Here is a 224,947-nt window from a genome sequence, read left to right on the forward strand (position 1 = left end):
GGGGAGTTCGGCGCGTATCTCGGCGATCATGCTCCGGTAGTTGGAGGTTTTGAACGTCGTCGCGGACACCAGCAGCCGTGTCCCCGAATCGCGCAGCACATGCGACAACTCGTACGTACGGTACGCGGGATTAACCGAGACGAGGATCGCGCCGACCTTTGCCGTGGCGTACTGAAGGATGGTCCATTCCGGGCAGTTGGGCGACCATATTCCTACCCTGTCCCCAGTCTGAATGCCCACCGCCATCAATGCGCGGGCCACACAATCGATCTCGGCGTTGAGTTCGGCATAGGTCCACCGCCGCCCGCCGGCCACGTCGACAAGCGCCTCGGAGTCCGGATGGCTGCGCACGGTGCGCTCGAAGTTCGCCCCGATCGTCTCTTCCAGCAGGGGAGTGTCGACCGGACCGGCGTCGTGGGAGTCCGCGGCGCTGTACCGGAGTCGCAGCTCGTTTTTGAGCACCTTGCCGTTGGCGTTGCGCGGCAAGGCTTCCACAACCGCGACCCGGCGCGGCCGTTTGTAGGCAGCAAGATGCACGCGGCAGTGCGTCTCGATTTCGTCGTCGGTCGGCGGATTCGCGGGGTCGCGCGGGACGATCACTGCGACCGGGATCTCGCCCCATTTCGGGTCGGGCGCTCCGATGACCGCGACCTCGGCGACCTTGTCGTGCGCTGCCACGACGTTCTCCACCTCGGCGCTGTAGATGTTCTCTCCGCCCGAGATGATCATGTCTTTCCTGCGGTCGACGACATAAATGTAGCCCTCGCCGTCCTGGCGGACCAGATCGCCGGAATGAAACCAACCGCCCCGAAAGGCCTCGGCGGTCTCGATCGGCCGGTTCCAGTACTCCTTCATCAGCAGCGGCCCGAGGTACACGATCTCGCCGACTTCGCCCCGCGCAACGTCGTTCATCTCGTCGTCGACGATGCGGACCTCGACGCCCAGCATCGGGGTGCCCACCGACCCGATCTTGCGGATCGCGTCGTCGCCGCGCAGCAGGCACGTGATCGGGCTGCACTCGGTCTGACCGAATGCGGCGATCACCTCGGCGCGCGGAAAGGTCTCGAACATGGTGCGCAGCAATGTGGTTGACGCGGGCGCCGCGCCCCACCACACCCGACGCAGCCGGTCGAGGTCGCAGGACCGAAGGTCGGGCAGCGCACATACGAGCTGCCATTGGGCCGGCGTCATCCAGCACGACGTGACTCGCTCGGCGGCGATCATCCGCATGGTGGCCTCGGGGTCGAAGCCGCCCGATGGCGGGACGACGACGGTGCCGCCGGTCAGGAACGTCGGCAACATCCCCGAGACTCCGGCGACATGGAACAGCGGCGCATGCGCCATCCAGCAGTTGTCGTCCGCACCGAGACCCAGGGTGGCGATCACACTCACCGCGTGCAAGTACAGGTTGCGGTGGCTGATCACCGCGCCCTTCGGAAAACCCGTCGTACCCGAGGTGTACATGATGAACGCGGACGCCTCGTCCGCGACTGCGACTTCGACCGCACGGCCCTCTGCCGCAGCGATCAGGTCGTCCAGGTGGTCGCCGATCGTCAGAACGGTCCGCACCGACGGTGCGTTGGTGTGCGCCCGCGCGACGGCCGGTGCGCACGCCGAGTCCACGACCACCACGACGGAGCCACTGTCAGCGAGCACATACGCGATCTCGTCAGCGACCAGACGGAAGTTGACCGGCACTGCCACGGCGCCCAGGCGCAGCGTTGCAAGCCAGACTTCCACTAGCTCAAGACAATTCAAGCCGACCACGGCGACGCGGTCGCCCGGCGCAACCCCGTTCGCCGACAACACATTCGCCAGCCGGGTCGTCCGATCGTCGAGTTGCGCGAAGGTACACCGCCGGCGCGAATCGACCAGCGCGAGGTTGTCGGGCCGCACCCGGGCGTGGCGAGCCAGCACGTCGCTGAGCGTGATGCCGGTGTCAGCCACGGATTCCTACAGGCCCGCACGGTCGGCGAGCAGCGCCCGGTTCCGGGTGCTGCTGCCGAACAGTGCCTCGGTGCTCTTGGCCCGGCGGAAGTACAGGTGCAGATCGTGTTCCCACGTGAAGGCGATGCCGCCGTGGACTTGGATGGCGGTCCCGGCGCACAACACATAGGTATCCGCGGCCTGGGCCTTCACCAGCGGCGCCGCGACCTGCAGCTCATTTCCGAGGGCAGCGCTCATCGCGGCGAACATCACCGCCGCGCGGGTCGCATCGATCTCGATCAGCATCTCGGCGCACGCGTGCTTGACCGCCTGAAACGACCCGATGGGACGGTCGAATTGCTCTCGACTGCGGGCATATCCGACCGCAAGCTCGAGACACGCCTCGGCGCCGCCGAGCATCTCGGCGGCCAGCAGCACCCGAGCCACGTCCAGCACCCGTTCGACGTCGTCGGTGGAGCCCGCCGACAAGGTATCGGCCGGAGCCTGCGCCAGCCGCAGCGTCGCGACGGGGCGGGTGATGTCGAAGGAGGGCAGGCCGACGACCCCGACCCCGGGCGAGTCCGCGCTGACGACATGCAGACGCACCACACCGTCATCGGCCAGCGCCGGCACCACAAAGACAGTGGCGAGCCCGCCGTGCAATACCGGGGTGCACTCGCCGGTGAGCACGACCCGACTGCCGTGGCGCTGCGCGTGTACCGTCGCCGCCGACGCGTCGGTCACCCGGTGGCCGCCCGCCGCGAACGCGCCGATCTGATCGCCGGAAAGCAGGCCGGGCAGCAGGCTTTTGCGTTGCTCGTCATCACCCAGCCGGAGAATCGCCTCGATCGCGAACGTCGTAGCGGCGAAGGGAACCGGAGTCAGCGTGCGTCCCAATTCAGCGAACGCGATGGCGGTTTCGACGACGGTGGCGCCGGTGCCGCCATATTCGAGCGGTGTGTGCAGCGCCGGCAGCTCCAGCTCGGTGCACAGCCGTTTCCAGAGCCGGCCGTCGTAGGTCGCTTCTCGGATGCGGGTGTGCTCGCGAAGGAAGCCACGCAGCGACGCGCAGAAGTCGTCTTGTTCGGTGCTGTAGCGAAAGTCCATTCAGGTTTCAACCCTGCCTGGCTTCCGGACGTGGTTCCTTCGGGAGCCCGAGTAGCCGCTCGCCGATCAGATTGCGTTGTATTTGCGAACTGCCGGCATAGATCGTGGCGGCCCGAGAGTAGAGCAACTCATCCATCCAGCAGGCGGGGGAGTTGGGCGTGCCCGCTTCCGGGACTAGGCGCGCCCCACCGTTTCCGGGCCCGACCGGGCCGAGCGCGTCCAGTTCCAGGATTTCGGCGGCGAGATCGGTGTAGCGCCGGAAGTATTCGCTCCAAATGACTTTGGTGATCGCGGCCTCGGCACCGGGCAACCGCCCGTTCAGCGACAAAGTGAGGCCACGGTAACCGCGGTACCGCATGATCTGAATCCGGGAAAGGCACCACGCCAACTCATCTCGGATATGCGGGTCGGTGTTCATTCCACGTTCGCGCGCAAGTGCGCACAGCCGCTCGAAGTCGCGACCAAAATCGATGGCCGCGGTGGTGAGTTGCGAACTGCGTTCAAACCCGAGCGCCGTCATCGCGGTTGGCCATCCGTTACCCACCCCGCCCACTACGTTGGCGGATCCGGTGCGGGCATCGGTGAAGAAGACTTCGCTGAACGATGAGTGTCCCGCCGCGTTGACGATCGGGCGAACCTCGACGCCGGTTTGTTCCATCGGCACCAGCAAGAAGGAGAGCCCTTTGTGCTTGGGCACGTCGGGATTCGTCCGCACCAACACGAAGATCCAGTTAGCGGTGAGACCGGCCGACGTCCAGATCTTCTGACCGTTGATCAACCACTCATCGCCGTCGAGCACGGCTCGGGTCCGAACCGATGCCAGATCCGAGCCGGCGTCGGGCTCTGAGAATCCCTGGCACCAGCGATCTTCGCCGCTGAGGATGCGTGGCAGAAAATGCTGCTTTTGCGCCTCGGATCCCAACGCGATCAGTGTATTGCCCAGCAAATCAATACCCAGCAGGTCGTTTTCGGCACGCTCGGGCGCACCGGCCCGGGCAAGCTCTTCGGCGAGCACCACCTGTTCGATGGGCGAGAGACCGCCCCCGCCGTATTCCGTCGGCCAGGACACGGCAACCAGGCCGCTGGCCGAAAGCGCGCGCCGCCAGCGCAACTCGAATGCCTCGCGCTCGGCCGGTGACAACGCGCCGGCTCCCGACCAGCCGGCCGGGAGGTGTTCAGCCAGTAATGCACGAATCCGGTACCGGAATGCTTCGGCTTCGGGCGGGTAAGTGATGTCCATTGCGGGCCTGAATCACGGCCGTTGTTTGGATGCGGGCAGGATCTCCGGCGCGGCACGCCAGTCGTCGAGTCCGTACTCGACCGTTCCGTACGACAGCTTCCCGCCGGTGACTTCACCCCAGTGGGCGTGGTTGAGCTGGTGGATCTTGAAGCAGCCGTCGAGTGCGGTGGTGAAGCCCATGGCATCGACCGTCTGGTTCACCGATTCCTTGATCAGCAGTGCGGCCACGGTGGGGACCTTTGCGATGCGGCGGGCGAATTCGATTGTGTTGGTGCTCAATTCGCTTGTCGCAAAAACCTTGCTGACCATTCCCAGCGAGTGCGCTTCGTCGGCGCCGATGCAGTCGCCAGTGAGCAGCAGCTCCTTCGATTTGCGCGGCCCAAACTCCCATGGGTGGCCGAAATACTCGACGCCACACATGCCCAGGCGCGTGCCGACGACGTCGGCGAACACGGCGTCCTCACTTGCGACGATCAGATCGCAGCACCAGGCCAACATCAGGCCCGCGGACAGCACCGTGCCGTGGACCTGCGCGATGGTGATCTTGCGGAGATTCCGCCACCGCTTGGTATTTTCGAAGTAGTAGTGCCACTCCTGACGATTGCGCGACTCCACGCCGCCAAACGTTCCTCCGTTGCATTGGTAGCTGGGGTGTTGACCCGGGCCCGGTGCGCGTTCACGGACATCGTCAGCGGATCCAAGATCGTGGCCGGCGGAGAAGGCGGGGCCCGCTCCCCGCAGGATCACGACCCGGACCGTGTCGTCAGCCTCGGCGAGCTCGAAGGCGGCACCCAACTCGACGAGCATTCCGCGCGTCTGCGCGTTGCGCTGTTTCGGGCGATTCAGGGTGATCGCCGCGATTCGACCCTCGTCGAGCGTCTCGTATCCGATGAAGTCGAATTGCGACTCGGAACTCTTCCGGCGATCGACCGAATGGAGTCCGTTGACGTTCATGGCGGCTCCTTTTGCTGCCTACTTCCCCCTGAACGGGTGACCTGTGCGAGGTTACGCGGCACTCCCGCAAGATGTCCATAGCCAATACGCGCATATCTGGACATCGTCTGGGTAAATTACCAAGCAAATTGGCTCTTGTAAGTGACGAAGTATCTTGCTAGTACTGTGGTATACCTAGAGCACCAGCTTCGCGGCCCACGAGAATCGAGAAGGGTTGACCCATGGAGATCGGAATATTCCTGATGCCGGCCCACCCACCGGAGCGTTCGCTGTACGACGCCACCCAATGGGACCTCGACATGATCGAGCTGGCCGATCAACTTGGGTACGTCGAAGCGTGGGTCGGCGAACACTTCACGGTGCCCTGGGAGCCGATCTGCGCCCCCGACCTGCTGTTGGCGCAGGCACTGCTGCGGACGAAGTCCATCAAGCTCGCGCCCGGCGCACATCTGCTGCCATATCACCACCCGGTCGAATTGGCCCATCGGGTGGCCTATTTCGATCATCTTGCTCAGGGCCGATTCATGTTGGGCGTCGGAGCAAGTGGAATTCCGGGCGACTGGGCACTGTATGACGTCGATGGCAAGAACGGCGAGCATCGCGAGATGACTCGTGAAGCGCTCGAAATCATGTTGCGCATCTGGACCGAAGACCAGCCCTGGGAACATCGCGGAAAGTACTGGAACGCCAACGGGATCGCCCCGATGTTCGAGGGCCTGATGAAGCGTCATATCAAGCCCTTCCAGAAGCCGCATCCCCCGATCGGGGTTACCGGGTTCAGCGCGGGCTCCGAGACACTCAAGCTTGCCGGCGAGCGCGGCTACCTACCGATGAGTCTCGACCTCAACACCGAATACGTCGCCACACATTGGGACGCAGTGCTAGAAGGCGCGGCGCGCAGTGGCCGGACTCCAGATCGCCGTGATTGGCGGTTGGTCCGTGAGGTTTTCGTCGCCGAGACCGACGAGCAGGCCTTCCGTTACGCCGTCGACGGCACGATGGGGCGCAACATGCGCGAATACGTGCTGCCGACATTCCGCATGTTCGGCATGACCAAGTTCTACAAACACAACCCGTCGGTGCCCGACGAGGACGTGACGCCGGAATACCTCGCCGAGAACACCTTCGTGGTCGGCTCCGTGGAGACGGTGGTCGACAAACTCGAGGCCACCTACGACCAGGTGGGCGGGTTCGGGCACCTCCTGGTGCTCGGATTCGACTATGTCGAGAACCCGGGCCCCTGGAAAGAGTCCCTGAGGCTGCTAGCTGAAGAAGTCATGCCCAAACTGAACGCCCGCATCGCCAAGAAACCCCTCGCCGCGATCGTCTAGCGGTCGCCGCCCGAAAGAGAGCAAAGCAATGGCGGATCGCGAAGTAACCATTGGGTACTCGGACGGAACATGCAAGACGATGCCGGTGCGGGAGGACCAGACGGTCCTTGACGCCGCCGAAGAACACGGCGTAGCGATCGTCAGCGAATGCCAAAGCGGAATCTGTGGCACGTGTGTGGCCAGCTGCACCTGGGGCCAGTACGAGATGGGCCGCACCGAGGGCCTTTCCGATGTGGAGCGCGATGCACGAAAGATCCTGACCTGTCAGACTTTTGCCACTTCAGATTGCCGGATCGAACTGCAGTATCCGGCCGACGACAACGCGGCGCGCCTGGTCGCGTGTGACGCAGTGGTGACCGCGGTCGACGTGCTGTCACCCAGCACCGCGGTGTTGCGGGTGCAGGTCTCGTCCAGGACGGGCGCACTCGACTACCAGGCGGGTCAGTTCGCCCAACTGCGGGTGCCGGGCACCAACACGTGGCGCAACTACTCCTACGCACATCCCGCCGACGGCAGCGGTCAGCTCGAATTCATCATCCGACTGCTGCCGGACGGAGTGATGTCGAACTACCTGCGCGATCGCGCGCAGCCCGGTGACCGTATCGCGCTGCGGTGCAGCAAGGGCAGCTTCGGTCTGCGCCCCGTGGTGCGGCCGGTGATCCTGGTCGCCGGCGGCACGGGTTTGTCGGCGATCCTGGCGATGGCCGAGAGCCTGAGTGCCGAAACGGCCCACCCCGTCTACCTGCTCTACGGAGTAACGTCCAGCGAAGACCTGTGCAAGCTCGACGAACTCAAGGCGCTGCGAGACCGGGTGACGGCGGTGGAAGTGCACGTCATCGTCGCGCGCCCGAGCCCTGAATGGCAAGGGCCGATCGGCCTGGTCACGGATCTCCTGGACGAGCGGATGCTGTCCGGAGGTGACGCCGACGTGTATCTGTGCGGCCCGGCTCCGATGGTCGAAGCAACCCGAACATGGTTGGACAACAACGGTTTTCATCGTGTGGGGCTCTACTACGAAAAGTTCGTCCCCAGTGGGGCAGCGCGGCGGCGCAATCCGGTTCACCTCGACCCGACAAGCATCGACATTGCCGAGGTCCGCCGTCGCGGCCGCGGGACCGCGGTAGTCATCGGCGGCAGCATCGCGGGCATAGCCGCCGCGAAGGTACTCAGTGAGACCTTTGATCGGGTCATCGTTCTGGAAGCCGACGATCCGCACCGTCGGCGAGAGGGCAGGCCGGGCGCGGCACAGGGCTGGCACCTGCACCACTTGCTGACCGCCGGTCAGATCGAGTTGGAGCGCTTCTTTCCCGGCATCGTCGACGACATGGTGCGTGAGGGTGCGTTCAAGGTTGACATGGCGGCCCAGTACCGAATCCGGTTGGGCGGAAGCTGGAAGAAGCCCGGCACCAGTGACATTGAGATCGTCTGTGCCGGAAGGCCGTTGCTAGAGTGGTGCGTACGACGCCGCCTCGACGGCGAGCCGAAGATCGACTTCCGCTACGAGTCCGAGGTGGACGACCTCGTATTCGACCGCGCGAACAACGCCATCGTCGGAGTTGCCGTCAGTAAAGACGGTGAATTCGAGGTGGTGCCGGCCGAATTCGTCGTCGACGCATCGGGCAAGAACACCCGCGTGCCGGAATTCTTGGATCGCATCGGCATCGGAGCGCCGGAGGTCGAACAGGACATCATCAACTGCTTCTATTCGACGATGCAGCACCGCGTTCCGCCGGAGCGGCAATGGCAGGACAAGGTCATGGTGATCTGCTACGCGTATCGTCCCTTCGAGGACACCTACGCCGCGCAGTACTACACCGACAGCTCACGCACCATCCTTTCGACATCCCTGGTCGCCTACAACTGTTACTCGCCGCCGCGCACCGCCCGGGAGTTTCGCGAATTCGCCGATCTGATGCCCTCGCCGGTGGTGGGCGAAAACATCGACGGGTTGGAACCGGCATCTGCGATATACAACTTCCGCTATCCGAACATGCTCTGGTTGCACTACGAGAAGAAGCGCCATCTGCCGCGCGCGCTAGTCGCCGTCGGGGACGCCTACACCAGCGCCGATCCGGTATCCGGCTTAGGTATGAGCTTGGCGCTAAAGGAAGTTCGGGAAATGCAGCTGCTGCTGGCCAAATACGGCGCGGAACACCAAGACCTGCCGCGCCGCTACTACAAGTCGATCGCGAAGATGGCCCACACCGCCTGGTTCGTGATCCGCGAACAGAATCTGCGCTTCGACTGGATGAAAGACGTCGACAAGAAGCGTCCGTTCTATTTCCGCATCCTCACCTGGTATATGGATCGTCTGACGGAATTGGTGCACGACGATCTCGACGCGTACCGCGAATTCTTGGCCGTGCTGCATCTCGTCAAGCCCCCGCTGGCGCTGATGACACCCCGGATGGCGAGTCGGGTCATCGGTAAGTGGGCGCGGACGCGGTTGTCGGGGCAGAAAACGCTGATCGCCCGCAACTACGAAAATCGCACCGTACCAGCAATCGATGACGCAAACTCGCTCGTAGCCGTAGGTAGTTCGGCACCGGGCCACACCCGATAGATCCTCGACAAGAAAGGCGAAGATGTCGCAGGTTCACCGTTTCTTGGACTGCCGAGGCACCCGGATTCATGCCGTCGAAGACGGCCCCCCCAGCCCAGAAGGTCCGTTGGTTGTGTTGCTGCACGGTTTTCCGGAGTCCTGGTACTCGTGGCGTCATCAGATTCCCGCACTGGCCGGCGCAGGGTACCGGGTGGTGGCAATCGATCAGCGCGGCTACGGACGTTCGTCGAAGTACCGCGTGCAATCGGCCTACCGCATCAAGGAATTGGTCGGCGACGTGCTCGGCGTCGTCGACGCTTACGGTGCCGACAAAGCCATCGTGATAGGTCATGACTGGGGTGCGCCCGTCGCGTGGACGTTCGCCTGGCTGCATCCGGACAGGTGCGCCGGCGTGGTCGGGATCAGCGTTCCGTTCGCGGGCCGCGGCGTGATTGGCTTGCCGGGCAGCCCCTTCGGTGAGCACCGTCCCAATGACTACCACGTCGAGCTCGCGGGCGAAGGCCGGGTTTGGTACCAGGACTACTTCTCCGCGCAGGACGGGATCATCGCCGAGATCGAAGAGGATGTGCGTGGCTGGCTGATCGGGTTGACCTATACGGTCTCCGGCGAAGGGATGATCGCGGCCACCAAAGCAGCGGTCGACGCGGGCGTCGACCTGGCATCGATGGATCCCATCGACGTGATCCGCGCCGGCCCGCTCTGTATGGCCGAAGGCGCACGGCTCAAGGACGCCTTCAGCTACCCGGAATCGATGCCGGATTGGCTCACCGACGCCGATGTCGATTTCTACGCGGGCGAGTTCGAGCGTTCGGGCTTCGGTGGCCCGCTGAGCTTCTATCACAACATCGACAACGACTGGCACGACCTGGCCGATCAGGAAGGTGAGCCGCTGACGCCGCCCGCGTTGTTCATCGGTGGCCAGTACGACGTCGGCACCGCCTGGGGCGCCGAGGCCGTCGACCGCGCACCCGAAGTGATGCCGAATTATCGTGGGACCCACATGATTGCCGATGTCGGGCACTGGATTCAGCAGGAGGCGCCGGAGGAGACCAACCGGCTGCTGCTCGATTTCCTTGGCGGGCTGAGTAAGTAGGTAGGTGGACTCTCGATGAAAACCACCGATGTGCGGGTGCTACGCGCGATCACCGCGATGGCGACCGGCCAACCCGTTGTCGTCAACGATGATTCGGGCGGCGACGGCTACCTTGTCTTTGCCGCCGACGCCGCAACCCCTGCGCTGCTGGCCTTCATGATTCGCCATACCTCCGGCTATGTGCGCGTCGCACTGCCGGGTTCGGAATGCGAGCGGCTGAACCTCCCGCCGATGTGCCACCGGAGCACGGCGCTCTGCGTGTCGGTCGACGTTCGCGGGACGGGCACGGGAATCTCGGCAAGCGATCGTGCGCGCACCATCGCCGCGCTGGCATCCGCCGTATCCGAGGCTTCGGATTTCCTGCGCCCCGGACACGTGGTCCCACTGCAAGCCGGCACGGACGGGGTGCTCGTCCGGCCCCGGCCCGCCGAGGCAGCCGTCGACCTTGCGAGCTTGGCGGGCCGGCGGCGCGCTGCCGCGCTGTGCGAAATCGTCTCGCGGCGCCATCCCGCGCTGATGGCGTCCGGCGTCGAGCTGACCGAATTTGCCGTCGAACATGGGCTGCCGATCGTGTCGATCGGTGAGCTGGTGGCGTATCGGCGCCGGACCGAACCTCAGGTGATTCGGCTGACGCAAACCGTCCTGCCCACCTGGGCGGGCGAATCGCGGGTTATCGGCTTCCGCGACGCACACGACAGTGGCGAGCATCTGGCGATGATCATCGGCTCGGCCGGCCCCGGAGTGCCTGTGCCGCTTCATGTTCACGTCGAGTGCCTGACCGGGGATGTGTTCGGCTCGAAGGTGTGCGGATGCGGCCGGGAACTCAATGGTGCGCTGGCGCGGATGTCCGCCCAGGGAAGCGGTGTGGTTGTGTACCTGCGTCCATCCGGACGGCCGCGGGCCTGTGGCCTGTTCGCCCGCAACGACGCCGCCCATGGTGACCCGATGCCAGAGACCGTCGCGTGGATCTTGCGCGATCTGGGCTTGTACGCCCTCAAACTCTCCGACGACATGCCAGGATTTGGCCTGGTGATGTTCGGGGCGATTCGTGAGGACGGCATCGGAACTCATACGTTGGCGGCGGCGGGTTGAGCCATCCAGACCTGGCCGGTAAGGCCGCGATCGTCACCGGCGCGGGAGCCGGCATCGGACTCGCGGTGGCGCAGCGACTCGTCGCCGAGGGGTGTGGCGTGCTGTGCGCGGACATCGATGGCGGCGCCGCCGATACCGCCGCGACCAAGATCGGTTCTGGCGCAATCGGTTATCAGGTCGATGTCAGCGACGAGCAACAGGTCAGCGGTATGGTCGACGCCTGCGTCGAATCGTTCGGCGGCGTGGACAAGTTAGTCGCCAATGCCGGTGTCGTTCATTTCGCCCCCCTGATCGAGACGCGGGTCGAAGATTTCGATCGTGTCATCGCGATCAATCTGCGCGGCGCATGGCTGTGCACCAAACATGCGGCGCCGCGAATGATCCAGCGGGGCGGGGGAGCCATCGTCAACATGTCCTCACTTGCCGGCCACATCGGCGTGGGCGGCAGCGCGGCGTACGGTGTGTCCAAGGCCGGCATCAGCCACCTCAGCCGCGTCACCGCCGCGGAACTCCGTGCGTCCAATATCCGCGCCAACGCGCTGTTGCCGGCATTCGTTGATACCCCGATGCAGCAGATAGCGATGACGATGTTCGACGAGACACTCGGAGACGGCGGCGCGCGCGAGCTGATTTCCCGCTTGCAGGGGCGGATGGCCGCACCCGAGGAGATGGCCAGCATCGTGGCGTTCCTGTTGTCCGATGATGCATCGATGATCACCGGAACCACGCAGATCGCCGACGGCGGAACCATCGCCGCGCTGTGGTGAACCGTCGCGATTCAGGACCGGCTGGTCAGGATGGACAAGGCAATCGCGGTGAGTTCGTCCGCGACTCCGACGTATCGCGTGAGATGCCATGTGCGAGCGACGTCTTCGATAAAGCTGATCGCCGCCGCCACCAGCAGCCGCCCCTCGACGAGGGTGGTCTCGGGGACCAGCTCGGTGATCAGCTCGATCCAGACGGCTTCGCGGTCGGCCTGATTTCTCAGATATCCGTCGCGCACCTCGCCAGAGGCGTACGAGATTTCGGTGATCGCAACGGCAACAAGGTCGGGAGCATCCAGGCTGATCCGCACGTGCCCCTGCACCATTCTCTGAAGACGCTGCGCTGCTTCAGAATTCGCGTGGATAGCACGGATACACTCGAGGCTCCGCCACTCGTCGAGGCGGCGGATGAGCGCATCCAAGATGGCCTGTTTCGATGAGAAGGACCGATACAGGCCAGGACCGGCGATCCCGGCGCCCTTGCCGATTTCACTGGTGCTGACGGCCGGATATCCCTGCGCGCGGAACAGTCGCGCACCGGCGGCGAGCAAGGTCTCGTAGCGCGAGAACAGCACCCCGTCCTCGTCCCGCGCGGCCTCTAGCGGTGTCAACTCCGCGACGGGAGGCGTCTTGGCCGCAGCCATACATGCTTGGTACAGGCGCTCTTTGAGTTGATCGGCCGGAAGCGTGAGGTTGTGCCTGCCTAGGCCGGTCAGCGTGCTCGCGACCGCCCACGCGCGCAGCTCCGCGTGCAGCGGGCTCAGGCCGGGCACCTCCAGGACCACGTTGTCGCGCATTCCGGCAACGATCGTGTTGATCCGGCGACGCACCTGTGCCCGGTCGGCCTCGTTGAGGTAACGGGCCTCGCGCTGCCACAACACGGTCAGGGACCGCGATGCCACGGCCGCGGCGATGTGGTCGGGCAGATCGGCGCTGAGCGGCCGCGGTGACGGCTCGGCCTCACCGGCGGTCAGGCGACGCGCGATCTGATACTGATCCTGACCGGTCCGGATCGCCTCGGCGAGCAACGCCTGCTTGCTGTCGTAGTGGCGATACAACGCGCGCGCGGTGACTCCCGCCGCCTCGGCGATGTCCTCTAACTTGACCGAATGGAAGCCGCGTTCGATGAACAGCCCGACGGCCTGGTCCAAAATCTGCTGCTTTCGGTCTTTCGGGCGGCGCCTAACGGGCTGGGAGACGGTCTCCATCGACTCCGACCCCCTTCGTGCGCGTTCGAATTATCAATCCTGCCAGATGCATCGGCTACAGCTTCATTCCGCTCTGCCGCTCGAAGTCCGCGAGATCAAAGTAGTCACTGAAGCGGGCGATCTTGCCGTTCTTGACCTCGAACACGCCGGTCACCGGGAGTATGACTTTGCGGCCGTCGTTCATCGTGAAGTAGTCGATGCGTTCGGCGAGCACCAGACCCGGCTCGGCGGCCAGGCTGAGGACGTCCAGCTTGGCATCCGAGAACGCGTCCAGAAACGCCTGGAAAACCGCACGGATACCGTCGATGCCCTCGATCGGATCGACAGGCACATTGTGGTAGACCGCGTCGTCGGCAAAACCGGCGCAGATGCTGTCCAAGCTGCGCCCCTGCCAGGACCCGAGAAAGTCTCGGACGAGCTTCTCGCTGGCTTCCTTGGTATCGGTCATCCGAACGGATCCTCCTCAGCGCATTACCGCCAAAATACATTATTTGGAATGTATAAGCGATAGCAGTGTCATTCACCCGATATCGCACTACTAGATGCGATATCGGTGATGGACATATGCCAGGTGTGGCGGGAATGGTCGAGTGTCGGGGCCGGTGATCGACGCGGCCCAGCGCAGTCGCATCCTGAACTACATCGCCGAGGCACGGGCGGCTGGGGCCACCGTCGCACTCGGTGGCGAAGCGATCACGGGTGAATCATTCGACAAGGGGTTCTGGGTTGCGCCAACGATTCTCACCGGCGTTACGAACGACATGACGTCAAGACGGTACACCTGGACTTGTCCGGCGGACGCGAGGCCAAGCCATACGACGTCTTGCTCGGAAACGCCGATAATGCTTGAGCGTCAGCCTACTTCGGGCACGCTGGCAAGCCGCACATACGCCGACGCCGCCTCCGCACGGTTGGTCGCGTTCAGCTTGCGCAGCACCCTCTTGACGTGAGACTTGACGGTGCCCGCCGAGATCACCAGTTCATCGGCGATCTGCTGATTGGTGCGGCCGGCTGCCATCAGCCGCAGCACCTCGACCTCGCGGCGCGTCAGCATCGTCATCACCCGGGTCTGCACCTCGGCCAACGACCTTGCGGCGGGGCTGCGCTCGACCGGCTCGATCTTGCGCAAGTCCAGGTCCGCATCCTGCAGTGCACGGGCGGCCTCGTCCGCGGACGCCAGCGCCCGCTGGACCTCGGTGTGCTGGCGCCGCATTCGCTCCAGCAGGACCGTACGTTCGTAGGCGTATCCGAACCCCTCGGCGAACGCCCACACCGTGTCGCGGTCGATCTCGTCGACAATGCGGCCCGAGTAGAGCCGGTCGGCATGCAGGAAGCCAATCACCTTGCCCGTCGGCATGATTGGGGCCGCGCAGTACGAATGCGTCAACGAGAAATCGATGATCGGCCGATTAACGCGTGGATCGTTGCGGGCGTCGCGCACGATCGCGGGCGCATGCCGACGGATCATCTGCGTTTCGATCAGCATGTGATCCAGCAGCGGAGCGACCGACTGCGCGAAGGCGACCATCTTCTCCGCACCCGCGGTGTCCTCACCGAAATACGCCGATTCCATGACCATTCGGCCCTCATGCACGCGAAAGAGCACGGCGCGGTCGAATCCACACGATTCCACCATTTCGCGGGGTGCCCGATCGACGATCGTCGCCACATCGTCGACGGCGCGCAGCTTGCTCAAGCCCTCCTGCACCGCCAACAACGCGAACGTGCGCCGCTTGGCGCCGTCCTCGATCAACTCCCGCTCCAGCGAGCACAGGTCCAGCATTCCTTCGAGCGCGTTGAGCGCGTGCTCATCCCCGCGCGCCTCCAACGCACTCCGCACGATCGCCGCTTTGTTATCGATGGCCTCGGCCACCACCGCCAACGGATCGTCGGTGGGATCCACCTCGCACTCCTGAAATGCCTCCCGGTAGCGGCGGGCGGCGTCCGATTCGCGGGCCGGACGTGACGCCCAACCGGGGTGGTTACCTTCGGCCAGCGTGGGGAACGCGTCAGGATCGGACATGCCGGAAACGGCGTCGTCGACATTGACACCAATCACGCTGCTCACTTTCCTCCGGGAACCACCGTGGCAGGGGCGAAATCGGAAATTCACCTCGTACGGGGTCAGGAGTGCCCCCCAACGGGGGATCGATTTGGCACCGCGAGTGGCAGAGGCTGATCTCATGTCCTCAGCGCCCGTTTCGGAATCGGTTTCCGCCATCGAGTTACTTCCCACCCCCGTTGGCGTCGCCAATCCGTATCCGCTGTATGAGCAGCTGAGAAAGCTCTCACCCGTTGCGGGGTACCGGGATTGGCCGCCGGGAACCATTCCGGGAGCCGACGAGCCCGTCACCGCGTGGGCACTGTTCCGGTACGACCAGGTTTTCGACGCCGCCAAAGACAGCACGACCTTCTCGTCGCGCGACCCGCTGCAAGAGGCCTCATCGGCGCCAAGCCTGATGCTGGTCAACACCGACCCGCCCACGCACGAAGTGGAACGAAAGTTGGTCAGCCAGGCGTTCTCCCCGCGCCGCGTCAAGAAGCTCGAGGGCTGGCTGAACGAGCTGGTCCCGCAATTGCTCGAGTCACTCGGTGACGGCAGCGACGGGACCGTGGAGGTGATGGAATTCGCCGCCGAGGTTCCGACCCGGGCCATGGTGCGACTGCTGGGATTGCCCGACGGCGACCACGTCCGATTTCGGCGCTGGGCCAACGCCTTCATGCTCTCGTCGTCGCTGACCCCCGAAGAGCGCATCGCCAGCAACGAGGAGATGGTGACGACGTTCGCCACGCGACTCGCCGAGCACACTGCCCGACTGGCGGAGCAAGAGACCGCCGACGATAGCGAGGGAGTTGAGGACGCCGAGGACCTGATTTCGGCGCTGCTGCGCGCCGAGGTAGACGGGCAGCGTCTCACCCCGGAGGAGATCGTGCGGTTCTGCGTCACCCTCGTGGTGGCCGGCAGTGAGACCACGACCTTTCTGATCGGCAACCTGCTGCACGCGCTGGCGCGGGAGCCCGAGGTCCAGGCGCGCCTGCGCACTGACCGATCCCTGCTGAATCTCTTTGTGGAAGAGACACTTCGGCTCGACGGGCCGCCGCAACGGCTGTTCCGCATCGCCACTCGGGACGTCGAGATCGACGGCAAGCTGATCCGCAAAGGGGATTGGGTGGCGTTGTTCTTCGGCTCGGCCAACCGGGATCCCGCGGTGTTTGCGAATCCCGATCGACTCGACATCAATCGGCCGAACATTCGCCAACAGCTCTCGCTGGGTCACGGGCTGCACTTCTGCCTCGGCGCTTCGCTGGCCCGCCTGGAGGTTATGGCGGTGCTCAATGCGGTGCTCGATCGTTACCAGTCGATCGGTCTTACCGACGACCCCGGCACCAAGCAGACCGCCAGCCTGCTAACCCACGCCTATGTCCGTCTGCCCCTTCACCTTTCATGACCAGCAACGAGTCCCGCAATATCGCGGCCACCAGGGCCATTTACGCCGCGGTCCCCGCCGGCGATCTGCCAACCGCGCTGAGGTATCTCGATCCCGAGGTGCGGATTACCTACTACGGCACCGAGACGATCCCTTACGCAGGCGATTACCACGGCATCAACGAAGCGACGATGTTCTTCACCAAAGTCGGGGAGAACATCGAGATCGTCGAGATGGAGGAGTGGAAGTTCATCGCCCAAGGCGACGAACTCGCCACCTGGGGCCGGCAACGCTTCCGGCGGCTCGCCACCGGGCACGAATGGGAATCCGAATTCGCGCATATCATTACGCTGCGCGACGGTCGCTGGTTGCACTTCCGGGATTTCATGAACTCGGCGCTCACCCTGCAGGCCTTCTTATGAAAGTCGCTGCGGACCGGGAGATCTGCATGTCCGCCGGAATGTGCGTGATGACCGCCGAGGAGTTCTTCGATCAGGACGACGACGGCGTGGTGCTGCTCGTCTCCGACGAAGTTGCGGACACCGACCTGGCGCGCCGGGTGCGCAACGCAGTGAACCTGTGCCCGTCGGGTGCGCTGCAGTTGGTTCCGGAGCGACCCATTCGACCAACGTGACACGGCCCGGAGGCGGGCCTCGGAACTGGGCCCTAGACAGCCGGGAACGCGGCCGCCCGTCCGGCGTTACAGCGGTACTAACAAAATACATCATCACGCATAAGTGGTCTTTTGCTTCGTTATATACGAATATTTCAGCGCTAATCATGCGTATTGGCTATGGACATGATGGCTCGCCTCCGCGTACCCTCGCGGATGTCACTCGTCCACTTCGACCTGTCCGGGGGGCCACGTGAGCAACTCCACCCAACGAAACGGCGTCGAATCCAGGCGGTGTACGCCGCGATGGTGATGGTGGTCGGTCAGGCAGCGAAGCCGGTCCGCGCGATGGGCGACTTCTTCGTGATGTCTGTGGAGACGTTCGTGTCCATCGTCCGGCCACCGTTCGCGTGGCGTGAGTACCTCCATCAGTGCTGGTTTGTGGCGCGGGTGTCGACACTGCCGGGGGTGTTGATGACGATCCCGTGGGCGGTGATTTCGGGCTTTCTTTTCAATGTCCTGCTGACCGATATCGGCGCGGCAGATTTTTCCGGCACCGGCTGCGCGATCTTCACCGTGGACCAAAGTGCCCCGATAGTCACGGTATTGGTCGTAGCCGGCGCGGGGGCCACCGCCATGTGTGCCGATCTGGGCGCCCGCACCATCCGCGAGGAACTCGACGCGCTGCGGGTGATGGGCATCAACCCGATTCAAGCGCTGGCGGTTCCGCGGGTGTTGGCAGCCACCACCGTCTCCTTGGCCCTGAGTTCGGTGGTGACCGCGACCGGCCTGATCGGCGCGTTCTTCTGTTCGGTATTCCTGATGCACGTCTCGGCGGGTGCGTGGGTGGCGGGTCTGACCACCCTTACCCACACGGTCGACGTGATCATCTCGATGATCAAGGCGACTTTGTTCGGGCTGATGGCGGGGCTGATCGCCTGTTACAAGGGCATGTCGGTCGGTGGAGGCCCGGCGGGCGTCGGCCGGGCGGTGAACGAGACCGTGGTGTTTGCCTTCATCGTCTTGTTCGTCATCAACATCATCGTCACCGCCGTCGGTATGCCGTTCATGGTGTCGTGAGGTGAACCGATGACGGTCAGCGCTCCGAGCAGGACAAGCGTACAGCGCATTTCCAGATCTGTTGCGGGCGAGTGGAATCGAATGGGCTCGCAGGTGCGATTCTATGTCAGCACCATCGCGGGGGTCCCCGACGCAGTCATGCACTACCGAGGCGAACTGCTGCGGGTGATCGCGCAAATGGGTTTGGGTGTCGGGACTCTCGCGGTGATCGGCGGTACCGTCGTCATCGTCGGGTTCTTGGCGATGACCACCGGCGCAATCGTCGCGGTGCAGGGCTACAACCAGTTCGCCTCCGTGGGTGTGGAAGCCCTAACCGGCTTCGCATCGGCGTTCTTCAACACCCGCGAGATTCAGCCGGGAACCGTCATGGTCGCACTGGCCGCCACCGTCGGCGCCGGTGCCACCGCCCAGCTGGGTGCGATGCGGATCAACGAGGAAATCGATGCGCTCGAGGTGATCGGGATCCGCAGCGTCAGCTACCTCGCCAGCACCCGGGTACTGGCGGGAGTGGTGGTGGCGATCCCGCTGTTTTGCGTCGGGCTCATGACGGCCTATCTCGCCGCCCGCATCGGGACCACGGCGGTCTATGGGCAGAGCTCCGGTGTGTACGACCACTACTTCAACACATTCCTGCGCCCGACCGATGTGCTCTGGTCGTCGTTCGAGGTTGTCGTCGTCTCGCTGATGATCATGCTGGTGTGTACCTACTACGGGTACACCGCACACGGCGGGCCTGCCGGCGTCGGCGAAGCCGTCGGCCGCGCCGTGCGCGCCTCGATGGTTCTCGCCTCGATCGCGATCGTCATCATGACGCTGGCCATCTATGGCCAGTCGCCGGACTTCCACCTGGCGAGCTAGTGGCATGAGTCGCGGGCCAGGAAAACACCGTCTGCACGACGCGTGGTGGACGCTGATTCTGTTGGGGGCGATCGGTGTGGTTGTCCTCGCGACGGCGATGTCCTTCAGCGGCACCCTGCGGTCCTACGTACCGGTGACGCTGACCGCGGACCGGTCCGGGCTGGTGATGGATACCGGCGCCAAGGTGATGCTGCGCGGTGTCCAGGTGGGCCGGGTCAACCAGATCGCTGACGACAAGAACGGGACCCGCCTCAAGCTCGAGATCGAGCCCGATCAAATCCGTTACATCCCAGCCAATGTCGAGGCCCAGATCAGCGCCACCACCGCGTTCGGCGCCAAGTTCGTCGACCTGGTGATACCGCAGAATCCGAGTCGCGCACGGTTGTCCGCCGGGGCCGTCCTACATTCGAAGAACGTCAGCACAGAGATCAACACCGTCTTCGAGAACGTCGTCGACCTGCTCAACATGATCGATCCGCTCAAACTCAACGCGGTGCTGACCGCGGTAGCCGACGCCGTACGCGGCCAGGGGGAGCGGATAGGCAAAGCCACCACCGACCTCAACGACGTGCTGGCGGCGCTCAACGAGCGCAGCGAAACCATCCGGGGGGACTGGCATGCCCTTAAGACCTTCGGCGACACCTATAGTGCCGCCGCCCAGGACATCCTGACGATTCTGAATGCCGCAAGTACGACCAGCACGACCGTCGTGAATCACACAAATCAACTGGATAACTTGCTGCTCAACGTCATTGGCGTGGCCAATTCCGGGGCCAATCTGCTTGGCTACAGCAGAGATAATCTCGTCGCATCGGTCAACATCCTCGAACCGACCACGAACCTGCTCCTCAAATACAACCCCGAGTACACCTGCTTCCTGCAGGGCACCAAGTGGTATCTCGACAACGGCGGCTATTCGGCGTGGGGTGGTGCCGACGGTCGCACGCTGCAACTCGACGTAGCGCTGTTGTTGGGCAACGACCCGTACGTCTTTCCGGACAACGTGCCGCTGGTCGCGGCCAAAGGCGGTCCCGGTGGAAAGCCGGGGTGCGGATCACTGCCTGACGCCAGCAAGAACTTCCCGGTCCGCGAGCTCGTCACCAACACCGGATGGGGGACCGGGCTCGATATCAGGCCCAACCCCGGCCTCGGGCATCCCTGCTGGGCGGACTACTTCCCGGTGACACGCGCCCAGCCCAAGCCGCCCTCGATCCGCCAGTGCATTCCCGGGCCGGCGATCGGGCCGAACCCCGCAGGCCCGCCGTACGGCGCGGCGCTGTACGGACCGGGTGGAGTACCGCTGTGGCCCGGGGTGCCGCCTGCCCCGCCGCCCGCCGAACCAGGTCCACCGCCGCCGTGAGCCCGGGCACGACCACCAAAAGCCAAGCAGGAGAGGAACGATGCAGGAGAACCTGAAAGGCGTCGCACTGCGCCTGGGAATCTTCTTGTCGGTGTGCGTGCTGACCGGCGGGCTACTGTTTGCCGTCTTCGGCGAAGTGCGTTTCGGTGACGGCAAGACGTACTACGCCGAGTTCACCAACGTGTCCAACCTCAGGGAGGGCAAGCTGGTGCGTATCGCCGGCGTCGAGGTCGGCAAGGTCGAAAAGATCTCCATCAACCCCGACGCGACGGTGCACGTTGAGTTCACGGCCGACAATTCGGTGACCCTGACGCAGGGAACCGAGGCGGTGATCCGATACGACAACCTGTTCGGCGACCGCTACCTGGCGCTGGAAGAAGGCGCCGGCGGACTGGCCATACTTGCTCCGCGCCAAACGATTCCGCTCGCCCGCACCAAGCCTGCGTTGGATCTCGATGCCCTGATCGGTGGTTTCAAGCCACTGTTTCGTGCACTGAACCCCCAGCAGGTGAACGCGCTCAGCGAACAGCTATTGCAGATGTTTCAGGGGCAGGGTCCCACGATCACGTCATTTCTCGGTCAGGCCGCCGCGGTCACCAACACCTTGGCGGACCGCGATCAGCTGATCGGACAGGTCGTCAACAACCTCAACGTGGTTTTGGGTTCGCTTGGGGGCCAGAGCGATCGGTTGGACAAAGCGGTGGTGTCGTTGTCGCAATTGGTGCACGGGCTTGCCGAACACAAGACCGACATCTCCAATGCAGTGGCCTACACGAACGCGGCGGCCGACTCGATCACCGACTTGCTGTCGCAAGCTCGCGCGCCGTTTTCGAAGGTGGTACACGAAACCGATCGGGTCGCCGACATCGCTCTCGCCGATCGCGACTACCTCGACAATCTGCTCAACACGCTGCCAGACAAGTACCAGGCACTCGTCCGCCAGGGCATGTACGGCGACTTCTTCGCGTTCTACCTGTGCGACGTTGTGCTCAAGGTCAACGGTAAGGGCGGCCAACCCGTCTACATCAAGGTCGCCGGTCAGGCCACCGGACGGTGTGCACCGAAATGAAATCATTCGGCGAACGCAACCGGCTGGCCATCGGCGCCGTCGGCATCGTGGCAATCACCGCAATGGTGGTGGCCGCACTGCAATACCAGAACCTGCCATTCCTCGATCAGGGCAAGACCGTCTCCGCGTATTTCGCGGACGCGGGCGGGCTACGAACCGACAATACGGTCGAAGTCTCGGGCTACCCGGTGGGCAAGGTATCCAGCATCGAGCTCGACGGGCCCGGCGTGCGGGTGACATTCAACGTTGACGACAACATTCGGATGGGCAACCGCACCGAGGTGGCGATCAAAACCAAAGGCCTGCTGGGCAGCAAGTTCCTCGACGTGATACCGCGGGGCGAGGGCCGGCTCGAGGGACCCATCCCGATCGATCGGACGACGTCGCCCTACCAATTGCCAGACGCACTCGGCGATTTGGCCACCACGATCAGTGGACTGAACACCAACCGGCTGTCCGAATCGCTGGACACCATGGCGCAGACCTTCGCCGACACCCCGGCGGATTTCCGGAATGCCCTCAAAGGAGTGGCCCGCCTCGCCCAAACGCTCGACGAGCGCGACGCTCAACTGCGTGGCCTGCTAGACAACGCGGCCAAAGCCACCGGGGTGCTGGCCAAACGGACCGACGAGATCGTCACGTTGGTGCACGACACCAATGCGGTGTTGGCGCAGCTGCGGACACAAAGCTCCGCGCTGGATCAAATCTGGACGAATATCTCGACGGTCTCGCGGCAATTGCAAGGATTTATCGCCGAGAACCGCCAGCAGCTGCGGCCGACCCTGGACAAGCTCAACGGCGTTCTGGCAATCGTTGAGAGCCGAAAAGAGCAGGTGCGCAAGGCCATTCCGCTGATCAACAGCTACGTCATGTCGCTGGGCGAATCGCTGTCGTCGGGCCCCTTTTTCAAGGCGTATGTGGTGAATCTGCTGCCGGGACAGTTCGTTCAGCCGTTCGTCAGCGCCGCGTTCTCCGACCTGGGGCTGGATCCGGCGACCCTGCTGCCGTCGCAGCTGACGGACCCGCCGACCGGCCAGCCCGGAACCCCGGCGTTGCCGGTCCCTTATCCGCGGACGGGCCAGGCCGGCGAGCCGCGGTTGAATCTGCCCGATGCGATCACCGGCAACCCCGGCGATCATCCGTGCGGGCCACCCGGGGTGCCGTTGCCCGGCCCCGGCTGCTATCCCTACCGGGAGCCGCAGCCGGCCCCGCCGCCCGGCGGTCCACCGCCCGGGCCACCAGCATTGGCGCCGGGAGGCCAACGGTGACAACGAAAATCCGGCGGTCTCGAACCGTGTTGGCGACCACCCTTATCCTGGTGCTCGTCGCGGGCGTGATCGTAGCGATGAGAAGCGCGGGTGCGGCCGCCCGCATCGTCGTGGTCGCGTACTTCGACAACAGCAACGGCGTGTTTGCCGGGGACGACGTGCGCATCCGCGGCGTGCCAGTTGGCGCCATCCTCAAGATCGAGCCACAGCCACTGCGGTCCAAGATCACCTTCTCGTTCGACCGTAGGTACCGAGTCCCCGCCAACGCCACGGCGGCGATCCTGTCGCCCCAACTGGTGTCGGGCCGTGCGATTCAGTTGACGCCGCCCTATGCCGGCGGGCCCACCATGGCCGACGGGGCGGTGATACCGCAGGACCGCACCGTGGTACCGGTCGAGTGGGACGACCTACGCGCACAAGTTCAGCGGTTGACCGAATTGTTGAAGCCCACCCGGCCGGGCGGTGTGAGCACGCTGGGTGCACTCATCAACACCGCCGCCGACAACCTGCGCGGGCAAGGACCTACCATCCGCGACGCCATTATCAAGCTGTCGCAGGCAATTTCGGCGCTCGGCGACCACAGCAAGGACATCTTCTCCACCCTGAAGAATCTGTCGACACTGGTGACGGCGTTGCGCGACAGTGCGGATCTGCTCGAGCAGCTCAACTCGAACCTGGCCTCGGCGTCCTCGCTGCTGGCTGATGATCCCAACAAAGTCGCTCAAGCGGCCGTGGACCTCAACGCGGTTGTCGCAGATGTGCAGAGCTTCGCCGCCGACAACCGCGAGGCGATCGGCACCACATCGGACAGGCTCACGTCAATCAGCAAGGTGCTGGTCGACAGCCTCGACGACATCAAGCAGACCCTGCACATCAGCCCGACGGTATTGCAGAATTTCAACAACATCTTTGAGCCATCCAACGGTGCGCTGACCGGCGCCCTGGCCGGCAACAACATGGCGAACCCAATCGCGTTCCTGTGCGGCGCAATTCAGGCCGCCTCGCGGTTGGGAGGCGAGCAGGCGGCGAAACTCTGCGCGCAGTACATGGCGCCGATCGTGAAGAACCGCCAATACAACTACCCGCCGATTGGCGAGAACCTCTTCGTCGGCGCGCAGGCGAGGCCCAATGAGGTGACCTACAGCGAGGATTCGATGCGGCCCGACTTCGTTCCGCCCGCCACGAACGCGCCACCACCGGCTCCCGGGCCGCCGGTGGACGGGACGACCGACCCCGCCGCGGGCCTGCGCGGCATGATGATGCCGCCCGGGGGTGGCTGATGAGACCCGTGCGCCGTTGCGCGGCGAGTTTGTTGGCGGTTGGGTTCGCGATATCCGGCTGCGGTTGGCAGGGGCTGAATTCGTTGCCGCTGCCCGGAACCCAGGGCGAAGGGCCGGGGTCGTTTGTGATCCAGGCGCAAATGCCGGACGTGAACAACATTCAACCGAACTCACGCGTCCGCGTTGCCGACGTCACGATCGGCCACGTGACGAAAATCGAGCGTCAAGGCTGGCATGCACTGGTCACCATGCAGCTTGACGGTGGCGTCGCCCTGCCCGCCAACGCGACGGCCAAGATCGGCACCACCAGCTTGCTAGGCTCCTACCACATCGAACTGAACCCGCCGAAAGACGAAGCACCACAAGGCAAACTGCGCGACGGCTCCCTCATTCCGCTGGCGCACGGCGGCGCCTACCCCAGCACCGAGCAGACCCTGGCGGCACTGTCGTTGGTGCTCAACGGGGGCGGCCTGGGTCAGGTACAGGACATCACCGAGGCGTTGAGCACGGCGTTTCGCGGTCGTGAACACGAAGTGCGCAGTTTGATCTCGCAGCTGGACAAATTCTCGGCCAACCTCAACGACCAGTCCGGCGACATCATCGCGGCGACGGAAAGCCTGAACCGCGTGGTCGGCAAGTTCGCCGCCCAGCAACCGGTGCTGGACCGCGCTTTGGCGACCGTCCCCGATGCCCTCGCGGTGCTCAACGAGGAGCGCGACAAACTCGTCGCTGCGGCGGACCAATTGAGCAAATTCAGTGCCCTGACCGTTGATTCGGTCGACAAGACCAAGACGAATCTGATCAAGGAGCTACAGCAAGTCGGGCCGGTGCTGGAATCCCTCGCCAACGCGGGACCGGCCCTGACACGATCGCTTTCCCTGCTGGCGACCTTCCCGTTTCCGAACGAGACGTTCCAGAATTTCCAGCGCGGCGATTACGCCAACCTGACCGCGATCGTCGATCTCACGCTCAGCCGAATCGACCAGGGTCTGTTGACCGGCACTCGATGGGAATGTCACCTGACCCAGCTGGAGCTGCAGTGGGGTCGTACCATCGGCCAGTTCCCCAGCCCGTGCACTGCGGGCTATCGGGGCACCCCCGGCAATCCGCTGACCACGCCGTATCGCTGGGATCAGGGGCCCTAGATGCTGCATCTACCGCGACGAATCATCGTGCAGCTGGCCGCTTTCACCGTGATTGCGCTGGCCGTGCTGGCGATCACCTTCCTGCACTTCGTCAAGCTGCCGACCATGTTGTTCGGCGTCGGCCGTTACACGGTGAAGATGGAGCTCCCGGAATCCGGCGGCCTCTATGGCACGGGCAACGTCACCTATCGCGGCTTCGAAGTCGGCCGGGTGGAATCGGTCGGCCTGACCGACACCGGCGTGCAGGCAGTGCTTTCCCTGAAGTCCGGTATCGACATTCCGTCGGACCTCAAAGCCGAGGTGCACAGCCACACGGCGATTGGCGAATCCTATGTGGAGCTGTTGCCCCGCAACGCGACGTCGCGCCCGCTGAAGGACGGCGACGTCATTGCGCTGGCTGATACCACGGTGCCGCCCGACATCAACGCCCTTCTCGGCGCGGCGAATACGGCGCTGGGCGCCATCCCACACGAGAACTTGAAGACCGTCGTCGACGAGTCGTACACCGCGGTGGGCGGGCTCGGTCCGGAGCTTTCCCGGCTGATCGTCGGCACCTCGGATCTGGCGAGAGATGCTCGTAAGAATCTCGACCCGATGACGGCGCTGATCGACCAGGCGCAGCCGGTACTCGATTCGCAGAACCACACATCGGACGCGATTGCCGGGTGGGCATCACACCTGGCCACGGTCACCACTGAATTGCAAACCCACGATTCAACTGTGGCCAACGTCATCGATCAGGGCGGGCCCGCCTTGGGGGAGGTGCGTCAACTGATCGAGCGCGTGCAACCCACCTTGCCGATCCTGCTGGCGAACCTGGTCAGCGTCGGCCAGGTCGCCCTCACCTATCAAAACGACCTCGAGCAGTTGCTGGTGGTATTCCCGATGTCGATCGGTGCCGAGCAGGCCGGCATTCTCGCCAACCTGAACACCAAGCAGGCATACCGCGGTCAGTATCTGAGCTTCAATCTGAACCTCAACCTGCCGCCACCGTGCACCACGGGATTCCTTCCGGCCCAACAGCAGCGCGTCGCCTCGGCCGAAGACTACCCGGGCCGCCCGGCCGGCGACCTGTACTGCCGAGTCCCGCAGGATTCGCAGCTCAATGTTCGTGGCGCCCGGAATATCCCCTGTGAAACCGTGCCCGGCAAGCGCGCGCCGACCGTGAAAATGTGTGAGAGCAACGAACAGTATGTGCCGCTCAACGACGGCTACAACTGGAAGGGCGACCCCAACGCCACGTTGAGCGGTCAGGACATCCCGCAGCTGCCGCCCGGGCCGGCGCCGCCAATCGCGGCCGCTCAGTACGACCCGGCGACCGGCACCTACACCGGGCCCGACGGGCGTCAATATACGCGATCCGACCTGGCTCAAACCGCGCCGAAAGACAAGACATGGCAATCGATGCTGCTGCCGCCGGGGAACTGACGGTGATGACAAGACTCACCCAGCATGATGCGGATGGAGGACGGTATGTCGCTACTGACTGAGTCGGAACAGGTGCAGGTCGAGCACCCCGAGGCCGATCCGGGGGACCAACACGTCGAACCCGATGCGGCGAAGGCGGATGCCGCGCCGCCGACCCGGCTGAAACGATCCGCGCCGCATCACGCGGCACTGTTCGGTGTGGCCGTCGCCGTTACACTGGCGGTGCTGTTGTGCTGGTTGGGCTTTCGTGTTCACCAGGCACAGCAGGGGCAGGCCGAGCGCAGTCAGTTGCTGCACGCGGCCCGGCAGGGCGCGCTGAACCTGACGACCATCGACTATCGGCATGCCGACGCCGATGTGCATCGCATTCTGGACGGGGCGACGGGCGAGTTCTACAACGACTTCTCCAAGCGCTCACAGCCGTTCATCGAGGTACTGCAGCAAGCCAAGGCCGTCACGGTCGGCACCATCACCGAGGCGGGCCTTGAGGCACAGAACGTCGGCGGCGCCGACGCGCTGGTTGCGGTGTCCGTGCAGACCTCGAATGCCGGTGAAAGCGACCCGGTTCCGCGGGTGTGGCGGATGCGGATCACCGTCCAGAAGGTGGGGGATCAGGTGAAGGTCTCCAATGTCGGATTCGTGCCGTGAGCGCGCTGGACTCGCCACCCATGGGCGAGCGTTCTGACACCGAAACTGACGACACACCGGAAACCGATCGGAGCCCGGCGCGGCGCCGTATCGGCTGGTCGCGACTGATCGCCTACGCGCTGTTGCCCGCGCTGGCGTTGTCACTGGCCGGCGGCGCGGGTTATCTGAAATGGCGGGCGGCCTGCGTGCACGACGACGCCGCCGCCCGTGCGCAATCCGTGCAGGCCGCGACCGACGGCACCGTCGCGCTGCTGTCCTATCGGCCCGACACCGTGCAGCAGGATCTCGAGGCAGCGCAGGGCCGGCTGACCGGTACATTCCTGAACGCCTACACGAAACTGACGCACGACGTGGTGATCCCCGGTTCGAAGCAGAAGCAGATCTCCGCCGTGGCCACCGTCCCCGGCGCCGCGTCGGTATCGGCCGCCACGGACCACGCCGTCGTGCTGCTCTTCGTGAACCAGACCGTCATCGTTGGCCAGAACGCGCCGACCAACACCGCATCGAGCGTCCGTGTGACCCTCGACAAGATCGACGGACGTTGGCTGATCTCACAATTCGACCCGATCTGAGCGCACGACCATGCAAGCGCGTCTGGGCCCAGCCGAAAAGCCTTTCGCGGCGGCGGCTTTGGCAACTGCATTGTTACTCCCGACGGCGGTGGCGCCGCGCGCGCACGCGGACACGGTGGCCTATCTGGTCAACGTGACGATGCGGCCGGGCTATCACTTGGCCAACGCCGATGCTGCCTTGAACTACGGACACGGCATCTGCGACAAGGTATCTCAGGGCCGCAGCTACGCCCAAATCATGAGCGATGTGAAGGCCGACTTCGACACCGCCGACGAATATCAGGCCTCCTACCTGATCAGCCAAGCGGCTAACGAGTTGTGCCCCGCGCTGATCTGGCAACTACGAAACTCCGCAGCCCACTACCGACCGCCGGCCGCGGGCGGCTGACGGAGCCAATCGGAAGGAAAACCGACATGCGTCATCGACCACTGGCCCTGCTCGCATCGCTGTGCACCGCCACCGGTGCCGTGTTCGGTGTGCCCACCGCGCAGGCCGACAACAAGCGACTCAACGACAGCGTGGTGGCGAACGTCTTCACCGTTCAGCATCAGGCCGGCTGCAGCAATGACGTGAAGATCAATCCGCAATTGCAATTCGCCGCCCAACGGCATGCGGTCGACGTCCTCACCAACCGAAACCTCAACGACGACATCGGCTCTGACGGGTCCACACCGCAAGACCGCGCGAACGCCGCCGGTTTCCACGGGCGGGTCGCCGAGACGGTCGCGCTCAATCCCGCGGTAGCGATCAGTGGCATCGAGCTGATCAACCAGTGGTATTACAACCCGGCGTATTTCGCGATCATGTCCGACTGCGCCAACAGCCAGATCGGGGTGTGGTCGGAGAACGCGCGGGATCGCACCGTCGTGGTCGCCGTCTACGGACAACCCGACCGCCCTGTTGCCGCGCCACCCAGGGCAGCACCGCCGCCCGCTGTAGCGCTGCAGGAGAATGTCCCACTCGATCCCAGTCCCGACTATGACGCGAGCGACGAGATCGAGTACGGCATCAATTGGCTCCCGTGGATCCTGCGCGGCGTGTATCCGCCGCCGGCAATCCCGCCTCAGTAGGGCGAACCGGCTCAGCTGGGCGTCCAGGTAAACGGCAGCCAGTACACGCCCGTGCCGTCGCCGGGGCGTCCCGGGGCCGGGCCGCCCGCCTCGCGCAAGACGCCGGAGAGCCATTGGCGGTCACCGTATCCGGCTCCGACGCCGGTTTCCGGACAATGCATTGGTTTGCAGTGAGGGCCATCCGCCGCGTCTGAGCTGTGGCGTCGACACCACTGCGTGTTAGCCTGTCGATTCCCGACGCGTTAGCCCCGGGCTCGGCAGACAAAGGAGTAACCGCGCAATGATGCGTTTCGTCCAAGCCGCGTCCGCGGCCGTGCTCGTCAGCGCGATTGCGGTGCCGCTGGCCGGCTGCAGCAGCAAGTCGACCGTCAAGCCCGATGGCGCAGCGCAATCGGTGGTCGACGTCGTCGCCAAGCAGACCGGCTTTCGTCCCGCCGATGTGCACTGCCCGGACGGTGTAGAGGCCAAAGTCGGCGTCCAGTTCGACTGTCACTTCACCGGTCCGGAGGGCAAGGAGTACACCGCCAACATGAAGATCACCAAGGTCAACGGCGAGCAGGTCGACTTCGCCGTCAACACCCACCCAAGCTAGAGCACGCCGGGCCGCAGCCGATCGGCGGTGGCCGCAAGCACCTCGCGGCACCCGGTCCACATTTGCTTGATGATCTCGGCGGCCGGTGGGAGGTCGTCGATCCGGCCGGCGACCTGACCGGTGTTGGCGACGCTGGCGTCCATATCGCCTTCGAAATAGAGTTGCTGGACGCGTTGCAACGCCGCGCTGCCTTGCTCGAAAGAGGTTGACCTATCTAGCTTTTCGGCGGCCGGCGTCCGGATCACGCGCATCATCCGCTTGCCGTCCAGGGGGAGCAGCACGGTGCCGGTGTCGTCGGCCGCCACGACCGCCTGTTTCAGGTTGCTGTGCACCGGCGAATCCGCCGAAGCCAACAACCGGGTGCCCATCTGGACGGCTTCGGCGCCGAGTACGAACGCGGCGGCCATTGATCGCGCGTCGCAGATTCCGCCGGCCGCCACGATCGGAACGTCGACGTGCGCGGCCACCAAGGGGAGCAGCACCATCGTCGACGCCCCGAACCGGTTCTTGAACCCGCCACCCTCGACCCCCTCGACAACGAGGCCGTCCACGCCAGCGTCGACGGCTTTCTTGGCGGCTTCCAGCGTGCCGACCACGTGGAACACGGTGATGGCCGCGTCGTGCAGCCGCTCGGTGAACAGCGAGGGGCTTCCGGCCGAGGTGGTGACGAACCGAATGCCGTTGGCGACAAGCAGGTCAACGACCGTCAGGTCACGGTTGAACAGCAGTGCGATATTCGCGCCCACCGAACCGCTGGTGAGGGTATGCACCCGCTGAATGTCGGCCCGCCCTTGATCGGAGGTGGTCTCGATGATTCCCAATGCGCCGGCATTGGATACCGCGGCGGCGAGCTGAGCGCCGGCGATGTAGGTCATCGGCGCCTGGATGATCGGGATGTCGATCCGCGCGAGTTCGCAGACCCGGTTGGTCCCGGGCTCGACGCGGCCGGCCGTCATCGGTCCCGCGGATCGACGAGCTGGCGGAAACGCTCCGCTGCAAAGACGGATGCACCGAGGCTTCGCACTCGATCGGTCAGCGCCCGATCGGACGTCACGACCCGGATCTCGTGCGGTCTGGGGTCGGCGTGAACCAGTCGGACGATCTCGTCGTCGGCCGAGTTCGCTGCCGCTTTGGGCGCATGCGCGACCTCGATCACCGTCGACGTGATGGCAGTCGAAGGCGGCCGCTCGAACACCACCGTCACCGTGTCTCCTCGTCCGCTGGCCCACCTGTCCAATTTGTCTACCAAACCGACCATCGCACCGTCACGATCCCTCCACCAACCGTCGGCGCGACTGCCGATGACGTTCATACCGTCGACGATCCAGCGCACCAGCCCACACTAGGGCCGTCGCTAGTCTGTGCTGCGCGCGAGGATATCGGCGGCGACTCGCTCGGGGACCTCGATGTGGGGGCAGTGTCCGGCGTCGTCGTACTCGATCAGATCGGCCGCCGGCAGTTGGTCGTGAAGTTCTTCGGCGATCGCCGCACCCGACACCGGATCACGCATGCCCCACAGGAACGAAAGCGGGACGGTGGTGCTGGTCAGTGCGCGTTCGAGGCGAACCTTATTGGCGGCACGTTCTGGTATGTAGCGCAACAGTTTTCGCTGAATATCGCGATCGGGGTCGTTTTCCCGGAACGCGCGATAGTGCAACACGGCGAGTTCGCGGTCGAGTGGATGCTCGGGGGAGAACACCTCACCCCAGGTGCGAACAAACAGCGATTCGGTGAAGGCACGTGCAAGCAGTGCCCCCACCACGGGAATCAGGCTGGCGCGCTGCGCGATTCGGGGCCGATATCGATCGGCGAAGAGGCCGGCGTTGAGAAGGATGCATCGCTTGATGTCCGCACCCCCTTCTTCCCGACGGGCGAGCAGCTCGGTTGCCACGATCGCGCCGTAGTCGTAGGCGACCACCGTCGGCGCCGACGCAGCGTATGCGGCGATGACTGCCTGCGCGAGGTCGGCCTGTTCGAACACGCTGTAGCGGTGTCCGAGCGGCTTGTCGCTCGCGCCGTAGCCCAGGAAGTCAAAACTGATCACCTCATGGTGCCGTGCCAACCGCGGCTCGATCGCCGACCATTCGAAGGACGACGCGGGAAAACCATGCAGCAAAACCAACGGCGTGCCCTGGCCAACCCGACGCACGAAGACGCTTCGCGGCGCACCACGCAGGGTCATGACCACCGCCTCTCCGCCGCGCCGCCACTCTTCCAGTGCGGTGGTCATACACCCTCCCGGCGATCAGTCTCAATTCGAGACCAAACGCTAGCAGGAGTGGTCTCACTTTGAAACCACCGCAGGTACGATCGATGCCATGCGCTACGAGGAGCTTGCCGATTTTCCCTGCTCCATTACCAGGCCGCTGGTGGTCCTCGGCGATCGGTGGACATTGCTGGTCCTCAAGACCGCGTTCAACGGGGTCCGTCGTTTCAACGCTTTCCAGACCGCTCTCGGAATTTCGCGCAGCAGGCTGCAGGACCGGCTCGACCGCCTCGTCGAACACGAGATTCTGACCAAAACCAAGTCCTCCGATGGCAATTACGAGGAGTATCGGCTCACCCGAAAAGGCCAGGACGTCTATCCGGTATTGATGGCGCTGCGCGACTGGGGCGATCGGTACATGGCCCCGGACGGCCCGCCCGTGCACTTCCGCCATCGCGACTGCGCAGGCGAGGCGCACGTCAGCCTCGCCTGCGACGCGTGCGGCAACACCCTCACCGCGCGCGATGTCGACCCCATCCCTGGCCCCGGACTGAGCTGAACACTAAAGGGCCACTAACACGCGGTTTTGATGGCTAGACACTTTGAGTAATTGGTACGGTCACCGGTATCAGTTCCCGGGATCGACAAGGAGAGCGCCAATGACGTCGTTAGCCGATACGAGCGACCGCGTGCTTTCGCTGGCTCGCGGCATGCGCGACCTCGTGGCCGAGCAAGCCGCGGAGTCCGAGCGGATCCGCACGCTTTCCCCGCCTATCGTGGACCAGATGTGGGCCAGCGGGCTGATGTCGTCGTTCAACCCCGCGGTGGCCGGTGGTCTCGAGCCGTCCTTTACCGAGATGATCGAGACCTGGATCGAAATGGCTTGGCAGGATGGCTCATTCGGGTGGATCGGCATCGCCAACCTGCCGTCGTCGTTCGCCGCGGCGGCCTATCTGCCCGACCAGGGTTTCGCCGAGGTGTTCACCACCCACGACAACCGCGTGACGATGGGCGGCCAGTTCTTTCCCAACGGCCAGGGCATCGTGGTCGACGGCGGTTATCAGCTGAGCGGCTCGTGGAGCTTCGGTTCCGGCATCGGCCATTCCGAATATGTCGCGGCCGGATTTCTGCCGCTGGACAACGGCGAGATGCGCTGGATCAGCGAAGGGCTGCCCGAGATGCACGTGGCCGTGCTGCCACGAGACCAGGTCAGCTTCAACGACGGATGGCATGTCCAGGGACTCAAGGGAACCGGGTCCTACGACTACAGCGTCACCGACGTGTTCGTCCCAGCGAGCCGCACCTTCGAACTGTTTGCCCGCCGGCCGCATCGCGGGACGTCGCCGGCCACCCGGATGGGCCTGATGCCGGTCACCGCCGCCGGCCACGCATCGTGGGCGCTGGGTGTGGCCAAGAGCATGCTTGACGACGTGCAGGAACTTGCCGCCACCAAATTCCGGATGAGCGACATGGCGTCCCTGGCCAGCCGCCCCACCTTCCAAAAGGGCCTGGCGCACCATCGCGCGGCCTGGCGTGCGGCCCGCCTGCTGGTGCTGGACGCCTTCACCACCGCCGAGGCAGCGGTGGCCGCGGGGGAAGACCTGACACCGGCCCTCCGCGCGGATATGCGGGTGGCCGCCGTCTACGCCACCGATACCGCGCGAAGCTGCGCCGAATGGGCCCACCTCGTCGCAGGGACCAGTGCGATCCGCGAGGGCACCCGCCTCGAGCGCGCGTTTCGCGATATCTACACCGGCACTCAACATGCCTTTATCAGCGAGAAGGTGGCCATCGACTGCGCGCAGATCTGGCTGGGCATCATCGAGGACCAGCCGGGCCTATAAGCCGGGTAGGCCCCTCAGAGCACCTGCTCGCCGGTCTGCTTGCCGTCGGCATCTTTGGATTCCGGGGTGCCGTCGTCGTTCGTCAGCGACGACGCCAGCGCTGGACCCGTTCCGCCCGCGGCTGCTCCACTGGCGCCCGCTGCACCCGCGGCTGCTCCGCCGGCCGATGCACTGCCGGCGGTAGCGCCGCCCAGGCCGCCTTGGCCGACCGACCCCAGCGACGAGCCGAGCGAACTGAGGGTGCTCAACGGTGCACTACCGGCGCTGAGCAGCGTTGATGCCGCGTTCATCGCCGTCGGCATCGAGGCCGCTCCGGCCGCGGGGGCCGGCGCGACGGCCGCGCCTTCGACCAGGTTGGCCAACGCCGGGGTGCGGGCCGGCGTCCCGGCCGCGCCGGGCACCGTTTCGGCACGCAGCAGCCGGGTGGCCGGAGCCGGACTGGCCAACGACCTCGACATGGGCGCGCCGGCGCTTTGGAATTCGACGGCGGTGGTGCGCGCCGCGTTGGTTTGCAGGGCGCCCGCGGCGGTCGCGTCGGTCTGGGCGTACATCCGGGTGATGTTCACCAACGCCGCTCCGGTCCGCGAAATCTCCTGGTGGGCGGCGGCGTGAGCGGCCAATGTCTTGCTGGCCTCGGCGGCAAACGCCATTGCGGCCTGCATCGAGACTTCCTCCGCGCCCGCGGGCACCAGGGCGGTCACCATCGGTGCCGCGCTGGCTCCGGAAGCCAAGGCGCTGGCAGCCATTGCCGTCAATTGCCCGCCGATGATGGCAACGGCCGGATCGTGCGACATGGATGTCATGTGCGTCGTGCTCCTAGGTCTGTGTGCGCCGGCACCGTGGCGGATTGCATTGATTCTACCGAGGCGAAGGGCTGCCACAGGCACAAATTCCCGTCCACCCAGCGAACGGCGATCGCCTTAGAGATGAGTCAACAACCGATCGGTGAATTCCTCGGGATGTTCTCGGTGCATGAAATGCCCGCCGGGAACCTCCTCGACCACATAGTCGGCCTCGAACATCCGGGCGGCGCCCCGATAATCCGAGGGCTCGGCGACCGGATCGTCCAGTCCGGCAAAGGCAACCGTCGGCACCTTGATCCGCGCCTTCAGCGACGCGCTCGGTATCGGGGAGAGCTTTCGGTAGTACCCGAAGGCGGCGTTGAGACTCGCCGGGTTCGTAAAGCTTGCACGCACGGCATCGAATTCGCTCGGATCCGGGTTCCAGGTGGGGGACCATCGCCGGTAGATGGCGGGTAGCGCCGCGAAGTCGTTGCGCGCGAAGCGGTTCGGTGCCCCCGGCAGCTTGTAGGCCGCGAAATGGCGCACGCCCCAGACCTTGCGCAGCGTCGGTTTGAGCGCTGCCGGATGCGGAATGGCGATGACGAAAAGCTTTTTCACGCGATCCGGGCCCAGCGCGGCCGCGCCGTAGGCAGCTAAGGCTCCCCAATCGTGGCCGATCACGACGGCGTCGCGTGCCCCGAGCGCTTCGATCAACGCCAGCGGATCGCGGGCCAGGGTATGCTGATCGGGGTCGCGGTCCGGGATCCCGCTGGGGTCATAGCCGCGCATGAAGGGACTCACCGCGCGATAGCCTTTGGCCGCGAGTGCCGGGCGCAGCTGGTCCCAGGAATGCGCGGTGTCGGGGAAGCCGTGCAGCATCAGCGCGAGGGGCCCCGAGCCCTCCTCGAGGTAGGCGAATCTGAGCCCGTTCGCGTCCACGAACCGCACCGAATCTGGCATGACGAGCGCGACGTTACGCCGATGGCCGCGGCCACGCGAGCATCGCTTACCATCAGCGGATGCGCGGCTCAAAGATCCTGATCACCGGTCCGACCGGACAAGTTGCCACCCCCGTCGCCAAGGCGCTGGCAGCCGACAACGAAGTGTGGGGCATCGCCCGGTTCACCAATCCCGCGGTTCGCGAGGATCTCGAGAAGGCGGGCGTGCGCTGCCAGACGGTCAACCTGGCCGCCGGCGACTTCGCCGGCCTTCCAAACGATTTCGACTACGTCCTGAATCTCGCGGTGGCCAAGAGCGGTGACTGGGACAAGGATCTGGCCGCCAACGCCGAATCCGTCGGACTACTGATGGCGCATTGCCGCAACGCAAAAGCCTTCGTGCACTGCTCGTCTGGGGCTGTCTATGACCCGCCGGGCGACGAAGTCCGGACGGAGGACGCCGCGTTGGGTGACAACCACAAGCCGCTGTTCCCCACCTATTCCATCTCGAAAATCGCCGGCGAGGTCGTCGCCCGGACGATGGCGCGCGCCCTGGACGTACCCACGACGATCGCCCGCCTCAACGTCCCCTACGGTGACAACGGCGGGTGGCCGTTCTACCACATGGAGATGATGCTGGCTGGCATCCCGATTCCGGTCCCGGCCGGCGGGCCGGCCCGCTACACCCCGATCCACGAGGATGACATCATCGCCACCATTCCGAAGCTTTTCGAGGTTGCGTCGGTGCCGGCCACCACCCTCAACTGGTGCGGCGAACAGAACGTCAGCCTGCAGGAGTGGTGCACCTACCTCGGATCACTCGTCGGCAAGGAGCCGGTGTTCGAGGAGAGCGGTCAGGCGCTGCGCGGCAACCCCACCGACGCCAGCCGGATGCGCGAGCTCATCGGGCCCGCGACCGTCGACTGGCGTGACGGCATGCGGCGCATGGCCGCCAAGTTCCACCCGGAGCTCGTCAGCGCGTAAGCGCGGCTACCAGTAGCGCATCGCGGAGCCGAATAAATCGGCCAGAACCGGCTTGCTCATCTCGCGCGGCGCGTTCTGCAGCAGGCGCTGCTGGGGGAAGGCGCCCTCGGTGAGGGCGGCGATGTCGTCGGGTGTGTAACCCACCCCGCCAAGCCCATTGGGCATGCCCACCGCACGCATGATGCGGATGAGCTCGGTCGCCAGGACCTCACCCGCGTCGTCGGGTCCGGCGTCTCGGGTGTCGGCGCCCAACAGCCGGGCCGCCTCGGTGTGCCGTTGCGGGCTGGCCGGTGCGGTGAACCGAAATACCGCGGGCGCGTTGACGATCACGGACATACCGTGCGGCACCAGCGGCTCGTCGTCCGGGTAACCCGCGGGGTGGAAGTCACGTACCAGTCCGGCAACCGCGTAGGCCATGCCGTGCGGCGCGTGCACGCCCGCGTTGCCGAAGGCGATGCCTGCCAGCGTCGCGGCCCACATCATCTGCTCACGCGCCTCGCTGTCCGAGGCGTCGCGAACCGCTGCCTCCAAATTGCGGCCCAGCACCCCTAGCGCCTCCCGGCAACCCAGGTCGCTCCACGGATTGGCGCCCTGACTCATCGGCCGCAGGCTGGGCCGCGGGGGAGCGGGGCGGTGCGCGTAGGGGCGCGCGGTGTAGGACTCGAGGGCGTGCGACAGCACGTCGAGTCCCGCCGCGGCGACGACCCCGGCGGGCAGGCTGGCCGTGCAATCGGGATCGACGAGCGCCTCAGTGGGCCGCAACGCGGGGGAGGCGATTCCGGTCTTGACCGTCAACGACAACAGATCGAATATCGCGATTCCGGTGACCTCACTGCCGGTGCCGGCGGTGGTGGGACAGGCGATGTGCGGCTTGAGCGGTCCGGGTACCGGCGCGCCTTCGCCGATAGGCGCGTTGACGTAAGCCAGGAAGTCCGCCGGATGGGTGGCGTAGAGGTTGGCCGCCTTGCACGTGTCGATGACCGAGCCGCCACCGAGCGAGACATAACCGTCGGGTCGCGCCTCCTGGGCGAAGCGCGTCGCCTCGGCGAAGGACGCATCCGTCGGTTCCACGTGTACGTCGGTGTAGGTGACCACGTCCACACCGGCCGCGAACAGCGAGTCGCTTGCCGTCGCGAAGATGGGCAGGCCGGCCACACCCGCATCGGAGAAAAGGGCCACCCGCCGCAGGCCCAGCGCGGCGGCTCGGTCGCCCAACTCCGCGAGACAGCCGCGCCCGAACGTGATCCGGGACGAGTCGACGGTGAAGGCTCCGTCGCAGCCCTGCGCCACAGCCGGAAATTCGCAGCACCCCATCGAGACGGGAATCTACCGTTCGGAGGGTCTGACGACGCGGGCGGCCGCCTCGACGGCGGCGGCGCGGCGGCTGGCGACAACGGCCGGATCCGTCGTTGCCAGCGCGGGATCGGGAAAGTGCGCCCAGCTCAAGCCAATCGCGAACAGCAAAACGATCAGCTGCTCCGGTTCCCACGCCGGGTCGACATGACCTTCGGCCTGCGCCTCCCGCAGGGCGGCGATGGCCTTCTCGGGCGGGTGCACACCGTCCACCTCAGGTTTGTCGAGCGCAAAGCCCTCCAAACGCGCCCAGGTGATCATCCGGATGTGTTCGGGCCGGCGCTGCGCGAGATCGAAGACCCCGCCCACGAACTCGGGGACCGCATCGGGGCGCAGCTCGACGGCCCGAAAGAACTCGGCTCCGTCGGTGGCGACCACGTCGCGAAAGAGGGTTTCCTTGTCACCGAAATGTGCGTAGAGGCGTTCCTTGCTCGCGCTGGCAACGCGCGCGATGCGGTCGACGCGCGCTCCGGCCAACCCGTACTGGGCGAACTCGGCGCGCGCCGCGGCGAGGATCTCGTCGCGGAGTTCGGTCGTGGTTCGCACGAAATCATCATACGCAGACGAACTGGTTCGTTTGTTATAGTGGTGGCAATCGGAAAGTGAGGCAGTCATGGGTACAGCGAATGTTCTCGAGCAAGCGATTGAAACGATGCCACGGGGAGGCCCCGAAGCGACTTGGTTGGACCGGCGATTTCAGACCGACGCGTTGGAGTATCTCGACCGCGACGACGTCCCCGACGAGGTCAAGCAGAAGGTCATCGGAATGCTCGACCGGTTGGGCACACTGACCAACCAGCACGAGAACTACGCGCGCACCGCGCTGGAGCTTGTTGCCCACCTCACGAATCCGCGCATCCTGGAACTTGGTGCGGGCCACGGCAAGCTGTCGGCGAAGATCCTGGATCTGCATCCGACGGCTACCGTCACGGTCAGTGATCTGGACCCGACCTCGGTCGCCAACATCGCCACCGGCGAGCTGGGCAATCACCCGCGGGCGCGCACCCAGGTCGTCGACGCCACCTCGATTGATGCCCCCGACGGCTGCTACGACCTGGTTGTGTTCGCGCTTGCATTTCACCACCTGCCGCCGGCGATCGCTTGTCGCGCAATCGCCGAGGCCACCCGCGTCGGCAAACGGTTCCTGGTCATCGACCTCAAGCGGCGGTCGCCCCTGCGCACCTTGCTGCTTCCCGTGACCGCCCTGCCGATCAGTCTGGCGCTCATGCCGTGGTCCTGGATCTGGCCGGGTCTGCACGACGGATTCATCAGCGCGCTGCGTGCCTACAGCCTGTCGGCTCTCGAGACGCTCGGCCGGGCCGCCGATCCGGGAATGCGAATCGAAACATTGCCCGCACCAACACGGTTCGGTCCGCCGTCAAACACTGTTGTCTTCTCCCGTGCCGAGTTGCCCGACCATGACTGACGGCATCGACCTGGCGGCCATCATGGAGCCGAATCGGCGCGTGCGGACTCTGCGCACCGTGCTCGACACGATGACCGAGCGGCTGCGGCCCGTGGTCGAGCTTTGCCGGCCCTATGTCGACGGTGCGGAGACTCTATCCGGCGACGGACGATTCCTGTTGGTGGGTAACCACACTCAGGCCGGCTCGGAGATATTCATGATCTCCGACGCGGTGCGGCGGACGATCGGCAGCCGGGTACGGCCGCTGGCCGACCGGAATTTCGGGCGCATGCGCGGACTTCCCGCCGATCTGGTCGCGGCATTCGGCGGCGTGGTCGGCGCACCTGAGACCGCGCGCGAACTGATGGCGCACGACCAGACCATTCTGGTGTTTCCCGGCGGAGGCCGCGAGATAGCGAAATTCAAGGGCGAGGAGTACACGCTGCAATGGCGGGGACGCTCGGGATTCGCACGGCTCTCCGTGGAAAACGGCTACCCGATCGTGCCGGCCGGTCTAGTCGGCGGCGACGACGTGTACCGCAGTTGGACAACGCGCGACGGTATCTACGCGAAATTCAGTGCGGCACTGGGCCGTAGGCTGAACGGCCGGCCGGATATGGCGATGCCGCTGCTGCGGGGGATCGGCCCGACATTGATCCCACGACCGCAGCGAATGTACCTGCGCTTCGGCGCACCGATCGACACCAGCAGGCCGCTCGGCATCGGAGCGTCGGAATGGGTCGAGGCCGTGAAGGGCCAAACTCAGCGCGCGCTCGAACAAATCCTGCTGGAGTTGCGACAGCTTCGAGCGGCCGATCCATATCGCGGACTCAACCCGCTGGCGTGGCGCGAGGCGATCGCGCCCGGACACTGAGCCTTGCCCGGCGAAGTGCGGACAACCCGAACACTGCGCGGCGCGAATGGCGGCCGGGTGGGCCCCCGGGCATGATGCACCCATGCCGCTGTATGTGCGTCACACCCGGTCGGCGCGAATCGTCGAACTGCCGCGCCCGATTTGCGGTAAGTTGGCCGAGCACGCCGTGTCCCATCAAGTCGACCTCAACGATGTCCAGGTGTGGTTGACGCATAGCGAAAACCCCTCGGCCAGTTCGGCATTCGGTAAACTGCTGCGGCGGCGCGCCAATCCGGCCGATCCCGACGAAGAGCACTGGACCGCGGTGGTGCTGCATCCGACGCAACTGCTCGTGGCCACCGACGGGGCAAAGCGCGGGACCACGGTCATTTCCCTGCCGTTGGCGCAGGCGTCGATGACCACCGACGCGGTCTGCGGCGATCCCACCGGATTCACGATCACCGGCCTCGGCGGCGAGCGAACCGGTAGTTACTACGTTGGGCTCGGGCCAGAACCCGATGCGCTGCGATGCATTTCGGCGGTGCGCGAGGCGATCAGCGCAGCCAAGCGCTAAACGACACCCAGGCGGCGACACGGCGAAATCTTGACCGGGCTACGATCTGAATGCTAAGCAGGTGCTCAGCATGCACGGGCACGGGAGCGCGCCGGGCTCGATCAGGGTTGATCGGGAAGGAAACAGATGACGCTGCAGGCAGTACTGGACGACCTAGGTAAGCGCCCTGGCTCGGGTGAGGTCATTCCGATCATCAACCCCGCGACCGAAGAGACGATCACCGAATTCACCGACTGCGGTGCAGACGCGGTCGACGAGGCGGCAGCGCGGGCGAAGACATCCTTCGAGTCGGGTGTGTGGTCCGACCTACCGGGCCGCGAGCGGGCGAAGGTGTTGTGGCGGATCGGAGAACTGATCGACGAGCACGCCGAGGAGTTCGCCCAACTCGATTCGCTCAACACCGGCATGCCGCTGATGCAGGCGCAGTTGCAGATGTCGACCTGCTCGGAGTTCTTCCGCTACTACGCCGGGTGGTGTTCGAAGATCAACGGCGTCGCATACGACGTGAAGACCGACGGCATCGCGACCGACACCTACGTCAATATGCACGCGTACACGCTCAAGGAGCCGTACAGCGTGGTGGGCCTGATCTTCCCGTGGAACGGTCCGATCTTCAATGCGAGCGCGAAGCTGGCGCCGGCCCTGGCCGCGGGCGGCAGCCTGCTGGTCAAGCCTGCCGAGGAGACGCCGCTGTCAGCGGTGTTGTTGGACAGGCTCATCCACGAGGCCGGCGTGCCCGAGGGGGTCGTCAACTTGCTGACCGGTTACGGCCACACCGCGGGCGCCGCGATCACCGCGCATCCCGACGTACAGAAGGTCGCCTTCACCGGCTCGACGGAGGTCGGCAAGGCCATCGTGCGGGCGGCGGCCGACAACCTGAAGAAGGTCACGCTGGAACTCGGCGGCAAGTCGCCGGTGCTGATCTTCGACGACGCCGATCTCGACAAGGCGATCATGATGGCCTCGCTCGGTATCTTCGTGCACTCCGGCCAGGGCTGCGTGTGCGGGTCGCGAATCTTCGTGCAGCGCGGCGTGTTCGACCGCGTCGTGGAAGGCATCTCGATGATGGCGAACTCGTTCAAGCTGGGCGCTCCGAGCGAAGAGGGCTGCGTCAGCGGCCCGCTGATCAGCCAGAAGCAGCTGACCCGGGTGATGGGCTACATCGACGAGGGCCGCAAGGACGGCGTCGAGGTGGTCACCGGCGGCCACCGGCTGGATCGCAAGGGCTACTTCGTGCACCCGACGGTGCTCACCAACGTCGACCCCGCCATGCGGTTGTACCGGGAGGAGATCTTCGGGCCGGTGGTCAGCATCCTGCCGTTCGACGACGAAGACGAGGCCGTCGCGATGGCCAACGACACGACGTACGGCCTGGCGGCCACGGCGTGGACGGAGAACCTGGGCCGGGCCCACCGGATCATGAAGCGACTGCAGGCCGGCAGCGTTCAGGTGAACTGCCAGTTGGTCTTCGACCACGATGTACCGTTCGGCGGATACAAGCAGTCCGGCTGGGGCCACGAATTCGGCAGGGAGGGTCTCGAGATCTACCTGAAGACGAAGTCGGTCTGGGCCCAGCTGTAAATCCCTGCGCCACAACAAGATAGCTCCGAACCCTGACGGGTTCGGAGCTATCTGCCCCTCAGCTTCAAGAACCCCTGTTGTACCGGGTCAGGAACCCGATGGACGCCACCGCCGCCGCGGCGCCGATCACACCCCACAGCACCAGCTGGAAAGCCATCGCTGCGAAGAACCAGCCAAACGTCATTCCGATGTAGAGCATCCAGACCAGCCGGTACAGGCTCCAGACTGCGAGCAGGCCGGTGCTGATCCCGAGGTACAGGCTCCGTTGGCGATCGACGCGGTTGATCTGCTCTTGGATGCCGGTCGGCACGATGTTCATTTGCTGTCTTCCTTTCGTGGGGCGCCACCTCCTTGGCGGCGTCGATGCGACAAGTACAGACACCCACATCGGCTACCGATCCCAACAACGCGGCTGACCCACGGCCCCCGTGCCGGTCAGGATGCCGGCGCCGTTTCCTCGATCGGGCCGTTAATCTCGATCAGGAACTGGCGATAACGCTCGGCCTGGGCGGGGCCGCGCCGGATGATCAGCCATCCGGCAGCGAGCAACACGAACCACAGGGGGAACCACGCCAGGGCGATCACGGTGTCTTTTTCCGTCGTGAGCGTCCACGTGACGAAGGCGAAGAAGGCGAGAACGGCCCAGCACATCACCCGCCCACCGGGCATCTTGAAGGCGGAGTCCGCGTGGCGCTGTGCGTGTCGGCGGCGATAGACGAGGTAGCTGAGCAGGATCATCGCCCAGACGAACATGAACAGCAGCGCCGAAATGGTGGTCACCAGCGTGAATGCACCGATCACGGACCCGCCGACATGCAGTACGGGGACAGCGGTCAGCAGCAGTGCGGCGGTCAGGAACAGGGCAGCTGCCGGCACGCCGCCGCGGTTCAGCCGGCGGAAAACCGCTGGGGCGCTCCCTTCGTCGGCCAGACCGTAAAGCATGCGGCTGGTGGAGTACATCCCGGAGTTGGCGGAGGAGGAGGCCGCGGTGATCACGACGAAGTTGATGATCGACGCCGCACCGCCAAGGCCGGCCAGGGAGAACATCGCGACAAACGGGGACTGGTTGCTGTCGAATCGCCGCCATTCGACGACGGTGAGGATCACCAGCAGCGCACCGATATAGAAGATCGCCACGCGCAGGGGCACCGCATTGATCGCGCGAGGAAGGGTGCGACGCGGGTTGGCCGTCTCGGCCGCCGCGGCGCCGACGAGTTCCACGCCCACGAACGCAAAAAACGCGATCTGGAATCCACCGACCATGCCAGCGAAACCCGTGGCGAAGAATCCGCCGTTGTTCCAAAGGTTTTCGATCGTCGCCGGATGTCCCTGCGGCGAAACGAAATTGGTGGCCAGCAGGATCGCTCCGACGACAATCAGGCTGATGATCGCGACGACTTTGATTAAAGCGAACCAGAATTCGATCTCCCCGAAATTGCGCACGCTGAACAGGTTGATGAGCAGTATCAACACACATGCGACCAGGGCCGGCAGCCATGCCGGCAGACCGGGCCACCAGAACTGTAGGTAGCCCGCGATCGCGACCAGTTCTGCGATGCCCGTGACGATCCAGGCGAACCAGTACGACCATCCGACGAAAAACCCTGCCGCGGGCCCCAATAGGTCGGCCGCGAAGTCGACGAAGGACTTGTAGTTCAGGTTCGACAACAGCAGCTCGCCCATCGCGCGGAGCACGAAAAACAGGAAGAAACCAATGATTCCGTACACCAAGACCACCGACGGGCCGGCCCGGGAGATCGTTCGCCCGGCGCCCATGAACAGACCCGTCCCGATCGTGCCTCCGATCGCGATCAGCTGAATGTGACGGTTGGACAGGCCTCGGTGGAGCTGGGGCACGGCAGGATTGAGCCCGGCGACGTCCTCGGCCATGTGTCACGTCCTAGTGGTTTGCTGTCGGCAGCCACCAGCTAACCAGTGCTGTAGCCAAACACGATAATTCCCATTGTTTCGCGGCGCTCCTGACCACACGGATTGTCGATCGACGTACCCTCACGCGCATGGGCTGGTTGCAGCGAGCAAAGAAAGCCAGTGCGGGACAGCGGGTTACAAGGTCGGGCCACAGCACGCTGTCGACGGCCCCACATATCCAGGTTGGTGCCGAATATCCAGGTTGGTGCCGAGGTGCCGGTGCGCGTCGATCCCGCGGATCCTTCGCGCGTTCTCGTCGTAGCGGTGCTGTAGGGCCTAGCTCGACGTCTTGACCACGAGCTTGCCGACGTTTTTGCCGTCGAACAGCATGTTGATCGCCGTCGGAAGCTGTTCGAAACCCTCCACAACGGTCTCGAGCGGGGTCAGCTTGCCCGCGGCGATCAGCCCGGCGATTTCGCTTATTGCCTCGGGTGCGCGGCCCAGGTGGTCCAGGACGATGAAGCCCTCCAGCGTCGCACGCTGGATCAGCAGATTTCCGAATGCACGCGGTCCGGGCGGTGGGTCGGCCTCGTTGTATCCGGAGATCAAACCGCACAGCGCCACGCGTGCCCGAATGTTCAGGCGCGCGAACACCGCGTCCATGATGACGCCCCCGACGTTCTCGAAGTCGACGTCGATGCCGTTGGGCGTGGCCGCTCGCAGCTGGGCAACCCAGTCGTCGGCGCGGTAGTCGACGGCCGCGTCGAAGCCGAGCTCCTCGGTGAGCAGCCGGCACTTGTCCGGGCCGCCGGCGATCCCGACAACGCGCGCGCCGTCGACCTTGGCGAGCTGGCCGGCAACCGAGCCGACCGCGCCCGCCGCTGCCGAGACGACGACGGTCTCGCCAGACTGCGGCTTGCCGATATCGCGGATCCCGACCCACGCGGTGAGCCCGGTCGTCCCTAGCGCGCCCAGGTAGGAGCTGGGGGAGATGCCTTCGGCGACGTCGACTCCGAACAACGGCATCGTGTCCGACGCGACGACGTAGTCCTGCCAACCGACGAGACCCTGCACGATCTGACCGACCGGATAGTTGGGGTTCTTCGATTCGACGACGCGGCCGAGCCCGCCCGCACGCATGACCTCGCCGATACCGACCGGAGGCAGGTAGGTCGGCGTGTCATTGATCCAGGTCCGGTTGGTCGGATCGAGCGAGATCCATTCGACGCGCACCAGCGCCTCGCCGTCCCCGATCTCGGGGATCGCCTCCTCACTGAGCTCAAACGTGTTGGGGCCGATACGTCCGGTGGGGCGCTCACGCAATAGGAAGCGGCGATTTCGATCAGGCATGAGCGCACGCTACGCCGACGGCGGTGGCTGCTATAACCCAACCTATGGCGGATTACCCGATTACCCACGTTTCCGATACCGCACGGTGGACGGCATTGCATCGGGCGACCGAGTCGGCTCGCCCCGACGCGCTATTTCATGACTCGCTCGCTGGGATGCTGGCCGGTGAACACGGCCGCGCAATCGTCGCCAACTTGCCCCGATCGACGCGCAATGGTTGGTGGCTGGTCGCGCGCACCAAACTGATCGACGACGCGATCACCGAGGCCATCGCCAACGGTTGCGACCGAGTGTTGAACCTGGCGGCCGGCCTGGACACCCGGCCTTATCGGTTGGACCTTCCCGCCGAACTCGGGTGGGTAGAGGCGGATTTACCGGCGTTGCTGGCGGAGAAGACCCAAGTGCTCGCCGACCAGACACCTCGATGCCGGCTGAGCCGTACGGCGGTCGACCTCGCCGACCCGCAAGCCCGGGACGCATTCCTCGATGACGCGCTCGACGGCGCGCAGAAGGCTTTGGTGCTGACCGAGGGCCTAGTGGTCTATCTCGACGAGGCCGACGTCGTCTCGCTGTCGCGGGCGATCTCCCGGCCCGCCGTGGCCTGGTGGATGCTCGACTTCGCCGGTCCCGGTCTGCGAAAGATGATGAACAAGAAGATGCCGGGCATCCTGGAAAATGCGCCGTTCCTATTCGCCCCCGAAAATGGCGTGGCCTATTTCGAAGAGCTGGGCTGGCGCACCGTCGAAGTGGAATCGCTGCTTGTTGCCGCCCACCGCTTCCGCCGTTTGCCGATGATCATGCGTCTGGCGGCACGGCTGCCCCAACCAGATCCGCGCCGCCCCGGCAGCAGGCCGTGGAGTGCGGCGGCTCTGCTGACTCACTGAACCAACTGCTAACTTGCGCAAACAATTTCGGCCGCCTTCGGCTTATGCCACCGATCGGGCATCTCGTTAATGCAGCGCGTCGGGCATCTTACGAGCGGGGGACAAGACCGGAATGCGGACTATTCGCCCTGCCAAAGTGTGCCGCCGATCTTAGGATCGCGCTATGCAGATCGCGGTCAAATTCGACCTGAGCTTCCAATACTGCGAGCTTGAGCGGTTGTGGCGCATGGCGGATCGCCTGGGTTTCGAAGCGGTGTGGGATTACGACCATTTCTACGGACCGAGGGAAAACACCGACCCGAACTACGAGGGCTGGACCTCCCTGGCCGCGATGGCCGCGGTCACCAAGCGAGCGCGAATCGGCTGCCTGGTGTCCAGCGTGACGTTCCGGAACCTGGCAGTCCTGGCCAACATGGCGGTCACCGTCGACCACATTTCGGGTGGACGCCTCTACTTCGGGATCGGCGCCGGCTGGATAGCGGATGAACATCGCGCGTATGGAATCGAGTTTCCCGGCCCCGGCACTCGAGTCGCGATGGTCGACGAGGCGCTGACCGTGCTTCGCATGCTCTGGACGCAGGAATCGGTCACCTTCAGCGGCCAGTTCTTCACCCTCGAGGACGCACTGTGCAAGCCCAAACCTCTTCAGCAGCCACATCCGCCGATCGTGATCGGCGGGACCGAGCCCAAGATGCTGCGCGTCGTCGCGCGTCACGCCGACATGTGGAACATGCCCGGACACGAGGGACCGCAGCGATGGGGTGCCGTCAACGCCCAGCTGGATGAGGCGTGTGCCGAAACCCGGCGCGCGCCGGCCGAGATCCTGCGCTCGGCACAGCTGTCGCTGCATCCGGCCGAAGCCGGCCAGGTGGATGAACAGCTGGCGATGTTGCCGGAGTTCGACTCGCTCGGTTGCGAGCAGATGGTGCTCGCATTCCGCCAGCCGCCAACCGAAGCATTGCTAAAGCGCTGCCTGGCTCTGGATTCCGGCACCCGGCCGATCGCGGCAGTGTAAGCCGCTCTCATTCGCCATTCACATTGCGGCCCACGTGGAGGATCGTTAGCTCGGTGAACGTGTGGCGAGTTGCGGTTGGGCCGATCGTTGTGATGGTGACGATCGGGTTCGCCGGACCAGTATGGGCCGATCCGCCGCCTACCCAACAGATCACCACGGTGGCCGTCGGATCCAAGGGGCAGGCCGTCAACGGCTACCGCGAAATACCACCCGAGGGCAGTGTCCCCGTCGTTGAGGGCTGCGAAGCGTCGCCCTCGGCGGTGGCCGATGACGTCTACGCGTGCGCTCCGAGCGCGGCCGGCGCCGGCACCTGCTGGCCGTCGACGCCGGGATCGCTGTTATGCGTGGACGATCCCTGGGACCAACGTCTGCATCGGGTCACCTACAAAGGCCAACTCCCGCCGGTGCGGCCCCCGGCGTCACCAGAACCGTATGCGCTGGCCCTCGACGACGGCACCCGCTGTTCGCTGCGCAACGGCGGGGCCTGGGGCGGCCGAGACGATGGGTATGTCGGCGGCTACTGGTGCGGTAACGCCAGCGCCGGTCTCGTCGTCCTGTGTCCCCAAACCACTCAGACCTGCATAGACGACCGCACGGGACCGACGTGGACCGTCAAAATCGGGCAACTGGGCGCCCCCGGCGCCCACCTTCCGCCACCGCAGACCCGCGCGGTCGCGAGCGCATGGTTCGCGGGGGATCGAATCCCGGGCTGACGCACCGGGCTACCAGACGCGTATCCAGTCGACGAGCATGTCGGCGGGGTAGGTGCCCGGCCCGGGATCGCCACCGCCGGAGCCGGCAACGGCGAGGTTGAACACCGGATACACCGTGTAACCGGGGCCGTTGAACGGCCAATCCGGCAGCGAGCTGGCCGGCACGTCGAAATACGGCTGGGCACCGTCGGAATAGTCCTTCCAGAACCTGATGCCGGCTTCGTCCCACTGGCATCGCCAGGTGTGCCAGGCGCTGTCGACCGCGATGTTGTGGGTCTTCCACTCGCCGCCGTTCGCCTTGGCGTGGACGGTGGTCGCCGACGGCCAGCTGCCGTTGCCGTACCACTCCATCACGTCGATTTCGCCCTGATCGTCGTTGCCGAGCCAGTAAGCGGGCCAGGCGCCGGGGGTCAGGCAGTTCAGTTTGACCCGGGTTTCCCAGGTATGTCCGACGCCACCGCGCCACAGGCTTTGTACCTTGCCGCTGAAGTAAGTGGGGCCCTCTTTTGCGGCACGCAAGACGAGGTTGGAATTGCCGTCGACGAACACGTTCTTGCGATCGTCGCGGTACTGCCCGATGTGCTCGGGCAGCTCCCAATACGTCGGGTCTTTGATCGTCTCGCGGGCTTTCGCGATCGCCCACTTGGACGGGTCGGGGGCCGAACCGGCCGGACCGTCGAACTCGTCGGAGAATATGTAGTTCCCGGCTTGGCCGCTGGGCGCGCTGGGCGGGGGGATCTGTCGCGGATAAGCCCTGGCCTCAGGGATGGGGAGCGCAGCGGCCAGCACGCCGATCCCTGTCGTCAGCATCATCCGGCGACGGTCCATCTCAGGCATAAGCAAGCGACGATAGCAGCCCGGACGGTACGGGGTCGAAACAGAAATTGTGTCGGTGGCCGTCGCTAGCATTCGGATCGCTGTCGCCCGAAACGGACGGCGGAACGGCACGAGCTCGGGATTTGGGATGAATTCACGGTCAATTCTCACCTGGGCGTTTAGCTGCGTTAGCTGTGCAAGTGGCATCACGAACCCGCTGGTCAGGACGTTGAGCTGTTCAAGCTGTGCAAGCTGGCGGAAGCTGTGCTGCGGACGCACTGCGGACGGGCGACGGGGTCGGGTGTTTCGAAAACCGTTTCAGTCGGCACCACTCGGTAGGGTCATGACCGCAAGAGTCAGCAGGGCCGAGGAGACACGATCGCGACTTCGGATTGGCAGCCAACCGACGAACTGTGTGAGCGGTGCGAACAGTCCAAGTGGGGTCAGTTGACCACCACCCCTACCGGGCAGTCCCCGCGGTCCTCGCGGAACAGTTGGTACACGCGGTGCTTCAACCCTGAATGCCCGCTGGGCCGGCTTCCGCAGTAGGGGAACCGTTGGGTGACGTAGCAAAGTTGCACCACACGGTGCCCCAGTTCTATTTGCGTGGGTTCGCAGATGCCTCCGAGCGGATCACGATCGTGAAGTTGCCGGGAGACAAGCGTTACACCCAGGTCGTCAAGAAACCGCGGCCTGTTGGCGCGACTACGGACCGAGGACTACACCAGTTATCGAGCCGCGCGATCACAGGCCGCCGATCGATTCGGTGTTTCTGGAGTTCCGCAGGGCCCGGGTGTCTAGACGTGATTCGTCACGCCTGTCTTACGATGAAGCGTCTCGTGGTCTCGACTTCAATCTGCGCGACCGCCGTTGAGGAGCAAACACATTCGTTTTCAGCAACCGAGAGCTTCTAACTCCTCGAGCAGCCGCGGGATCTTCTTGAGGAACACTTTGAGAGTGCCGAGCATGTTCCGCCCTCCGCTACCGGGTGCGGGTCGAGGAATTTGGAGCTGCATGCTCAAGTTGAACGTTCAGGTCAACCTGCATCCGTTGCGTGATGTTCTTGGTTAGGCGGCAGTGAACTCCGGCGGCCGTCGTACCAAGTTGTAGCGGCTTGTCCGCCAGCTCAACCTTCACGACTTCATAAAATTCGCCTGGGGGACGCTTCATTATCGTTTATGGCGTAGTAGGCGATCACCAGATTTCGGCGCTTATCGATATTGACCAGGTCACGCAACGCCGCCAGAAAATGCTCATCTGAGGTGGACGAATTGTAAGGCTGCGTGCTCTCGATGAGATCCGATACAGCGGGGGCGAACCATCCCGCCTTGCTGACGAACTGGTCCTTCCGGTTATGAATCGGATAGCTGATGTCTTGGTCCCTCATTTTCGGCTTCCGCGGGCGAACATGTGTGTACACCGCGTGATCTAGTGCAGCGCGGGCGTTGGTCAAGATGTCGCCAATGAGCACCGCCCAGTCGTCTGGGATAGGTGGCGCTGCGGCCACTACCGCCGTCAGGTAGAAGTCCGGCTCGTTCGGCTTGTTAGAGATGGATCCAGTGGCGAGCTCGAAGGGAGTCTCTCGGCGGAATTTCATCGCCGCCCTATGCAGAGCACGCCTATGCTTTTCTGCCCGCGCTAGCTTTCTCCTGGCGCTGGGAATCCCACTTTCAGCCATAACGCGGGCTGCAACTCGAAACGGACCGACATCCGCGCTCGGCAGCCAGTTCCGTCGCTGACGAATGTTTCAGGAATCACCCAAACTCGCAGCAGTAAGCAGCATCAAAACGACATGTGATGGTCACCCGGCGCCTTGCGTGAGTCACTTTCGGGCCACCTCGCATTCGCATTCGCGTTTCGGGGTTGCCGGCTGGTATGGAGACGGTGGTCTCGAAGCATTTTTGCACACGAGGGCAAGCCGACTTCGGTTAGTTGGCGAATCGGAGATGAGGCCTGGACCAGTGGTGAAAGCCCACCTAGGATCTGCCTAGAACTCAGCCGTGAAAGGTTTCGTGGTGACGGTTGTCGGTACTTTGCAGGTAGCCGTGATTGGGCTGGGTGTCGCCATCTTGTTGGGTCTGTTTTTCGGAGGCTTGACGGTTCTTGGAACGTCTGTGCCAGAGATCGAAGGCAAAGTAAAGAGAACTCTCGCCTTTTTTCTCGCTGCTGGCTTTCTCGCGGGGGGTGTCGGTTGGGTGGTGTGGCCGTGGCCATGGAAGACCGAACCGATACCTCCGCCTTCTCGGCAGACCCCCCTGAATTTTCACGACACCAACACCGTCAGACACCCCGCCGGTTTGGCGCTGGACAACAACGGCTCTCTCTACGTCGCCGACCACGACAACAACCGGATCATGAAGCTTCAAGCCGGCTCAAACACCCCGACCCAGATATTAGAATTCACCGACCTCCACTGGCCCTCAGGTGTAGCGGTGGACACTGCTGGCAGCGTCTACGTCGCTGACACCAGCAACAACCGGGTACTGAAGCTCGCCGCAGGCTCGACGACCCCAACCACCCTGCTCACTGGCCTCAACAGCCCCCGAGCAGTTGCGGTAGACGCCAACCGCAACGTGTACGTCACCGACACCGGCAACCACCAGGTGCTAAAGGTGGCGGCGGACTCGACCACCCCGACCCCGCTCCCCTTCACCGGCCTCACCAGTCCCGTCGCTGTGGCGGTGGACATTGTTGGCAGCGTCTACGTCACTGACGTAGACGCCCTCCGCGTGTACACGTTGCGGAATGGAGCGCCACCCCAAATAGAACTCTTTTCCTACGCTAACCTCAGCGGGCCCAAGGGCATCGCGGTGGACAGCAGCCTGCACGTCTACATCACCGACTCCAGCAACCGGGTGCTCAAGGTGGCACCCGACAACAGCACCCCGACCCAGCTGGACTTCACCAATCTCAGCAACCCGACAGGCATCGCGGTGGATAGCAGCAACGGCAACGTCTACGTCGCCGACTGGGGCCACGACCAGGTGCTGAAACTGCCGCCCAAATAGACGCGCGCAGCGCTACTGCGTTCCAGTGCAAGCACATTCGCGTACTCGGCGTAGCCGTGACCAGCCCGCCGATAAACTCGCGATATGAGCGACAACAGCTAACACCACCTAAGAATGTGTGGCGTTGGGCGCTTACTGTCTGGGGCTTTGTAACAGGAACACCATGGACAGCGACCAGCGCTTTCAACCACTTGCCGATCATGCGCATCGATTGCTGGATCGATTCGATCTCTTCGGCCAACTCGGCGGCGGGCACATCGTCGGGGTCAACGTCGGCGATGATGTGGCCCCAGTTCAGCTGTCTTTCCATCTTAACGGTTTTGACGGCTGCGGTCTTTCGGCCGCGGGCGGATTTATGTATCGCCACAACGGGTTCCGCAGTTCCAGCGTCGTGGGTTTCGTCGCTCAACGCAAGATCGTGCAGCGCGCTGGTTATCGCCACTGGGCTGCCCATCGCGTCGGCGACTTCGATGGCTTTGTCGGGCGAGACGTCCACCATCGCATCAGCGATTTTGCGCGCGTCTTGGCTCAAGGTCTTCAGCCGTCGCAGAAAAGAGTCGAGCGGCAGGTCGGGTTCCTTGGGCTCGCGGCTGGTTTACACCGACCTTTCAGCGCTTCACGCAGCGATTGCTCGGAATCTAAATCCGCAACGCGTTTCGTTTTTGCGAGCCGCATGTACAACTGCGCGGTCCTCTTCGACAGTTCAAAGTTTTCGTCGAGCCACGCCCCCATGTGCCATGAACACACTTAGTCTTCGTCAAGTTCAGCATGGTGCCGAACTACCCCGCGGCCAGCGTCGCACTCTGCGTGGAGTGTTTCGCCTCGGCGAGCAGCACTCTGCCCTTCACCACCAACGTAGGAAAGTCTTACCGGCACCCACGTCCCGCCGCGCGATGCGCAGGTGACCTTGCAGCAGTGGTGCGATGAGTGGATTGAAGGCTACGGGAACAATCGGGACAGCAGCGCCCGCGTCGCCCGCACCCAAAACTTAAGGTGATCTGCGAAGAATTCGGCCGCATGCAGTTGTCCGCGGTGCGACCCTCACACATTAGAAAGTGGACCGCAAAGCTCAAGGAGAACCGCCGTGAACCCAGCTACATCTATGTGGTGTACGGCCGGTTGTCCCAGATCCTCAGCGACGCCGTATACGACGGTCGCCTCGGCCGTAATCCGTGCTCGAAGAAAACGGCACAGCCCAAAGGCAAGCCGAAGGTGTACGTGGCTACCACCGAGCAGGTGTGGGCCATCTATGACGCGGTGCCGGACACCTTGAAGGCAGCGTTGCTGCTGGGTGCATTCGCCGGGCTGAAGGTGGGGGAGGTGTCCGGCCTGGGAGTGTCGGACGTGAACTTTATGGTGGGCATCGTGCACCCCAAGCAGCAGTGGGCAGGAGCGCCGCTGGAAGAGGGACCCCAGCGATGCGCCCGTTACGATCCCACAGGATTTGTCGTTGATGCTGTCCGCTTCGGTGCAGAAATACCCCAGCGAAATGATGGTGACCAACAAACGCGGCAAGCCGTGCGGCCCGTGGACTATCGATCAAGCCATCCACGATGTTCGCAGCGAGATCGAGGGTCTGCCCAAAACGTTCGCCTTCCACGATTTCCGCCACTACTTCGCGTCGCAGTTGATCGCCGAGGGCGCCGACATTCAGACCGTGCAGGCGCGGATGCGCCACGACCTCGCCAGCACGACATTGAACACCTATGCCCATTTATGGCCTGATGCCGACGAGTCCACCCGGACGGCGGCAGGCAACGTAATCAGGGCGCGGACGCAGGCAATTGCGGACGCAGTGCGGACGGAGGGGCAGGCGTAAATGCATCAGGCCAGGTCAAACCCATTAGCTAGGTATATGCCCGAAAATTCACGGTCAATTCTCATGATCACGCGTGGTTTGGTCTCAGGATTGGCAGGGCATCCTGGACACGAACACATAACACGCCTATAGCTTTGCGGCTGAGTCGGTTGGTCTGAGAGGAGTTGACGATCATGGCGAATGCACCAGATTCGACGGTTATTTTCCTTCAGTCACATCCGGCTTGGATTGCGGCCCAACGACGTGAGCGCGAGTGCGCCGAATCCATGCGTCGTCACCCGTCATTCCGGGGCCGCCGAGGCGCTACCGGGGTTGATCACGCGGTCGCCGCTGGGGGACGTCACTTCACGGTTTATTCGAGCGGCGACACTCCCGCGTAAGGGTTTACCCGGCCCGATACCTGTGTTCTGGCCGCGCCGCGGTCCAATCACCAACTCATAACCGGCGATTAGCGGTTACCGGATGTTTCAGGTCAGATGTGATTCCGGATAATTCTCGGTATGCCGCGAACACACCGAACGAAGGCCCTAGCGAATCCGGAATCAGCCACATAGCGCGCTTATTCATGAGCTGGAGCGCTACATCGCGGCACACAATCCCGACGCGGGCGACGTCACCGTGGTGACTGCGACGGACGCGGGTCAAGCCGACAAGGGCGATAGGCCGGTCAGGCACTGGTACCACGTCACCTACGAAGCCTGAGGGCGTTGACCTCGATGCCGTACCCGAACCGCTCGCGACCGCAACGGTCACGAGGCGTGGGATTCGGCTTCGGGACCAGAGTGCGATCGCACTGCCAGGACACCGTCGCGCCCCTGCATGATGTGCTCGGCCATCAGGGCGCCGGCGCGGCCGGGTTCACCGGCAGCGATCGCGTCGCGCACCATCCGATGAAAGAGGTTGGAGTGCTCGCTCTCGGCCCGCGTCTGATGCCGGAATACCTGATATACCAAGGGAATGTCGACCGCATGCACGAGCAGTGCGGAAAGTCTGCGGTGCTGCGCCCCCTCCACTACGCCTTGATGAAAGGCGCTGTTGGCGGTTGTGATTCGGCGTAAACCGGCGTCCAGCGAGCCGATGGACACGAGCTCGATCCCCGCGTCGAACTCCGCGATCGCCGCGTCGAGTGTGGCGATGCCCTTGGCACCCATCCGGGTCGCGGCACGCTCGGCAGCCAGCGACTCGAGTCGGGCACGCAGCTCATACTGGTCCCGGATGTCGGTCTCGGACATCGTCGCGACGACGGCTCCCCGGTTTCGCTCGATGACGACCAGGCCGTCGGCGGCCAAGGCCCGCAAGGCTTCTCGCACTGGAGTGCGGGACAGCTCGAACATCTCGCCAATGCGTTGTTCGACCAGCCGTGAGCCGGGCTCGAAATCGCCCTCGGCGATCGCGCGCCGGATCAGCCGGTACGCCAAGTCTGATCGGCCGTCCATCTCGGTCATCTCAGTCGCCCCCGGATGTCGCGGCGCCAATATCCAGCACGCCGCCGCCCTCGGGGTCGTCAACCTCAACGATCGGGTCGTCGACGTCGTCGAACTCCAGGCGCAACGCCCGCGACATGATCGCGTGCATGACGTACATGGTGGTGGTGTAGGTGAATTCGAGGATCTCGGTGTCGGTGAATACCTCCCGCAGTTGCGTGAACAATCGCTCGGGCACCCGGCCATGTTGGCCCGCAAGACAATCCGCGTATGCCAGCAACAGCCGCTCGGTGTAATCGAAGCAGTCGGCGGTTTCCCACGACGGTATCGCCGCGATCTTCTCCTCGGACAGCCCGGCCGACCGGCACGCCTTACAATGTTGGGAGTAGACGAACTTGCTGCCGACCACCCAGCCCGCCCTGATCTGACCAAGCTCGCGGTGATCGGGCCGGATACTCACTTCCTCGCGGTATAGCCGAAAGCCACGCACGGCATGGCGCAGCGCAGCGGGGGATTGGGCCATCACCGTCCACCAGTTTCCCGGGGTCCCGCCGACGGTCCCAGGTTCGGCGACCGGATCACGATCACCGAACATGAAGTCGTACATCTTCAGCGTGAATTCGTCGTTGACCTCACCCCGGGGAACAGGATTCAGGCGCGGCATTGCGAGTCCTCTCGACTGAGTGCAAATTGCATTCAATCCCAGCCCTAGCCGCTACGTCAACGCAGTTCGCAGGTATGTGATCCCCCGGATTGCGTACAGTCTGGTGAGACCGTCGCTGTGGGCACGAATGGAATTCGGTCCTTTGCTACGCCGATCCCGGTCGTGCGACGTAGCCTTAGCCCCATGAGGCACGGCGACGAGCCAGCGTGCGAGTATCTTCGCCACACCGGGCGAATTGCCATGGCACACAGGGGATTCACGTCGTTCAAGTTTCCGATGAACACCATGGGCGCGTTTGACGAGGCTGCCAAGCTCGGATTCCGCTACATCGAGACCGACGTCCGGGCTACCCGAGACGGTGTGGCGGTGATCCTGCACGACCGCCGACTCCCGGCGCAGTGCGGGTTAGCGGGCACGATCGACCGTCTGGCGTGGCGGGATGCCCGCACGGCGGATCTCGGTGCGGGGCAGACGATCCCGTCGCTGGAGGAGCTCCTGGTCGCGCTGCCGGCGATGCGGGTCAACATCGATATCAAAGCCGAGTCGGCCATCGAACCCACAGTCGAGGTCATCGAGCGGCTCAACGCACACGACCGGGTACTGGTCACATCGTTCTCCGACCGCCGCCGCCGCCGCGCGTTGGGCCTGCTATCAAAACGGGTCGCGAGTTCGGCGGGCACGATCGCGTTCCTGGCGCTCGTGGCCGCGAAGACCACGGCCAGTCGCTCATATGCCTGGCGGATGCTGCACGACAGCGACTGCTTACAACTGCCGCCCCGGCTGGGTCGCCTGCCGGTCATCACACCGGCGCTGGTCCGGGCCGCTCACGCCTCGGGGCGTCAGGTGCACGCATGGACGGTCGACGACCCGGAGACCATGCGCGCCCTGCTCGATATCGGCGTCGACGGCATCATCACCGATCGCGCCGATCTACTTCGCGACGTGCTGATCGCCCGCGCCGACTGGTCGCCGCTGAGTTAGAGCTTGCTTGCCGCGAAGTCGGCGGCCTGGTTCGCCATGCCGGCGTCGATGTACGCGCTGGCCAGATGCTGTGGCCAGTTCTCTTTCCAGGTGTTTGGGTCCGCGGGATTGCAGACCGGGTCGGCGCCGTGGCACAACTCGATCGTCCGGTCGTTGTAGGTCGGGTTGAAGTTCGTGATCGGCCCCACCCACTGACTTCCGTTGCCGAACAGCGCGACGGCGGCGATGTGCTGATCCATGCCCGCCGGCAGGGGGCTGTCGAACCCGAACGCGCTGATCGGCGCGGCGAGCACCACATCGGTCACCGCCGCGCCGAGCGAGTAGCCGCCCAGCACGAGTCGGGTGTCCGGGCAGTTGTTGGCCATGTCCTGGATGTGGTGACTCATGTCGTTGGCGCCGATATCGACCTGCGTATCAGCGGGGTACTTGACGGCATAGGAGCCGAAGCTGCGGTTTCCAACCTTGGAGGAAAGCGCGTTGATGAACGCGTTGCCGAGCACACCGGGCCCCGGCGACTCGTAACGACCGCGGGCGAACACCACCTGAACCTGAGGACAGCTGGCGGAGGCCGATGGCAGGGCACCCGACGTCCGGGAGAGCAGGACCGCGGGAGCCAATATCAGTGCGCCTGCGATCACGACTGCCGCGAGGCACACACCACATGATTTACGGAGAAATAGAGCGCGCACAGCAATGATGTTAAGACGAACTCGCCGCCCGCGCCCGGCTGGGTGAACTGCTCCCGGTACTGAGTTTGACCACGCTGTTGGTCAAAGCATGCCGGACGATAGGTTCACCTGATGAGCAACACCGACACGAGTGCACCCGAGCGCTTGTTCGCACTGGCCGAACAGGTGACGGGCTTCATGCCAGACGACGAAGGTCGCGCGCTCTATGACGCGGCGCTGCGGTATCTGGACGGCGGTGTCGGTGTCGAGATCGGTACCTACTGCGGCAAATCCACCTTGCTGCTCGGTGCAGCGGCACAGCAGACGGCCAGTGTGCTGTACACGGTCGACCATCACCACGGCTCCGAGGAACATCAGGCCGGCTGGGAATACCACGATGCCTCGTTGGTCGACGAGGTCACCGGACTGTTCGACACCCTCCCCACGTTTCGACGCACGCTCGACGCGGCCGGACTCGACGACCACGTGGTCGCCATCGTGGGCAAGTCTCCGGTCGTGGCCCGCGGGTGGCGGTCACCGCTACGGTTCTTGTTCATCGACGGTGGCCACTCCGAGGCCGCGGCGACCGAGGACTTCAACGGATGGGCAAAGTGGGTAAGTGTCGGCGGGGCCCTGGTCATCCATGACGTGTTTCCCGATCCAAAGGACGGCGGGCGGCCACCGTATTACATTTATTGCCGCGCAATAGATTCCGGCCAATTCAACGAGATCTGCGCGATCGGCTCGCTGCGGGTGCTCGAACGCACCAGCGGCCGGGTGGGCGAGCCGCTCGAAGTTACCGCCCGGGGCCGGTAGCGACGCACTCGCAATCGAAGTCGGTCTGCAGACCCAGCGGTAGCTCGTCGCCACGGAAGATCCCCGCACCTCCGGTGGTGTCCGACAGCGCATCCGCCGCCAAGATAACCGCGGCGCCCGTCCACGCCGTGCGCTCTTCGGGCCAGCGCTTTCCGTCGGCGAATACCAAGCCCGTCCAATACGAGCCGTCCTTTTCACGTAGGTGCTGCATCGCCGCGAATTGCTGGTGCGCGACCGACCGTTGACCCATCGCGTCGAGCGCCAGGACCAACTCACAGGTTTCGGCGCCGGTCACCCACGGCCGGTCGTCGACGCAGCGGATGCCAAGGCCGTCGACGACAAAGTCGTCCCAGCGGTGCTTGATGCGGGCGGCCGCGGCCGGACCTCGCAGTGCGCTGCCGAGGATGGGGTAGTACCAGTCCATCGAGTAGCGGTCTTTTTCGGTGAACGCCTCGGGATGCGCGACCAGCGCATGGCCCAGCCGACCCAGGGCCAGCTCCCATTCGGGTTGCGGATCGTCCACTAGAGCGGCCAGCGCCAACGCACACCGAATGCTGTGATACACGCTGGCGCAACCGGTTAGCAGAGCTTCGCGCACCGGGCCCGTTTCGCTTCGCGCCCAACAGATCTCGCCATAACCGACCTGCAGGTCGATGACGAAGTCGATGGCCTTGTGCACCACCGGCCACATCGATGCGGCGAAGGACTTGTCGCCGGTGACCAACACGTAATGCCAGACGCCGGTGGCGATATAGGCGCAGAAATTGCTGTCACTGTTGGCGTCTTCGATTGTCCCCGAACGAAATTGGAGGGGCCAGGATCCGTCAGAACGCTGATTACGGCGACTCCACTCATAGGCGGCTCGGGCCGGTTCCAGTAATCCGGCCGCGGTGAGCGCCATGGCTGATTCGACGTGATCCCACGGGTCGGTGTGACCGCCGTGGAACCAGGGGATGGCACCCGATGACTCCTGCTCGGCGGCGATGGACAGGGCTGTCTGGCGACACTGCTCCGGACTCAACACACCCGGAACCGCCGGCGGCCTATATCGATGCAACTGAATACCCCAGGGTTGCTTCGGTTCCCGTCTTCTGTGCCTTGGTGAAGTACATCGCGACGCTCTTGCCCACGAGCGGGTTGAGCACCGACTCCGCGATCCGAGTAAGCCGCGGCCGCTGCATGAGGTCCCAGACCAGAAGCTTGTGGTAGGCGGTCACCACTGGATGATCGGTGTTTTCAACTCCTACAGCACACTTCAGCCACCAGAACGGGGAATGAAGTGCATGCGCGTGATGCGAATGCGTCAATTCCAGGCCATTGGCCGCGATCTTGTCCCGCAGCTCGCTGGCCCGGTAGATACGGATGTGGCCGCCTAGATTGGCGTGATATTCGTCGGACAGCAGCCAGCACACTTGTTCGGGAAGCCAGCGGGGCACGGAGACCGCTAGGGTCCCGCCGACTTTGACTACCCGGATCAACTCCGCGATCACCGCATCGTCTTGGGTGACGTGTTCCAGAATTTCGGATGCGATCACGCAGTCGAATGTCTCGTCTGGGTACGGCAAGCTCAACGCATCGCCGACGACCGCCTCCGCCGTTGCCGCAGCGGGTGCTTCGCCGTTTTCGGCCATCGCGCGAAGAATGGTTTCCACGGACTTCAACTCGGCCTCGTCGCGGTCGAACGCGATGATGTCGGCACCGCGGCGATACGCTTCGAACGCATGCCGACCGGCTCCGCAGCCCACGTCGATCACCTTGCTGGACGGGCCGATGCCGAGCCGATCGAAATCGACCGTCAGCATTGCAGTTCGCCTTCGGTGAGGGCACTTCGTGCGATCGCCCGCTCATAGATCCGCACGGTCTGTGCGGCGACGGCTTCCCAGCTGAACACGCTGACTGCGCGCGCCCGTCCCGCCTTGCCGAGGCTGCGGCGCTTTTCCGGCGAGTCAAGGAGCTCGCCGAGTGCGCGGGTCAGCGCATCGACATCGGCGGGCGGGACCAACTCGGCGCAGGCGCCGTCGGTCCCGAGGACCTCGGGCAGCGCACCTACCCGGCTCGCGACGATCGGGGTACCACTCGACATCGCCTCCACGGCGGGCAGCGAAAACCCTTCGTAGAGCGACGGTATGCAGGCGACCTCGGCCGAGGCGAACAGGGCGGCCAACTCGGCATCGGTGAGCCCGCTGGAGATGTGGACAATGTCCGAGATCCCCAGTTCGGCGATGAGCTTGTGGGTGGGCCCGTTGGGTTCCACCTTGGCGACGAGCCGCAACTCGACATCGCGGTTCACCCGAGTCTTGGCGACCGCATGCAGCAGGGTGCTGACGCCCTTGAGCGGGGTGTCGGCGCTGGCGATCGCGATCACCCGGCCGGGCCGGCGTGGACCCAAATCCGGTTTGAAGAGCTCGGTGTTCACCCCCAACGGCACCACGTGCAGCTGTTCGGGCAAGACACCGAAATCGGAGATGATGTCGGCCGCGGACGACGACGAGACCGTCAAGAGCTCCGGGATCTGACGCGCCACTTGTTGCTGCATGTCCAAGAATCCATACCAGCGGCGTACCAACGGCTTTCGCCACCACTTAGCCGCGGCGACATCGAGGACCCGGTCACGGGTGATCGGGTGGTGCACGGTGGCCACGACCGGCATTCCGGTGGCGGCAATGGTCAACAGGCCGGTTCCCAGACTCTGGTTGTCGTGGACGACGTCGAATTCGGATGCACGCTCGGCCAACAGGCGCGCGGCGCGCAGCGTGAAAGTCCGCGGCTCGGGAAAGCCCGCCGTCCACACCGTCAGAAGTTCCCGGAGGTCGATCGAGTCGTGGATCTCGCTGGGGCGGGGGATTCGGAACGGGTCAGGCTCTCGGTACATATCGAGGCTTGGAACCTCGGTTAATCGCACCCGAGGATCGAGCAATTCCGGATACGGCTGCCCCGAGAACACTTCGACATCGTGACCAAGTTCCACCAGACCGTGGCTGAGATGTCGTATATAGACGCCCTGTCCGCCGCAATGGGTCTTACTACGGTAGGACAGCAAGGCAATTCGCATACTCAACTCTTCTTTGCTGGTTAACGAACGCGGAGGGCGCCGAATCCATTGCCGTCAACGGGCTCCCGAACTCCGTGACAGCAAACTGGACATGTGTCCAAACTATAGTTCGATCAGCTAATCGACGCAACGCGCCATCGGTGCCCTTCAATACTAGGTAGCGGCGATTTTCGTCCGTCGGCGAGGTCCGCTGGATAACTGTCCCCGATCGTGCGGAGCCAACCAAGAGTCGGAACATGTTGTGAGCCAATGGGCTGAGCAGTGCTGGACCCGACGGCATCTTTGTTTGCTGGGTTGTCGGCCAGTGGTGCCGCCGACGCATCAGCGATCGAACACGTCGGACAGGGCGTCGGAGACCATCTCCTCCGGGTCTTGGTCGATCTCGACATTCCGTAGCTCGCCCTCGATCGCGAGGGATGCGATGCCATGCACGAGCGACCAGAGCGGTCCGGCGATCTCGCGCGGCGCTCGGCCGCGCAGCAGCCCGGCGGCCTGGCATCCGGCGATCGCGTCAAGCAAGACTCCGAAGGCTTGACCTGCGGCGACAGCCAGGCTCGGATGCTTGGTCTTGTCGGTATCCGCGCCGAACATCACCCGGTACTGGTCCGGATGCCCGATGGCCCAGCGGACGTAAGCGCGGCCGATTTCGATCAGCTTGTCGGTCGGCCCTGACGCGGCCTCGGCGCCGACGGTCAATGTGGCGTGGAGGTCGAGAAATCCCTGCTCGGCAACGTTAGCGAGCAGGTGGGCCTTGTCGGTGAAGTGACGGTATGGCGCCGCAGCGCTGACGCCCGCGCGCCGGGCCGCCTCGGTCAAGGTGAAACCCTTTGGCCCCCGCTCGGCCACCAGCGACAGCGCGGCGCTGGTCAGCGCTCGTTTGAGGTCGCCGTGGTGGTAGCTGTCCCGGCGGGCCTTCGCCGTCGCCGGAGACTTCGTTCCAGACATGTTGACGACATTAACATGCGGCATTATGTTAATCGCATTCACATCTTCGAAAGGACGCGGAAATGTCATCTCAATCAAGGACCGGCTGGGCGGTGATCACGGGTGCCAGCTCCGGTTTCGGCGCAGTCTTCGCCGACCTGTTGGCCAAGCGCGGCTTGTCATTGCTGCTGGCCGGACGTGACCAGGACCGGCTCAACGCCGTCGCGCAGCAGGCCCGTCAGGCGGCACCCGTCGAGGTCGAACTGGTCGTCGGCGACCTCAGCACCGAGGCCGGCGTCGATGCTCTCGCGGCCCGCCTGGCGGGGCGGACGATCGAGGTGCTGGTCAACAACGCCGGGTTCGGCACGTACGGGCGATTTGCAGAACTGGACGCCGACCGCGAGCACGAGCTGGTGGCGGTCAATGTCGACGCTCTGGTCCGTCTCACCCACGCGGTACTGCCCGGCATGCTCGCCCGAGGTCGGGGCGGCATCCTCAACGTCGCCTCCACCATCGCGTTTCAGCCCGGCACCTATCAGGCCACCTACGGCGCCTCGAAGGCGTTCGTGCTGTCACTCAGCCAGGCCCTGTGGGCCGAATGCCGCGGCTCGGGCGTCACGGTGACCGCGTTGTGCCCAGGACCCTCCCGGACGGGATTCGTCGATGCGCTGGGATCGGATGTCTCGCACACCGCGATATACCGGCACCTGGCCACGCCCGAACCGGTAGCGGCCGCCGGGCTGCGGGCGCTCGACCGAGGCCGCGCCATCGCGGTTCCCGGGTGGCGCAACCGGATCATGACTGCCGGCGGCCGCTTCTCACCCGGTTGGCTTTCGGCATTAATCAGCGCCCGCATGCTGCGGCCCGCGGCCGCGACGACACACGCGAGCCGGTGAGGTGAGCGGCACAGTCTTCACCTTCGAGATCAACCGAACCACCAGCGCACCGGCGGCCACCCTGTTTCGCCTGGAGACCGACGGTGCCCGCGGTTAGGCGAAACCGCTTATCGTCCAATCGAGTTGGGAGCGATCGCCGACGAACAAGGCCACCGGCACATTTCCTGCCGATCGGGCCACCATTGCGGGCACGCGGCTACCAGGTTGAGATGCTGCTGACGCCCGACCCCCGCGGGCGGCACCGACATCCGCTGGACGGGATCCATCACCGAACATGTGCGCCGAACGGCCCAAGTTATGCGGATTCTGTCGCGTGGCGTGGTCGGTTGCCTGGTATACCGAATCGTGAAAGCCGCTGAGCGCCAGTAATTCACGTCACAGCGAACACCTTTTCTGTCGTCGACTCCGAATTGCTGGCAGTCACACGAGAATTCGGGAAGGGTGAACCGTTCGCCTCACCCGCGCGTGGCTAGATATCAAGCGCTATACCTAGCTGGGTGGAGGAGTGATCGTGAATGTTGCCCTAGAGCCGCGGTACGACGTCGTCGTCTGCGGGGCCGGGTCGTCGGGTTCGGTAATCGCTGGACGGTTGGCGGAAAATCCCGATGTCACCGTCTTGCTCTTGGAGGCCGGCGGCAGCGATGAGGTGCCCAGCGTAACCGAGGCCAAACAGTGGCCACTGAACCTGGGCACCGACCGCGACTGGGGATTTGCTTCGGAGCCCGATCCGGGGCTGAACGGCCGCTCGATCCCGTTTTCGATGGGTAGGGTGCTCGGTGGCGGTTCCAGCATCAACGTGATGATCTGGGCGCGCGGACATCGCAGCGACTGGGACCTTTTCGCGGCCGAATCCGGTGAACCGGCCTGGGGTTACGAGCCGGTCCTGGACTTGTACCGGCAGGTCGAGGACTGGCACGGCATGGGTGAGCCGAACCATCGCGGCACGGGCGGGCCGGTCTTCGTGCAGCCGACGCCCGACGCGCATCCGGTCGCTACCACGGCGGTGAACGCCGCCAGGACACTGGGGATTCCGACCTATCAGAGCCCCAACGGCCGGCTGATGGAAGAGATGCGCGGTGCCGCCATCACCGACGTGCGATACCGCGGCGGGAAGCGAATATCCCTTTTCCGCACGTATACGGCGCCTCATCTGGACAAGCCGAACCTGACTGTGGCGCCGCATGCTCTGGTGACGCGGGTGACATTCCAGGGCGGTCGGGCCTCCGGCGTCGAAGCAATCCACGACGGCGCTGTCCACCACATCACCGCGAATGCCGAGGTGGTTTTGTCCCTCGGGGCGATTCACACCCCCAAGGTCCTGATGCGGTCCGGTGTAGGCGACACCGACGAACTGCGCCGCGCCGGAGTCAGCGTCCGTCAGCACCTTCCCGGGGTCGGACGCAACTTTCAAGACCACTACGGATTCAGCTGCATATGGGAGTTTCCCGAGGACATGCAAAGCAGCACCCAAGCGGGGGCGGCATTGTTCTGGGACTCCGGACTCGGCGACGCTGATGGACCGGATCTCTTCGCGTGCCTGGGGGCATTGCCGATGGCCACGCCAGAGAACATCGCGAAATACGTCATGCCACAAAACGGCTGGAGCCTATTCGGCTCACTCACGCATCCGAAAAGCCTTGGCCGGGTGCGCTTGTCGGGACCGGGTCCCACCGATCCGATTCGGATCGAAGCCAACGCGCTGTCCGATCCGCACGATGTCAAGACTGCAGTCGCCGGCATCGAAACCCTGCGCGAGATCGGCAATGCCGCCGAGCTTCGCCCGTTTGTCACGCGCGAGGTGATGCCCGGAGAACTCACCGGCGACGAGCTGGAAACGTACTTGCGCAACGCGGTGACCACTTATTGGCACGAATCGGGAACGGCGAAGATGGGCCGCGACTCGATGTCGGTGGTAGACGGCCGTCTCAACGTCTACGGCGTCGAGAATCTGCGCGTCGCCGACGCGTCGATCATGCCGCGCATAACCAGCGGCAACACGATGGCACCTTGCGTCGTGATTGGTGAGCGCGCCGCGCAGTTCATCAAGGCCGAACATCGGCTCTGACGTGCGGATCAGTCCGCGCCGCTGTCGGCTCCGAATGCACAGTACCAATCATCAACGCGTGGATAGGAATCCGATCTCATGTTGGAAGTAATAGACAAGGGTGAACCCAGCCAAGAACACCCGCACTCATTGCCCTTTGTGCACGGCGGCTTCCAGGGCGCATGGTGCTGGGATGTGCACTTTCTGGACTACTTCGCCGAGCGCGGGTTTCGTGTCGTTGCGCCCAGCTACCGCGGCCACGGTCGTAGCCCGGTGGACAGACCGATGCGTTTGTGTTCGATTTCGGACTTCGTCGCCGACATTTCTTCCGTCGCGAACAGGATTGCACCACAACCGATCCGATCGGACATTCGATGAGCGGATTCATTGTGCAGAAGTATCTCGAAAACAACGACGCACCGGCCGGGGTGCTGCTCGCATCCGCGCCGCCGCGCGGACATCTACGGTCCATGCTGCGCACAATGCGCCAACGGCCCTGGGGCTGCATGAAATTCGCCTTCAGCGGCCGGCCCAGCGACTTCTACGGGGGGACGGTGGCAGGGGCGCGCGAGCTGTTCTTCAGCGAACAGACACCCGAATCCCTCATCAGCGACGGCACCGAGCGGCTGCAGCCGGACAGCACTCGGGCGATCCTCGGCGACATGGTCGCGCTCAACCTGGTCAAGACCGCGCGGGTGACCACGCCGCTGCTGGTGCTCGGGGGCGAGCACGACGCGATTTATCCCCCGTCGGTCGTGCGCAAAACGGCAAAGGCCTACGGCACCCAGGCGACGATCATCGCGGGCATGGGACACAGTGGGTCAGTGGAACCCACGTGGGCGACCCTGGCCGATCACATCGCGTCATGGCTACAGGAGCGAGGACTGTAGGCGTCACCGATCTTGCTACGATCGCGCGGTGCCCGATTCGGCTGTGCCACGATCTGTTTCACGACGCGAAGCGTTCAAATACGCGTTGTCGCCGGCGCTGCTGAGCCTGGCCCCGCTGGCAACGCCGTTCGGCGTGCAGCGAGCATCGGCCGCCGACATCCAGCTGATTGACTTTGCGGAGAAGAGGATCACACCGGACGAGATCAAGGCGGCGGGGTACGCCGGGGTGATCAACTACGTCTCCGCCGAGCGGCCCGGTGCCCATTTCGAGGCCAAGCCGATCACCCGCGAGTACGCGGACTCGCTACGCGCGGCGGGCCTGCAGATCGTTAGCAACTTCCAGTACGGCAAGCCCGGATGGCCCGCCACCCCGTCGGATCTGACCCGCGGACACGACGGTGGTGTCGCGGACGCTCAAACGGCTCAGCAGCTGCATGCCGCGGCAGGCGGACCGAGCTCGGCGCCGATCTTTTTCAGCGTCGACGACGATATCGATCAGAACACTTGGAATAGCCTTGCCGTCGAATGGTTTCGGGGAATCAACTCGGTCCTCGGCGTGGGCCGCACCGGCATCTACGGCCACTACAACGCGTGTGGGTGGGCCATCAGGGACGGGGTGATCGGCAACTCGTCCAGCGCGGGGCATCGCTGGGCGTGGCAAACCCGGTCATGGTCGCACGGCCAGCGCGAGCCGATGGCGGTGCTCTACCAGGCGGTCGTCAACAGCCCATCGAATCCCGGGCCGCTGCTGGGCGGCATCAATGTGGATGTCGACGACGTCCTCGCGGCCGACTACGGACAGTGGGATCTCGGCCGCTGAGCCGCGCCTAAATGCCCAGCGGCACCGAACTGCCGGTCGCCTGGGGCGTCGTCGAGGCGATGAAGTTTTCCAGGATGTCCGCCACGGCCATCGGTGCCTCCACGTGAGGGAAGTGCCCGACGCCCTCGAGTACCTCGAGGCGGCTGCCCTCGAGCGCGTCGTGAGCGGCGTAGGCGTGCGCGACGGGAATGATCCGATCCTGATCGCCCCAGATCAGCACCGTGGGTAACCCGGCGGCGACGTGCAGCTTGTTGAGCGCGCTGACGGCCTGGCCGCGGTAGTCCACGACCGAGCGCAACGTGCGCAGGAACGCCTGGCGGGTCCGCGCGTCCGACAGCGAGCAGTACGCCTGCCACATCTCGGTGGCGCGCGGCGATTGAATTCCTGCCGAGGTCAGCCACGAACCCAGTTTGTTGCCGAGGTTCAACACCGGCCGCGGCGCGACGACGGGCAACAGCAACTCCGCGCCCGGCGCGGACAACATTCGCAGCACCGGGCTCAGCTCCGGACCGAGGCCGCCGCTGCCGATTAGGGCCAGGCGCTCGCAGTAGTCGCGGTGCTGATGAGTGAACTGCATCGCGATGCCGCCGCCGAGCGACTGCCCGACCACGGTCGCGCGAGACACGCCGAGCTCGTCGAGCAGATCACGCAGCGAGACCGCGAACGCACCCAGCGAGTAGTCACCGCGCGGCTTTGCCGACTCGCCGTGGCCGAGCAGGTCAGGTGCGATGACCCGGTATTTTTTGGCTAGCTGTGGGATGATCGAACGCCAGGTGGCCGAGCTGCCGGCCATCCCGTGGATCAGCAGCAGCGCATGGCCGTGGCCCGCTTCCCGGTAGGCGATCCGGTCGCCGTGGAGTTCGAGGTAGCTCAATTCGCTCATAATCAGACCCCTTGCCCCAGCCTTGGTGGTAGTTGGATACACCGGCGATTACCCAAGAATACGCAACTTACGCCTTCGTAGGTTACTGGCGGGTAATAGTGTGGCAGGCCTCACTCCGGGCGAATGTCGGTCCGCCGCGCCCAGTCGTCGGCCCAGGCTTGGAGCGGTTTCAATGCCGCCATGAGTGACAGCCCTTGCCGGGTGAGGTGGTAGCCGCCATCGGAGTGATCCAGGATGTGCAGCGCCCGCAGTTCCTTGAGCCGGGCATTCAGGGAGCCGGGATTCATCTCGGATGCCGCCTGCAGGCCACGAAACGTCAACGGGCCGGAACGCAATTCCCACAAGATGCGCAGCGCGCCCCGTCGGCCAAGGGCATCAAAGGCGACCATGATTGGCCGTCCGGTGGACGACCCTCGCACTGGCGACCCGAACTGCGGAGCGGACATGCTTCATATTTTGAAGCACTTGCGCGTAGAGTGCCAGCATGACTCGCTATAAAAATCGTAGCGCGCGCATTGCGCCCGCCTCGCCGCCGTTGCCAGCCGAGATCCAGCAGGCCATCGACGCCGTCATGCACGGCAGGCCTCCGCTGGTGCTCTTCACCACGTTGGCCCGCGACCGCCGACTATTCTTCAAATTCTTCAACTCCGGCTTGCTTGACCGCGGGCATTTGACGATTCGGCAGCGCGAGATCGTCATCGACAGGGTCACCGCGGCCTGCGGCGCCGAATACGAGTGGGGAGTGCACGTGACCACGTTCGCGGCCAAGGCGGGCCTGACCGAGGACCAGATCACATCGCTGACAATCGGGACACCGGAGGATGAGGGCTGGGACGATGGCGATCGCGTCCTGATCCGCTTCTGCGACAGCCTGCACCGCAACTGCACCGTCGACGACGATTTGTGGGCGGAGTTGAGCAGCTACCACAGCGACGAAGCCATCCTGGAGCTGCTGATGCTCGCCGGCGCCTACCGAACGGTCAGCTATCTCGTGAATGCCCTGCGTCTGCCGCTCGAGGACGGTGCCCGCGCCTTCCCGACGTAGCCGCGCATTTCGGGCTGCGTACGGACGACACCCCGCGAGCGCAGCGCCCACGGGGTGTCGTCCAGCACTGACGATCAGGCCGATATCACTTCAGGTCGTACCGATCGTTGTTCATGACCTTGACCCACGCGGCGACGAAGTCCTCGACGAACTTGCCCGCGTTGTCGTCCTGCGCGTAGACCTCGACCAGCGCGCGCAGCACCGAGTTCGACCCGAACACCAGGTCGTTCGCGGTTGCGGTCCACCTCAGCGCCCCCGAGGCCCGATCACGGCCCTCGTAGACGTTCTCCTGAGTTTCCGACGGCTTCCACTCCGTGCCCATGTCGAGCAGGTTGACGAAGAAGTCGTTGGTCAACGCGCCCGGCCTGTCGGTGAACACGCCGTGCTTGTTGCCGCCGTGGTTGGCGCCAAGAGCACGCAGGCCGCCGACGAGCACCGTCAACTCCGGACCGGTCACACCGAGCAGGTAGGCCCGCTCCACGAGCAGCTGCTCCAACGGGGCCTTTTCGCCCGGTCGGACGTAGTTGCGGAACCCGTCGGCCCGCGGTTCGAGTACCGCGAACGACTCCACATCGGTGTTCTCCTGCGAGGCATCGGTGCGGCCCGGCGCGAAATGCACCGAGATGTCGTAGCCGGCTTCCTTGGCCGCCTTCTCGACTGCCGCAGAACCGGCCAACACGATCAGGTCGGCCAGCGAGATCTTCTTGCCCCCCGAGGCCGAGGCGTTGAAGTCCTGCTGGATCTTCTCCAGCACAGGCAACACCTTGTCCAGCTCCGAGGGCTCATTGACCTCCCAATTCCTTTGCGGCTCAAGACGAATCCGCGCCCCGTTCGCCCCACCACGCTTGTCGGTGTTGCGGTAGCTGCCCGCCGCCGACCATGCGGTCTTGACCAGTTGGGGAACGGTCAGGCCGGACTCGAGCACGGTGCTCTTCAGAGCGGCGACGTCCTTGTCGTTGACCAGCTTGTGGTCGACCTCGGGAACCGGGTCCTGCCACAGCTGCGGCTCGGGGATCCAGGGGCCGAGATAGCGGGAGAGCGGCCCCATATCGCGGTGTAGCAGCTTGTACCACGCCTTGGCGAACGCGTCGGCCAGCTCGTCGGGGTGATTCAGCCAGCGCTCGGTGATCCTGCGGTAGATCGGGTCCTCGCGCAGCGAGACGTCGGTGACCAGCATCGTCGGAGCACGACCCGGACCGCCGAACGGATCGGGGATGGTGCCCGCCCCGGCGCCGTCCTTCGCGGTGAACTGCCAGGCTCCGCCCGGGCTCTTCACCAGCTCCCACTCGTATCCGTAGAGGGTCTCCAGGAAGGTGTTGTCCCATTTGGTCGGGGTGGGCGTCCAGACCACCTCGAGACCACTGGTGATGGCGTCCTTGCCAGACCCGCTGCCGTAGGTGCTCTTCCAGCCCAGCCCTTGTTGCTCGATCGGGGCGGCCTCCGGCTCGGGACCGACCAGATCGCCGCTGGCGGCACCGTGCGTCTTACCGAAGCTGTGGCCACCGACGATGAGTGCTGCGGTCTCTTCGTCGTTCATCGCCATCCGGCCGAACGTCTCACGGATGTCGATCGCCGCGGCGACGGGATCCGGTTTGCCTTCGGGGCCTTCGGGATTCACGTAGATGAGACCCATCGTGGTGGCACCGTAAGGTTGCGCGAGATCACGCGTGCCGGAGTAGCGCTTGTTGGTGCCCAGCCATTCGTTCTCTTCGCCGAAGAGGATCTCTTCGGGCTCCCACACGTCTTCGCGACCGAAGGCAAACCCAAAGGTCTTGAACCCCATCGACTCTAGAGCCACGTTGCCGGCGAAGACCAGCAGATCCGCCCAGGAAATCTTGTTGCCGTGCTTCTTCTTGACCGGCCACAGCAACCTGCGTGCCTTGTCCAGGCTCGCATTGTCCGGCCAGCTGTTCAGCGGAGCGAATCGCTGCATGCCCTGGCCCGCGCCGCCGCGGCCGTCGTAGATGCGGTAGGTACCGGCCGCGTGCCAGCTCATCCGGATGAAAAAGCCGCCGTAGTGGCCGTAGTCGGCGGGCCACCAGTCCTGCGAGGTCGTCATCACCGAGATCAAATCGGCTTTGAGCGCCTCGACGTCGAGCTTGGCGAACTCCTCGGCGTAGTCGAAGTCCTCACCGAGCGGGTTGGACTGCGCCACATGCGGGTGCAGCCTCGAGATGTCGACCTGGTTGGGCCACCAGTCCTGGTTGGTGCGGGGAGCCCCCTCTTTCGGGGTCGGCGCAGCGATTGTGGGATTTTCGCTTTCGGACACAACTTTCCTTTCGGTGTTAGGTGAATCGGGGCTGTGAATCAGGAATCTTCGGTCGAGCAGTCGGGGCATACCCCCCAGTAGATGACTTCGGCCTCGTCGAGCACGAAGCCATCGAGAACGTTGTCGTCGTCCGATGGGGTGAGGCAGGGCGCATCGCCGACCGCGCAGTCGACGTCGGCAATCACGCCGCAGGACCGACACACGACGTGATGATGGTTGTCGCCGACCCGGGATTCGTAGCGCGCGACCAATCCGGATGGCTGAATGCGACGGACCAGGCCCACCGCCGTCAGGGCATTGAGCACGTCGTACACGGCTTGGCGGGAGACGTCGGGGAGACCGACCCGCACCGAGCAGAAGATGGTCTCGGTGTCGGCATGGGGATGGGCGTGCACTGCCTCCAGGACGGCAATCCTGGGCCGGGTCACGCGCAGGTCGGCCATACGCAACCGCTCCGCGTAGTCCGACGTTGACGACACAACGCCAATATGACCCACTTATCTGGAATCAGTCAAGAGTTTCTGCAGGCAACACCGCGTAAAGATTTGGCGTCAGGAACCTGGCTTCACCGCGCTGCCGCCGCGCCACTGGTCCCAGCTGAGGGTCCAGTCACCGTTTTGGGCCAGCCGCAACGGTGGCCCGCCGCTGTTGCGGATCTCGACCACATCACCGGGCACGGAGAAGTCGTAGAACCATTTCGCGTTGTCGCCGTTGAGGTTCAGGCATCCGTGCGAGGTATCGGTGTGTCCCTGTGCCCACACCGTTGCGTCGAGCTGGTGCAGATAGATGCCGTCGATGCTGATTCGGGTGGCGTAGTTGATGGTCTCCCGGTAGCCGAGGCGGGAATTCTTAGGCAGCCCAAACGTCGAGGAGTCCATCACCACGGGGTTCCCTTTGTCGAGCACGGTGTAGACACCCGAGGGGGTCCACAGCGAAATCTTCTGCGCACCGACCGTCTCGATGCCGCCCATCCCCATCGAGGTGGGCATGGTGCGAACCAGAGCACCGTTGCTGAAGACGCTCACCATCTTGGTGGCATCGTCGGCGATCGAGACGTGTGCGTCACCGATCCGGAACGACACTCGGCTATCTTCCTGCCCGAATAGGCCGTCGCCCAAGGCAATCCCGTAGATCTTCGCTTCGGCGGTGACGGTGGTGCCGGGCGCGTAGTAGTGCTCCGGCCGCCAGTGGGCGTGCTGCGCATCCACCCAGAACCATGAGCCCTGCACCGCCGGGTTCGTGGTCACCGTCAACCGACGCTCGGCAGCGGCGCGGTCCGCGATCTTTTCATCGAAGTGGGCCACGATCACGGTGCCGACGCCGTAGGTGCCGCCGTCTCGCAGCGCGGTCTCCGAAGTGGCGGTGAACGACACCTTCGTCTGATTTGATGGCTGTAGCGTGGAGAACGACGAAACATGGTTTGCCACAACGCCGCTCGGGCCCCGGCTGCTGACGTTCAGCGTATAGGTGCGCCCGTAGCCCAGGGGAGTCGTGGGCTTCCAGACAGTGTTGTCCGGCGTCATCACTCCCTCGATGGACTTGCCGGCCTCATTGACCATGCGGACCTCGGCGAGCGTCCCGTTCTTGGCCTTCACCTGCACCAGCGAAACAGGGTCGACGTCTCGTGCGTTGACACCGGGAGTAATCGAAATCTCCGGAGCCTCAGTCGCTTTCGCAGAGCAATCCGAGCAGCGCGGGGATATGGCGATCTGAATCGTGGCGCAAAGTCCAAGGATGACGAATACGCACAGCAAGATCCGGTGCGCCGGTCGAAACCGCCGCAGGAATTCAGCACCGTTGCTGGGGTTCATCGGAATGCGCATCCTTGGGGTTTCTCATCAGCCGGCTCGAGGTTGAACCCGCGCGGAGACAACATCGCGTAAAAAGTAACCGCACGGGCGCCGGCTGAAACGTCCTCGCCGGTTGCGAGAGGATCATGGCGTCATGGCCGACGACGAACTCGACACGCTGTATTCGGGGCAGCCCAGTGCCTTCACGGCCCAGCGCGCCGAATTGTCCGCGGCCGCTCGGCGCCGGGGCGACGAGGCCGCCGCCAAACGGATCTCGGCCAGCCGCAAACCGACCACCGCGGCCTGGGTGGTCAATCGGCTTGCGATCGGGGACAAGGACGTCACGCGGCGACTTGCCGACCTGGGCGACCGGTTGCGCGCCGCGCATGCAGCGATGGATGGCCACCGCATCCGCGAGCTGACCGGCGAGCAGCATCGACTGATCCAAGACCTGGTTCGTAAGGCCTTCGACACGGCCGGCATCAGCCCGTCGGCCGCGGTGCGTGAGGACGTCACGAGCACGCTGCAGGCCGCGATCGCCGATCCCGAGGTCATGGCGCGGCTGGGGCGACTGGACCGCCCCGAGCAATGGTCGGGCTTCGGCGCTTACGGCGATGCCGCTGAACCGGGGCCCGCCAAACCGCGCGAGAAGGGCCGCGAGAAGGGTCTTGAGCGCCGGTTGGCGAAACTCACCGCGGCGGTTGCGGCCGCCGAGCAAGACAAGGCCGACGCCGACGACAAGCTGGCGCAATCGAAATCCGCGAGGGAGACGGCCCGCGAGCGTCGTGACGAGGCGCTTGTCGACCTCCGCAAGGCGGAACGCGAGCTCGACCGCGCCGAAAAGAACTATGGCAAGGCACAACAAGCCAGCCACGATGCCGCCGAACTGCTCCGCGAAGCCAAAGCGCTCCTGCAGCAACGCTAGCCACGGATTCCGAGCAGCGGCCGCGTTTCCGGGTGGCAACGCCGGGTATCAGGCCAGCCATGACTTCTCTTTGGCTCGCCGATCGAACCCAACCGCCGTGGACTGCGAGCCACCTCGACGATGGGTCCCACTCCGCCGAGATCATCGTGGTGGGCGCCGGCATCACGGGCCTGATGACGGCTGTCTTGCTGGCCCGCGCCGGCAAGGAGGTGATGGTGGTGGAGGCGCGCAGCGTAGGCGCCTGCGCCACCGGCAACACCACCGCCAAGATCAGCCTGCTGCAGGGCACCCATTTGTCGAAGGCGTTGCCGCGGCACGGCAAGGAGCTGGCCCGCGCCTACGTGGACGGCAACCGGGAGGGCCAGGGCTGGATAGTCGAACACTGCCGATCGCGCGGCATCGCCGTGCAACACGAGGACGCCTACACCTACGCCCAGTCCGCCAAGGGGGTGCCGTCGGCGCGGTTGGAACTGAAGGCGTGCCAGGCCGTTGGCCTGCCCGTCGAGTGGGCCGACGACGCCGACGTGCCGTTTCCGTACCACGGCGGGGTTCGGCTGCCCAACCAAGCGCAGTTCGACCCGATGGAGTTCCTGGACTCGTTGGCCGCCGAGCTGCTCGACCGCGGCGGACGACTGGTAGAGCGCACCAGGGTTCGGCGGGTGTCCAGTCGCGGCAGCAAGGTGCAGGTGCAGGTGAACGACGCCGCGCAGCGTGACATCGAACTCGAGGCCGGCACACTGATCCTTGCCACCGGGATCCCGATCCTCGATCGCGGCGGATATTTCGCGCGAGTGAAGCCCAGCCGCTCGTACTGCCTAGCGTTCAAGGTGCCGGGCGACATCACCCGCCCGATGATGATCTCCACCGACTCACCGACGCGTTCGGTGCGCTACGCTCCGGTCTCGGACGGGGAGCTGTTGATCGTGGGCGGTGCCGGACACACCGTAGGCCGTAAGAAGAGTCCGGCCAAGGCCCTGGACGAACTCTCGTCGTGGACACGCAACCACTTTCCGGGCGCGGAGCAGACTCATTTTTGGTCGGCACAGGACTACACGCCGATCGACCATCTGCCATACGTAGGTCCGATCCTGCCGAATAGCGAAACCATCTATATTGCAACGGGTTTCAACAAGTGGGGCATGACAAACGGCGCCGCTGCGGCGCTGGCGCTGACGGGCCGCATCCTGGGTGGCCGGATGGACTGGTCACGCGCGTTCGCCAGCTGGAGCCCGCACGAGCTGACCGGACTGCTGACCGCGATGCAGGCCAACCTCGAGGTCGGATTCGACATGGCGAAAGGCTGGATCACTCCGGTCGCCCGCATCGGCCGGCGCAGCCCCGGGCCCGACGAGGGCGGCGTCGTAAGCGGACTCCCATGGCAGTTGGAAGCCAGGAGTCGCGTCGACGGTACCGAACACCGCGTTTCGCCGGTCTGCCCGCACCTTGGCGGGATAGTGAATTGGAACGACGCCGACCAGGCCTGGGAATGCCCATTGCACGGGTCGCGATTCGCGCCGGACGGCACGCTACTGGAAGGGCCGGCCACCCGCGACTTGACCGCGTCCCACTGACACGACTGACACGACTGACGCTATTGACACGATTGCCACACTGACTCAAGCCACCTTGCGGTACACAAGCCAGCGCAACTCGATGGGGGAGTCCTCGCGCTCGACATCGAAAATGTCTTGGCCACTGGCCCATCCGTCGAACCAGGCCGTGGGCGGCCAGGCGCCTTCTGGCAGATGGGCTTTCTCGTACTCGTACGCCGACTCGTCGGAAACGAGTTCAAGCGACAATCCGGCGGCGGCGTTGCTTACCTCGTCGCGGGTGAAGATCATGGTGTGGCATTGCTGCCCGAGTTGTCGCGCCGCGTCGTCGGGCGTGTAGCCCTCGCGCGGCAAGAACGCGTTGAACACCAACCGTCCACCCACGGCCAGACACTGCGCGGCCAGTTCGAACATGCCGCCCAACTCCTGGGGGGTCCGGAAGTCCGGCACCACTTCGGAGAACACGACCAGCTGAAAGTCGCCGCTGACGCCCTCCATCGCCACAAAGACATCGCTTTGGATGACGTTGATATCAAGTGAATGTCGGGCAGCTTCCGCACGAATGATGTCCGCGAACTTCCCGGCCAGCTCGACCGCGTCGACCGGGTGCCCACGCTTGGCCAGGGCGAGGGCATTTCGCCCCGTGCCGGCGCCAACATCGAGTATCCGATAGGTGCTGGGGTCGTCGGCTTCATTGGCGAGCGACCAGACACGGGCATCGGGTTCGGTGCCGAACAGCGAGCCCTCGCGGGTGTCGACCCAGTTGTCGTAATCGGCCCCGATCGTTGCCCACTGAGGTTTGACACGGTAATTCAGCGTTGTGCCGAACGGTGAATTGAACTCGATGACGATGTTCGAACGCGAGGAAGCCTTGAAGGCTTTCGCTAGTTCGCCGTCCAGCACCGCTCTGAGCTGAACGGTTTCTTCGTCTGTGTAGGGTATGCCCAGGCCCGCAAAGACGGTCGTGCACATTGTGACGTATTCGTCGAGCATGCCCGGAACGGCCGGTACATGGAGCCGACCTTCGGACATCGTCCGTCGGTGCAACCGCCGGGCCATCGCTTCGCGCAGCATCGCCGGGTCGAAAGATCTGCGGTCGCGATCCTCCATCAGACTCTTGTACACGACCCAGCCGTTGACCGCACAATGGGGGACGGGATAGCCGGCGAGCTAATCGCGGCCGAGAGGGGAGTCGATGAGCGACGATGCGAACGCCCAGTTGGGCGCCGAGAAATTCGTGTCCTTGACGACGTTCAAGCGCAACGGCGATGCGGTCGCGTCGCCGATGTGGATCGTCGGCGACGGCGCGCGGCTCTCGGTGTGGACACCGGCGGACTCGTGGAAGGTCAAGCGGGTTCGGCACGATCCCCGGGTCACGCTGGTGGCGTGCGGACGAACCGGGAAGGTCACGCCCGGTCAGCCCGTCTTCGCGGGGACCGCCCAGGTGATCACCGACCCGGCTGAGGTCAGGCGCGTCCAATCGCTCATCAAACGCAAGTACGGCTTGGAATTTCGCGTGGTGACGTTCATCGAAGCGATCGCCGCCCGCGGCCGAAAGCCACGGTTCGTCCTGCAGATCGCGCTGACGCCCAGCGGGTGAACCGCAGCGATGAGCCGCGTCGAAGGCTGTGGCGAGCTGGTGGAAGATGGTCGGCATGCAGGTCGAGAGTTTGCGCCGCTATCCAGTGAAATCAATGCTCGGGGAGGAAGTCGAGACCTTGTTCGTCGACGAACGCGGCGCCGAGGGAGACCGGCGGCTCGCACTCGTGGACAGCACGACGGGGCATGTGGCCAGCGCCAAGCAGGCGCGGCTATGGCGTGATCTGTTGAAGTGCACTGCCATCGGGGACGCCGGCCGCGTCAGCATCGGGTTGCCCGACGGCACAACGGTTGCCGCCGATGATCCGGAAGTCAATGAAGTGCTCTCGCGGTTGTTGGGGCGCTCGGTCCGACTGGTCAGTAAGCGCCCCGACGGCGCGACGGTAGAGCGTCCGGACCCGGAGAAGCTGCTCGAGCTCGGGCTGGACGCCGAAGTCGCGGGCCGCATCCTGGAAATTGGACTCGCGACGCCAGGAGATTCGTTTACCGACGATGCTCCACTGCACGCGATCACCACCGCCACCTTGGATCACATCGGGGTCGAGGCGTTGCGTTACCGACCGAACCTCGTGATCGCGACCCCAGCAGGTTGCCCGCCCTATGTCGAAAATGGTTGGACGGAAAGGGAAATAGGCATCGGCACGGTGCGGCTGCGCGGCCTGGAACTCACTCCACGTTGTGTGGTGCCGACACTCGAGCACGGGCCACTGCCAAAGGCGCCGCAGGCGCTACGGACGCCGGCCGCCGAAAATCGTTTGCCTGCAGGCAGTTGCGGCCTGGCAGCATGCGCGGGGATCTACTTCACAGCCACGACGCCTGGTGTCATCCGCGTGGGCGACCGGGTCACCCTCGACCCATAATCGTCTAATTGCCGAAGCTACTGGGCGCGTGCGCCACACTGGCCGGCGCGGCCGGGCCGGTGTCGATTCGGCTGGCGGCAAAGGACGCGCCCTTGTCGATCATGGTGGCGTCGTCGGCGTAAGTGTTATGGGCGGTGAAGTTCATGCCGTCCGAACACACCGGATCCTCGTTCGCGCACACCTTGATCGTCTTGGCCTGGTAGGTCGGCCCGATGACCACCGGCGGCTCACCGAGGAAGTTCATGGCCCGCACGTTGGGCATGCCGAAAAGCACCACCGCGGCGACGTGGTCGGCGATTTCGGGTCCCAGTGGCTTGGGCACGGTTGCGGGGTCAACGCCGGCGGGCACCGCGTCTGACGTCACGAAACCCATGACCGCCGCGCCCTGAGAAAAGCCGCTGAGCACCATCTTGGTCTTGGGGCAGCTGGCGGCCATCGACACGACGTGCGCGCCCGCATCCCGAATGCCGTCGAGCCCGGTGTCCCACTCGCTGCTGGCGGGGTAATTGACGGCGTAAACGTCGACCGACTTTCCACCCTCGCGTCCGCGCAGGTTGTCGATGAAGGCCTGCCCGGTCGCGCCGACCCCCTCCGGCTCGCCGGTGCCGCGGGCGAACACCACCTGAACGTCGGGGCATGGCGCGGCCGAGGACCAGGGGACGGGTGAAAAGAGGACGGAGGCACCAAGACTCACACTTACTGCGGCCGCGGGGCCCACGAAGCGAATGACGTAGCCGGGAATCATGTCCAGAGAAATGCCCATCTCTGCCGATCACCAAACGAGTGATATTCCACACGCGTTCTTAGCAAACCGACCGAGCGTAACCTCAGTGGCCTGCTTGCCGTGTGAACAGCGCACGGCCGCAGTCGATTTCAAGCCCTGACAACGGAAGTCGCCAGCAGCGACCAGAACAGGGGAGAATCTATCGCGCGTCGACGGCGTGAAGTCGGCTCAACGCCATTTGATGCCGCACCCGATTGACGGGCGCTGATCCGCGTTGACCGGACGTCCGGCCAGCACCGCGTCGACGGCCGCCCGGACGTCGGCGCCCGTTACCGGCAGGTCGTTTTTGGGACGGGAGTCGTCGAGTTGGCCGCGGTAGACCAGTCGGCGCTCGCCGTCGAACACGAACGTGTCCGGCGTGCACGCCGCGGAGTAGGCGCGAGCAACGTCTTGCGTCGCGTCGTACAGGTACGGAAACGTCCAGCCATGGTGGCGGGCCTCGGTAACCATCTCGTCGGGGCCATCCTGCGGGTAGGTGGCGACGTCGTTGCTGGAAATTCCCACCATTGCGACGCCTTGCTCGGCGAGATCTCTGCCCAGGGCGGCCAGCCCGGGCGCGACATGCTTGACGTACGGGCAGTGGTTGCAGATGAACGTGACGACAAGCGCCGGACCGGTGAGCTCGTCGAGGCTGACCAGGGCGCCTGTTGCCGGGTCGGGCAACGTGAACGGCGGCGCGGGCGTGCCGAGGGCGAGCATTGTTGACTCGATAGCCATGCCGCCAGACTAGTCCGCGGCGACCCGGCGACCGCCGCCGATCGCGGGTACGCAAGGCTGCATCCCGTGTGGCCAGAGTTAGCGGCGTTGCAATCCGGGGTACCAGTCCGAAACATGGGGTGGGTGATTTCGCACGCCGTCGCGATCTGCTCGGGGTTGCTCGCCGCGTTTTGGGCGGCAGTCGGCATCGTCGTTCGACAACGAGTCGCCCAACGCGTCCCGACCGACGGGGACCTGTCCCGGCCGACGGTGACTAGTGTGGTTCGCCAGCCGTTGTGGTGGTCCGGGATTCTCGCCGCCGTCGCCGGCTATGTGTTCCAGGCCCTGGCCCTGGCAAATGGGTCCTTGCTGCTGGTGCAGCCACTGCTGGTGTCGTCGCTGCTGTTTGCCCTGCCGCTCAGCGCGAGGCTGTGCCATCAGCGCATCACGGGAGCCGAATGGGCATGGGCGATCGTGCTGACCGTGGCGCTGGCGGCGTTCGTGCTCGTCGGTCAGCCCCGCGAGGGCCATCACCGTTCGCCGATCCCGTCGTGGACGATGGCGGTGATGCTCACCGCGCCGCTCGTCATCGTGTGTCTGGTCGCGGCCCGGCGCACCCACGGCCGCACCCGCGCCATGTTGCTGGCGGTCACAGTTGCGGTTCTGCTGGGCATGGTGGCCGTGTTGACGAAGATCTGCACGCACCGCTACGCCGTCGGCGGATGGCACGGACTTCTGACCGTACCGGCCCCGTACCTGCTGGTCGTGCTGGCGGTGGCGGTCACCATGGTGCAGAGCTCGGCCTTTCACGCCGGCGCTTTACAAGCCTCGGTGCCGCTGATGCTGGTGGGGGAGCCCGTCGTCGCGGTGATGCTCGGCGTTATCGTGCTCGGCGAACACCTTGCGGTGCGCGGTTCGGCAGCGATTGGCCTGCTCGTCGCGATCGTCGCGATGGTGGCATCCACCGTCGCGCTAGCACGCGACCAGGCGCCCGGCGTGAGCCATCCAGCCGCCAAAGATGTTGGTACACCGCGTGCTAACGAAGACGATGTGATCATCACGTAGGCCGAGTTACCGCGGTTGCTTGACAGCGGCCTGCTCGAGGAGATCGACAGCGCGCGCAAGGCTTTCGTCAGCTTTGCTCATCAACGTGGCAACTTCGTGGGCCCGAGCCGCGCGTTCTGGGGTGAGGATGCCCTGCAGGTCGGCGATCACCGAGTCCAGGGTGCTTTCCATAAAGCCCCGTCCAGAGCCAACTTTCAGCTCTGTGACCCCTGCTGCCCAGACCGGCTGATCCAGCCAGAACCACAGGATCAGTGTGGGAACTCCGGCGCGCAGGCCCGCGGCCGTGGCGCCGGCGCCGCCATGGTGGACGACCGCGCGGCACACCGGAAAGACGGCGGCATGGTTCACCTCGGCCACGACCTTCACGTGCTCGACGTCCCAGAGACCGGCAACGTCGTTCGGGCCGGTGCAGATCAGCGCACGCTCGCCGACCCGTGCGCAGGCCTCGCTGATCACCGCGACGGTCTCCGCCGGAGAGGCAAGCGGCGTGCTGCCGAAGCCAAAGTAGATCGGAGGCGTGCCTTCGGCGATCCAGGACAACACCTCGTCGTCGGCATCGGCCTGCAGCCCCAGCGTCAGCGCGCCGACGAACAGCGGCGAAGCATCCGAATCCAGCCATTCGGCTGCCGTTCCCGGCAAGCAGATCTCGTCATATGCCTGCAGTTCTACCGTAGGCCGGGCCGAGTCCCCGGCGACCTCAGACAAGCCGAGCGCGCGGCGCTGAGCGTCGTCGGTCTCCTTGGTGATTTGCGGGCCGAATTCGCCGGACGCCAAAATCCGCGCCGGAAAATAGTGCAGCGCGCCAAGTGGAATGCCGTGGTACTCCGCGACGTTGGCGGCCAGGCCCTGCTCGTTGAAGGCCGCGACCAGCAGATCGGCTCCGGCTGCCAATGCCGTCAGCGCCGTACTCTTTTCGGCCTTGATCTCGTTGACGTGCTGGGCGATGTCGGCCCACATGGTGACCGGATTCGAGACCTTGCCAAAGAACGCAGCGGCGAAGTCCATCTGTTCCCGCGTGTCCCGGCCATAGGCGACCGCGGGCAGCCCCGCGGATTCGACGAAGGCCACCATGTTGGGCGCGACCGCCATCTGCACGTCGTGACCGCGTCGCATCAGCTCCCGCCCGACGGCGGCCAGCGGCTCGACATCGCCACGACTCCCATAGCCGGCCAGCACGCATTTCATCGGCGAAACCTCACTCGCGGTGCTGCTCGTCCGCGCACCAAATCGGCTCTGTTCGCTGCGATCCGCCGCGCGGCGCTGCGCGACGGCGCCGTTAGCGGATTCTGTTGGCCGCGAACGTCGCGGCCTGATTGGTCATTCCAGCCTGAATATACGAAACATGCGCCATGATGTTGCCGCCGCCGGAGCAGATCGGGTCGTCGGGGGCACACAAGCTGATGGTCTTGGCGGTGTAGATCGGGTTGATCGTCGGAAGCGGCTGGCCGCCCCACAGCATGCTCGAGAATTGACTGGTCGGTTCGCCGAAGAGGGCAACTGCGGCGACATGATCAGCCACCGTGGGCGGCATCGCCTGAGTGGCCAGATCGATGACCGTCGATCCCTGCGAGTATCCGCCGAGAACGAGCTTGGTGTTGGGGCAGTTGGCGACGGTGCCTCGGATGTGACCGCTTGCATCATCGGCGCCCGCGGGAGCGCTGGCGTGGTAGTCGTCGTTGGCCGGGTAGTTGACCGCGTAGACCCCGACGGACTTCCCGCCGAGCTGGGAAGTAAGGGAGTCGGTGAATGCTTGACCGATGTTCCCGAGGCCGGGCTCCTGATGCGTACCTCGAGCGAACACCACCTCGACGTCAGAGCAGGGATCGGCCGACGCGATAGGTGAAATCGGCGTGCCAACCAGCGCCCACATCATCGCTGTAGCGACGCCAACAATTCGAACAAGCCTTAGTGCACTCATTCTCAAATGCTGACATACCGACCGAGGCGACCGCACCGGCGGCTCGCTTTACCCGGGTGCGGACGGGCTGGGCCGGGGCAGATACAAAATGAGGTATTCGCCGGTGGGAAGGAACCGCATGTCCGCTCAGTTCGACTGAATAACCGGCCGACACCGCAACGATCCATCCTGGGGGATCTGAAAAGGCTTTGAAAGGCTTCGAAAGGCTAGGAAGCGTGACCGACTCGACGAGCGGGATGACGGCCGCTGCGACATCTGTAGACCGGCCGAGGCCGGTGCGAATAGGCGTCCAGCTCTGGGCGGGCGGAACACCGGACTACCCGACGTGGCGCCAGGCCGTGTTGCGCGCCGAAGAGCTCGGCGCTGACGCCATCTTCGGCTACGACCACTTTCACAAGCCGTTCATCGACATCGTCGACGGTGCCCCGCAGCTGCAGGACGAACAGCCGGAGGTCAACAACTTCGAAGCGTGGACGGCCCTCGCGTCGTGGGGCGAGATCACCAGTCGAGCCGAGATCGGATTGCTGGTCAGTGGCATGCCGTATCGCAACCCCGACCTGGTTGCCGATATGGCACGCACCGTCGATCACATCAGCGGAGGGCGTTTGATCCTGGGTCTCGGTGCCGGCTGGTATCCGCACGACTTCATCGCCTACGGATACGAATACGGCACCGTGAGATCGAGGATGGACCAGTTCGACGAAGGCTTGCAGCGCATTGAATATCGGCTCAACCATTTGACTCCCAGCCCGTTGCGTCAGATCCCCATCCTGATCGGCGGAGGCGGCGAGCGCCGCACCATTCCCGCCGCCGCGCGACACGCCCACATCTGGCACAGCTTCGAACCCATCGACGAATTCCGTCGCAAGAACGATCTCCTCAAGCGACTGGCCACCGAGGCCGGGCGCGACGAGGCCGGTATCGAACGCGCGATGGCGTGGACCGATGCCAAGACGGCCGACGCCTTCCTCGAGGAGGGCGTCACGCTGTTCACCACCGAAATCCATCCCGACGACAGCGGGTACGACTTCTCCGAGCTCGAGTCGATGCTCGCCTGGCGCAAGCAAATAAGCGGCCCGCCGAACCAGAGATACTCGTCGACCGCCACCGACCGGAGATGAACATCTGATCTCTGCGAAAAATGATCCGACGGCAGCGGCTGCGCAGACAGCGCGACAGTGGAAGTATCACGGGCGTGGCCGATAAGAAACCGCAGACGATCTCTTACCCGGCGCCGGAATCGCGTCCGCGCCGCCACGACTACGACCCGCTGGACCCCCATGTGATCGTGCTGTTCGGCGCGACCGGGGACCTGGCCAAGCGCAAGCTGATCTCGGGACTGGCCTACTTGGATCAGTCCGAGCTCGCGCCCGACATCCAGGTCGTCGCGACATCGCTGGAAGAGCTGAGCGATGACGAGTTCCGGGATATCGCCAAGAACGCGATCGATTCGTACGGCACCCACAAGCTATCGCCCGACCAGTGGGCCGACTTCTCGAAAAACGTCACCTACGTCCCGCAGGGCGCCGGGCCGCAGGCCCTCGCCAACGCGGTCGCCGAAGCCGAAGCCAACCTGGGCCCGAAGGTACGGCGACTGCACTATCTGTCCGTCCCGCCGAAAGCGGCGCGCGACGTCATCACCGCGCTGCGCGACGCGAATCTCGTCGAGCGCTCCCGAGTCGTGATGGAAAAGCCATTCGGCACCAACTTGAAAAGCGCGGTGGCCCTCAACGACTTCCTGCACGAGACGTTCGATGAATCGCAGATCTTCCGCATCGACCACTTCCTCGGCAAGGAGGCGGCGCAAAACATCCTCGCCTTCCGCTTCGCCAATGGACTGTTCGAACCGATCTGGAATCGCAACTTCATCGACCACATCCAGATCGACATTCCCGAAACCCTGGGTCTTGATCAGCGCGCGAATTTCTACGAAAGCACCGGCGCCTACAAGGACATGGTCGTCACACACTTGTTCCAGGTGATGGCGTTCGTGGTCATGGAGCCGCCCACCGCCCTCGAGCCGTATGCCATCAGCGAAGAGAAGAACAAAGTGTTCCGCTCGATGCTGCCGGTAAAGACCTCCGACGTGGTGCGCGGTCAATACAACGGGTACCGCGAGGAGCCCGGGGTGGCAAACGACTCCGACACCGAGACCTTCATCGCGCTCAAGGTCGGCATCGACAATTGGCGCTGGGCAGGCGTGCCGATCTACCTACGCACCGGCAAGAAGATGGCCGAGGGCATCCGCATCATCTCGATCGCATTCAAAGAGGCCCCGCGCAGCATGTTCCCACCGGGATCGGGAGTGGGGACCCAGGGTCCCGATCACCTGACGTTCGACCTCGCTGACAACTCCAAGGTTTCGCTGTCCTTCTACGGCAAGCGACCCGGTCCCGGGATGAAGCTGGACAAGTTGTCGATGCAGTTCTCCTCGCAGGAGATCGACACGGCCGACCAGACGCTGGAGGCCTACGAGCGGCTCATTCTCGACGCGATGCGCGGCGACCACACGCTGTTCACCACCGCCGAAGGCATCGAATCACTATGGGATCGTTCGCAAGCGCTGCTCGACGACCCGCCGCCGGCCAAGGTTTACCCGCCCGGGACGTGGGGCCCCAACGCTATTCACCAATTGATCGCCCCGAATGCGTGGCGGTTGCCGTTCGAGCGGGGCTGGCGCGAAAACAGGGCCTAGTCACGCGAGGGCCTGCGTCAGAACACCATCCACGACAGCACCGAGGCTTGCAGTCCGGATAGCACGCAGATAGAGGCCAGGAAAACTACGCTCCACAGGACCACACGGCGAAAGATGTCGCCTTCCTTGCCGTGTACGTCGACCGCCGCGGCCGCGATCGCGAGGTTCTGCGGCGAGATCATCTTGCCCAGCACGCCACCGGAGCTGTTGCCCGCGGCCATCAGCACGGGGCAGAGCCCCGCCTTGGCCGCCGCGGTCACCTGCAGGGCGCCGAATAGGGAGTTCGACGAGGTGTCGGAACCGGTAACCGCAACGCCGAGCCAGCCCAGAATGGGGGAGAACAGCGCGAAAGCGCCACCCGCCCCGGCCATCCATGTTCCCAACGTGATCGTCTGACCGGAGGCGTTCATCACGAAAGCGAGCGCCAGCACGGCCATTACGGTCAGGATCGCCCAGCGAAGCTGATACAGCGTCGCCCCATAAGCTTTGATCGCGCCGACCCCCGACAGATGCAGCACTACCATCGCGATGATGCCCGCGACGAGCATCTGGGTGCCGGGCGTGGTCAGCAGATTGAAGGTGAAGGTCGGAAGCCTCGATGGGCTGCCCGTCGCGGTGAGCAAGTGCAGTCCCGGCCAATGCACGGTGTAGGTCGCGAAGTCGAGATACTGCTTCACGATTGGGATCTGGCAGAACACGAAAATGGCAATGATGATCGCGTAGGGCGCGTAGGCGCGGACCACCTCGGCGCGCGCCTCGGGACGCAGCCTCGCGGTGAATTCGGGGGTCATCGAGTCCGCGGCGCCCCCCGCCACCACCGGGGTACGCGGTGCCGTTTGCCGACGTTTGACGCGCAGCAGTAGCACTACGGCGCCAGCGGACAGCAGCGAGGCCACCACGTCGGCCAGCGGCACCGACACGAAGTTCGAGGTGGCGAATTGGCCGATGCCGAAAACGACGCCCGCGGTGAGGGCCACGGGCCAGGTCTCCCGAATTCCGTTCCGGCCGTTGACGATTGCGACCAGAGCCAACGGGACGAAGACGGCAAGGATGGGAGTTTGACGCCCGACCATCGCGCCGAGCGTGTCGCTCGACAATCCGGATACCTTACCGAGAACGATGATGGGTGTGGCCATCGCCCCGTAGGCGACGGGCGCGGTGTTGGCGACGAGAGCCAGCACGGCGGCCTTGAGCGGCCTGAAGCCCAACGCCAGCAGCATCACCGAGGTGACCGCCACGGGCGCGCCGAATCCGGCCAGGGCTTCGAGCAGCGCGCCGAACGAAAAAGCGATGATGATCGCCTGGATACGGTGGTCGTCGCTGATGGTTGCGAAGCTTCGCCGCAGTACATCGAAATGTCCTGTCTGCACCGTCATCTGATACACCCAGATCGCATTGATCACGATCCAGAGGATCGGGAAGAACCCGAAGACGGCGCCCTCGCCGCCGGCATGCAGCGCCTGACCAATTGGCATGTGGTACACGACAACTGCGATCGCGATCGCGATGGCCAACGAGATCAGTGAAGCCATCCACGCCCGCAGACGCAAGACGCCGAGCATCACAAAGAGCATCGCCAGCGGCAAGGCGGCTACGAGTGAACTCAGACCCAGTGAATGAGCAAGAGGATCGAGGATCTGACGATACATATTGGCACTTTATGAATCACCGACGACGCGATGCCGCGGATCAATGAGCTGACAACCACGAATGTCCGCAGAAGATTTAGTGGGTGGTTAAATCAACCAATTTATTTAGGCGTAGAGTTTCCGCCAGCTTCCACGCCGGCAGCCTGCCGGCCGCAATCGATAAGACCGGCGAACAGCAAAGGAAGAAGACATGTCACACGGTGTTGCCGCAAACAACGACAACGAGCAGCTGGTGCTCGACTTCATCCACGCCTTCTACGGGCGGACCATCGACGTCGACGCGGCGATCGCTCTGGTGGCGGAGGACTTCATCTGGCAGCTGCATGTGCCGCTCTCACCCGTGATCGCCGGACGCGACGCGGCGCGCGCGGAGCTGGAGAAGCACAACAGCCTTTCGACGGGAATGATCGAGGGGAGCGAAATCCGCACGATCGTGTCGACGGGTGACACTGTCGTCGTCGAACGAATCGACGTCAATTCATTGGGCGCCGGCGAGCCGGTCACGTTCTACGTCGTCGCGGTCTTCGAGGTCCGCGACGGCGCCATCACTCACTGGCGTGAGTACTGGGACACCAGCCACGTCGCAAAGCAGATCGGTATCGAAGCGGCCCACATGTTCGACGCCCTGGCTTAGTCGGCGGACAAATCGCGCGAGCGCTTGTTGGCGTGGCCCGTGACTACCCAATGCCGCAGCTGGCAGTGGGAGATGTGGTCGTCAGTCCGCTGATGGGCGCCTACACGATGGTCTCGGCGTCGCGATTCAACGGCATCCCGGCCACTCCCGTCGTGGTGGCACGGCACGGGGCGGACGGCGTCGAAACCGTTGTGGGGAAGCGTCCGTTGCCCGGGAAGGTGTGCAGGCCCATCACGAGCGTGGCGGTACCGCCGTAGCGGAAGCCGACCTCGGCGCCTACGTGATGACGACTGGAGGCTGAGGGCCGCGAAACTGGCTGCATTGCAACAGAACAGATACTCTCGTGACCGATGTCTTCCGGCACTTCTGGCGACGCGCAAACGGGGGCCGCCGCGACGTACAACGCGGCGGCGGATGCGTTCGACGATCCGGCGAACACGTTCTGGGCCCGGTTCGGCCACGCGACCGTCGACCGGCTTGCACTGCGATCCGGCCAGCGTGTGCTCGACGTGTGTTGTGGCAGCGGCGCCTCCGCGATACCGGCGGCACAGATCGTCGGCCCCGGCGGCTCGGTGCTCGGTATCGATCTCGCCGAACGGCTACTCGCACTGGGGCGCGCCAAGGCCGAAAGATTGGCGCTGGGCAATATCGAGTTTCGCTCCGGCGACATGCTCGACCTTCAGCTGCCGCCCGAAAGCTTTGACGCAGTTGTATGCGTCTTCGGTATTTTCTTCGTACCCGACATCGGCGCCGCCGCGCGGGAGTTGTGGCGCAACGTGCGCCCGGGCGGCAAGCTCGCGATCACGACCTGGGGGCCGCGCTTCCTCGAGCCCGCCAATACGGCTTTCTGGGAATCGATTCGCCAGGTTCGGCCCGAGCTCTACAAGGGGTTCAATCCGTGGGATCGCATCTGCGATCCGGCGTCATTGGGTGAAGCGTTGCGTGAGGGCGGGGTAGCCGGGGCCGAGATTGTCGCCGAGTTCGGCGCGCACGCAATCACATCGCCCGAAGCGTGGTGGGCGGCGGTAATGGGCTCAGGTTACCGTGGCACCATCGAGCAGCTCTCACCGCAGGATCGCGACCGAGTGCACACCGCCAACCTCGATTATGTTCGGACCTCTGGGATTACGAGTGCCGAGACCAACGTCGTGTACGCGGTCGCCACCAAGAATCGATGACAAGACAACTAAAGCTGTTATGCAGCAATGCTTTACGATGCCCCACTGTAAGAAATAGTCAGCTAGGCGCATGCGCCTGCGCGACAGGAGGTTACGGCACAGTGCGTGTCGTGCCTACTCGGCTCAGCCGGCAGCGGCGAGGATTTTGATCGCGAAGATCAGCGAATCGCCCGGCCGGATGCCAGCGCTGGGCTGACCTTCGGGGTAGCCATCCGCGGGGACCATCGCGACAGCGACCGTTGAGCCGACCTGCTGCCCTGCGATGGCCTTCTGGAAGCCGGGCACGACGCCGGTAAGCGGGAAGTCAACTGGGGCGCCCCGGTCGAAGCTGCTGTCGAACACGGACCCGTCGCGGCCGTTGACGCCCATGTAGCAGACGGAGACCTTGGCAGTGGGTGAGACCACCGGCCCATTTGCGACATGCAGCGTGTGTACCTGGGTCTGGTTCACGCTGAACGGTGCAGTCACCGTCACCCGGGGAGCGGTCGTATCCGTGGGTCCGACGACGGCGATGCTGCCGGTCGTCCCCGAGAGAGTCCAATCAGGTGTTCCACCTGCCGGCGGTGCTGCGGTTGGGCACGAGCCGGCCGCGGTGGCCGTACCCGATCCAGCGAGCATCAGAACGGTAGCCGCGACGCAGCCCGCGAACACGATCGAGGAATACAACCGGAGAGACTTCACCGGCGTCACGCTACAGCCACGTGCTGCTCCGTCGTCGCGGACCCGCGAGCGTCGTTGATCGAGCTGCCGCTTTGGGCCACCTGTGCCATCAAGAAATACGAACCAAGAGAACAGAACCGTGCCCGGCTACGGGTCGCCGTCTGCGCACGGCAGTCGCCGCCGAGCAGAGTTGCCGCATTCGTCGGGACGTCGTCAATTGATGAGTCACCGGGGCGGGCCATTCGCTATTCTCCAATTGCGCTGCTTTGCATGCACTGGCGGCCGTGCTAACGCGAAAAGAACGGAAGGGAATCAAATGCCCTCACCTCGCTGGTTCGCTGGACTCGCGATCCCCATGATGGCTGGCGCTGCACTGGCTAGCAGCGCGGCGACTGCGAACGCAGTTACTCCCCAAGACGAGGTGTACCTCAATCAATTGCGCGCCGTAGGCCTGACGTGGCCGCCTCAGACGGAAGAGGCGCTCATCGGCGAGGCGCACCTCATCTGCTACGACCTCACCTGGGGCTGGACGCCGCAGCAGATCGCCGATGAGGTCCACGCGCACCTGGACAAGCGGAGCGTGACGCTGCCGGATGTCGGAACCATGGTCAACGCCGCACACTCGACGTATTGCCCGGGCAACGTGTGCGACGCTCCGTCGCTGTGCACCTAGCTAAACGCGGCCATCATCGCCCGGGGCCGCTCAGCTGATCGGCCGCCACGCACCAAGGACAGCGGACCGGTACCAGCCCTGCCGATTTCGAATCTGGACTCCGACCACATTCTGGGCACTTACGCGGCTGTCGATAATGTGTTGGTCATCGATGTAGATGACTACGTGCGACGCTTGGCTCTCACTTCCATTGGGATGCAGATAAATTAGATCTCCCGGCGCGAAGCTGCCATCTTTGGGGATGCGAGTGCCCATCGGGCCCGCTTTGCCGTCGTATTGCTGATGGACATCGCCGCTGAACTTGATCCCCAAACCGTAGTTGTACACCCACGCAGTGAAATTGGAGCAGTCCAAGCCTCGCCCGGCGCTCCAGGCAACCGGCTCATTTGGGGTGTCGGTGTCCGGATTCTCCTCGACAGCACCGGCATGGGTCGAGGCGGGCGGGTCCCAGCCGGGAATGTGGTGGTGGCGGTATTGCAGCCCCAGCGCATTGTCGGGGGAGTAGATGTAGCGCATGGCCGTCGCCAGGATTCGTTCCCGCTTCCACGTGTTCGCATCACAACCCACGCCCTGCGGGATGGCTGGGGCAGGCAACGCATCCGCTGCTGGTCCCCAACCCTGGTTCAAGTAGTGCCCCTCGGCACTCGTGCGGTACCAGTCGGAAAGCGGAACTGGGCTTTGCGGCAGCGCATCGCGGCTAGCGAAATCTGCCGTCAACGAGTCTCGGGGGCACGAGAAAGGGTAGGCCGCACCGCTGTCGCCTCGCGAGACTCCGACTGGGCCGCCGGTTGACACCGAACCGGCTACGCAGACGGCGAACAGAAGCGGGATAGGAAGCTTCACTAGATGGGTCAACGTGCTCCCCGCTCGGTCGAATGGTCGGCGCCGACGAAGCAATATTAGGAGGGCGCACCGGATGAGCAACCGCTTCTGGCCGATTGAAAAATGACCAGTCGCCTCGCTGCTCGACCTTGCTGTGGCCGCCGAGGACGACGGGGTTGACCGCTATACCCGGGCGCGGTTCTATGATCGATAGACCGCGAGGGGAGACCTGTAGTGAGGAGCGTTTGCCATCTTGCTGCCGTCGGCATGATGACGCTGGCCTCGATGGCGGTCGCGACGATCGCGACGCCGGCGGTGAGTTCGGCCGATTGCCAGGATGGCCAGTGGTGGGATCCGACGGGCAAGGTCTGCCGGCCGCTCGGTGTCGGGCCGCAACCGTTGGCTTGTGATTCGGGTCAGTGGTGGGACCCGACGGCCAATGTGTGTCGCCCGCTCGGCGTCGGGCCGCAACCACTCGCGTGCGACAACGGATGGTGGTGGGATCCGGGCGCTAATGTATGCCGCCCGCCGGTGCTGCCGCCCGGTTGATCCCGCCCGGATCAGGGGTTCGCAGGATCCCAACGGGGTGAGCGGTCGGAAACAAACCTTCGGCTGCGACACCCTGTACGGAATGACCGAATTCCGCTGCGCTGCAACGGCATCCCGCTGTGGTACCCCATCGACCATCGAATTGCGGATAACACCCGCCGAAGTCGATCTGGGTGAATTCAGGTAGTCGATTTAGACTCCGATGGAGCCGGATGTATTTGTGGCCGCGGCAATCGACCGGAAGCAGCGCGCAGGCCAAGCCGTGCGTTGGAACGAACGCTCGCTCTAAGCGTCCCGCCACGCTGACCGTTAACCGCCAGCGGAACCGGCCTGTAACACCGAGGCGCTGCGACGGAATTGCGAGCGCAGAAATTCAATACTGGCTAACCAATTTGCGATTGAACACCCAGAGATGCCAAATCAGCCATACCGGTTTCGGCCGTCGAAATAATCTGCAAGGATATTGAGCTTCAACGCCGCGGGCTGGAGGGGGCGCGTTGTCGTTTCAGGGGCGTCGCCTGCAGTTAGGGCTATCTGCCGTCGTGGTCGCCGCGGCGGCGTTCAACGCGCTGAACCTGTGGGGACTGGCGACGGCGCAACGGGTGCAGTTTGTCCTCGAAGCAGCGCTGTGTGTTGGCGCGTTACTCGTGGGGCTCATCGTTGTGGCCCGGGTATCCGGCCTGTCACGGTGGTGGCGACTATCCCTTCTGGCAGCGATAGCCACCTTTCTGAGCGCCGAATCTCTCGCGCAGCCGGCGAGGGGCGCCGGTGGAACCGCACCAGAGCCTGCCGTCGTCGGCTACTTCGTCGCCGGCCTCTTGTTCTGCGCGGCGATGCTGCTCCTCGTTCGCGCTGGCCGTTATCACGACGACGCTCCCAAACGAGTGCGCGGCTGGGCGGCAGTCGTCACGACCATTCTCGACGGACTGGTGAGCACGCTGGCGTTTTGCCACCTGGTGTACGTCGCCCGCTTGGGCGCCGAGCACGGCGCCGCGCTGCCGCGGTCAACGAACACCGAGGTCGTATGGGGGATCGCCGGCGTGGAGCTCGTCACGGTGGTGGGCGCGGTTCTCCTGGCCATGTGGTATCCGCCCTACCGGCCGGGACGGGCGAACTACATGCTGCTCGCGGCCGCCGTCATCACGCTGGCCTCCTCGGACAGGCTGCTCGCCTACCTTCGAAGCGTCGGTGTCACCACGCTGGATCTGTGGGTCGGCATCGGATTCGTCATGGCCCCGCTGTTGGTCGCGTGGAGCTTGCTCGTACTACCTCCGAGGCCCCGCCCTCACGACGACGAACAGACCACGAACTGGGCACGGCTCACCCTGCCCTATGTGGGCTTCATGGGCAGCACCGCTCTGCTCACGTTTCAAGTGCTGGTCGGACGAGGGATCGACGCACTATTCGCCAGCACCTATTTGGCTATGGCGTTGCTCGTCGCGACCCGCTACGTGGTGGCGATGCAGGTGCAGCGGATGCTGACCGCACAGCTCGTTGACGCCAAACGCCGGCTGGCCTATCAGGCTCACCACGACGCACTGACCGGGCTACCCAATCGATTGCTGTTGGCCGAGCGGCTGGACGACGCGATCCGGGACGGCCCGTTCGTCTTGATCTTCGTCGACATCGACGACTTCAAAGATGTCAATGACCGATTCGGGCACGCGGCCGGCGACGAGTTGCTGTGCGCAATCAGCGCGCGCCTACAAAATTGCCTCGGCCCACCCGACACGCTGGCACGTATCGGGGGAGACGAGTTCGCCATCCTCACTGCCAGCGCTGTCGACGCACCGGAGCTGATCGCCGACCAGCTCCGGGTCGCTCTCCGAAGTCCGTTCTCGGTGCATGGCACTTCGGTGCGGGTGCGAGCAAGCATGGGCCTAGTCAGCCCCGGCTGCGACGAGGGTGCGCCGACCTCCGACGATCTGCTCAGGCAAGCTGACATCTCGATGTACACCGGAAAGCGGCTGGGTAAAGACACGGCCGTGGTGTACCGCCCGGCGTTCAGCGTTTCGGAGGATTTTACGACCGCGCTGCGTCAAGCGAATGGCGCTGTCCCGCAAGGCTTTCAGCTCAAGTATCAGCCCGTGGTGGCCCTCCCAGACGGCACACCGGTCGCGGTGGAGGCACTCGCCCGGTGGACGGCACCAAGCGGGATACAGATTCCTCCTCAAACCTTCGTCGCGCTGGCTGAAGCCAACGGCATGGGGGCCCAACTGGATGCCCTGGTACTCGATCAGGCCTGCGCGCAGATCCAAGCCGCGGGCCTCGACCTGGACGTTCACGTCAACATCGGTGCCGCGCGGCTCGGAAGCGTCGATTTCGAACGTGTCATCAGCCGCATTCTCGCGCGGCATGGGCTATCGCCACATCGACTCGTCTTGGAGATCACCGAGACCGTCCCCATTGTTGATCTCGCCGATGGAGCGGCCGCTATCAGACGTCTGAACGAACGAGGCATCCGAGTGGCGTTGGACGATTTCGGCACCGGGTACAACTCGCTGACCTACCTGCATGAGCTGCCGGTGCAAATCGTCAAGCTCGACCGAGGACTCGCGGCGGGCGTCGAACCGGAACGAAACCTCACGCTCTACCGGTCGGTCATCGGCTTGTGCGAAGCGCTGGGGCTCAAGGTAATCGCCGAAGGGATCGAAACCGCTGACCAGGCGGACACGGTATTCATGGCCGGATGCGGGTTGGCACAAGGCTATTTGTTCGGGGTCGCATCCGGGCTAACCGATTTGGCCATATCTTCAACCAGACACTGAATACTGTTGCTGCACAATAATATTGCCGAATTCCTGGACGAATCTGTCTGAGACTGCTGGATGGACGCCGACCGCTCGGCGGTCCCACGGTGCCAAACCCATTGCTAAACAACGAGATAGGATTAGAACTGGCGTCGGGCGGGGGATAGTGGAATCTGACGAAGCTTTCTGAGCTACACGGCCGATAAATCGCTCTGCTGCCCAATAGAACTCGGGCTGCAATCACGCGCCCAAATCCATAGGGTTCGACCGCGTGCCGGATTACCATATCGCTATGGGGGCCGAAGGGCAGGGTGTGCACCCAGCGAGAGACGGACCGGCTGATTCTGAGGAGTTGGTTCGAACCCTCTTGGGTCTGTTGCGGCGTCGCCTAGGCCTAGATACGGCGTGGATCGCGTCGTTTTACCAAGGGATGCAAGTATTCGAGGTGATCGACGGCGACACCGACGCCTTGGGTGTCTCGCCCGGCGACCGATCATCGTTGACTGGGTCGTATAGCGTCCGCGTGATCGATGGGCGGCTGCCCGCCGTCATCCCAGACACGTCCGCCGACAAAACCGCCTCCGTTCTGCCCAGAACGCACAAATTGGGTCTGGGCGCTTATGTAGGCGTACCCCTGCTCGGCCCGAACGGCTCGACCGTCGGAATGGTGGGTGCGGTCAGCCGGGAGGCGAAGCCGCATCTTGCCGATGTCGACTTACGAATTGTCAACAAAATGGCCGACCTCATCGGCGCCTTGATGGAATTACCGGTGGCCTCGACGAAGATCCACGCCGAGCAGCGCGAGGGGATCCGCCGAGTGGTGGCCGAACGCGATTTCGAGGTCGTCTTCCAAGCGGTGCACGATGTCTCGACCGGCAAGGTTGTCGGCGTCGAAGCGCTCGCGCGCTTCCCGTGCGAACCATTTCGCCCCGATCTGGTTTTCGGTCAGGCGGCCCTGTTGGGGTTGGACATCGAATTGGAGACTTCGGTCATCGCACGCATCCTGTCGCTGCTGCCGCAGCTGCCCGAAGATGGGTTCGTCGCGGTGAACATCTCTCCATCGGCGGTGCTGCTGACGCCGTGGACCGAGCTGCTCGCCGAGGTCGATCCGTCACGTCTGGTGCTCGAAATCACCGAGCACGATGCGGTCGAGAACTACGACGCTCTCGACGAGGTGCTCGAAGCATGCCGGGCACGCGGTATGCGGGTGGCGGTCGATGACGTGGGTGCCGGCTTCTCCTCGTTTTCTCACGTGCTGGAGTTGGCACCAGAATTCATCAAGATCGATCAGTCGATCACTCGCAACATCGATGCCGACGACGCGCGTCGTCGACTGGCTCAATCCATTGCCGAATTCGCGGCGCAGATCGGCGCGACCGTAATCGCCGAAGGCGTGGAGAGCCAGGGCGAATTGGACGCCATAAGTGCTGCCGGCATCCCCTGGGCGCAGGGCTACCACCTCAGCAGGCCCCAGTCCCACACGCACGGTTTTGCGGCCTGCGGTGCCGTCGCCGAATCGGTCGATCGGTCCTTCGCTGTTTTCGACCTGCTCGGAGAACGACGGTTCGAGCTGGCGCTGACGCATTCACCCATCGGTATGGCCGTCGTCGGCCTCGATGGGTCGTTCCAGCGCACCAATCGGGCGCTGCGGACAATACTCGGCTACAGCCGAAAGGCATTGGCAGAACTTACCTTCCAGGAGATCACCCACCCCGAGGACCTGGATGCCGACTTGGCTCTGCTCGCCGAGTGCCTCGCGGGCCGCCGCCGCAGTTACCGCATAGACAAGCGCTACATCGCCGCCGATGGACGCATCGTGTGGTGTGATCTCACCGCCGTGCTCGTGCAAGGCCATCGCAACCAGCCTCGTTGCTTCGTCTCACAAATCCTCGACGTCACCGCGGATCGCATGCGAGAGGCCGAGTTGGCCCGCCAAGCCACCACCGACACCCTGACGAAAATTGCCAACCGCTCCGCGGCGTGGAGCCAGCTCGAGCAACTCGACGCGGCCGACAACGGCTACGGCATCCTGTTCTGCGACATCGAGCAATTCAAATCCATCAACGATCGATGCGGCCACCGAGCCGGCGACGAACTGTTGATCGAGGTCGCCGACCGCCTACTCGCGGCCATCGGAGACGATGACCTCGTCGCCCGCTGGGGTGGCGACGAATTCCTGGTTATCACCGACGCCATCGACGAGCGCGCCCTCACGCTCCTCACCAACCGCATAACAGACCGGGTGCAAAGGACTCCGATCACGCTCGCCGACGGCACAGCGCTCGCTATCGTCCTAACGATCGGCTCCGCAGCACACCGACCGGGAGATGGCCGATCCATAGATGCTGTCCTTGAGCGCGCCGATCAGGCCATGTATGAGCAGCGGCGCAGCCAAACCGGTGTCTTTCGCCTCACAGCCGGTAAACCCGGCCCTCGCTCTTGATGATGTAATCCTACTGTGGGACAGCATCTTTAGCGGTAAAAATTGGAGAAGCATCAGCCCAATCGATGTATTATTCTGCGCCTCAACATAATTGATGGTATTCCGGAATCCAACGGTGACATCCCTCCATCTTCATTTATGCGCGACGCCGACGTCGCAACGGTTGCTGGTCTGCCGTACCGGCGGTGGACTATTGTGTTGCTGAATTGCAGCTGTCGGGAGGTTTCGGTGGAAGGGACCCCGTTCGGCCGGTACCGCCTAATCACTTTGCTCGGCCAAGGCGGCATGGGGGAGGTCTGGCGAGCCTATGACACCGTCACCGATCGGATAGTCGCGCTGAAAGTCCTCCCAGCGCATTTTGCTGCTGACAGGACGTTTCAACAGCGATTCCGTCGCGAGGCCCACGCAGCGGCACGATTGAACAACCCCCACGTGGTGCCGATTCACACCTACGGCGAGATCGACGGGCGGCTATTCGTGGACATGCGGCTGATCGAGGGCCGCGACCTGGCATCGGCGCTGGCCTCCGCGGCGATGTCGCCGGCACGCGCGGTGCACATCGTCGAACAGGTGGCCCAAGCCGTTTACGCCGCACACAAGATTGGATTGGTTCACCGAGATATCAAGCCTTCCAACATCTTGCTCGATGAGCACGACTTTGCGTATCTGATCGATTTCGGGATCGCGCGCGTTGTGGGCGAGACCGGTTTGACCGGGACGGACGCGGTGGTAGGCACGCTGCGCTACATGGCGCCGGAGCGCTTCAAAGTCGGTCAGGCTGATGCACGCTCGGACATCTACGCGCTTGCCTGCGTGCTCTATGAGTGCTTGACGGGAGGCGCCCCATTTCCGGGTGACAGCATCGAGCAACAAGTGGCCGGGCACCTGTCGACCCCGCCGCCGCGACCGTCCGACTCCGGCGCGCCGCCGGCGTTCGATGCGGTCATCGCGACCGGCATGGCCAAGGACCCTGAGCAGCGCTACTCCACCCCGATGGATATGGCACGCGCCGCCCGCGATGCGATCACGGTGCCATTACGCGCGCCGGACCCAGATGTACAGTCGCACACCGTCACTGCTGTCGCGCCCACAGCGGCGGCCTCCTGGCCGAGCGAAGCAACGCAGCCCGTGCAGAAACCATCGCACCGCGAGCCGTCGCAGGCCATGGTGGAGAAGCGCAAACGCGCCAAACGGCCATGGGTAGTCGCCGCGGTGATCGCGGTGCTGGCGGTGTCCGGGGGCGCGAGCGTATACCTCCTGCGCACCCACACATCCACGACCGGGTCTACGCCGACGACAACGGCCGGGCCGCCGCCGTCCGCGCCGAGCGAGGGAGGCACGCCCAGTGCGGGCGCGACGGCTGTGCCGAGTGCTCCGCCTACAATCGCCGCCTCGATACGGGTAGGCAATGGCGCCTTCGGCGTCGCGGTTGACTCCGCCGGACACAGGGCGTACGTCGCGAACACCGGTGCCAACTCCGTCTCGGTGGTCGATACCGCCAGCCGCACAGTCACGGCCACCATCGCTGTGGGACGCCACCCGGTGGGTGTTGCCGTGGATCCGTCGACCCGAACCGTCTACGTCACAAACTTCGATGACTCCTCGGTGTCGGTCATCGACACCGCCAGCGGTTCGGTTGTCGCCCGAATAGGCGTCGGTAGCCATCCGGGCGGAGTAGTGGTCGACCCGGATGCCCCGATCGCCTATGTCACTAACGGTGATAGCGCATCGGTTTCAGTCATCGACGCACTAACGCATACCGTGACCGCGACGGTGCCGACCGGAAAAGGCCCAAGCCGCGTCGCCATCGATCGGACCGCGCACCGCTTGTTTGTCACCACGACCGATCCAACCGTGACGGTCGTCGACACCACGAATCGATCCGTCATCGGTTCAGTCGCGCTTCGCGTCCACCCAGCCGGTATCGCCATCGATTCCGCATCGCACACCGCTTATATCGCCAGCGGCGATGATGCATCGGTGTCCTTCGTCGACACCATCAGCCTCGGCGTCACCGCGAGTGTGCCCGTCGGGCAACGCCCCGCGGGTGTAGCGGTGGACCCGCCGACAAACACGGCGTACGTGGCCAACTACAGCGGCGGGTCTGTGTCGGTGGTCGACACCACTCGGCGCATCGTCACCGGAATCCTTGCCGTCGGCAATAATCCGCTCGCCATCGCCGTCGACCCGAGCACGCACTTCGCCTACGTCAGCAGCGACCTGAACTACGGCTCGTTGACAGTGATCCAACGCTGACGTTGGGGAGCGCTTGCGGCCACGTCCGCGCCGACTCGACCCCGCTGTCTCTAGATGACGTTTACCTTTTCGCAGGTAATGGGCAGGTCGCGGACCCGCACACCGGTAGCGTGAAAAACGGCATTGGCCACCGCCGCGGCCGAGCCGACGATGCCGATCTCACCGGCGCCGCGCGAACCCATCGGGTTGGAGTGCTCGTCGACGCTGTCGAGCCAGAGGGCATCGATCTCCGGGATGTCGGCGTGACTGCTGATGTGGTACCCGGCGAAGTCTTGGGTGACCACGTGTCCGAACCGATGGTCTCGGACACTTTCCTCGTGCAGCGCCATCGATAGACCCATGGTCATGCCTCCGATGAGTTGTGAACGCAAAGTCGTCGGATTGATCACCCGCCCGACGGAGAACACACCGAGCATCCGCGACACGCGGATTTCGCCGGTGTGGCGGTTGACCCGTGCCTCGGCGAATTGCGCTCCGAACGAATACATCCCGTAGTGCTCCGCAGCGTCATTGTCCGGCTGCTCGGTGAGCGTGCTCGCCCCGACCGCGGGCGTGATGCCGTGTTCACGGCGGAAGGCAGCCGCGGCAGCGCAGATGGTCGCGCCCCAGGAGCTGAGACCGGAAGAAGCGCCTTCCACCGAGGCCGCAGGCAGGTCGGTGTCACCGATCTGCAGATCGACGGCATGGAAGTCCACGCCGAGGGCGTCGGCCGCGATCTGGGTCAGCGTGGTCCAGGTGCCCGTGCCGATGTCGGCTGCCCCGATCTGAACGGCGAAACAGCCCGGGGACGTGTGGGCGATTCTCGCGCAGTTGCCGGGCATGCGCTTGGCGGGATACGTCGCCGAAGCAACGCCAGTTCCGATCAGCCATTCGCCCTGTTGACGTCGCCGCGGCGCGGGGTCGCGAGGCGTCCAGCCGAATCGTTCGGCGCCTGTCTGCAAGCAGTCGACCAGACGCCGGTCGGACCAGGGGTTGCCGTTCTCGGGATCGACCGGGGGCTCGTTGCGCACGCGCAGTGCGATCGGATCCAGACTGCAGGCCGCCGCAAGCTCGTCCATCGCGGCTTCCAAGGCGAAGGCGCCGGGGCACTCACCCGGGGCGCGCATCCAGAACGGGACGGCGACGTCGCGCTTGACCAGTCGATGGGTGGTCGCGCGGGTGCCGGCCGCATACATCATCCGAGTCAGCACCCCGGTCTGCTCGGCGTATTCCTTGACGGCCGAGGTTTGTTCCAGAACATCGTGGGTGATCGCGGTCAGCTTGCCGTCGCGGCGGGCGCCCAGTCGGATGCGTTGGATGGTCGGTGTGCGGTAACCGACGAGAGCGAACATCTGCTGGCGGGTCAGGGCAAGCTTGACATGACGGCCGGGGACGCGCTGTGCGGCCATGACGGCCAGCACGTTATGGGAATGAGGCGCGCCTTTAGAGCCGAATCCGCCACCGACGTATTTGCCGACGACGCGGATCTGGTCCTTGTCCAAACCGAACGCGGTGGCCATCCGCTCGCGCACGACGTGCACGCCCTGGGTGGCGTCGTGCAGTGTCAGTCGGGGTCCGTGCGCTTCCCATAACGCGATGGTGGCGTGCGGCTCCATCGGACTGTTGTGTTCCAGGGGAGTCGTGTAGATCTGGTCGATCACCACCTCGGCCGCCCCGAGCTCGGCCTCGACGTCGCCGTCGCGAGTGTCGGTGACGTAACCGCCGTTGATGCCGTCGGGAGCGTAGGTATCCGGGTCGTCGCGGCGAAGCTCGGTGTTGTGGCGCGCGCTGTCGTAGTCGACGTGGACGAGACGCGCTGCCAGGCGCGCGATTTCAGCTGTTTCGGCGACCACACCCCCGATGATCTGTCCCCGATAATGCACCTGCTCGTCCTGCAGAATGGTCAGGTCACCGTCGGAGATGTCGGCCAGCGCAGGCGCATCGAAGACGGTCAGGACCGCCTGGACGCCGTCGAGCGCGTGCGCCTGCGTCGTGTCCATCCTCGTGATGCGGCCACGTGCGATGGTGGCCTGCAACGGAACTAGGTACAGCGGTGCTTCGACCCGGTATTCGTAGGCGTACGGCGCGGTCCCGGTGACCTTCGCGGGCCCGTCCACGCGGGCAATTCGGGCGCCAATGGCCCGAGGCTGCAGTGCGGTCATTATTGGTGCCCCCGTGTCACTGAGGTGAGCGTCGCGACGATGGCGCGGCGGGTCAGATCGACCTTGAAGGCGTTGCCGGCCAACGGCATTGCGTATCGCAGCTCGGCGTCGGCGGCACGGCGGAAGATCTCCTCGGCCGCAGGTTCACCGGTGAGCGCCCCCTCAACTCGAGTGGCGCGCCACGGCTGGTGGGCCACGCCCCCGAGGGCAATCCGAGCCGACTGCACGACACCGCCCACGACGACGACTTCAGCGGCCACCGAGGTGAGCGCGAAGGCATAGGACGCGCGGTCGCGGACTTTGAGGTAAGTGGAGCGGGCACCGGCGGGCGGACGCGGAATTTCCACGGCCGTGATCAGGGCTCCGGCGGGCAGGGTGGTGTCGCGGTCGGGTCGGTCACCTGGCAACCGGTAGAACTGGGCCAGGGCCAGACGGTGTTCACCGCTGGAATCGACATACACCACCTGCGCATCGAGGGCGGCCATCGCAACCGCCATGTCCGACGGGTGAACGGCGACGCAGTGTTCGGATGCCCCGAGGATGGCGTGGTAGCGCAGATAGCCGCCGATGGCCGAGCAACCAGTACCGGGAACGCGCTTGTTGCACGGCGTGGTGAGGTCCTGGAAGTACACACAGCGGGTGCGCTGCAACAGGTTTCCCGCGGTGGTGGCCAGGTTGCGCAGCTGACCCGACGCCGCCGAGAGCAAGGCGCGGGCCAGCATCGGGTAAGTGCTGCGCACCAGCGGGTGAGCCGCAAGATCGCTGTTGCGGACCTCGGCTCCGATGCGCACGCCCCCGTCGGGTAGCGACTCGACGTCACCGAGGGGCAGGTGGGTGACATCGACGACGACGGCGGGTGCAACGATGCCGAGCTTCATGTGGTCGACAAGGTTGGTGCCGCCACCCAGATACACCGCGTTCGCACGGGCGGCGACGGTGGCGACCGCGTCGGCGACACTGGTCGCGCGGTGGAAGTCCAAAGGCATCATCGCCCGACCGCCTTGACTGCAGCCACGATGTTGGCATAGGCGCCGCAGCGGCATAAGTTGCCACTCAGACGTTCCCGTATCTCGGCGTCGGTGAACTCCGGCGCACGTGAGATGTCCTCGGTGACGTAGCTGGGGGCGCCCGCTTTAAGTTCGTCGAGCATACCCACCGCCGAGCAGATCTGTCCGGGCGTGCAGTAGCCGCACTGGAACCCGTCGTGCTCGACGAAGGCCCGCGCGAGGGGGTGCAGTGCGTCGCCGTCGCCGAGCCCGGCGGCGGTGACGATCACCGCGCCGTCATAAGCGACTGCCAGTGCCAGACACGTCACGACACGGCGACCATCGAGCAACACAGTGCACGCCCCGCACTGACCATGATCGCAACCTTTCTTGGGCGCGGTGACGCCCAATTCCTCGCGCAGCAGGTCCAGCACGGTAGTGCGGTTGTCGACGACCACGCGATGGTCGGTGTCGTCGACCCGGATCCTGATCTCGGTGTGGCCGCCGGCGTGTGATGACCGTGGTGGCCCCGCCGGCGTCGGTTGCTCTCGAACGGCCATTCCTGAATTCCCTCCCAGCGGAGCGTTATTGGGCCCCTACCGAACACCCCACCCCGGCATGTGTTCAGAGTTGATGTGCGCCGGCCTTCTTGTTCGATTGCGCCAGCGCGCTCCAGATGTGGCATGTGCTATGCGAATAGATCTCCACGATATTGCCGAACGGATCCTCGCAGTAGCACACGTAGAAGCTCGCCCCGGGAGCGAATTCCCATACCGCACTGCGCTTCCGCCCGCCCGTGTCGGCGATCCGCTGCGCCAACCCCTCGACGTCGGGGTCGACCACACAGAAGTGAAAGGTGCCGGTCTTGCGAAGATAGAACTGAGTGTTCTCGTCAGCACTGCGCTGGTCCGGCTTGGGGTCGGAGAACTCGAAGAGTTCCAGTCCCACACCGTTTCCGGCGTCCATCATCGCGATCTTCCCACTCACCACATGCGGACCGAGCATGTCGGCGACCAGTCCGCCAAAATACCCCTCGCCCGCGGTGTACTCCTGAGGCTCATGCAGGAGTTGGAATCCGAGGATGCGTTGATACCAGTCGATGGCCGCCTGCGCGTCAGTGACCGTAATGCCGACGTGCGTGATGGTCCGCGGCTGCTGCGGCAGCGATGTGGCTTGAGTCATGAGTCCTCCATTGCATCGACTTACATTCGGGAGTGCGTCCCCTCCTGGCGTGGCGACGTCGGTGGGTCGACAAACTCAGAGTCGCACCCATCGGCTCACCCCTGCCATCGCATGCCGGGCCATATTTAAGGGGGCATTCCCGAAGTCGATTCGGCCCGTGGCCGTCAGGGCACGTGCCGTCGGCTAGGTATTTACCGCGCGCGACTCGAACCGGTGGTGCTCGACGTGCCCCTCACACTGCGCGCAAACCCGAACTTTGCCGCGCCGATCGGGTCGGGCGCCGTTTGACTGCCGCCACGCGTTTCAACTCGGTGCGCGAGTTGACGCCCAGCTTGCTGTAGACGTGCCGCAGGTGGGTGTTTACAGTATGCGGCGACAACGAAAGTCTCTGGGCAACTTCGGGGTTGGAGGCACCTTCGATCACGAGTTCGGCCACTCGGAGCTCCGCGGGGGTTAGGCTCTCCCAGCCCGTCTTCGCTCTGGTGCGAACGATGCGTCGGCTCACGCCGAAGTCGTGGAGGCTGCGTGCGGTGCGCCGGGCGTCACCCACGGCACCGTGCGCGCTGTACACATCGAATGCTTGGCTGAGGGTGTCGGCGGCGGCATCACGCTGGTCTGCGTCGCGCAGCAACTGCCCGAGGTCCTCCAGAGCCGCGGCGTGCAGCATCGGCCGTTCAGCGGTGCTCAAGGTGTTGACCGCCCCGGCGAGCGACGCGACATCGCGCTCGAGGAGCCCGCGCACGTACTGAGCGACACCGGATAACAAGGGAGCGCGGGGATTTTCCCTCTCCAGGACGTCGAGCGTCATCCCAGCATGGCGGTGCGCGACTTCGTCGCCGGTGGCTGCCGCCAGTCGGGCGGTCAGCACCACGTTATCGAAGTCCGTCGGCCACAACGGAAGGGGCAACAACGGTGCCTTTTGTCCCAGATGCCTGACGGCGCTGGTCAGGTCCCCTCGGTACCAGGCGGCGCGGGCCAGAACACAACGCGCACGCACCCGAGCCGAATCGGTACAGCCATCTTGGGCCACGCCACGAGCGGCGCTGCTGGTGTGCCTGATGAGGGTCTTGTCGTCAAGGTGGACCGCGACAAGGGCCAGGTGGGTCAGCGCTACGACATCGGCGACCACGTAGTCATGAGCGCCGACCGTCTGCACGTGAGGCGCGAACGCGGCTCGCGCTTGGCCCAACTGGCCCGCCGCGGCGTCGCACATGGCCTGGATCATGTCGAGTAGCTGGACGGTGGACGTCTTGCGCTCCGCCTCGGCGACCGCTCGGTTCACCGCGACGATGGCGGTCGCGTCCTCAAGTCGACCCAGCGCTGCCAACACCATCGAGCAGTATCGAGTTGCCGCCTGCCCGGCCGACGAGGAGGCACCAAGCCGCGCCGAGCCGGCCATCACGTCGTCGCAGATTGCCGACGCGCGCCGTCCGTATCCGGTCGCCAGTTCGACGGCCGCCACTGTCGTTTTGGCCAGCGTCTCGGTCTCGACGTCATCGAGGCGTGCCAGTTGTTCGAGCGCTTCGCGTGCGACAGGACCTGCCGCCAGCTGACCGTCGAGCATCATGGTGGAGGCAAGCCAGGCCTGGTTTCGTGCGCGCGTCACGGGGGCAAGGTCCGGCAGCGTCAAGACTGAGCGGTTCTCTGCAGCCCGGTGTTGTGGCCAGCGCGTCGGCAGCATCGACAGACTGACGCGGATGTCGGCTTCGGCCTGAGGCGGCAGGTCACCCGAGAGGGCCCGCGCCGCCATCGCCTCGGCCTCGTCAAATCGGGAGGCTCGAATCAAAAGTTCGACGTTCTCGGCCAGTAGCGCCGCGCGCAGCGCGGGCTCACATCCGGCCAGTTCGAGGGCTCGCAGGGCGATGTCCGCCGCGCCCGAGCAGTCGGCTCGCGCCAGTGACCGTGCTGCCGACCGCAATGATGCCACGGCGGCGAGGTCGCCGACTTCGGCGCTGCGCGCCAACTGTGGCGCCACGTCTTCGGGCACGGCCCCCAGGTCAAGCAGAACGTCGGCCGATTCGCGTTCCAACGCGCGGCGCAGCGACTCCGGCAGTGTGTCGCGCGCGGCGCTTCGAAGCAGATCGTGCCGGAACTTCAAAAGCTCCTCATCGCCGATGAGCAGATCCGCGCGCACGGCTTCGGTAATCGCACCGACCAGCTCGGCGGGTCGCCGATCGAGCATCCTGGCCAACAGTGTGACCGAAAACCGTTCGGGGAGAATCGATGCCAGCCCGACAAGTTCACGAGTCATCGGGTTCAGGCTGTCCAGACGTTTCTCCATCGTGGTGACCATGCGCCGTGGCAGCGTCGGGCCGATCGCGGATGCCCGCCCGCCCGCAAATTGAATTCGATTGTCCTCCCGCAGGCCGTGCAGCAGTTCGATGACGAGAAACGGATTACCCGTCGCTTGGGCAGCAAGCTGCGACAGCGAGTCATCGACGCTGCTGCCCAAAATGTCGGAGACGATGCCGGCGGCCGCGACGACGTCCACGGGTGGCAACAGCAAATGGGCGGCGTGGGCCACCCCGCCGGCGCCAAGCGCTTGGACCGCGTCGCGAATCGCCGCACCGCACGTTCCGTTCCGGGTGGTAAGCGCCCACAGGACGGGCGCGTCCGCCAATGCCGCCATTAACAGGCGCAGCGCAGTGACCGTACCCGCGTCCGCAAGGTGAGCGTCGTCGATGGCGATCATCAACGGCGTCGCCCGCGCCGTCTCGGCGATGGCCGACTGCAGCTCGCGCACCACCCAGTAACGCAAGTCGGCGACCGAACCCAGCGCACGCAGCGCGTCGGCGTCACCGACCGGCGGATCAGCTGCCAACGTGGCACTGAACAGGGGAGCGAACGGCACCGCGCGTTGGTGTTCGGTCGCGGTGGCCGACAGGAGGCGCCCGCCGTGCGACACGGTGCGCTCACCGCACTCGCGGAGCAGACGCGTCTTGCCGATCCCCGGCGGACCGTCGATCAAAACTACCGAGCCCCGCCCGCCTGCCAGGCGCTCGACAAGGGTATCGATGACGGCCAGTTCGCGCGACCGGCCACGGACGGGCAGAACTTCCAGAGCGGTCACGCATCGGGACTCGTGAGCTGCCATGGCTTCCTTGGGAACGGGGCGGGCCCATCGAGGACACTCGCTATAGCATCACTATAGCGACTGAACATTTTCTCTACTAGCTGAAGCTACTGTCGAGTAGTATGACGGTCACTTGAATCAATTGAGCACCACTGCGCCGTCTGTTACGATCCGGGGTCTATGAGTCCCCTAACAGTCGCCGATGACTGACGAGGAACCGACCGCTGCGCCACCGCGATCTCGTCGGGACGAATACGCCGAGCAGACGCGAATGGCCGTGATCGACGCCGCCAGAAAGCTGTTCGCTAAACGCGGCTACTTCAATTGCACCATCAACGAAATCGCAGACGCCAGCCGCGTCTCGGCGGGTACCGTGTATGCGCAGTGCGGCGGCAAGCAAGGGCTGCTGAAGTCCCTCATGGACATTTGGACTACCGCACCCCTGGTCCAGGAAACGCTCGATCGAATTGGCGCCACCGAATCTCTCGACGAGTTCCTCGACGTTCTCGGTGACTCCTATTTCCAGTTCTATCGGCGTTTCGACGATATCGTCCAAATCGTCGTCACCACGGCGGCGCATGACGGCGAAGCGGCGGCCGCACTCATCGAGGCAACCCATCGTCATCGGTCCGCGCTACACGAAATCGCACGTAAAGCACGGGCATTGGGGGGCTGCCCTGCTGATTTCTCGGACGACGACTTCGCTGACATTGTGCTGTACCACTACGGCCCGCAGAATGGCTTCCACTTCACGGTGAAGGTGCTCGGGTGGCCCGAGCAGCGTGCACGCGCCTGGATCAGCGGGCAGCTTGCTCATGCTCTACAACGAGGCCCGACGGCCGTTACCGAGGCGCCGCCGGCGCGTGGAGTCAAGCACCACAAACGCTAGCCCGCCCGATAGGGTGGCGCGCCCGCACCGCCGCGTCCTTAAAAACTGCACGGCAGGCGTGACTTAGAAGCTAATTAATAACCGATCGAGCGGTGTTCCGCGTGCCCAAGTCTGACGACTCGGGGTGCCTTCGGTCCTGCGGATGGCGCGATGCCCCCTCTCTGGCTCGCCGCCGATGACCGCGTTGTAAGTTCGTTCGGAGCTACCAGGACCTCGAGCGCCGCGCGCAATGAGGTCAGCCGCACCTTTACCCACACCACTGAAGGGGCGAGAGCAAGCCGATGAGGACGATCGCATACCGCCAAGCGGCAGTCGTCGGCCTGACTGCCGCGTTGATCACTGTCGGCTGCAGCAATGGCAAGAGCGTCAACGCGTCGGCACCGCCACAGACCAGTGTGAACGCCACCTCCACATCTAAGGTCCCAACGCAGCCCACCGAGGTGAAGCTCACCGGGGATGGTGGCGTCGAGGTGACTCTGACCGGGCCGATCGCCGCCAAGTACACGTCGGCAACTGATGATCAGAAGAAGGCTCTCGGCAAACCACTGACGGGTGACCGCAACGCCGGCACCCGGCCGAGTGGCTTGGTATTCCAGCAATTCCAGGGCGGCGTGATCACCGCCAAGAATGAACAGCCTGGCGCGCCCGCGTATATCACCACGGGCAAGATCCGCGAGGCCTGGAATATCCCACGCGACCCGGACGGCGCACCTGCGACCACCGGCACTAACGGTTCGGCGGGTCCGCTGGGCTTACCCACTAGCGACGTGAACACCGTCGATGATCTGCTCGTGTCGACCTTCGAGCGCGGCAAGATCGTGTACAACCCGACGACCGGCCAGGTCGAGGTGACCGTAAACGGCAAGGTCGTGCCGTCCGGGCTCTAGCCCGAATGATGTTGCCGCAGAATGCTATGCAGGCCGGGCGATACAGGGGAGCGGCTCGGACGTCTTTGCACGATCTATCGCACATCGCCACTTGGGTGGCTCCCATGGAGGTTCCACTGGCCGCAGTCGGGAGCCAGGACGTCGTTGACATCGACTTCAAGTCCCCCGACCTTCGGCCCGGGATTGGACGCAGTGCTGACGACGCGCTGGTAGAGGACTGCGGCGGGGTGGACTTGAGTGCCGGACCAGGCACGAGTTTGCCAGAGCCACCGGCGGCCAGGTGTGCTCGAAGACCCCACAACGCCATCGTCCGCGGCCCACTGACACACCCTGACGCCGCCGTAGACGCCGGTGCGTTGAACGCCGAGAACCGAGTTGATTCCGCGAAACCACTGCAGGGCAGTGTGATTCCAGGTGTCGCGATTGATGTCCTCATCGATGGTGAAGAAAATCGGCGCACTCTCGCCGCCTCCCGCCGTGGTATGCAGCTGCCAGGCGGTGCGCGCGTCCGCGACGCCGCCCGCGTAGCCCCGCGTGAAGTCCGACGGTGCCGAGCTACCCGGCTTGCCGTATTGGTAGTTGCTGACGATCACCAGACCCGCGGATTTCAATGAGTCAGCGTAGGACCGAGTGATCGGTTTGGCGCCAAACGACGAGCCAGGACGCGACATCGAAACGTAGTTGACCACCCCGCTATAGCCGGCGGCGCGGATCTGCTGCGCCGGAATCTGGTGCGCGGCAAAGTCAATCAGCTGAGGGGGAGCGGTGGCAGCCGCCGTGGGCAGGCCGCAGGCGACTGACGCGGCACCCAGGCCGGCCACCGCAGCGGCGTAGCGCAGCGCGTCGCGCCGGGAAACGACACGCGGTTGCGCGGTACTGGCCATCGGGGGCAAATTGTGCACTGCGCGATGTTAACGATGTGATTGTTGTTACGGATAGACCTGCGCCAGCCGAAACGCGGTTGCATTCCTAAATCGATACCAAGTGGTGACCGTTCGGCAATGACCGCGGAAGCCCGCGCGAAACAACGCGGCGCACAGGCAGATTCAATTCTCTGGGTGCCCTGACTCATGCCACGATTTATTCCACGATCGCCCGCGCCGCCCGCTCGGCGATAAGCATGACCGGCGCGTTGGTGTTGCCGGAAATGATGGTGGGCATAGCCGAGGCATCAACCACGCGAAGGCCGGCGACGCGATACACGCGACAGTCGGTATCGAGCACTGTGGCGGCCGACCGCGGATGACCTTGTGCGTCAAAGGCTCCCATCGCGCAGGTGCCCACCGGATGAAAAATAGTTGTTCCGAGTTCCCCGGCCGCCTTCTCCAACTCTTCGTCGCTCACCAGTTGTGGGCCGGGAAGCAACTCTTGGGGAGAGTAGCGGGCCAGAGCCGGTGCCGCCATAATCTGGCGGGTCATCCGTAGGCCGATCGCGGCAGTTCGACGATCGGCGTCAGTCGACAGGTAATTGCAAGAAATCTTCGGATTGATAAGGGGATCCGCGTTGGCCATGCGCACGTGGCCGCGCGAGCTGGGTCGCAAATTGCAGACCGAGGGAGTGATCGCTCCGAAGGGATGCAGGGGTTCGCCGAACTTCGGCAACGACAAGGGCTGTACATGCCATTCCAAATCGGCACTGCCTAGCGCGGGGTCACTCTTGGCGAAAGCGCCCAGAGTGGAGGGCGGCATCGTCATCGGCCCCGATCGCAACAGCAGGTACTGAAGTCCCATGCCCGCCCTGGTGATCCAATTCCGGTACAGCGTGTTGACGGTGGGGGCACCCCGGACCCGGTAGATGGTGCGAATCTGCAAGTGATCCTGCAGGTTTTCGCCCACTCCTGGCAGGTCGACGGCGACCGGCACGTGATGCCGGGCGAGCAGGCCGGCCGGGCCCAGACCCGAGACTTGCATCAGATGCGGCGAGCCAATAGCCCCGGCGCTCAGGATGACCTCCCGGCGGACTCGGACATCGACGATTTGGTTACCTTTGAGCAACCGCACGCCGGTGACGCGTTGTTGCGCCGTAGTCCACGCGCCGCGACGCTGATCCGCGTGAACCTCATCGTCCATCAGAATCCGCAAGGCTTGCGTCTGCGTGTAGACGGTGAGATTGGGTCGGTGGGCGACTGGATGCAAGAAAGCATCAGCCATCGACCAGCGGCGGCCGCGTCGTTGGTTGACGTGAAAGTACGCACTGCCGGCGTTGACCCCCCGGTTGAACTCATCGACCGGGGAGATGCCCACCTGGGCAGCGGCGGCCTGCCAGGCGTTCAAGATCTTCCAGCTCACACGCGGCCGCTCGACGCGGATCTCACCGTCGGCGCCGTGCCACTCGTCGGCGCCACCGAAGTAGTTTTCCAACTCTTTGTAGATCGCCAGCGTCTCGCCTGGGCGGTCCACCCCACCCCAAAGCCATCTCTCGTCACCGGTAGCCTGCGCCCATAGGTCGTAGTCGCTGGCCTGTCCACGCATGTGGATCATCGCGTTGATCGACGAGCAACCGCCGATCACACGGCCGCGCGCGTAGTGGATGCTTCGGCCGGCCAGGCCTGGGTCGGGTTCGGTCGTGAAGCACCAATCGGTGCGGGGGTTGGCGATCGTGTACAGATAACCAACCGGCACCTTGATCCAGAACCAGCCGTCTGTGCCGCCTGCCTCAATCAGGAGGACACGGCGCTCGGGGTCGGCGCTGAGCCGATTGGCGAGCAGGCAGCCCGCGCTACCTGCTCCCACGATGATGAAGTCGAATTCGGCGACCGGGCTCATTTCGGCATCGTTCCTCCAGGCGTCGGATCCGCGAACTAGTGTGCACTACGGTCTAGCCTCGACCTCTGAAAACTGTTGGTGTCGAGATGAGTTTCGCCCTCCGGTGCAGTCTTATCCACGTGGGCAAACTCATCTATGGCTTCAACGTGTCGGTCGACGGGTACATCGCCGATGCGCAACGGAATATCGGTTGGACAGATCCAAGCGAAGAACTGCACCAGTACTGGAACGACTTCGAGCGGGAGACCGCGTGCGCGTTCTACGGGCGCCGCCTCTACGAACTGATGTCCGCGTACTGGCCGACCGCCGACGAAGCCCCCGACGCCACCCCGATGATCGTCGACTTCGCCCGTATTTGGCGCAACATGCCCAAGGTGGTGTTCTCGCGCACCCTAGAGTCCGTCGAGTGGAACTCCCGCCTGGAACGGGGCGACCCGGTCGAGGTGATAAGGAAGCTGAAAGCCGAGACCGACGGCAGGCTGGAGGTCGGCGGGGCGACGCTGGCGGCACCGATCGTGCAGGCCGGACTGGTTGACGAGTACCGGATCGTGGTCACGCCCACCGCCGTCGGCGGCGGCACTCCGTTTTTCCCGACACTGCCGTCGTGGATCTCGCTGCGGCTGTTGGAAAACCGCACCTTCCCGGGCGGCACGGTCCTGCTGAGGTACGAGGCCATCCACGACTGATCGACCGCGTACTGGGACCGTTAGGGATCGTTACCGCAATCGTGATCTCGCACCCGTATCTTCGAACATGCGAACAGGCCGAAGCTTTCGGCCTTCCAATAACGCCTATCGGCGTCCGCAAGCCCGGGGGGCTGATATGACGACTGCAATCGCTGCGCATGACCCCGTGGAGACCGACGCGGCCGACAGGCAGGCCGACGTCCTGTTGGCGGTCGCGAGAGTGAACGCAAAGGCCGGGGACACCGTTGTCGTGGAACTAAAGCCGCGCTGGCAACTCACGGAAGAAGAGATCGTGCGCGCGTCGATCACGGTGATTTTGGTGGCGCTTGTGGCGGTGATTAGCGTCGCCGCGAGCGCGATCTTGACGATTGGGTAGCGGCGCCTACGGCTCGCGCGGCGAGGCCCGATCCGCGTATTCGTGTCGGTGGTGAAGTGTGGCGGCGGCCCTGACGACCGAAAAATGGTTAAAAGGGTTGAGTCATAGGGTGATCCATTAGTGGCGAAAGCTCAGAACAGCACGATGCCGAGGATGGCGATGGCCCCCAATCCGACGGCAATCAGCAGCTGGATCAGCCGACCGCGAACCACCAGCCGATACAAGGACATCGCGGCTATCAACGAGCCGCCAATTATCAGCAGTGGGCTGCCGCTGAAGAAACCGACCAGCAGATGCAGCTGATGACAGACCGTGGATTGGCACACGACCGCAAGGATCCCACAAACTCGTGTGTGGAACCTCAGGCCTTCTGCTGGTAACCGCCATATTCAGTTCCGACGTATACCTCACCAGATGAAGCCGCGAGTCGGTCGAGAAAGGGCAGGGGAGGCGTTGCTCGCGAGGAGCCGCAGCCAGTGCCTGGCCGCGCGCTCGCCGCATAGACATACCATAGGGGGTATGGTATTAATCTAATGCGGGCGTTATCGAACCGCGCCTCAATTCGAGGGCTCACGTAGACCGCTCAGTCGGTGTCGGCAGCGTAACGGGTGGCGAAAACCTCCGCCTGCGCCGCATCGGCCTGCTGCTGCGTCGGCAACTTCAGACTTGCGACGAGCTCGTCCGCGGCCCCGAGGTCGATATTCGACCGTAATGCCTGCATGACCTGAGCCATGAAGGTTTGTTGTGCCGCCAGTCCTTGTTGTCGGGCCAAATCGGCAACCACAAGGATCTCGTCGGCGAGCGCTGCCTCAGACATCTTCGTCACCTTCGGGCTCAGATCGATCAGCACGACACTTCCGTCCACCAGCGCCATAGCCGATACGCTTCCGGCAGGATTGGTCACCTTGACCAGACCGTCCGTCCCGCTCTGTGAGTCGTCGGTGGCGACGTGAGTCGCCGGACGAATCGCATCCACGTCGGTTGTCGTGTCTTGGGGTTCGGCAGTCAGCTGCGCGCGCAGGGCATCAGCGGCTGACCCCTGGCTGCCGTCGTCGCCGTCACCAAAAATCAGGGCCTGCCGGTCCAGGTCATCGCTCGGACTGGACTGGTTGCTGTTGAAGAAAACCAGCGCAGAGATATCTTCCTGGTCGTCCGCGGAGTGCGACATCGCAGTCAGCCGCCTCTCTGAAGCTGTTCGTCAAGAGCGGCGCCATGGGTGTGATCAGTCGTCCGATACGCTGTGGCGGCCATTTTGAGCGCGTCGTCACAGTCGTCTAGCGAACGGTTCAATCGGCTTCTGACGTCTTCGCGCCTCCGCGCCAATATATGCCGGATGCCGTCGACGCCCTCGCGCGAGGTTATGCCGTGGGTATTTCTGAGTTTGATTCGAAAGGCGTCATCGGGTGCGTCAAACGCGGCATTTATCCGCTCCCGGGCTTCTTTCAGGCATTGCCGTATGTTTGCGATGTCGTCTGGGTCGACTACTAGGTCCGGCACGGCGCGGTCTCCTTCAGGTGCAAATTCATTGGGGCAGAAGGTTGCTCGCTATGGCTTCGGCCGCGTTGCCGATTCGACCGGCGGGAGTGGCTCGTGCGGATGCTGCGGATCGACCGCCGCATCGACGGGAGCACGCGTTGCCCCTTCGGCGCCGACCGCCGCACCGGCACCGTCGACCTTCTCGCCGTGCGTCAGCTCGTTGTCCGGGGCCTTGGTCCCGGGGGTTGCGGTCTGTTTGAAAGCGTTGGTGGCCTGCGAGGCGGCGCCCTGAAGCCCCTGGCCGACCTGTTGGACCACGTTGCCCGCCGCACTCATCGCGGCCGGTGTCATCACTGGCGTGGCCGGCTGGGCCGGTGCGTCGGGGGCGGACGGCGCGGTGGGTGCTTGCGCGTGCGAGGGTTTCTTCGTCACGTCGCCTCCGTACCCGCCCTTACCGCCGGCAACGGGGTATCCCCTGAGGCGGTCGGGCGCAGGAGACGACACCGAGGAGGGCACCGGGACCTCACCGCTTCTAGGCGAGTGAAAGGTCGGCATGGTTGTCGCGCGTGTCGTGGGAGCGACAGTTTGGGGAGCGGTGTCGGAAAAAATCGGCACCATTTTGAGAGCGGCGTCGTACTTAGCTTGCACGTCGCTTTCCCATGCATCCGTGGTCGAATGTATCTCGGCCATGTGGTAGCTTGCCTCGGCGACCAAAGCGATCAATGCGGCTCCGACTGCACCCTTCTGAAAAGTCCGGGTAGCAGACAGCGCGGCTTCCTGAGCCAATGCCGCCGAGATGGGAAAAATTACACTACTGGCCGCCAGAGTTTGCGCGAGGACGTAAGAATATACGGCGTAGGCGACAAAAAGGCACGCGGTCAACCCGGTTCTGGTATACGAGAATTGCGACCGAATGCCCATCACCATCTCGGACTGTGACTTCGCCCAGTTTTGGAGGGCTTTATCTGCCTCCATCGCTGCTCGCACAGCGTCCTTTAGCCGATCGTTCGTTACCCCGTACGCCATTGCGGCCTTGCCGTGCCAGCGATTCTTGTCCGGTGCGGCCAGTTCCAGCTTTGAAATAGCTGAATCGAAAAACGCTCTGGACGTATTAAGCGTCGACGCTCTTTCAGGAGTTGACCAGCCGTTGACAAATTCCAGAGCAGACACTAACGCGATGCCATTCTCTAGCAAAACGGTCGGCTTCTTGTCGAGAAACGCCTTGAGTTCCCCTTTTGCCCACTGCCTCCCGACTTCTGTCATCACAGTCTGGAAGGTTGCAAATCCAGCCGCCGCCGACCCGGCCGGATCGTTATCCTCGGAGCTTTTGTACGCGGTCGTAACGTTAATAATGACCCTGAGCACCGCCGCCGCCATAGCCGCATCCGCCGGCATGGTCACCCCTTCCTACTCGATGCATCTGACCGCGCTCGAAGGCTCACTCGGCGTGCGTGGAGTGCAGATCGGGTCATGCTAGTTGCTTCGCGAGCTTAACAGCGCGTCATCGAAGCCCGTACGCCAAATTACTGCGGGACATCTAGCATTCAAGCGTTGTACACCAAGAGTGGCTGCCGACCGAGAACCCTGTCGATATGCTCCGGCCAAACGGTCTTCTTTAAGTAAGGATTTTCCGATGCCCGGCGAAACCGGCCCGCAGCTTGCCGAGGTGCTGCAGCACACGCAGGAAGTTATCTCGGCACTCGATGACAGTCAGTACCGCACGATCAACAAATCCTTTACCGCCACAGACGAGACCGCGACGGTCAGGGTAACCGTAAACGGAGCGCGCTGGCTAACCGGTCTACATATCGAGCACGGCCTGCTGCGACTGGGCGCCGACACGGTGAAGCAGCGCATCAACGAGGCCCTGCACAAGGCGCAGGAGGCGGCCGTCGAAACCGCCGAATCCGAGGAGGACATGTTCGAGCAAACGATCACTGCGCTCAGCACTGCGCTCCAGCAGCATCTCGGAGATCTCCCGGGTGCGAACGGAGGGCTCTCGGCTTCGAAGGAAAGTGACCCGAACTGAAGCGAGCAGCCCGGACGCGCCGCTAGTTCGTCAACCGGTCCCAGCCGAATCGTCGCGCAATAATCCGGCGACTTCCGATGAGATTAGGCGTCAAGTCCTGAACCGCTTCCACATCTGTTCAATTTCCAGCAGCCAGCTTTGGAGTTCCCCTAGCGTGTGTCCATGACAACGACCGAGACGGTTCAACCCGCATCGATGCCCCTCGCTCGCAAAATGTTGTGCGCCGTGTACGCGCTCATCGCGCTCCTGGCGCTTATTGCGACATGGAGCCAGACCGTCGCTTACACACACAGCGGCGCCGCCTTCTTCGGCACCTTCTGGCAGGACACCAAGGTCAATGCTGCGTCGCGCAACATCACCGCCGACGCGCTCATGCTCAGCATGTCCGTCGTCATCCTTATCGTTGTCGAAGCGAGGAAATACGGAGTGCGATTCGTCTGGCTCTATATTGTCGGCGGAGTCTTCGTCGCCATCAGTGTGACGGTCCCGCTTTTCCTTATCGCTCGCGAAATTCGAATCGGCGCTGCAGAACCTCCGCGGCTTCGCCCGTTCGATGTAATCCTGCTGCTTGTGTCAGGCTCTGGTGCTCTAGCCCTCACTACCTGGGTCGACATGGGCTGAATTTGCCCTCCGGGTCTTTCGGCGAATCGCCTGTCATCGGGTGCACAAGCTGAGGTACGGTCGGCGACGCCGTGCCGCGTGAGCAGCGTCAACCGCGTCGTCGCGACACAGTTGATTGGGCAGATGCAATTGCCGTCGTCAACTGGTAACCCTGCATATTCCCACCGTAGGCGCGGTGACCACCTGTGCCCAGCCTGCGAACAGGGGATAGGTGAGTGTCGGGATGACATATCGGTATAGGCGCAAACGCCTGTGTCCGAGTGCTCGACGTGGTTTTCGCGACAGCGGCGCGGGGCTCTGAGCTAATCAGGCCCCGCGGCCACGTCTGAATTAGGTTGGTTTGCAGCGCTGCCGGGGTGTTCGTTGTCGAGGTGTCAGTCGAATTTGCAGGCGTGAGTGGTCAAGCGTCAAGGGCAGCGGTGTGTGTGGGTTGAGGTCGAGGCCGGTAGCCGCGAGGCTGCGCTCGCTCAGTAATGCTGTCAGTACGACGGCGCCGAGTTGCAGCGCAAGGTCGGCTCCGGGACATCCTTGCGGGCCGTGACTGAAGAAGTTGAATGACCAAGAGGATTTAGCGGATCCTTCGGTCCAGGCGGTGGGATTGAAGTGGTCGGCCTCGGGGAACCGGCTGGTGTCGCGGTGGTTAAAGGTGTTGACGATCATGACTTGTGTTGCTTCGGGAACTGTCGCGCCATCCCACTCAGTAGCCCGAGTTAGGGTTCGTGCCAGTACGGGTGTGCTGGGCCATAGGCGCATCGCTTCGGATAGGCAGCCGATGAGGTAGTCGTGACTAGTTTGTTGGTCGATGCCGTTCTGCGCCTTCGCGAGAATGGCGGGGTGAGCGGCTAGCAGTGCTAGGCAACGCCAGAGGTTGATGGCCAGGGTGTCACCCATCGCGAACATCGAGTGAATGACTTGATGGGTCGGATGAGTTATGTCGCTGGCGGGTGCCGCGACGAATTGTCCGACCAAACTGTTGGCTGCTGCGGCTTGTACGTAGCGGTCCAGTGCGGCTAGGAATGTGCTGAAGAGCTTGGGGTCTCCCTTGCCGGGGGGGTTGGCTTTAGTCATAAGCGTCGCCAGTTGTGCCGAGATTTGTTCGTCGTCGGTAGCGTTGTCGCCGAGGATGATCCGCCGCGAAATGCGTTGTATTGCAGCGTGAAACTGTGGCCAGTCAAGGTTGTCGGGGATAGACAGGGCTTCCTCGTGAGCGACGGTGTCGCATCGGTTCGCGATCGCGCCGCTGCCGGTGGCGCGCGTCAGGACGGCGTCGGTGAATCGGCGGCGGTCGGACCAATGGCTGCCTCGGGATATGGTCAGGGCGTGCGGCTGAAATTTGTTCATCCCTGAGAGCTTGGGTTCGGGGTCGGATGCGAATGGCTCTGGCGCGTGGGAGAGAGCGAAGCGGATCTGATCGGGGCCAAAGACGACTGTGGAGGCGTGCAGGAAGGCGGCTTTGTGGCCCATCAGGTTTCCTACTGGAGACGATAGCGGCGGTCGTCGTCGTGCCGTGGTGCATTGACGGTGGCTTGGATGTGGCTGAGCAGCGCATGTCGTGCGGGCTTGGCTTCAGGGACTGGTAGTGATTGCTCCGGACTGCTCGTGGTAGGTGATGCGGTCGTTGCCGATACTGTCACGTAGTTGACGGCAGTCGGCGACGAAGATGTCGCGGACGCACTAGAGGATACGACGACGTTTAGTTGACATAATGTCGCTTATCGGCATAAACCGTTACGAGTTGCATCGAGTGAACGCGCTCGCACCTGTTGACGATTGGCCCATCTGCGTACTTCTCGGCAACTGTTCCGGCGCCTCCAGTCCCGAACGAGCCGTACCTTTCAATCACTTAGTGAATGATTCGGGTGTTAGGTGAAATCTTGAGCGAGCCGCGATCGCCCAGCGCCATGGCCGGTAGCCCACACCCTGCCGCGCCCTGCCGGGTCGTGCGCAATACGTCACTGTGACGAATTGTATTGAGGCGGCGGGGTTTTGTCCCGGGTTCGGTCGATCGTCTATACGATCTCGGATGGTTGTCGACATGGCTGACGAGTTGCCGGTTCATCCCGCAAGGTTTGAGCTCGAGACCTTCATCGTCGGCACCGCTTAAGCCGGTAGCTGGGTCGCGACCCCGGCAAGCACCGTGTTCAGCCCATTCTCGAATTGAGTCTCCACGGGTGGATGTTTAGCCTCCTGCACGATCCGGACCAGCGTCGGATAGTTCCCGGTTGCGAGCATGCGCCGCAGATACGGCCAGGACGCCACCTGCCAGGCACTCTCGTCGAGCCCGGAATCCTGTTCGGAGCGCAGCTCATGGTGTTCGCTTTGCAGCGCACCCGTCACGTACGCGAGCACCGTGCGGTAGGCATGCAGCACCACTTCGATGCTGTCGAAACTACGGCTCAACGCGGCGAACACTTCCTCACGATGGGCAAACGCATAGGGACCAAACTGGGGCCGACCACCTAGCAAACCGACGAACCAGCAGTGGGTGCGGCTGGCCGCCCGGATCCGATGGGCGACCTCGGTGAGCACCTCGCGCCACCCACCCGGTAACGGTCCCTCGATCTCGCCCCAAATTTCGTCGACCATGAGCTGTAGCAACTCGTCCTTGGTCGCAACATAGCCGTAGAGCCGCATAGGGCCGACGCCCAGCGTGGCGGCAACCTTACGCAGCGACACCTCGGCGAGGCCGTACTCGTCGGCCAAGGCGATCGCGGCCGCCACAATGGCGTCTCGGCTCAGCGGTGTCGGCGCCGGCCGGACCACCGGCTCGGGCCGCTCCCAGACCGCCATCGGGTGCAGGCCGTTCTCCGGTTTCGCTGCCATTATCCCAACCCTTCTGGAGATACACCCTATCAATCGATACACTGTATATTGCATATACAGCGTATCGAAGGAGAAGGTGTGAGCGATTCCGTGTTGGTGGTCGGCGGCGGCCCGACGGGCCTATCGGCCGCCTTGTTTTTAGCCTGCCGCGAAGTGCCCGTAGTGCTGGTAGAGAAGCATATAGGCAGCTCACCGCATCCCCGGGCCGTCGGCTGGACTCCACGCACCATGGAACTGTTCGCCGCGGTGGGGATCCACATCCCCGAGGCCGATGTCGCGGCGAGCAAGCCCCGCCGAGTCCGGGTCGAAACGCTGTCCGGGCCGTGGCAGGAAGAACAACCGTGGACGCCGAACGGCGGAACGCCGAGCACCCGATTCTCCCCGCACACAAATGCCCGCATGTCGCAGGACGAACTCGAACCCCTGCTCCGCCGACGCGCCGCCGAACTCGGCGTCGACCTTCGGATGGGTACCACCCTCATCAATTTCGACCAGGATCCCGCCGGGGTGTGCGCCCGACTGCGCGGTCCCGACGGCGCCGAGGCGACACTGCGCGCGTCGTACCTGGTGGCCGCCGACGGCGCCAGCAGTCGGATCCGGGAGGCACTGGGCATCGAGCGCAGCGGCCGCGGAGCACTGCGGGCAATGCGCAGCGTGCTTTTTCGCGCTGAGATCCCAGACGAGCTACGTACTCGCATCGAGGAAGCGCGCGCCAACGCGATCGTGCAATTTTCGGTGCAGCAGCCCAACTTCGGCGGCCTGCTCGCTCAATACCCCGACGGGCGGTTCATCCTCATGTTCGACGACGACGTCGAGCGTGACGACGCCACGCTGATCGGCTTCGTGCGACGTGCCCTCGGTGTCGGGGACGTGCCGGTCGAGCTTGTCGCCACCGGCCGGTGGGACGTCAGCGGGCTGATCGCCGACCGATTCTCATCTGGACGCATCTTTCTGGCCGGCGACGCCGCGCACGCATTGCCACCCAACCGAGGTGGCTACGGAGCCAACACCGGTATCGACGATGCGAACAACCTGGCCTGGAAGCTGGCGTCAGTGCTGCACGAGAAGTCGACCGCCGCCCTGTTGGACAGCTACGACGCCGAGCGCCGTCCCATCGCGTGGCTGCGCCACCAGCAGATCTTCGCCCGCCCCGACCACGCTTACGGCGCCATCGGCGAGGGGGAAATCCTTGACGACGACGCGATGGAGTTCGGCCAGCTCTACCGCTCCTCGGCGATCATTGGGGCCGGCGCCGACCTCCCGCCGGCCCGCCGCCCCAACGAGTGGGCGGGACAGCCAGGTACCCGGGCGCCGCATGTCTGGTTGACCCGCTTGGGCGAGCGGCTCTCGACGCTGGATCTGTTCCAGCGCGACTGGGTACTGCTGACCAAGGAGCCGCGCTGGCGGCAAGCCGCAGCTGGGCTGGGCATCACTTGCACGGTGATCGGCGCCGACGTGACGGATGACGGCGCCTTCCCAACGGCCTACGGGCTGGGCCCGACTGGCGCGACGCTCATCCGCCCCGACGGCTACATCGCCTGGCGCACAACAGAAATCCCGGTTGCCCCGGAAACCGCGCTGCGTGAGGCGTTCAGCCGGGTCGCCTCACTGGCGTCGCAGCCCTCACTCGAGCAGCGACTGGAACGGCTCGAAGCTGTGGTCACGATCCAGCAGCTGATGGCCCGGTACGCGCTCGCGGTGGACGCCGGCTGGAACGGTCGTGGCGTCGACGTCGCGCAGCTGCCGCACATCTTCGCCGAGGACGCCACTTGGAACGCGCCCGCCATGAATATCAGCGTTACCGGGTTGGACGCGATCATCGACAGCGTGCGCAAAGAAACTGCGGCACAAACATTTTCAATGCACAGCTTCACCAACCCGATCATTGACGTGTACGGAAACCGCGCGTTTGGCCGCTGGCGGATGTCGGTCGTGGGAAAGTCCGACAGTGACACCCGCCAGGCGTTTCTTGCGATGGATCTCACCTATGTCCGCACTGGCGCAGGCTGGCGCATCCGCTCAGTCGACGTCGCCCCGGGGACAATGATGGCCTGATGCTCATGGACTGGCTACCTCGGATTGCACTTCATCCAGCATTGCCCGACCTGGCTCGACGGCGGAGTCGCTAAACCACCGCCGCCGACGTTCTGTCTTCGGCTACCAGACGTTGGCCCAATTTGCTGCCAGCCGTGCCCACCGATGACCGACTCTCATTCGCCGTTGACCGGTTCGCGGGGTCCGTTCATATCCGTTCGAAGCGTTGGCTGACGGTGCTGCGTGATTCGATCGCATTCGAGATCGGCTACGCCTACGGGGCTCCGACGCCGCGACCTGGACATGCTCGATCTGACCGGCTTGGGCCGAATCCGCATGTGCTGGCCTACGGCAACTACGGCACTTCTACAGTGCGCTGAACCCAAGGAACCAAGCGTTCGGGACCACGGCGACGAACAGTGCAAACTGTCACCCGAATTCGACTGGGCCGTCAAGCTTCTGCGTAACTGGTGCGACGAAGGCGGTCAGTTTTTCAGCACCGCCGAGCGCTCCCCCGCGTTGTGGCCCAGCCACGTCGGTTGCAAGCGCCGAGGCTGAACTTTACAGCGCGGCCGATGCCAGCGTTGCGTGGTTGAAGAGACCGCCAGTAGATTGATACCGACCACGAAACCGGCCCGATCGCAGCGCAACTGCGAGTCATCGTCGACGCGGATCCCTCGAATCTCACGTACGGGCTGTTCTGCGTGGACTCGTTCGCCACCCAACGCTCACCCGCGAAGTATTGACCAGCTGCCGGCCAGCCGAACCACCCAATTACATGCGCAGCCTGCTCGGGCGGGGGCCGAGCACGGCGCCCTTCCGTCACGTGACGAGAGGCTAGCCGGATTCCAGACTGAACCGCTCAGCATCGGATCACTACCGCAGAACACCGAAAGACCGCGCTCGCTTCATCAGTATTTCGCGGCTACCGCCGCCGCAGGTCTAGCGACGCCGCACGGGGTCAGTGTGTGCCGCCGGCGAGCAGTTCACCCATTTTGGTGACGACGTGCTGTAGGCCTTGGAGGGGCCGAACCATCACCTTAACCGAGGTGATCTGGTCGTGGGTGTTCCAGGCGATGATGTCGATGCCTTCGACGTGAACGCCGTCGATGTTGACCGCGAATTCCAGGACAGCGGAGCGCTCGGTTTTCCATTGCCCGACGTAGTGAAAGTCAGTGCCATGGAACATGCGTTCGGCGGCCAGCAGATATTTGGCGACGAGTTTTTTGCCTTGCTGGGGGGTGAAGACGGCCGGGGAGTAGAAAACGGCGTCGTCGGCGATCAGTGAGTCCAGGACGTCGAGTTCTCCGCGCTCGATGAATTCGAGCCAGCGTGAGATGGCAGGGGCGGTCATACGGCAACCTCCGAGGGTGTGGTGATGGATTGTGCTAGGCGCCCGGCAATGAGCTGCTCGGCTTGGTCGACGATGCGGCTGATCAGTTCGGCGCAGGTGGGGATGTCGTCGATGAGCCCCATGGAGGTGCCGACGGTCCAGATGCCGGCGTCGAGGTCGCCGTCGTCGAACACCCTGCGGCCGCGCACACCGGCGACAAGGTGGCTGATGTCGTCGAATTGTCCTCCGTTGTTGAGGATTTCGACGACTTCCCGCGAGACCGTGTTGGAGGCTACCCGGGAGGTGTTGCGCAGCGGCCGGAAGATCAGTTCCGTTGCGCGTTCGTCGCCGGCGACGATGGCATGTTTGACGTTGGGGTGGATGCAGGATTCGGCGGTGCACATGAACCGGGTGCCCATGTTGATGCCGTCGGCGCCCAACGCCATCGCCGCGACTAACCCGCGGGCATCCGCGAAGCCGCCGGAGGCGATCATCGGGATGTCGATCTGGCGGGATGCGGCCGGGATGAGGACCAGTCCGGGGATGTCGTCTTCGCCGGGGTGTCCGGCGCATTCGAATCCGTCGATGCTGATGCCGTCGACGCCGAGGCTTTGGGCTTTGACGGCGTGGCGCACCGAGGTGCATTTGTGCAGCACCTTGATGCCATGCTCGTGGAACATCGGCAGGTGCGGTGCAGGGTTGGAACCCGCCGTCTCAACGATTTTCACGCCTGAGTCGACGATGACCCTGCGGTACTCGTCGTAGGGCGGCGGGTTGATCGAGGGCAGGATCGTGAGGTTGACGCCGAATGGCTTGTCGGTCAGATTTCGGGTTTTGGCGATCTCGTTGGCCAGATCGCCGGGTGTGGGTTGGGTGAGCGCGGTGATGAAGCCCAGTGCGCCGGCGTTGGCGACGGCGGCTACGAGTTCGGCGCGTCCCACCCATTGCATACCGCCCTGAGCGATCGGGGCGTCGACGCCGAAGACTTTGGTGAATTTCGTGGTGATGGCCATCAGATCACCTCGGTGCCATGCGGATTGCGCCGTCGAGGCGGATCACTTCACCGTTGATCATCGGGTTTTCCACGATGTGGGTGACTAGGGCGCCGTACTCGTCGGGGTCGCCGAGGCGGGCGGGGTGAGGCACCTGCTGGCCCAGTGAGGCGCGCGCGGCTTCGGGCAGCGAGGCCATCATTGGTGTCATGAACAGTCCGGGTGCGATGGTGACCACCCGGATGAAGTTGCGGGCCAGGTCTCGGGCGATCGGCAGGGTCATGCCGACCACACCGCCTTTGGATGCCGAGTAAGCAGCTTGGCCGATCTGGCCGTCGAAGGCGGCCACCGATGCGGTGTTGACGATGACGCCGCGTTCCTCGCCGATGGGGTCGGTCGCCGCGATCCGCTCGGCGGTCAGGCGGATGACGTTGAAGGTGCCGATCAGATTGACTTCGACGACTTTGCGGAAGTCCTCGAGTGGGAAGGGGCCGTCTTTGCCGAGGGTTTTGAGGGTATTGACCACCCCGGCGCAGTTGACCGCGATGCGCACCGGGCCCAGTTTCCAGGCGATGTCGAGGGCGGCGGTGACCGAATCTGGTTGGGTGACATCGGTTTCGGCGAAATGAGCGCGCGGCCCTAGGTCGGCGACGGCGTCTTCGCCCTTGAGGTCGAGTGCGACGACCGAGGCGCCGGCGTCGAGGAGCCGTTTGGTGGTGGCCAGCCCGAGCCCGGAGGCCCCACCGGTCACCACGGCGACGGTGTCGTGGATGTCCAAGATGTTTTCCTTTCGGTTCGCGATCCGTGTGGTGCGGGCCGCGGGTAGGTGGCCGTGACTAGCGGCGGGTCAGGCTGCGAGCGATGACGAGTCGTTGAATCTGGTTGGTGCCTTCGAAGATCTGCATGATCTTCGCTTCGCGCATGTAGCGCTCGACGCGGTAGTCGCGGGTGTAGCCGGCGCCGCCGAAGACCTGAACAGCGTCGGTGGTGACCTTCATCGCCGCGTCGGTCGCGATGAGTTTGGCGATACTGGCCTGGGTCGAATATGGCAAGCCGGCGTCATGGCGCCGGGCGGCGTGCAGGTAGGTGGCGCGAGCGGATTCCACGGCGGCGGCCATGTCGGCCAGCAGGAATCCCAATCCTTGGTGCTCAATGATTCTGCGGCCGAACGTGGTTCGCTGGCTGGCGTAGCTGACGGCCGCATCGAGTGCGGCCTGGGCGAGTCCGGTCGCGCATGCCGCGATGCCCAGGCGCCCGGTATCCAGGGCGCTGAACGCAATCTGCAGGCCTTGGCCCTCTGCGCCTATGCGGCGCTCCTCCGGTAATTGCACGTCGTCGTAGGCCGCGGTCGTGGTCGGTACCGCATGCAGGCCCATCTTGGCTTCGGGGCTGCCGAAACTGAGGCCTTCGATACCGGAGGGCACCAGAAAACACGAGATCGTGCCGCCGGTGTCCCCACCGGTACGGGCGAACAGGGTGTAGAAGTCAGCGATGCCGCCGTGGGTGATCCAGGCCTTGGATCCCGAGATGCGGTACCAGCCGCCGACGCGAACGGCTTTGCACGTCAACGCCGCTGGGTCGGATCCGGCCTGGGATTCCGAGAGGCTGTAGGCGCCGACCTGCGATCCGCCGAGCATGTCGGGCAGCCAGGCGTTCTTCTGCTCTTCGGTGCCGAACGCGATCAGCGGGTGACAGGACAGGCTGTGCACGCTTACCGCGACCGCGACTGCGGCCCAGTGCGCCGCGAGCTCTTCGAGTACCTGTAGATACACCTCGTAGGGTTGCTCACCGCCGCCCCACTGTTCGGGGTAGGGCAGGCTCAGCAGCCCCGCGGCGCCCAAGGTGCCGAACACCTCGTAGGGATAGGTCTCCTTGGCTTCGTGGTCATCGACGATCGGGTCCAGCGTCTTGGCGCCGATGTCGCGGGCCAGCTCGATGAGCGCCTGCGCCTCCTGGGTGGGCAGTATGCGGTCAACGGCCACCGGGCACTCCTAACGATACGCCGAATAGTACTGCATTACATTTATCAGTACAGATGGGAGGGTACCGTACGGGGCGTCGCAGTACTATCGAGGAGTGAGCCGTTCCACAACCCCGACATTCGGGACACAGCGGCGTGCGGCGTTGTTCGATGAGCTCGTAACGCTGGTGCTGGGTGAGGGTTTTGCGCACTTGACATTGGATGACATCGCTGCGCGGTTGCGGTGTTCGAAGTCGACGCTTTACACCCTGGCTGACAGCAAAGAGCAGCTGGTACGTGCGGCCACGGTGTTGTTTTTCCGGCGAGCTACCGACGACGTGGAGGCCACCGTCGCCGGGGTGCGTGGAGCGCGCGCGCAGATCAGTGCGTATTTGTCGGCGGTCGGTACCGCTCTGGACGCGGCCTCGGATCAGTTCATGGCCGACCTGGACGGATTCGCCCCCGCGCGCGAGGTATACGAGACGAACACCGCGCTGGCCGCCCGGCGTGTGCAGGAGCTGATCGCCGCCGGGGTGGCCGACGGTGAGTTCCGCGACGTGCATGCCGCGTTCGCCGCCGATCTGGCGGCCACGATGATGGTGCGCATTCAGCAGCGCAGGGTGCGCGCCAGCACCGGTCTCGACGACGCCAGCGCCTACCGCGAACTCGCCGCCATCCTGACCGCCGGGATCAATGCCTGACACGGTGGCAAGCGTGGCGCGGGTGCGCCGGGTTTGCAGTGACTATGCGCCAAAAATGCCCACTCGGGGGACATGGTTACGGCAAATGGGCGGTCCCCGAGGGCCGGTGCGCTTCCTAGCGTAAAGGCATGGACGCCGACTCCCCCACCGTCAAGCCCGCAGCGTCGAAGGCCACCCGCTCCTGGTCGCGCAACGGCTCCGCCGCCGCGAAAACCAAATCGGTGGCCACTCCTCCGCGGGCGGCGCCAGCGCCGGAACCGTCGGCGGCCCGCGCTAAGCAAGCCCGCGCCGAGCGCCCGCAGATCACCGACAGCGCCGGACAAGTGCAAAACGTCGGTCTCGATCAACTGATGGCAGAGGCCGCCCACACGCAGAACCGCTTCATCCCCGGCTCTGAATTCGTCAAAGCGCTCGGCGGGCTGGCCAAGCGCCCAAGCAAGGTCGCCGGGCACACCGCCACGGTGGTCAGCGATCTGGCGCGGATCATCACCGGAGAATCGGGGCGCACACCCCTCAAAGGTGACTCGCGGTTCCGCGACCCAGCCTGGACACAGAGTTGGCTGTTTCGCCGGATCTGCCAAAGCTATTTGAGCATAAGCGATTTCGCACATGCCCTGGCCGATGAACCCGACCTGGAATGGGCTGACCGCGAGCGCCTGCACTTGATCCTGGACAACTTGATCGATGCGCTGTCCCCCACCAATTTCCCGCTGACCAACCCGACGGTGTGGAAAACCACCATCGACCGCGGCGGAGAGAACTTCGTCACCGGTGCACGCGCCGCATTACGCGACGCGCGCTCACCGGTCAAGCTGCCCGCCAACGTTGACAAGTCACCGTTCAAGGTCGGCGAGACGTTGGCCGCCTCTCCCGGAGCAGTGGTGCGCCGCGATGAGCGCTTCGAACTGATCCAGTACGAACCGCGCGTCGACGAAGTGTACAAAAGCCCGGTGCTGCTCATTCCCCCGATGATCAGCAAGTACTACGTTGTCGATCTCTCGCCGGGCAAGAGCATGGTGGAGTTCCTCGGCGATCACGGCCTGCAGCCGTTCGCGTTATCGTGGGCTAACCCGACCCGCGAGAACGCCGGCTGGAGCCTGGAAGACTATCTGCAGTCAATCGTGGCCGCGATCGAGACCACCCGCGAGGTCACCGGAGCCGACGCGGTGCACGTCGTCGGGTTCTGCGCGGGAGGGATCGCCACCGCCATTGCGGTCGCGCATCTGGCCGCACTGGGCAAAATCGACCACGTCGCCACATTGAGCCTGATGGTCACCGTGCTCGATGTGCGTCGCGGCGGGCCGGTGCTGTCGATGGCCTCACCCGACATGGCCGAGGCCGCCAAAGCCAAGATCCGTCGCAAAGGCTATCTGGCCGGCACCGAGTTGGCGCGCACCTTCGCCTGGCTGCGGCCCAACGAAATGATCTGGAACAACTTCGTCAACAACTACTACCTAGGCAACAAGCCGCCAGCATTCGATCTGCTGTTCTGGAACCAGGATTCGATGAACATGCCCGCCGCGCTGCACGCGGACCTGATGGACATCGGCATGACCAACCCGCTGATCGAACCAGGCGCGCTGACCGTGCTGGGCACCCCGATCGACCTCCGCCAGATCACCTGCGACTCCTATGTCGCCGGCGGGGAAACCGATCACCTCACACCGTGGCCGAGTTGCTACCGCAGTGTCGCGATGCTTGGCGGCAAGACAAAGTTCGCGCTGTCGACCAGCGGCCACATCGCCGCGGTCATCCACCCCCCGGGCAACCCGAAATCGTCGTACCGTCTCGGCGACGAATCCTGCGCGACTCCCGAGGAATGGCTGCGCTCAGCGACGATGCACAAGGGCACCTGGTGGCAGGACTGGGCGCCGTGGCTGGTCGAACGCGCCGGTGAGAAGGTTGCCGCACCGAAGCGGCTGGGCAACAAGGACTTCCGGCCGCTGACGCCGGCGCCCGGCAAGTACGTGCTCAAGCAGTCGCAGGGCTGAGTGCGATGCCCATCGACATCGAGGCTGTGCTCGGAGCGACGCTTCCCCAGCGGCAAAGTTCCTGGACCCCCTCGGAGGTGATCCTTTATCACCTGGGCGTGGGTGCGGGCTCGACGCCCACCGATCCAGCCGAACTGGAATACACCTACGAAGCGCACCTCAAAGTGTTGCCGTCCTACAGGGTGATTCCGGCGGTGCCGATGCTGCCTGACATGCTCAAGGTACCCGGCATCGACGTCGATTTCGCTCAATTACTGTACGGTGAACAGGAATTGGAGATCCACCAGGCATTGCCGGTACATGCCGAGGTGTGCACTTCGGCCACGATCTGCGACATCGCCGACAAAGGCGGCGGGGCGCTGGTGGTGCTCGAGGCGGTCACCACCGAGGCAGCCACCGCTCAGCCGCTGGTCACCAACCGGTTCAGCGCGTTCGTGCGCGGCGAGGGCGGGTTTGGCCGGGCCTCGTCGCGTACGCCCGGGACTGCGCCGCCTGCCCCCACCGGGCCGTCGGACGCTGAAATCACCTGCAGCACAGTGCCTTCGCAGGCTCTGCTGTACCGGCTCTCAGGCGACATGAATCCCATTCACGCCGATCCCGTGTTCGCCCGCCGCGGCGGCTTCGAGCGGCCGATCCTGCACGGCCTGTGCAGCTACGGGATGGTGTGCAAGGCAGTGTGGACGCGGTCTTGGGCGGCGATGTCAGCGCGGTGGCCCGCTACCGGGCCCGTTTCGCCGGGGTGCTCTATCCGGGTGAAACGATCGAGGTGCGGATGTGGCGCACCAAGGGTTCGGTCATCATCGATGCGGTCTGCAAGGAGCGCGGGACTGCGGTGCTGTCCAACGCGATCATCGACATCCGTTAACTCGGGGCGGTTGTCGGTCGGCGGGGTATCGTCGGCGGCCCCCAATGCACCGCGGTCATCCGCATGTAGCGAAACACCGCCTCGGCGCGGTTGGAGGCCTTGAGTTTGCGCAGGATGTGCTTGACATGGGTTTTGACGGTGCCTTCCGAGATCACCAGGTGGGTGGCGATCGAGCCGTTGCTCTTACCCTGGGCCATCAGGGAGACCACTTCGATCTCGCGTCGCGACAGCAGGTCCTCGATGCCGGAGTCGGCGGCCAGCGACGCCGCGACCGGGGCGTGGGCGCCAGCGGCCTCGTGCCCGTGACGCGGCCGACCGAGCGTGGTCCGCGCGGTGCACACCTCATCGGCGGCACTGGCGAGGTCGCGGGCCATGCGCTGAATCTCGTTGCGGGCGAAGCGTAACCGCTCGCTGAGCGCGGTGCGCTGGTAGGCGTAGCCGAATCCTTCGGCGAACATCCATAGCACCGCCATGTCCTCGTCGTCGACGTGGCGTCGGCTGTTGTAGCAGTCGGCGTGGAGCAGCCCGATGATCCGGCCGTCGGGCATGATCGGCGCGGCGACATAGGACCGTGACAGCGATACCCGACCGATCACCGCGTTGGTGCGGCGGTCCTGCTGGGCGTCGGAGACCAGCACCGGCGCGCGGCGCCGCATGATTTCGGATTCGATCAGCGGGTGGTCGATGAGCATTGGATGCTCGCGGGCCGCCCGTACGATGTCGCTGGCCCATTCGGCGTCAGCCTTGACGTGCACGGCTTCCACCCACCAGGTCGATTCCTCCACCCGCGAGATGATCGCCCGGTCAAAGCCGCAGCGACACAACTCAGCCGGGGCTCGGTCGATCATCTGCTCGACCGAGTCCACGCCACGCAGCCGCGACAGCGCGTTGCGCACCGCGGCGTAGCGGGCGTTGCGCTGTGCGGCGTGGGTCACGGTGACCTCGACACGCAGCTGGCCGATTTCGCCGAGCAGCTCGATGTTCCGGGCGACCGCCGGGGACGGCATCGCGACCGCGGCGCCGGTGCCGCGGGCGGCGACCACGGTGTAGGCGGCATCGAGTGCCGCGCGGACCCGGTGGAAGTCGCGGCCGTCCCCGACGCAAGGCGATTCCGCGGTGCCCGGTAGCTCGCCGACCCGGTGAAGTACCGCAATCACCCGCTCACGCAGCGCGTTGTCGCGCAGCGGGTCACCGACCACCGCCCACTCGTCGGCGTCGGGGACGCGGATCGAGCGGATCGGTGAACGGTGCTCGACAGGTTCACGTACCGGGGCCCAACGACGGGCGGCATCGGCGTGATCAACAGCGGCGTCAGTCACATATCCGACCGTAAAGAGACGGCCGTCACTTGAACATGGAAGCGCGTTCCAAATTCGCGTGTGCGCACTAGAAGCTCGTTACAGGCCAAGCTACAAACCGCTATATATCAGGGTGACCGGAGCTGGCCAGCCCGCCGGGGCTCAGATGCGGGCCGGCGGACGCGAGGCGCAGCGCCACCTCGAGCTCGAGGCGGCGCTCGGTGATCGGGCGTCCAAGGAGCTCTTTAGCTTGGCCGACCCGGTACATCACGGTGTTTTGATGGATGCCGAGGCGCTCGGCGGTGCGGCCCCAGCTCATGGCTTCGTCGAAGAACGCGGTCAAAGTGTCGCGCAGCCGACGGCTGCGTTCGGAGTCATCGGCCAACTCGCCGAGTTCGTCTTGGACGAACACCCCGGCCGCGGACAAATCGGAGGTAACCAGGGCATCCAGAGCGACGTCGTGGTACGCGGTCACCGAGCCGGCGGGGTGGGAGAACACCCCACTCATGCGTCGCGCCTCGCGGGCCTGGCGGTGCGATTGGATGAAGCCGTCCAGCCCGTGGCCCATTCCCCCGACCGCGGCCTGCAACGGAGGATCCAGTCGCCATTCCTCGGGTGGGCGGTCACCGATACTGGGCCCGCTGATCCATGCCCACACCATCGAGGTGCCGCCGGGTACAACAAGCATCTCGATGCCTTTGAGGTGGTGGGCGATCTCGTTAGCGGCGCGTTTGAGCGCTTGCAGGGGTGGTTTGTCGGCGCTGAGCGGGTCGGTCCAGACGATAATGGCGACGTGGCCGCGGTCGAGGTTGTAACTTAGCGCCGCGCTGGTCACGTGCAGGTCGACCGGCCGGCCGGCCACGATCGCCATGACGAGTTCGGCACGCACCGAGTCCGCGCCGCGCACCCACAGCTCGCGTTCGCGCTGATAGTGATCGACCAGGTCGCCGGAGATTTTTTCGCAGTAGCCGAACAGGTACTGGGAGGCGGCGCTGGCCAGTCTCTTTTTGGTTTCCTCCGACACGTCGAGATGGTTGACGGCATCGCGCATCGCAGCGTCGCAAAGTCCCAGCCCAGTCACATAGCAGCGCGGGATGGCGGAGACGGTGATGCCGCGCTGAGCCAGGTTGGCCACCCAGTTCAAGGTGGTGTCGGAGGCTTCGGCAGCCGAGGGTTGCTCGCCAGCGGCGAAGCCGCGCAGCACGGCTTGGACATTGCTGTAGGCGGCCTGCACGGTGAGCTGCTCGAGGTCTTTGTCTTCGAGGTCGTGCAAGTCGGCGACTACTTCGACGGCGCGAAGACCGATGCGTTCACCGAGGTCGGCCATGTCGACGGCGGCGGTGAACGCGGAGATCTCCTCAGGGCTTCCCGGTGTGGGATCTTGAGCCATGGACGCCCCCAAACCGCGGTTTTCGATGCGACAAACCTAGCACCGTGTGCGGCGCCGACGACGCAAATGCCGTCGTCACCGCGTCAGTCGAAGACGATGACCGGTTTGATCGCCTCGCCGCGCTTGGACGCGTCGATCGCGTCGTTGATCTGCTCGAAGCCAAAAGTGGTGACGAGCCGGTCGAACGGGAACTTACCGGCCCGATACATGTTGATCAGCTCGGGGATAAAGGTCTGCGGGTCGGCGTCGCCTTCGATGACACCCGACAGCCGCCGCCCGAGCAGCAAATGCCCCTGGTCGATGGTGATGTCGTGTTGGAGGCCCTGGAATCCAACGGTGGCGCAGTGCCCGGGTGAGCGCAGGATCTCCAGGGCCTGGCGGATCACGGCGTTCGAGCCGACCGCGTCCAGCGAGCAGTCGACGCCGGTGGCCACAATGTTCATCACGTCCCAGACCAGGTCTTTTGTGGTGGCCGGGTTGAAGGTGTGGGTGGCGCCCAGATCGCGGGCGGTTTGTAGGCGCGACTCGTTGACGTCGATGGCGATCAGCGGGTCGCAGCCGGTGGCCTTGCCGACCATGATGGCTGAGAGTCCGACAGCGCCGAGCCCGAAGACGGCCAGGCTTTCCCCGGCGGCGGAGCGCAGCACGTTGAGCACGGCGCCGGCGCCGGTCTGAAGGCCACAGCCCAGCGGGCCGAGTAGCTCCAGCGGCAGGTCGGTGGGTACCTTGACCGCGTTGCGGGCGCAGGTGATCGCCAAGCCGGCGAACGTGGACTGGCCGAACCAGTTGCCGTGGATGTCCTCGTCGCCGGCGCGGATAGTGACCGTGCCGTCGAGGCGTTCACCGAAGTAGTTCAGCGGCGCGAACAGATCGCAATACGCCGGCGTCTTGGAGCGGCAGGTGTCGCATTCGCCGCAGTAGGCGTAGCTCAGCACAACGTGATCACCGGCGGTCAGAGTGGTGACCGCGGACCCGACCTCGACGACGACGCCGGCGCCCTCGTGGCCCAGCACCGCCGGCAACGGCAACGGCACCATTCCCTCGGCGGCGGAGATGTCGGTGTGACACACCCCCACCCCGGCGACGCGTACCAGCACCTCGTCGTCGGCGAGCTCGGCGAGCTCGACGTCCTCCAACGACAGGGGTTGGCCTGCGTCGCGCAGAATCGCTGCGCGCGCGACGCGGGAGTGGCGGCCGGCATCCACGACGGTCGCAGCGGGGCTCACAGGGTGGGTCAACGGATGTCCTTGTGTCGCTTCGGATTTAGACGGCGTCTTTTTGGGCGACCAGCTCGCGGTAGACTGGGAATAGTGGCTTGGTCAGCGGTACCAGCTTGAGGATCTTGTTGACCGGGCCTTTGGCTTTGACCTGGCCTTTGGCCAGCCCGACGCCGAGGTTGTATTCCCCGCGCCAGAATTTGTCGCCGATGTCGGCGGGCATGTAGAGCTTGACGTCAGCGTCGGCGTTGTCGCCACCATCGGTGACCTCGATGGTCGGCTCACGCAACGTGACCGTCATGGCGGCGTCGGGGTCGGTGTAGTAGATCTGCAGGTCGATGTCGGCGGCTTTGAGTTTGGGGCCGACTTCGGTGTCGTTGGCGGCGCGGAAGACGCCGCCGAGGTACTTGTAGATCTCCTCGGCGCTGCTGTAGTAGGCCATGGTTGTCTCCTCCAACGGTGAGATGGTGGTGGATGTGGTTGCGGTGCAACCGAAGTGGTACCAAACTGCGGTATCAGCTACCGGCGGGGGGTGTCCAGCGCACTGGTAGTGAATGCACGCCGTGGATGAAGTTGTTGACCTGGTAGTCGGGCTCGCCGGTCAGCTCGATATCGGGTATGCGCGTGTAGACTTCGGTGAGCACCGAACGCAGCATCTGCCGTCCCAGCGCGTTACCGAGACAGAAGTGCGGGCCGCCGGCGCCAAAACCCATGTGATCGTTGGGGCTTCGCAGGATGTCGAACTTTTCGGGCTCGTCGAAATGTTCGGCGTCGCGGTTGGCCGAGCAGTACCACAGCACCAGGTGCTCGCCGGCTTTGATCTCGGCGTCACCGATGCGGGTGTCCTCGGTGGCCGTGCGTCGGAAGTGCATCACCGGGCTGGCGTAGCGCACGATCTCTTCAGTAGCGCTGCCGACTCGGCCGTCGAGGTCTTCGAGCAACAGCGCGCGCTGGTCGGGGAACTCGGAGAACAGCCGCACCGCGTGGGCGATTGAGTGCCGCGTGGTGTCGTTGGCGGCCGAGCCGAGCAGCGAGAAGAATGCGCCGATCTCCCATTCGTCGAGTCGCTGGCCTTCGAACTCGGCGTTGACCACCCAGCTGATCAGGTCGTCCTGAGGGTGTTTGAGCCGCTTTTCGGCTTGCCGTAGCGCGATCTCCTGAATGCGTTCGGACTCTTCGGCGTGGGTGGTCAGCGCGTCGCGGCCCAGCGCCATGCGCGGGTCGTCCCAGGCCAGCATCCGCTCGGCGGCTTCCATGACGATGTGCTGTTCTTCGCTGTCGCGGTCGAGACCGAAAAAGTGGGCGAAGATACGGCCGGGCACATATTTGGCGTAGTCCTCGGAGAAGTCGCCTTCGCCGCGCTCGATGATCTCGTCGAGCCGGTCGCGGGCGTGCTGGCCCACCCATTCGGTGAGCTTGCGGACGTTACGGGGGGTGAAGGCCTGCTCGACGATGCCGCGCATCTTGCGGTGCTGCTCGCCGTCCATCACCAAAAACGAGGCGGTGGCGGTGAGAACGATTTCGGGCATGTCCTCCATCAGCACGCCCTTGCGCGAGCAGAACAGCTTGGCGTTGCGCGAGACGTAGCGGCAGTCGGCGTGCTTGGTCACCGACCAGAACCCGGGGGTGTCTTCATCAGGGGGCAGCAGCGTCGACTCATACGGACGGTGATAGGACAGCGACGGCGCGCCACGCAGCCGCGCGAACGCCTTGTCGCGTTGTTCGAAGTCTTGAGCCCAAAAGGCGCGCGACGACAGATCCAGGTCGGGGTCGCTGATGATCCGGGGATGGTCGGCGATGCTGCTCATGGCTCCCAACGTTTCCAGCAGGCTGACGGTTTGACGATCCAGCAGTCGAGGCAAGCGCATCCCTCGTTAGGGGTGCACCTGGGGCCGCGGAGAACTATAAGCGCCGTCACTGATTTGGCCGTTAACGGTGCCGGCCTGGACCAAGGCGCGGTTGACGAGGCCGGAACCGGCCAGCGCCAGGCCGCCGTCGATGGCGATGCGCGCCCCGGTCACGAACGACGCCAGCGGGCTGGCAAGCACGACGGCCATCGCGGCGACTTCCCCGGGGGTTCCGAAGCGGCCCAACGCGATTCCGTCGGTCCAGGGCTGCTCACCGATGTGGGCGGCGAGCCGCTTCATGCCTTCGGTCCCTCCGATCGGGCCGGGCACCAAAGCGTTGGACCGGATGCCGTAGGGCCCCCATTCGGCAGCTAGGTGGCGCATCAGGCTGTCGATGCCTGCTTTGGCGGCCCCGACGTGGGCCTGATGGAGGTAGGCGTTGTCGGACTGGCCGGCGGAGATGAACTGGATGTTGCCGCGGGTGGTTCTGAGTTGGTCAAAGGCGCTGCGTGCGGTGTGAAACGAGCCGAGCAGGTCGATGTCGATGACGGTGCGAAAACCCTTGCTGGACATGTCGTGTGCGGGTGCCAGGAAGTTCCCGGCGGCGCCTGCGATGATGGTCGACAGCGGCCCGATCTTCTCGGCGGCGTGGCTGATCGCGGCGTTCATCGCTTCAGGGTCACGCACGTCGGCAACGGCGGTGGCGACTCGCCCGCCCAGTGCGCGCAACTCCTGGGCGGCGCGCTCGAGGCGTTCTTCGCTGCGCCCACAGATCGCCACGTCGGCGCCCACTTCAGCGAAAGCGTGGGCGATCGCGAGGTTGATGCCGCTGCCGCCGCCGGTGATGAACGCCGCGGTGCCGGCCAACAGCCGTGGTGACAGGCAATCGGTCAGCACGCTCACAGCGCCCCCACCACCGCGTTGACCGCTGACAGGGCCGGGTTTTCCCGATCGATCATGGCGGTCACGATGCGTCGCACTTTGAGGACTCCGGCGTCGGCAGACACCCGGAACCCGTTGGCCGATCCGCGGTATCCGACATTGTGTTCGATGGCTTCGAGCACGTCGACGTCGACTCGCATGACGTGTTCGAACACCGAATGCAGATGGTCGCGCACATCGGAATTGCCGAGGTGATAATCGTGGGCGAACCGCCAGAACAGGTGGGTGCTGGTCTCGGTTTCAGGGGTGACGGCCTGAATGCGGGTGTGCCGCAGCGGTTTATCATCACTGTCGTATATGTCCCAGCTTTCGGCCAGCACAGCCGGGGAGACGAAGGTGCCGTGGTGGCGGCGACGGTACGCGGTGTCGCGGGGTAGCCCGGTTGCGGTGGCCTCCCAGTCAGCCAGCGGCGCCAGCGGCAGCCCGCGGGTGTAGGTGACGGAGGTTTCTGAGACCTGGATCTCGTCGAGGGCGGGAACCTGGTCAATGTCCTGTGGTGTTTCCTGCGGGTGCACCCAGGGGATATGGGTCAAGTCGAGGTAGTGCTCGTGGACCAGCATGTAGTTGGCGTTGACGCGCAGGTAGGTCCCCGAGATGTCCCAGCCCGGTTCGGTCAGCCAGGGCAGCTCTGGCAGTGAACGGTGTTGGGCGCGGTTGGGATCCCCCAGCCAGATCCAGACGAACGAGCCGGCTTCGCGCACCGGGTACTGTCGCACGCACGCCCCGTACGGTGGGCGGGGCTGGGAGGGAACCCGCACGCATGCACCGGAGGCGTCGTAGTGGATGCCGTGGTAGGCGCACGTGATCTCGTCACCGTCGAGGTGGCCTCGAGACAGCGGGTAACCGCGGTGTCCGCAGGCATCGTGGAGTGCGACTGCGCGCCCGGATTCCAAGCGGTACAACATGATTGGAGTGTCGAGCAGTCGCCGGCCCAGCGGTTCGCGGCTGACCTCCTCAGTCGAGGCGGCAACATACCAGCAGTCGTGCGGGTAATTGGCACTCACAGGTCCAGCACCAGACGTGGGGACCGGGACCGTGAAACGCACACCATCATGCAGTCATTCTCGGCTTTCTCGTCGTCGCTGAGCACCGAGTCACGGTGATCCGGTTCGCCTTCCAGAACCGCGGTTTCACAAGTCCCGCAGATGCCTTCCATGCAGGAGGCCAGCATGCTGATTCCATGTTCTCGTAACGCCTCGAGGATGGTGTCGTCGGCGCCGACGTCGATGGTGATCCCGGAGCGCTTGCATACGACCTCGAAGTCATCGACCGCCCCCGGGGAGGATTGACCGTCGGCGGGTTTGGCGGCGAAGCGCTCCACGTGCAGCGCCCCTTTGGGCCACGACGCGCAAGCCTGTTCGACCCCGCTGAGCAAACCCTCTGGGCCGCAGCAGTACACCTGGGTGTCTTCCCGCGGGTTGCCCAGAACGCTGTGCAGATCGAGCAGGCCGCGCTCGTCGCTGGGCCAGATCGTGACCCGATCACCGTATTTCGCCAACTCATCGAAGAACGCGATCGTGGTTCGGCTGCGCCCGCCGTAGAGCAGGTGCCAGTCCGCTCCGTCGGCGTCGACGGCTTCGATCATCGGCATGATCGGTGTGATGCCGATACCGCCGGCGATGAACTGGTAGCGGGCGGCACGCCTCAGCGGAAAGTTGTTGCGCGGCCCTCGAACCGAGACGGTGCTGCCCTCGTGCAGTTCGTGGTGTACGTGCTTGGAGCCGCCGCGACCGTGGGGGTTGAGCAGTACAGCGACTTTCCACCGCTGCCGGTCGGCGGGGCTCGAGCACAGCGAGTACTGGCGAACCAGCGCGTCGGTGAGCAACAGGTCGATGTGGGCGCCGGGGTTCCAGTCTGGCAGTTGCGCACCGGAAGGATCTTCGAGCACCAAACCGATCACCTCATCGGCGAGTTCTTCGCGGGAAGTCACTACCAGCTCGACGGTGCGTTCCTGCATTTGCGGAACTTGGCTCACACCAATTCCTTTCCCCAACGCTTGCGGGTGTGCCTCGCACGCCTAAAGCGTGCGTCGGGGCCACGAACTCGACAAGCCGTCGGAGGGTGGAGTGCCATACCCCGAACGGGGGTTTTGTCTGGGTCAGGGCTGATCGAGGAAGTCTTCGACGATCGGCGCGAGTTCGTCTGCACTGGTGAGCAATCCGAGGTGACCGTCGTGGAAGATGTGCAGCCGGGCGTGCGGGATGATCGCCTCGAGCAGCCTGCCGTTCAACGGCGGGATGACCGGGTCGTCATCGCCCGTGAGGATCAGAGTGGGCTGGCGGATCAGCCGCGAGAATGGGATGCTGCTCCAGCCCAGCACGGCCAATTGCTGGTAGAACAAGCCGCGGCGACTGGTGCTCATGTGGTCGAACAGCGACAGTGCCTGCGGGGCCTGACGGGCTTTGCCGCCGTAGATGATTGGCGCGACGCGGCTGGCATGTTTCGCGTCGTCGAAACGACGCCGGGTCAGCATTTCGCGGACCACCTGCGGGCGGCCCGGGATCAGGGCGCCGGCGGCGGTGCTGACCAGGATCAGGCGCCGGCAGCGGCGCCGGTATTGGAAGGCGAACTGCTGGGCCAAAGCCCCGCCCCAGGACACTCCGAGGGTGTCGACTTCCTCGACGCCAAGCGCGTCGAGGGCGTGGCTGGTCAGCCGGGCCACCTGCCACATCCGGTAGGGAAGCGCCGGGGAGGCCGACTCACCGGTGCCGGGGACGTCGACGCGGATTACCGTTGCATCCGGTCGCAGCGCGTCGACGAACGGTTGCAGGCCCTCCACCCGCACACCCAGACCGTTGAGCATTAGCAGCGGTGGGCGCGGTGAGGATCCTCGGCGCACCGACACTCTCAGGTGGTGGCCGTCGACGTCGATGAACCGCGTCTCGGTTTCGGGATCGATCTGATCCAGGGCAGCGTTCATCGTGTTCCTCCAGTCGGCGCGGTGATCGCGGTCAATTAACGCGGACGGTACCGCCGTCGCGACACCGGTTGGCCAAGGACGACCCGGTCGGTGGAGGCGTTTACCGCGAATGGGAGATCGTCGCGCCGCATCCCGGTTCTTAGCGTGAATGGTCTTGGACGGTCGTCGTGTCTGCCCGGTTGACGGCCGCCCGTGGCACGGTGACCCACGAGGGTGCGCCGGCTTTCGCGTGGAACGAGGAAACTCATCGTGCAATCGCTAGTTCAAAACGGCTTCCAGCTCACTTTGCAGCAGGTACTGCGGCGGATGCGCACCATGAACTCCCACGTCGAGGTGGTCACCTTGCTCGAGGCCGGGGGCAGTACGTCGCGCGCCAGCTATGGCGAGGTGGCCCGGCGCGCCGACAAACTCGCCGCGGCGCTGCAGCAGTTAGGCGTGTCCCCCGGTGATCGGGTCGCCACCTTCGCTTGGAACACCCAGCAGCATCTGGAGGCCTACCTGGCTGTGCCGTGTATGGGAGCGATCCTGCACACGTTGAACATCCGGCTCTCCGATGACCAATTGGCTTACGTCATCAACCACGCCGAGGACCGCGTCATCATCGTTGACGAATCGTTGGTGGCCCAGCTGGAGAAAATCCTTCCCGCTATCACTGGGGTCGAACACTTCATCGTCATCGGTGCCGGCACCGGCACGCTGCCGAACGCCGTGCGCTATGAGGAGTTGCTCGCCGCGCAATCCGAGGGCTTCGACTACCCCGACATCGACGGCACCGCAGCAGCGAGCCTGTGCTACACCAGTGGCACCACCGGACATCCCAAAGGTGTTCTGTACGGGCACCGTTCGACCGTGTTGCACGCCGTGGCCGAAGGCCTCACCGATACCCTCGACGTCCGCTCAACCGATCGGGTGCTGCCGGTGGTGCCGATGTTTCACGCCAACGCCTGGGGGTTGCCCTACACCTGCGGCATGCTTGGCGCCTCCATCATCTTGCCGGGCCGGTTCCTGCAGGCCGAACCGCTGCTGCGGCTCATCGCCTGCGAACAGGTCAGTTTCGCCGCCGCGGTCCCTACGATCTGGAACGACGTTCTGCGCAAAGCGACCCCACGCCCCGAGGCGCTGGCCTCGCTGCGCCGTGTGGTGTGCGGCGGGGCGGCGGTGCCGCTGTCGTTGATGCAGCGGTTCGAGGAGACGTTCGGCGCACCCCTAATCCAAGGATTCGGCATGACCGAGACCAGCCCGCTCGTCGCGATCGCCGAGGCCCCCGCCGGTGTGACCGGTGCGGACAAATGGCGTTACCGCGCCAAGACCGGGCGCATCAGCCCGCTGGTGGAAGCCCGTATCGTCGACCCCAACGGCGCCGAATTGCCCTGGGATGGCGAACAATCCGGTGAGCTTGAACTCGCCGGGCCGTGGATCGCGTCCGGTTACTACCGCGACGAGGCGGCGACTGAGGAAAAGTTCCGTGACGGCTGGCTGCGCACCGGAGACGTCGCCACCATCGACGCGCTGGGCTATATCCAGATCACCGACCGCGTCAAAGACGTCATCAAATCCGGCGGGGAATGGATCTCCTCGATCGAGATGGAGAACGCGCTGATGTCGCATCCGGCGGTGCTCGAAGCCGCGGTGATCGCCAAACCCGACGAGCGCTGGACCGAACGCCCGCTGCCGTGCGTGGTGGTCGATACCGAGGATCTCACTACCCCCGAAGCCCTAAACGCCCATATCCAGGCGCAGTTCGCCAAATGGCAGCTGCCCGACGAATACGTCTACATCCCAGAGGTTCCCAAGACCAGCGTCGGCAAATTCGACAAGAAAGTGCTCCGCAAAATGCTGTCCGACGGTGCGCTGCCCGGCCGCAAACCGGTGCCGGCCAAGGACTCCGCTACCAGAGCGTCGCGCGATACCGCGGCCGCAGACTGAGTGGCGTCCGCTCTGCGCGCCGCGGCGGTCGCCCGCGTGCGGAATGGAGCCGGCCGGACGTCGGTTCTGCGGCGACTAGTTGGGTGGGTACCCGCGGGCCGGTGAGATGCCGCGCAGGATCCAGGCAAACCAGTCCACGCCGTGTTCGAGCTCGTCGCTGGCGTCGTAGTCGGGGCTGGGGTCGGGTGGGATGTTGTTGGCGATCGATCCCGGTGGCAGCGCGGGTTGCGGGCGCCCTCCGGTCGGGTGACCGTAAACAGCGACCACCACGGTGCGGTCGGGTGAGTTCAGCGACCACACCCCGATGTTGCTGTTGGCACAGTTGGACATGATCGCCATGTCAGCGGGGTTGTAGTACCACTGGTTGATCAGCTCGACCCCGCTGATTGCCAGCGCAGGGTTGGTGGCGATCGTTTCGGTCACCGGGCCCTGGAAGCCGGCGGCGTCGGCGCGCTGCTGCGGGGTGGAGCCATCGGAGCCGATGTCGCCGTCGAGGTAGCGGTTGTCCATCAGGTCGTTGGCGTGTCGTTGAGCTGCGTGCTGCAGCGCGGGATTGGGCCGCACATCGTTGGTGCAGCCGGCGTGTTGCTGGATGGTGTAGACGTTGGCCACGACACCGTCGTTGAGTCGTTTGTTGTTCGGGATCAAGGTGTTGTTGTCGCCGTCGGCCAGCGCGTGCGGCGAACCGAGTGCCGGGCACAGCGCCATGGCGAGCGATCCGGCGAATGCCAGGTGCCGATAGACCATCGCGGTCTCCTTTTCGCGGGTCAGCCGCCAGGCGGTGGCTGGTAGTGGGCCGCGGAGTTACGTAGCTGCCAGAGCAGGTCTGGGCACAACAGATTGACCGCATTGGACACCAGGTAGTTGGCGGCGAATTCGTCGTTGGGCAGCACCTCGTTTTTCACCTGCCCCATCACCTGGGGGTAGCCCTGGCCGCTGCCCACGCGGTCGCAGATGCTGTGCCCGTAGTCGACAGCAGCATCGGGGCTGGCGAAGTCGTAGTGCCGGCGAACGGTGACGTCGTAGACGTATTCGAGCTCGGGTGCCGGCGCGCCGCGCGCGGCGGCAGGGTGCAGCAGTGTTAGCGCCGCGGCGCTGACCGCAACGGCGGTGATGGTGTGGATGCGCATCGTCGTCGGGTGCACCGTCTGGGTGTTAGATCGGCTCGAACTGCGAGATCAGCCATCTGCCGGCGACCCTGTCGAGGGTGACCCGCACACTGGATGCGGTCTCGGTGGGGGCGTCTTGGCCGATGATCACGGTCTGGTTGACGAAAAGCATTGCCACTGCGTGGTTTTCGGTCGCCGACACCGCCGCGGCGGCTGGGACGGTGGCCACAGCGGAGATCTGCTTCTGCTTGGCCCCGGGGATGACCACATCGCGGGTCAGCGAGGTGTAGCTGTCCAGGAATGTTCCGGTCAGCCCGGCCCGGGCGGCCTCGAGATCTTTCTCGACGGTCGCAGGTTTGTAAGACAGCAGCGCGATGGTGGCGTCGCTGGCTGCGTGGACTGCCTCAGCGCCTGCGGATTGGCTGTCGCGGGCCGAAAAATCGTGCCATTTCAGCAATCCTGCGGCGATCACCATGAGCACAGCGATCGCGGGCAGCACCCCGTAGGCGGCCAGGCGTGAGAAGCGCAGCCGCCCGTCATGGGCGTCGGCGGCATCGGCCGCGAGGTCGTCGTCACTGTCGTGGGCGTCGTCGGTGTCCTCGGCGGCGGTGGCGGAGGGGTCCCGGTCGGGGTCACTGCGCCCGGTTTCGGCGACAGTGTCCGGCTTTTCGGCGTCGTCGGCGCGGTCTGTGACGACGCGCAGCACTCGGCGGATCACGGGACGAACCCGACGTTGGACACCTTCACCTGATCTCCGATCTTGTCGACGTTGATGCGCATCCGCCATTCCCGGGGCATGTGATCATCGGATACGGCGTTGGATGTTTGCACCGACACCGTCACCAGTGCTTGCGCGGAGGAGGCGTTCGACGATTCGAGGCCGGCTTCGGTGATGGTGCCCACGGTCTTGGCTTTGGCTTGTTTGACGACCTCAATGAACGGTTGTGAGCGTTTGAGGAAGTCGTCGTAGAACTCGCCGGTGGCACCGTCGAGGATGCGATGCACGTCGGTGTCGGCGTGCTGCCAGTCGATGGTGGTCAGGTTCAGCGCGCCCTGCTTGGCGGTCTGCAGGAATTCGCGGCGCTCGGCCAGGTTCTGGTGCGACTGGTAGGTGCGAAAACCCAACCAGCCCAACAATGCTGCCAGCGCGACGATGACCAGTGAACCGGCCAACAGGGCGCGCCGCACCGCGGTCCACGATGCCTGCGCGGATGGCTGCTGGTCCTCCTGGTCCGGCTCTTCGGTCGGTTCTTCGGTGTCGGTGTCGACGGCACCGTCGTCGGTGACGTCGTCGGTGACGGGGTGTTCAGTGTCGGTGGCTGTCGGCATGGCGCGCTCCTTTCGTGGTCGGTGCCGGCTGGGATGGCGGCGGTGCTCAGCTGCCGGGCGGCAGCATCATTTGCTGCCAGGTCTTGTCTTTCGACGCGGAGTGGGCGAGATCGGATTGGGTGTACTGGCGTCCGTCGGGCCCGATGTAGGTTCCGGTGTCGGGGTTGTATTGGGCGGCGGCCACCGGCGGCAGGGCCGGCGGCGGGCGTGGTGGTGATCCTGGTGGCAGCTGCGGAATATCTTGGCCGCTGTAGGTGGCGTTGGGGTCGCCTTTCCAGTTGTCGCCATCGTTGAGCGGCACGTAGGGTTCGTCGCTTTCGCACTGCTTGACCGTCGCGGCCCGTTTACCGGGCCGGGTTTCGCACGGGGTGTTGCGGGCTCCGCGCACTCCGTTGGGTGAGTCTTGCGGGATGCGGCAGTACAGGTCGCCGGCCGGGCGGTCGGGGTAGTCCTCGAGGGCGGCGTTGCGCATCTGCTGGGCCGGTAGGTAGCCGGTGGTGCATGGCGGGGGCAGGTTGACGTTGAGGTTGAAGCTCAGATAGGCGCCCCGGTAGTCCTGTTTGGTGTTGGCGTTGGCGACGAACGAGCCTTGCTCCACAGCGATCAGCTGGGGTGCCAGCACCAGGATTTCTTCGAGGTCGTTGTTATAGGTGACCGCGACTTGGCTGACGCTGGCCAGGTTGGCCAACAGGATGGGCAGGGTGGGTTGGAGCCGCTCGACCAGTTGGCGGGCGGTGCTAAGGGTGGGGGCGCCATGGTCGATCACGCCGGCAAGGGCGCCGTCGTGGGTTTGCAACTCGTGGGTGACGGTGGCCAGGCTCGAGGCCCATTCCTGGATCGACGAAGAGGTTTCTCCTTGGGAGTCGAGCACCGGTTGGGCGTTGTCGATGAGCGCCAGCATGGGGTCGAGGTTGGCGCGGGCGTCGGTGGACAGGTTGATGGTGCCGTCGACGAGTTTGGATAGCTGTGGGCCGAGTCCGCCTACCGCGGTGAAGGATTCGTCGATCACGGTCTTCAGGTTGTTATGCGGAATGGCTTGCAGCCCGGTGCGCACCGAGTCCAGGACGGAGTTGATGTCGCGGGGCACCGAGGTGTCTTTGACGGCGATCACGTCGCCGGCGCGCAGCGGGCGGGCGGTGGCACTGCGCGGCAACAGTTCGACGTACTGCTCGCCGACCGCGGACTGGCTGTGCACTTCGGCTTTGAGGTCAGAGGGGATGTCGATCCCGGATTTCAGGGACAGCTCGGCCACGACCCCGCTATCGGTCAGATGCAGCGCCTGGACGCGGCCGACTTCGGTGCCGCGGTAGGTCACGTTGCTGGACTCGTAGAGCCCGGCGGCGCGGGGTAGCTGCACCGACACGGTGTAGCGGCCGACGCCGAACAGTGTGGCCGGAACTTTCATGTAATGCAGGGTCATCTGCGCTAGCGCCGCCGTCGCGATGACGGTGAAGATGGCCAGCTGGATGCGGACTTGCCGGTTCAGGTGCATGTCAGCGTCCCTGGTCGTAGTGATAGGGCGCGGTCAGCGGGTTGCCCTTGTTGAAGGGGCCGCCGGCCATGCACGGGCTGGGGTACTGGCCGATGGTGCGGCCCCATTGCAGTTCGAGCTCGGTCAAATCGCACTCCCATCGGGTGCCGGTGAACAGGCCAGCGTCGATGCGGCTCAACGTGAGGTCGATGACCGCGGTGAGGTTGGCGTAGTCGCCGCGCTGCCATTTCTCGACGGTGCCGTTGGGGAACGGGTAGGTCGGGATCAGGCCTAGCGACTGGACGACGCTGGGTCCGGCGTCGCCGAGTGCCGCCAGGACGGGTCCGACGTCGTGCAGCTCTTTAGTCAGGTTGGTTTTGGTGCGGTTGATCATGTCCGCGGTCAGTGCGCTGAATTTGCCGAGGTTGTCGGCGGTTTCGACGAGGTTGGAGCGTTCGTCGTTGAGGATCCCGAGGGCGTTGGGGATCGTTTGGACCGCGCGGTCGAGCACGGGCTGCTGGGCGGCGAATTTGCCGAGCAGGTTGTTGAGGCTGTCGCTGGCGGCGATGATTTCGCCGCTTTGGTCGTTGAGGTTGCCGGCGAAGGTGTCGAGTTGGCCGATCAGGCTGCGCAGGTCGTGTTCGCGGCCGCGGAAGGCGGTGCTCAGCGCGGCGGTGATGTCGCCGGCTTGGCCGACGCCGCCGCCGTTGAGGACGAGTGAAAGTGCGGCCAGGGTCTGTTCGGGTGTCGGGTACGCTCCCGCGCGTGCCAGGGGAATGACCGAGCCGTCGCGCAGCCGGCCTTGAGGCGGCTGGTCGGTGGGAGGGGCCAGCTCGATGTGCAGCGACCCGAAGATGGTGGTCATGCCCATCTTGGCGGTGGCGTTGGCCGGCAGGTCCACGTCGCCGGCCACCCGCATCGTGACCAGCGCGTGACCGTGCTGGAGTTGGATGTTGGTGACGTGACCGACGGTGACGTCGGCGACGCGTACCCGCGAATTTGATTGCAGGTTGCTGACATCGGGCATCTCGGCCTGCACTGTGAACGATCCGGGGCCGTTACCTTCGGTGCCGGGCAGCGGCAGCGAGTTCACTCCGCGCCATCCGCAGCCTGAAATCAGGCCCGCGGCCATCACAGTGATGAGAACCGTTGCTGCGCAACGCCGTCGGGTGCGGGTCATGATCCACCTCCAGGGGGCACCATCATCCCGGGCAGTCCGGCTGTGGGGTTGGTGGCGGTCGGCGCGGGTGCTGGTGCCGCGGGCTGCGGCGGCGGAGGGGATGAGGCCGCCGCAGCCTGCGGTGGTTCGGGGGCTGGTGGAACAAAGTCGGGTCGCATCCAGTCCTGGCTGTAGGTGACTTCGTTGGGTCGGGCCTGGGCGCCGACGAACAGGTCTTCGCCAAGCGGTAGGAAGTTGTATTGCCGGTTCTTCAAGATCGGCGCCAGGTATTGCATGCACAGCTTGGAGGACTGCTCGGCGCCCAGACGTGAGGCGGCTTGGATGGCGCCGCACAGGAATGACACTGGGCTGGCGAAGTTGTTGACCATCAGCTCCCCCGTCAGCGAGCCGTTGGCCGGTTCGTAGATGTTGTTGAAGTCGGCCATGACCGTGGGCAGTTCGTGCAGTGTTTGTTTGACGTCGTCGAGGCTGGCGACCACGGCGTTGCTGATCGAGGTCAGCTTGTCGGAGGTGGTGCCGATTGCTTCCTGGTTGTCGGCGATAAAGCTCTGCGCTTCGGGCAGCACCGTGTTGAGGTCCTCGATGGCCTTGCTCACCTTGTTGGGGTCATCGGCGAGCAGCGATGACACCGAGGCCAGGTTGGTGTTGAGCTGGCTGAGCAGCCCGGAGCTGTCGCGCAGCGCGGAGACCAGGGTGGACAGATTCCTGACGCTGCCGAAGATGTCTTTGCTGTGATCGCCGAGCGCAGACACGGTCTGGGACAGCTTGATGACGCTGTCGCGGATGGAGGGGCCTTGTCCGCGCAGGTTGTCCGCAGCGGTGTTGACCAGAGCGCCCAGGGTGCTCACCCCGCCGGGGGTGGTGGGTTGCAGCATGTCGGTCAGCCGTTCGAGTTGGCCGCGCACGTCGTCCCACTCCACCGGCACCGCGGTGCGGTTTTGCGGGATGACCGCGCCGTCGCCGAGTGTCGGGCCGCCGCTGTAGGGCGGGGTTAGTTGGATGGCGCGCCCGGTCACCAGCTGCGGTGACAGGATGACCGCCATCGCGTCAGCCGGTGCCTTGTACTTGCGGTCGAACCAGAAGGTGATCTTGGAGCGCAGCGGCTGGGGTTCGATCTTTTCGACCTTGCCGACCGACACCCCGCGGATGCGGACGTCGTCGCCGGCGAATAGTCCGGTGCTGTTGTCGAAGTAGCCGACGACGGTGGTGCGGCTTGTCCAACCCAAGGCCTCGGTGACGACCAGCCCGGCGGCGATCAGCACCATGGTCAGCGCGGCGGCCGCGGCGATGCGGGTATGTTCACCGACCCATCGGCGGGCGGCAGTCAGGGCGGTGTTGCCGCGCGGCCATCGCCTCATCGGTCGCCTCCTGGCGGGGTGGGGGGTCCGACGTCGATAACAGTCGGTACGGGCAGCGGGCCGGGCGCGGCGTGCTGGTCGGCCGGCGGGGGTGCGGGCGGACCCGGTGGCGGGCCGCCCGGCGGCGGCGCCGGCGGGGGTTGCCGGTAGGGGTAACAGCCTGGGCCCGGCAGAGGCACCGGCCCACACTGGTGGTCTTGCGGGTTGCCGGTGATCGCGTCGGGCAGGGTGCGGCGCGGTTCGCCGCCCTGGCCGGTGCGCGGGTAGGGCATCGGCAGCGGCGGGGTTCCGGGCTGCCCGGTCTGAGGGTCGGTCAGCTGCGCGGGCGTCTTGGTCGCCGGGTCCAAGCCCAGGTCGGAGAACGCCGCATCGACGAACGGCTGAATGAACTGGCCGGGCAACAAGTTAACGACGTATGCCTTGAAGAACGGGCCGGAAGAGATCGTTTCGCCGAGTCCCATCGCGTACACGTTGAGCATCTTGATGGACTGCTGCAGGCGTTCTTTGCGGTTGTCGACGATCTGCAGAACGCCGTTCAGTTTGTCGAGGGCGGGTTTGAGTTGCTGGCGGTTATCGGTGATGAACCCCTCCAGCTGATGGGCCGCCGCGGAGATGCTGCCCGCGATCTGGTCGAGCGCCGCGCTTTGGGTGCGCAGTTGGGCTAGCAACGCATTGGTGTCGCGGACCAGGGCCACAATCTTGTCAGTGCGTTTGGCCAGCACGGTGGCGGCTTTGTTGGCGTTGTCGAGTAGGCTGCGCAGGTGCGCGTCGCGGGCATCGAGGGTTTGGGCGAACCGCGCCACACCCTGCACGGCGCTTTTGACCTCCGGCGGGGTGTCGGAGAACGTTTTCGCCAGTGTGGCAAGGGAATCGGAAAGCTGGTCGGTGTTGATCCCGCTGATCGTGGCCGACAGATCGCCCAGGGCAGCGGGCAACTGGTAAGGCGACACGGTGCGCTCGACGGGGATGGTGCCGCGCAGCTGCCCGTCGCCGGCGGGGGTGACGTCGAGTTCTTTGGTGCCCAGCAGGCCTTTGGTGCGAATCGCGGCCTCAGTACGGTCACCGAGGTGGATGTTGTTAGCAACGTCGAAGGTGACCTTGGCGCCGGTGTCATCGAGGGCGATGTCGGTGACTTTGCCGACCGGGAACCCGGACACCTGCACGATCGCGCCGGTGAACAGTCCTCCGGCGTCGCTGAAATATGCTGAATAGCTTGTTTTTTGGTGGATGAATGGCAGTTTCTGGTTCTCAATCGCGATCAGCACGGTAACCAGCACCGCGATGACACCGACGGCGCCGACTAGCAGCGGGCTGCGTTCGGAAAACGACTTTCTGGCGGTCATTTCGGTGCGCACCGCCCCGTGGACTGTCCGGCGATTTTGGCGTAAACGGGTTGTCCGCCTTTGCCGTTGAATTTGAGGACGACGTCGCAGAAGTAGAAGTTGAAGTAGTCGCCGTACATCGCCTGGCGGTTGAGGACCCGGTATTTGTCGGGCAGCGTGTTGAGGATGTTCTCGAGGTATTCGCGCTGGGCCAGCGCGTTGGTGGCCACCCGGTCGGTTTCGCTGACCGCTTTGCGGATCGCCGGGCGGGTGTGGGCAAGCAGGTCGGCCAGCGCGCCGGTCGCGGCGTTGGTGTAGGCCACCGCGTTGGAGATGTCGGTTTTGCGTTCGGCGAGAGCGCCCACCAGCTGCGAAAGCGAAGTCACTGTTTTGTCGAGTTGGTCGGTGTGCCCGCCCAGGGTGGCCAGCACGGCGTTGAGGTTGTCCACGACCTGGCCGATGAGCTGGTCACGGTCCGCCAGGGTGTTGGTGATCGCGGCGGCCTGGTTCAGAAACGACCCGATGGCCGGTCCTTCGCCCTGCAGCGCCGCCGTGAGTTCACCGCTGAGCGCGTTGAGCTGATCCGGTTTCAGCGCGCGCAGCAGCGGTCTGAATCCTCCGGTGACCGAGTCGAGGTCGAGGGCAGGGTGAGTGCGTGCTATCGGGATCGTGTTGCCCGGCCGCAAGATCTTCGGGTTATCGGCGCCGTCGGTCAGCGCGAGGAACCGCCCACCGATCAGGTCGTCGTAGCGCACTTCAGCCTGGGTCGCTTCGGTCAGCACGACTGAGGAGTCGGTGCTGAATTCCACCCGCACGGTCGCGTCGGAGTTGACGGAGATGTCTTTGACTTTGCCGATCTCGACACCGGCCTCGCGGACCAGGTTGCCGGTCCGCAGCCCCGAGACGTTGCTGAACACTGCTGTGTAGGTATTGTTGGACTGCCCGAAGCGCAGCTGGGCGAACACCGCGACCGTGGCGAACAGTGCGAGCGCGCAGATCGTTAGGAAGATCGCCAGGCGCACGACCACGCCTTTGAGGTTGTCGGTCACGGCGTCTCCTGTTGTGGGATTAGGTTTTCGATCATCGGGGCGCTCCTTGCGGCGCCGGTGCGAGCGCGGGGTTGGGTGGGGGCGGCGGCACCCCCGGCCACAGCGGCACTCCGCCTGGCCCATACAGCGGAGCGCCATACGGCGGTGCCCCGGGGTACGGGATGGGTCCAGGTGCGGGCCCGGGGATGCACTCGCGGATGCTGGGCGGTTGCGGTGTGCCACGGGTGGTTTGGAACCACTGTTCGTAGCACGGGTGCCCGATTCCTGGGTTCGGCCGAATGTCGAGCCCGGTCCCCCATCCGGTGTCGGTGACCAGCTGGCGCACTGGGAAGTTCTTGGTGGCATCGGGCAGCGACCCACAACCGGGCTTGCCGCCGGGCCCGCCCTTGGCCGCAACCTTGGGCAGGTTTTCGGGGAACTCGTAGGGGTCGTTGCCCAGCAGCAGCGCCACGTCGACGGTGAAGGTGCGCCCGTCCCCACCGAACACGGGGTCCGAGTGGTCGATCAACCACGAGGCGCCCTCGAAGGTGCAGGCGTACTCGGGGCTGTACATGTTGAGCAGGTTCGTTGTTGGCTCCAGCGCGTTAACCCCGGTGATGAAGTTCTGCCGGCTCGGGCTGAGCAAGTTGATCCCGGCCTGGGAGAACCCAACAGCGTTGAGTAGCAAGCTATCCAGTGGCGCCTTGTGCTTGACGATGGTGGCGGAGGTGGTGGTCGCCCCGTCGAGGATGGCGACGATGTCGTTGGCCGCTGCGGCGTAGGTGTCGCCGAGTTTCTTCACCGAGCGCACATCACGGCGGAAGGTGTCGTTGTGTGCGTTGAGCGCGGTCAGCACCTCGTTGAGGTCGGTGGTGGCCTGACCGATCCGGTCACCTTTGCCGCGCACCGCGTCGGCGACCGCGGTCAAGACCGCGTTCAGTTTGAGCGGGTCGACCATGTTGAGCAGGTCCACCACGTTCTCGAAGACCGTGTTGACTTCAGTGGTGACGTTGCTCGAGTGCAGCACCGTGCCGGCGACCAGCCGCCGGCTGCTGGGGTGCTGAGGATATTCCAGATCGACAAACTTGGCGCCGAAGATGGTGTTGACATCGATTTTCGCGTCGACGTTGGCGGGGATGTAGCGGATCTGCTCGGGGTCGATCTCCAGCGTGATCACGGCTCCGCCTGCGCCGCCGCTGATCTGGCCGACACGGCCCACTTCGACGCCGCGCAGTTTCACTTTGGCGCCGGTCTCCATAACCAGCCCGGAGCGCTCCGAAGTCAACGTGACCGGCACGAAGGAGCGGAAGGTGCCGTTGAACGAGGCTGCGGTCGCGAACCCGCCGGCGAGGATGACGGCCACCAGGACCAGGGGCCACCAGCGGGTGGAAATACGGTGCTGTCCAGCTCGTGTCGCCATCACTGTCACCCGGCCAGGTGAAAGTTGCCCGACTGGCCGTAGACGCCCAGAGTGACCGCCACCAGCACGATTCCGCCGACCACCATGGAGGCGCGCACCGCGCGGCCGACGGCCTCGCCGACGCCGGCGGGTCCACCGCTCGCGTGATAGCCGTAGTAGGTGCACACCAGCATGACCACGACGATCATCACGATGGTCTCCACGAACGACCACACCAGATCGGTGGTGTTGAGGAAGGTGTCGAAATAGTGGTCGAAGACACCGGATCCCTGTCCGTAGATCGCCACGGTGCCCACGCGAGCGGCGAAGAATCCGGTCATCAACGCGACCGCATACAGCGGGATCACCACGACCGTGGCCGCCAGCACCCGGGTCGCCGCGAGATAGGTGACGCTTCGAATACCCAGCACTTCGAGAGCATCGACCTCTTCGTTGATACGCATAGCACCCATCTGCGCGGTCGCGCCCGCGCCGATGGTCGCGGTCAAAGTGACCTGAGCGGTGCCCGGCACGATGAGCCGCGGAATGAAAAAAGCGGACGCGAACCCGGTGAAGGCCTCGACACCGACGGACTGAAACTCGGTGTAGCCCTGAGCGGCCACCACCGCGCCGGTGGTCATGGTCATGAATCCGACGATGACGACGGTGCCCCCGATCGCAGCCAATGCGCCACTGCCCAAACCCATTTGGGCGATCAGCCGCAGGACCTCAGGTCGGTAGCGGATCACCGCACTCGGGATGCAGGCCAAGGTGGTGAAGTAGAAGCGGGTCTGGTCACCGATGCGTTCCCACTCGCTGAGCAACCGGTCCTTGTGTCGCGACAGACGCGGGAGCAGACTGCTGGGCAAGTTATGTGTCATTGGGCGTGAACACTTTTCATTTCAAGGTGAACTGGACACCGATGGCGGTCACGATGATGTTGACCGTGAACAGGACCATGAAGGAAAACACCACGGTTTCATTGACGGCGTTGCCGACGCCGGCCGGGCCGCCCCCCACCGAGATGCCCTTGTAGCAGGCAATCAGGCCCGCGCCGAGCCCGAACAGGAACGACTTGACCAGCGAGACGACCACGTCGCCCAGGCCGGTGACCACCGTCATGCCCGAGACGAACGCGCCCGGGGAGACATGCAGGGCATCAGAGCAGAAGAACAGCGAGACGGTCATGCCGACGAGGACCACGACGCCGTTGAGCGCGACCGAGACCGTGGTGGCCGCCAGCACCCGGGGGATCACCAAGGCCTGGATCGGGTCGATGCCCATGACCCGCTGCGCGTCTAGTTCCTCACGGATCGTGCGTGCACCGAGGTCGGCGCACATCGCGGTGGCGCTGGCCCCGGCGGTCACCAAAACCGTAACCAGCGGCCCGATCTGATTGACGTTGAAGAACGCAGCGCCGGCACCCGAGAAGTCGGCGGCACCGAACTCGTTGAGCAGGATGTTGAAGATGAACGTGTTGATCATCGAATACGGGATCATCATCAGCACTGCGGGCAGTAACGAGACCCGGGCCACGAACCAGGACTGGTGCAGGTACTCCTGCCAGGCCAGGGGCCGGGTGAAGATGCCCACCACCACGTCGAGAGTCATCGCGAAGAAACCGCCCATGGACCGCAACGGTTTCGCTAACCGCGTTGCTTCTAACACCTTTCGCAACGTCTCAGCCCTTGATACCGGTATGGGCACCGTCACCTGCTCGGTGCGCGGATCCAGAACAGGTACCGCGGGAGCTGCCGGATGCATGTTGGTCCCTAACTCGTCACGTCGTCGGGTTTCACGCATCTGAGCTCACGCCAGAACTCTCAGATCAACGAGTTCCCCTGCTCGCCGGAGAAGCTTCAGCGGTCTGCTGACCTCCTCGTGAAATCCAATCAGCTGGCTAGCGGCCGCCGTTAGCTCCCGAATGGGATGTCAGGGTCCTCCGAATGGGATACCAGGACCGATCCGCACCTTGCCGCGCCGCGGACAACGGTCCGCGGTCATGATCAACTGGGTCCCGCCCGCTACAGCGGCGCGGCGCGCGCAGCACGGGCAGTGCACGGCGATGGGAACTGGCCGTCCAGCATGCCTGACACCAGCCGATCCCGCATCCTGGGACACACGGCTGCTGCTACTCATCGACGTGTTCAGCAGTTGCTCAATACTTTTCACCGTAGTTGCCTGGCAAACACGCGAAGTGCACGGTGTGCTCTGGCACCCGCTGGCGGCTACAGATACACCGTCGTAATCCGGTCAGTGTACTGAAACTGATCTGCAGCAGTGACTTTCATAAGCCGACAAGTGACTGCACGGCGCAGCATCATCGGCCGGCATGCATGCACTGACCATCTACTTGCGCGGCGGAGTCGACAGCAGCGCATCGAAGATGTGCCGCTCGAGGTTCTGCGTAAGATCGATGTGCACATGCTTGGTCTCGGTGTACTCATCTAGCGCGCCACGGCCCAACTCACGGCCCAAACCGCTTTGCTTGTAGCCACCGAACGGCAACGCAGGGTCGATCTGATGCCAATTATTGATCCAGATGGTGCCCGCGCGAAGCCGGGAAGCGACCTCCAGGGCGCGCTCGTAATCAGCAGCCCACACCCCCGCACTCAACCCGTACTGAGAGTCGTTGGCCTGCCGGATCGCGTCCGCCTCGTCGGTGTAGCGAAGCACGCACAGCACCGGCCCGAAAATCTCCTCGCGGGCCACCTTCATCTCGTTGGTGACTTCAGCGATGATGGTCGGTTCGATCCAGTAGCCCCTAGTGAACCGTTCGCCACGCGGAATCCCGCCACCGAGAACGACTTTGGCACCAGCGTCTTTGGCGCTGTCGAGGAAACCCAGCACCCGGTCGCGTTGACGGGCAGAAATGACCGGACCGAGGTCGGTGTCGAAGTCGGTGGTCTCACCGAGCTTGAGCGAGGAGGCACGATCCACCAGCCGGTCCACCACCTGGTCATACATGTTGGCCGACACCAACAGTCGTGTACCCGATTCGCAGATCTGGCCCGAGTAGAGCATGCAGCCGAACAGCGCCCCGTCGATCGCCACATCCAGGTCGGCGTCATCGAGCAGGACCTGGGCGCCTTTGCCACCCAGCTCCAGGGACACATTTTTCACCGTCCCTGATGCCAGGCGCATGATTTCACGTCCGACCGCGGTGGAGCCGGTGAACGCCACCTTGTCGACATCCGGGTGCTCGGCCAGCCGCGCACCCACCTCGGGGCCGGGCCCGGTAACCAGGTTGATCACCCCGGCGGGGACGCCGCACTCGTGGGCGATCTCGCACAACCGCAGCAACGACAGCGGGGTCTTCTCGTCTGGTTTGATGACCACCGAGTTGCCGGCGGCCAGAGCCGGGCCGATCTTCCAAATACCTAGCAGCAGAGGAAAATTCCACGGCACAATCGCCGCGCACACCCCAAGCGGTTCGCGGCGGATGACGTTGGTCGACATCGTCGGGTATGCCGCGGTTGGCACGTGCCGCTCCCAATGGTAGCTGGCTGCGAGCTCAGCGAAATACAGGAAATGCGCGGGCGCATAACCGACATGAAATCCTGTCGCCTGGCGTACCGTGGCACCATTGGCGTGGATCTCGAGGTCGACCAGCTCTTCGAGTTCCTCGCCGATGCGCTCCGCGATCCGCGTCAACACCGCCGACCGTTCGGCAGGGGCCAATCGCGACCACGCACCCGAATCGAATGCGGCGCGCGCCGCGGCCACCGCGGCGTCGGCGTCGGCGGCGGTGCCCCGCGCGATCGTCGCGTAGATCTCCTCGGTCGCCGGGTCGCGGATCTCGTCGCGCTCGGCTGCGTCGACGTGCTCGCCGTCGATGAACATGTGAAAGTGCTTGACGTCTGTCGCCACGGTGGCCTCCCGATTCAGCTCAAGATCAGCCAACCCGAGCCGGCGGTGACGCAACATCGCCCGAAAGGAGGGTTGGGGTAACTCTACTGCCGGACATCGCCACGTCAACGAGGCAGCAGAGAGGCTTAGGTGCCTCGTTGTGGGGACGACGTCAACCCCTTCGAGGCACGGTGAATACTATCGGCGCGGCGATCACCCGCACCCGCCGGCTGGCCCAACAAGGACGTCCTTCTCAACGCGCTGATAAGCGGCCACGGGGTAGGCCAGCGACGACACACCCATCTGGTGTTCGACGAACTGCACGGCGTCGACGTCGCTCCGGAATCACGAATCAGCGTAGTAGAGGCCATCACCGAGAATCTATTCAGCTACGTCGACTGGGATGACTCAACAGATCATCACCACCCACGAAGATGAGCGCCAGCGCTGGCTGGAATCCAACAACAGCCTGCGCGCAATGCGGATCCGCGAAATCCTCAGCCCCGGAAACTTCGACGACGACCGGGCCACCACCACCCTGCACTACCCGCTGCACTGGCACCACCAGGTACGGCTGGGTTCCGTTCTGCGAGAAGCAATTCGGTAACGTCCGACTGCCGGCCACAGCGAACGGACCTCTTCATCGCGACATCGCGGACTCCTAATTTTCGTGATCAAACGACTCTCAAATCAGCGGTCGAAATTAGATAGGCCCTGAACTCTTCTGATGCACAACGGCATTCGACATTCGGGTACAGCGTAGTTTACTGCTAATTCACCGCATTCCTCCGGCGCGGCCCTGAATATCGGTCGGACCTGCTCCTCAAAGACGTTGTCGCCGACCAGACCGGATAGGCAGCGGCCCGCTCATTTGGCCATTGGGTGATGTTGAAATCACCCGCGTTGGGTTGCGCGGAGTATCGTGATGCTCCCACCCGACACGCTGCTGGGAACGGGGATGAATGTGGAAAGCCTGGTTCAGGCACTCGCTGCGTCGATGGACCCGGTGTCTTTGATGGGACGTATTGCCGAGCAGGCTTGTGCGTTTATGCAGAAGGCCGATGGGGCGGCCGTCACACTACTTCGTGCCTCCGATAATGCGTACGTGACCGTTTCTGGTCACGGCGTGCTAGCGACTACGCCGGGTTTTGTAGTGCCCAAAAGGAGCAGTGTGCAGGGCCGCGCGGCGCGCGAAAAACACCCAATGCTGATCGACGATGCCTGGGTAGATCGACGACTGTCGGCACGTGTTCGTGCGATGAATAAGCAGTGGGGCACCCGGTCGTGGGCGGCGATTCCCCTGACGTACAACGACCACGCCATCGGTTCCCTGCTGCTGGCCGCGACAGCCACCGGTGCATTCACTGATACCGACGTCGATGCCATGCTCGATATCAGTGAGTTCGTTTCCGCCGTCATCGGCGCCCAGTCGCAATTGTCCACGGTGCTGACCCAGGTGATGAGCGACAGCGACCATCCCGGGCAACGCGCCCTGACGGAGCGATTCATCGCCTCGGTGATGTTGCCCGAAGCCGTGGAGACCAAAGAGCTACAACTTCGAATGGATGTACTGTTGGCGCAGCCGAACGCGCTCAGGGCGGCCTTTCAGCCCATCGTCCATCTGCCAAGCGGTACGACGATTGGCTACGAAGGTTTGATCCGCTTTCCCGCATCGGAGTTGACGCCAACGCAATGGTTTAGCATGGCCCGGCGCTTCGGCCGGGGTCTTGAATTAGAACATGCCGCGCTCTGCACCATCCTCGGCGCTGCCGGGGGAATCCCCAATGATTGTCCCCTCGCGGTCAACCTCAGCCCGAGCACCGCACTCGAGCCAGCGATTCGAGATGTGCTGACCACGCAAGACCGGGCGTTGGTCGTGGAAATCACTGAGCACGAACCGTTTCCCGATGACCTTGGCCCGCGCCTGCGGCCACTGCGTGATCGCGGGGTAAGCGTGGCAGTCGACGACGCCGGCGCCGGATATGCCAGCTTCGCCCAACTGCTGCGGTTACGCCCAGACATGATCAAGATCGACGGGGAGTTGATCGCCGGAATCGACAACGATCCCGTGCGCCGGGCGTTAGCAACCGCACTGAACTCGCTGGCATCCGAACTGCACGCGAAACTGGTGGCCGAAGCGGTCGAGACACGTCGCCAACTGCAGACGTTGATTCATCTCGGTATCGAATACGGCCAAGGTTTTCACCTGGGGCCACCTCGACCATAAGGGCGCCGGAGGACGTCGCACAATCGGCCTGCGGGATCGGTTGCGGCATTCCGGCCGAACCCGAGCCCGCCTGAGTGCGGCTTATTGAAAATCATTAGCATTACGCTTACCGCTGCGATCCGACCGGAAGGATAATGTGCGAGCGATCCCTGTCATCTGCTTGACGGGCCATCTCGGCGCGGGCAAGACGAGTCTGCTCAATCATGTGCTTCGTAGTCCCGGAGCGCGAATCGGGGTCATTATCAACGACTTCGGCGAGCTCAACGTCGATGCCATGCTGGTGACAGGCCAAGTCGACGAGCCCGCGTCCATCGCCGGCGGGTGCATCTGCTGCCTGCCCGATGACGGCGGGATCGACGAGGCATTGACCAAGCTCGCCGACCCTCGACTGAATCTGGACGCGGTCATCGTCGAGGCCAGCGGCCTGGCCGAACCCGTTGCGGTCGCGCGAATTATCGGCTTCAGCGAAGTCCCGGGCGTGCGCTTCGGCGGACTCGTCGATGTCATCGACGCCGCGACCCACTTCGAAACCGTCGACGTCGGCCATACCTCGCCCGCCCGCTACGGCGTAGCCTCGCTCGTCGTCGTCAACAAACTCGACCGACTCCCCCGCGAAGATCGCGCCGCGACTGTCGAGCGGGTGGAACGCCGCGTGCGAGAACGTAATCCACGTGCGACCGTCGTCGGAGCAGTCGGCGGCCAAGTCGACCCCACACTGTTGTACGACGTAGCCGCAACTCCCGAGGAGACGGGCCAGCTCTCATTGCGCGACCTATTCGTCGATGCCACCTCCGACCCGATCGCCCATGACCACGACAACTCACACGCCGATTCGGTCACCGCGACGAGCCAGGGCGAAATCGACCCCGGCGCGCTGATCGACCTACTTGAGGATCCGCCGGCCGGGGCATATCGGATCAAAGGCGCTGTCGCGATGCGTTACGGCGCGACCACGCAGACGTATGCGGTCAATCTGGTCGGCACGGCAATCCACCTTGCGATTGCGCCGCCCGGGCTGTCGGCCAACTGCCTCGTTGCCATCGGGATCGGCCTCGACACCGATGCCGTGCGCGCTCGACTTGATGCCGCCCTGCGGCCGTTCGCCGGCCCGGCCACTCTGGCCAATATTCACCGCCTGAGGCTGTATCGCCGTCGCAGCCTCTGACAATCGAAAGGTTAGCGCCCCAACATCTTTCGTCACAGTGACATAATTGCCAAAGCAGGCAAGCGGTAGGTGGATCGCGTTGCGGCCGGCTAGCCGGTCGCAACGACCGACGCGGAATTCCAGGGCGCCAGGCGCCGCCTTTGCCGAGGTGCCGACCGAAGATCTCGGCCAGGGGGCCGCCTAATAGCCCCAAATCCCCGTCGTCCGTTCGCCTGAGAGAACAACCGGCTAGCCGACAAAGGGTGCTCCGTCGAACCGGTCGCAGGTAGCGAACTCGGAGACCGGCCGGCGTCGCAACTTCGACAGTTGGCGCACCGGCTTGCCCAATGGCACCAGTGCGGCGATGGCATACGAGTCGGGAATGCCGAGAAGATCTTTTGCCAGTGGCTCCTCGGCGACAACCATCGTTGTCAGCACTCCGCCAAAGCCTTCATTGCGCGCGGCCAGCAACACGTTCCACACGAAGGGGTATACGGAAGCACCGGGTACCACCGCGATGCGATCGAGATTTTGATCGGTCGCGGCGACAACGACGAGATTCAGCAGGAACATCAGCACGACCGGCGCCTCGCGAAACGGTGCCGACATTTGCGCAGGCACCTGCGCCGCCTCGATCGCGGACGCATCTAAGCTGGTCGGCTGCAACGGGTTCCATGGCGACTCGCCATTAGCGAGCTGCGCCGTATAGCGGCGGGCCGCAGTAAGCCCTAGATCGGCCAACGCAGATCGGGTGTCTTTATCGCGAAGCACGATGACGCGCACGCCCTGGCGGTTGCCGCCGGTCGGTGCGAAGCGCGCGTTATCGAGGATGCGCTCGAGAACATCATCAGGAAGCGGGTCGTCGGTGAATTCGCGCACGGCCCCGGTAGAACGCATAGCGTCGTACAACTCCATGGCCACCATGGTGCCGCAACCGGCGGCGGCTATGTTCTCAGGCCGCGTCGTGGAAGATCAGTCCCAGCGTGTAGCGCTGGCCGGAGCGGACCGCGGACACACCGTGGCGTACCGGGGCCGCCGACCATCCTCGCGTCGATCGCACTGGCCGTTCTCGGGTCGTGAACACGTAGCCGTGTCCATGCGGCAACGTCGTGGCTGTCCCTCGTGATTGGGCGCGGGCCCGTTGCTCGACGAGCAGGAACTCGCCTCCGGTGTGCGCGACGCCCGGCTCGTTGAGATTGATGACGACCTGCAGCGGAAAGATGAGTTCTCCGTAGAGGTCTCGGTGCAGCGCATTCCAATCGCCTGGGCCGTACTTGAGCATCAGCGCCGTGGGCTTGGTTTGACCGGCGCGATGGCAGGTGTCCAGCCATTCGTCGAGAGTGTCGGGCCACGGAGCGTGGCGCCCGAGCTTTGTCCACCAGTCTCGGGCGATCGGCAACAGCCTCGGGTATAGCGCCTGCTTGAGATCTTCGATCGGGCGTGGGTAGGGCTGTTTGAAATAGCGATACTCGCCTTGCCCGTAGCGGTGTCGGCCCATATCGACGATTGCGCGAAAAAGACTGTCGTCAGAAAACAAATCGATGACCGCGGCGCACTCGGCAGGAGTGATCAGCTCTGGGAGCAGTGCGCCGCCGACATCGTTCATGTCGGCGGCGACCGCGTCCCAATCCGCGGCATCGACGCGCTTGCGCCAGGTCGACACCATCAGAACAGCTTGCCAGCCACCGCGGGTGCCGGCGCCTCCAACTCCAACAAGAATCGTTTGCGCTTCAATCCGCCCGCGTAACCGGTTAGCGCGCCATCCTTTCCGACGACCCGATGACACGGAACGATGATGCTCAGTGGATTGCGCCCGACCGCTTGGCCCACTTGGTACGCGGTGGTGGCGCCGGCCAGTTCCGCGGCCAGCTCGCCGTATGTCTTCGTCTGGCCGTAGCCGATACCGACAAGCCGATCCCAGATTCGGCGCCGAAGCGGGTCGCCCACCAACGCAATTGGAAGGTCGAATCTAGTGCGCTCTCCGCAGAGATACTCGTTCAGCTGCTCGGCGGTGCGACGGAACAGGTCGTCGGCAGCCGGTTCGACATGCTCGCCGAGTGCATGCGCGGTCGGCCGGCGCCAATGATGCCGGAAATACACACCCGTCAAGGCGTCGTCGTCAGCGACCAAGGTCAACTCGCCCAAAGGGCTATCGCTCACCGCGTGTCGTGCTGTCATCGTTGAACCTCCTTTACCTGTAGACGATGACCAGTCCGGAAGCGTGAGATGGGGTACGAATTGAGGTCTCACATTTCACGATCCGCCGACGTCTTCACATCAGGAGCAAGAGGAGATCGCGTGATCAGTCATACCCCTCGGTGACAACGGTGAAGACCGACCAACAGGTGAAGATGCCGTTCGAGGCCGTCGTGGCACGGCACGGCGCTACGGTGTTGCGGGTGGTGCGCGCCGTGGTCGGCCACAGCGACGCCGACGACGCTTGGTCGGACACCTTCCTGGCCGCCTTGAAGGCCTACCCGCAACTGCCGGCCGACGCCAATGTCGAAGCGTGGCTGGTCACCATTGCTCACCGCAAAGCCATCGACATCACTCGCGCGGCGGCCCGGCGGGCCATCCCGGTCGCCGATACCCCCGACTCCCCCGCCGGGCAACGAGCCGATGGCCACGATCTTGACCTCGACGCGGCCGTCAGTGCGCTGCCGCCCAAGCAACGTCAGGCCGTGGCCTACCACTACCTGGCAGGCCTGCCCTACGCCGAGATCGCAACGATCCTCGACAGCAGCGTTAACGCCGCCCGCCGAGCCGCAGCGGATGGCATCGCCACCCTGCGGCGCACCTATCCCTTCATCGACTCCCGTAATCGACCCCGCAAGGAATGAACATGACCTCGACTGATCTCGCCGACCTCTACCCCGTCGATGCGGATCATCTGCAGCGCCTGCACACCCGTCTAGAACGGGATGCCCAGGCCGGCGATCTGCTCGACATCGCCTATCGCACAGTGGATTCCGCCGTCGGTCCGCTGCTGCTGGCCGCCACCCCGCTCGGACTGGTCAGGGTGGCGTTCGCGAACGAGGACCGAGACGGCGTGCTACTGACGCTGTCGAAGCGGATCAGCCCGCGGATGCTCGAGGCGCCGACGCGGCTGGACCCGATCGTGCGACAGCTCGACGAGTACTTCGACGGCCGCCGGCACACCTTCGACGTCCCGTTGGATTGGTCACTCTCGCAAGGGTTTCGGCGCACAGTGCTAGAGCACCTCAATACCGACGTCGGCTACGGCGTCACGGCCAGCTACGCCGCGCTAGCGCGACTCGCCGGCTCCCCCAAGGCGGTGCGCGCGGCGGGAACCGCGTGCGCGACCAACCCGATCCCGATCGTGGTGCCGTGTCATCGGGTGATCCGATCCGACGGAGCCGTGGGCGCCTACCGGGGCGGACCCGTCGCCAAACGGATGCTGCTCGACCTTGAGCGGGAGGGATGACGGCGGCCGGGCCGGCTGCGCGAGGCGGGCGTGCCCGTCCACTTGGAAATCGCCCCCGGCGCGTTTCACGCGTTCGACAACATCGTGGAAAAGGCGCCGATCTCGGCGAAATTCTTCGCCAGCGAGCGCGATCATCTCTGGGCCGCTTTGAGGTCTCCCGCGGAGGACCAGCCGGGGTGAGACCCGCCTCTAAACGAGCTAGTTGACTGCAAAATGTGCAGAACGTGCAACTATGGGGGGATGGCCAACCCGATGGGACTGCGAGAGCGGCGTCGGCGCGAGACCAGCGCAGACATCCGCGACGCCGCGGTGCGACTGGCCCTCGAGCGTGGCTTCGACAAGGTGACCATCGAGGAAATCTGCGCCGAAGCCGGAATCTCGACGCGCACGTTCTTCAACTACTTCCCCAACAAAGAGTCCGCCATCGCCTACGGCCCATCGGACATTCCTGCCGAGCTGGTCGCGGATTTCGTCGCGGCCGGACCCGCGCCCTACTCGGTGGTGCTGGCAGAGCTGATCACCCTGGCAGCGCACCACCTGCGCGACGTCCCACCCCTTCGCGAGCAGGCCGCCCATATGCTCGAGCTCGCCAAAACCTCCCCCGCGGTGTTGGCCGCGTTCCTCGCGGACCTGGAGCGTTTTCAGCTTCAGCTGACCGACATCATCGTGCGCCGCCAGGGTATGAAGCCGGACGACGAGATGGCCGCGCTGATTTCCGCGCTGGCCCTCACCGCAGTGCGTTCCGGCCTCGAAAAGTGGGCAAGTAGCGATCCGGTGGATCCCGACGACACGCCGATGCCGTATGTCGAGCGGGCCGCCGCCCTTGTGAACAGCATCTTTACAAAGTGATCTGAAACACCGAAGACAAATCTTGCATGATGTGCAAGATATGCAGATCATGTAGTATGCGCTGGTGGCGGTGTTCGGGGACGCTTCCGCAAAGCACGGCAGGCGTCGGGCTCGGAAAGGGCCGCCGGCGCGCGCCGACAGCCTCATCCGCACGGAACGACGGGCGCGCACGTCGCGGCAAGGGCCGATAATCCGATGCTGAGTCATGCGGTTCGTGTGCACGAGCGCCCGCGTGTTATGCGGGCGGTGGCCATGGTGACGAGAAAAGGACTCACGTAGTTGCTGCTAGCGAAGATTGTGCGGAACGCATGGCTGCCGCTCTTGATCGTGGCGGTGGTGGTGGTCGGCGGCTTTGCCGTGGTGCGGGTCAAGTCTTTCTTCGGCCTCCACGACACCGGCGTCTTGACTAGTCCGCGACTCGACGACTCCAAGCCGTTCAAGCCCAAGGTCGTCAAGTACGAGGTCTTCGGCTCGGCGAGCCACGCCAACGTGAACTACTTGGATTTGTCCGCCGACCCGACACGGGTCGACGGCGCGCCGTTGCCATGGACACTCGTCCTCACCACGACTGCCCCGTCGGTCTTCCCGAACCTCTCGGCGCAAAGCGACGGCGACTACCTCGGTTGCCGAATCACCATCGATGACGAAGTCAAGGACGAGAAGATAACCACCGGCGTGCACGCCCTGACCTTCTGCCTGGTGAAATCCGCATGAGTACAACGTTCAACGACGCCCGCACCGACGCGCTCCCGACGGCGGCAGAGCCGGTGCGGGAAAAGATCCCGCGTTTCATCCGGAAATTCGCCATCGTCATCATCCTCGGCTGGATCGGGCTCATCGCGGTGCTCAGCACCATCGTCCCCGACCTGGACACCGTCGGGAAGATGCGCTCGGTCTCGATGGCCCCCGACGATGCGCAATCGGTGGTCGCGACGAAACGCATGGGCGCGGTGTTCAACGAATACAAGTCCAACAGTTCGATCATGATCGTTCTCGAGGGCCAAAAGCCGCTCGGCGCCGATGCTCACGCCTACTACGACACGATCGTCAAAAAGCTCGACGCCGACACCAAATACGTTGAGCACGTTCAGGACATGTGGAGCGACCCGCTGACCGGCGCAGGCGCGCAGAGCAATGACGGCAAGGCCGCCTACGTTCAGGTCTATCTCGCCGGTAATCAAGGCGAAGCGTTGGCCAACGACTCCGTCGAGTCCGTCCAAGACATCGTCAAAAGTGTGCCCCCGCCCAACGGGGTGAAGGCCTACGTTACCGGGCCCGCCGCGCTCTCAGCCGATCAGCACATGGCCGGTGACCGCAGCGTGCAACTCATCACGATGTGCACGTTCACCGTGATCATCGCGATGCTGTTATTGGTCTATCGGTCGATAGTTACGCTGTTGCTGACGCTGGTGATGGTGGTGTTGGAGCTGTCGGCCGCGCGCGGAATGGTCGCCTTCTTGGGCTATTACAACATCATTGGGCTCTCCACCTTCGCCACCAACCTGTTGGTCACGTTGGCGATCGCGGCCGCCACTGACTATGCGATCTTTTTGATCGGCCGCTATCAGGAGGCCCGGGGCAAAGGCAACTCCCGCGAAGATGCTTACTACGACATGTTCCACGGCACCGCGCATGTGGTGGCGGGATCCGGCTTGACCATTGCCGGCGCCACGTTCTGCCTGCACTTCACCAACCTGCCCTATTTCCAAACGTTGGGTATCCCGCTGGCGATCGGCATGGTGGTCGTGGTGGCAGCGGCACTGACGCTCGGACCTGCCGTCGTCGCCGTGGCAACACGTTTCGGCAAGACACTGGAGCCCAAGCGCACGCAGCGTATTCGCATGTGGCGCAAGGTCGGCGCCGTCGTGGTGAGGTGGCCCGGGCCGATCCTGGTCATGACGATCGGGGTCGCGCTGGTCGGCTTGCTGACGCTGCCGGGATACCGCACCAATTACAACGACCGCAACTATTTGCCTGCCGACCTGCCCGCGAACGAGGGTTACGAAGCCGCGGACCGGCACTTCTCGCACGCGCGGATGAACCCCGAAGTGCTGATGATCGAAAGTGATCACGATCTGCGGAATTCCGCGGACTTCCTGGTCATCGACAAGATCGCCAAGGCGATCTTCCGGGTGCCGGGAATCGGCCGCGTGCAGTCGATTACCAGGCCGGAGGGCACGCCGATCGAGCACACCTCGATCCCGTTCCAGATCAGCATGCAGGGCGTCAGCCAGCAGATGAACCAGAAGTATCAAGAAGACCAGATGGCCGACATGCTCAAGCAGGCCGACATGATGCAGACGACGATCGACAGCATGGAGAAGATGTCGAGCATCACCGTGCAGATGTCCAACGACATGCATCAAATGGTCAAAAAGATGCACGACATGACCATCGACATCAACGAATTACGCAACCACATGGCGGATTTCGAGGACTTCTTCCGCCCGGTCCGCAGCTACCTCTACTGGGAGAAGCACTGCTTCGACATCCCGATCTGCTGGTCGCTTCGCTCGGTCTTCGACGGCCTCGACGGCATCGACACGATGACCGACGACATCGAAAGCCTGTTGCCCATCATGGATCATCTCGACACCCTGATGCCCCAGATGGTGGCGCTGATGCCTTCCATGATCGAAAACATGAAGGCCATGAAAACCACGATGCTGACCATGTATTCGACGCAAAAGGGTCTGCAGGATCAGCAAAACGAGGCCCAGAAGAACTCGAACGCCATGGGTAAGGCGTTCGACGCGTCCAAGAACGACGACTCGTTCTACCTGCCGCCGGACGTCTTCAACAACGCCGAGTTCAAAAAGGGCATGAAGAACTTCATCTCCCCCGACGGCCACGCCGTGCGTTTCATCATCAGCCACGACGGCGATCCGATGTCTCAAGAAGGCATTTCGCACATCGCGGCCATCAAGAAGGCTGCCTACGAAGCACTCAAGGGCACGCCGCTGGAGGGCTCCAAGATCTACCTCGCGGGCACCGCGGCAATATACAAAGACCTCAGTGACGGCAACACCTATGACCTGCTGATCGCTGGAATTGCTTCGCTCTGCCTGATTTTCATCATCATGTTGATCATCACCCGAGGCGTGGTGGCCTCAGCGGTCATCGTGGGAACCGTGTTGCTCTCGCTGGGTGCGTCGTTCGGGCTGTCGGTGCTGATCTGGCAGCACATCATCGGCATTGAGCTGCACTGGATGGTGCTCGCGATGTCGGTGATCATCCTGCTTGCCGTGGGCGCTGACTACAACCTGCTGCTGGTCGCGCGGTTCAAGGAAGAGATCCGCGCCGGCTTGAACACCGGAATCATCCGATCGATGGGCGGTACCGGTTCGGTCGTCACCTCGGCGGGTTTGGTCTTTGCCTTCACGATGATCACCATGGCGGTCAGCGAGCTGACCGTCATCGGCCAAGTGGGTACCACCATCGGTCTGGGCTTGCTCTTCGACACGCTGATCGTGCGGTCGCTGATGACGCCATCGATTGCCGCGCTGTTGGGCAAGTGGTTCTGGTGGCCGCAACGAGTTCGGCAACGCCCGCTCCCCTCGCCATGGCCTGATCCAAATGGCAAGGCCGCCGCGGAACCCGAATCGGTAACTGCCGCTACGTAACCCACTCCGGTTGTGAATCGGTCTCCACGGCGGAAAAGTCTTTGTGACCCAAGCCGGCGGTGGTGCCGCCGTCGACCACGAACTCCGAACCCGTGGAATAGCTGGACTCGTCGCTGGCCAGATAGACCACCAGGCTGGAGACCTCCTTGGGGTCGGCAGCCCGGCCGAGCGCGGTCTGGAAGAGGTCCTCGGGAACCCACTCGGTCATCGGGGTCTTGATCAGGCCGGGATGGATTGAGTTCACCCGGATTCCACTGGGTCCAAGCTCCAGCGCCGCCGACTTTGTCAAACCCCGGACAGCGAATTTTGTTGCCGTGTAACCGTGGCAGGCGATCGTGCCGGCAATACCTTCGATCGAAGAGATGTTGATGATCGAGCCTCGTCCGGCTTCCTTCATCGGTTTCACCACGGCGCGGATGCCGAGAAACACACCGGTCAAATTGATGTCGAGGATCCGCTGCCATTCCGTGAGCGCGTAGTCCTCGAGGGTGCCGATGTTGATGATGCCGGCGTTGTTCACCAGCACGTCGACGCTGCCGAACTCGTGCAGCGCGGTGGCCACCGCGGCATCCCAGTCGTCGGGCTTCGTCACATCGAGATGCAGGTAACGAGCCGAGTCGCCGACCTCCGCCGCTACGGCCTTGCCTTCGTCGTCGAGGATGTCGCCGAACACGACCTTGGCTCCCTCGTCCACCAGCATCCGCACATGCGAGGCACCCATCCCCCGGGCACCCCCACTTATCAGCGCCACCTTGCCCGCCAACCGTTCTGCCACTGCGTTCTCCTGTCATGTGGTGCGTAATTCAGATCTGAATCGGCTAAGCCGAAGCAGCTACTCTGACCCAATCGTCACCATACATATATGCGTGCATGTATGACGGCATACCCGTCAATCGCCGCGCCGCAGGTAACGGCATTGCGACGTCGACGCCGTCAAGCGGCGGCGTCCAAGCTGTCGGCGGCTACCGGGAATTCCGACATCCCCCTGGCCGACCGCACGCTGATGGGCGGGGAATGAAGGATGGCGGAGCATCGCTTCGCTACGCTCGCGCGCAAGCTGTTGAGCGGCAATCCAAACCGGGTGTGACTGGAGGACAATTACTTTCGCCCCTGCAACACGAGCCATGATTGGCTGCTCCTCTACCGGCGAAAACGGCCGAAGGCCATGCTCATAGCTTCAATCTCAGCAATTCTCGAAAGCCCTCGAAAGGGACCGAAGTCGCTAGCGTGGAGGACTTTCGTCCGCTATAGCGCAACGGTCGTGCACCCCTTCGCGTGGTCAGGAACGTGCGCTGCCTCGGTGCGTGCCGCTGGCCACGACGAGGTGTGCGACCCCGTCCGCAATTCCTGCGGCCAGCGCGTCGATGTCGGGCGCAGTGTCGTAGTCGGCGGTGATGCCGAAAACGAACTGGTCGGCGTAGCTGAGCATCGCCACGGCGGTACGAACGTTGAGAGCGATCGGCGGGATCGGAAGGATCTCCAGCACCCGCCGGCCCATCAGCTTCTGCCCTTCCCGGGGACCGGGAACGTTGGTGGCCACCGCGACCACTGCCTTTTGCGGAAGTCGGGACAGCAATCGGATGCCCCATGCGGTGAACGCGAACGGGACGTTCTTAGCCGCCGCAGTCAGCGCCGCGCCTCCTTCACGTTGGCCGCTGTCCTTGGCACGGGTAAGCCGACTGTGCACCAGCTGCAGCTGTTTCAGCGGGTCCGCCTCATCGACGGGCAGCAACGGCAGCATTGCCGAGACCTGGTTGTCGGCCATGTTGAAGTGATTGGTCGGACGGACCGAAACCGGCACAAGCGTGCGCAGCGAGTTGTGGCCGGGCCGCTCACCACGCTCCAGCAAGATCTTGCGGTAACTGTCGGTGATCGCCGCGAGCGCTACATCGTTGAGCGTCACGCCGAATGCCCGAGAAACCTCCTGCAGGTCAGCCAGCCGAACCCGGGCCACACTGTAGCGGCGCAGCGACGTAACCGGTCCGTTCAGCGACGAATCGGGCGCCGTGTTCAACACACCGGCCGTCAGCTCGACCGCTCCCATCGCCATGTGTTCGACCGCGGCTGCCGCGGCAAACGCGCTTCGTCCTATCCCGCTGACCCATTTCAGCGGGTTCAAGCTGATCTTCGGCAGGCCCAGCCCATGCCGGACCGGCTCCCTGGCTGCACGAATCGCGGTCGCGAAGCTGTCGCCGCCGCCGCTATCGCTGAACTTTGCCAGGATCTGCGTTGTCGCGATCCCATCGGCCATGCAGTGATGGACTTTGGTCAGAACGGCCCACCGGTCCCCGCTCAGCCCCTCGAAGATCCAGCACTCCCAGAGGGGTCGCTCGCGATCGAGCCGTCGTTCCATTACAGACGCGACCATCTCGAATAACGCCGCGTCGTCGCCGGGGTGCGGCAGGGCGAGACGATGCAGGTGCCGCGCGACGTCGAAGTGCGGGTCGTCCGCCCATTCGGGTGAGCCGAGATCTAGCGGGTGCGTCCGCAGGACCTGTCGGCAGCGCGGAATTTGCGGTGCCCGTTCGGCGAAGGTCGAAACGAACTCCTCGTAGCTCGGAGCAGGGCCTTCCATGATCGAGACGCTGCCGATCGCCAAACTCACGTGCGGATCGGAGTCTTCGACCTCGAGGAACGTGGCATCGAAAGCGCTCAAATGCTCCATCACGACACCGTCCTTGGTGGCGGTGGCTGGCGGTACAAGGCGGCACCGGCGGTGACGCCCGCACCGGCAACGACGAACAGTACGTGCGCACCCGCCGGCAGCCGAGCCGCCTGCCGCTCGAAGGCAGCCGCCAGGGCGCCGGTATGCATCCGTTCATCGTCAGCGACACCGATCTTCTCGATCGGCACCCCAAGCCGGAGGCTCAATGCGCTGCGGTAGACCGGCCGCGCGGGTGCGGCGACGATCATGTCGATATCGGAAAGCCGCACCGATTGCGCAGCCAGGCATGCTCGCGCCGCCTCCGCGGCCGCCGCGGCGAATCGGTCATCCATCACGGCCGACTGCTTGAACCTAAGAACGTTACGCGCGTCCGCGAATCCGACTGTTGCGGAGAATATTTCGTCACTATCTACCGCGTCGTTCACCCAGGAGACGTCGCTGAGACCATAGCTGTCGTCCGTCCATCCGCACAGCAGCACCGCACCGGCGGCCGAAAACGGAAAGTGCTCGCTCATGCCGTGACCCGGATCGGCATCACTGGCCACGACAAGGGCGCGGTGGATGCTGCGCGTTCGCAGAAATCCGTCGACGATCTGCAGCGCCGTCAGTAGTCCGCAGGAGCCGTTGGCGATATCGAAAGAGAAAGTCCCGTGTGCGTCGGCGTGCGGATCCTCGGCGTTGGCTCCGATGTCATCCTGAATAAGCGCGGCGAGCGCCGGCTCCCCCAGATTGCGATCGCGGTAAATCCCGGCGTTGACTACCAGATCCAACTCATTTGGCTCGCATCCGGCGTGCAGCAGACAGTCCTTGGCGACGCTGACCGCCAGGCGCAGCGCGCTGTGCCGGTCACGCCACCGCGAGTGCGCGACGTCGGCTCGTTCAATGACTGTGCCCATAACGGCTCACCAAATCCTCATCCACGGTCAGTAAGACCACGCCGATCTCTAGTCCCGAAGCCAACGCGAGCAGCGCAATCCTTTCTCCAGCCTCGATTCGTCCGGCCTCGAGTTCCTCGACGAGGGCCACCGTGTGGGTCGTCGACGCCGTGTTGCCGTACCGGTCGACGGTGATCACGGCGTCGTGCCGGGGACTGTCGCCAAACGACTCCGACATTCGGGCCATCCCCTTGCGGATGGCACGTGCGGAAGTCTGATGTGTGATGACATGGTCGATGTCGTGAATCGAAAGACCAACAGTGTCAAGTACTTCGTGCAGGAGCAGCGGAGTATTGGCGATCGCGGCCTTCTGAATGGCGCGGGAATTGGTGAACATCCGCGCGCCTGGATCGTGGCCCTTTGGATAGGCCAAGCAGAGTCGGCTGTAATCGGCGACCGTGGTGAACCCGGCGAGGGTGATCCCCGCCGAGCCGACGGGCGCGCGCTCCAACAGAAGTGCCGCGCCGGCATCACCGAGGGTCAGGCACGCCAGTTCTTTGCTCATGATGTTGCGGATATGGCGCGCCGCGTTGTGCCCGAGCTGGGAGATGTACTCTCCGCTGACCACCAGCCCGCGCTCGACGATGCCCTGCCGGATCCAATTGTTCAAAATCGTTACCCCGGTGAGCATCCCGGCGCATGCGTTCGACACATCGAACGTCATCGCCTGCGGCGCCCCAATCCCACGGGCTATCGCGCCGCTCATCGACGGCTCGAGCCATTGGGTCAGACCGCCACGAAGCTTGGTGATGCTACAGCTGATAACCACGTCAAGTGATGCCGGATCCTGTTGCGCGGTGGCAAGACAATTCAGTGCTGCCGAGGTGGCCAGGGTATAGGAATCCTCGTCTCCCACCGAAACGCGCCGCTCGTGAATCCCGGTCAATCGTTCCAGATCGATGTGGGTACGGTGGCGCGTGGTCGCCATCAATTCGTCTGTGGTCAGATGGGTCTGAGGCAAATGCCGGCCGGCACCTGCCAACCGGGCGACGAACGGTGATGGAGGGCCGTCGCCGGATGCCTCCATCACCAACCAATGCCGAGCCATCTGCCTTACTCCTGCGGTGAACGTGTGTTCAGTTATTCACGGCCACACGCTGATTCCAGCGGCGACCGACCGACGCCAGATGGCATGTGCCTGTTGGATGGTTTGCTCTAACGGCGCAGATGTGTCCAACGCACTCGCGGTGTCCCAGCCGTTGTGTTCGCGCGCCAGCGCTGCCGCGATTTCCGGCGTCACCTCGGAGTTACCTGGCCCGCGGGTCAGTATTCTCTTGGCAGCGGTCTCGACGCGTGCTACACACATGAGTTCCACGACAGCCGAGAACATCTCGGATGCGACCGAATAGGCGTAAGAACGTAGATGTGGGTCCCGCCAGGTACCGTCAAGGATGACTGAGTAACCATCACCGAGAAGCGCGCGGGCCCGATCCAGAGCCACCTCGTAGACGCGCCTGACGTTCCTGGACCGGTACAAGCCCCCATTCAGTATGCCCGCGCCCCCGGTGATGACGCCCGAATCTGCTAGCTCTCTACGTACGTTATCGGTCGAGATCACTTGCGCTCCAACCGTTTCGGCGAGCGCATGCGCGACGGTCGACTTGCCGGTTCCTGGATTCCCACCGACCAGCGCCATGCGGACGCTGCCGTGTTCTAGATGCCGGACGGCAATGGCCAGGTGCCGCCCCGCGTCTCTGGCGGCCTCCGGGTTGCCTTGTGACTGCCGAATGCAGTCAACCTTGGCTCTCACCACCGCGCGATACGCGATGTAGAAGTCCCACAACGATGTCGGCGCCCTGTCACCCGAGTGGACGATGTAGCGTTGGACGAAATAGTCACCAAGGTCTTTGCGGCCCATGAACTCCAGATCCATTGCCAAAAATGCCGCGTCGTCGATGCGGTCGATATGGCGCAGCTTGTCGTCGAATTCCAGGCAGTCGAGCAACGCCGGCTTGCCTTCAGCCCAAAATATGTCGTCGGCGAGCAGATCGCCATGGCCGTCGACGATGCATCCTTCTTCGACTCGACGGGAGAACAACGGGGCCCGACCCGAAACGAATTCAGCGGCAAGGCGCTGAACGCGCGCCAACAGCTTGAAGGATATCTCTGAAAACGGTTTGCCCACAAAGCTGTTCAGTTCCGATAAGTTCTGGCGCCAGCGCCCGTCAACCGCGGACAACTTGCCCTCGGCGCTGATCTCGAGGCTCCGCTCGGCGCGGGCGTGGAATCGGGCCAGCACGTCAGCGATGGTGTCCAGCACGTCGCGGGCCGCGTCGTCGGGGCCGCGAGTTATGAAGGAGGTCAGGCGGTCCTCTTCGCGGTAGCGCCGCATGACGACGATCGGTTCGGCCGGTCCTCCGCAGGGATCAGTGAGATGCGCAATGCCAAGATAGCTTTCAGGCGACAGTCGGCCGTTGAGCTCGATCTCTCGCAGGCATGCGCGTTCGCGCAGCTCGGTTGTTCGGAAATCCAGGAAGTGGGTCGCGATCGGCTTCTTTGCCTTGAAGGCGCGATCCCCGGCGAGCACCACCATGCCGGTGTGGGTTTCGCGGACATCGATGTGGGGCGACGCAACTGCCGCCGGCGCTTGGCTAGGCCGGTCAGCGGCGATCGTAACGTTCATGGCTCTACATTCCTGTCGACGAGGATTCGTTGGGGCTCTAGGAGTGACGCGCCACAACCACCGGCGGGTGGATCGAGTGAACGACCGCGTTGCTCACCGAACCCAGCTTCGCTTCCGACAAGGAGCCCCGGCCGTGGCTGCCGGCCCGGTCTCTGACGACGATTCCGTAGCGCTTCTCGAATGCGTCATTTCGCCCTCCATCCGTCATGGAAGACGCTATTGCCTGCGCGGTCGTCGATCATGAGGCTTTAGTCCTCATCTGGGTGGCCGATAGATGGCCGTGCAACGATCACCGGCATCCGGACCCCATGCAGGACCGCATTGCTGACCGAACCCAACAACGCGCCGGCCAAGCCACCTCGGCCGTGGCTGCCGACGACGACCAGCTGGGCAGACTCCGACTGCTCGATCAGCTGTCGAGCAGGTTGGTCGCACACGACAAGTCGATGCACCATTACGTCGGGGTAGCGTTCTTGCCAACCGGCAAGGCGTTCGGCCAGGATCTCCTCGGCCTGGGCCCGCACCGCGGGCCACTGCGGCTTTGGAAGTTCGAACAATCCGACGTCGCTCCACGCATGCAAAGCCGTTAGTTCGACGCCGCGCCGGGACGCTTCGTCGAAAGCAATCGCCGTCGCCAGCTCCGACGCTACAGAGCCGTCGACGCCCACCAACACAGGCGCGTCAAGCGGGTTCGGCATCGACGGATCTTCGTCACGGATGACCGCGACCGGGCACCTCGCGCTGCGTACCACGCCCGAGCTGACCGAGCCCAGGAACGTCCGGGCCAGTGCTCCGCGCCCGTTACTGCCCACGACGACCATCTCTGCCTGGCCGGATAATTCGACCAGCGCAGCAACCGGCGACGTAAACATCAGCTCTGTAGCGATATCGATGCGGCCATGGATCTTTGAGGCATCTTCGGCGATCTTCTCCGCCTCTTCGAGGATGCGACGTCCATAGTCTTCCTGCCATATCGGAGTATCTGCGGTGAGAGGCATCGGCGGCCACACCGGCGCGGCCAGGTTTACCATGTGGACCAAGGTCAACCCGACACCACGCAAAGTCGCGTCCCGCGCACCCCAGCAGACCGCGAAATCCGACGCGGGTGATCCGTCGACTCCGACGACGATTCCGTAACGCTTCTCGGACGCTGACATGGTTTCTCCTTCGTTCATCGAGAACGCTATGGTCCAAACACTCATCGGTCATGAGACTTTCGTCCCCAACTGCATGGACGAGAGACCCGCAACCGGCGAATAAGCTTGACCCGGAACGGTAGCCGCAAAGTCATCGAACTGGTCCCCCACGTTGCCTGGGACAATGGCGACAAATACGGGCCGAAGGGCCCTGCCGAGAATCAGTTAAGGCTCATAACATCACCGATGAAGCGGGGTTTCCCGCCCGCGTTGGTTTCGATCGGAGAATGCAATGAATCGTCCGCAATCATCGCAGCGGGTCGTCGTGGGTATCGACGGATCTGATGCCGCCATCAATGCGGCCAGATGGGCGGTGACCGAGGCGATCAGCCGAGACGTTCCCCTGCGTCTGGTTCATGCGATTCCCGAACGGGAGTCCGATGGCACCGCACGCGACGACAGCCTCGATCTCGAATACGGCGAAACAGCGCTCCGCGCCGCCTGCGCCGCGGTCAATGCGATGGGTAAGCAGGTCAAGGTCGAAACCGACCTGGTGCGCGGATCGATCGGGAACGCGTTGATCGACGAATCCGCCCACGCGGCAATGGTTTGCCTGGGCTCGATCGGGATCGGACGGGTCGCCCGCAGAGTACTCGGCTCGACCGCTGCAACCGTCGCCGAGAATGCACATTGCCCGGTGGCGATCATCCGTCACAACCGCGACGGCGAAGACGTCGGCTCGGGTTGGGTTGCCGTCGTCGTCGACGACAAACCCGACAACGACGCTGTGCTCGAGCACGGTTTCAGGGAAGCGCGCCTACGCGACGCACCGGTCTTGGCGATGGGAGTCTGGCGTTGGGGGTTAGGTGAAATCCCGTATTCTCAACTGGATCAGCGCCTCAGCGCGTGGGTGTCTGAGTATCGTGAGGTGCACGTCCTTCCGGCAGCCGCGCGAAGTGGAGCCGCTGAATTCCTGTCCAGCACAACAGAACCCGTACAACTAGCGGTGGTCGATAGCTCGGACGCCGACAAGGTCGCCAGTATGGTGGGTCCGGTCAACCCCCATTTTGGACACACCGGATGCTCGGTCCTCGTCGTGCGCCCATGACAAGTCGATCGTCAGTGTGGGTCTAACCCGCCCTCACGTACGGGCATCGCAGCCACCAACGGTGTGTCGACACCGAGCGGACCAACATTGGCAGACCCACCCGGGCAGCCAAGTGGCGCAACATGACCCGGGAGCGGACGACTGAAGAAGGAGGCGTTGTCGTCCAGGTGCTGCGACTGGTCGGCGGGCAGATCTCCCTCCCAGTAAATCGCGTCCATACGGCATGCCGGCTTGCATGCTCCGCAGTCCACGCATTCGTCGGGATTGATATACATCGCCCGGGCGCCCTCGTAGATGCAGTCGACGGGGCACTCCTGAACACAGGATTTGTCCAGCACGTCCACGCAGTCGGCGCCGATCACATACGTCATGGATTTGACGCTAGCGAGCCAACTTTAGATCCGCACTCGGCGGATGGCCTCAACATCGAGGACCAAGGACCCTCCCCGAACGCGTCTAGTCACCCCGGACGACAATCACCGGAACGGTTGCCGATTGCGCGACATGGGAGCTGACCGATCCCAGCAGCATGCCGGCAAAGCCCCCACGCCCGTGGCTTCCGACCACCACCAGCTGCGCGTGCTTCGATTCCTCTAGCAGCCATCTGGACGGCAGATCACAGCAGAGGACTCGCTTCACGTGCACATCCGGATACTGTTCTTGCCAACCGGCGAGGCGTTCGGCAAGTATCTCCTCCCCGTTGGCCTCGCTATCCCGCCAGTCCATGCCGAGCATCGGAAACACCCCGACGTCGCTCCACGCATGCAGCGCCACCAAACCAACCCCTCGACGCGAGGCCTCGTCAAAAGCCAACGCGGTCGCCGCTTCCGAGGCCGGTGAACCATCGACGCCGACGAGCACGGGAGCGGTGGGATCAGGAGCCGCATCACCATCGGAATGAATGACCGCGACCGGGCAATGCGCATGGTGGACCAGCGATGTGGTGATTGAGCCGAGCAGTAGCCGCCCCAACGCGCCAAGGCCCTGGCTGCCAGCGACAATCATCCGGGCGTCCTTGGATGCCTCAATCAGTGCGGGAGCGACGTTGGAATAGACCATCTCGGTGCGTATTTCGGGTGCCTCGAACTTGCCCAGGCTGGCGCTGACCGTTTTTTGGGCCTGGTCGATGACGTGCTGTCCGGCCTCCTTCTGCCAGCCCGGCATTTCGTCGTACAGTTGGCCGACCGGGAAGCCGACAACGATGGGCGCAACGGCATGCATCAACGTGATAGCGGTGCCGCGCATACCCGCCTCGCGGGTCGCCCAGGCCACCGCAACGTCGGATGCCTCCGATCCGTCGACGCAGACCAGAATTCCGTGTTTCTTTGTTGTTTGCGACATTTCGTGCTCCTAGCTATGAAATCGCATGCGCGCCTGAAGGCAAGTCCTCGAAGACATCTGGTAACTCGACCTCGACGTGGTGAATTGCTCCGTAATACGTTGGCTTACAACGCCAGCCAAGATCGAACAGCACGGTGAGCATGAGGTGATTCTCGCTCAAAATATCGGCTATGAATCGAGAAATTCCGTGAGCGCGCGCGACCTGCGCGAGATGCTTGAGTAAGGCTGTTCCTACGCCGAGCGAGTGATCGTCATGGGCGACCACCACTGCCACTTCGGCGGCTTCGGGATCATCGCGGACGACATAATGTGCCACACCGATCAATCGACCGGCGTCGAATGCGCCGAGGGAGTACCGATCGCGCGAAGGCTCGGTAATCGTTTGGACGAGGTGCTCGAGATCGATGCGGTTCAGCGTGAAGAAACGGTAATAGCGCTCAAACTCGGTGAGGTGCTGATGAAGCGCCAACGTCGTATCGGCGTCTTGAGCGCTGAGTCGTCGCAGGGCCACCAGCCGCCCGTCGAGCAGTCGAGCCGTGGCGGCGTACTCCGCCAACTGATGACTCATGCGCCCTCCTCAGGACCGGCCACCGACACGCGCGCTTCGCTTTGACACGAGGGTATTCGCGGTCCGCTCTGTCCGGCAGGGCCGTTGGACTCCACTGCGGCGCCATTGGTCCATGAGTCCCCTGGCGTCAGGGACGTCGCCGGGTATCAGTGATCGGTCAAGGGTGCGGTCCAGCAGACTCGGGTACCGCCACCCGGCGCGTTGCTGATCTCGCAGCGACCGCCGACCTGTTCGGCGCGGTACAGCATATTCGCCAGGCCGCTGCGGCGGGGATTGTCAACGGGTATGCCACAACCGTTGTCGACGATGTCAATCGTCAGCATGTCTCCGACATGGACCTCGATCGTGAGACGTGAAGCGCCAGAGTGGCGAACCGCGTTGCTGACGGCTTCGGCGGTCACTGCCTCCGCGTGGTCGGCGAGATCGCCGCCGATAGCGGTCATCGGTCCGTGCATTCGCACGGTCGTGACGATGTCGCGGCCCTCGGTGAGGTCGGCAACGGCTCGTTGAATGCGATTCCGAAAGCCACCGCCATTTCCGGACGGCGACTTCAGCTGGAAGATAGTCGTGCGGATCTCCTCGATGATCGTCTGGAGATCGTCGAGGGTGCGGTTCAGCCGGTCGGCAACCTCGGTGGAACGCACCCGGGCGACCGTGCCCTGTAGGTCCATCCCCGCCGCGAATAGCCGTTGGATGACATGGTCATGCAAGTCGTGGGCAATGCGCTCTCGCTCGGCCACCAGCGTCAGTTGGCGCGTGTTTTCGCGACCCGCCGCCAGCATCAGCGCTATCGCGGCGTGTGTTGCGAAATCGCTGACCAGGTCGAGGTAGGTGTCATCGAACGGTTGTCGCTGCGAGCCGCGGGCGACGACAATCACCCCGGCGACCTGGTCGTGGGCGCGCAGCGGCATCAAGATTGCGCTTCGCTGCCCTACGTCGGTGAATGCCTGGATGGGGTAACTCAGGGCTTCGGTGATCAGTGGTTCACCGGAGCGGAACACCGCGCCACTGGTGGAAGCATCCACTGGAATCCGTTGGCCGATGACCTCTGAGGCGTTCAGTCCTACGGCTGCAGAGATGACCAGCGTGTCAATTTCGTCTATCGGTAATTCTTCATCGTCCGGAACAAGCACGATCGCCTGTTCGGCTTCGGTTAGCGCACAAGCTTTTTCGGCGATTATCTGCAACGGAGTCCGGCTGGGCCCGACGGTAGACAGAAGCGCGGTGGTGATTTCGCGGCTTGCCGCCATCCACTTCGCCGCCGTGCGCTCACGCTCAAAGAGTTGTGCGTTGTCGATGGCGACCGCCGCCGCGAACGCCAGTGCTCGAGCTGCCATTTCGTCGGATTCGGAGAATAAGCAACCCGGCTCGTCGTGGGTGAGATAGAGGTTGCCGAATATCTTTCCCCGGATGGTGATCGGCACGCCGAGGAAGGCTTGCATCGCAGGATGGTGCTCGGGGAACCCAACCGCGGCCGGGTGCTGTGTCAGGTCATCCAAACGCAGAGCCGGCGTGTCGAACAGCGACAGGCTGAGAACTCCCTTGCCAACCGGCAGATGACCGATTCGTCGCGTGTGGTCGACATCGATTCCTTCGTGAACAAACGAGATCAACATTCCATCGCGGTCACGGATCGCCAGGGCGCCGTACGGCGCAGAGGTCAGCTTCCGAGCCGCGACGACGACGCGACGCAGGGTTGCGTCGAGATCGTCGAGATCGGAGCCGATCTCGACGATCACCTGAAGCAGCCGCTCCATCTGATCGCGCGAAGCCAGCAACTCGTCGAGTTGCTGGTGCATCCTGCTGACCAGCCCACGCTGGCCAAGTCCCGCAAACGCCGAGCCACTATCGTCGCTGGCCATTCGCCTGACACCTCCGGCAATTCAGCCCCCCCGGCAGCCACGTGTTGTCCAACGAACGACTACACCGCGAGCAACACGAAAAGGCCGTTGCCAAGCTTAGTCGTATCGAGATGGCAACCCAACAAGTCAACGCTGCCTAACCCGTGCGGGCCAGTCTAGCTGCGGTAACGCGCCTGTCAGGCTACGTACTCGTGGTCGGCGGCGTGGGTCGTTGGTCCAGCTTCGAGGCGAATACCGCTGCCTGGGTCCGCCGCTCCATGCCGAGCTTGGCCAGCAACCGGGATACGTAGTTCTTCACCGTCTTCTCGGCCAGGAACATTCGTGCGGCGATCTGCCGGTTGGTCAATCCCTCGCTGAGCAGCCCGAGCAGGGTTCGCTCGCGGTCGGTCAATCCCGACAGCGGATCCTTCTGCTCGGCGTTGCCCCGGAGCTTCGCCATCAAGGCGGCGGCCGCCCGGTTGTCGAGCAGTGACTTCCCGGCACCGACGTCCTTGATTGCCTGCGCCAATTCCATGCCCCTGATGTCTTTGACGACATAACCGCTGGCGCCGGCCAGGATCGCCTCGAGCATCGCCTCATCAGAGGTGAACGATGTCAACATCAGGCAGCGCAACTCAGGAAGGTCAGACAACAGGTCGCGGCACAATTCGATGCCATTGCCGTCCGGAAGGCGCACGTCGAGCACTGCGACGTCGGGTTGCAACGCGGGTATTCGGACCAGCGCTTCTGATACGGAGCCCGCGTCGCCGATGACCTCGAGCTCGGGGTCAGCTGCCAGCAGGTCGGCAAGTCCGCGACGAACGACTTCGTGGTCGTCGACCAGGAATACCTTTACCATTGCGAGTCCTTCCTGCCCCTGCCTCAATATCGCACATCATCGATAATCGCCAAGGTTGACGCGCAATTCAAATGCCAGGGTATTGAGCCGGCGGCGTTTGCGGAGGGGCCGTTAGACCTCTGGTGCGCTAACCACCCGTCCCAGGCGAGGCTCATATCGCCGAAAACCGTTGATTCGCAGAGGGTGTCACAAGAAGCGCCCCATGCGATCCCAATGACACCAATACGACCAAATCCGTTGACTTTTCGTTACAAGCCGGACGGGTATGTTTCCGGCGTTTCGCCGGCGATCCACAGACTCGTCGGCTCCAGCGGTTCGAGTGCTCGAGTCCGGTCGATATGGATCATCGCGTCGAACTGGTCCGCGGGCCGAACATGGAAGTAATGACTTTGCCGCTCCGTTTCCGGCCGATAGATGACCCCGATGGCACGCCCCAACCGAACGGCGCTGAGCGGATCGGCGGCTTCCGGGCTGAGGTCTGCCGACACCAGGAAGGAGCTTCGACCCGTCTCGTGTAGCAGTTCTTCGATGCTGCCGTTCAGCGCGGGCCGCACAGCTTTGCGTTCCGCGATTCCGCCCCAATCGCTCGCGGCGGTCACGGTGCCTGCGTACGTACTGAATCCGATCAGGCGTGATTCATCGCCATATCGCTGCCGGACCAGTTGCCCCAGCGTGAGTTGTCCTTCCGAGAACACCTCGGTGGCCCGCGCGTCGCCCACATGAGAGTTGTGCGCCCACACCACTATTCGAGCAGGTGGAGCGCCGTCGTGACGGTCCTGGTGCCTCAACAGCGCGTCGAGAGTCTCGGCCATGTGCTTGTCGCGCAGGTTCCACGAGTTCACCCGACCGCTGAACATCGCACGGTAGTACTCCTCGGCGTTGCGCACCGTGTGTGCATTTTGCTGGGCGTAGAAAAGCTCGTCCTCGGCAAGCAGCCCGCCCCGGCGCGCATAGGCCAAGGCGTTGCGCTGCATGTCAACCAGCTGTTCGACTGCTTCGCTTTCGCACGACGGACCGGCCCCGAACGCCGCCGCGAAGCCGTAGGCCTGACCATCATCCGCCGAAGCATGATCGAAGCATGCGTAACGATTTCGGGCTCGCATCGCCGCCTTCGGGTCGACTCTATCCAGGTAGGTCACCACTTCCTGGATGGACCGATGCAGGCTGTAGAGGTCAAGTCCGTAAAAGCCGGCCTGCCGCTGACGTCCTGACTCGCACTGCTGGTTGCGTACGCGCAGCCAGTCGACGAAGTCGCGAACGACCGTGTTGCGCCACATCCAGGCCGGAAATCGTTCGAACCCGAGCAACGCTGCGTCGGCCGTCTCGTCCACGCCGAGACCCCGCACGTACCGATTCACCCGATACGCATCGGGCCAGTCGGCCTCGGCGGCTACAGCACAGAATCCCTTCTCGTCGATCAGCCATTTCGTTATGGTTGCCCGAGCCTCGTAAAACTCGTGCGTCCCATGCGAACTCTCGCCGATCAGCACGATTCGAGCGTCACCTATCAACTCCTCCAGCGTCGCGCGCGGCGGAACACCCGACGGAGCATCGATGGCCACGCTGCTGAGCACCTCGGCAGCCGTCAGCACCCGTGCCGGCGTTGTCGATCGATCCGTCGTCGCAGTGGCGAGCAGCTGGTGAACCTCGTCGTCCGTGACCTGCCGAAAATCCCAGAACGACTCCCCCACCGCGAGGAATGGGGTGGGCATACTCGCGCAGACCACATCGTCCACCAGGCCGGCGAATTCCCGGCAGGTAGATTCCGGGGCCGCCGGCACCGCGATTACGAGCTGAGCGGGCTCAGATTCGCGGAGCGCTTGTACCGCCGCGAACATGCTTGCGCCAGTGGCTAACCCGTCGTCGACGAGGATAACCGTCTTGCCGGTCACGTCGAGGGGCGGGCGTCCGCCGCGATATGCGGCCTCACGCCGGACCAGCTCCCGGCCTTCACGCTCAGCAACGGCACGCAATTGTCCCGGCGAGATCTGCAAGGCCCGAATCACGTCGTCGTTGACCACCACTCGGCCACCGCTTGCCAACGCCCCGACCGCGAACTCTTCATGCCCGGGAGCGCCGAGCTTTCGCACGATAAAGGCGTCCAACGGTGCGTGCAGCGCTGCCGCCACCTCCCATGCCACCGGTAGGCCGCCCCTGGCCAGCCCGAGGACGACGACGTTGGGTTGGTCGCGGTAGGCGCTCAAGAGGTTTGCCAGCACCCGGCCTGCCTCGCGACGGTCGCGGAACACCCGGCGCGGCGAGCGCCGGGTGATATCAGCTGCTCTAGTCATCACATACCTGTGTCAGTTCGCGGATTGCACCGTGACGCGGCGTTCGGTTGCCTTCGGCTCCAAAACCGCCATCGAAACTGTCAAGATGCCCTTGTCGTAGGTGGCTTGGATGTTGTCTTCGTCAGCGCCCGCCGGCAACGACACGGTCCGAACGAACGACCCGTAAGAGAACTCCGAGCGTCCATCAAAATCCTTCTTCTCGGTGCGCTCGGCCTTGATGCTCAGTTGCCCCTCGCGCACTGTGATGTCGATGTCCTTAGCCGGGTCGACCCCCGGCAGCTCCGCGCGCACGATGTAGCGGCCGTCCTTCATCTCGTCCTCCAGCCGCATCACACGGGTGTCGAAGGCGGGGCGCAATCCGGCCATCGTGGGAAGGCCTGCGAACAGTTCTGACAGGTCAGGAAAGATCGACGCGGGGTGGCGCCGAACGGCAAGAGTGTTCATCGCTGTCTCCTAGATTGCGAGGATTACTGGTGATGCCTATCCGACCAGTCGGCCGAAATGTGGGAAAGAGGCTGAAGTCCCAAAGGTCGTAGGTCGTTTGTCAGCGCTCCCGCTGGAGGCGTCCGCTGCGACGAGTGCGTTCAGCGGGCAGGACGCTGGAAACCGACTACAAGCAAGGACAAGTCGCTTTCCCGCAGAGCTGCCGCACCGGGAGTGCCGAGCAATTGCTCGACTGCCTCGGTCTGGGCGGCGCCGACGACGACCAACTGAATGGCTTCGGCATGCGCGGCAAGGTAGTCGACCAAGGACACTTGCAGAATAACCGTGTCGATGTCGACTTCGGGGTAGTTGTCCGTACAACGCTTCAGCTGCGAGTCATCGGATCGCGGCGGCGTCGATATCAGCGCCCGCAGTGGGACGCCGCGATGGCGGGCCTCGTGAATAGCCAGCTCGAGAACATCCATGCCATCCGGCGATTCGTCTACGAACGCAACGATCAAACGGTCGGCCGTGTCGCGAGGATCTCCCCGGACGATGGCCACCGAACAGTGGCTCGATTGCGCGAGTTCTTTCGCAGTCGAACCCAGCCAGATGTTCGGGCGCATCGAGGCCCCGGTGTCTCCGACACACAGCAACGTCGTGGCACGCGAAGCAGCGATGAGTGCCGCCACCGGTGCGCCGTCGACGATCTCAGTTTCGACCTTGACCGGCTTGCCGATCTGTTGAACCGCGTCGTATGCGTCGCGGACGAGCTGCTCTGCCGCGGCCACGGCCAGGCGCGCTTGCCGCGGACTGGCATTGTCGTTGCTCTTGGTGACGTAGAGCAGACGCAGCGGAATGTCGGTCCCGGCGACTTCATCGACCGCCCACCGAGCGGCTCGGATCGCGGCTGCCGAACCGTCCACCCCAACGACGACGGACTTCGGTGGGTACCGATCAAACATGAGAACTCCTGGCGACCAGTAGCGATGAGAGATGCTCTTCAGGACGCTACGGAGTCGGGGCCTGGCAGATCAGAGGCGTTGGTCCTCATCTGTGGGTCCGTTCGGCGGACGAGGGTTGACGCAACTTTTGGGACTTCGGGCCCTACCAGCGGACGCGGCGAGCTGATCGGATTGCGCCATTGCGATGTCCGCTCTTTTACTGCGCCACGGGACTATTCGCTCTCATATCGCGGGAAGGATTAACAGAGATGGTGACAATCCTCGACCACGTCCGGGTCTTCAACAAGCGTCTACTCAATCCACTGATGCTGCACCTGGCCGGGCGAAAGCACTGGTATGCGTCGGTGATTGAGCACACCGGCCGGAGTTCGGGCGCGCATTATGCGACTCCGGTAGCCACGGAACGGGTGTCGGACGGGTTCATCATTCCGCTGCCCTATGGGGTCGACGTCGATTGGCTCCGGAATGTCCTTGCCGCCGGCCACGCGACCATCCGGGCTGATGGGCAAAGCTATCGAGTAGTCGAACCCGAAGTTATCTCCGCCGCGTCGGCAACCCCCCAGCTTCGGCCCGAGCGGCGACGCACCTATGACCTGTTCAGAATAAAAAATTACCTCAAGGTGAAGTCCGAACAGACCTAAACCCGCTGCCCGCCAATCCTTTCCGATGTGTAGCCATCCTAGCTACGAATCTCCAACACCTCGTCCACCGGTTTGCGCGGCGTCGGTTCGGGAGCCGGCTCGCCCTCCGGTTCGATGCCGACTCTGATCAACACCTGCGGTACCGCAGCGAGACCGGTTGCGAGGTCGCGGATCATGTCCCGGCTGGCTTCCAGCTCCGTGACGTGGGTGACGGGGCAGGTGGCCAATCCGGCCATCGTGCACTCCAGCAGGATCGCCGACAGCGCCTCGCCGCAGTTGAGGGCATCGACACGAGCATCGCCGACCGTCGACAACATGAGAATCTTCGCTTGGTCGTAAGTGCCCGCAGAGCTGCGCTCGTTCGACGGATCAACCGGGAACCGGCGGTTCACGTCGACCCTCCGATCATCGGACTCCGACGGCAGTGCACTTTGCGGTATTCCTTCCGATCCCTCTGCCAGCCCTGTCCACCAACGCAACTCGGCGTGATACAGGTCGTCATAACGACGCAAGGCTTCGGTGAGTCGCGCTGCCTCGGCGAGTCGCGGTCGCACCTCCGCGGGCAGTACATCCAAACTGACCAAGTCATTGTCGAACGAGCTGCGCAGCACGGGTTCGAACGACGCCCAGTGCTTCGGCGCACCAAACGGTAATCGGTTGGTCCGGCGACGCAGTATCGCGTTCGCGCGGTCACGCCGAGCCGGCGCCACGTAGTCGACCGGCGCAAAATTGACGGTTGCCAAGTGGTCGAGATCGTTCGGGTTGGGGAACTGATCGACATTCGTCGCCCACCCACCGGCGGCCATCGCAGTGCGAAAGTGATCGAGCGCAGCGCCGCAGCTGATAATCGCTTCGCGACCCGAACTGTCGGCTGCACGTACTTTTTGCTCGGGATCAACGAACAGATCGACACTGTCGCGGTGGGCAATCCAATGCCAAGGCTGGCTGTTGTGCAGCGAGGGTGCATGGCAGGCCAGCTCGACTGCCGTCGTGATCACCTTCGTATCGGCCAGCGTTTCCGCCATTGTCGCCGCCCTTCATCCGGTCTGGCTAAGACCCTCGTGCCCGCAGACGGTTGATGCCAGAGTCCTTGGTCCCCGGCGCCAGGTCATTGGACCTTCGAGAGGCCGCCGGCCCGTGCGGGCTCGTCGCAAGCCGCCCTTGCATTCGACGACAAAGCGCGTGCCGACTGATGACCTTCGTCTCTAGTGCGTGCGTGAGTCGCGGCAAACGATGAAGACGCCCACCAACCGAAAGAGGCGGTCATGACCGCGGATGTGATTCATAAAACGCCCCGCGACCACCTTGTCGAGCCCAACTTGTTGGACTACGAGCAGGCACGCGCAAAATTCCGTTGGGCCGACGTTCCCAACCTCTGCGGCGAGATGGGTCCGGGCGGCTGCAACCTCGCTTATGCCGCCGTCGACCGACACGCGGCAGGCCCGGCCGCCAAACGCACCGCCCTGCGCTTCCTCACCGACCAGGGCTGCGACAGTGCGATCGCCACGCGGGATCTCAGCTACGCCGAACTCGCCCGCCTTGCCGGACGCTTCACGGGGGTGTTGCGGGCGCTCGGTATCGACAAAGGCAATCGGGTGTTCACGATCATGGGCCGCGTCCCCGAGCTCTACATCACGATGCTCGGTGCACTGCGTAACGGCAGCGTCGTTTCGCCACTGTTTTCAGCGTTCGGCCCCGAACCAATCGCCACCCGAGTGAATATCGGACAAGCCGATGTGTTGGTCACCACCAAGGCGATTTATCAGCGCAAGATCGCCAAGATCCGCGAAAGTATGCCCTCCGTTCGGCACATCCTCGTCGTCGACGACGGAGCCGGCGGCCAACTACCCGGAACGCTCAACTTCTGGGACCGGATGCATGCCGCCGACGAAACACCGATCGAACCGACGACCGCCGAGGATCCGGCGCTGCTGCACTTCACCAGCGGCACCACCGGGACGCCCAAGGGCGCCATGCATGTGCACGGGGCCGTTGCGATGCACTACATCACGGGTCTGTATGCGCTGGACCTCCATCCCGACGACATCTATTGGTGCACCGCGGATCCCGGTTGGGTCACGGGAACGTCCTACGGCATCATCAGTCCACTGCTGCACGGCGTCACCTCCATCGTCGACGAAGCGGAGTTCGACGCCGAGCGATGGTACGGACTTCTGCAGGATCAGGGCGTCTCGGTGTGGTACACGGCACCGACCGCAATCAGGATGCTGATCAAGGCCGGGCCGGAAATGCCGGCGCAATACCACTTTCCGCGACTGCGATTCATCGCCAGCGTGGGTGAGCCGCTCAACCCCGAAGCAGTCTGGTGGGGAAAGCGGGTGCTGGGCTTGCCGATTCACGACAATTGGTGGCAGACGGAAACGGGCGGCATTATGATCGCCAACACCCCCGCATTCGACATCAAGCCGGGTTCGATGGGCCGGCCGCTGCCCGGTGTGGATGCATACATAGTGCGCCACAACGACAATGGCACGACTTCGCGCATCGACGAGCCGGGGGTCGAGGGCGAACTCGCGCTCAAACCGGGATGGCCGTCGATGTTCCGCGGCTATCTACATGCCGAGGACCGATACCGAAAGTCCTTTGCGGACGGGCTTTACCTGACGGGAGATCTCGCCAAGAAAGATGCCGACGGCTACTTCTGGTTCGTCGGACGCAAAGACGACGTGATCAAGTCGGCGGGACATCTCATCGGTCCGTTCGAGGTTGAAAGCGCGCTCACCGACCATCCCGCGGTCGCCGAAGCCGCTGTCATCGGCAAGCCCGACCCGACAGTCGGGGAAATCGTGAAAGCCTTCGTCACTCTGAAGAATGGCATGGTAGGTGACGAAGACTTGCGCCTGGAATTGCTCGGCCACGCGCGCAAGCGGCTCGGGGCCGCGGTGGCACCCAAAGAGATCGAATTCGCAGATGCGTTGCCCCACACGAGCAGCGGCAAAATTATGCGTCGCCTGCTCAAGGCTCGCGAACTTGGCCTGCCCGAGGGTGATACCTCGACCATCGAGCGTCAAGCTGACCGCCGCGCCGAGGGAGTGCCGTCATGACCGATACAAAGCTGGCCCATGAACTCCTGTCGGACATGATTCGCGTGCGCCGAATGGAAGAGAAGTGCGCGGAACTCTACAGCGCGGCCAAAATTCGTGGATTCCTGCATCTGTATGTCGGGGAAGAGGCCGTCGCCGCTGGGTCACTGCGCGCACTGGCCGACGATGACGCGGTCGTCGCAACCTACCGCGAGCATGCACACGCACTGCTGCGCGGCATCCCGATGACCTCGATCATGGCCGAAATGTTCGGCAAGCAGGAGGGCTGCTCACGCGGACGCGGAGGGTCGATGCACCTTTTCGATGCGTCCAAACGGTTCTACGGCGGTAATGCGATCGTCGCCGGTGGTCTACCGCTCGCGGTCGGCATCGCTCTCGCCGACGCCATGTTGCAGCAGAAGCGGGTGACCGCCTGCTACTTCGGTGACGGTGCGGTGGCCGAGGGCGCATTTCACGAGTCGCTCAACATGGCCGCGCTATGGAACCTGCCGGTGTTGTTCTGTTGCGAGAACAATCTTTACGCCATGGGAACTGCCTTGGAGCGCGCACAATCGCAGACCGATCTCACCGTCAAGGCGGCGTCGTACCAAGTTCCCACGCTGGCCGTCGACGGCATGGATGTGGAGGCGTGCCACGCGGCCGCCCAGCAGGGTGTCGATCACGTGCGCGACACCGGCGGGCCGTTTTTTATCGAGTTCCGCACTTATCGGTTCCGCGCGCATTCAATGTTCGATCCAGAACTGTATCGGGATAAGGCCGAGGTCGCGCGGTGGCGCGAACGTGACCCGATCCGGTCGTTTACCGAGCAATGCGTGCGCGGTGGCGTGCTCTCCGACGCCGACGTGCAGGAGATCGAAGATGCCGCCGCAGCCGAGATCGAGGCGGCGGTGGCGTTCGCCGAGGCCGGAACGTGGGAAGATGTGGCAGATCTCGAGCGCGACGTGCTGACCCTGGAGTCGTCGCGATGAAGACCAGCTACCGGACCGCTGTGCACGACGCCCTTCGCGATGCCCTGCGCGACGATCCGCGTGTGGTGGTGATGGGCGAAGACGTCGGACGTTACGGCGGAACTTACGCCGCCTCCAAAGGGTTACTGGAAGAATTCGGTCCCGACCGCGTGCGCGACACACCGCTTTCGGAATTGGGGTTCGTCGGTATCGGAATCGGCGCGGCAATCAACGGCTTACGCCCAATCGTTGAAGTCATGACGGTGAATTTCAGCCTGCTGGCGCTCGACCAGATCGTCAACACCGCTGCGGCCCTTCGCCACATGTCGGGCGGACAGTTCTCGGTACCGCTCGTCGTCCGAATGGCGACGGGGGCCGGGCGTCAGCTCGCGGCCCAGCACTCGCACAGCCTCGAGCCGTGGTACGCCCACATCCCGGGCATCAAAGTGCTGGCACCGGCCACCGTCGAAGATGCCTACGGCATGCTCGCCCCGGCCCTGGCAGATCCAGATCCGGTGGTGATCTTCGAACACGTCCAGCTTTACAACACCTCATCCGATATCGATGTTCTTGCCACGACCGACATCTCGCGGGCGGCCATCCGTCGCAAGGGCACCGACGTCACGCTGATCGCCTACGGCGGCTGTCTTCCCAAGGCGCTCGACGCCGCCAACGAGTTGTCGCTGACCGGAATCGACTGCGAGGTCATCGATTTGCGGGTCTTGCGGCCGCTTGACGATGACGCATTTCTCGAATCTGTGCGCAAGACACATCGGGCGGTCGTGATCGACGAAGCTTGGCGCAGTGGCAGTCTGGCGGCCGAGATCACGGCGCGGATCATGGAAGAAGCGTTCTACGACCTCGATGCCCCGGTTGCTCGCGTGTGCAGCGCTGAGGTTCCCGTGCCATATGCGAAGCACCTCGAGCAGGCCGCCTTACCCCAGCCGCAGAAGATCGTCGCGGCCGTGCAGAACCTGTTCGGCGAACGGCAATGATCGAGTTCAAAATGCCGGCACTTGGGGCCGACATGGACGAGGGCACACTCGACGAGTGGCTGGTCAAGCCCGGCGACAAGGTAACCCGAGGCCAAATCGTGGCGGTCGTCGACACCACCAAAGCCGCAGTCGAAATCGAATGCTGGCAGGAAGGCACGGTCAACGAATTGCTGGTGCCGGTCGGCGAAACCGTCCAAGTGGGAACGGTATTGGCGACCCTGCTGGAACGTGATGAGACCGCGGTGAAGTCGCCGCGGCGGCGGCGGCATCCGACGAAAGCAGCGGCCAGACCGGCAACGCCTGCAGACACGGCGACCGGGGTGATCACTGCGCCGTCCGTCTTGCAGCGACGTCGTTGGGTGTCACCCGCGGCCCGACGGCTGGCCCAAACTCTCGGCGTCGATCTCGATACCGTAACCGGCACCGGTCCGCAGGGGGCGGTCACCATAGGCGACGTAGAGCACGCAGTTGCGCCAAAAGAGCCGGCGCAACCGATAAGCAAGCCGACCTCCAAGCCCACCGCCGCCGACCGTGCCGGACAGATGCGAAGGTCGATCGCGGCCGCCATGAGCCGCGCGAAGCGCGAGATTCCGCACTATTACCTCGCCCAGGAAATCCTGCTGGACAGCTCGATGTCCTGGCTTACGACGCGAAATGCGCAACGTTCGATCGACGAACGCGTACTGCCTGCCGCGTTATTGCTCAAGGCGGTTGGCGTCGCCGCGCAGCGGTTCGGCGAGTTCAACGGGTTCTGGCGCGACGACGGATTCCAGCCCGGGACCGGAGTTCATGTTGGCGTCGGAATCTCGCTGCGCGGCGGCGGTCTCGTCGCGCCGGCGATTCATGACGTTCCGGACAAGAAGCTTGACGAATTGATGCATGACCTCGCCGACCTCGTGGCACGGGCGCGCTCCTTCTCACTGCGAAGCTCAGAGATGTCCGACCCGACCATCACCGTCACCAACCTGGGCGACCAGGGCGTCGATACGGTCTTCGGCGTGATCTACCCACCACAGGTAGCGATCGTCGGTTTCGGCAGGCCGACTCAACGAGTCGCTGTCATTGACGGCGGCATCCGGGTCGTCACCGCTGTCGAAGCGACGCTTGCAGCCGACCATCGCGCGAGTGACGGTCACCGAGGTGCGTTGTTCCTCGGCGCAATCAATGACCTGCTGCAGCAGCCCGACCTCTTGGAGAAGTGATGAGCCATGACTGACGAGGACACCCGCGGCACGATTCTGTCGGTGCTGACCACGATCGCTCCGGAAATCGACCCGCACGACCTTCGCGACGACGTCCTACTCCGGGACCAAGTCGATCTGGACTCCATGGACTGGCTGAATTTTCTCCGCGGCATTCATCAGCGGTTGCGGGTGGATATCCCCGAATCCGACTATGCGTCGCTGCGGACGTTGTCCGACCTGGTCAGCTACGTTGAAAAGAACCAGCAGAGCAGTCCAACGGCCTAGTACCGCAGGGACATACGACCCTAGGCGTTAAGCCCGAGGACACCCTAGCGTCGATGTCGAGTCACAACAATGGACGAGGGGTTGACGTCATGCACCCGACGCTGGATACCCGGGTCTTGAAACGAGCGGTGCAAGTCGCGTGCCGGGCTCCGTCCGTGCATAACAGCCAGCCTTGGCGGTGGGTGGTGGCAGGCGCGGCGCTGCAATTATTCATCGATCGTCAGCGCACGGTCCCCGGCACGGACAGCTTCGACCGCGACGCGATCATCAGTTGCGGCGCAGTCCTCGATCACCTTCGTATCGCCATGCTGGCCGCAGGTTGGCAAGCGGACATCAAGCGGTTCCCTGACAAAACCGATCCCGATGAGCTCGCATCGATGACATTCAGCCCCGCCGCACACGTCACCCGCGCTCAACGTGAGCGCGCCCTAGCCATTCTGCAGCGCAGAACCGATCGGCTTCCACTACGACAACCGGCACTTTGGGATTTCTTCGAACGCGCACTATACGACGCGGTCGATGAGAGTGGAGTGGACCTGCATGTGCTCGGCGATGACTCGCGACCTCGGCTGGCCGAAGCGGCGAAACTCACCGAAGACATCCGTAACGGCGATTGGCTCTACCTCGCCGAATTAGATTGGTGGACAACACCTTATGCGGTCAGCGAGGGCATCCCTCCCGGCGCTCTCGCATCCGACAAAGAACACCAGCGCGTAGACGTCGGACGGGAATTCCCCGTCAGGATCCATACCGATCGGCGCCCAGAGCTCGAGGCCGACTGGTCCAAAATCCTCGTACTCTGCACCGATGACGACGACAGAGCGGACTGGTTGAGATCCGGCGAAGCGTTGTCGACCGTATTGCTGGAATGCACCATGGCCGGCATGGCAACCTGTCCGCTGACGCACCTCATCGAGCTGGACGAAAGCCGAGACATCGTTCGCGACCTGATCGGCCAGGCCGGCGAACCCCAGGTCCTGATCAGAGTCGGCATAGCACCGTCGATGGATCATCCTGCGGCCCCCACGCCGCGGCGCCCGCTACACGACGTCTTGAAGGTTCGCTAGGTGCACCGCCAAGGGTCGACCGACTTTGGTCCCGACGGGGTAGGACCTTCGGCAGGCGAGATCGACGGTTTTCGTCAATAAGGTCATCCCCATGACGAATCAAACCCAGACCGATGACGGCGCGATCATCTTGCCTGCGCACGAGTGTTGGGACCTGCTCTCAAGTGTGACACTGGGACGGCTGGTTACGAGCGTGGATGGGCACCCGCAGATCTTTCCGGTCAACTACGCCGTCCAGCGGCGAACGATCCTGTTTCGCACCGCGGCTGGCACGAAGCTGGTCAGTGCCGCGATAAACAACGAGGTGGTATTCGAGGTCGACGACCATAACGTCGCCGGGGGCTGGAGTGTGATCGTGCGCGGCACCGCGCGCTCTCTTCGTAGCGACGAGGACATCGAGGATGCGGAGCGTGCCCAGGTGTTGCCATGGACGACTTCCGAGAAGTCGCACTACGTACGGGTGATTCCGGAGATGGTGACGGGCCGCCGGTTCCAATTCGGCTCGCCGCCAATGGAACAGTCTATTCACATCTGAGCGAGCACCCCGGCTGCCCTAGGCGTGCACCGCTGCGGTCCGAACCGGCCGCTGGGGGTGGTGCGGCCGTGGCGTGAACTCCAGCGACAGCAATACCAGCAGCGCCGCCGGGATCTGACGGGCAGGTAGCACGACGTATCGGCGCCCACCCAGCGCGTGGTATTTGCGAAGATAGCGATACAAAGATTCAAGCCGGATAAACGGGTCCAGCAGATGAATCAACCGATACGCGACACGCTGCATCGGGCCGGGATGTGCGGCTTGAAAGATTTCCGGGAACGCCGCGAATGCGAGCGAAAGCCGGCTTGCGTTCTGGCTTTTCGCCGCGGCAATCATGTCAATGGTGAGCCGCTCGTCAACACCGTTGGGCGCATCTGGTCGACGATACGGCACATCGAGTGTCACGTCGGTTCCGTGCCCGGCAGTCGCGTATCGGTGGAACGCCACGACCCGCCCGCCGCCGTCACGAGCGATGGCCAACTTGACCCCCGGGAATCGGCCCTGCAAGGCTGCGTCCAGACTCATACAAAACCCGCGCTCCGTACCGGCCGCGTGATGCGCGGCGTACAGGACCTCGGTCAGTTCGCCGATCAGCCGACCGCAAATCTCCTGCTCGTCAACGATTTCGGTGGTAATCCCACAGTTGTGGGTGCGCTGCACACCTTGGCGCAGGTTGCGAAAGCGTCGCCCCTTCAGGCTGAAGTGACGAACGTCAACGACGACATCGCGCCCGATCGGGACCTCGAGCTTCAGCCGTCCACCGACCTTGGTACGCCACAGTTTCAGATGCCTTTCACCACAAGCCAACACGAGGATCCGCCAGCCCCGACTGCGGCACATGTGGGTGAAATCATCAACCAAAGCCTGGAATTGGGTATCGTCACCGACCGGGTCGCCGCTGACGACGGCGAACCCAAGCCGAGTGCGATAGGCGATAGCCGCGGTCTTGTCGACGTTGAAGCAATAGCTCTTGCTCGAGTGCATGGCGAATGGCGCCAATGGATCCCCATGCGTGGCCTCCACGAGAGTCCACACCTGTTGCAGTAGCTCGGGCTGAGGCCGCGCCGTCGTGGGCCACATCAGAGCGAGTCCACTGCCACCCAGCAGAATGTTGCCCAGGGCTCCGAATGACAAGAAATGCGCACCGAGCCCTAAACACACGCTCGCCGCCGCGGCCATCGCATGCCTACTCGTCACCGGGCGGCCGAGAAAAACCCCTCGCGCGATCAATGCCACCGCGGCAAGTAACGCTAGCGACCAACCGAATCGGCCGCGGGCAACCGGGTGGTCGCCGAAACGGTCACTGACGACCAGCGCCGCCGTCCACGCCACGACGCACAACATCGTGAATCCGCAGACGAAGCGTCCCAGCGGAACATCACTTCTGACCAGCACCCGCTCGCCGGCACTCACCGTCTCGGCTTCACCGCTTCGGTGCTTGATCTTCATGGCGGTCCCACTTACTCGCGAACGACGAGAACTGAACATTGGGGGTGGTGGAAGAGCGGATGCCCGGAAGGGCCTACCAGCCGCGCCAGCTGAGCGGCCTCGGCGGCGCCGATGACAGCGAGTTGCACTCGCTCCTCGTTGAGGCGTAGGAAGCTGACGATGGCATACTTGGTGGTAATTGGGTATACGCGCACCTCGGGATGACGGCGCCGCCAATCCTGCACTTGCCGTTCGAAAGCGCCGTCGGCTTGCTCGGTGAGGTCTTCGGGCCGACCCCCGAGGACCAGCATGGGCGCCCTGCGCAACTTTGCCTCCCACGCAGCGTATTTGACGACGGAGTCGTTGCCGGGCGCATCGGCCATCCGCACCACGATCCAGTTGATGTCGGGTGGCGGTTGGTCCGGATCCGTCCGCAAAACCGCAACAGAGCAGCGGGCCTTTTCGGCGAGTTCCGTTGCCGTGGAGCCTAAGAGGGCACGGGCGTAGCGTCCGATACCCGTCGAGCCGACGCAGATCAGCTCGGCATCGCGTGACGCCTCCACCATGACCGATCCAGCCGGCCCGCGCGGAATATCGGTTTCGATCTTGACAGGCTTTCGACTCGCCTCGACCGCGGATTGTGCTTCGCGAAGCGATGTCTCGGCGTGCTCGAGATCGCGAGCGTAGTCATCCGGCGATGGGTGTGTTTGTTTGATGGCCGAGATCAGCCGGAGCGGGACACCGCGCCCAATGGCCTCATCGACGCCCCAGATGGCGGCGGCGATCGCGGCCCGCGAGCCGTCGATACCCACGACGATAGGTTTCATGGTCCGTACTCCTTCCCCAGCCATCGATGCCGACTCACCCCGGGCCGGAATAGCTGTCCGCATCGTGACGATCAGTGACTCCGTCCGACGCGGGCCGGGCTAGCCGATATACCTCGATGAGGCGTGCCACATCACTTGGCGTGACGATGCCGACGACCGTGCCTCCGTCCACGACCAGAGCGCGGCTGCGAGGACCGGCGGGCGTCATCCGACGCAACAAATCTTGAAGCGGCTCTTGCGGTGCGCCGGTCGGCACGCTCTGCAGCGGCAGGGCGATCTCGCCAACACTCGTGGTGGTGCGCTGATGGGATGCAAGTTGGCGTAACTGCCGCAACGTGACCAAACCGGTGATCGACCCGTCCGGGTCGGCAACCGGGTACGCCGAGTGCCGATCGCCGAGCACATAACGCTGGATGAAATCCTCGACCGTTATCCATCCGGGAGCGGTGTGCGGCTGCGGCGTCATCGCGTCGGCTACACGCACGCCCGCGAAGATTTGCTGACTGGTCGCCTGCGCTTCTTCCTCGCGGGCGGCGACGAAGAGGAACCAGCCGATGAACGCCAACCAGACGCCACCGATCAGGCCGCCAGCCAGAAACTCGGCCAGCCCCAGCACAATCAGGATGATTGCGACCACCCGGCCGGCGTGCGCGGCACCGATCGCCGCTCGCACACTGTCGCCATGGCGATGCCACAAGTAGGCGCGCACCAGCCGCCCACCGTCCAATGGGGCACCTGGCAACAAATTGAACAGTGCGAGCAGCAAGTTGACGCTGGCCAGCCACCACGCGACGCTGCCGACGATGGTCGGGGCGTGCAGGGTCGTCAGTGCCACCGCAACTGCGCCGAACATCGCAGATAAGACCAGACTGGTGGCCGGGCCCGCGAATGCGATACGAAAGGCGGCCTTCGGACTCTTCGCCTCTCCCTGCAAGCTCGTCACACCGCCGAAGAGCCATAGTGTTACGTCGTCGACGGGTACCCCTGATCGACGGGCCACCACCGCATGGGCGAGTTCGTGGGCCAGCAGCGAAGCCAGCAGTACCACTGCGCCACACGCTCCGGCCACCCAGTAAGCCGGCCGCGAATATCCCGCCACGGTGTGGGGCAATGTGGTCGCCAGGCTCCACGTGAAAAGCCACAGGATCACAATCACGCTCCAGTGGACCTTCACCGCGAAACCCGCAAACCGTCCCAACGGAATTGCCTCAGACACCTTGGAACCTCCGAAAGCATGTGCGTTGCATGACTCGAAGGTCAGCCGGCAACCTCCGCACTTCATCCGATCGTCTTCCCGAGCTTTTGAAAAGGGACTGAAGTCCCATTGAGCCGAACAAGGGACTAAGTGCCCTAGCACCTAGTGACTTTCAGCGACAGGTAACCGGCCTTCCGGCGCTAGAGCGACACCGGCGCAGCGGCCAGTGTGGACGCATGGGCGCCCCTCATGCCGGCTACGCAGATAGAACCAATGGGTCGGATCTCGGCGACGATGCCCATCGAGTCTCTGCCCGATCGCTGCAGGACGTCGCGAGCGCGCCGCTGATCGACGTGATGCGCTCGTTGCGTACCTCGCAAGACGGACTCTCCGCCCTCGAGGCGGATGCCAGGCTGGCTACACTCGGCCCGAACTCGGTTCGGACACATCGGGTTAGCGCTCTAGCAGTGCTTGGCCGTCAGCTGAACAATGCGGTGTTGATGCTCTTAGCGGTTACCGCAATACTGTCCTTCTTTCTGGGCGACGGAACGCAAGCTACCATCATCGGCGCCATTTTGCTGATCAGCGTTGGCCTTTCGTTTTTCAACGAATACCGCGCAGAACGGGCCGCGGCCGCTCTGCATGACCGGGTGCGTCATACGGCGGTGGTCCGTCGCGACGGCCAGTTCGCTCGCGTTGATGTCACCGCGCTGGTCCCCGGAGACGTGATCCGATTACAGCTCGGTGAGGTGGTACCGGCCGACGTGCGACTGATCACGGTGAACGGATTGGAGTGCAACGAAAGCATTCTCACCGGCGAGTCGACCCCATCGGAGAAGTCGGCGGAACCCGCCGCGCCCGATGCAACCATTACCGACGCATCCAGTTTGGCGTTCATGGGCACAGTGGTCAGTGCGGGCGAAGCGGTTGGGGTGATCTATGCGACGGGTCCCACCGCAGAATTCGGCCGCATCGCTGTCGGGCTCGGCGAGCGCCAACCCGAGACCGACTTCCAGCGCGGACTGCGGCGCTTCTCCTATCTGCTTCTGAAAGTAGCCCTGACACTTACCGTCGTCATCATCGTCACCAATCTTCTACTGCAACGTCCGCTCATCGATTCGGCGCTGTTCGGGTTGGCCATCGCCGTCGGCATCACGCCCCAACTGCTTCCCGCCGTTGTCAGTACAAGCCTGGCCTCGGGTTCACGACGGCTAGCTCGCCGCAAGGTACTGGTGAAGCGCCTTGTGTGCATCGAGGACCTTGGCGATATCGACATCTTGATGACCGACAAGACGGGCACGCTGACCGATGGTCGGCTCGAGTTGCTCGACACCGTCGACGTCGGTGGCGTGCACGCGGAGTCGGTGCTGGGTTCGGGATTGCTTGCCACCGATGTCGACCCCTCGGCAGGCGGGGTGAGCGCGAACGACCTCGACGCCGCGCTATGGCGCAACCAAGTTCCGGTTTCCGGGGTCACGCGCCTGGCGACGCTGCCCTTCGACCACACCCGTCGGGCCACCTCGGCGCTCATCGATAGTGCCGGCACTAGGCGCATCATCGTCAAGGGCGCACCCGAACAGGTGATGGCACGCTGCGAAGCCATTCCCGAGGCCGCCAATCGAACGTTGACGCGGTTGTTCGCCGACGGTCGTCGTGTCGTCGCGGTAGCCAGCAAGGCGGCGCCCGGCCAGGAGACGTTGCTGGCCGCCGACGAGGCGCGGCTGACGCTCGAGGGCTTCCTGGTCTTCGCGGACAATCCGAAAGCCGACGTGCACGATTCATTGGATCGGCTCACGGCCCTGGGCATCGAGGTCAAAGTGGCGACCGGCGACAATCCCCGAGTCGCCGAAAAAGTATGCACCGACGTCGGATTGACCTCAAAGGGCACCATCACCGGCGCCGAGTTGCAACAGCTCAATGACGAAGAACTCACCACGGCAGCCCGCGACCACACCATCTTCGCGCGCATATCGCCGGAGCAGAAAGCTCGCGTCATTTCCTCGTTGCGGCAATCCCACCGCTCGGTCGGATTCCTCGGCGACGGGGTGAACGACGCGCTGGCCCTCCATTCGGCCGACGTCGGCATCTCGGTCGACACAGCCACCGATGTCGCCAAGGACGCCGCCGACGTCGTCCTTCTGGAGAAGGACCTCAGCGTATTGGCCGAAGGCGTCGCCGAAGGCCGGCGCATCTTCGCTAACACCATCAAATACGTATTGATGGGCACTTCAAGCAATTTCGGCAATATGTTCAGTGCCGCAGCGGCGTCGGCGGTTCTTTCGTTCCTCCCGATGCTGCCCAGCCAAATCTTGCTCAACAACCTGCTCTACGACAGCTCGCAGCTCGCGATTCCCACCGACCGGGTGGACGACGAGCAGCTACAGGCACCCGCACACTGGAACATTGCATTCATTCGCCGGTTCATGCTGTCGTTCGGCCCGATCAGTTCGTTGTTCGACTTCCTCACCTTCGGCCTGATGCTTGGTGTCCTGCACGCGGGGCCGATCGAGTTTCGCACCGGCTGGTTCGTCGAATCCCTTGCTACCCAGACGCTCATCATCTTCGCGATCCGAACCAAGCGGGTGCCGTTCCTACGCAGCAGACCGGGCGCACTACTCACCGCAGCCACCCTGTCGATCGTCGCGCTCGGAGTGATCCTGACGGTGTCGCCACTCGCCGCCAACCTTGGATTCCGCCCGCTGCCGTGGCAGTTCTTCGCCGCGCTCGTCGGACTCACCCTCTGCTACATGGTCTTGGTGGAGATCACCAAGACATGGTTCTACTCGCAACCGATGCACGTCGCGGATCGACTGCGCCGGACCCGGGGACAGGTGCACCGCATTCACCGGCGAGCGTCCCGCTTCAGCCACTCCAGCCCGCTTCCAACACCCATCGCCTCAGCGGGGACTGCGAGTTTTCGTTAGCCAGAACGTGACGTATTGGGACTTTCGCCCCTACCACAGCCGAGGTGCAAGACGATCGGATTACTGCTATGAGCGCGGCGCTATCGACCCACTTAACAACCGACTTTGAACGCGCGGTCAAATGCACCCGAGAAGCCCTTGCGCAACACGGGTTTGGCGTGCTAACCGAAATCGACATCAAAGCGACGCTGAAGACGAAGCTCGGTGTGGATATGGAGGACTATTTGATACTTGGTGCGTGCAACCCGGCGTTGGCGTACCAGGCGATCAATATCGATCGAGAGATTGGATTGCTGCTCCCCTGCAATATCTTGCTGCGCACCGATCCGAGCGATCCTGGCACGACAATCGTCGAGGCGATGGATCCGAGCCTATTGGTGGAGGTAACCGGTGAGCCGGGGGTGATCGCGATCGCCGATGAGGTCACCGCCAAGCTCACCGCCGCGATCGCGTCGCTCAACGCTAGTTGCGGTTGATTTCACCCACTGCCATATCGATCACTCGCCCAACGGCGCGTGCGACCTCCGGAGTCAAACCGATGCCATTGTCGGTGTCCGCTACTTCGATGGTGAACACCCCAAGCATGTCGGGTACCGGTCTGCCAAGCGCTTGATCACTCAATGTGAGTAAAGCTTCCATGTCCCCTGCACACCAAAGCTTTTCGGGTTTGGCGCCTACTCGCCGACATCTGCAAGGTTCGACATCCACCCGACGAAATCGTCGAGTTCGCGCCGCGGTGTCGATGGCAACGGATCCGCATTGATCGGCGCCCAACCCACTCGCAGCAGCATCTGCGGATAACTGGCGCTCCCGAAAATCACGGAGCGCACCGCCTCGCGTGTTTCCGGGATCTCGAGGGGCTCGGTGACCGGGCAACTGGCCAAGCCCGTCGACGTAGCGGTGAGCAGAACACTACTGGTGGCCTCGCCGGCGCGCAGCTGCGCCAACCGGTCGTCAGCACGCGTTCCGAGCGCGAGAACCACTGCGTTGTCTTCGGCGGATGACGAGCCGGGCGGCTCGGCGAGTACCGGACCGGCGAAGTACCGGCCAGGAATGGCGGCATCACGATCGGACTTTGGCGTGTTGCGAGCCGGAACGCCGGCTAGCGAGCCGTAGCGGCCGCTCCACTCCGTCAGCTCAGCAAGATAGTCATGGTTCATGTGATCCCACACGGACTGCGCCACGATCTTATGCAGCTTGTCGGTGTCTTCGACCTGGCAAAGTGTCACACCATGGCGCGCCGATCGCGCCGCCATCAGCGCTATGTCGCCGACGGGTACCTGCCAGGAGCTATAGCGTCGGCGGTCGGTTCGCCGCCGTGGTATCGCGGCGGCGAGCGCAATGTCTGAGGCGTCGGACTTATGCTGTGAAAGCTCAATTGCGGCAAGGTGATTCGGATCCGCTGGGTTGGGCAAGCGGGACACTTTGGCGTGCCATCCGACCGCTGCGAATGCGACGACGCAGTGATTCAGCGCCGCGCCACAACTCAAGATCAAGTCCCGCCCGTCCGGATCGGTGTTGGGTAGTTGTCGGGTTGCGTCGGAGTAGAGATGCAGGCTCTGCTCGCCGACCAGCCATCGCCAAGGTTGGGTGTTGTGGACGGAGGGGGCTCGAGATGCCAGAGCCAGGACGGTGCGGATCGTGCCCGCATCGGGAAAGCGCGCGTTCATCGCAGTTCGCCCCTTTCTAGAAATTCTGATGTCGACGATTCCGGGTTTGCCGCCGCCGGACGAGGGGATGACGACCTTAACTCCGAGGGACTTTGGGCCGCGTCCCGGTGCGAAAGACACGCTGTCCGGGGCGCAGGCGTTAGGCAGCCGAGGCAAGAGTCACTTCAACGGATAGCAGGTTGCCTACGGCGTAAGCCGCCGACCAGTCGCCGACGCACGCCGCTCGCGCGAGGTCCTCAACCAGCGGGCTGTAGGCACCCAGCTCCCGCAGCCACGTCGTGACGATGGCGGCGATCTCGTCGCCGTGCACATGAACTGTGCGGCCACCGTGCAGGCGATCGGTAACGCAATACATCCGCTCAACATGCGTTGTGTGCTTTGCGAGCCTCATCGCAGCCTCCTCGACCGGCCTTGACATCAATCCGACCAGTTGGCCGATTCGGCCGATAGAGGCGAACGAATCCGGCGAGGGGTGCTTCGGTCGTCTCGCCGCCTACGCCGAAGTCCCGGCCTCGGGGGCCTTTGGTCCCCGTACCCGGGGGCCCACGGCCCTTCGACGACCGCAGTCACCGGCCCGGTTTCCGGCAGAGCGAAGCCGCGATATGCCATGGATCACCTTGCTGGACAGGGCTTTTCGTGGCGATTGGTCTTATCCTCTGCGGCTAGAACGAAGTAGTTTTCTTCTTCTTGCACGAAGTGCAGCCGCAGAAGCGTGTACAGACCGTAGAGGCACGCGAGCAAGTCATCGACTTGGTCCGGCTGAATCCGCCCCTGCGCTTGCGCGATGGCCAGGTGCGTTCCGATGCGGTCGGAAAGCCTCCGGATCTCGGCATGCGTCCGGCTCATTGTCGGGGTGGCTTCGCTGCCCAAGGGCTTGGCCAGCGCCGGGTAGAGCTGGGTTTCCTCGGCTAGTTCATGGGGCAGCACCCGATCAATTAGTACGGCGTGGGCCGCCGCAAGCGATTCCAACGCCACGGCGTCGGGGCCCGCAACAAGCCGATCCGCGCTGTCGCGCAGCAGCCCGATGGCGTCGCGGAGTTCGTCGTGTTCGGCGGAGAAGCGTTGCAGCAGCTCTTCGGTGCCGGTGGCCAACGGCAGCTCCGTAGCCGGGTTGCCTCGCAGAGCCCGCAACGCGTTGATGATCACTGCGACATCAATGCCTTCCTGCAGGAGGGCTCCCGCCGCCGGCGGGAGCCAACCCAGGGCGGCAATCCCCATGGCGAGCACCGACAAAGTCATACCGATGACCGCACTTTGCACCGCGATCCGGCGAGACCACCGGGCGGTGTCCATCGCATCGGCGAGGCGATCGATGCGATCGGTGGTCAACACCACGTCGGCGGCTTCGGAGGAGGCAGTGGCGCCGCGGGCGCCCATTGCCACACCGACGGTGGCCGCGGCCAACGCGGGAGCGTCATTTACTCCGTCACCGACCATCACCGTGGGTGCCCGTTCACTTTCGGCGCGCACCGCGGCGTACTTGTCGGCGGGTGCCTGTTCGGCAAAGACCTCGTCCAGCCCCAAGACAGCAGCGATGTCGCGGGTGGGCTCGAATCGGTCGCCGGTCAACATGATCAACCGATTCAGTCCTGCCTCCCGCAGTCGCCGTACGGTGCGTGGCGCCTCTCGGCGCAGCGGATCTCGCAAGAACACCGCACCCACCGCCCGATTCTCGATGCAGACCCACGCGATGGCTGAGCTGTCGAGGCGAGCACGATTGAGCACCGTTCGTGTCCAGGGGGCGGTCATCGCGTCCGCGGGCAGTTGGCCGACGGAAACTCGACATCCGTCGACGGTCGCGGTAACTCCGCTGCCCGGCTGCTCCAGCACATCGGCGGGCAGTGACAGCCGCAGGCCGCGGCTGAGCGCTTCGGTGACGATGGCCTCAGCCATTACGTGCGGAGAGAGCTGGTCGACCGAAGCGGCCAGTCGCAGCAGCGATGTCGCGTCGCAACCAGGAGCGGCTACCACGTCGACCACCGTGGGCCGTCCCACCGTCAGGGTGCCGGTCTTGTCCATCACCAACGTTTTCGCACGGCCGAGGTTTTCCAGGACCCCGCCGCCGCGGATGACCACGCCGTCGCGAGATGCCCGGGACAACCCCGAAACAATTGCGACCGGAGCTGCCAGCAACAACGGACATGGGGTCGCCACCACCAGCACCGCCACGGCGCGCACCGCCGACCCACTCGCTAGCCACGCCGCGGCAGCGAGTATCAACGCCGCAGGAAGAAACCATGTCGCGAAACGGTCCGCCAACCGCACAACCGGCGCGGTGTCCGCGCCTGCCTGCTGCGCCAATCGCACAATGCCCGCATACGTGCTCTGGTCAGCCGTTGCGGTCGCAGCCAGTTCGAAAGGGCTGCCTGCGTTGATCACGCCGCTGCGGACGGGCTCGCCGATGCCGCGTTCGACGTGCATCGATTCGCCCGTCAGGGCCGACTCGTCGAGCACCGCTACTGCGTCGGCGATCCGCCCGTCCACCGGCACCACCTCACCGGGGCCGACGATCAGCGTGTCGCCGACACTCACGTCCGCCAAAGGTATGGTCGTGACTTGCGTGCCTGTCCGTCGCCGCGCGAATCGTGGGGCGCGCTCGAGCAGGGCGCGCAAATCGTGTGCCGCGCGACGTTCGGCCGCCGAATCCAGCGCACGGCCACTGGCCAGCATCACTGCAATCAGCGCGCCGGCCAGATACTCGCCGACCAACAGACTGCCGACCAGCGACAACACCGCGATAATGTCAACGCCGCCGCGCTTGCGCCGCAACCCTGACACCACCCACACCGATGCCGGCGCGATCGCGACTGCGGTACCGGCCATCCAGCAGCCGTCGGCCACCTGCCGCCAACTGGCCAGCCAGGCGACGCCACCGGCCGCCAAGGCGGCGAACGTGAATACCGCCAAGATTGGTTCGACCAACGAGCGCGCCGCAGGGATAAAGCGGCCAGCTGAATCGCTGCCCATGACAGATCCCTTCGGCAACAGCTGCTTTCGTGATCAAAGTCGAACAGTCACCGAGTTTCCTGGCAAGTGCCGTACTACCCGTAAGTCGCGGGTCTTTGGACCGTAGCGGCGGGTTACTCGCGTTTGTCGCTCGTCGCTGTGCTAGCTGCGCCCGTAGCTCGCTGTCCGCGGGCCGCCAATGCGCCGGCGATCGAGGCGGCCGCAACCGTCAGCAAGGCGCCGAGCATCAGCGCCGAGCCCTCGCCCGGCGCGAGCAGGTTTTCCTCGTTTCCGATCGTGGCTGCCGCGACCGGCACGCCGAGCTGGGCGGCCGAGAGCACGGCCAGGGATACCGGCTGACCGAGCAGCCTGCCCACGCAGTGCGCCAACACAGCGCCGAGCCCAAGCGCGACGCCCAGCACAATCAACTTCGGGTGCGCGCCCAACTCGCGCACGTGCAGCGAGGCGCCCAGCCAGATGAAGAACAACGGACCGAAAAATCCCTCGGTGATCCCGAAAAGCTGGCGCGCAAGCCGTCGCGGCTCGCCCACCGACGCGATCACCAAACCCAGTGCGAAGCCGGCCAACATGATCGACACGTGGGTGCTCAGCGCGAGTGCCGCTAGTGCGAACAACACCAGTAGATTCGTGCGCAACTCCAGCGCGAATTTATGCTCCTCGGAAAATCTGTGCGCGCGTTGACGCCAGCCCCGACGATCGACCGCGAGTAGAACCAGGTATGCCAGTCCCGCGCACGCCGCGACCGCCAGCGCACCCAGGGCCGCCGTCGGCGCCCTGTTCAGGTCGATCACCAAGGGCAGCAACACGATACATGCCGTATCGGCGATAGCGATCTGCGCCGTGAGCGAGAGCACGGCCGGCCCCTGCAGGCGCAACGAGCCGATCACAGGCAGTGCCAGCGCCGCCGACGACGACGTCATCAGCACCGCGTACAGTGCCGCGTGGCCGGTAGCGAAATACGACGCCAACACCACGCCGAGCATCGTTGCGACAACGCCGCACAGCACCGCTCGCGCCAGCGCCCGCGGCAGCGCCCCGCGCACCTCAGGATTTCGCACCGGCACATGCGTGCCCGCGACAAACATCACCAGCGCGAAGCCGATGTTCGCGAATAATTGAAACGTCGGGTTCGATTCGTCGAGCACACCGAAACCCGTCTTGCCGAGCACGAGTCCCGCGAGCAGCTCGCCGACGATCAGCGGAATCCGCAGGCGCGGCAGCGAAGCCACCAGCGGGCCGGCGAAACCTACCGCGGCCAGCAGCGCCAGCGTGTCGAAGCCGAAGCCCGACATCTCAACAGCCCTGCGGCGCGGTCAGCCGACGACCTCGAAGATCGCCGCTGCCGACGTGACGGCCTTGTCCGCGTTGCCTTCATCGTGCAGCAGCATGCGCACGCCGATACGTCCGGGACCACCGGCATGGGCGGTGCCCTCCACCCGGAACGGCCCGACCTTTCCGCGGGACATGAACATGACGTGCCAGCTGACGACCTGCACCTGGCGGGTGCCGGCGAGATCGGCAGCCAGGTCGATCGCCGCGGTCTCCAGCACGACGTGCTGGGGCCCGATGTGCAATGCCGCGTCCGGCGAGGCGAGTTCGAGGCTGAGGGCGGGCAGCATCCAGTGCCCGTCGTCGCGTCTCGAGGCACCGAAGGCGGCCCACAGCGGCGGCAGGTCGGGCGAGTCCTCGACAATTAGCTCAGTGCCCGAAACATCCATCCTGTCAAGCCCTTCCGGCGGGATCCCGATGATCGCGCCCTGACCCTCGTTGAACGCGATCACCCGCTCCGGGTTGTCGGCGTCGACGATCTTGCACCGCCCGTACCCCATCGTGCGACCTTGGTGCACGATGCCAGAGCCGACGATCTCGACCCTAGAGACGTCGTAGCCGGGGTCGATGATCTGCACCGACGCGATGACCGGATTGGGCACCGCGACCATGTCCGTCTGACAGCCCTCGGGTGACGAGATCGCCAGCGGTGCAACCATAATTCCGCCCGCCTCATTGCGCATGTCGCGGCGGATCACGACGGTGTCGTCGACGTCGCCGATGTCCATCGACGAGTGCCTGCGACCGATGTAGCGGTAACTGAGCAGACCGGTCCAGCGGCGGTACAGCTCATCGCGATAGGCATCGGCGTCGCCGGCAAACTCCCGGATGTCACGCAGTTGGTCGCTCACTTTCGGCCACCTCTCTCCCCTTCTGCCAGGACGATCTGTTTCGCCGCACTTGGTTGAACGGCACGCCGCGGTCCGCGGCGTACTCGCGGGGCAAGTTCAGCACCCGCTCGCCGATCACGTTGCGCGCCATTTCGGTGGTGCCGCCGCCGATGCTGGCGATCTGACGGCCGAGGTACCGGATGCCGATATCGAGCAGCTCGGCGTCGTCCTCGACGACCGCGGACGTCCCCGTGACGGCGATCGCGGTATCGATTTCGACGTCGTGAACCGCGGCCATCTGCAAGCGAATGATCGATCCCGCGGTCGGCGGCAGCGCGCCGCCGGCCACCGCGTGGAAGACGTGCTCGCTGAGTTGACGCGCAACCGTTCGGTGGACCAGGGCACGTCCGATCATTTCACCGATGCGTTCATTACCCAGCTGGTCAGTCTTTTCGGCCAGCGCCAGCAGGTCGATCGAAACGTCTTCGGCCTCAGAGATTCCCGGTCCGCTGGTGTACTCCGAGCCGTCGCCCATGCTGCGGCGTTCGTGGTAGAGCTGTCGCGAAGCGACTTCCCAGCCCTTGCCCGCTTCACCGACGACGGCGTCATCGCCCACCTCGACGTCGTCGAAGAACTCCTCGCAGAATTCGATGGAGCCGTTGATCTGCTGGATGCGGTTGATCGTTATTCCGGGGTGCTTAAGCGGCACCAGGAACATTGTCAGCCCCTCGTGTTTTGGTGCGTCCCAATCGGTCCGGGCCAAGCACAACCCGTAATCCGCGGCGAACGCCCAGGTGCTCCATGTCTTGGCGCCGTTGATGATCCACCGCCCGTCCCGGCGGTCGGCACGGGTGATGACGCCGGCGAGATCTGATCCCCCGCTCGGCTCGGACAACAACTGAACCAGCACTTCGTCGCCACGCAGCGCCGCCCGGATGTGGGTGCGCTTCTGCTCCTCGCTACCCATGTCGAGGATGGTGGCGCAGCAGATGGCGAAGGAGGGCACGTTGAGCAATAACGGCGTTTCATAACCTTGCGCCTCGGCGTCGAAGGCCTTCTTGTACTCGTAGCCCAGCCCGAGACCGCCGTACTCCCGGGGAAAACAGATACCGGCGAAACCGCCGTCATACAACTTCTTTTGCAGCTCGCGCGCCCGGTGCCACGACGCCTCCGCATCACGTTCGAGAAGCGCTGCTTCTGCGGGATCCTGCCGCGGCATGTTCTCGGCCAACCATGCCCTGGCCCGGCTGCGAAACTCCGCTACGGTCTCGTCGGTCACCAGGAGTGCCGAATTCGTCTGTGCGTCATCGCCGCTGACCTCCCGACGCCGTTGTCGTGTCCAAACCTCGAGCTCGTGCTGGGCGACTGTACAGCGCCCGGCTAACGACTGTACACATCGCCGGCCCGCGACCGCAGGTCAACGAGTGCGCGTCCACGGCTTTGAGTCTGCGCCCACGGCGAGGAAGCTCCGAATTCGCGCCCTATGCAGGCTCGACGCACTCGCCCGCCCTGGCCGATTAGGTATCCGGGCTGGTAGGTTCGCGGAATCGGCGTTATTTTAATCGGCGATCGGAGGATCGGCGCATGAGTGCTGCCGCAACGGATTTCGACGTTCCCCGATTCCGCGATTGGCTGGCGGCCGCGACAGGCGAGGCGGCGGACGTGTCGGTAATGCCCATTCGCGGAGGCGGCAGCTGCGAGATGTTCCGCGTCGACCGGCTGGGGCGGGCGTGGGTGGTACGCCGGGCGCCACTGGCCGCGGTTTCTGACACCGCTCACCAAGTGATCCGCGAGGCGCGCATCATGGAGACGCTGGGCGCGGCCGGGATACCGGTGCCCACGGTGCTGGCCCGCAGCGACGACCCCGCCATTCTGGGCGCACCGTTTTTCGTGATGTCGTACGTCGACGGCGGGGTGATCCGCCGCGACGGACTTCCCGAAGCGCTGCAAAGAGCTCCGACGGCACACAATTTGATCGGCGAACAGCTGATCGACACCCTGGTTGCTTTGCACTCGGTCGGCTGGGCGGGCACACCGCTGGCCGAATTATCGCACCCGCAGGGGTTTTTGCCACGCCAGGTCGATCGGTGGCTCGCGCAACTGAGTCGTTATCGGGCCCGCGAGCTGAACGGCGTGGACGAGCTCGCCGGCTGGCTGCGCGAGAACCTGCCCGACGACGGCGATCTCACCGTCATGCACGGAGACTACAAGCTGGACAACGTCATCTGGGCGCCCGCGCCACCACCGCGGATCGCCTGCGTGGTCGACTTCGAGATGACGACGGTGGGCGATCCCCTGATCGACTTGGCATGGGCGATGATCTTCTGGCCCGAGGCCGGAAATCCCATCGCACTGGGGTCGCCGGACGCACCACATGGCATCGATCGCGACCATTGCCAGACGCCGGAACAACTGATCGAGCGCTATGGCGAGGCCACCGGCCGCGACCTGTCACAATTCGGCTGGTACCAGGTATTCAGTGCGTGGAAGCTGGCGATCGTCCTGGAGGCGTCCTACGCGAAGTTTCTGCGCGGTGAGTCCCGCAATCCGATCCACGAGTTCTTTGGGGCGGTCATCGATGAACTGCTCAGCCGTGCAATGAGGTTCGCGCAATGACCGACGAGCTGTTCGACGTTGCCGGCCGGGTCGTTCTGGTCACCGGAGGCAGCCGCGGCCTGGGTGCCGCGATGAGTGTCGGGCTGGCCGCGCGCGGCGCACGAGTGGTGATCGCCAGCCGAAAATTTGAGTCGTGCGACGCATTGGCCGCCACGATCACCGACTCGGGCGGGCAGGCCCACCCGTTGGCCTGCCATGTCGGCGACTGGGAGTCCTTGCCCGGCGTCGTCGAGGCCGCCGTTGCCCGGTGGGGCCGGCTGGACGGCTTGGTCAACAACGCCGGGATGAGCCCGCTCGCGCCCTCGCTGCTGGAAACCTCAGAAATGTTGTTCGACAAGGTGATCGGCGTCAACTTGAAGGGCCCGACCCGGTTGACGGCGCTGGCTGCCACGGCAATGGCCGCGACCGGCGGCGGATCGATCATCAACATCAGTTCGCTGGCTTCGGTGAAACCCACGCCCGTCACCACGGTCTACGCGGCAGCCAAAGCCGGTCTGAACGCGCTGACCACCGCCTCGGCCATCGAATACGCCGGCGTCGGCGTGCGGGTCAACGGGATCATCTGCGGCACCTTCGATACCGACGCGGCGTCGGGATTCGTCCGCAACCCCGACCTGCTGCCGGAACTGGTGCGCCGCATCGCACTCGGGCGGGTGGGCCGGCCCGGCGAGATCGTCGGGGCCGTCGTCTATTTGCTCTCCGACGCGTCGAGTTACACCACCGGCTCACTCATGACCATTGACGGCGGCGTCTCCGGCTGATCAGCGGGACCGGGTCGCCGTGCGCTCGACGGCCCCTGCCTCGGCTCGCACCCCGGAGATCACCCACTCGACCAGCCGAGGGAAATTCTGTTCGATCTTGGCCGTCTCGGAGTCCGAGCGCTTCGGTTCACGCAGACCGCGCACCTCGACGATGGAATGGTTGATTGTCATGTGCGCCAGGCCGCGGCAGCACTCGGTGGCGAGCGGGCGTGGAATTCCTTCTTGCAGAGTGGCTTTGAGTAGGGCGTTGACATACTCGGCAACAGCACTGCGGTCGTCGATGGTCATCAGCTCGGTCAGAAACGGATGCGCTCGAAGGGCGTTGTGCAATGCCTGACACCAGTGCACTGCCGTCGACTCCCAGGTGTCGTATTCCTTGAAGTCGAGTTTCAGCTGCGCAAAGTGGCGCGCGACCAGCGCCCTGATCAATGCTTCGCGATTGCCGACCTGCTGATACAGCGTGCGCGGTGAGATCTTGAGTGCGGCCGATAATCGACGAACGCTCAGAGCCTCGATGCCTTCGGAATCCAACATGTCCAGCGCGTGCGTGAGGATGTCGTCGGCCGGGATCAGCGGCTTGGCCATCGCTGCATCGTACAAGCCCTGGCCCTGCCAACACCGCAGGCTAAGCACTGTCGCGGCGAATACCTTCGATCAGGTAGTCGATGTGCGCGGCGAACAACTCGTCGACTTCTTCGCGAGTCACGCCGGCCGGGTCACTGCCGGCGAGGCGTCCCCGTCGGCGCGTCGAGTTGGTGCTGGGCGGATGGTCCATCGCGACGAAACCCACGGCCGCCCACGTCAGCAGCCGGCAGGCCCGCACCGACATATCGGTCGACATACCGTCGCGGCGCATGCTTTTGAGCAGTGGACGGGACGCTTTCAGATAGGCCGGGCGCTTCGCCTGCAGGAAGAGCCGGCTGTCGGCAGCGTCGGTCAGTCGTGCGCGAAGTTGGCGGGTCCAGCGGCGCGCGTAGTCCGGCCAGGATTCGTCGCGCTTCAGCTCCGGTGCGAGATCGTCGAGCACATGCTCGGCGACCGCATCGATCAGCGCGTCCTTATTGCCGATTCGGGAGTAGACCGGTGGCGGCGTGACGCCCAATCGGTTAGCCACGCTGCGCATGCTGATCGCGTCCAGACCACCTTCCCGCATGATTTCCACTGCGGCAGCGACGATCTGGTCCGCGTCGAGCTCCAGTTCGCTGGGCACGTCTGCACTCCTTGCAGCTAGCGGATAGTCAGGGTGATTTTGCCGATGTGTTCGTTTGCCCGCATCACCCGCAGCGCCTCGTCGAGGTGCTGCCAGTCGAGAACGTGGCTGATCTGCGGTTTGATGCCGGCCTTGGACACCACCTCACACATGTCGCGGTGAGCGCGCACGCTGCCCACCGTGATTCCGATGACGCGCAGGTTGTTCAACATCACCTCGGCGACCGCGATGGACGCCATGTCGAATCCGCTGAGCACACCGATCACCGCGATCGTGCCGCCCATGGCGGCCGCATGGAGCGAATGCGGCAGCGTCGCGGGGCCGCCGAGGTCGACGACCAGCTTGGCCCCACGACCGGCGGTCAGTCCCTTGACCTGCGTCTCCCAGTCCGGGGTGGTTCGGTAGTTGACCAGATGCGTTGCCCCCAAATCCGATCCGACCTTGAGCTTGTCGTCGGACGACGAGGTCAGGATTACGGTGGCACCCCGCGCCCGGGCTAGTTGTACGACAAACAGCGATACTCCACCGGTGCCCTGGGTCACGACCACGTCGCCTTCGCCGATGTTTGCTTCCACCAACGCACTCCACGCCGTGACACCCGCGCATGGGATCGTCGCGGCTTCGACATCGCTGAGGTGCGCAGGCGTGCGGACCAGGCCGGCGACATGTTCGACCCGGTATTGCTGCAGCCACCCGTCGCAGGTGTCGCCGGGCACTTCACGCTTGGCTTGCGGGGTGGGCGGGCCGTCGTGCCAGCCCGGGTGAAACGCACCCATGACGCGATCCCCGGGCCGCAACTCGTCGACCCCCGGCCCGATCGCCACCACTTCCCCGGCGCCGTCGGTCATCGGAACCCGCGGCCAGGGCCCAGGCAGCAGGCCCATCAGATTGACGTTGTCGTGGAAGTTGAGGCTCGAGGCGTTGATCTTGACCAGTACCTGCCCGGGGCCGGGCTCGCCCACCGGCATTTCGACGGTCTGCACGGGCTCGCCGGGCCCGGTCATGACGATGGCCCGCTGACGATTCGGAATACTCATGCGACGCCGGCCTCCTGACGCAGTGCTTGCCATTTCTGTTCCGCCGCCGGCCGCCGCGAAGGAAGGTGATCGGTCGGCCAACCTTGCACCGGACGGTACTTCTTGAGCACGTGCCGGGCCAACACCGACTTGTGCAGCTCGTCGGGACCGTCGCCGATCGATCCGAATCGCGTCATCCGATACCAGGATTCAACCGGCAGGTCACCGGAATACCCCAGCGCCCCGCACACCTGGATGGTGCGATCGAGCACGGCGAGCACCACCTTCGATACATGGGCCTTGATCATGCCCAGCTCGGCACGCACCTCCGCCGCGCCGAAACGGTCCATCTTCCAAGCGGTCTGGAAGGTCAGCAATCGTGCTGACTGAATCTCGGTGTGCGACAGCGCGATATAGTCTTGCACCATCTGATGTTCGCCCAGCAGGCGACCGTGCGACCGGCGCGAGACCGCGCGCTCACCCATGATGTCCAGGGCGCGCTGCGCTTGCCCGAGCCAGCGCATCGAGTGGTGGATGCGGCCGCCGCCAAGACGCTGTTGCGCCAGCACGAATCCGCCGCCACGCGGGCCGATCAGATGATCCGCGGGAACTCGGCAGTCGGCGAACACCACCTCGGCATGGTTACCACGCCGGCCGAACTCCGGGTCGGGATGCGCCATGGTCGGAATGTCCCGGACGATGTTGCACCCCGGCGTTGCAACCGGTACCACGAATATCGACGCGTGCCGGTGTGGCCGGCCGGCCGGGTCCGTCTCGGCAACCACCAAGATGATGTCGGCACAGGATGCGTTGGTGGTAAACCACTTGTGGCCGTTGATGATCCAGTCTTCGCCGTCGAGCACAGCGGTGGTGGCGATGACGGTCGGGTCGGCACCAGCAAGAAAAGGTTCGGTCAGCGCGAACGCGCTGGATATCTCCCCGTCGAGATTGGGATGCAACCAGCGCTGCTTTTGCGCGTCGGTCGCGCCGTGTGCCAGCAACTCCATGTTCCCGCTGTCGGGCGCCTGGACCCCGAACAGCTCCATCGAGACCATGCACCGGCCGATGATCTCCGACATCAGCGCGAGCTTGAGTTGGCCCAATCCCGCGCCGCCCAGGCTGGGATCGAGGAACAGACCCCATAACCCCTGCGCCTTGACCTTTCCCTGTAGGTAACGCTTGACCGGCTGCCAGTCGTCGGGCGCAATCTCGGCCAGGATGGGTTCCAGCGGGATGACGTCGGAATCGATGAAATTGCGCATCCAGGAAAGCTTTTCAGCGAAATCTGGGTCGGTCTCGAAATCCCATGCCATCGCGGTCCTCACCATCGGTCGCACTCGCGACATCGGCACTTCCTTACAGCGAGATCACAGTGTAATCATGGTGTCATACGTCAGCGCAACACCCTGCTTCGTCTCGATCGATCACGAACTGAAATTGCCCTGTCGCATGGGCAACGTCGAGGTACTTCCAGACCCGGACGATCAACCCGTCCTGCACCTGCACCCACACGCAGTACTCGTTCTCGTAGGGCTGCCGCCGGCGAAAAACGCGGTTGCCCGCATCGTGAAGCGCGCCGCAGCGAGGAAGCGTCGGGGCAAATGTGATAACCCCGGTGTCCGGCGTTCGGGTCGCCGCGAAGTAGTCTGCCGTCAGCATGACGCCGACCCATCCTTTCGACAGGGCCCTCGAGCTCGATGTCCGCGACGCCGACACCAGGCGCGGCCGGACGCATCCGGAGTGGGCCAACATGGTCGGCCCGTTCGGCGGTATCACCACCGCAATCCTGCTGCGTGCCATCGAGACTCATCCTGGCTGCATCGGTGCGCCGTTGGCGGTGACGGTCAACTTCGCCGGCCCCGTCGCCGACGGCGACTTCGACATCTCGCTTCGAACCCCGCGCACTAACCGCAGCAGTCAGCACTGGATTGCCGAACTCAGCCAGGACGGCGACGTCAAGACCACCGCGACCGCGGTATTCGGCATCCGGCGCGATACCTGGGCCGACACCGAAGCGCGGCCACCGAACGCCCCTCCCCCGGAACAACTCACCCCCGGAGGCGGCCCGGAGGTCGTCGTCGCCTGGGCGCGCCTGTACGACATGCGCTTCGCCGAGGGCGCGTTTCCCGGCCCCGACGCCCAGCCCAGCCCGGCATCGCAGATCGCACTATGGGTGCGCGACCGCGAGCGGCGCCCGGTCGACTACCCTGCGCTGGCCGCCCTGTGCGACGTGTTCTACCCGCGGGTATTCCAGCGCCGCGGCGGCGTCGTCCCGGTCGGGACCATCTCGATGACGACCTACTTCCATGCCGATCAGCAGGAGCTGGACGCGCTTGGCGGCGACTTCGTCCTAGCCTGCGCTCACGCCGATCGGTTCACCCATGGATATTCCGATCAGAGCGCGCAAGTGTGGAGTCGCGGCGGCGCGCTGCTGGCCACCACGCATCAGATCGTCTACTTCAAGGCCTGACCCGCCCCGCTGATGTGCGGCTTGCGCATCAATGTCAGGCTGGGCGTGACGTCGAGGAAACCGGTACACCAGAATCGAGCCGCAATGACTGAGCGCGCGAACGATGTGATCGCTGACGACCACGCCGCCACCCTGCTGGCGATCGAGTCCATCAAGCAACTCAAGGCCCGTTATTGCCGGTACCTGGACACCAAGGACTGGGCCGCGTGGCGTGCGATCTTCGCCGACGACTTCGTCAGCGACACCTCCGAGGCGGGCGGCAAGCTGATCGAAGGCGCCGACGACTTCGTCGCGTTCACCCGTAAGAGCATCGGACGCCCCGCGCAGGCCACCGCCCACCAAGTACACGCCCCCGAGATCGACCTCACCTCCGCGACGACGGCGCGCGGGGTGTGGGCCCTGCAAGACGTCGTGCGGTTCGGGCCCGGTGTGAGCCTGGTGGGCTACGGCCACTATCACGAGACTTACGAGAACACGGCCGGGCGGTGGCTTATCAAGAGCTCCAAACTGACTCGGCTCCGCGAGGACATCGTGACGCCGGTTTTCTCGTTCTACATCTCCAACCGGATCCGCAACACTGCCGCCAGGTTCGCCAACCGGCTGCTGGAGAAATAGGAGACTCCATGACTGTCGACACCATCCTGGTCACCGGCGCGTTCGGACAGGTCGGCAAGCGATGCGCCCAGATTCTGCTCGAGCGGGGTCGAACGGTCATCGCGACCGACCTTCGAAACGACAAAACCGTTGCGGTGCAAGAAGAATTGTCGGCTATCGCCAAACCTGAGGCGTTGATTGCCGCCTACGTCGACTTGACCGACGCCGAAGCGGTGCGCGAGCTGATCATGACCCACCAGCCGGGAGCCATCATTCATCTGGCCGCGGTGGTCGCACCGGTGTCATACCGCAATCCCGCGTTGGCACGAAAGGTCAACGTCGGGGGCACGGAGAACCTGTTGGCGGCGGCCACCGCCCTGCCGCGGCCCCCGCTGTTCCTGATGGCGTCCAGCGCCGCGGTCTACGGCTCGCGTAATCCGTACCGGTATCCGGAACGGATCACCCCCGATACCCCGGTGAACCCCATCGATCAGTATGGGCAGGACAAAGTGCTGGCGGAGGCCGCGATCCGGGCCAGCGGCCTCCCACACGCGCTGTACCGACTGGCCGGGGTCATCTCACCGGATACCCAATCGGGTGGTGTCGACGGCGACAATCTGGTGATCATGCGTTCTATGCCCGTCGACAACCGGCTACACACGGTGGACGCACGAGACGCGGCGCTGGCATTTGCCAACGGCGTCGATCGCGAAGCCACGATTTCCGGCAAGGCACTGTTGATCGGCGGAAACGAAACGTGCGTCATGCTCGAGCATGAACTCGAGGGCGACCTGATGACCGCTGTCGGCCTGGGTCGCCTCGGTTCGTCGGTGGGTCTGACCGGTGATCCCGACGACGACCGGGGCTGGAGTTTCACCGGCTGGTACGACACCACGGAAGCGCAAGCGCTGCTTGACTTTCAAGAGCACGACTGGCAGCAGACCATGGACTGGGTCGCTGAATCCCAGGGCAAGATGCGCTTCGTCTTACGCGTGCTGGGTCCGATCCTGCGGCCGGTGCTGCGCATCGTGATCAAGGTGCAGAACCGCGCCGAGGGCCGTGGTCCCTACGCCGACCCGTGGGCGATGATCGAAAACAAATATGGCCCGGCGGCGCTGGCTCACGCCGAGAAGCAAGCCGACTAGTTGCGCGACGCGAAGAACGCGGCTTTGCGGATCGAGTCTTCGACCGGTTGGGGCGTCGACCCCAGTATGCGTTCGGCCTTGCCGTGGTCTAGGGGCGACATCAGCTGAATACAAACTTCTTCAGGTCGGCATCCAGGGCCACGTCCAGCACGTGACGCAGACCCTCCACATTCGTCTGGAACAACGGTGCTGGGTCGCCCAGCCACATCCGGGCAGCGCTCGACCTGAAGGTCATCGATGCCCTTGGTGGAACTGTTGCGGCGCAACATCACTCGAACGTCGGCGCGCGAGGAGACAAGCTGACGGGTGACGTGTGATCCCAAAAAGCCGCTGGCTCCGATCACGAGCTTCTTCTCGCGAGTAATGGCTATCTCCCCTTATTGCCCCGTGGACAATAGCCCAACGGATTCCGCTGGCCCTAGGGGGCGTTTGTCTGCAGTTGCCGGATACGTTCCTCACGTGGCAGAACCGGACCGTCGTCGATCGGCTCGGTGATATCCAGTTCCGCCAGCCCAACCTGGGTGAGCATCGACGTGCCGTACGCGGCGAGCATGAGTTTTTGATCGTCACTATGCCCGCCGTCGACGAGCATGGCGCCGATCAGGCAGATGACGGCCATCTTGTACGCGTTGAACGCGCGATACCAGGATCGGTGCCGCAGGGTGATCCCGCTGGCCGTTTGGTAATGCTCGAGAAGTGCCTCGATGTCCAGTGCGTCAGGGTGACTGGTGATGCCGACGGGCTGCATCCACAGCAGTTCGAGCCAGCCGATGTCGGTCAGGGGGTCACCGACGGTGGTCATCTCCCAGTCGAAGACCGCGCTGACCTCGCCGCCGGTGAACGCGAAGTTGCCCGGCTTGGCGTCCCCGTGCACCAGGGCGACCTTCGGGCACGGCTCCGGCTGGCTGTCGCGCAGTGCCTGCAGGAGCCGTTCCAGCGCGGGCAGCGAATCCCGCTTGACCCGGTCCATTTCGGACGCCCAGTGGTCGAGTTCGCGGCGCAGGTGATTGCTGCCGTCGTCGAGGGCGTCGAGCCCGGTCTGCTTGAGGTCGACCGAATGAATGGCCGCAAGCTGTTCGGCCAGACTTCGACACATCCGCACCACCATCGCGCCCGGCGCGTCGGCGGGTGCTTCCATTTCGTAGACGTCGCCGTCGACCCGCTCCATCACGAAGAACGGCCGCCCCAGGACGTCGCCGCTGTCCTCGAGCCACAGCGCCGGCGGCACACGAACGGCGCTGTCCTGCAACGCACGCAGGATCCAGAATTGACGTTCGAGGTCGTAGGGTTCCAGCAGCGCAGGCGGTTTGGGGCGTAACCGCAACACGACATCCCGGCGGGTGTCGCCGGTGACGACCGTGAGCACCATCATCTCGGCGGAATGGCCGAAGCTCACCCGATCGAGGCCCTCGATGCGGACGTCGGCGACGTTAAGTCGGGTGCGCAGCCAGGCGGTCAAACGCTCAGCGACATTGGTGTCGTGCATCATTGGCGTACTCCGTCGTCCGGCAACCGTTCGACCGGGGTTTTGTCCTGGGTGAAGGCCGACATGTCCATGGCCGCCCAGTTCGGGTAACGCGCATAGCCCTGGCCGCCCATCAGCAACTCGAAGATGCCCCAGCCGGTGTCGCCGTCGAGTTCAAAACGCATCAACTGGTCCAGCGCCATCGATTTACCCTCGGTCTCGCTCAGGTGCGCGGAATCGTTGCTGTCCCATTGGAAGTGAATGAAGTACGCGCCGTCGCCGAGGTCCTGATACTGGCAGTGCGCCATCGGCAGGCCGTAATAGGCGTTGACGTGTTGATGCGGCGCGTCGGCCGTGACCCGGTAGGTCGTTCCGTCCCCGTCGGTGAAAACGAGGACAGCGCGGGCGGGCCGCTTGAGGTCGCCGTCGAATTCGACGTCGTGCTCGATCTTCACAAACCGATTCGACAGCGTGCCATCATTGTGGGTGATGCCGCCATCTACGTAGTTGACTGTGCCATCCGATGATTCGATGATCCATGCCTCGATCGCACGGTTTTCGAAACCGGCGTCGAGCCACAACCAGAAATCGATCTTGTCCGAGACACGCACCCCGAAGGTGCGATCCCGCCCGCCATGGAAACCGTCGACACTGATCCGCTCGCCGTCGATCTGTACCCAGCCGGTCCAGCGCCCCGGCTCTTTCATGTGGTACATGTCGGCCAGCATCCGGCCGTCGGAGCCGTGCACCTTCATCGGCAACAGCTCCCACATCGGCGCGGTGGGCTCGTAATAGAGCTCCCACGCGATGCCGGAATCGTTGGGCTCCACGTCGAGACGCCACTTCTTCAGGGGCTCGACACACGTCCAACGCATCGGCCCGGCGCTCAGATCGCCGCGGCCACCACCGTTGATCGGATGGCCGGCCAGCAGATCCCAGTGCCGGCCGTCGGCCAGGCTGACCTTGACGTATCCCAACCCGGTGCCGGTGTTCGGGTTGTTACCGTAGCCGCTGGCCAGCAGCAGGGTGCCGTCCGGCGAGGCGGCGAAGAAGTAGCAGCGGTCCGACCATGTCGGATCGGGATCGTGCACTTGATCGAATGTGGTTGGCAGCTGATGGGTAAATGACTCGTCGGCGGCACCGTAACCCATGAATTCCTTTCTGTCGGATTGCGAAATCGATTGCCATCGAACGGTTTTAGCAATCACGCCAGATCGATGGAAAATTCCTTACGAAACTCGCGCATCAGATACTCAACGGCACAACACATCCCCTACTATCGCTGCAATGGAACCGAGCCGGTGGTGGGGCGACGACCGCGCGATCCTCGATGACGAGGAGGCCCGGCGTCGCCTGCTGGACGCTGCGGGCCGCTGCATCGTGCGGCGGGGCAACGCCCAGATCCGGATGGCCGAGGTGGCCGATGAGGCCGGGGTATCCCGCTCGACGGTTTACCGGTACTTCCCCAACCGCGACGAGGTCCTGCTGGGTCTGATGCTGGCGCGGGTCGACGCGGCCTTGGGCGAGTTGGTCGGCTCGCTGCGTCACCCCGACGACCCGGTGCGCTCGATACCCGAGATGGTGTTGGCGCGGGTTGAGTCGGTGGCGGGCAACCCGTTGAACGAGGCCCTGTTCGCCGCGGAGAGCACCGCGGTGCCCGCGGCTCTGCAGCTGGGGTCCGAACCGATGGTGGAGCTGATGTTGGCGCACTACGGCCCGCTGCTGCAGCGGTGGAAGGACGCCGGCAACCTCTACACCGACCTCGACCCCCGCTCAATCGTGCAATGGCTGAGCACCACGACGTTGTTCCTGCTGGCGCCGGCATGGCGACTGCGCCCGGTGGCTGACAAGCGCCAATTCGTCGAGCAGTTCCTGGTACGGGCCCTGGTGCCACAGATCAGACATTAGTCTCACTTTGTCTGATGTCCAGACATTCAGCTATTTTTGTCTTGGCAACTCGTACTCGCGCGCCACCCCGCGGATCTGGCGGCGGCGCACCCAGGGATGGACAGTCATGAAAAACGCTGTTGAACAGGCCATTTCCGCCGTCGGACTGGCCGCTCACCTCGGCCGGGGAATCGGCCGGGTGACCGCCGACGCGGTCGTCGGCAGCCGTGCGGGCCTGCCCCGCGCGGTCGGCGACCTAAACACCGCGGCGCTTTCGCGTGTGATAGGACGCAACGTCAGGTCGATCCGGGTGCTCACCAGCGATGCCGGCACCTCGTCGCGGGCCCGGCTGGTGCTGACGGGCGATGACGTACCGGAGTCGGTCTTTGTCAAGATCACGGCGCAGACCGCCGCCACCCGGTTGATGGGTGAGCTGGGCCGGCTGGGCAACACCGAGGTGCGCTTCTACAGCCAGCTCGCCCCCGATCTCGCGGGCGTCCCGGTCGCCTACGGCGCGGCCTTCGACACCTGGACCGGTCGCTACCTGCTGGTGCTGGAAGACCTGCCCGAGTCGTGCGTCTTCCCGGATACGTTGCACCCGCTGTCCACCGATCAGGCCGGCCTGATCGTCGAGTTGCTGGCGACCCTGCACGGAACCTTCTGGGACCGCATGCGCCACAACGGGCGCGGGCCGCTGGATTGGCTCTACACGCCGTCGGGTGACGTCACATCGCTGTTGACCGGTTCACTGATGACCACCTCGATGAAGCGACTCAGCGGGCGGACCTCGATCCCGGTGGAGAACGGCCGATTCATCGCCGAGAACTATCGCGCGGTCGCGGCGGTGATCGACACTGCACCGCATACCGTCATGCACGGCGACGCCCACCCGGGCAACATGTACTTCCGCGATGGCGAGGCCGGGCTACTGGATTGGCAGGCGGTACGCCGCGGCCATCCGTCCCGCGAACTGGCCTACACCCTGATCACCAGCCTGACGCCCGACGACCGCCAGACCACTCAGCGCGAACTTCTCGACATCTATCGACAGGCACTGGTCGCGGCCGGTGGACCCGATCTGGACCGCGACGACCTCTGGCTGCGCTACCGGCAGGGTGCGCTGTATGCCTATGTCGCACCGTTGATCACCGCGGGCATGGGCGGAATGCAGGTCGAAGATATCGCGATAGAGGGCTTGCGGCGCGGCGTCGCGGCTCTCGACGACCTGGAAACCGTTGCTGCGCTGAAACGTTCGTTGTAGGCGGCGGCTAGCGGTCGATCCACCCCATTTGCGCTTCGGCGTGATGGCCTCCGGCCGCCGGGGTGAGTCGGTCCAGCCGGGAGAGCTGCTCAGGCGAGAGTTCGATGCCGTCGGCACCGACGTTTTCCTCAAGGCGCGCAACCTTTTTGGTCCCCGGAATGGGCACGATGTCGGGCCCCTTGGCCAGCAGCCAGGCCAGTGCGACCTGAGCGGGAGTGGCGCCGATGTCGGTGCTGATCTCGCGCAGCTCGTCCGCGCTGCGCAGGTTGTGCCGGAAGTTCTCGTCGAAGAAGCGCGGGTTGGTTTTACGGTAGTCGGTATCGGGCAGCTCCGCGTTGGATCGTATTGCGCCGGTGAGGAAGCCACGGCCCAGCGGTGAGTATGGGACGAACCCGATGCCCAGTTCGCGCAGCGCTGCCAGGATCCCGTCTTCGGGATCGCGGGTCCACAGCGAGTACTCCGATTGCACGGCGGCGAGCGGGTGCACCGCGTGCGCGCGGCGAATGGTGCCGACCCCGACCTCGGAAAGACCGATGTGCCGTATTTTGCCGGCGGCGACCAGCTCGGCCAGCGCCCCAACGGTGTCTTCGATCGGGGTATCGCGGTCAAGGCGGTGTTGGTAGTAGAGGTCAATGTGGTCGGTCGCCAGCCTTTTCAGCGATCCGTCGACCGCGACGCGGATGCTGGCGGGGCTGCTGTCTAGGCCGTTGCGTCCGGTGTGCGAGATCAGACCGAACTTGGTGGCCAGCACCACGCGGTCACGCCGGCCCTTCAGGGCTCGGGCGAGCAGCTCCTCGTTGACGAAGGGGCCGTAGATCTCCGCGGTGTCGATCAGCGTGACGCCGAGATCGATGGCGCGGTGCACCGTGCGGATGGATTCGGCGTCGTCAAAGCCGCCGATCGAGTACGCGGCGGACATACCCATCGCGCCCAAGCCGATACGCCCGACCTGCAAGTCGCCGAGGTGAGCCTGTTTCATGCCACGTTCTCCTGTTCCACCGTGCCGATGTTGCACTCGAGGACCAACGACCCTGGTGCTGTCCGCGCTCGTGTTCCACGATTGACCTTAGATTGGAGGTCGAACATGCCGGATGCGTTGGTGGACATCGACGTACTCAGGGACGCCGTGCAGCTGGCCTGCAGGGCCCCGTCGTTGCACAACAGCCAGCCCTGGCGGTGGGTTGCCACCGGCTCACGGTTGCTCCTCTACATCGATGAAAGCCGCAGCCTGCCAGCCGCCGACAAATCAGGGCGCGAGGCGCTGATCAGCTGCGGCGCCGTACTCGACCACCTGCGCGTGGCGTTGGCTGCAGCAGGGTGGGCAAGTCAGGTCGATCGCTTTCCTGACCCGGACAACTCGGATCTTCTCGCATCGGTCGATCTCGGCCCGCGCCGGCCCGTCACCGACGACAATCGCCGACGGGCCGACGCCATCGCACACCGCCGCACCGATCGGCTCCCCTTCTCCCCACCGAGTAACTGGACGGCCCTGGAAGCAAGACTGCAAAAAGCCGTCGATTGCGCCACAATTCACCTCGACGTGATCCCCGAAGAGCTGCGGCCACAATTAGCCCGGGCGTCGCGACTCACCGAGTCGCTGCGGCTATACGATACCTCGTATCATACCGAATTAGACTGGTGGACAGGTCATTTCGAGAGCGCCGACGGAATTCCGCGCACCTCACTGTTGTCGGCAACCGAGGACGATCAGGTCGACATCGGAAGAGCCTTCCCCGTTAGTCCGCACAACGAGCGGCACACCCCGCTTGGAAAAGACCAATCCACCGTGCTCGTTCTGTCGACCGACGAGGACACTCCCGTTGACGCTCTGCGGTGCGGCGAAGCGTTGTCGTCGGTGCTGTTGGAGTGCACGTTAGCCGGGATGGCGACCTGCACACTGACCCAACTCACCGAACTGTGGGCCAGTCGCGATCTGATCGCGAGTCTGATCGGACGGGCCGCGATGCCGCAGCTCCTGATCCGCGTCGGCGAAGCACTCGGCCCCACCGAGGCGACCCCGATGACGCCGCGGCGGCCACTGGGTGAGGTTCTGACGTTTAGCCCCAATGAATCTGGTTGACGACCGCGGCGCGGTATAACACTTTTTCTCACCGACTGAGCCGCCGAAAAGCGGCTCTTTGCAATGCGACCTACGGCCTCCAGAAAGGGGCCGTAATGCCCTCGTCGGGGCGATTTCCGGAGAGTAACGTTACGCAAATTGAGAGTATTTGGGCGCTCGGGCCAGACGGAAATTGCATCGGCAAAGGAGTACGCAATGACAAACAGCGTAACGGTCCACAATCGGTCCCCTCAGCAGCGCGCGCAGGATGCCAAAATATTGAAAGAGTCCGGTGTCCACAAGCTGGTCGTCACGGACCGCGAAGGTAATTGCTTGGCGTTCGTATTGGCTTGGGACAGCTTCGACTATGACCCTGAGACCGACACCTATGTGTGCATTGCTGACGGTGATGGCAGAGAGCTCATGACCCTATACACCGCTGGCGAACTCAGGTCAGCACCCGGCGCGAACACGTATGTGATCACCGCACCGGATGCGACCGGCTCCCGGGCATTGAAGGCCCTCTGAACCACCGGACACACCGCCCCGCCGGCCCGATCGGTAGCGGCTTCTTCTCGTCCCGGAGGTTATGATAGACCGTTCGTACGGTTAGCCGAAGGGTTCAAGATGCCCCGATTGCCTGGTAGACGTAGCGAGATTCTCGACGCGTTTGTCCGCTATGTCGCCGAACGCGGTTACGACAGAACGAATATGGGCGACATCGCCGACGAGCTCGGCATGTCTAAAGGCACCATCGTCCATCACTTCGGAACCAAAGCGCAGATGTTGCGAGAGCTGGAAGAAGCCCACCTGGGCCTGCAGCTCGACGCGCTACGAATGGTATGGGATCGGCTGGCCGCGCCGCACGAACGCATCGCAGCAATCATTTACGCCTCGGCGATGCTGCAAGTGATCGCCCGCAACGCGACGGTCGCAAGCCAGCGTGAAGTCGTGCAGTTGTCCGACGATCCGGCGATGCAACAAGTGCGTAAGCTGCGTCATCAATTACAAGCTCTCGCTAATGACGAGATCCGCACCGGGATCGACAGCGGCGTGTTCCGGAACGTGGACGTCGAACTGGCGGCATTGCAGCTGTGGGGGTCATTGCAGTGGATGTGGGTCTGGTTCGATCCAGCCGAATCCCGAACGCCCGAACAAGTCGGTGCCGCGTTCGTCGACGTGTTTCTCGGCGGACTATTACTCGACCGCTTAGGGCTGAGTAAGTGGGCAGACCCGTCGGCGAACGTCGTCTCGGTGGTGCGCGATTGCTTGGCCGAAGTGACGAGTGCTGCCTCTTGACCGCATCGCGCAGAATGCCCTGCGCGCCAGTGGAATTGCCGCAACGGAATTAACTTGAACCACCGAGCTGTCGTCGGCCGTTCGCCTCCACACGCTCCGTGTTCAGCGGGCGTCCGGCGCCGGGGAGCCCACCCAGTAAGCACAAACGCCTGGTTACGACCAAGCGGGTGGTTGCCCGGCGCGGGGCGGTCAGGGTGGTGGGAACATGCCGTCCGATTTTATTGACTGACCGTACGGTCTAATGCCATAGTTGCAGCGTGGAGCAAACGCGGCCGACAGGGATCCGGGGGGCGAAAACCGGGACTGCGGCACTTGGCGCGAACAACATTAAAGTTCCCGGCACTCCTATTGGGCTTGGAATCCATTACAGTGGACCGCTTTTCGCCGCAGACCAACATCGCGGTCGCTCATGACGACGGCGGCGAGGACACCGGCCGGGAATGAGACCCGACGAGCGTGGTTACGTCGGAGGTCGCGCCGATGACAACCTCGAGCGTGATTGGCGGCAGAGTACTCGCCAGGATCCGACCCGGCACAGAAGTTGCCGGCGGGTTCTTCCGAATGTGTGTGCTGACGGCCAAAGCCCTCAAGCGGCCGTTCGAATGGCGCGAGTTCATCTGGAACGGCTGGTTCCTGATGCGGGTATCGCTGCTGCCCACCATCGCGGTGTCCATCCCGGAAACCGTGCTGCTCATCTTCACACTCAACCTCCTGCTCGCCGAGATCGGCGCCGCCGACGTCTCGGGTGCCGGTGCCGCGATCGGCGCAGTCACCCAGCTCGGCCCGATCGTGACGGTGCTGGTGGTCGCCGGCGCCGGAGGCACCGCCATCTGTGCCGACCTCGGTGCGCGCACCATCCGCGAGGAGATCGATGCGCTCGAAGTGCTCGGCATTGACCCGATCCACCGGCTGGTCCTGCCACGCGTGGTCGCCTCGACGATCGTCGCCGTGCTGCTCAACGGCCTCGTGGTCGCCGTTGGCCTGGGCGGCGGCTACCTGTTCAGCGTGTACCTGCAACACGTCTCGAGCGGCGCTTACCTCTCGACCTTGACAGCGCTCACCGGTCTACCAGAAGTGGTCATCGCGTTCATCAAGGCCGCGACATTCGGACTGATCGCCGGACTGGTGGGCTGTTATCGCGGGCTGATCGTCCGCGGCGGATCCAAAGGTCTGGGCACCGCCGTCAACGAGACGGTGGTGCTGTGTTTCATCGCGCTGTTCGCGGTTAACGCCGCGTTGACCACTATCGGCGTCCGCTTCGGCACGGGGCGCTGACATGACGACAGCAGCCGCGCCCCATATTCGTTTCCCGCGGGCCGCCTTCGTTCGATACCGGCACGTCCCGGTGCGGCTGATGGTCGAGATCGGACAGATGGTCTGGTTCGCGCTGACCGCGGTCGCGCAGATCCCCTACGCGCTGCACAACTACCGAAAAGAGTTGCTGCGGATGGTTGCCCAGATGGGGATGGGCACGGGCGCCATGGCCGTGGTCGGCGGCACTGCCGCCATCGTCGGCTTCATCACCCTGTCAGCCGGCTCCCTGGTCGCCATCCAGGGCTACGCCACGCTGGGAAACATCGGTGTAGAGGCATTCACCGGATTTTTGGCCGCACTGGTTAATGTGCGGTTTGTAGCACCGGTCGCCGCCGGTCAGGCCCTGGCCGCCACAGTCGGTGCCGGGGCCACCGCCGAACTGGGCGCCATGCGCATCAGCGAGGAGATCGACGCCCTGGAAGTGATGGGGATCAGGTCGGTCGCATTTCTGGCGTCGACCCGCGTGGTGGCAGGTCTCGTCGTCATCGTCCCGCTCTACGGATTCGCGATGACCATGGCCTTCCTGTCCCAGCAGGTCACCACGGTGTTCTTCTACGGGCAGTCCATCGGCACGTACAACCACTATTTCCACACGTTCCTGCGCCTCACCGACGTGGGGTGGTCTTTCGCAGAGGTGATCCTGGTTGCGGTGGTCGTGATGACCACCCATTGCTACTACGGTTACACCGCCACCGGTGGGCCGGTCGGCGTGGGTGAAGCGGTCGGCCGGTCGATGCGGCTGTCCTTGATCACGATCGTTGTCGTGGTCGTGCTGACCGCCATGGCGGTCTATGGCAAAAGCCCGAACTTCAACCTCACCGTGTAGCCGCCCATGACAACCCCGACAACCCCGACAGCCCCCGCCCCGAGAATCAAGGAGAATCGGCCGCGCATCCCGCCGTACAAGACCGCGGCTGCGGTGTTCTTGGCGGTCGCGGCGATGGTGTTGGCTCTCGTGTGGTTGCAGTTCCGGGGCGAGCTCTCGCCGAAGACGACCTTGACGATGCTGGCTCCCCGGTCCGGGTTGGTGATGGATCCAGGTTCGAAGGTCACCTACAACGGCGCGGAAATCGGTCGGGTGTCCAGCATTTCGGAGATCGAACGTGACGGTGTCCCCGCAGCCAAGTTCGTATTGGATGTCAATCCGAGATACGTCAAGCTCATTCCGGCAAATGTGGACGCCAATATCAAGGCCACCACGGTGTTCGGCAACAAGTATGTGTCGCTTACCTCGCCGAAAAGCCCTTCACCACAACGCATCACACCGAATCAAGTGATTGATGCACGATCGGTGACGACGGAATTCAATACGTTGTTCGAGACCCTCAACTCGATCACGGAGAAGGTGGATCCGGTCAAGGTGAACCTGACGCTGGCCGCGGCCGCGGCCGCATTCACCGGGTTGGGCGACAAGTTCGGGCAGTCGATCGTCAACGGCAACGCGATCCTCGACGATATCAATCCGCAGATGCCCCAGATCCGGCACGACATCCAACAATTGGCGGCCCTGGGCGACACCTATGCCGACGCAGCACCGGCTCTGTTCGACGCACTCAACAACTCGGTGATCACGGCACGTACGCTGCACCGCCAGGAATCCGACCTGGATGCCGCGTTGTTGGCCGCGGCCGGATTGGGCAACACGGGCGAAGACATCTTCCGGCGAGGCGGGCCCTATCTGCAGCGCGGGACCGCCGATCTGGCGCCCACCGCGCAGCTGCTCGACACCTACAGCCCCGAAATCTTCTGCACCATCCGCAATTACTACGACGAAGAGCCCCACGCCTACGAGACAACGGGCGGCGGAAACGGCTACGCGCTGCACACCATGACGGAGCTGACGTCAGGGTTGGGAGGCCTGCTGACCCTCCCAGGGCTGGCCGGCACCGCGGCCACCATGGGGCTCCTCGGGCTCGCCGGTGTGGTGGGCGGGGCACCGAATCCCTATGTGTATCCCGACAATCTG

General features: G+C 64.3%; 219 protein-coding genes and 3 pseudogenes (2 of these 222 running past the window's edge). 103 read left to right on the top strand and 119 right to left on the bottom strand.

From position 1 onward, the window contains the following. The 5 genes and pseudogenes from MJO58_RS14390 to MJO58_RS14410 form a co-directional block, all read right to left on the bottom strand. On the bottom strand, positions 1-447 hold the 5' end (the start) of the coding sequence (locus tag MJO58_RS14390) for an AMP-binding protein (protein ID WP_239723281.1). Its footprint begins 1,188 nt before the window's first position; only the first 447 of its 1,635 coding nucleotides appear in the window; its start codon is at positions 445-447; the stop codon falls past the left edge of the window. A 27-nt stretch (positions 448-474) separates the two neighbouring features. Beyond that, positions 475-1,947: pseudogene (locus MJO58_RS14395) on the bottom strand (long-chain-fatty-acid--CoA ligase); the annotation flags it as partial. A 6-nt stretch (positions 1,948-1,953) separates the two neighbouring features. Continuing rightward, positions 1,954-3,033 (bottom strand): acyl-CoA dehydrogenase family protein, encoded by a 1,080-nt coding sequence (locus tag MJO58_RS14400; protein ID WP_239719818.1) that lies wholly within the window; start codon positions 3,031-3,033, stop codon positions 1,954-1,956. A gap of 7 nt (positions 3,034-3,040) precedes the next feature. Further along, positions 3,041-4,273, bottom strand: coding sequence for an acyl-CoA dehydrogenase (locus tag MJO58_RS14405; RefSeq protein ID WP_239719819.1), 1,233 nt, complete (start codon positions 4,271-4,273; stop codon positions 3,041-3,043). Positions 4,274-4,285: 12 nt separating this feature from the next. After that, positions 4,286-5,227 carry an enoyl-CoA hydratase gene (locus MJO58_RS14410; protein WP_090602580.1) on the bottom strand — a complete coding sequence of 314 codons (942 nt, stop codon included), beginning with the start codon at positions 5,225-5,227 and terminating at the stop codon, positions 4,286-4,288. A gap of 221 nt (positions 5,228-5,448) precedes the next feature. On the opposite strand from MJO58_RS14410, the gene MJO58_RS14415 reads away from it, so the two are divergent. The 5 genes from MJO58_RS14415 to MJO58_RS14435 are packed head-to-tail and all read left to right on the top strand — an operon-like array spanning position 5,449 to position 12,073. After that, positions 5,449-6,558, top strand: a complete 1,110-nt coding sequence (locus MJO58_RS14415) for an LLM class flavin-dependent oxidoreductase (RefSeq protein ID WP_090602582.1) — start codon at positions 5,449-5,451, stop codon at positions 6,556-6,558. 28 nt (positions 6,559-6,586) lie between these two features. Then, positions 6,587-9,121, top strand: a complete 2,535-nt coding sequence (locus MJO58_RS14420) for an FAD-binding oxidoreductase (RefSeq protein WP_239719820.1) — start codon at positions 6,587-6,589, stop codon at positions 9,119-9,121. A gap of 22 nt (positions 9,122-9,143) precedes the next feature. Beyond that, positions 9,144-10,214 (top strand): alpha/beta fold hydrolase, encoded by a 1,071-nt coding sequence (locus MJO58_RS14425; RefSeq protein ID WP_090602588.1) that lies wholly within the window; start codon positions 9,144-9,146, stop codon positions 10,212-10,214. A gap of 15 nt (positions 10,215-10,229) precedes the next feature. Continuing rightward, a complete protein-coding gene (locus MJO58_RS14430) occupies positions 10,230-11,306 on the top strand; it encodes a 3,4-dihydroxy-2-butanone-4-phosphate synthase (RefSeq protein ID WP_090602590.1) in 1,077 nt (358 codons plus the stop codon). After that, positions 11,303-12,073, top strand: coding sequence for an SDR family oxidoreductase (locus MJO58_RS14435; RefSeq protein WP_090602592.1), 771 nt, complete (start codon positions 11,303-11,305; stop codon positions 12,071-12,073). The genes MJO58_RS14430 and MJO58_RS14435 overlap by 4 nt, the downstream gene beginning before the upstream one ends. Before the next feature lie 11 nt (positions 12,074-12,084). Here MJO58_RS14435 and MJO58_RS14440 read toward each other — a convergent pair whose 3' ends face one another. Then, positions 12,085-13,278: a TetR/AcrR family transcriptional regulator gene (locus MJO58_RS14440; protein ID WP_239719821.1), complete on the bottom strand. Its 1,194-nt coding sequence runs from the start codon at positions 13,276-13,278 to the stop codon at positions 12,085-12,087. A gap of 55 nt (positions 13,279-13,333) precedes the next feature. Continuing rightward, a complete protein-coding gene (locus MJO58_RS14445) occupies positions 13,334-13,726 on the bottom strand; it encodes a limonene-1,2-epoxide hydrolase family protein (protein ID WP_090602597.1) in 393 nt (130 codons plus the stop codon). A 154-nt stretch (positions 13,727-13,880) separates the two neighbouring features. Here MJO58_RS14445 and MJO58_RS14450 point away from each other — a divergent pair, with 154 nt between their 5' ends. Next, positions 13,881-14,228, top strand: coding sequence for an aldehyde dehydrogenase family protein (locus MJO58_RS14450; RefSeq protein ID WP_239719822.1), 348 nt, complete (start codon positions 13,881-13,883; stop codon positions 14,226-14,228). On the opposite strand, the gene MJO58_RS14455 is transcribed toward MJO58_RS14450, so the two are convergent. Further along, positions 14,132-15,301 (bottom strand): LuxR C-terminal-related transcriptional regulator, encoded by a 1,170-nt coding sequence (locus MJO58_RS14455; RefSeq protein ID WP_239723282.1) that lies wholly within the window; start codon positions 15,299-15,301, stop codon positions 14,132-14,134. The genes MJO58_RS14450 and MJO58_RS14455 overlap by 97 nt on opposite strands. A 160-nt stretch (positions 15,302-15,461) precedes the next feature. On the opposite strand from MJO58_RS14455, the gene MJO58_RS14460 reads away from it, so the two are divergent. The 15 genes from MJO58_RS14460 to MJO58_RS14530 all read left to right on the top strand — a co-directional run bounded on the left by MJO58_RS14460 (position 15,462) and on the right by MJO58_RS14530 (position 29,098). Further along, on the top strand, positions 15,462-16,727 hold the full coding sequence (locus tag MJO58_RS14460; protein WP_239719823.1) for a cytochrome P450: 1,266 nt from the start codon (positions 15,462-15,464) through the stop codon (positions 16,725-16,727). Beyond that, a complete protein-coding gene (locus MJO58_RS14465; RefSeq protein ID WP_090602602.1) occupies positions 16,724-17,128 on the top strand; it encodes a nuclear transport factor 2 family protein in 405 nt (134 codons plus the stop codon). The genes MJO58_RS14460 and MJO58_RS14465 overlap by 4 nt, the downstream gene beginning before the upstream one ends. Beyond that, the gene (locus tag MJO58_RS14470; protein WP_090602605.1) at positions 17,125-17,340 is read left to right on the top strand and encodes a ferredoxin; all 216 of its coding nucleotides are present in this window, start codon (positions 17,125-17,127) and stop codon (positions 17,338-17,340) included. The genes MJO58_RS14465 and MJO58_RS14470 overlap by 4 nt, the downstream gene beginning before the upstream one ends. 285 nt (positions 17,341-17,625) lie before the next feature. Then, the gene (locus MJO58_RS14475) at positions 17,626-18,399 is read left to right on the top strand and encodes an MlaE family ABC transporter permease (RefSeq protein ID WP_239723283.1); all 774 of its coding nucleotides are present in this window, start codon (positions 17,626-17,628) and stop codon (positions 18,397-18,399) included. Between the two features lie 9 nt (positions 18,400-18,408). After that, positions 18,409-19,257 (top strand): ABC transporter permease, encoded by an 849-nt coding sequence (locus tag MJO58_RS14480; protein ID WP_239719824.1) that lies wholly within the window; start codon positions 18,409-18,411, stop codon positions 19,255-19,257. Between the two features lie 4 nt (positions 19,258-19,261). Then, positions 19,262-20,617, top strand: a complete 1,356-nt coding sequence (locus MJO58_RS14485) for an MCE family protein (protein ID WP_239719825.1) — start codon at positions 19,262-19,264, stop codon at positions 20,615-20,617. 40 nt (positions 20,618-20,657) lie between these two features. After that, positions 20,658-21,686, top strand: coding sequence for a virulence factor Mce family protein (locus MJO58_RS14490; protein WP_239719826.1), 1,029 nt, complete (start codon positions 20,658-20,660; stop codon positions 21,684-21,686). Beyond that, positions 21,683-22,954, top strand: coding sequence for a virulence factor Mce family protein (locus MJO58_RS14495; RefSeq protein ID WP_239719827.1), 1,272 nt, complete (start codon positions 21,683-21,685; stop codon positions 22,952-22,954). Before MJO58_RS14490 ends, MJO58_RS14495 begins: the two co-directional genes overlap by 4 nt. Then, on the top strand, positions 22,951-24,234 hold the full coding sequence (locus MJO58_RS14500; RefSeq protein ID WP_239719828.1) for a virulence factor Mce family protein: 1,284 nt from the start codon (positions 22,951-22,953) through the stop codon (positions 24,232-24,234). Before MJO58_RS14495 ends, MJO58_RS14500 begins: the two co-directional genes overlap by 4 nt. Beyond that, positions 24,234-25,379 carry a virulence factor Mce family protein gene (locus MJO58_RS14505; RefSeq protein WP_239719829.1) on the top strand — a complete coding sequence of 382 codons (1,146 nt, stop codon included), beginning with the start codon at positions 24,234-24,236 and terminating at the stop codon, positions 25,377-25,379. The genes MJO58_RS14500 and MJO58_RS14505 overlap by 1 nt, the downstream gene beginning before the upstream one ends. Continuing rightward, positions 25,380-26,807: an MCE family protein gene (locus MJO58_RS14510; RefSeq protein WP_239719830.1), complete on the top strand. Its 1,428-nt coding sequence runs from the start codon at positions 25,380-25,382 to the stop codon at positions 26,805-26,807. 72 nt (positions 26,808-26,879) lie between these two features. Continuing rightward, positions 26,880-27,455 carry an Rv1363c family protein gene (locus tag MJO58_RS14515; RefSeq protein ID WP_434086371.1) on the top strand — a complete coding sequence of 192 codons (576 nt, stop codon included), beginning with the start codon at positions 26,880-26,882 and terminating at the stop codon, positions 27,453-27,455. Positions 27,456-27,544: 89 nt separating this feature from the next. Further along, positions 27,545-28,027 carry an Rv1363c family protein gene (locus MJO58_RS14520; RefSeq protein ID WP_350355918.1) on the top strand — a complete coding sequence of 161 codons (483 nt, stop codon included), beginning with the start codon at positions 27,545-27,547 and terminating at the stop codon, positions 28,025-28,027. A gap of 10 nt (positions 28,028-28,037) precedes the next feature. Further along, on the top strand, positions 28,038-28,415 hold the full coding sequence (locus MJO58_RS14525) for a DUF732 domain-containing protein (RefSeq protein ID WP_434086232.1): 378 nt from the start codon (positions 28,038-28,040) through the stop codon (positions 28,413-28,415). A gap of 26 nt (positions 28,416-28,441) precedes the next feature. Then, on the top strand, positions 28,442-29,098 hold the full coding sequence (locus MJO58_RS14530; protein WP_239719833.1) for a CAP domain-containing protein: 657 nt from the start codon (positions 28,442-28,444) through the stop codon (positions 29,096-29,098). An 11-nt stretch (positions 29,099-29,109) separates the two neighbouring features. On the opposite strand, the gene MJO58_RS14535 is transcribed toward MJO58_RS14530, so the two are convergent. Next, entirely contained in the window at positions 29,110-29,259 is a 150-nt protein-coding gene (locus MJO58_RS14535) for a hypothetical protein (RefSeq protein WP_239719834.1), read from the bottom strand. Positions 29,260-29,378: 119 nt separating this feature from the next. Here MJO58_RS14535 and MJO58_RS14540 point away from each other — a divergent pair, with 119 nt between their 5' ends. Beyond that, a complete protein-coding gene (locus MJO58_RS14540; RefSeq protein WP_239719835.1) occupies positions 29,379-29,690 on the top strand; it encodes a DUF4333 domain-containing protein in 312 nt (103 codons plus the stop codon). Here MJO58_RS14540 and MJO58_RS14545 read toward each other — a convergent pair. The 3 genes from MJO58_RS14545 to MJO58_RS14555 are packed head-to-tail and all read right to left on the bottom strand — an operon-like array spanning position 29,687 to position 31,920. Beyond that, the gene (locus MJO58_RS14545; protein ID WP_259608698.1) at positions 29,687-30,646 is read right to left on the bottom strand and encodes an NAD(P)H-dependent flavin oxidoreductase; all 960 of its coding nucleotides are present in this window, start codon (positions 30,644-30,646) and stop codon (positions 29,687-29,689) included. The two genes, MJO58_RS14540 and MJO58_RS14545, sit on opposite strands and share 4 nt — an antisense overlap. Beyond that, complete coding sequence (locus tag MJO58_RS14550) at positions 30,643-31,023, bottom strand: NYN domain-containing protein (protein ID WP_239719836.1); 381 nt, start codon at positions 31,021-31,023, stop codon at positions 30,643-30,645. The genes MJO58_RS14545 and MJO58_RS14550 overlap by 4 nt, the downstream gene beginning before the upstream one ends. A gap of 21 nt (positions 31,024-31,044) precedes the next feature. Further along, on the bottom strand, positions 31,045-31,920 hold the full coding sequence (locus MJO58_RS14555) for an alpha/beta fold hydrolase (protein WP_239719837.1): 876 nt from the start codon (positions 31,918-31,920) through the stop codon (positions 31,045-31,047). An 88-nt stretch (positions 31,921-32,008) separates the two neighbouring features. Between MJO58_RS14555 and MJO58_RS14560 the strand changes: the two genes are divergently transcribed. Beyond that, positions 32,009-32,455 (top strand): winged helix-turn-helix transcriptional regulator, encoded by a 447-nt coding sequence (locus MJO58_RS14560; protein WP_090602645.1) that lies wholly within the window; start codon positions 32,009-32,011, stop codon positions 32,453-32,455. A 100-nt stretch (positions 32,456-32,555) separates the two neighbouring features. Continuing rightward, positions 32,556-33,740, top strand: coding sequence for an acyl-CoA dehydrogenase family protein (locus tag MJO58_RS14565; RefSeq protein ID WP_239719838.1), 1,185 nt, complete (start codon positions 32,556-32,558; stop codon positions 33,738-33,740). 14 nt (positions 33,741-33,754) lie between these two features. Here MJO58_RS14565 and MJO58_RS14570 read toward each other — a convergent pair whose 3' ends face one another. Further along, positions 33,755-34,543, bottom strand: coding sequence for a PE domain-containing protein (locus MJO58_RS14570; RefSeq protein ID WP_090602650.1), 789 nt, complete (start codon positions 34,541-34,543; stop codon positions 33,755-33,757). 117 nt (positions 34,544-34,660) lie between these two features. Beyond that, on the bottom strand, positions 34,661-35,482 hold the full coding sequence (locus tag MJO58_RS14575; protein ID WP_239719839.1) for an alpha/beta fold hydrolase: 822 nt from the start codon (positions 35,480-35,482) through the stop codon (positions 34,661-34,663). Positions 35,483-35,541: 59 nt separating this feature from the next. Here MJO58_RS14575 and MJO58_RS14580 point away from each other — a divergent pair, with 59 nt between their 5' ends. After that, the gene (locus tag MJO58_RS14580; RefSeq protein WP_090602656.1) at positions 35,542-36,444 is read left to right on the top strand and encodes an NAD-dependent epimerase/dehydratase family protein; all 903 of its coding nucleotides are present in this window, start codon (positions 35,542-35,544) and stop codon (positions 36,442-36,444) included. Between the two features lie 6 nt (positions 36,445-36,450). Here the strand turns inward: MJO58_RS14580 and MJO58_RS14585 are convergent, their stop codons facing one another. After that, positions 36,451-37,734, bottom strand: a complete 1,284-nt coding sequence (locus MJO58_RS14585) for a hydroxyacid-oxoacid transhydrogenase (protein WP_239719840.1) — start codon at positions 37,732-37,734, stop codon at positions 36,451-36,453. 36 nt (positions 37,735-37,770) lie between these two features. Next, positions 37,771-38,343 carry a TetR/AcrR family transcriptional regulator gene (locus MJO58_RS14590; protein WP_090609057.1) on the bottom strand — a complete coding sequence of 191 codons (573 nt, stop codon included), beginning with the start codon at positions 38,341-38,343 and terminating at the stop codon, positions 37,771-37,773. Between the two features lie 67 nt (positions 38,344-38,410). Between MJO58_RS14590 and MJO58_RS14595 the strand changes: the two genes are divergently transcribed. The 4 genes from MJO58_RS14595 (at position 38,411) to MJO58_RS14610 (ending at position 42,210) form a co-directional block, all read left to right on the top strand. Continuing rightward, on the top strand, positions 38,411-39,223 hold the full coding sequence (locus MJO58_RS14595) for a class I SAM-dependent methyltransferase (RefSeq protein ID WP_239719841.1): 813 nt from the start codon (positions 38,411-38,413) through the stop codon (positions 39,221-39,223). Further along, positions 39,216-40,076 (top strand): lysophospholipid acyltransferase family protein, encoded by an 861-nt coding sequence (locus MJO58_RS14600; RefSeq protein ID WP_239719842.1) that lies wholly within the window; start codon positions 39,216-39,218, stop codon positions 40,074-40,076. The genes MJO58_RS14595 and MJO58_RS14600 overlap by 8 nt, the downstream gene beginning before the upstream one ends. Before the next feature lie 82 nt (positions 40,077-40,158). Beyond that, complete coding sequence (locus MJO58_RS14605; RefSeq protein WP_239719843.1) at positions 40,159-40,629, top strand: hypothetical protein; 471 nt, start codon at positions 40,159-40,161, stop codon at positions 40,627-40,629. A 126-nt stretch (positions 40,630-40,755) separates the two neighbouring features. Then, entirely contained in the window at positions 40,756-42,210 is a 1,455-nt protein-coding gene (locus MJO58_RS14610; protein WP_239719844.1) for an aldehyde dehydrogenase family protein, read from the top strand. Positions 42,211-42,274: 64 nt separating this feature from the next. Here the strand turns inward: MJO58_RS14610 and MJO58_RS14615 are convergent, their stop codons facing one another. Together MJO58_RS14615 and MJO58_RS14620 are read right to left on the bottom strand one after the other, a co-directional pair. Next, positions 42,275-42,529, bottom strand: coding sequence for a hypothetical protein (locus tag MJO58_RS14615; protein WP_090602672.1), 255 nt, complete (start codon positions 42,527-42,529; stop codon positions 42,275-42,277). Positions 42,530-42,645: 116 nt separating this feature from the next. Continuing rightward, a complete protein-coding gene (locus tag MJO58_RS14620; RefSeq protein ID WP_239719845.1) occupies positions 42,646-44,100 on the bottom strand; it encodes an amino acid permease in 1,455 nt (484 codons plus the stop codon). Positions 44,101-44,325: 225 nt separating this feature from the next. Between MJO58_RS14620 and MJO58_RS28935 the strand changes: the two genes are divergently transcribed. After that, positions 44,326-44,412, top strand: a complete 87-nt coding sequence (locus MJO58_RS28935) for a DUF3592 domain-containing protein (RefSeq protein WP_434086372.1) — start codon at positions 44,326-44,328, stop codon at positions 44,410-44,412. 3 nt (positions 44,413-44,415) lie between these two features. Here MJO58_RS28935 and MJO58_RS14625 read toward each other — a convergent pair whose 3' ends face one another. Next, positions 44,416-45,429, bottom strand: coding sequence for an NADP-dependent oxidoreductase (locus MJO58_RS14625; protein ID WP_239719846.1), 1,014 nt, complete (start codon positions 45,427-45,429; stop codon positions 44,416-44,418). 44 nt (positions 45,430-45,473) lie between these two features. Between MJO58_RS14625 and MJO58_RS14630 the strand changes: the two genes are divergently transcribed. The 3 genes from MJO58_RS14630 to MJO58_RS14640 all read left to right on the top strand — a co-directional run bounded on the left by MJO58_RS14630 (position 45,474) and on the right by MJO58_RS14640 (position 48,041). Beyond that, the gene (locus MJO58_RS14630) at positions 45,474-46,313 is read left to right on the top strand and encodes a class I SAM-dependent methyltransferase (protein WP_090602680.1); all 840 of its coding nucleotides are present in this window, start codon (positions 45,474-45,476) and stop codon (positions 46,311-46,313) included. Positions 46,314-46,476: 163 nt separating this feature from the next. Then, positions 46,477-47,328 carry a TIGR03619 family F420-dependent LLM class oxidoreductase gene (locus MJO58_RS14635; RefSeq protein WP_090602682.1) on the top strand — a complete coding sequence of 284 codons (852 nt, stop codon included), beginning with the start codon at positions 46,477-46,479 and terminating at the stop codon, positions 47,326-47,328. Between the two features lie 53 nt (positions 47,329-47,381). Beyond that, positions 47,382-48,041, top strand: a complete 660-nt coding sequence (locus MJO58_RS14640; RefSeq protein ID WP_090602684.1) for a hypothetical protein — start codon at positions 47,382-47,384, stop codon at positions 48,039-48,041. A gap of 9 nt (positions 48,042-48,050) precedes the next feature. Here the strand turns inward: MJO58_RS14640 and MJO58_RS14645 are convergent, their stop codons facing one another. Together MJO58_RS14645 and MJO58_RS14650 are read right to left on the bottom strand one after the other, a co-directional pair. Then, positions 48,051-48,878, bottom strand: coding sequence for a glycoside hydrolase family 16 protein (locus MJO58_RS14645; RefSeq protein ID WP_239719847.1), 828 nt, complete (start codon positions 48,876-48,878; stop codon positions 48,051-48,053). A gap of 1,120 nt (positions 48,879-49,998) precedes the next feature. Continuing rightward, on the bottom strand, positions 49,999-50,454 hold the full coding sequence (locus tag MJO58_RS14650) for a hypothetical protein (protein WP_239719848.1): 456 nt from the start codon (positions 50,452-50,454) through the stop codon (positions 49,999-50,001). Positions 50,455-50,857: 403 nt separating this feature from the next. On the opposite strand from MJO58_RS14650, the gene MJO58_RS14655 reads away from it, so the two are divergent. From MJO58_RS14655 to MJO58_RS14665, 3 genes are all read left to right on the top strand, one after another. Then, positions 50,858-51,865, top strand: a complete 1,008-nt coding sequence (locus MJO58_RS14655; protein ID WP_259608699.1) for an NHL repeat-containing protein — start codon at positions 50,858-50,860, stop codon at positions 51,863-51,865. Positions 51,866-52,028: 163 nt separating this feature from the next. Beyond that, positions 52,029-52,616 carry a hypothetical protein gene (locus MJO58_RS14660; RefSeq protein ID WP_239719851.1) on the top strand — a complete coding sequence of 196 codons (588 nt, stop codon included), beginning with the start codon at positions 52,029-52,031 and terminating at the stop codon, positions 52,614-52,616. A gap of 702 nt (positions 52,617-53,318) precedes the next feature. Further along, positions 53,319-53,684 carry a tyrosine-type recombinase/integrase gene (locus MJO58_RS14665; protein ID WP_239719852.1) on the top strand — a complete coding sequence of 122 codons (366 nt, stop codon included), beginning with the start codon at positions 53,319-53,321 and terminating at the stop codon, positions 53,682-53,684. 749 nt (positions 53,685-54,433) lie between these two features. On the opposite strand, the gene MJO58_RS14670 is transcribed toward MJO58_RS14665, so the two are convergent. Continuing rightward, on the bottom strand, positions 54,434-55,129 hold the full coding sequence (locus MJO58_RS14670) for a GntR family transcriptional regulator (RefSeq protein WP_239719853.1): 696 nt from the start codon (positions 55,127-55,129) through the stop codon (positions 54,434-54,436). A 1-nt stretch (position 55,130) separates the two neighbouring features. Further along, positions 55,131-55,772 carry a carboxymuconolactone decarboxylase family protein gene (locus tag MJO58_RS14675; RefSeq protein ID WP_090602693.1) on the bottom strand — a complete coding sequence of 214 codons (642 nt, stop codon included), beginning with the start codon at positions 55,770-55,772 and terminating at the stop codon, positions 55,131-55,133. A gap of 183 nt (positions 55,773-55,955) precedes the next feature. On the opposite strand from MJO58_RS14675, the gene MJO58_RS14680 reads away from it, so the two are divergent. Next, positions 55,956-56,753: a glycerophosphodiester phosphodiesterase family protein gene (locus MJO58_RS14680; RefSeq protein ID WP_217493130.1), complete on the top strand. Its 798-nt coding sequence runs from the start codon at positions 55,956-55,958 to the stop codon at positions 56,751-56,753. Here the strand turns inward: MJO58_RS14680 and MJO58_RS14685 are convergent. Further along, positions 56,750-57,442 (bottom strand): cutinase family protein, encoded by a 693-nt coding sequence (locus MJO58_RS14685; RefSeq protein WP_090602698.1) that lies wholly within the window; start codon positions 57,440-57,442, stop codon positions 56,750-56,752. The genes MJO58_RS14680 and MJO58_RS14685 overlap by 4 nt on opposite strands. A gap of 111 nt (positions 57,443-57,553) precedes the next feature. Here MJO58_RS14685 and MJO58_RS14690 point away from each other — a divergent pair, with 111 nt between their 5' ends. Beyond that, on the top strand, positions 57,554-58,237 hold the full coding sequence (locus tag MJO58_RS14690) for a class I SAM-dependent methyltransferase (RefSeq protein WP_090602701.1): 684 nt from the start codon (positions 57,554-57,556) through the stop codon (positions 58,235-58,237). Here MJO58_RS14690 and mmpH read toward each other — a convergent pair. From mmpH to MJO58_RS14710, 4 genes are all read right to left on the bottom strand, one after another. Then, positions 58,218-59,294, bottom strand: coding sequence for an MMP endo-(1,4)-3-O-methyl-alpha-D-mannosidase (gene mmpH / locus MJO58_RS14695; RefSeq protein ID WP_090602703.1), 1,077 nt, complete (start codon positions 59,292-59,294; stop codon positions 58,218-58,220). The genes MJO58_RS14690 and mmpH overlap by 20 nt on opposite strands. Beyond that, positions 59,281-60,039, bottom strand: a complete 759-nt coding sequence (locus MJO58_RS14700) for a class I SAM-dependent methyltransferase (protein WP_090602705.1) — start codon at positions 60,037-60,039, stop codon at positions 59,281-59,283. The genes mmpH and MJO58_RS14700 overlap by 14 nt, the downstream gene beginning before the upstream one ends. Continuing rightward, complete coding sequence (manT, locus tag MJO58_RS14705; protein ID WP_090602708.1) at positions 60,033-61,289, bottom strand: MMP alpha-(1->4)-mannosyltransferase; 1,257 nt, start codon at positions 61,287-61,289, stop codon at positions 60,033-60,035. Before manT ends, MJO58_RS14700 begins: the two co-directional genes overlap by 7 nt. Positions 61,290-61,610: 321 nt before the next feature. Further along, positions 61,611-62,234, bottom strand: coding sequence for a TetR/AcrR family transcriptional regulator (locus MJO58_RS14710; RefSeq protein ID WP_090609060.1), 624 nt, complete (start codon positions 62,232-62,234; stop codon positions 61,611-61,613). 62 nt (positions 62,235-62,296) lie between these two features. On the opposite strand from MJO58_RS14710, the gene MJO58_RS14715 reads away from it, so the two are divergent. From MJO58_RS14715 to MJO58_RS14735, 5 genes are all read left to right on the top strand, one after another. After that, the gene (locus tag MJO58_RS14715) at positions 62,297-63,109 is read left to right on the top strand and encodes an SDR family NAD(P)-dependent oxidoreductase (RefSeq protein ID WP_090602710.1); all 813 of its coding nucleotides are present in this window, start codon (positions 62,297-62,299) and stop codon (positions 63,107-63,109) included. Between the two features lie 511 nt (positions 63,110-63,620). Continuing rightward, entirely contained in the window at positions 63,621-65,174 is a 1,554-nt protein-coding gene (locus MJO58_RS14720) for a GMC family oxidoreductase (protein WP_239719854.1), read from the top strand. Positions 65,175-65,252: 78 nt separating this feature from the next. Then, positions 65,253-65,531, top strand: coding sequence for an alpha/beta hydrolase (locus tag MJO58_RS14725; RefSeq protein ID WP_259608700.1), 279 nt, complete (start codon positions 65,253-65,255; stop codon positions 65,529-65,531). After that, positions 65,528-66,043 carry a ketoacyl reductase gene (locus MJO58_RS14730; protein WP_259608701.1) on the top strand — a complete coding sequence of 172 codons (516 nt, stop codon included), beginning with the start codon at positions 65,528-65,530 and terminating at the stop codon, positions 66,041-66,043. The genes MJO58_RS14725 and MJO58_RS14730 overlap by 4 nt, the downstream gene beginning before the upstream one ends. Before the next feature lie 28 nt (positions 66,044-66,071). Continuing rightward, a complete protein-coding gene (locus tag MJO58_RS14735) occupies positions 66,072-66,863 on the top strand; it encodes a DUF1906 domain-containing protein (protein ID WP_239719855.1) in 792 nt (263 codons plus the stop codon). A 7-nt stretch (positions 66,864-66,870) separates the two neighbouring features. Here MJO58_RS14735 and MJO58_RS14740 read toward each other — a convergent pair whose 3' ends face one another. Both MJO58_RS14740 and MJO58_RS14745 read right to left on the bottom strand, forming a co-directional pair. Continuing rightward, the gene (locus MJO58_RS14740) at positions 66,871-67,746 is read right to left on the bottom strand and encodes an alpha/beta fold hydrolase (protein ID WP_090602718.1); all 876 of its coding nucleotides are present in this window, start codon (positions 67,744-67,746) and stop codon (positions 66,871-66,873) included. Between the two features lie 110 nt (positions 67,747-67,856). After that, positions 67,857-68,192 (bottom strand): winged helix-turn-helix transcriptional regulator, encoded by a 336-nt coding sequence (locus MJO58_RS14745; protein ID WP_090602721.1) that lies wholly within the window; start codon positions 68,190-68,192, stop codon positions 67,857-67,859. 38 nt (positions 68,193-68,230) lie between these two features. Here MJO58_RS14745 and MJO58_RS14750 point away from each other — a divergent pair, with 38 nt between their 5' ends. Then, entirely contained in the window at positions 68,231-68,791 is a 561-nt protein-coding gene (locus MJO58_RS14750; RefSeq protein ID WP_090602724.1) for a carboxymuconolactone decarboxylase family protein, read from the top strand. Positions 68,792-68,876: 85 nt separating this feature from the next. Here the strand turns inward: MJO58_RS14750 and katG are convergent, their stop codons facing one another. From katG to MJO58_RS14765, 3 genes are all read right to left on the bottom strand, one after another. Beyond that, positions 68,877-71,060, bottom strand: a complete 2,184-nt coding sequence (gene katG, locus MJO58_RS14755) for a catalase/peroxidase HPI (protein ID WP_420845350.1) — start codon at positions 71,058-71,060, stop codon at positions 68,877-68,879. Between the two features lie 38 nt (positions 71,061-71,098). Further along, positions 71,099-71,539: a Fur family transcriptional regulator gene (locus MJO58_RS14760; RefSeq protein WP_090602730.1), complete on the bottom strand. Its 441-nt coding sequence runs from the start codon at positions 71,537-71,539 to the stop codon at positions 71,099-71,101. A 72-nt stretch (positions 71,540-71,611) separates the two neighbouring features. Next, positions 71,612-72,871, bottom strand: a complete 1,260-nt coding sequence (locus MJO58_RS14765) for a L,D-transpeptidase (RefSeq protein WP_239719856.1) — start codon at positions 72,869-72,871, stop codon at positions 71,612-71,614. Between the two features lie 133 nt (positions 72,872-73,004). On the opposite strand from MJO58_RS14765, the gene MJO58_RS14770 reads away from it, so the two are divergent. Continuing rightward, positions 73,005-73,775, top strand: coding sequence for a hypothetical protein (locus MJO58_RS14770; protein WP_239719857.1), 771 nt, complete (start codon positions 73,005-73,007; stop codon positions 73,773-73,775). A gap of 59 nt (positions 73,776-73,834) precedes the next feature. Continuing rightward, positions 73,835-75,346, top strand: coding sequence for an FAD-dependent oxidoreductase (locus tag MJO58_RS14775; protein ID WP_090602735.1), 1,512 nt, complete (start codon positions 73,835-73,837; stop codon positions 75,344-75,346). A 45-nt stretch (positions 75,347-75,391) separates the two neighbouring features. Here the strand turns inward: MJO58_RS14775 and MJO58_RS14780 are convergent, their stop codons facing one another. Beyond that, on the bottom strand, positions 75,392-76,435 hold the full coding sequence (locus MJO58_RS14780; RefSeq protein ID WP_239719858.1) for a class I SAM-dependent methyltransferase: 1,044 nt from the start codon (positions 76,433-76,435) through the stop codon (positions 75,392-75,394). An 85-nt stretch (positions 76,436-76,520) separates the two neighbouring features. Here MJO58_RS14780 and MJO58_RS14785 point away from each other — a divergent pair, with 85 nt between their 5' ends. Both MJO58_RS14785 and MJO58_RS14790 read left to right on the top strand, forming a co-directional pair. Further along, entirely contained in the window at positions 76,521-76,925 is a 405-nt protein-coding gene (locus MJO58_RS14785) for a PPOX class F420-dependent oxidoreductase (protein WP_239719859.1), read from the top strand. Between the two features lie 46 nt (positions 76,926-76,971). Beyond that, a complete protein-coding gene (locus MJO58_RS14790) occupies positions 76,972-77,784 on the top strand; it encodes an MOSC domain-containing protein (protein ID WP_239723286.1) in 813 nt (270 codons plus the stop codon). Positions 77,785-77,788: 4 nt separating this feature from the next. Here the strand turns inward: MJO58_RS14790 and MJO58_RS14795 are convergent, their stop codons facing one another. Together MJO58_RS14795 and MJO58_RS14800 are read right to left on the bottom strand one after the other, a co-directional pair. Next, on the bottom strand, positions 77,789-78,547 hold the full coding sequence (locus tag MJO58_RS14795; RefSeq protein WP_239719860.1) for a cutinase family protein: 759 nt from the start codon (positions 78,545-78,547) through the stop codon (positions 77,789-77,791). Positions 78,548-78,736: 189 nt separating this feature from the next. After that, complete coding sequence (locus MJO58_RS14800; protein WP_239719861.1) at positions 78,737-79,285, bottom strand: thioredoxin family protein; 549 nt, start codon at positions 79,283-79,285, stop codon at positions 78,737-78,739. A gap of 114 nt (positions 79,286-79,399) precedes the next feature. Between MJO58_RS14800 and MJO58_RS14805 the strand changes: the two genes are divergently transcribed. Next, on the top strand, positions 79,400-80,329 hold the full coding sequence (locus tag MJO58_RS14805) for a DMT family transporter (protein WP_239719862.1): 930 nt from the start codon (positions 79,400-79,402) through the stop codon (positions 80,327-80,329). Positions 80,330-80,335: 6 nt separating this feature from the next. Here the strand turns inward: MJO58_RS14805 and MJO58_RS14810 are convergent, their stop codons facing one another. Then, complete coding sequence (locus MJO58_RS14810; protein ID WP_239719863.1) at positions 80,336-81,514, bottom strand: glycosyltransferase; 1,179 nt, start codon at positions 81,512-81,514, stop codon at positions 80,336-80,338. A gap of 91 nt (positions 81,515-81,605) precedes the next feature. Continuing rightward, the gene (locus MJO58_RS14815) at positions 81,606-82,247 is read right to left on the bottom strand and encodes a cutinase family protein (RefSeq protein ID WP_090602749.1); all 642 of its coding nucleotides are present in this window, start codon (positions 82,245-82,247) and stop codon (positions 81,606-81,608) included. Positions 82,248-82,483: 236 nt separating this feature from the next. Between MJO58_RS14815 and MJO58_RS14820 the strand changes: the two genes are divergently transcribed. Together MJO58_RS14820 and zwf are read left to right on the top strand one after the other, a co-directional pair. Beyond that, positions 82,484-83,368, top strand: a complete 885-nt coding sequence (locus MJO58_RS14820) for an LLM class F420-dependent oxidoreductase (protein ID WP_239723287.1) — start codon at positions 82,484-82,486, stop codon at positions 83,366-83,368. Positions 83,369-83,442: 74 nt separating this feature from the next. Then, positions 83,443-84,942 carry a glucose-6-phosphate dehydrogenase gene (gene zwf / locus MJO58_RS14825; protein ID WP_090609071.1) on the top strand — a complete coding sequence of 500 codons (1,500 nt, stop codon included), beginning with the start codon at positions 83,443-83,445 and terminating at the stop codon, positions 84,940-84,942. 17 nt (positions 84,943-84,959) lie between these two features. Here the strand turns inward: zwf and MJO58_RS14830 are convergent, their stop codons facing one another. Beyond that, positions 84,960-86,591 carry an L-lactate permease gene (locus tag MJO58_RS14830; protein ID WP_239719864.1) on the bottom strand — a complete coding sequence of 544 codons (1,632 nt, stop codon included), beginning with the start codon at positions 86,589-86,591 and terminating at the stop codon, positions 84,960-84,962. A 190-nt stretch (positions 86,592-86,781) separates the two neighbouring features. Here MJO58_RS14830 and MJO58_RS14835 point away from each other — a divergent pair, with 190 nt between their 5' ends. Continuing rightward, entirely contained in the window at positions 86,782-87,225 is a 444-nt protein-coding gene (locus tag MJO58_RS14835; RefSeq protein ID WP_239719865.1) for a limonene-1,2-epoxide hydrolase family protein, read from the top strand. 100 nt (positions 87,226-87,325) lie between these two features. On the opposite strand, the gene MJO58_RS14840 is transcribed toward MJO58_RS14835, so the two are convergent. Then, positions 87,326-87,547, bottom strand: a complete 222-nt coding sequence (locus tag MJO58_RS14840; RefSeq protein ID WP_239719866.1) for a hypothetical protein — start codon at positions 87,545-87,547, stop codon at positions 87,326-87,328. A gap of 28 nt (positions 87,548-87,575) precedes the next feature. Between MJO58_RS14840 and MJO58_RS14845 the strand changes: the two genes are divergently transcribed. Next, entirely contained in the window at positions 87,576-88,403 is an 828-nt protein-coding gene (locus MJO58_RS14845) for a class I SAM-dependent methyltransferase (protein ID WP_239719867.1), read from the top strand. A 123-nt stretch (positions 88,404-88,526) separates the two neighbouring features. Here MJO58_RS14845 and MJO58_RS14850 read toward each other — a convergent pair whose 3' ends face one another. Further along, positions 88,527-89,093: an FKBP-type peptidyl-prolyl cis-trans isomerase gene (locus MJO58_RS14850; RefSeq protein ID WP_434086233.1), complete on the bottom strand. Its 567-nt coding sequence runs from the start codon at positions 89,091-89,093 to the stop codon at positions 88,527-88,529. A 328-nt stretch (positions 89,094-89,421) separates the two neighbouring features. On the opposite strand from MJO58_RS14850, the gene MJO58_RS14855 reads away from it, so the two are divergent. Next, entirely contained in the window at positions 89,422-89,736 is a 315-nt protein-coding gene (locus tag MJO58_RS14855) for a DUF732 domain-containing protein (protein WP_259608702.1), read from the top strand. 30 nt (positions 89,737-89,766) lie between these two features. Here MJO58_RS14855 and MJO58_RS14860 read toward each other — a convergent pair whose 3' ends face one another. Beyond that, positions 89,767-90,330 (bottom strand): NlpC/P60 family protein, encoded by a 564-nt coding sequence (locus tag MJO58_RS14860; RefSeq protein WP_239719870.1) that lies wholly within the window; start codon positions 90,328-90,330, stop codon positions 89,767-89,769. A 495-nt stretch (positions 90,331-90,825) separates the two neighbouring features. Between MJO58_RS14860 and MJO58_RS14865 the strand changes: the two genes are divergently transcribed. The 4 genes from MJO58_RS14865 to MJO58_RS14880 all read left to right on the top strand — a co-directional run bounded on the left by MJO58_RS14865 (position 90,826) and on the right by MJO58_RS14880 (position 98,556). Continuing rightward, on the top strand, positions 90,826-91,107 hold the full coding sequence (locus MJO58_RS14865) for a hypothetical protein (RefSeq protein ID WP_434086373.1): 282 nt from the start codon (positions 90,826-90,828) through the stop codon (positions 91,105-91,107). A gap of 497 nt (positions 91,108-91,604) precedes the next feature. After that, positions 91,605-93,875 (top strand): putative bifunctional diguanylate cyclase/phosphodiesterase, encoded by a 2,271-nt coding sequence (locus MJO58_RS14870; RefSeq protein WP_239719871.1) that lies wholly within the window; start codon positions 91,605-91,607, stop codon positions 93,873-93,875. Positions 93,876-94,209: 334 nt separating this feature from the next. Further along, on the top strand, positions 94,210-96,300 hold the full coding sequence (locus MJO58_RS14875; RefSeq protein ID WP_350355892.1) for an EAL domain-containing protein: 2,091 nt from the start codon (positions 94,210-94,212) through the stop codon (positions 96,298-96,300). A gap of 228 nt (positions 96,301-96,528) precedes the next feature. Beyond that, positions 96,529-98,556 (top strand): serine/threonine-protein kinase, encoded by a 2,028-nt coding sequence (locus MJO58_RS14880; RefSeq protein WP_239719872.1) that lies wholly within the window; start codon positions 96,529-96,531, stop codon positions 98,554-98,556. 50 nt (positions 98,557-98,606) lie between these two features. On the opposite strand, the gene MJO58_RS14885 is transcribed toward MJO58_RS14880, so the two are convergent. The 5 genes from MJO58_RS14885 to MJO58_RS14905 form a co-directional block, all read right to left on the bottom strand. Further along, the gene (locus MJO58_RS14885) at positions 98,607-100,697 is read right to left on the bottom strand and encodes a xanthine dehydrogenase family protein molybdopterin-binding subunit (protein ID WP_239719873.1); all 2,091 of its coding nucleotides are present in this window, start codon (positions 100,695-100,697) and stop codon (positions 98,607-98,609) included. After that, on the bottom strand, positions 100,697-101,686 hold the full coding sequence (locus tag MJO58_RS14890) for an FAD binding domain-containing protein (protein ID WP_239719874.1): 990 nt from the start codon (positions 101,684-101,686) through the stop codon (positions 100,697-100,699). Before MJO58_RS14890 ends, MJO58_RS14885 begins: the two co-directional genes overlap by 1 nt. Continuing rightward, positions 101,683-102,243, bottom strand: a complete 561-nt coding sequence (locus MJO58_RS14895) for a 2Fe-2S iron-sulfur cluster-binding protein (protein WP_239719875.1) — start codon at positions 102,241-102,243, stop codon at positions 101,683-101,685. Before MJO58_RS14895 ends, MJO58_RS14890 begins: the two co-directional genes overlap by 4 nt. A gap of 64 nt (positions 102,244-102,307) precedes the next feature. Further along, positions 102,308-102,865, bottom strand: coding sequence for a VOC family protein (locus MJO58_RS14900; RefSeq protein WP_239719876.1), 558 nt, complete (start codon positions 102,863-102,865; stop codon positions 102,308-102,310). A 232-nt stretch (positions 102,866-103,097) separates the two neighbouring features. Next, entirely contained in the window at positions 103,098-105,959 is a 2,862-nt protein-coding gene (locus MJO58_RS14905) for a helix-turn-helix transcriptional regulator (protein WP_239719877.1), read from the bottom strand. 250 nt (positions 105,960-106,209) lie between these two features. On the opposite strand from MJO58_RS14905, the gene MJO58_RS14910 reads away from it, so the two are divergent. Further along, positions 106,210-106,827 (top strand): TetR/AcrR family transcriptional regulator, encoded by a 618-nt coding sequence (locus MJO58_RS14910; protein WP_239719878.1) that lies wholly within the window; start codon positions 106,210-106,212, stop codon positions 106,825-106,827. 281 nt (positions 106,828-107,108) lie between these two features. Further along, complete coding sequence (locus MJO58_RS14915; RefSeq protein WP_090602796.1) at positions 107,109-107,714, top strand: LGFP repeat-containing protein; 606 nt, start codon at positions 107,109-107,111, stop codon at positions 107,712-107,714. 74 nt (positions 107,715-107,788) lie between these two features. Here MJO58_RS14915 and MJO58_RS14920 read toward each other — a convergent pair whose 3' ends face one another. Together MJO58_RS14920 and MJO58_RS14925 are read right to left on the bottom strand one after the other, a co-directional pair. Further along, positions 107,789-108,616, bottom strand: a complete 828-nt coding sequence (locus MJO58_RS14920) for a DUF1906 domain-containing protein (RefSeq protein ID WP_434086234.1) — start codon at positions 108,614-108,616, stop codon at positions 107,789-107,791. Positions 108,617-108,794: 178 nt separating this feature from the next. Beyond that, a complete protein-coding gene (locus tag MJO58_RS14925; RefSeq protein WP_239719879.1) occupies positions 108,795-110,480 on the bottom strand; it encodes a GMC family oxidoreductase in 1,686 nt (561 codons plus the stop codon). 119 nt (positions 110,481-110,599) lie between these two features. On the opposite strand from MJO58_RS14925, the gene MJO58_RS14930 reads away from it, so the two are divergent. Together MJO58_RS14930 and MJO58_RS14935 are read left to right on the top strand one after the other, a co-directional pair. Next, positions 110,600-111,166 (top strand): dihydrofolate reductase family protein, encoded by a 567-nt coding sequence (locus MJO58_RS14930; protein ID WP_239719880.1) that lies wholly within the window; start codon positions 110,600-110,602, stop codon positions 111,164-111,166. A gap of 166 nt (positions 111,167-111,332) precedes the next feature. Then, positions 111,333-111,542 (top strand): hypothetical protein, encoded by a 210-nt coding sequence (locus MJO58_RS14935; protein WP_239719881.1) that lies wholly within the window; start codon positions 111,333-111,335, stop codon positions 111,540-111,542. Between the two features lie 131 nt (positions 111,543-111,673). On the opposite strand, the gene MJO58_RS14940 is transcribed toward MJO58_RS14935, so the two are convergent. The 4 genes from MJO58_RS14940 to MJO58_RS14950 all read right to left on the bottom strand — a co-directional run bounded on the left by MJO58_RS14940 (position 111,674) and on the right by MJO58_RS14950 (position 114,413). Next, positions 111,674-111,868, bottom strand: a complete 195-nt coding sequence (locus MJO58_RS14940) for a hypothetical protein (protein WP_239719882.1) — start codon at positions 111,866-111,868, stop codon at positions 111,674-111,676. A gap of 257 nt (positions 111,869-112,125) precedes the next feature. Then, positions 112,126-112,710, bottom strand: coding sequence for a hypothetical protein (locus tag MJO58_RS14945; RefSeq protein ID WP_239719884.1), 585 nt, complete (start codon positions 112,708-112,710; stop codon positions 112,126-112,128). 5 nt (positions 112,711-112,715) lie between these two features. Further along, positions 112,716-113,039 (bottom strand): type VII secretion target, encoded by a 324-nt coding sequence (locus MJO58_RS28815; protein ID WP_350355894.1) that lies wholly within the window; start codon positions 113,037-113,039, stop codon positions 112,716-112,718. A 48-nt stretch (positions 113,040-113,087) separates the two neighbouring features. Next, positions 113,088-114,413 (bottom strand): EspA/EspE family type VII secretion system effector, encoded by a 1,326-nt coding sequence (locus MJO58_RS14950; protein WP_239719885.1) that lies wholly within the window; start codon positions 114,411-114,413, stop codon positions 113,088-113,090. A gap of 238 nt (positions 114,414-114,651) precedes the next feature. On the opposite strand from MJO58_RS14950, the gene MJO58_RS14955 reads away from it, so the two are divergent. Next, on the top strand, positions 114,652-115,047 hold the full coding sequence (locus tag MJO58_RS14955) for a YbaB/EbfC family nucleoid-associated protein (RefSeq protein WP_259608703.1): 396 nt from the start codon (positions 114,652-114,654) through the stop codon (positions 115,045-115,047). Positions 115,048-115,209: 162 nt separating this feature from the next. Then, positions 115,210-115,668 (top strand): DUF2834 domain-containing protein, encoded by a 459-nt coding sequence (locus MJO58_RS14960; protein ID WP_239719886.1) that lies wholly within the window; start codon positions 115,210-115,212, stop codon positions 115,666-115,668. A 330-nt stretch (positions 115,669-115,998) separates the two neighbouring features. On the opposite strand, the gene MJO58_RS14965 is transcribed toward MJO58_RS14960, so the two are convergent. Together MJO58_RS14965 and MJO58_RS14970 are read right to left on the bottom strand one after the other, a co-directional pair. Next, a complete protein-coding gene (locus MJO58_RS14965) occupies positions 115,999-117,132 on the bottom strand; it encodes a cytochrome P450 (RefSeq protein WP_239719888.1) in 1,134 nt (377 codons plus the stop codon). A 636-nt stretch (positions 117,133-117,768) separates the two neighbouring features. Further along, positions 117,769-118,491 (bottom strand): TetR/AcrR family transcriptional regulator C-terminal domain-containing protein, encoded by a 723-nt coding sequence (locus MJO58_RS14970; protein ID WP_239719890.1) that lies wholly within the window; start codon positions 118,489-118,491, stop codon positions 117,769-117,771. Positions 118,492-118,569: 78 nt separating this feature from the next. Here MJO58_RS14970 and MJO58_RS14975 point away from each other — a divergent pair, with 78 nt between their 5' ends. After that, complete coding sequence (locus MJO58_RS14975; RefSeq protein ID WP_239719891.1) at positions 118,570-120,546, top strand: FAD-dependent monooxygenase; 1,977 nt, start codon at positions 118,570-118,572, stop codon at positions 120,544-120,546. Positions 120,547-121,486: 940 nt separating this feature from the next. Here the strand turns inward: MJO58_RS14975 and MJO58_RS14980 are convergent. The 4 genes from MJO58_RS14980 to MJO58_RS14995 are packed head-to-tail and all read right to left on the bottom strand — an operon-like array spanning position 121,487 to position 124,832. Further along, on the bottom strand, positions 121,487-121,879 hold the full coding sequence (locus MJO58_RS14980) for a nuclear transport factor 2 family protein (RefSeq protein WP_239719892.1): 393 nt from the start codon (positions 121,877-121,879) through the stop codon (positions 121,487-121,489). Beyond that, on the bottom strand, positions 121,876-122,871 hold the full coding sequence (locus tag MJO58_RS14985) for an NAD(P)H-dependent flavin oxidoreductase (RefSeq protein WP_239719893.1): 996 nt from the start codon (positions 122,869-122,871) through the stop codon (positions 121,876-121,878). The genes MJO58_RS14980 and MJO58_RS14985 overlap by 4 nt, the downstream gene beginning before the upstream one ends. A gap of 4 nt (positions 122,872-122,875) precedes the next feature. Next, complete coding sequence (locus MJO58_RS14990; RefSeq protein WP_239719894.1) at positions 122,876-123,628, bottom strand: 3-hydroxyacyl-CoA dehydrogenase; 753 nt, start codon at positions 123,626-123,628, stop codon at positions 122,876-122,878. A gap of 58 nt (positions 123,629-123,686) precedes the next feature. Beyond that, positions 123,687-124,832, bottom strand: a complete 1,146-nt coding sequence (locus MJO58_RS14995) for an acyl-CoA dehydrogenase family protein (RefSeq protein ID WP_239719895.1) — start codon at positions 124,830-124,832, stop codon at positions 123,687-123,689. 94 nt (positions 124,833-124,926) lie between these two features. Here MJO58_RS14995 and MJO58_RS15000 point away from each other — a divergent pair, with 94 nt between their 5' ends. The 3 genes from MJO58_RS15000 (at position 124,927) to MJO58_RS28820 (ending at position 128,470) form a co-directional block, all read left to right on the top strand. Further along, positions 124,927-125,511, top strand: coding sequence for a TetR/AcrR family transcriptional regulator (locus MJO58_RS15000; RefSeq protein ID WP_239719896.1), 585 nt, complete (start codon positions 124,927-124,929; stop codon positions 125,509-125,511). 128 nt (positions 125,512-125,639) lie between these two features. After that, positions 125,640-127,502: a PHA/PHB synthase family protein gene (locus tag MJO58_RS15005; protein ID WP_239719897.1), complete on the top strand. Its 1,863-nt coding sequence runs from the start codon at positions 125,640-125,642 to the stop codon at positions 127,500-127,502. Positions 127,503-127,507: 5 nt separating this feature from the next. Then, positions 127,508-128,470: a MaoC/PaaZ C-terminal domain-containing protein gene (locus MJO58_RS28820; RefSeq protein WP_434086236.1), complete on the top strand. Its 963-nt coding sequence runs from the start codon at positions 127,508-127,510 to the stop codon at positions 128,468-128,470. On the opposite strand, the gene MJO58_RS15015 is transcribed toward MJO58_RS28820, so the two are convergent. The 9 genes from MJO58_RS15015 to phaZ form a co-directional block, all read right to left on the bottom strand. Next, the gene (locus MJO58_RS15015) at positions 128,364-129,686 is read right to left on the bottom strand and encodes a LuxR C-terminal-related transcriptional regulator (RefSeq protein ID WP_239719899.1); all 1,323 of its coding nucleotides are present in this window, start codon (positions 129,684-129,686) and stop codon (positions 128,364-128,366) included. The two genes, MJO58_RS28820 and MJO58_RS15015, sit on opposite strands and share 107 nt — an antisense overlap. A 100-nt stretch (positions 129,687-129,786) precedes the next feature. After that, a complete protein-coding gene (locus MJO58_RS15020) occupies positions 129,787-131,055 on the bottom strand; it encodes a PucR family transcriptional regulator (RefSeq protein WP_239719900.1) in 1,269 nt (422 codons plus the stop codon). A gap of 83 nt (positions 131,056-131,138) precedes the next feature. Beyond that, a complete protein-coding gene (locus MJO58_RS15025; protein ID WP_434086237.1) occupies positions 131,139-132,293 on the bottom strand; it encodes an NAD(P)-dependent alcohol dehydrogenase in 1,155 nt (384 codons plus the stop codon). A gap of 25 nt (positions 132,294-132,318) precedes the next feature. Continuing rightward, complete coding sequence (locus tag MJO58_RS15030; RefSeq protein WP_239719902.1) at positions 132,319-132,714, bottom strand: SCP2 sterol-binding domain-containing protein; 396 nt, start codon at positions 132,712-132,714, stop codon at positions 132,319-132,321. Between the two features lie 73 nt (positions 132,715-132,787). Further along, positions 132,788-134,134 carry a cytochrome P450 gene (locus tag MJO58_RS15035; protein ID WP_239719904.1) on the bottom strand — a complete coding sequence of 449 codons (1,347 nt, stop codon included), beginning with the start codon at positions 134,132-134,134 and terminating at the stop codon, positions 132,788-132,790. Positions 134,135-134,146: 12 nt separating this feature from the next. Then, positions 134,147-135,022, bottom strand: a complete 876-nt coding sequence (locus tag MJO58_RS15040; protein ID WP_239719905.1) for an SDR family oxidoreductase — start codon at positions 135,020-135,022, stop codon at positions 134,147-134,149. After that, positions 135,019-136,065, bottom strand: coding sequence for an aromatic ring-hydroxylating oxygenase subunit alpha (locus tag MJO58_RS15045; protein ID WP_239719906.1), 1,047 nt, complete (start codon positions 136,063-136,065; stop codon positions 135,019-135,021). The genes MJO58_RS15040 and MJO58_RS15045 overlap by 4 nt, the downstream gene beginning before the upstream one ends. Beyond that, on the bottom strand, positions 136,062-137,036 hold the full coding sequence (locus tag MJO58_RS15050; RefSeq protein ID WP_473143354.1) for a PDR/VanB family oxidoreductase: 975 nt from the start codon (positions 137,034-137,036) through the stop codon (positions 136,062-136,064). Before MJO58_RS15050 ends, MJO58_RS15045 begins: the two co-directional genes overlap by 4 nt. A 123-nt stretch (positions 137,037-137,159) precedes the next feature. Beyond that, entirely contained in the window at positions 137,160-137,981 is an 822-nt protein-coding gene (phaZ, locus tag MJO58_RS15055) for a poly(3-hydroxyalkanoate) depolymerase (protein WP_239719907.1), read from the bottom strand. A 249-nt stretch (positions 137,982-138,230) separates the two neighbouring features. Here phaZ and MJO58_RS15060 point away from each other — a divergent pair, with 249 nt between their 5' ends. After that, positions 138,231-139,907: a long-chain fatty acid--CoA ligase gene (locus MJO58_RS15060; protein ID WP_239719908.1), complete on the top strand. Its 1,677-nt coding sequence runs from the start codon at positions 138,231-138,233 to the stop codon at positions 139,905-139,907. 75 nt (positions 139,908-139,982) lie between these two features. Here MJO58_RS15060 and MJO58_RS15065 read toward each other — a convergent pair whose 3' ends face one another. The 13 genes from MJO58_RS15065 to MJO58_RS15125 all read right to left on the bottom strand — a co-directional run bounded on the left by MJO58_RS15065 (position 139,983) and on the right by MJO58_RS15125 (position 153,946). Next, complete coding sequence (locus MJO58_RS15065; protein WP_239719909.1) at positions 139,983-140,654, bottom strand: CAP domain-containing protein; 672 nt, start codon at positions 140,652-140,654, stop codon at positions 139,983-139,985. 20 nt (positions 140,655-140,674) lie between these two features. Further along, a complete protein-coding gene (locus MJO58_RS15070) occupies positions 140,675-141,052 on the bottom strand; it encodes a DUF732 domain-containing protein (RefSeq protein ID WP_239719910.1) in 378 nt (125 codons plus the stop codon). A 10-nt stretch (positions 141,053-141,062) separates the two neighbouring features. Continuing rightward, positions 141,063-141,734 (bottom strand): hypothetical protein, encoded by a 672-nt coding sequence (locus tag MJO58_RS15075; RefSeq protein ID WP_239719911.1) that lies wholly within the window; start codon positions 141,732-141,734, stop codon positions 141,063-141,065. After that, positions 141,731-142,345: an Rv1363c family protein gene (locus tag MJO58_RS15080; RefSeq protein WP_239719912.1), complete on the bottom strand. Its 615-nt coding sequence runs from the start codon at positions 142,343-142,345 to the stop codon at positions 141,731-141,733. Before MJO58_RS15080 ends, MJO58_RS15075 begins: the two co-directional genes overlap by 4 nt. 46 nt (positions 142,346-142,391) lie before the next feature. Continuing rightward, positions 142,392-143,837 (bottom strand): MCE family protein, encoded by a 1,446-nt coding sequence (locus MJO58_RS15085; RefSeq protein WP_239719913.1) that lies wholly within the window; start codon positions 143,835-143,837, stop codon positions 142,392-142,394. 1 nt (position 143,838) lies between these two features. After that, positions 143,839-144,996 carry a virulence factor Mce family protein gene (locus tag MJO58_RS15090; protein WP_239719914.1) on the bottom strand — a complete coding sequence of 386 codons (1,158 nt, stop codon included), beginning with the start codon at positions 144,994-144,996 and terminating at the stop codon, positions 143,839-143,841. After that, positions 144,993-146,354 carry an MCE family protein gene (locus MJO58_RS15095; RefSeq protein WP_259608705.1) on the bottom strand — a complete coding sequence of 454 codons (1,362 nt, stop codon included), beginning with the start codon at positions 146,352-146,354 and terminating at the stop codon, positions 144,993-144,995. Before MJO58_RS15095 ends, MJO58_RS15090 begins: the two co-directional genes overlap by 4 nt. Then, complete coding sequence (locus MJO58_RS15100; RefSeq protein ID WP_239719916.1) at positions 146,351-147,697, bottom strand: MCE family protein; 1,347 nt, start codon at positions 147,695-147,697, stop codon at positions 146,351-146,353. Before MJO58_RS15100 ends, MJO58_RS15095 begins: the two co-directional genes overlap by 4 nt. After that, complete coding sequence (locus tag MJO58_RS15105; protein ID WP_239719917.1) at positions 147,694-148,725, bottom strand: MCE family protein; 1,032 nt, start codon at positions 148,723-148,725, stop codon at positions 147,694-147,696. The genes MJO58_RS15100 and MJO58_RS15105 overlap by 4 nt, the downstream gene beginning before the upstream one ends. A gap of 31 nt (positions 148,726-148,756) precedes the next feature. Next, the gene (locus MJO58_RS15110; RefSeq protein ID WP_239719919.1) at positions 148,757-150,124 is read right to left on the bottom strand and encodes an MCE family protein; all 1,368 of its coding nucleotides are present in this window, start codon (positions 150,122-150,124) and stop codon (positions 148,757-148,759) included. A gap of 5 nt (positions 150,125-150,129) precedes the next feature. Continuing rightward, entirely contained in the window at positions 150,130-150,984 is an 855-nt protein-coding gene (locus MJO58_RS15115; RefSeq protein ID WP_239719921.1) for an ABC transporter permease, read from the bottom strand. 16 nt (positions 150,985-151,000) lie between these two features. Next, a complete protein-coding gene (locus tag MJO58_RS15120) occupies positions 151,001-151,732 on the bottom strand; it encodes an MlaE family ABC transporter permease (protein ID WP_239719923.1) in 732 nt (243 codons plus the stop codon). A 720-nt stretch (positions 151,733-152,452) separates the two neighbouring features. Beyond that, the gene (locus MJO58_RS15125) at positions 152,453-153,946 is read right to left on the bottom strand and encodes an aldehyde dehydrogenase family protein (RefSeq protein WP_239723293.1); all 1,494 of its coding nucleotides are present in this window, start codon (positions 153,944-153,946) and stop codon (positions 152,453-152,455) included. 409 nt (positions 153,947-154,355) lie between these two features. On the opposite strand from MJO58_RS15125, the gene MJO58_RS15130 reads away from it, so the two are divergent. The 3 genes from MJO58_RS15130 (at position 154,356) to MJO58_RS15140 (ending at position 157,344) form a co-directional block, all read left to right on the top strand. Then, on the top strand, positions 154,356-154,559 hold the full coding sequence (locus MJO58_RS15130; protein WP_239719924.1) for a hypothetical protein: 204 nt from the start codon (positions 154,356-154,358) through the stop codon (positions 154,557-154,559). 318 nt (positions 154,560-154,877) lie between these two features. Further along, positions 154,878-156,179, top strand: a complete 1,302-nt coding sequence (locus MJO58_RS15135; protein WP_239719925.1) for a sensor domain-containing phosphodiesterase — start codon at positions 154,878-154,880, stop codon at positions 156,177-156,179. A 136-nt stretch (positions 156,180-156,315) separates the two neighbouring features. Beyond that, complete coding sequence (locus tag MJO58_RS15140) at positions 156,316-157,344, top strand: CobW family GTP-binding protein (RefSeq protein WP_090602836.1); 1,029 nt, start codon at positions 156,316-156,318, stop codon at positions 157,342-157,344. A gap of 228 nt (positions 157,345-157,572) precedes the next feature. On the opposite strand, the gene MJO58_RS15145 is transcribed toward MJO58_RS15140, so the two are convergent. From MJO58_RS15145 to MJO58_RS15155, 3 genes are read right to left on the bottom strand one after another with little or no spacing between them, the layout of a single operon-like run. After that, a complete protein-coding gene (locus tag MJO58_RS15145; RefSeq protein ID WP_090609087.1) occupies positions 157,573-158,238 on the bottom strand; it encodes a nitroreductase family protein in 666 nt (221 codons plus the stop codon). 37 nt (positions 158,239-158,275) lie between these two features. Next, a complete protein-coding gene (locus tag MJO58_RS15150; protein ID WP_239719926.1) occupies positions 158,276-158,989 on the bottom strand; it encodes a 2OG-Fe(II) oxygenase in 714 nt (237 codons plus the stop codon). Then, a complete protein-coding gene (locus MJO58_RS15155; RefSeq protein WP_239719927.1) occupies positions 158,989-159,501 on the bottom strand; it encodes a methylated-DNA--[protein]-cysteine S-methyltransferase in 513 nt (170 codons plus the stop codon). Before MJO58_RS15155 ends, MJO58_RS15150 begins: the two co-directional genes overlap by 1 nt. 173 nt (positions 159,502-159,674) lie before the next feature. Here MJO58_RS15155 and MJO58_RS15160 point away from each other — a divergent pair, with 173 nt between their 5' ends. The 6 genes and pseudogenes from MJO58_RS15160 to MJO58_RS15185 all read left to right on the top strand — a co-directional run bounded on the left by MJO58_RS15160 (position 159,675) and on the right by MJO58_RS15185 (position 165,240). Continuing rightward, positions 159,675-160,163 (top strand): RNA polymerase sigma factor, encoded by a 489-nt coding sequence (locus tag MJO58_RS15160; RefSeq protein ID WP_090609093.1) that lies wholly within the window; start codon positions 159,675-159,677, stop codon positions 160,161-160,163. A gap of 2 nt (positions 160,164-160,165) precedes the next feature. Further along, positions 160,166-160,768, top strand: a complete 603-nt coding sequence (locus MJO58_RS15165) for a methylated-DNA--[protein]-cysteine S-methyltransferase (protein ID WP_090602848.1) — start codon at positions 160,166-160,168, stop codon at positions 160,766-160,768. 12 nt (positions 160,769-160,780) lie between these two features. After that, positions 160,781-160,948: pseudogene (locus MJO58_RS15170) on the top strand (alpha/beta hydrolase); the annotation flags it as partial. Between the two features lie 60 nt (positions 160,949-161,008). Further along, a complete protein-coding gene (locus MJO58_RS15175; RefSeq protein ID WP_090602850.1) occupies positions 161,009-161,617 on the top strand; it encodes a TetR family transcriptional regulator in 609 nt (202 codons plus the stop codon). A 297-nt stretch (positions 161,618-161,914) separates the two neighbouring features. Beyond that, complete coding sequence (locus MJO58_RS15180; protein ID WP_090602853.1) at positions 161,915-162,331, top strand: MmpS family transport accessory protein; 417 nt, start codon at positions 161,915-161,917, stop codon at positions 162,329-162,331. Beyond that, a complete protein-coding gene (locus MJO58_RS15185) occupies positions 162,328-165,240 on the top strand; it encodes an MMPL/RND family transporter (RefSeq protein ID WP_239719928.1) in 2,913 nt (970 codons plus the stop codon). The genes MJO58_RS15180 and MJO58_RS15185 overlap by 4 nt, the downstream gene beginning before the upstream one ends. Here MJO58_RS15185 and MJO58_RS15190 read toward each other — a convergent pair. After that, positions 165,233-166,015: an SDR family oxidoreductase gene (locus MJO58_RS15190; protein WP_090602858.1), complete on the bottom strand. Its 783-nt coding sequence runs from the start codon at positions 166,013-166,015 to the stop codon at positions 165,233-165,235. The two genes, MJO58_RS15185 and MJO58_RS15190, sit on opposite strands and share 8 nt — an antisense overlap. A gap of 99 nt (positions 166,016-166,114) precedes the next feature. On the opposite strand from MJO58_RS15190, the gene MJO58_RS15195 reads away from it, so the two are divergent. Further along, a complete protein-coding gene (locus tag MJO58_RS15195) occupies positions 166,115-166,258 on the top strand; it encodes a hypothetical protein (protein WP_239719929.1) in 144 nt (47 codons plus the stop codon). A gap of 261 nt (positions 166,259-166,519) precedes the next feature. On the opposite strand, the gene MJO58_RS15200 is transcribed toward MJO58_RS15195, so the two are convergent. Genes MJO58_RS15200 through MJO58_RS15225 form a run of 6 tightly spaced genes read right to left on the bottom strand, consistent with a single transcriptional unit; the run spans position 166,520 to position 172,620 of the window. Further along, positions 166,520-167,905 carry a WS/DGAT/MGAT family O-acyltransferase gene (locus tag MJO58_RS15200; RefSeq protein WP_239723294.1) on the bottom strand — a complete coding sequence of 462 codons (1,386 nt, stop codon included), beginning with the start codon at positions 167,903-167,905 and terminating at the stop codon, positions 166,520-166,522. Beyond that, positions 167,905-168,801, bottom strand: coding sequence for a beta-ketoacyl-[acyl-carrier-protein] synthase family protein (locus MJO58_RS15205; protein ID WP_090602863.1), 897 nt, complete (start codon positions 168,799-168,801; stop codon positions 167,905-167,907). Before MJO58_RS15205 ends, MJO58_RS15200 begins: the two co-directional genes overlap by 1 nt. Further along, on the bottom strand, positions 168,785-169,888 hold the full coding sequence (locus MJO58_RS15210) for a 3-oxoacyl-ACP synthase III family protein (protein ID WP_434086238.1): 1,104 nt from the start codon (positions 169,886-169,888) through the stop codon (positions 168,785-168,787). Before MJO58_RS15210 ends, MJO58_RS15205 begins: the two co-directional genes overlap by 17 nt. A gap of 36 nt (positions 169,889-169,924) precedes the next feature. Continuing rightward, positions 169,925-171,463, bottom strand: a complete 1,539-nt coding sequence (locus tag MJO58_RS15215; protein ID WP_239719930.1) for a bifunctional aminoglycoside phosphotransferase/ATP-binding protein — start codon at positions 171,461-171,463, stop codon at positions 169,925-169,927. Positions 171,464-171,500: 37 nt separating this feature from the next. Next, positions 171,501-171,671, bottom strand: coding sequence for a universal stress protein (locus MJO58_RS28940; RefSeq protein WP_434086239.1), 171 nt, complete (start codon positions 171,669-171,671; stop codon positions 171,501-171,503). A gap of 40 nt (positions 171,672-171,711) precedes the next feature. Then, positions 171,712-172,620: a universal stress protein gene (locus tag MJO58_RS15225; RefSeq protein ID WP_090609096.1), complete on the bottom strand. Its 909-nt coding sequence runs from the start codon at positions 172,618-172,620 to the stop codon at positions 171,712-171,714. Between the two features lie 271 nt (positions 172,621-172,891). On the opposite strand from MJO58_RS15225, the gene MJO58_RS15230 reads away from it, so the two are divergent. After that, entirely contained in the window at positions 172,892-173,707 is an 816-nt protein-coding gene (locus MJO58_RS15230) for a universal stress protein (RefSeq protein WP_239719931.1), read from the top strand. An 11-nt stretch (positions 173,708-173,718) separates the two neighbouring features. Here MJO58_RS15230 and fdxA read toward each other — a convergent pair whose 3' ends face one another. From fdxA to MJO58_RS15270, 8 genes are all read right to left on the bottom strand, one after another. Continuing rightward, positions 173,719-174,078: a ferredoxin gene (fdxA, locus tag MJO58_RS15235; protein WP_090602875.1), complete on the bottom strand. Its 360-nt coding sequence runs from the start codon at positions 174,076-174,078 to the stop codon at positions 173,719-173,721. Positions 174,079-174,163: 85 nt separating this feature from the next. Next, complete coding sequence (locus tag MJO58_RS15240; RefSeq protein ID WP_239719932.1) at positions 174,164-175,048, bottom strand: universal stress protein; 885 nt, start codon at positions 175,046-175,048, stop codon at positions 174,164-174,166. A 13-nt stretch (positions 175,049-175,061) separates the two neighbouring features. Next, on the bottom strand, positions 175,062-175,616 hold the full coding sequence (locus tag MJO58_RS15245) for a GNAT family N-acetyltransferase (protein WP_239719934.1): 555 nt from the start codon (positions 175,614-175,616) through the stop codon (positions 175,062-175,064). A 146-nt stretch (positions 175,617-175,762) separates the two neighbouring features. Beyond that, positions 175,763-177,415 carry a GAF domain-containing sensor histidine kinase gene (locus MJO58_RS15250; protein ID WP_239723296.1) on the bottom strand — a complete coding sequence of 551 codons (1,653 nt, stop codon included), beginning with the start codon at positions 177,413-177,415 and terminating at the stop codon, positions 175,763-175,765. Positions 177,416-177,659: 244 nt separating this feature from the next. Next, positions 177,660-178,316, bottom strand: a complete 657-nt coding sequence (dosR, locus tag MJO58_RS15255; RefSeq protein ID WP_090602886.1) for a hypoxia response regulator transcription factor DosR/DevR — start codon at positions 178,314-178,316, stop codon at positions 177,660-177,662. Positions 178,317-178,564: 248 nt separating this feature from the next. Then, the gene (locus tag MJO58_RS15260) at positions 178,565-180,607 is read right to left on the bottom strand and encodes an erythromycin esterase family protein (RefSeq protein ID WP_239719936.1); all 2,043 of its coding nucleotides are present in this window, start codon (positions 180,605-180,607) and stop codon (positions 178,565-178,567) included. Between the two features lie 12 nt (positions 180,608-180,619). Next, entirely contained in the window at positions 180,620-181,051 is a 432-nt protein-coding gene (locus tag MJO58_RS15265; protein WP_090602893.1) for an Hsp20/alpha crystallin family protein, read from the bottom strand. Between the two features lie 140 nt (positions 181,052-181,191). Continuing rightward, on the bottom strand, positions 181,192-181,995 hold the full coding sequence (locus tag MJO58_RS15270; RefSeq protein ID WP_090602895.1) for a universal stress protein: 804 nt from the start codon (positions 181,993-181,995) through the stop codon (positions 181,192-181,194). A gap of 248 nt (positions 181,996-182,243) precedes the next feature. On the opposite strand from MJO58_RS15270, the gene MJO58_RS15275 reads away from it, so the two are divergent. Then, entirely contained in the window at positions 182,244-182,636 is a 393-nt protein-coding gene (locus MJO58_RS15275) for a PNPOx family protein (RefSeq protein WP_090602897.1), read from the top strand. A gap of 38 nt (positions 182,637-182,674) precedes the next feature. Here the strand turns inward: MJO58_RS15275 and MJO58_RS15280 are convergent, their stop codons facing one another. Then, positions 182,675-183,661, bottom strand: coding sequence for an Acg family FMN-binding oxidoreductase (locus tag MJO58_RS15280; RefSeq protein ID WP_090602900.1), 987 nt, complete (start codon positions 183,659-183,661; stop codon positions 182,675-182,677). Between the two features lie 240 nt (positions 183,662-183,901). Here MJO58_RS15280 and acsA point away from each other — a divergent pair, with 240 nt between their 5' ends. The 7 genes from acsA (at position 183,902) to MJO58_RS15315 (ending at position 190,714) form a co-directional block, all read left to right on the top strand. Continuing rightward, positions 183,902-185,701, top strand: coding sequence for an acetate--CoA ligase (gene acsA / locus MJO58_RS15285; protein WP_090602903.1), 1,800 nt, complete (start codon positions 183,902-183,904; stop codon positions 185,699-185,701). Beyond that, a complete protein-coding gene (pdhA, locus tag MJO58_RS15290; protein WP_090602905.1) occupies positions 185,698-186,669 on the top strand; it encodes a pyruvate dehydrogenase (acetyl-transferring) E1 component subunit alpha in 972 nt (323 codons plus the stop codon). Before acsA ends, pdhA begins: the two co-directional genes overlap by 4 nt. After that, complete coding sequence (locus MJO58_RS15295) at positions 186,666-187,643, top strand: alpha-ketoacid dehydrogenase subunit beta (RefSeq protein ID WP_239719937.1); 978 nt, start codon at positions 186,666-186,668, stop codon at positions 187,641-187,643. Before pdhA ends, MJO58_RS15295 begins: the two co-directional genes overlap by 4 nt. Next, a complete protein-coding gene (locus MJO58_RS15300; protein WP_239719939.1) occupies positions 187,640-188,845 on the top strand; it encodes a dihydrolipoamide acetyltransferase family protein in 1,206 nt (401 codons plus the stop codon). Before MJO58_RS15295 ends, MJO58_RS15300 begins: the two co-directional genes overlap by 4 nt. A gap of 6 nt (positions 188,846-188,851) precedes the next feature. Beyond that, positions 188,852-189,112 (top strand): acyl carrier protein, encoded by a 261-nt coding sequence (locus tag MJO58_RS15305; RefSeq protein ID WP_090602911.1) that lies wholly within the window; start codon positions 188,852-188,854, stop codon positions 189,110-189,112. Between the two features lie 53 nt (positions 189,113-189,165). Further along, positions 189,166-190,179, top strand: a complete 1,014-nt coding sequence (locus tag MJO58_RS15310; protein WP_276553167.1) for an Acg family FMN-binding oxidoreductase — start codon at positions 189,166-189,168, stop codon at positions 190,177-190,179. Between the two features lie 91 nt (positions 190,180-190,270). After that, positions 190,271-190,714, top strand: coding sequence for a pyridoxamine 5'-phosphate oxidase family protein (locus tag MJO58_RS15315; RefSeq protein WP_239719940.1), 444 nt, complete (start codon positions 190,271-190,273; stop codon positions 190,712-190,714). Between the two features lie 18 nt (positions 190,715-190,732). Here the strand turns inward: MJO58_RS15315 and MJO58_RS15320 are convergent, their stop codons facing one another. The 3 genes from MJO58_RS15320 to MJO58_RS15330 are packed head-to-tail and all read right to left on the bottom strand — an operon-like array spanning position 190,733 to position 194,185. Continuing rightward, complete coding sequence (locus tag MJO58_RS15320) at positions 190,733-192,163, bottom strand: bifunctional lysylphosphatidylglycerol flippase/synthetase MprF (protein ID WP_239719941.1); 1,431 nt, start codon at positions 192,161-192,163, stop codon at positions 190,733-190,735. 11 nt (positions 192,164-192,174) lie between these two features. After that, positions 192,175-192,969, bottom strand: coding sequence for a universal stress protein (locus MJO58_RS15325; RefSeq protein WP_239719942.1), 795 nt, complete (start codon positions 192,967-192,969; stop codon positions 192,175-192,177). A gap of 34 nt (positions 192,970-193,003) precedes the next feature. After that, positions 193,004-194,185, bottom strand: coding sequence for a site-2 protease family protein (locus MJO58_RS15330; protein WP_090609099.1), 1,182 nt, complete (start codon positions 194,183-194,185; stop codon positions 193,004-193,006). Between the two features lie 215 nt (positions 194,186-194,400). Between MJO58_RS15330 and mgtA the strand changes: the two genes are divergently transcribed. After that, positions 194,401-197,088: a magnesium-translocating P-type ATPase gene (mgtA, locus tag MJO58_RS15335; RefSeq protein WP_259608706.1), complete on the top strand. Its 2,688-nt coding sequence runs from the start codon at positions 194,401-194,403 to the stop codon at positions 197,086-197,088. Positions 197,089-197,156: 68 nt separating this feature from the next. After that, positions 197,157-197,564 (top strand): DUF302 domain-containing protein, encoded by a 408-nt coding sequence (locus tag MJO58_RS15340; RefSeq protein WP_090602929.1) that lies wholly within the window; start codon positions 197,157-197,159, stop codon positions 197,562-197,564. On the opposite strand, the gene MJO58_RS15345 is transcribed toward MJO58_RS15340, so the two are convergent. The 7 genes from MJO58_RS15345 to MJO58_RS15375 all read right to left on the bottom strand — a co-directional run bounded on the left by MJO58_RS15345 (position 197,551) and on the right by MJO58_RS15375 (position 205,163). Continuing rightward, positions 197,551-197,727, bottom strand: coding sequence for a hypothetical protein (locus MJO58_RS15345; RefSeq protein ID WP_175364440.1), 177 nt, complete (start codon positions 197,725-197,727; stop codon positions 197,551-197,553). The two genes, MJO58_RS15340 and MJO58_RS15345, sit on opposite strands and share 14 nt — an antisense overlap. 35 nt (positions 197,728-197,762) lie before the next feature. After that, positions 197,763-198,758: an Acg family FMN-binding oxidoreductase gene (locus MJO58_RS15350; protein WP_090602932.1), complete on the bottom strand. Its 996-nt coding sequence runs from the start codon at positions 198,756-198,758 to the stop codon at positions 197,763-197,765. Positions 198,759-198,897: 139 nt separating this feature from the next. After that, complete coding sequence (locus MJO58_RS15355) at positions 198,898-199,149, bottom strand: hypothetical protein (protein ID WP_175364441.1); 252 nt, start codon at positions 199,147-199,149, stop codon at positions 198,898-198,900. Positions 199,150-199,370: 221 nt separating this feature from the next. After that, positions 199,371-201,725 (bottom strand): heavy metal translocating P-type ATPase, encoded by a 2,355-nt coding sequence (locus MJO58_RS15360; protein WP_090602937.1) that lies wholly within the window; start codon positions 201,723-201,725, stop codon positions 199,371-199,373. 113 nt (positions 201,726-201,838) lie between these two features. Beyond that, positions 201,839-203,017, bottom strand: a complete 1,179-nt coding sequence (locus MJO58_RS15365) for a cation:proton antiporter (protein WP_239719943.1) — start codon at positions 203,015-203,017, stop codon at positions 201,839-201,841. A 21-nt stretch (positions 203,018-203,038) separates the two neighbouring features. Then, on the bottom strand, positions 203,039-203,905 hold the full coding sequence (locus MJO58_RS15370) for a hypothetical protein (RefSeq protein WP_239719944.1): 867 nt from the start codon (positions 203,903-203,905) through the stop codon (positions 203,039-203,041). Next, the gene (locus tag MJO58_RS15375) at positions 203,886-205,163 is read right to left on the bottom strand and encodes an acyl-CoA dehydrogenase family protein (protein ID WP_090602945.1); all 1,278 of its coding nucleotides are present in this window, start codon (positions 205,161-205,163) and stop codon (positions 203,886-203,888) included. Before MJO58_RS15375 ends, MJO58_RS15370 begins: the two co-directional genes overlap by 20 nt. Positions 205,164-205,468: 305 nt before the next feature. On the opposite strand from MJO58_RS15375, the gene MJO58_RS15380 reads away from it, so the two are divergent. After that, the gene (locus tag MJO58_RS15380; RefSeq protein WP_090602948.1) at positions 205,469-206,500 is read left to right on the top strand and encodes a phosphotransferase family protein; all 1,032 of its coding nucleotides are present in this window, start codon (positions 205,469-205,471) and stop codon (positions 206,498-206,500) included. Continuing rightward, the gene (locus MJO58_RS15385; RefSeq protein ID WP_090602950.1) at positions 206,497-207,261 is read left to right on the top strand and encodes an SDR family NAD(P)-dependent oxidoreductase; all 765 of its coding nucleotides are present in this window, start codon (positions 206,497-206,499) and stop codon (positions 207,259-207,261) included. The genes MJO58_RS15380 and MJO58_RS15385 overlap by 4 nt, the downstream gene beginning before the upstream one ends. Here MJO58_RS15385 and MJO58_RS15390 read toward each other — a convergent pair whose 3' ends face one another. Genes MJO58_RS15390 through MJO58_RS15410 form a run of 5 tightly spaced genes read right to left on the bottom strand, consistent with a single transcriptional unit; the run spans position 207,262 to position 211,146 of the window. Continuing rightward, positions 207,262-207,846: a TetR/AcrR family transcriptional regulator gene (locus tag MJO58_RS15390; protein ID WP_139043279.1), complete on the bottom strand. Its 585-nt coding sequence runs from the start codon at positions 207,844-207,846 to the stop codon at positions 207,262-207,264. It lies immediately after the preceding gene. A gap of 40 nt (positions 207,847-207,886) precedes the next feature. Next, positions 207,887-208,471: a TetR/AcrR family transcriptional regulator gene (locus tag MJO58_RS15395; RefSeq protein ID WP_239719945.1), complete on the bottom strand. Its 585-nt coding sequence runs from the start codon at positions 208,469-208,471 to the stop codon at positions 207,887-207,889. Between the two features lie 17 nt (positions 208,472-208,488). Beyond that, a complete protein-coding gene (locus tag MJO58_RS15400) occupies positions 208,489-209,508 on the bottom strand; it encodes a zinc-dependent alcohol dehydrogenase family protein (RefSeq protein WP_239719946.1) in 1,020 nt (339 codons plus the stop codon). Further along, positions 209,505-210,833 (bottom strand): acyl-CoA dehydrogenase family protein, encoded by a 1,329-nt coding sequence (locus MJO58_RS15405; RefSeq protein WP_338048776.1) that lies wholly within the window; start codon positions 210,831-210,833, stop codon positions 209,505-209,507. The genes MJO58_RS15400 and MJO58_RS15405 overlap by 4 nt, the downstream gene beginning before the upstream one ends. 40 nt (positions 210,834-210,873) lie before the next feature. Further along, positions 210,874-211,146 (bottom strand): nuclear transport factor 2-like protein, encoded by a 273-nt coding sequence (locus MJO58_RS15410; protein WP_239719947.1) that lies wholly within the window; start codon positions 211,144-211,146, stop codon positions 210,874-210,876. Here MJO58_RS15410 and MJO58_RS15415 point away from each other — a divergent pair. The 3 genes from MJO58_RS15415 to MJO58_RS15425 all read left to right on the top strand — a co-directional run bounded on the left by MJO58_RS15415 (position 211,145) and on the right by MJO58_RS15425 (position 213,696). Continuing rightward, positions 211,145-211,957, top strand: coding sequence for an acyl-CoA thioesterase (locus MJO58_RS15415; protein ID WP_239719948.1), 813 nt, complete (start codon positions 211,145-211,147; stop codon positions 211,955-211,957). The genes MJO58_RS15410 and MJO58_RS15415 overlap by 2 nt on opposite strands. Before the next feature lie 84 nt (positions 211,958-212,041). Beyond that, positions 212,042-212,572, top strand: a complete 531-nt coding sequence (locus MJO58_RS15420; protein ID WP_090602966.1) for a nuclear transport factor 2 family protein — start codon at positions 212,042-212,044, stop codon at positions 212,570-212,572. An 8-nt stretch (positions 212,573-212,580) separates the two neighbouring features. Next, positions 212,581-213,696, top strand: a complete 1,116-nt coding sequence (locus MJO58_RS15425; RefSeq protein ID WP_239719949.1) for an NAD-dependent epimerase/dehydratase family protein — start codon at positions 212,581-212,583, stop codon at positions 213,694-213,696. Positions 213,697-213,799: 103 nt separating this feature from the next. On the opposite strand, the pseudogene MJO58_RS15430 reads toward MJO58_RS15425, so the two are convergent. From MJO58_RS15430 to MJO58_RS15440, 3 genes and pseudogenes are all read right to left on the bottom strand, one after another. Next, positions 213,800-214,061: pseudogene (locus tag MJO58_RS15430) on the bottom strand (NAD-dependent epimerase/dehydratase family protein); the annotation flags it as partial. A gap of 53 nt (positions 214,062-214,114) precedes the next feature. Continuing rightward, positions 214,115-215,185 (bottom strand): phosphotransferase family protein, encoded by a 1,071-nt coding sequence (locus MJO58_RS15435; RefSeq protein ID WP_434086241.1) that lies wholly within the window; start codon positions 215,183-215,185, stop codon positions 214,115-214,117. Then, entirely contained in the window at positions 215,182-216,312 is a 1,131-nt protein-coding gene (locus MJO58_RS15440; protein ID WP_239719950.1) for an Rv3169 family protein, read from the bottom strand. The genes MJO58_RS15435 and MJO58_RS15440 overlap by 4 nt, the downstream gene beginning before the upstream one ends. A 136-nt stretch (positions 216,313-216,448) precedes the next feature. Here MJO58_RS15440 and MJO58_RS15445 point away from each other — a divergent pair, with 136 nt between their 5' ends. After that, on the top strand, positions 216,449-217,069 hold the full coding sequence (locus MJO58_RS15445; RefSeq protein ID WP_239719951.1) for a TetR/AcrR family transcriptional regulator: 621 nt from the start codon (positions 216,449-216,451) through the stop codon (positions 217,067-217,069). A gap of 106 nt (positions 217,070-217,175) precedes the next feature. Continuing rightward, positions 217,176-218,309, top strand: coding sequence for an ecdysteroid 22-kinase family protein (locus MJO58_RS15450; RefSeq protein ID WP_239719952.1), 1,134 nt, complete (start codon positions 217,176-217,178; stop codon positions 218,307-218,309). A 7-nt stretch (positions 218,310-218,316) separates the two neighbouring features. On the opposite strand, the gene MJO58_RS15455 is transcribed toward MJO58_RS15450, so the two are convergent. Then, positions 218,317-219,288 (bottom strand): aldo/keto reductase, encoded by a 972-nt coding sequence (locus tag MJO58_RS15455; RefSeq protein ID WP_239719953.1) that lies wholly within the window; start codon positions 219,286-219,288, stop codon positions 218,317-218,319. Positions 219,289-219,393: 105 nt separating this feature from the next. On the opposite strand from MJO58_RS15455, the gene MJO58_RS15460 reads away from it, so the two are divergent. From MJO58_RS15460 to MJO58_RS15485, 6 genes are all read left to right on the top strand, one after another. After that, positions 219,394-220,389 carry an Acg family FMN-binding oxidoreductase gene (locus MJO58_RS15460; protein WP_090602980.1) on the top strand — a complete coding sequence of 332 codons (996 nt, stop codon included), beginning with the start codon at positions 219,394-219,396 and terminating at the stop codon, positions 220,387-220,389. A gap of 195 nt (positions 220,390-220,584) precedes the next feature. Next, positions 220,585-220,896, top strand: coding sequence for a hypothetical protein (locus MJO58_RS15465; RefSeq protein WP_090602983.1), 312 nt, complete (start codon positions 220,585-220,587; stop codon positions 220,894-220,896). A 99-nt stretch (positions 220,897-220,995) separates the two neighbouring features. Continuing rightward, positions 220,996-221,667, top strand: a complete 672-nt coding sequence (locus tag MJO58_RS15470; protein WP_090602985.1) for a TetR/AcrR family transcriptional regulator — start codon at positions 220,996-220,998, stop codon at positions 221,665-221,667. A gap of 480 nt (positions 221,668-222,147) precedes the next feature. Next, a complete protein-coding gene (locus MJO58_RS15475) occupies positions 222,148-222,942 on the top strand; it encodes an MlaE family ABC transporter permease (protein ID WP_090602987.1) in 795 nt (264 codons plus the stop codon). Position 222,943: 1 nt separating this feature from the next. Then, positions 222,944-223,807 (top strand): ABC transporter permease, encoded by an 864-nt coding sequence (locus MJO58_RS15480; protein ID WP_090602989.1) that lies wholly within the window; start codon positions 222,944-222,946, stop codon positions 223,805-223,807. A gap of 6 nt (positions 223,808-223,813) precedes the next feature. Next, positions 223,814-224,947, top strand: the 5' portion of a protein-coding gene (locus MJO58_RS15485) for an MCE family protein (protein ID WP_239719955.1). The gene runs 201 nt beyond the window's last position; the window shows 1,134 of its 1,335 coding nt (coding positions 1-1,134); the start codon lies at positions 223,814-223,816; its stop codon lies off the right edge, out of view.

This window comes from Mycobacterium lentiflavum, assembly GCF_022374895.2.
GTDB classification, from domain to species: Bacteria; Actinomycetota; Actinomycetes; order Mycobacteriales; family Mycobacteriaceae; genus Mycobacterium; species Mycobacterium lentiflavum.

What these genes read in the sequence shown, in the direction of transcription:
- MJO58_RS14400 (WP_239719818.1), bottom strand. Translation starts at nt 3,033, where the DNA reads ATGGACTTTCGCTACAGCACCGAACAAGACGACTTCTGCGCGTCGCTG.
- MJO58_RS14405 (WP_239719819.1), bottom strand. Translation starts at nt 4,273, where the DNA reads ATGGACATCACTTACCCGCCCGAAGCCGAAGCATTCCGGTACCGGATT.
- MJO58_RS14410 (WP_090602580.1), bottom strand. Translation starts at nt 5,227, where the DNA reads ATGAACGTCAACGGACTCCATTCGGTCGATCGCCGGAAGAGTTCCGAG.
- MJO58_RS14415 (WP_090602582.1), top strand. Translation starts at nt 5,449, where the DNA reads ATGGAGATCGGAATATTCCTGATGCCGGCCCACCCACCGGAGCGTTCG.
- MJO58_RS14420 (WP_239719820.1), top strand. Translation starts at nt 6,587, where the DNA reads ATGGCGGATCGCGAAGTAACCATTGGGTACTCGGACGGAACATGCAAG.
- MJO58_RS14425 (WP_090602588.1), top strand. Translation starts at nt 9,144, where the DNA reads ATGTCGCAGGTTCACCGTTTCTTGGACTGCCGAGGCACCCGGATTCAT.
- MJO58_RS14430 (WP_090602590.1), top strand. Translation starts at nt 10,230, where the DNA reads ATGAAAACCACCGATGTGCGGGTGCTACGCGCGATCACCGCGATGGCG.
- MJO58_RS14440 (WP_239719821.1), bottom strand. Translation starts at nt 13,278, where the DNA reads ATGGAGACCGTCTCCCAGCCCGTTAGGCGCCGCCCGAAAGACCGAAAG.
- MJO58_RS14445 (WP_090602597.1), bottom strand. Translation starts at nt 13,726, where the DNA reads ATGACCGATACCAAGGAAGCCAGCGAGAAGCTCGTCCGAGACTTTCTC.
- MJO58_RS14455 (WP_239723282.1), bottom strand. Translation starts at nt 15,301, where the DNA reads ATGTCCGATCCTGACGCGTTCCCCACGCTGGCCGAAGGTAACCACCCC.
- MJO58_RS14460 (WP_239719823.1), top strand. Translation starts at nt 15,462, where the DNA reads ATGTCCTCAGCGCCCGTTTCGGAATCGGTTTCCGCCATCGAGTTACTT.
- MJO58_RS14465 (WP_090602602.1), top strand. Translation starts at nt 16,724, where the DNA reads ATGACCAGCAACGAGTCCCGCAATATCGCGGCCACCAGGGCCATTTAC.
- MJO58_RS14470 (WP_090602605.1), top strand. Translation starts at nt 17,125, where the DNA reads ATGAAAGTCGCTGCGGACCGGGAGATCTGCATGTCCGCCGGAATGTGC.
- MJO58_RS14475 (WP_239723283.1), top strand. Translation starts at nt 17,626, where the DNA reads ATGGTGATGGTGGTCGGTCAGGCAGCGAAGCCGGTCCGCGCGATGGGC.
- MJO58_RS14480 (WP_239719824.1), top strand. Translation starts at nt 18,409, where the DNA reads ATGACGGTCAGCGCTCCGAGCAGGACAAGCGTACAGCGCATTTCCAGA.
- MJO58_RS14485 (WP_239719825.1), top strand. Translation starts at nt 19,262, where the DNA reads ATGAGTCGCGGGCCAGGAAAACACCGTCTGCACGACGCGTGGTGGACG.
- MJO58_RS14490 (WP_239719826.1), top strand. Translation starts at nt 20,658, where the DNA reads ATGCAGGAGAACCTGAAAGGCGTCGCACTGCGCCTGGGAATCTTCTTG.
- MJO58_RS14495 (WP_239719827.1), top strand. Translation starts at nt 21,683, where the DNA reads ATGAAATCATTCGGCGAACGCAACCGGCTGGCCATCGGCGCCGTCGGC.
- MJO58_RS14505 (WP_239719829.1), top strand. Translation starts at nt 24,234, where the DNA reads ATGAGACCCGTGCGCCGTTGCGCGGCGAGTTTGTTGGCGGTTGGGTTC.
- MJO58_RS14510 (WP_239719830.1), top strand. Translation starts at nt 25,380, where the DNA reads ATGCTGCATCTACCGCGACGAATCATCGTGCAGCTGGCCGCTTTCACC.
- MJO58_RS14525 (WP_434086232.1), top strand. Translation starts at nt 28,038, where the DNA reads ATGCAAGCGCGTCTGGGCCCAGCCGAAAAGCCTTTCGCGGCGGCGGCT.
- MJO58_RS14530 (WP_239719833.1), top strand. Translation starts at nt 28,442, where the DNA reads ATGCGTCATCGACCACTGGCCCTGCTCGCATCGCTGTGCACCGCCACC.
- MJO58_RS14535 (WP_239719834.1), bottom strand. Translation starts at nt 29,259, where the DNA reads ATGCATTGTCCGGAAACCGGCGTCGGAGCCGGATACGGTGACCGCCAA.
- MJO58_RS14540 (WP_239719835.1), top strand. Translation starts at nt 29,379, where the DNA reads ATGATGCGTTTCGTCCAAGCCGCGTCCGCGGCCGTGCTCGTCAGCGCG.
- MJO58_RS14545 (WP_259608698.1), bottom strand. Translation starts at nt 30,646, where the DNA reads ATGACGGCCGGCCGCGTCGAGCCCGGGACCAACCGGGTCTGCGAACTC.
- MJO58_RS14555 (WP_239719837.1), bottom strand. Translation starts at nt 31,920, where the DNA reads ATGACCACCGCACTGGAAGAGTGGCGGCGCGGCGGAGAGGCGGTGGTC.
- MJO58_RS14560 (WP_090602645.1), top strand. Translation starts at nt 32,009, where the DNA reads ATGCGCTACGAGGAGCTTGCCGATTTTCCCTGCTCCATTACCAGGCCG.
- MJO58_RS14565 (WP_239719838.1), top strand. Translation starts at nt 32,556, where the DNA reads ATGACGTCGTTAGCCGATACGAGCGACCGCGTGCTTTCGCTGGCTCGC.
- MJO58_RS14570 (WP_090602650.1), bottom strand. Translation starts at nt 34,543, where the DNA reads ATGACATCCATGTCGCACGATCCGGCCGTTGCCATCATCGGCGGGCAA.
- MJO58_RS14575 (WP_239719839.1), bottom strand. Translation starts at nt 35,482, where the DNA reads ATGCCAGATTCGGTGCGGTTCGTGGACGCGAACGGGCTCAGATTCGCC.
- MJO58_RS14580 (WP_090602656.1), top strand. Translation starts at nt 35,542, where the DNA reads ATGCGCGGCTCAAAGATCCTGATCACCGGTCCGACCGGACAAGTTGCC.
- MJO58_RS14595 (WP_239719841.1), top strand. Translation starts at nt 38,411, where the DNA reads ATGGGTACAGCGAATGTTCTCGAGCAAGCGATTGAAACGATGCCACGG.
- MJO58_RS14600 (WP_239719842.1), top strand. Translation starts at nt 39,216, where the DNA reads ATGACTGACGGCATCGACCTGGCGGCCATCATGGAGCCGAATCGGCGC.
- MJO58_RS14605 (WP_239719843.1), top strand. Translation starts at nt 40,159, where the DNA reads ATGCCGCTGTATGTGCGTCACACCCGGTCGGCGCGAATCGTCGAACTG.
- MJO58_RS14610 (WP_239719844.1), top strand. Translation starts at nt 40,756, where the DNA reads ATGACGCTGCAGGCAGTACTGGACGACCTAGGTAAGCGCCCTGGCTCG.
- MJO58_RS14615 (WP_090602672.1), bottom strand. Translation starts at nt 42,529, where the DNA reads ATGAACATCGTGCCGACCGGCATCCAAGAGCAGATCAACCGCGTCGAT.
- MJO58_RS14620 (WP_239719845.1), bottom strand. Translation starts at nt 44,100, where the DNA reads ATGGCCGAGGACGTCGCCGGGCTCAATCCTGCCGTGCCCCAGCTCCAC.
- MJO58_RS14625 (WP_239719846.1), bottom strand. Translation starts at nt 45,429, where the DNA reads ATGCCTGATCGAAATCGCCGCTTCCTATTGCGTGAGCGCCCCACCGGA.
- MJO58_RS14630 (WP_090602680.1), top strand. Translation starts at nt 45,474, where the DNA reads ATGGCGGATTACCCGATTACCCACGTTTCCGATACCGCACGGTGGACG.
- MJO58_RS14635 (WP_090602682.1), top strand. Translation starts at nt 46,477, where the DNA reads ATGCAGATCGCGGTCAAATTCGACCTGAGCTTCCAATACTGCGAGCTT.
- MJO58_RS14645 (WP_239719847.1), bottom strand. Translation starts at nt 48,878, where the DNA reads ATGCCTGAGATGGACCGTCGCCGGATGATGCTGACGACAGGGATCGGC.
- MJO58_RS14650 (WP_239719848.1), bottom strand. Translation starts at nt 50,454, where the DNA reads ATGAAATTCCGCCGAGAGACTCCCTTCGAGCTCGCCACTGGATCCATC.
- MJO58_RS14660 (WP_239719851.1), top strand. Translation starts at nt 52,029, where the DNA reads ATGGACAGCGACCAGCGCTTTCAACCACTTGCCGATCATGCGCATCGA.
- MJO58_RS14665 (WP_239719852.1), top strand. Translation starts at nt 53,319, where the DNA reads ATGCTGTCCGCTTCGGTGCAGAAATACCCCAGCGAAATGATGGTGACC.
- MJO58_RS14670 (WP_239719853.1), bottom strand. Translation starts at nt 55,129, where the DNA reads ATGACCGAGATGGACGGCCGATCAGACTTGGCGTACCGGCTGATCCGG.
- MJO58_RS14675 (WP_090602693.1), bottom strand. Translation starts at nt 55,772, where the DNA reads ATGCCGCGCCTGAATCCTGTTCCCCGGGGTGAGGTCAACGACGAATTC.
- MJO58_RS14680 (WP_217493130.1), top strand. Translation starts at nt 55,956, where the DNA reads ATGAGGCACGGCGACGAGCCAGCGTGCGAGTATCTTCGCCACACCGGG.
- MJO58_RS14690 (WP_090602701.1), top strand. Translation starts at nt 57,554, where the DNA reads ATGAGCAACACCGACACGAGTGCACCCGAGCGCTTGTTCGCACTGGCC.
- MJO58_RS14700 (WP_090602705.1), bottom strand. Translation starts at nt 60,039, where the DNA reads ATGCTGACGGTCGATTTCGATCGGCTCGGCATCGGCCCGTCCAGCAAG.
- manT (WP_090602708.1), bottom strand. Translation starts at nt 61,289, where the DNA reads ATGCGAATTGCCTTGCTGTCCTACCGTAGTAAGACCCATTGCGGCGGA.
- MJO58_RS14710 (WP_090609060.1), bottom strand. Translation starts at nt 62,234, where the DNA reads ATGTCTGGAACGAAGTCTCCGGCGACGGCGAAGGCCCGCCGGGACAGC.
- MJO58_RS14715 (WP_090602710.1), top strand. Translation starts at nt 62,297, where the DNA reads ATGTCATCTCAATCAAGGACCGGCTGGGCGGTGATCACGGGTGCCAGC.
- MJO58_RS14725 (WP_259608700.1), top strand. Translation starts at nt 65,253, where the DNA reads ATGTTGGAAGTAATAGACAAGGGTGAACCCAGCCAAGAACACCCGCAC.
- MJO58_RS14730 (WP_259608701.1), top strand. Translation starts at nt 65,528, where the DNA reads ATGAGCGGATTCATTGTGCAGAAGTATCTCGAAAACAACGACGCACCG.
- MJO58_RS14740 (WP_090602718.1), bottom strand. Translation starts at nt 67,746, where the DNA reads ATGAGCGAATTGAGCTACCTCGAACTCCACGGCGACCGGATCGCCTAC.
- MJO58_RS14745 (WP_090602721.1), bottom strand. Translation starts at nt 68,192, where the DNA reads ATGTCCGCTCCGCAGTTCGGGTCGCCAGTGCGAGGGTCGTCCACCGGA.
- MJO58_RS14750 (WP_090602724.1), top strand. Translation starts at nt 68,231, where the DNA reads ATGACTCGCTATAAAAATCGTAGCGCGCGCATTGCGCCCGCCTCGCCG.
- MJO58_RS14765 (WP_239719856.1), bottom strand. Translation starts at nt 72,871, where the DNA reads ATGAACCCCAGCAACGGTGCTGAATTCCTGCGGCGGTTTCGACCGGCG.
- MJO58_RS14770 (WP_239719857.1), top strand. Translation starts at nt 73,005, where the DNA reads ATGGCCGACGACGAACTCGACACGCTGTATTCGGGGCAGCCCAGTGCC.
- MJO58_RS14775 (WP_090602735.1), top strand. Translation starts at nt 73,835, where the DNA reads ATGACTTCTCTTTGGCTCGCCGATCGAACCCAACCGCCGTGGACTGCG.
- MJO58_RS14780 (WP_239719858.1), bottom strand. Translation starts at nt 76,435, where the DNA reads ATGGAGGATCGCGACCGCAGATCTTTCGACCCGGCGATGCTGCGCGAA.
- MJO58_RS14785 (WP_239719859.1), top strand. Translation starts at nt 76,521, where the DNA reads ATGAGCGACGATGCGAACGCCCAGTTGGGCGCCGAGAAATTCGTGTCC.
- MJO58_RS14790 (WP_239723286.1), top strand. Translation starts at nt 76,972, where the DNA reads ATGGTCGGCATGCAGGTCGAGAGTTTGCGCCGCTATCCAGTGAAATCA.
- MJO58_RS14795 (WP_239719860.1), bottom strand. Translation starts at nt 78,547, where the DNA reads ATGGGCATTTCTCTGGACATGATTCCCGGCTACGTCATTCGCTTCGTG.
- MJO58_RS14800 (WP_239719861.1), bottom strand. Translation starts at nt 79,285, where the DNA reads ATGGCTATCGAGTCAACAATGCTCGCCCTCGGCACGCCCGCGCCGCCG.
- MJO58_RS14805 (WP_239719862.1), top strand. Translation starts at nt 79,400, where the DNA reads ATGGGGTGGGTGATTTCGCACGCCGTCGCGATCTGCTCGGGGTTGCTC.
- MJO58_RS14810 (WP_239719863.1), bottom strand. Translation starts at nt 81,514, where the DNA reads ATGAAATGCGTGCTGGCCGGCTATGGGAGTCGTGGCGATGTCGAGCCG.
- MJO58_RS14815 (WP_090602749.1), bottom strand. Translation starts at nt 82,247, where the DNA reads ATGAGTGCACTAAGGCTTGTTCGAATTGTTGGCGTCGCTACAGCGATG.
- MJO58_RS14820 (WP_239723287.1), top strand. Translation starts at nt 82,484, where the DNA reads ATGACGGCCGCTGCGACATCTGTAGACCGGCCGAGGCCGGTGCGAATA.
- MJO58_RS14830 (WP_239719864.1), bottom strand. Translation starts at nt 86,591, where the DNA reads ATGTATCGTCAGATCCTCGATCCTCTTGCTCATTCACTGGGTCTGAGT.
- MJO58_RS14835 (WP_239719865.1), top strand. Translation starts at nt 86,782, where the DNA reads ATGTCACACGGTGTTGCCGCAAACAACGACAACGAGCAGCTGGTGCTC.
- MJO58_RS14840 (WP_239719866.1), bottom strand. Translation starts at nt 87,547, where the DNA reads ATGCAGCCAGTTTCGCGGCCCTCAGCCTCCAGTCGTCATCACGTAGGC.
- MJO58_RS14845 (WP_239719867.1), top strand. Translation starts at nt 87,576, where the DNA reads ATGTCTTCCGGCACTTCTGGCGACGCGCAAACGGGGGCCGCCGCGACG.
- MJO58_RS14855 (WP_259608702.1), top strand. Translation starts at nt 89,422, where the DNA reads ATGGCTGGCGCTGCACTGGCTAGCAGCGCGGCGACTGCGAACGCAGTT.
- MJO58_RS14865 (WP_434086373.1), top strand. Translation starts at nt 90,826, where the DNA reads ATGATGACGCTGGCCTCGATGGCGGTCGCGACGATCGCGACGCCGGCG.
- MJO58_RS14885 (WP_239719873.1), bottom strand. Translation starts at nt 100,697, where the DNA reads ATGACCGCACTGCAGCCTCGGGCCATTGGCGCCCGAATTGCCCGCGTG.
- MJO58_RS14890 (WP_239719874.1), bottom strand. Translation starts at nt 101,686, where the DNA reads ATGATGCCTTTGGACTTCCACCGCGCGACCAGTGTCGCCGACGCGGTC.
- MJO58_RS14895 (WP_239719875.1), bottom strand. Translation starts at nt 102,243, where the DNA reads ATGGCCGTTCGAGAGCAACCGACGCCGGCGGGGCCACCACGGTCATCA.
- MJO58_RS14900 (WP_239719876.1), bottom strand. Translation starts at nt 102,865, where the DNA reads ATGACTCAAGCCACATCGCTGCCGCAGCAGCCGCGGACCATCACGCAC.
- MJO58_RS14905 (WP_239719877.1), bottom strand. Translation starts at nt 105,959, where the DNA reads ATGGCAGCTCACGAGTCCCGATGCGTGACCGCTCTGGAAGTTCTGCCC.
- MJO58_RS14910 (WP_239719878.1), top strand. Translation starts at nt 106,210, where the DNA reads ATGGCCGTGATCGACGCCGCCAGAAAGCTGTTCGCTAAACGCGGCTAC.
- MJO58_RS14915 (WP_090602796.1), top strand. Translation starts at nt 107,109, where the DNA reads ATGAGGACGATCGCATACCGCCAAGCGGCAGTCGTCGGCCTGACTGCC.
- MJO58_RS14925 (WP_239719879.1), bottom strand. Translation starts at nt 110,480, where the DNA reads ATGAGCCCGGTCGCCGAATTCGACTTCATCATCGTGGGAGCAGGTAGC.
- MJO58_RS14945 (WP_239719884.1), bottom strand. Translation starts at nt 112,710, where the DNA reads ATGTCGCACTCCGCGGACGACCAGGAAGATATCTCTGCGCTGGTTTTC.
- MJO58_RS14950 (WP_239719885.1), bottom strand. Translation starts at nt 114,413, where the DNA reads ATGCCGGCGGATGCGGCTATGGCGGCGGCGGTGCTCAGGGTCATTATT.
- MJO58_RS14955 (WP_259608703.1), top strand. Translation starts at nt 114,652, where the DNA reads ATGCCCGGCGAAACCGGCCCGCAGCTTGCCGAGGTGCTGCAGCACACG.
- MJO58_RS14960 (WP_239719886.1), top strand. Translation starts at nt 115,210, where the DNA reads ATGACAACGACCGAGACGGTTCAACCCGCATCGATGCCCCTCGCTCGC.
- MJO58_RS14965 (WP_239719888.1), bottom strand. Translation starts at nt 117,132, where the DNA reads ATGGGCCACAAAGCCGCCTTCCTGCACGCCTCCACAGTCGTCTTTGGC.
- MJO58_RS14970 (WP_239719890.1), bottom strand. Translation starts at nt 118,491, where the DNA reads ATGGCAGCGAAACCGGAGAACGGCCTGCACCCGATGGCGGTCTGGGAG.
- MJO58_RS14980 (WP_239719892.1), bottom strand. Translation starts at nt 121,879, where the DNA reads ATGACCGCCCCTGCCATCTCACGCTGGCTCGAATTCATCGAGCGCGGA.
- MJO58_RS14985 (WP_239719893.1), bottom strand. Translation starts at nt 122,871, where the DNA reads ATGGCCATCACCACGAAATTCACCAAAGTCTTCGGCGTCGACGCCCCG.
- MJO58_RS15005 (WP_239719897.1), top strand. Translation starts at nt 125,640, where the DNA reads ATGGACGCCGACTCCCCCACCGTCAAGCCCGCAGCGTCGAAGGCCACC.
- MJO58_RS28820 (WP_434086236.1), top strand. Translation starts at nt 127,508, where the DNA reads ATGCCCATCGACATCGAGGCTGTGCTCGGAGCGACGCTTCCCCAGCGG.
- MJO58_RS15020 (WP_239719900.1), bottom strand. Translation starts at nt 131,055, where the DNA reads ATGGCTCAAGATCCCACACCGGGAAGCCCTGAGGAGATCTCCGCGTTC.
- MJO58_RS15030 (WP_239719902.1), bottom strand. Translation starts at nt 132,714, where the DNA reads ATGGCCTACTACAGCAGCGCCGAGGAGATCTACAAGTACCTCGGCGGC.
- phaZ (WP_239719907.1), bottom strand. Translation starts at nt 137,981, where the DNA reads ATGAACGCTGCCCTGGATCAGATCGATCCCGAAACCGAGACGCGGTTC.
- MJO58_RS15065 (WP_239719909.1), bottom strand. Translation starts at nt 140,654, where the DNA reads ATGGTCTATCGGCACCTGGCATTCGCCGGATCGCTCGCCATGGCGCTG.
- MJO58_RS15080 (WP_239719912.1), bottom strand. Translation starts at nt 142,345, where the DNA reads ATGCCGACAGCCACCGACACTGAACACCCCGTCACCGACGACGTCACC.
- MJO58_RS15085 (WP_239719913.1), bottom strand. Translation starts at nt 143,837, where the DNA reads ATGCACCTGAACCGGCAAGTCCGCATCCAGCTGGCCATCTTCACCGTC.
- MJO58_RS15090 (WP_239719914.1), bottom strand. Translation starts at nt 144,996, where the DNA reads ATGACCCGCACCCGACGGCGTTGCGCAGCAACGGTTCTCATCACTGTG.
- MJO58_RS15095 (WP_259608705.1), bottom strand. Translation starts at nt 146,354, where the DNA reads ATGAGGCGATGGCCGCGCGGCAACACCGCCCTGACTGCCGCCCGCCGA.
- MJO58_RS15100 (WP_239719916.1), bottom strand. Translation starts at nt 147,697, where the DNA reads ATGACCGCCAGAAAGTCGTTTTCCGAACGCAGCCCGCTGCTAGTCGGC.
- MJO58_RS15110 (WP_239719919.1), bottom strand. Translation starts at nt 150,124, where the DNA reads ATGGCGACACGAGCTGGACAGCACCGTATTTCCACCCGCTGGTGGCCC.
- MJO58_RS15115 (WP_239719921.1), bottom strand. Translation starts at nt 150,984, where the DNA reads ATGACACATAACTTGCCCAGCAGTCTGCTCCCGCGTCTGTCGCGACAC.
- MJO58_RS15120 (WP_239719923.1), bottom strand. Translation starts at nt 151,732, where the DNA reads ATGGGCGGTTTCTTCGCGATGACTCTCGACGTGGTGGTGGGCATCTTC.
- MJO58_RS15125 (WP_239723293.1), bottom strand. Translation starts at nt 153,946, where the DNA reads ATGTTCATCGACGGCGAGCACGTCGACGCAGCCGAGCGCGACGAGATC.
- MJO58_RS15130 (WP_239719924.1), top strand. Translation starts at nt 154,356, where the DNA reads ATGACTCAACAGATCATCACCACCCACGAAGATGAGCGCCAGCGCTGG.
- MJO58_RS15135 (WP_239719925.1), top strand. Translation starts at nt 154,878, where the DNA reads ATGCTCCCACCCGACACGCTGCTGGGAACGGGGATGAATGTGGAAAGC.
- MJO58_RS15145 (WP_090609087.1), bottom strand. Translation starts at nt 158,238, where the DNA reads ATGGAGTTGTACGACGCTATGCGTTCTACCGGGGCCGTGCGCGAATTC.
- MJO58_RS15150 (WP_239719926.1), bottom strand. Translation starts at nt 158,989, where the DNA reads ATGGTGTCGACCTGGCGCAAGCGCGTCGATGCCGCGGATTGGGACGCG.
- MJO58_RS15155 (WP_239719927.1), bottom strand. Translation starts at nt 159,501, where the DNA reads ATGACAGCACGACACGCGGTGAGCGATAGCCCTTTGGGCGAGTTGACC.
- MJO58_RS15160 (WP_090609093.1), top strand. Translation starts at nt 159,675, where the DNA reads ATGCCGTTCGAGGCCGTCGTGGCACGGCACGGCGCTACGGTGTTGCGG.
- MJO58_RS15165 (WP_090602848.1), top strand. Translation starts at nt 160,166, where the DNA reads ATGACCTCGACTGATCTCGCCGACCTCTACCCCGTCGATGCGGATCAT.
- MJO58_RS15175 (WP_090602850.1), top strand. Translation starts at nt 161,009, where the DNA reads ATGGCCAACCCGATGGGACTGCGAGAGCGGCGTCGGCGCGAGACCAGC.
- MJO58_RS15185 (WP_239719928.1), top strand. Translation starts at nt 162,328, where the DNA reads ATGAGTACAACGTTCAACGACGCCCGCACCGACGCGCTCCCGACGGCG.
- MJO58_RS15195 (WP_239719929.1), top strand. Translation starts at nt 166,115, where the DNA reads ATGACGGCATACCCGTCAATCGCCGCGCCGCAGGTAACGGCATTGCGA.
- MJO58_RS15200 (WP_239723294.1), bottom strand. Translation starts at nt 167,905, where the DNA reads ATGGAGCATTTGAGCGCTTTCGATGCCACGTTCCTCGAGGTCGAAGAC.
- MJO58_RS15205 (WP_090602863.1), bottom strand. Translation starts at nt 168,801, where the DNA reads ATGGGCACAGTCATTGAACGAGCCGACGTCGCGCACTCGCGGTGGCGT.
- MJO58_RS15210 (WP_434086238.1), bottom strand. Translation starts at nt 169,888, where the DNA reads ATGGCTCGGCATTGGTTGGTGATGGAGGCATCCGGCGACGGCCCTCCA.
- MJO58_RS15215 (WP_239719930.1), bottom strand. Translation starts at nt 171,463, where the DNA reads ATGAACGTTACGATCGCCGCTGACCGGCCTAGCCAAGCGCCGGCGGCA.
- MJO58_RS28940 (WP_434086239.1), bottom strand. Translation starts at nt 171,671, where the DNA reads ATGACGGATGGAGGGCGAAATGACGCATTCGAGAAGCGCTACGGAATC.
- MJO58_RS15225 (WP_090609096.1), bottom strand. Translation starts at nt 172,620, where the DNA reads ATGTCAGCGTCCGAGAAGCGTTACGGAATCGTCGTCGGAGTCGACGGA.
- MJO58_RS15230 (WP_239719931.1), top strand. Translation starts at nt 172,892, where the DNA reads ATGAATCGTCCGCAATCATCGCAGCGGGTCGTCGTGGGTATCGACGGA.
- fdxA (WP_090602875.1), bottom strand. Translation starts at nt 174,078, where the DNA reads ATGACGTATGTGATCGGCGCCGACTGCGTGGACGTGCTGGACAAATCC.
- MJO58_RS15240 (WP_239719932.1), bottom strand. Translation starts at nt 175,048, where the DNA reads ATGTCGCAAACAACAAAGAAACACGGAATTCTGGTCTGCGTCGACGGA.
- MJO58_RS15245 (WP_239719934.1), bottom strand. Translation starts at nt 175,616, where the DNA reads ATGAGTCATCAGTTGGCGGAGTACGCCGCCACGGCTCGACTGCTCGAC.
- MJO58_RS15250 (WP_239723296.1), bottom strand. Translation starts at nt 177,415, where the DNA reads ATGCACCAGCAACTCGACGAGTTGCTGGCTTCGCGCGATCAGATGGAG.
- dosR (WP_090602886.1), bottom strand. Translation starts at nt 178,316, where the DNA reads ATGGTAAAGGTATTCCTGGTCGACGACCACGAAGTCGTTCGTCGCGGA.
- MJO58_RS15260 (WP_239719936.1), bottom strand. Translation starts at nt 180,607, where the DNA reads ATGACTAGAGCAGCTGATATCACCCGGCGCTCGCCGCGCCGGGTGTTC.
- MJO58_RS15265 (WP_090602893.1), bottom strand. Translation starts at nt 181,051, where the DNA reads ATGAACACTCTTGCCGTTCGGCGCCACCCCGCGTCGATCTTTCCTGAC.
- MJO58_RS15270 (WP_090602895.1), bottom strand. Translation starts at nt 181,995, where the DNA reads ATGTTTGATCGGTACCCACCGAAGTCCGTCGTCGTTGGGGTGGACGGT.
- MJO58_RS15275 (WP_090602897.1), top strand. Translation starts at nt 182,244, where the DNA reads ATGGTGACAATCCTCGACCACGTCCGGGTCTTCAACAAGCGTCTACTC.
- MJO58_RS15280 (WP_090602900.1), bottom strand. Translation starts at nt 183,661, where the DNA reads ATGGCGGAAACGCTGGCCGATACGAAGGTGATCACGACGGCAGTCGAG.
- acsA (WP_090602903.1), top strand. Translation starts at nt 183,902, where the DNA reads ATGACCGCGGATGTGATTCATAAAACGCCCCGCGACCACCTTGTCGAG.
- pdhA (WP_090602905.1), top strand. Translation starts at nt 185,698, where the DNA reads ATGACCGATACAAAGCTGGCCCATGAACTCCTGTCGGACATGATTCGC.
- MJO58_RS15295 (WP_239719937.1), top strand. Translation starts at nt 186,666, where the DNA reads ATGAAGACCAGCTACCGGACCGCTGTGCACGACGCCCTTCGCGATGCC.
- MJO58_RS15300 (WP_239719939.1), top strand. Translation starts at nt 187,640, where the DNA reads ATGATCGAGTTCAAAATGCCGGCACTTGGGGCCGACATGGACGAGGGC.
- MJO58_RS15305 (WP_090602911.1), top strand. Translation starts at nt 188,852, where the DNA reads ATGACTGACGAGGACACCCGCGGCACGATTCTGTCGGTGCTGACCACG.
- MJO58_RS15310 (WP_276553167.1), top strand. Translation starts at nt 189,166, where the DNA reads ATGTCGAGTCACAACAATGGACGAGGGGTTGACGTCATGCACCCGACG.
- MJO58_RS15315 (WP_239719940.1), top strand. Translation starts at nt 190,271, where the DNA reads ATGACGAATCAAACCCAGACCGATGACGGCGCGATCATCTTGCCTGCG.
- MJO58_RS15320 (WP_239719941.1), bottom strand. Translation starts at nt 192,163, where the DNA reads ATGAAGATCAAGCACCGAAGCGGTGAAGCCGAGACGGTGAGTGCCGGC.
- MJO58_RS15325 (WP_239719942.1), bottom strand. Translation starts at nt 192,969, where the DNA reads ATGAAACCTATCGTCGTGGGTATCGACGGCTCGCGGGCCGCGATCGCC.
- mgtA (WP_259608706.1), top strand. Translation starts at nt 194,401, where the DNA reads ATGGGCGCCCCTCATGCCGGCTACGCAGATAGAACCAATGGGTCGGAT.
- MJO58_RS15340 (WP_090602929.1), top strand. Translation starts at nt 197,157, where the DNA reads ATGAGCGCGGCGCTATCGACCCACTTAACAACCGACTTTGAACGCGCG.
- MJO58_RS15345 (WP_175364440.1), bottom strand. Translation starts at nt 197,727, where the DNA reads ATGGAAGCTTTACTCACATTGAGTGATCAAGCGCTTGGCAGACCGGTA.
- MJO58_RS15350 (WP_090602932.1), bottom strand. Translation starts at nt 198,758, where the DNA reads ATGAACGCGCGCTTTCCCGATGCGGGCACGATCCGCACCGTCCTGGCT.
- MJO58_RS15355 (WP_175364441.1), bottom strand. Translation starts at nt 199,149, where the DNA reads ATGAGGCTCGCAAAGCACACAACGCATGTTGAGCGGATGTATTGCGTT.
- MJO58_RS15360 (WP_090602937.1), bottom strand. Translation starts at nt 201,725, where the DNA reads ATGGGCAGCGATTCAGCTGGCCGCTTTATCCCTGCGGCGCGCTCGTTG.
- MJO58_RS15365 (WP_239719943.1), bottom strand. Translation starts at nt 203,017, where the DNA reads ATGTCGGGCTTCGGCTTCGACACGCTGGCGCTGCTGGCCGCGGTAGGT.
- MJO58_RS15380 (WP_090602948.1), top strand. Translation starts at nt 205,469, where the DNA reads ATGAGTGCTGCCGCAACGGATTTCGACGTTCCCCGATTCCGCGATTGG.
- MJO58_RS15385 (WP_090602950.1), top strand. Translation starts at nt 206,497, where the DNA reads ATGACCGACGAGCTGTTCGACGTTGCCGGCCGGGTCGTTCTGGTCACC.
- MJO58_RS15390 (WP_139043279.1), bottom strand. Translation starts at nt 207,846, where the DNA reads ATGGCCAAGCCGCTGATCCCGGCCGACGACATCCTCACGCACGCGCTG.
- MJO58_RS15400 (WP_239719946.1), bottom strand. Translation starts at nt 209,508, where the DNA reads ATGAGTATTCCGAATCGTCAGCGGGCCATCGTCATGACCGGGCCCGGC.
- MJO58_RS15405 (WP_338048776.1), bottom strand. Translation starts at nt 210,833, where the DNA reads ATGTCGCGAGTGCGACCGATGGTGAGGACCGCGATGGCATGGGATTTC.
- MJO58_RS15415 (WP_239719948.1), top strand. Translation starts at nt 211,145, where the DNA reads ATGACGCCGACCCATCCTTTCGACAGGGCCCTCGAGCTCGATGTCCGC.
- MJO58_RS15410 (WP_239719947.1), bottom strand. Translation starts at nt 211,146, where the DNA reads ATGCTGACGGCAGACTACTTCGCGGCGACCCGAACGCCGGACACCGGG.
- MJO58_RS15420 (WP_090602966.1), top strand. Translation starts at nt 212,042, where the DNA reads ATGACTGAGCGCGCGAACGATGTGATCGCTGACGACCACGCCGCCACC.
- MJO58_RS15425 (WP_239719949.1), top strand. Translation starts at nt 212,581, where the DNA reads ATGACTGTCGACACCATCCTGGTCACCGGCGCGTTCGGACAGGTCGGC.
- MJO58_RS15435 (WP_434086241.1), bottom strand. Translation starts at nt 215,185, where the DNA reads ATGATGCACGACACCAATGTCGCTGAGCGTTTGACCGCCTGGCTGCGC.
- MJO58_RS15440 (WP_239719950.1), bottom strand. Translation starts at nt 216,312, where the DNA reads ATGGGTTACGGTGCCGCCGACGAGTCATTTACCCATCAGCTGCCAACC.
- MJO58_RS15445 (WP_239719951.1), top strand. Translation starts at nt 216,449, where the DNA reads ATGGAACCGAGCCGGTGGTGGGGCGACGACCGCGCGATCCTCGATGAC.
- MJO58_RS15450 (WP_239719952.1), top strand. Translation starts at nt 217,176, where the DNA reads ATGAAAAACGCTGTTGAACAGGCCATTTCCGCCGTCGGACTGGCCGCT.
- MJO58_RS15455 (WP_239719953.1), bottom strand. Translation starts at nt 219,288, where the DNA reads ATGAAACAGGCTCACCTCGGCGACTTGCAGGTCGGGCGTATCGGCTTG.
- MJO58_RS15460 (WP_090602980.1), top strand. Translation starts at nt 219,394, where the DNA reads ATGCCGGATGCGTTGGTGGACATCGACGTACTCAGGGACGCCGTGCAG.
- MJO58_RS15465 (WP_090602983.1), top strand. Translation starts at nt 220,585, where the DNA reads ATGACAAACAGCGTAACGGTCCACAATCGGTCCCCTCAGCAGCGCGCG.
- MJO58_RS15470 (WP_090602985.1), top strand. Translation starts at nt 220,996, where the DNA reads ATGCCCCGATTGCCTGGTAGACGTAGCGAGATTCTCGACGCGTTTGTC.
- MJO58_RS15475 (WP_090602987.1), top strand. Translation starts at nt 222,148, where the DNA reads ATGACAACCTCGAGCGTGATTGGCGGCAGAGTACTCGCCAGGATCCGA.
- MJO58_RS15480 (WP_090602989.1), top strand. Translation starts at nt 222,944, where the DNA reads ATGACGACAGCAGCCGCGCCCCATATTCGTTTCCCGCGGGCCGCCTTC.